We start from the raw sequence: 229,336 nt of genomic DNA, 5'->3' as shown, positions 1-229,336 counted from the left end.
CGATTGCCTGGTGCACAACTGATTCCGCAAGTTCGGTATCGAGCAAGACATCGGTGCACCGGTGCTTGACAGCCTGGAATGATCCAATCGGAGCGCCGAATTGCGTTCTCGTCTTGGCATATTCAACTGTCGTGTGCAGACACGACCGAGCGATTCCGACCTGTTCGGCACTCAGCGCTATCAGAGCCCGGCGGTAGGCCGCCTCCGCGGCGGGCACGGCCATCGCCGGCCCGGCGAGCATTGTCGACGGCGCCTCGTCCAACGCGATCTCGACCAAGCCGCGACCCGAGTCGAGCTCCTCGGCGGGGGTCAGCGTGCCGGCGGCACCCTCGAGCCGGTGCAGCGCGACTCCGTCCTGACCATTGGCCAGCACCAGCACGGCGTCGGCGTGTGCCGACGCGGTCAAGCCGGTGGCTGTCCCGCTGAGACGCCAACCACCATCAGCCGAACGAGACGCCGATACGGATTCGACGTGGTCAGCCCGCGCGCCGTTCAGCCCATCGAGAGCCACCGCATATCGCGTATCAGGCAGCGACACCAGCAGTGCTGAGGCGTTGTTGTCCACGAACGCGAGCAGGGTGGGAGCCAAGACGGCTGTCGGCAGGAACGCCGACGGAGATACGGCGGCACCCAGTTCGCCGGCGACCAGCGCTATCTCCCGGTCACCCATACCCAGTCCGCCGTGGTTCGGATCGACGAGCATTGCGGCAAGGTCGAGTTCGTCGACGACGTCACGGGTGCCCGACTCGATCGCGCGACGGGTGGCTTTTCTCAGGTCCTCCAGCAGGTCCGAACTCATGACACTCTCCTCCAGCAGTCGCCGGAGAATAGTATAACTAGGTTAGTGGTAAAGGCTACCCGCACTCAACCGATGAGATCGAGCAGTTCGCGCTGCCCCTGGTTCTCCAGCATCTGCTCCGTGGTTTCTTCCAGGTGCCGGCGCCAAAGCTGTTCAGCATCAGCGGCTTTCCGATCCTCCACCAGCCGGACCAGTTTGCGGTGCACCCGGTGCGCCAACTCGGCATTTGCGCGCTTCTGCGCTTCGTCGGCGGCATGTTGCCACACCGCCTGGGTGTGGGCAGTCGTGATGTCGGACATGATGTGCGCGAACAGAGCCAGCGTATTGCTGCCCGACAACTCCACGACGAGCGTGTGGAAGTCGGCATGCACCTTGCCCCATCGCCGAGGCTCGTTGATGGCGTTGGCTTCGGTTTCGAGCGCGTCACGCAGCCGTTGCACCGTGGTGGGCCCGGCGGTCTCGGCGAGTAGGCGCACCGCGGGAGGTTCGATGATCGCGCGGGCGCGGAACACGTCGAAGACGGTGGTGTGCCCGTACTGCAGCAGCCCACCCGCCTGACGCGCCACCGGTTCCGGGCGCGGGGCGTTGACCCGGGCGCCGCCCTTGCTGCCGCGTCGAATGGTCAGCAGCGACTCGGATTGAAGAATTCGAATCGCCTCCCGTAAGACGGGTCGAGAGACACCGTATTGGGCGAGAAGCTGCGCCTCGTTCGGCAGAAAGTCGCCGTCACGAAACTCGCCCAGGATGATCTTGCGACGAATGTTGTCGGCGACGAGTTGGCCCGCAGTGGGATGCGAGATGGCCTCACTGTCCGGATACACGGACCGATTGTCTCACCTAATTAGCAATCCTGGTTAGCGAAAACCATCCTGGGTGTTTCGCGCCCTCTGGATGATAGCGAGCAGCGCCGGAAGGGGATGCTCCGCGCTGACCGCCGTGGCGGACCTGAACACGGCGGCGATGGTCGACGGATCTCGGTGATCGACGACGGCGAGGCCCTTGGCTGCCGGCGTCCCGACGCGGTGGACCTCGATCGGGCTTCGTTCCCGCGCCCAGCCGAGTAACGCCGACATATCGGGGTCGAGCTCCTCCGAGGGTTCGGTGAGGCGCAGGGCACCTGCGTAGATCTTGCCTGCTGCGCCGTCAACCGTGACCTCGACGCCCGCGAGCCCCTGTAGCGAACCCTTGCCACAGCCCACCACGCAGGGGGTGTGCAACTCGCGGCTGACAACCGCGGCGTGCGAAGTCGAACCACCCTGCTCGGTGATGACGGCACGACTGGCGATCATCCCGCCGACGTCGTCGGGGCTGGTGGTCTCGCGAGCGAGCACCACATCCTCGCCTTCGTCGAATGCGTCCTCCGCCGAATCGCTATCCGTCACGACGAGTCCCACGCCGACTCCGGGACAGGCTGGTAATCCCGTGGCCACCACCGTCGCGGTCGCCAGCACAGACGGTTCGATCACCGAGGTCAGCAGTGTGTCGAGTTGTGCCGGCGTGACACGCGACAGCGCCTCGTCAGTGTCGATCAGACCCTCGCGCTGCAACGCCACCGCGATCGACACCGCCGCCTGGGCGGAACGCTTCGCCGCGCGTGTCTGCAGCAGGTAGAGCCGGCCGGCTTCGACCGTGAACTCGATGTCTTGAACGTCGGCACCGTCCTTCTCCAGCCACCGCGCGGCCTCGAGCAACTGCTGGTGAATGACGGGGTGGCTTTCTGCCAGCGTGATCAACGGAAGTGGGTCGAACTTGCCGCTGACCACGTCCTCACCCTGACCGCGTGGCAGCCACTCGCCATACGGCCGGTTCTCCCCGTTGAGCGGGTTGCGGCTGAACAGCACTCCGGTGCCGGACTCGTCGTCGAGGTTGCCGAACACCATCGCCTGCACCGTCACCGAGGTGCCCGCCATTTTTCCCTCGAGGTTGTGGTGGCGCCGGTAGGACACCGCCCGTGGCGAATTCCACGATTCGAACACGGCCGTCACCGCTGATTTCAGTTGGCCAAAGGGATCCGCCGGGATCTCGCCGTCCGCGGGGTTCACCACCTGCCGGAACAGCTCACGAAATCTGTGGTGCGTGTCGGCGGCGAATCGCTGCCCGCACTTCTGCGCCAACAGTTGTTCGACGTCGGCGTTGATGCCGAGGTTCAGCACCGTGTCCATCATTCCGGGCATACTTGCCGGCGCCCCGCTGCGGACCGACACGAGCAGCGGGACCGGCCCGCGCCCGAACATATGGCCGGACTCCGTTTCCAGCCAACCGATTCCGTCTTGGATCTGGGGCCAAACCCGCTCCATGAGCCGGTCGGGCGCCTCGAAGTACTGCCGGCACGCGTCGACGGTGACATTGAACGCGGGCGGCGTGGGCAGTCCGGCCGCCCGAATCTTCGACAGCCCGTGCGCCTTGCCGCCGACCATCATTCGCGGGTAGATGTGGCTGCCGTCGATGCGCACGACCAGCTGACCCCCATCGAAACGATCGACGGTCACAGAACCCTCCAGGGCGGACGACGGAGAACTCACTTAGGGCTCCTCAACGCAACGTGATATCACTAACATATAACCAGGTTAGTATTTGACGTGCCAAGTGGCATTCGGCTGCGCACAGTAGAGAGTGTGATGGAACCCCAACTCCCTTCGATCGACTCCTTCGTGGCTGATGCCAGGAACTTCCTCGACGAGCACGCCGAACACCGTCCCGACGGATTCCCGGACGCGATGTTCGCGCAGTTCCGCTACCTCGCCGACCCCGAAGCAGCCCGCAGAGATTGCGTTGCCTGGCAGCGGTTGCTCTTCGACAACGGCTTCGCCGGCCTCACCTGGCCGCACGCCGTCGGCGGCCGGGCTCTGCCCTCGGCATACGCACTGGCCTGGGCAGACGTGGAATCCGAGTACGACGTGCCACGCGGCCTGTTCGGCGTCACGCTCGAGATGGTCGGCCCCACACTGCTGGCCGTCGGCACCCGAGAGCAGAAGTCGCACTGCACAGCGATCCTGCGTGGCGACGAGGTGTGGTGTCAGCTGTTCAGCGAGCCCGGCGCCGGAAGCGACCTCGCGGGTGTGGCAACCAGGGCCACGCGCACCGAGAGCGGGTGGCGGATCAACGGGCAGAAGGTTTGGACCTCCGAAGCCCGGCACGCGCGGTACGGCTATCTGCTGGCCCGATCCGACCCGTCGCAGTCGCGGCACCGCGGCCTGACGGCGTTCGTCGTCGACATGACGGCGCCCGGAGTCGACGTGCGACCGCTGAAACAGATGACCGGCGGCGCCTCGTTCTCCGAAGTGTTCTTCGATGACGTCGCCCTGCCCGCCGATGCGGTGCTCGGGGAGGTGGGCGGCGGCTGGACGGTGGCGATGACCACGCTGGGCTTCGAACGGTTCTCGAGCTTCGGCCGCTCCTTGGGCCGACTGGTGCGGCAGGCGGCCGAACTCGGCTGGAATGACACCGCGTCCAGGGAACGGTTCGTCGACGCGATCATCGACCAGCGCGCGCTGGCGGCTTTCGAAGCCGGCGTGCACCGGCGCCTGCTCGCCGGCCAGTCGCCGGGCCCGGAAGCGGCGCTGGCGAAGATCGCCACCGGATCGGTGGTGTCCACCCTGGCTGACGCCGTCGCCGGCCGCCTCGGCAACGCGCTGTCGATGTCGGGTGCCGGCTTCGACGACTGGCGATTGGTCGTGCTCTCCGCGCCCGCGTTCCACATCGCCGGCGGTACCGACGAGATCGTGAAGACGATGATCGCCGAGCGCGTACTCGGCTTGCCGAGAGGCTGACCGATGAGCACCGACCCGAATCGACCGGTCGTCATTGACGCGTGGGTGCAGCCGTGGCTGCCCGACACCGTGGCGAAGATGCCGGAGCGCAACTTCACCCTCGCCGATCGCATGGCGCACGGCGCACGGCTGCGTGCCGGGATGCCGCTGGAAACACTCATCGATGAGATGGACGCCAACGGCGTGGCGAAGGCGTTGTGCTCGGCCGGACCGCTGATCCCCAACGCGGACGTGATCGACGCCGTCCAGCGCTACCCGGATCGCCTTATCGGGGTCGCCAACGTCAACCCGTGGTCGGTGGACGGGGTCATGCCTGCCGTTCGCGAACTTCGGAGACTGGTGTCGGAGTATGGCTTCAAGGGCCTGAAACTGGAGCCGTTCATTCTCGACAAGCTCCCCACCGAGGCCCAGTGGTATCCGCTGTATACGACCTGTGCCGAGTTGGACATCACGCTGCAGGTTCAGGTGGGAGGCACCGGCCCGTCGACCTACACGTCGGAAACCGGCAGGCCCGGCCACATCGACCGCATTGCCATCGACTTCCCCGAACTGCGCATTGTCGCCGGGCACATCGGGTGGCCGTGGACGGAGGAGATGATCGCGATCGCGGCCAAACACCCCAACGTCTACATCGACACCAGTGCGCACCTGCCGAAGTACTACCCCGCCGCGTTCACCCACTACCTGCGCACCTACGGCAAGAGCAAGTGCATTTGGGCCAGCGACTGGCCGATCCTCACCTTCGAGGCGGCCGTCGAGGGGCTCGATGAACTGGGACTCAAGCCAGAGATCGAGCGACTGTTCCGGCACGACAACGCGGTGAGGGCGTTCGCACTCGATTGAGCGCCGTAGCCGCTTGCCTCAGGGTACGTTGTTTTGTATAACCAGGTTAGTAATTTTGGACGAAGCTACAGGAAGCGGGGAAGCGTGCCGGTTCTCGCCACCGAGGTGATCGCGTCGAGCGATCCGCATCAGCGCGCGCGCACGAAGATGCAGGCGCTGCTCGCCGAGGTCAAGGACCTCGAGCGCACGGTCACCGAGGGTGGCTCCCCGGCATCCGTCCAGCGTCACCGCGACCGCGGAAAACTTCCGGTGCGCGAGCGTCTCGGGCTGCTTGCCGACCGGCACGGCTTCGTCCTGGAACTCTCCCCACTCGCCGGGTGGGGCACCACGGATCCGCTGGGTGGCGGCCTGGTCACCGCGGTGGTCGAGATCCACGGCCGGGCAGTCATCGTCATCGGCAACGATCCCACCGTCCGCGGCGGGTCACTCTCACCCACCTCGATCACCAAGACGCTCCGCGCAATGGAGATCGCCGAGACCAACCGGCTGCCCGTCATCACGCTGGTCGAATCCGGTGGTGCCGACCTCGACAAGCAAGCAGACATCTTCGTCCCGGGCGGGGAACAGTTCCGCCGCCTCACCGAACTCTCTGCTGCCGGAATTCCCACGGTATCAATAGTTTTCGGGTCATCAACAGCAGGCGGTGCCTACCTGCCCGGAATGAGCGACTATACGATCTTCGTCAAGGACCGCGGCTACGCATTCCTCGGCGGCCCGCCGCTGGTGAAGATGGCCATAGATGAGGACGTCACCGAGCAGGAACTCGGTGGAGCCGATATGCACGCACGGGTTTCGGGGCTGGCCGACTACCTCGCCGCCGACGAAGCGGACGCTATCCGGCAGGCACGGTCCGTCATTTCGCGCTTCGAGCTGACTGCTCCGGTGCCAGGCGGTCCCGCGCCCGCACACGATCCGGAGGAACTCCTCGGGATCGTGCCCGAAGACTCGAAGACCCCCTTCGACATTCGGGAAGTGATCGCACGTATCGTCGACGACTCCGCCTTCGACGAGTTCAAGCCGCTCTACGGACCGAATCTGGTGGCGGGTTGGGCAGAAATCAATGGCATGCCAATCGGTCTGCTGGCCAACAACGGCATCCTGTTCTCCCCCGAATCGCAGAAGGGCGCACAGTTCATCGAACTGTGCAACCAGGTCGCCACCCCGATCCTGTTCATCCAGAACATCACCGGATTCATGGTAGGCACAGCGGCAGAGCAGGGCGGCATCATCAAGGACGGCGCCAAACTGATCAACGCCGTCGCCAATTCCCAAGTCCCCCACGTCACGTTGATGGTCGGCGTCAGCTATGGCGCGGGCAATTATGCGATGGCCGGTCGGGCATACCGCCCCCGTCTGGTGTTCACCTGGCCGACGCACCGCATTGCGGTGATGGGCGGCCGCCAGCTCGCGGGAGTCATGTCCATCGTGCGCAAGCGCTCAGCGCGATCCCGCAACTCGGACTTCGACGAGTCGGCTGACGCAGCCCAGCAGGCCGAAGACGAAGCCCGCATCGAATCCGAGTCCACCGCGCTCTACGCCACCGGCCGCTGCTGGGACGACGGCATCATCGATCCGCGGCACAGCCGTCATGTACTGACCGTGGCATTCGCCATGTGCCGCGAAGACTCGCGACAAGTTACCCGGCCGCCAAGCGGTTTCGGCGTCTTCAGATTCTAGTGAGGAACCCGTGAAACGCTTGTTGATCGCAAACCGCGGCGAGGTGGCCAGCCGGGTAGCCCGTGCCGCGCGCGCCCGAGGTATTCGCACCGTCGCCCTCTACTCGGACCCCGACGCGACCCTGCCATACCTGAACGACGTCGACGAATCGTTGTCACTGCCCGGCGAATCGGCCACCGATACCTACCTCAACATTGCGGCGGTCCTCGATGCCGGCCGCCGTACCGGATGTGATGCCGTGCACCCTGGCTACGGATTCCTCGCTGAGAGTGCGGAGTTCGCCGAAGCGGTCGCTCAGGCCGGCATGACCTTCGTCGGGCCCGCCGCCGAATGCGTTGCGGCCATGGGATCCAAGGTGCGGGCCAAGGACCTGGCCCGTAAGACCTCGGTCCCGGTTCTGCCGGATGCCGTCATCGACCCCGATACCACCGATCTACTTGAGCTCGGCGACCGTGTCGGATACCCCCTGCTGGTCAAGGCGAGCGCGGGAGGCGGAGGCCGGGGCATCCGCCCGGTCAATTCACCTGACAAGCTCACCTCGGCGGTGACCTCCGCGCAGCGCGAAGCCAAGGCATTCTTCGGCGACGAAACCGTCTTCCTGGAACGCTTTCTCGAAGGACCTCGACACATCGAGATCCAGATACTCGGCGATATCCACGGCAACGTCATCCACCTCGGCGACCGCGAGTGCTCCGTGCAACGCCGCCACCAGAAGATCTTGGAAGAGTGTCCCGCTTCGCTGGTCGATCCAGAATTGCGTACGTCGATGGCCGCGGCCGCCGTTCGGCTCGCATCGGAGATCGGATACGTCGGCGCCGGAACCTGCGAGTTCCTGGTCCAGGGCGACGAGTACTTCTTCCTGGAAATGAACACGCGCCTTCAGGTGGAACACACCGTCACCGAGCAGGTCACGGGCCTCGATCTCGTTGCTCTGCAACTCGACATCGCCGCCGGCGCCGAATTGCCGTTGACCCAGTCCGATGTGGCGCTGACCGGACACTCGATTCAGGCACGAGTGTGCGCGGAGGATCCGCACACGGGCTGGCTGCCGAGCGCCGGATACGTGCGGCAGTACTGGCATCCCGCGGACGACGGTGTGCGGTACGAGGACGGGATCGCCTCCGGCACCACCGTCAGCCCGTTATACGACTCGATGATCACCAAAGTCATCGCCACAGGAGCCACCCGCGACCAGGCCGCGAGCGTACTACGCGACTCCCTCGCCACATTGCAGCTGCATGGTCCCGCCACGAATGTCCGTGCGCTGCTGACAATCCTGGACGACGAGGAATACCGGCGCGGCGAGATCAACGTCAACTGGCTCGAACACCGTCCCGATCTGGTTCTGGCCGATCCCCTCTCCATCCATGCGGTAGCCGCGGCCGTCGCCGCAGCCGTACACTCCGACACCGGCCGCTTCGCCCTGCCCGCGGCGTGGTCGAACTCGCCGAGGGTGCCCGTGCAGTGGACGTTGGCCGACGATCACGGCACCGCACACGAGCTGCACTACCTACCAGCCGCGCACATCGGCGAAGCGTTCCCACTGTTCCGCATCGACGACGCCGAGCCGGCAGTCCGTACCCTGGCCCGCGACGGCGACCGATGGCGCATCGAGGTCGACGGCATCACACAAGTCGTCACGGTCAGCACCGATGGCGAACTCGGGACGGACGCCGAAGTGCAGGTGTGGGTCAACGGACCAACGGGGCAGACGTATCTCACCATCGCGCCGCGGTTCGCCGAGGCAGCTATCGACAGCGTCTCGGCCGGACCCACATCCCCCATGCCCGGCACCGTCGCGTCGGTCCACGTGACCGTCGGCCAGGAAGTCGCACCGGGCGACCGACTCGTCGTCGTCGAAGCAATGAAGATGGAACACGTCATCCGCGCAGGCCGCGATGCCGTCGTGGCCAGGGTGCTGGTCGAGGCCGGCCAGGCCGTGACGGCCGGCCGGGCACTGGTTGAGCTCGAGGAAAGACCGTGACAACGCGGCCGGTCCGCATCGCGAACTGTTCCGGCTTCTTCGGCGACCGCCTCAGCGCCGCCGCGCAGTTGCTGGACGCACCGGAGCCCATCGACGTGCTGACCGGTGACTGGCTCGCAGAACTCACGATGTCGATCCTCGCCAAGAGTCGCGGGCGTGGGCACGCGGGCTACGCCGGGACATTCGTCAGTCAGATGGAGCAGGTTCTGGGACGGTGTCATGAACGCGGCGTCAAGGTCGTCTCCAACGCGGGCGGCATCGATCAGCACGGTTGCGCCGACAAGGTGATCGACATCGCCGAGCGGCTGGGCCTCACCGTCAAGGTCGCCGTCGTAGACGGTGACGACCTGACCGATCGCATCGATGAACTGCGTTCTGCCGGTGAGCTATTCCGCCATCTCGATACCGATGTACCCTGGACCGGGCGCTCCGGGCAGATAGTCGCGGCCAACGCCTACCTCGGCGGTCACGCGATCACCGCTGCTCTGAATGCGGGAGCGGATGTGGTGATCACCGGACGGGTGGCGGACGCGGCCGTCGTCACCGGCCCCGCCGCGTGGTGGCACGGCTGGGGTACCGGCGATTTCGACGCCCTCGCCGGCGCGACCGTGGCCGGACACGCCATCGAGTGCGGCTGCCAGGTCACCGGCGGCAACCTGGCGTTCTTCACCGACCTGGCCGACCTCACCGAGCCCGGCTTCCCGATCGCCGAGATCGCCTTCGATGGAAGCAGCGTCATCACAAAGGTTGCCGGAACCGGCGGCGCAGTCACTACCGACACGGTCACCGCGCAGCTGCTGTACGAGATCATCGGGCCCCGCTATGCGGCGCCCGATGTGGTCGCCCGGTTCGACAGCGTGCACCTTCGCGAACTCGGCCCGGACCGCATCGAGATCTCAGCGGCTCGCGGCGAGCCGGCCCCCGCACAGGCCAAAGTTCTACTCACCTTCCCCGGCGGCTACCGCAACGCGATGACCCTCGCCATCACCGGAACCGACCGACATGCGAAAGCCGAGCTCGGCGAGCGTGCCGTATGGGCACAGATCCCCGGTGGCCAAGCATGTTTCGCCGAGTCGCGGGTCGAGGTGGTCGGCGCCGGCCTCGACTCCACCGCACCCAACGATCAAAGCTATCTGCGCATCTCAGTGGCCGGCGACGATTCTGCCGCGGTCGGGCGCAAATTCTCCTCGGCGGTGGTGGCGACGGCGCTGGGTGGTTACCCGGGCCTGTACCTCACGTCGCCGCCCGGTCCGGCCAGCGAGTTCATGATCGGCTGGCCCACTCTGGTCGATGCTTCGCGGGTTACCCCCCGATGCCACATCGGACCCGATCGACTCGATGTGGCGTCGCCTGCCGTCACCGCCCCGGTCACCTTCGACAACCCGCGCGGGCGAACCGGGAAAGTCGGCAGGCACGACACGCAACACACGACCGTGACAATCGGCGACTACATCGGCGCCCGGTCCGGTGACAAGGGCGGCAACGCGAATCTGGGCCTGTGGGTGCGCCACGATCGGGATCTTCTGCTGCTCGACTACCTGACCGAACCAGACCGGTTGCCGCGGTTGTTCCCTGAATTCCAAGGACACGAGATCAGGGTCTATCCCCTGCCCAATCTCCGCGCCGTCAACATCGTGGTGATCGGCCTGCTCGGCAACGGGGTGGCAGCCTCGCTGCGCGAGGACCCGCAAGCCAAGAGTCTCGGAGAACGGTTCCGGGCGGTCCGCGCCGCAGTGCCCGTCGCTCTGATTCCCGACCTCGTATCCAGGGAGGGCTGATATGCAGTTCACCGAAGACCACCAACTGTTCCGTTCGAGCGTTCGGGACATGCTGACCAAGACGGTCGAGCCCCATTACGAGCAATGGGAGGAGCAGGGCCACTTCCCAGCCCACGAACTCTTCCCCGAATTCGCGAAGCTGGGCCTCCTCGGACTCGAGTACGACCCTCGGTTCGGCGGCGAAGGCGCCGACCACTGGTTCTCCGTCATCGCGTGTGAGGAGTTCGGCCGGCTGCCCGGCAACGGAATCCCCATGGCGTACAACGTGCAGGCAAACATGGCAACTCCGTCCCTGCACGCACACGGCAGCGAGGAACTCAAGCGCGACTTCCTCGCCCCGGCGATCGCCGGTGAGCAGGTCTGCTCCATCGCGGTGACCGAACCCGACGCAGGCTCGGACGTGGCCGGCATCCGCACCAGGGCGGTGCGTGACGGCGACGACTGGCTCATCACCGGAGCCAAGACCTATATCACCAATGGTGTCCAAGGCGACTGGCTGTGTCTACTCGCGCGCACATCCGACGAAGGTGGATATCGGGGTATGAGCCAGATCGTCGTGCCGAACGACAGCCCCGGCTTGACCGTCAGCCGGTCACTGAAGAAACTCGGCAACTGGTGCTCGGACACCGCCGAGCTGACGTTCGACACCGTGCGGGTGCCCGTGCGCTACACCATCGGTGAGGTTGGCCGCGGCTTTCAGCAGCAGATGGAGCAGTTCCAGACCGAGCGGATCAGCGCCGTGTACCAGGCAGTCGGACAGATGCAGACCGCGCTTGAGCACACGGTCGACTACCTGCAGAATCGCCCCGCGTTCGGCGGCAAGCTGATCGACAACCAGTATCTGCAGTACACCCTTGCCGAACTGGCCTGCGAGGTCGATGCGCTCAAGCAGTACGCGTATTCCTGTGCCGAACTCATCGTTGCGGGCGCTGACGTCACCCGGCGCACCAGTAGCGCGAAACTATTGGCCGGAAAACTGATTCGCCGGGTGGCCGACACCTGCATCCAGTATCACGGAGGCATGGGCTATATGGCGGAGACCTGGACATCACGGTTCTTCCGTGACTCCCGGCTGCTGTCGATCGGCGGCGGGGCGGACGAGGTGATGCTGCGGGTACTTGCTCGCGACGTCACGAGCAAGCAGTTCTTCGACAACTAGGAACCTAGAGAAAGAGTCGATGATGACCACCGCCGAAATGACGCCGGAACCGGTCGGTAACGCCGAACGGGTGCGCCTGCAGAAGGATCACGACAGCCACATTGCCCGCATCACCATCTCGAATCCGGAGAAGAAGAACGCGATGGCTCCCGAGGACTGCGAGCTCATGGGCCGCTACCTCGACGACATCGCCGATGACGATGCCATCAAGGTCGTCATCGTGCGCGGCGACGGTGGTGTGTTCACCACAGGCGTCGACCTCAACCGGGCCTACGGTTGGTACAGCACCCCCGGTGATGACCGTCGCCCCAGCCAGCGGCGGCGGCTTTCCGTCGACCGTAAAGGGCAGCGAATGTTCCATGACTTCATCGGCTTCTCGAAAGTGACGATCGTTCAGCTGGAGGCGTATGCACTGGGTTTGGGGCTCGAATTCGCTTTGGCCGCAGATCTTGTCGTCGCATCCCGGCAGGCGAAGATCGGGATGCCCGCCGCACGATTCCTCGGCCCCGTGCTCGGCAACGTCGCTCTTTTCCTCCACCGACTCGGCCCCGTGGTGATGCGAGACCTGATGCTGACCGGACGCATGGCTACCGCTGGAGAGTTCGAGTCGATGAAGTTGTTCACCCGCTTCGTCGACGAGGCCGACGTCGCAGCGGAGACGGAGGCCCTGGCCGCACAGGTGGCGAAGATGCCTGCCGATGGCATCACCATCGCAAAGGAGGCGTACCGCGTCGTCGAGGCGAGTTCCGCGCTGGGATTGGAGGAGACCACCGCCTATCTGTTTCACAGCTACGGCACGAACCTGCGATTCGAACCAGATGAGTTCAACTTCGTGAAGGAGCGCAAGAAGAGCGGCACCAGCGCGGCATTCAAGAAGCGCGACACCCACTATGGGACGGGATCTGCGCAGTGACCGCACAGAACTACAGCCGCACTGTGCCGGACAAGGTGCTCGTCATCGGCGGCAGCAGGGGCATCGGCCGGTCCACGGTGGTCCAACTCACCGCCGCCGGTGTTCACTGCGCGATCGGTTACGTCGAGAACGACGCCGCCGCGAAAGAAGCCCAAGCCCTCGCCGTCGCCACAGGCGGGCCCGAACCGGCCTTGGTGCGAGGCGATCTGGGCAAGGACGCCGCCGGTATGGTCACCGCAGCCATCGACGCGCTGGGAGGTCTGGGCGGACTCGTCACCACGGCGGTCCCGATCCTCGCCGGACGAACGCTCAGCGTGACCCGCGACGAGTACGATCGGGTGTTCGACGTCCAGGTGTGGGGCCTGTGGGAGGCCATCCGCACCGCGCTGCCCGAACTCGAGAAAGTCGGTGGCTCCGTCGTCGCGGTGAGCAGTCTTGGCGCCAATCACTACGCCCGCTACTACGGCGCCATCGGGCCGGCGAAGGCAGCGATGGAGAACCTGGTGCGCTACTTCGGTGCCGAACTCGGACCCCGCGGTGTCCGCGTCAACGGCATCTCGCCCTCGCTGGTGGACAATCCGGGACACGGTGGCGAGGACATCATCGCCGGTGTGGCGGACATGCAGGCCGCGGTGGCGCAGAAGACGCCGCTACGCCGACTTGGCCATCCGGACGAACTCGCATCTGTGATCATCGGTTTGCTCTCGAGCGACTTCCAGTTCGTCACCGGTCTGACGATTCCGGTCGACGGTGGCTACAGCCTGCTCGCCTGACCATATCCCACGAAAGGCCTTTTCAGCGATGCGTTTTCGCCTTGACGACACCGAAGCCGCCCGGCGTGACAGTCTGCGCGCGCGCATCGACGAGTTCAGCGCCGACGACATGGCCGCCATGCGTGCCGAGATGGCCGAACTGGAGAGCGATCGTCAGGCACCCACCGTCTTCCATCCGTGGCTGGTGCGTCAGGACGTCGTGGGTCTCGGGTGGCCCGAACCGTCAGGACGGCCCGCGACCCAGACCGAGCGCTTCATCGCGCACGAGGAGATGGACTCGGCCGGCCTGCCGACATACGGCCTGGAACAGGCCGAGGCGGTGGGTTGGATGCTCGCCACGTTCGGCCCCGAAGACCTGGCCGCAGAGCACCTTCCACATATCCTCGACGCCACGTGGAGCTATGGTGGTGGCTACAGCGAACCCGAAGCCGGCAGCGATATGCTCGCTTTGCGCACCAAGGCGACCCGCGACCCCGACGGCGACTTCGTCGTCAACGGCCAGAAAATGTGGACCTCGGGTGCTCACCTCGCCGACTGGATCTTCACCCTGGTTCGCACCGATCCCGACACCAGCAGACACCACGGACTGTCGCTGCTGATGATCGACGCGCGCGCCCCCGGTGTCGATATTCAGCCGGTCCGGGTGATGGGCGGCTGGCGGGTGAACGCCTGCTTCTTCGACGATGTGACAGTACCGGCCCGCAATCTCATCGGTGAAGAGGGCAAGGCGTGGACAATGATGTCGCAGGCATTGGACATGGAGCGCTCGATGAGCTTCGGCGGTCGCGAGGCTCGGCTTCTACTCACCCGCTACCTCGACCGGATCGGTTCGGAGGGAACACAACTGAGCGAAGCAGCCTACCGCCAGATAGGCGAGTTCCTGATGGAGCTACAGGCCGAAAGGCTGCTCGGCCAGCAGGTTGTCGCACTCGGCGAACGCGGTGAAGCCGCGAGCGGTGAGGCGTCGATGAGCAAGCTGCACGGACCCGCCGTGGCTCAGCGGGTGGCGCAGTGGCTTGTCGACGAACTGGGTCCGGATGCGTATACGCACGACAGCGGCGACCAACTCGCCGAAGACGCCGAACACTTTCTTCGTGGTGCCACCGTGCTCTCGATCATCGGCGGCACCAGTGAAATCCAACGGAACATCATCGCCCACCGCTGGCTCGGGCTGCCCCGCGGCTGACTCACAAGGGATACACCATGGATCTAGGACTCAAGGACAAAGTGGCACTGGTTCTGGGCGCCACCCAGGGCATGGGCCGCGCCACCGCGATGCGCCTCGCGGCCGAAGGAACCCATCTCGTGCTGTGTTCGCGCGGCCACGACACCGGTGACGGCGACTACGACTACACGGCGAAGCCAGAGCTCGAGGCGGTGGCCGGCGACGCACGGACCGCCGGTGCGGCGTCGGCGTTGGCTGTACCGGCAGATCTCACCGAGAATGGGCAGGCGGAGAAGCTCATTTCCACCGTGGAATCCGAGCACGGCCGACTGGATGTGCTCGTGAACACGGTGGGTCTGTGCGAACTCGGCCAGTCCGTGACGGAGTCCGACGAAGTGTGGGATCGGTCGTATCAATCAGTCCTGATGACATCGGTGCGCGCATGCCGCGCGGGGGTGCCGCTGATGCTGAGGTCCGGGCGCGGCGCCATCGTGACCACATCAGCGATGTCGATCCGGCACTTCATTCCACGTCTTGCCCACTACTCCGCCCAGAAGGCGGCGCTCGCCCACTTCACGAAAAACCTTGCCCGCGAATACGGCCCCATGGGCATCCGAGCCAACGCCGTGCTTCCCGGCATGATCGTCAACGAGCAGATCGCCGAGAAGCGGCGGCAGTGGATGGCTGAGACCGGGGGCTCGGAAGACGAGTACTTCGCCGAAGCCAATGCCCGCTGGCATCAGGCAACGTGGGGTACGCGACTTGGCGTTCCCGACGATATCGCGAGTGCCATCACCTTCCTGGTGTCCGAACGTGCGAGCTACGTGAACGGGGTGCTGTTCAACGTCGACGGCGGCTCGGAATACCTGTGACGACCGACGTAGGTGACAGTTCCCCTCGTGCCATCCACTTCAACCACCGCACCGTCGTGCAGATCGAGTGTTGCGGAGCTGGTCCCCACGACGCAGGGCACGCCGAATTCGCGTGCGACGATCGCGGCGTGCGAGTGCAAACCGCCGACATCGGTCACCACTGCGGCAACACAACCGAAGAGCGGTGTCCAACCCACGTCGGTGACATGGACGACCAGCACGGCACCGGCTTCGATGTCGTCGACCTCATCAGTGGAATGCACGACGCGCACAGGTCCGCGGGCAATGCCCGGTGAGGCACCGATTCCGGCCAGTACACCGTCGACTGAACCCGAATCATCCATGGTGTTCAACGGTTCCCAGTTCAGCGTGAACATCGGTGGCAATTGGAGCGCCGATAGTCGACCGCGTTCGGCTCGTCGGTCGGCGACGCGATGGGCGAACAGCTCGGGGACGGCGATCTCTTCGGGGGTCAGGTAGAACACGTCGCCGACCTCGCCGAAGACACCGGCATCGACCTGTCTGCGCCCGATTTCGCGGAGCGCCAAGCGCAGCAGATGTGTGCTTCGCATCGCGACGTCCTTCGATCGCTCTCGTCGACGTACCGCACCGTTGAGGAGGCCTACCGCCCGACGCGCCACACCGGAAAGCTCGGGCGGGAGGCTGTTGGGACGCGTCGGCACGTCAAGGGCCTTTCGGACCACGTGAATCAGCTGTTCGGGCCGGTCGCTGTACATCGAATTGGCCAGCTCGGTCTCCCCCGGCCCCCGGTGGCCGGCGTCGACGATCAGCTTGCGGAACGCCGCATCGAAGATCGGGGCGACGTCGTCAAGCCGCTTGATCAGGTCTTCGGCAGGCTCGGTACGGAGTATCAGTTCGACGTGTGGCCGGGCTCGGGCAAGACCCACGAGGTGTCGAACACCTGCCAAGAGCGCTGCACTCGCGAGACCGTCCGGACCACCGCGCATCGAAGCGAGGCCGATGTCCGGGGCCACCTTCCTGACCAATGCCTGTGCCGCGGACGCGACGAGATTCGTCGTGGTGCTGTACGCCCAGGCATCCAGGGTTGTTTCCCGCGCCGCGTCGATCAACGTCATGAGAGCGTTGGCATCGAGCTCTCGAAGTTCACGATGGGACAGGCGCATCGCCTGAACCCGGTCGGCGATCTCCGCGATACGACCCCTGGTACCCGCCATCCGCATCACCGCATTTGGTACGCCCAGCGCCGATCTGATCGCGGTGAACGCGGAACCTCGGTTGACCTTCTCACCCGGGACGTGCGGAATACCCAAGATGTGCTCATCGACCTCACGGGCGTTTGTCCCGGGCATGGCGGCAGCCATCGCGTGAACCACCGAAAGGTTGGTGTAGAGCCGATGACCAACAGATGCGATGCTCAGAGTACGTTGTGCTGCCGCCACTTCGGGGTCACGCATGTCCAGAACCTCTACCTGGATCGCGCCTGCCAGGCGCAGTGCGTCACGTCCCACCACGAGCGACATGGGCGTGAGCGTCCCACCGAACGCTTCGCCGACGTTGGCGGTGGTCAGCGTCGGATAGCGATCGTCGATGTAATCGTCGAATTCGCCGCGCAACCCCGGCGGTGCAGGATCGACGCAGTGGTCGTCGTTCGGGCGGTGATCGCGCGTCCACCTGTGGTTGGGCATCGGCGTGCGCCAGGGAACCTGAATCTGCGCGGTGCCGAGGTAGGTGACCGCTCGAACCCCGGCGCGTGCGTCCGCGAGCGCCGACCGCGAATCATGCACAGGCGTATAGCCCCACTCGTCGAGCAGACGCGTCGTATCGAGGGTGGGCATGTACCGGAAGCCGTCCAGGTCTGCCGGGCTGAGCTCGAGCAGATCGGCGCGCCATGCCGCGTCGGCGCCGGACCGCAACGCACCGAACGGGAGCCGGATCAGCGGTTTGCCCAGGATGTCGGCGATTTCGTCGATGGTGATCCCGGTGTCACGGGGGCCTACATTCACGATGCCGGTGTGATTCCCCAATACCGCCTGCGCATGGAATCTGCCGACGTCGTCAGTGTGCAGGAACTGCCACGGCCGCATCGCGCCGGTCGGTGCCACGAGCAGTGGATGCGCGAGGAATCGAAACTCGTAGTTATCCATGTCGCGCCCGGCGACGACGCATGTACGTGTGATGACGGCCGGTACACCGGACCGGTGGATGAGTTCTTCGCATATCGCCTTGTGCCTGGCGTACAACACATCGGGGTGCGGACGGAGCGGATGATCTTCCGCAATGGCCTCCGGATTGTCCGGCCACGGCCCGTAAGCCAGCGCCGAGGACGTGAAGACCAGGTGGCTGGTTCCGGTGGAGTCCATGGCTTGCAGCACGTTTCGCATCCCGCCTATGTTGATATCCTCGACGCCTTTCGACGATCTCAGCGGTGCCAGCAGAAACGCCAGGTGAATGACGCTGTCACAACCCCGCATGGCGCGCTCGACTGCGTCGGCGTCCCGGATGTCGCCAGTGATCGCGGATACCCCGGGGATGTCGACCGCACGCCGGGCCAAGGCAACCACATCCGCCCCCCGACGTACGAGGTCGCGGCAGATCACCCGCCCGAATACGCCACTCGCGCCCGTCACAAGGACGCGCATCAGCGCACTCGCTCCGGAAACACTTCCTGCCACGCCCAGTGCCGCTTCAGCACTCGGGTCTCACCCACCCGGCGGATCACCCCGGTATGGCCCGACCAGCCGGGGCGGGCCGCCGAGAAGTCCACCATCTTGCCGTTTAGGTCGGTGACGAACTCCCAGGGTTGCCCGTCGCCCACATCGAAGGTGATTCGATCAACGAATTCGTCATCCCGCCAGGTGATCTCGGCATTCACCGAAGCGGAGTTGACCAGCACCGAATCTGCCGAGGACACCGCGACAAAGCGAAAGCGATCCGCTCCGATACTCATGTGCCCCCACTCGATGGAGCCGTCCTCATACTCGTTGGCGAACACGTTCCACCCGCCCTGCAACCGCATCCAGATCGCGCTGTTGTTCCAGCCGACACCATTCGGCAGATAGCTGTGGTCGACGGCGAAGAACCCGGTAACCCGCTTGCCGAGCATCGTGCCTTCGGCAAGATAGGGCGTCGATGTGTAGAAGCACGCACCGACCGCGCCGGGTTCGCCGCCCTCCCCGGCTTTGGTACGCCACGGGACAAAGACCTGAAATCCCGGCGCCGCCAACGTTCCACCGATGTCGAGCAGGCACTCCCCGGCGCCCTGCTCGCGCCAGGTGAAGTCGCCGTCACCCAGTCGAACTTGGAAGTTCGCTCCGCGAGAAGATCCGCCGACGAAGCTCTCCCGCCCCTCGAACAGTTCACGCTCGACCTTGCATCCCCTGGCGCCCTGAATGCTTGATGGATGGACCCGCAGACCCGTCCCATCGGCCGCCATTATCGAGATGTCGCGGGTGGTGTAGGTGATCGCCTTGCGAATGAAGGCGTATTCCGCACCGTCATCGGTGTGCATGACGCCGTAGAAGTACGTCCCCTCCAGCGGCAAGCCGAAGTACGACTGGTGCAGCAGATGCTGGTCGGCTTCCGGGAGGAAGAAGCCGACCAGCGCCTGGTGCTCGAAGTCCCCACGGCGCGGGAAGTTTCCGGCCATCGTCGACGTCCTCTCGAGCAATTATATGCATCCTTTGCAGTTAATTGGCCTGAACCCTACTCCGTCAATACCGTTGCGGCAAGGATCGATCGGCGCTAGGTACGCCTTCCTTCGAGAAGGAAATCGACGAGGCGCTCCGCTTCACCCCGCGCGCGCTGCAGGCGCTCCGGAAAGGCCATGTGAGTGTAGAGACCCTCGATCATCGCGGCGCCGGTAAGGCTGCGGAGAAATTCGGTCGACGCGACATCGGACCGCCACTCTCCACGAGCGACACCCCGTTCGAGTACCTCTGCGGCGCTGCGTAATCGAACGGTGTTGATCTTCTCCCACTCGGCTCGTAGGTCTTCGTCGTCTCGGCTGTCGAGCACGATCCGAAACGTTGCCAAACCCTGCACGCTCGAGAAGCCCTCCAGCAACTGCTGAGCCACCGAGACCAATTGATCGTGCGCACTGCCCTCATCGGGAACGTCCAGATTCGCATCGAACGACCGGACCGCCGCGAGTAGCAGCGCTTCCTTCGTCGGCCAGCGGGAATACACTGCCGGGCGGCTGCAGCCAGCGGTCTTGGCGACGAGGTCCACGGTGAATCCGGCCTTCCCCTGGACCGAGTAGACCTGCAATGCCGCACTCAGTACCCGGGCATCCATGCTCACGTCTCGTGGCCGGCCCGGACCGGCCGCTGCGCTGCGCCGCGCGCTCATCCAGGAATTGTTTCACGATGGGCCCCGACCGCACGGCAACAGCCCTGGCGTTGCACTGATGAAGCGCAGGCTCAATCGCTTTGGCGCGCCCACCGGGGCAGGGTGAAGCCTCGATCGAACTGCCACAGATCCTTGACTCCGTCGCGCCTGATCGGGTCGGCAAGGGTCCGCGCCATGTCCGCCAACCAATGGACAGGATCTGGCATCTCGGACGTCCACGACCGGATCCTGCGAGAGTACAGCTGGCAGTCGGCCTCGATGGTGAACCCGTAGCCACCGAGTGCTTGATGCACCGTGCTCGCCGTCTGACGAGATGCGGTGCGCGCCTTGGCCGCGGCCATCACCGCCGCCCAAAGCGGTAGGTTGCCATCGCAATCGGCCAGATAGGCAGCGTGCCTCGTCAACAGGTCGGCAGCTTGCACCGCCGTCGCGGCCTCCGCCAGAGGATGGGCCACTCCCTGGAAACTGCCCACCGGAACTCCGAACTGTTTCCGCTCGGAGACATACTCGACTCCGTACCGGATCAGCATCTGAGCCGCACCCACCAGCCGGGCCGCTTCCAGGAGGAACCCCCACGCGCGAAGTAGCTCGGCATCGCCGCTCACTTCCCGAACGTGCGCAGCAACAGTGTCGACCAGCACCAGCGGCTCGCCCGCCGCACTGATCCGGACCGAACCCGACGTGGCGACGATGCCGACCCCCGCACCCGCGGCAACGGCGATGCGCGGGACTCCCGCGGGCACGGTCGAACGGTCCAGCCCGTTGGCGACATCGCTCTCGCCGAGCGCGATGCGACACGGCGTCACGGACACGAACGGCACCGGTGCCAGGTGGGCACCGATGCACATCGCGGCGCGCGTGACGAGAAGGGGATCCGTGGGCAGCTCCCAGAGCCCGAACTCCGCTACCGCCTGCCGCAACCGATCGAGTCCCTCGCCGGGCTCGGCCGAACGTCGGTCGTCCAGCGAGCGGAGCACATCCGGCGCGGAGTACTTGGCCAAGACGGCATCGAGCGCATCGGCGAGTTCCTCGGCCTCCGCCGGCCACCGTTCATCGAACACGATTACCCCGACCCATCCGTCAACGACAATTCGACAACCAGGTTATAGTATTCGTCGTGTCTGATGGAACACCAGCGACGCCGACGGCTGGGCTGGAATCCCTCGGCATCGACCTGTCGGAAGGCGATGCCGCGTTCGCCGCGGAATGGTCGGCATGGCTCGACGAGCACCTGCCGGCCGTTCACCGGAAGTACGCCGAAGCCTCGGCCGCGGCCGAGAAGCACGTCCTGGCCAGACAATGGCAAGCCGAGATGGCCGAGGGGCGCTGGGCGGCGATCACCTGGCCACCCGAGTTCGGCGGTCGGTCGGCGACGGCCCGGCAGCAGTTGCTGTTCTACCTGACCTCCGCCGAGCGTCGCGTCCCGCCGCTCGCCGGCCGCATCGGCCTCAATCTCTGCGGCCCGACTTTGATCGCCCACGGCACTCCCGAACAACAGCGACGCTTTCTGCCTCCGATGCTCGATGGCCGTGAGGTCTGGTGTCAAGGTTTCTCGGAGCCCTCCGCCGGTTCCGACCTCGCCTCTTTGCGCACAAAGGGGGTCATCGACGGCGACGGTCTCGTCATCACCGGACAGAAGATCTGGACGTCGGGCGCCCAGGTCGCCGACTGGATGTTCGCGCTGGTGCGTACGGATCCCCAAGCTCCGAAGCGGCACGGCATCAGCTTTGTCCTGGTGCCGATCGACGCCGACGGTGTCGATGTCCGACCCATCAGGCAGATCTCCGGCGATGCCGAATTCAACGAGGTCTTCCTCGACGAAGTTCGGGTACCGCTGACCAACGTCGTCGGGCGACTCAACCACGGGTGGGACGTCACCCGGACCACGCTGGCCAACGAGCGGGCGATCCTTTTCATGGGGCAGCAGATGGCGTTGACGGCGACGCTGAGCAAGGCCGTCGCCATGGCTAAGACCCTGAACCGCAACGGTGATCGCGCCGCAGATGATCCACACCTGCGCGATCAGGTCGCACAACTGTGGATCGACGTCGAGCTGGTGCGCCTCAACGGGATGCGCAACCTCGCGAAGGTGCTCTCCGGGAAGGAGCCGGGCCCCGAGGGCGCGATGTCAAAGCTGTTCGGACAGCACGTCGAACAGCACCTGCACGAGCTCGCACTCGATCTCGGCGGCGAGTTCGGCATTCTCGACCGCGGCGCCGACGACGCCCCGAACAAGGGCAAGTGGGCGCTGGGCTGGCTGCGGACCCGCGCCTCAACGATCGGCGGAGGTACATCGGAGATACAACGCAACGTGCTGGCCGAGCGCATCCTCGGACAGCCTCGAGACCCGTGGGCCGACACGTAGATGAAATTCGACTTCACCGAGGAACACGAGGCGCTACGCGCACTCCTCGCCGATCTCCGCGGCGACGCGACGATGGGCCGCGTGGTTTACGACTCGGACGACGTCATCGACCGCCGACTGTGGGAATCGCTGCGCGACCTTGGATTACTGGGGGTCGGCGTGCCGGAGGCCTACGAGGGCGGCGGCGCAGGACCGGTCGAGCAGGTGGTTATCGCCGAGGAATTGGGCCGTACCGTCGCCGCCGTACCCTTCACCGAGCACAGTGCCGCCGCTGCAGTCGTCGCGCAGTTTGGTTCTGACGACCAGCGCAGACAACTGCTGGTCCCGCTGGCAAGGGGTGAAGCCGTGGGCGGCATCGTGCTCGCCGGTTCCGGCAGTGTCACCACCCGGCGGGACGGCTCGCAATGGCGTCTCGACGGCACAGTCCCCTTGGTGCCCAACGCTGCCGCGGCTACTCTGCTCGCCGTCGCTGCCCGCGTCGATAACGAGACACGGTGGTTCGTCACCACGGCCGCTACCATCACCGCGCTGCCGACGGTAGACCGGTCGAGACCGGCCGCCACCGTCGAGTTCACCGGGGCGGAGGCAAAGTTGTTGGCCGACAGTCGGTCGAGCACCCGGCCACGCGACCTGTTGTGGACGTTGGCCGCCGCGGAGGCGGCCGGAGCCGCATCGTCCGCGCTGGACCGGACGGCACGCTACGCGACCGAGCGACATCAATTCGGCGTACCTATTGGCACCTTCCAAGCGGTCAAGCACCTACTGGCGGACATGCTGGTGGCCGTAGAGAATTCCCGATCCGCGGTGTACGGCGCGGCTTGGGCGTTGGCCGAGGATGGACAAACCGAACGTTCGGCGGCACTGGCGCAGGCTGTCGCCACTCAGAATGCGATCTCGGTGGTGAGTGACGCCGTCCAGTTGCACGGCGGTATCGGAGTGACCTGGGAGTGCGATCTGCACCTGTTCCTGCGCCGATCGAAAGCCCTCGAAGCCACGTACGGCTCACCCGCGCGGCATCGCGCGAGCATCGCGACCGCGTTGCTCGGTGGTTGACGCGGACGGCGCTGACTCGTGGCTGCCGCGTCGTTGAGTTCCCGTGTCAGATAGCGCCGCAGGATCGTCCCGGCTCGCCCACCGCCGGCCCGTTCGAGGCGAAGTGTTGGCGGATCCGCACCGAGCTACTCGGCGACCGTCTCCAGCACGCCGTCGGCTAGCAGCGCGTCGATCTCTGAACCCGACATTCCGAGGACGTCATGACATATGTCGCGGGTATCGGCGCCCATCAGTGGAGCCGGCCGCAGTTCCGGTGCGGCGATGTTGTCGAAGACGGCCGGTCCCATGTCGACATCCAGCTGCTCGTCGAACCCGGGTTGGTCGAGTAGCCCGAGCTGCCCCCTTTCCTTCAGCTGCGGGTTGTTCAAGAGGTCTGCCACGTGGGCGGCGGCACCAGCCGGCACCCCGACAGCCTGCAGGCGACTCTGAACCTCCCACGGGCTCAGCCCGGCAGTCCACTGCGCCACCACGGCGTCGATCTCAGCTCGATGATGGACCCGGCCCGCCGCAGTGGCGAACCTGGCGTCATCGGCCAGATCGGCGCGGCCGAGAACGTTGGCAAGTGCGATCCACTCATCATCACCATTGATATCGATCGCGCAATACGCGTCCTCCCCCTCGCACGCGAAGACGTCGGACGGAGCGTCGAATTCACCCACATTGCCGCGCGCGACAAGGGTCCCGGGCTGCAACGACTCGCGTAGGTAGCCGGTCGCGAGCTGGCTGAACACCGTCTCCATCTGGGCGAGCTCGATCTTGCAGCCCTTGCCGGTCCTCTGTCGACCGATGAGGGCCGCCATCACGGCCGCGACGCCCACCCTCGCCGCGGAATGATCGGGGTAGACGGTCATGTCGTCACCGAAGGCCTCCGGCGAGTCGGGGTGACGCCACAGTTCGGTCAGGCCGACCGTCGCTCGGACCAGAGGGCCGTAACCCATCTGGTTGCTCCACGGGCCGGTACTGCCCAGCGCGCTGCTCTCCAAACAGACGATGCGTGGGTTCACGGCCCGCAAGGATTCATAGCCCAGACCGAGGGACCCGAGGGTACCCGGCTTGAAATTGCTCAGGACCACATCGGACTTGGCGACCAGTTTCTTGAAAAGGTCCTTGCCCGAGTCGCTTCGGAGATTGACCCCCAGACTTCTCTTGCCCCGGTTGCCCAGCGCCGCGGTGTAGCTGCAACTAGTCGGCTGGTCGAACTGACGCAGTCCGTCGAGAAACGACCGATTCTCGACCTTGATGACCTCGGCACCCTGATCCGCAAGGAGCCGACCGGTTTCCGCGCCCACCACGATGACACCCAGGTCCAGCACCCTGAGTCCGGAGAGCGGACGACGGCGGTCGACTGTGGCCGCCTCGCGGACGCCTCCCTCACCATCCCGGGACTCCGCACGGACCTCCACGGTATGTTCGCCCAAACCGGGCGCCCGGCGCCGGAAGCCGGCCCGGCGCCCGCCGATCTGCACGTAGCCGTTGGCGATATCGGCGGTCAGACCCGGTGCCACCTCGGTGTGCAGGAACGCATTCCGCACTCGTACGTGATCAGAGTCAAGGACTTCCCGCGCCGTGTGCAGCGACGCTACCGCGATCCCCAATTCGGTACCCCGCCTCACGATCTCGGCACGCGTCTGATCCTTGAACATATCGGCGAGCGCCGCTTGTATCTTGTCCCAGTGCATGAGGCGGCTGAACATCTGCTCGAGCGCGGGGTCGGCGAGTTCTGAAGGCTCACCGAGCCAGCCGAACAGTGCTCGCCATTGTTTCGCCGAGGCAATGAACATCCGAACGTGGCCGTCGGAGCACGCGATGATGGGGTACAACATCCGCCGGTCGGGACGCTCGTGTGGCGCGTTGATCTGTGGTTGCCCCATCGTGGCTGAGCCGCCGACTCCGAAGCCCGGGTCGAGCCCCTGCAGCACGAGATCGAGAATGGCGCAGTCGACATAGTCGCCCACACCGGTCCTCATGGCGTTGTAATACGCGAGAAGCACGGCGAACGCCGCATGCACCGCGGCCGTCTCAGACGCGATCCCACCCGGCGGTAACAGCGGCTCACGGCCTGGCGCACCCGATCGGGTCAGCATGGCCGACATGGCGGTGAATACCGGCTCGCTAGCCTTCCAGTCCCGCTGGGGCCCGCGCTGACCGAAATTGGTCAGCGATGCGACGACCAGCCGGGTGTTGCGCGCGAGCATCTGTCGTGGGCCGGCATCGTAGCGTTCCAGGACTCCGGGGGCATGCGACTCCAGCACGATGTCGGAGCCTTCGACCAGCTTCAGGAGTTCTTCGCGCCCTTGGCCTTCCGTCACGTCGATCACGACTCCACGCTTGTTGCAGTGCGCCGTCGCGAATCTCAACCCGTGACCGTCGTACATCGGTTCCTGCCGGCGGGAAGCGACTCCCTGAGGTGGTTCGACGAGGATGACATCGGCACCCAGCTGCGCCAGGAAGCGTCCCGTCCCCCCGGCCACCCCGTCCGTCATATCAATGACACGAACCCCGCTCAGTGGTGATTCGTCGTGTGACACCGTCGTCTCTCCTCGTGTTCGGTGATCAGCCGGCTCCGCCGGCTCAGTCGCTGGCGGGTAGGGGTTTGGCCTCTTTGAGAGTCATTGCGGCATCGCCGATCGTGAGCGAACCAATGCCCGCACGCGTGACGAGAACCTCAGCACCGCCGGGCGCGACGTATCGCTTCCCCATCTGCGTACCGGAAGACCGCGCCGGATCGAGCGCAGCGCGACCGTCGGGGGCGCTGCCGACCGGAATCATCGGTGCCCCGCCCGCGCAGAGTTCATCGAGGGCTTCCGTCGACTTCACGACGATCACCTGTGTCTGGCACACCTGGCTCTCGAGGCGCGCACCAGATTTCAGCATTAGCGAGGTTCCTTCCGCCGATGGACACCGGCGCCGCCCGACGATCGGTGGCTTTATCGCAGACTAATTACTCTAACCAGGTTACCTTTTTATGTAAACATCCCACGGCTACGGTGGACTGAGCCATGTCTGCGTGGGGGTGATGAAGAACTTGAAAGGCCCCCGAGAGCAGAACGTGCTGGTGTCCGCCATGGTTGCGCACCGCGTGCCGTTGTACTCGATATAGCTTCGGACCGGCAGTTCACGTTGACCGCGCCCAGATGGGAACTGCACGCCGAGCAGCCAGTCGTAGCGGGTCACGATGTTTCCGTTCACCCAGCCGATATTGGTTGTGCCCGGCGGTGCACCTCGGATGTCGCCAGTGCACCCGAAGCTGCCGCGATCCCAGATGCCACAGTTGAGCCCGAGTGGCGTCGTGAACCACACGCCGCCCGCACTGGCGGTGAAATAGTCGTCGTACTTGACCCGTTCGTACAGCCTCAGGACAAGGTTGTCGTCCGGATAAGGGCTGGGCACGCGGGGTGGATCGGCGTGCCCCACCGGCGGCAGCGTCACCCCGACGCACAAAGCGATTGTCGTGGCGGCCAAGAGACGGCGGCGCGGTAGGCGTCCGTGCTGCCCGCTCACGGCAGGTTCCCCGGTGAGGATTCGTTCTCGGAGCGATGGGGCACGCTGCCATAGCAGGTGGCGTTGCCGACATCCAAGATGCTCTCGCAAAGCAACTCGTCACCGCGATAGATGCGGACCGTCACGAACTTCCCGAGAAGTACGCGCCCGACGGTCGCCGCTGTGCGGAAGTTCGGCCGCCAGTCCGCGCGCACCTCGGCCCCGTCATCAGTGGGGCTCGTCGGATCGGCCACCGGCACCGTAATGCTCCAGGGCAGTTGAACATTTTGCAGCAGATGCTTTCCCGACGTGTCCCGGTATTCGACTCCGGCCAGACCTGGTACGGAATCGGAGAAGATCTGATAGGTCACCAGATCCTGAGCATGCGCCGGCGACGGCATGGACACACCCGCGATGGCGACCAGTACCGGAACGACCAGCGGCGCGATTCGCTTCATCGAGCTCCTTTCGTCGCCTATCCGGCCAACACCAGGGCCGTCAAGATCCAGCCATCCGAATTACTTTGCGACACATCGACTCCGAAGTCCGTATAGGTGCAATCGGGTATCGCGGCATAGCCCTGCAGCAGCAACGCCTTGATCGAGTCGGCTTCGTTCTTCGCGGCGCCGTGGATGATCACCGCTTTGCTTCCCTGGTAGCCCAGATCCTTCAATCGCGGCATGGGGTCCGTCTCGGGTTCGGCCCGCGCGGCGTAGTCCAGCCACAGGTCGTTGGATCGGTTGATTCCCGCGGCGGCCTCCCGAACAAGCGGGTTCGCCTTCAATGGCGGGCATGATGCCGGGCGCGCAGCGATCACCGCCGAACTCAGCAGATCGCCGGAGTCCGCTGACGCCCCCGGCGCACAGCACGTGCCAGCGGCCGCCAGGGCGAGCGTCGCAGCCACCACACCGCGCCTGCGGTACCGTTCGGAACCACCCGGTCGAGTACGCAGGGCCGGTCTCCGCATCACAGCTTCCTCCTATTCGCAGACGTGTGATCGGTGGATGTCGCTGCCCCATCTCTTGGCTTTCTGGACCGACGGTCCCGTGAACCAGTCCGGCTGATGAGCCAAGATGCCGTTGTTCACGTTGAACAACTGCTCCCAGAGCTTGTAGAAAGCCTCACCTTCGTAGATCGCAAAGTAATTGTCGCCGAAGGAATTCGGCGCTTGGGTCAGCGCCTGGACACGAGGGGTGAGAAAGTCCAACGCCTGACCGATGTTACCGGTGACTATGTCGACCTGTTGCCCGACGTCGTCCCGGCCATAGTCGTAATCCTTACCATCGGGACCGATCCGGTTGAACTGCAGCCGATCGATCTGCGCGCGCAGCGTCGCGTACTGAGCGTTGTACCACTGGCACATCTCGCGCATCGCAGTGATATCGGCGTCGGTCACCCTGTTCCTGGTCTGATCGTAGGGGAACGGGAACTTGGGCTGCCAATTCGACGCGACCGGAACGACCACCGGCAACGGGCGGATGAGGTCGCTGTCGGAAGGAGGGTTGGGCGGCGACGGTGGATCACCCGGCACCGCGGATATCAGCGGCGCGCCGGAAACGGCCATCGTCACAGCGACGATGACACCGAACACGATCCACGCCAGACGACGCGGGAAACCCTGCGCTCCTGTGGTCTTCGTCATTCGCACCATTCCTGGGGTTCCCCGCCGTCAGTTGCCTTCCAGGGCGGAACCGATGCCGCCGACATCGGTGATCTGCCAGTTGTTATTGCTGTCGATCGTCACGCTGTAGGTCGCCGTTGATTGAAGGGGTTCGGGTGACTGGATCGTCTTCGTGTTCACGCTGACGAAACTGTCGACGACGTAGACACCATTGGTGTCTGTGCGGACCTTGGCCACCAGTGGTCGCGCGCTCGAACTCCACTGCAGCGGGGTGAGGACCTGCTCCATCGATGTAGCCGCCTCGGTGAGTTTCTTGTTCAACTCCGGACTGGTGCCCTCGACAAGCTTGACTTTCCACGCCTGTAGGTTCTTGTAGTCCATGGTTGCCGCACTGACGGCATAGTCCAGCGCCATCTTCTCGGCATGGGAGTTGTTGGCCGACTGGGTGGCTTGTGCGTCCAGTTGATGGCGCGCACCGAGGTACAACCATCCCAGCGTCGCGATAGCGCCGATCAGTACCGCCATGACGACGGCAACCATCAGACTGCGCACGCTGAACGACACCGAACGCTGCGGTCGAGGTGCGTTCTTCTCCGCGCCTTCATCGGCCGGCGGGTCGGATTTTTCGGCGCGCACCACATCCTCAGCGGCATCAGACGACGCGCCGTCCTCGGCCGCCACCATTTTCTCGGGGTGTGTGCTGGTCGTCATTGTTTTACCTTTCGTCAAACTGTGATCGCATCCGATCGCCTCGTCATGGAGCTCGACTTCACGGCCGCACCCTCAGCGTGATGGTCCCATCCGGGGGGACCGTTTCGAGGAAGTTGTCCAATAGCTGGCCGGTATCAAAGTTCATCAGCGACGCGGCGATGGCGTTCAGCTTGGGTTGGAACGCCTCACCCAGCACCTTGAGGTCACTGCCGCGGTCGTCGAGCAGCGCCTGTATGCGGGCGACCAGCTTGTTCAAGTTGGTCACGTTACCCGGCTCACCACGATGATTCAGGATCGGCACGTGCTTGTAGAAATCTTGTGAGCCCCTGCCGATCTCACGGATGTGTGGGGTCAGGAACTCAAGGATCGGACTGACCCATTCGGCGTTGGCCAGCAGAGTCTGAAAGTTGCCGAGCAGGAGTTGTCCGCGACCGTTCATCTCGTCGACGGTGTTGTTGAGCATGCGGCTCGCGCGCGACAAACTCGGCAGGGTCGTGGTCGGATCCGGGAGCGCCGTATCTGTTTCGCTGATCACCCGGTTCAGCGCTTCGGGATTCATCTGGCTGAGCACCCGGGTGACACTCGTGGCCAACTCGGAGACCGACGGTGGCTGAACGACCTCACTCGTGGCAATCCGCTGGCCATTCTGCAGCATGGGCCCGCTTTGGCTTCGTGGCATCAGTCCCAGGTAGGACTCCCCGAGCGCGGATAGGTTCTCCAGACGTACTTCGGTGTCGACCGGGATCCGGTACCCCCCTTCGACATAGAAGTCGATCCTCGCTGCGTTCAGGGATGTCGCGACCCCGGTTACCTTGCCGACAGGAGCCCCGCGCAGCAGGACGTTCGATCCCACGACCACCCCGTTGACGTCGGGTACGTCCATGGACAGGTTGGTTCTGTCCTCCGGCGGGGTGACACGCAACCCGAGCATGGCGAGATAGCCGAGGACGAAGACGATGATCACGCCAAATGCGAGGAAGGACGCGACATCACGTGCCCGAAACGCGAACCTCATGGAATCGCCCCCAAGATCCGCAATACGTCCTGCACGTTGCCCGACAACTCTCGACCGTCTGGGCCGACGATCGAGGTGATGTTGATCGCCGGGTACTTGTCTTCCGTGAGAAAGTAGTCGGTGAACAGCTTGCGATACCGCGGGATCTCCTCTTCGGTGGCCACTTTGGACTGCTGCACAGCCTCCATCGCATTCGCTGCGGAGTTGAGGAATGGAACCAGCCAGTAGCCACCGGACGCAATGCTGCCGACGCCGGGAAGGAGAGTGGCGACGGAGTTCGTGAGACGGATGAGACGCTCCAGACCGAGTTGGCCGTACGGCGAAAGGACGTAGTTCAACTCCGGCACGTGGCCGTTGAGAGTCGCCGCCATCCGTGCCGCACCGTCGAGCAGCTTGTCGACCTGGTCGATATTCGTCGACAGCGCAATCAAATTGGTGTCTATCTGAGTCGTCAGCCGTCGGACCTCGTCCGTCGTCGGTACGACGCGGTTGAGCCGGACAATCGTGTTCTGGGCCCGCTGGATCGATCCGCTCGACACAAAGTTCGCGAGGCTCGCGATCGTGTCCTCGAGTTGCGGAGGTGACGTCGTCTGCGAGAGAGGAATGACGGCACCTGGGCGAAGCCCCGGGCCGCTCGGACTGCCGTCCTGCGGTGGCTCGAGAGCGACGTAGATGTCACCGAGGACAGTCGCCTGCTGAAGAACTGCGTGGACGTTCGACGGAATCACGACATCATGACCGACGCGCACTGTGACATCGACGGCGTCAGGAGTCAACTTCACGTCGGACACGACTCCGACGTTCACACCGTCCAGCACCACCTTCGCCCTCGCGGGAAGGTTCAGCACACTCTCGAACCGCATCACGACGTCGTAACCGTCGCGATAGGACGCACCAGGTTGGGGAATCGAGTTGACATTGATCGACGCACAGGAGGACAACGACAGGACGCCACCGACAGCGATCGCGGCCCACCACAGACGCGGCATCATCGGCTCGCCAGCGTGAGGACGTATTGGAGCAGAGCGACGTCCACGGCATAGGGGGTTCCTTGAACGTTCGCGCAACTGCCGGGCACCGATGCATTCATGATGTTGCACTGCGCAACGCCGTCCGGCGTCCGGATCCGGTACAGCGGCGGTCGGTACCTCAATGTTCCGAACTGATGGGTGTTGACGATGTTGGCCAGTCCATTGATCAGGCGCGGAGTGATGTTCAGCAAACTGGCGTAGAACGGAGCGCGCGGCGTCAGCTTCCTGATCGTCACCGCGACCGCATCCAGCAGTTGCTGAATCTGGGGCCCCAGTTCGACCTCGAGATCGGAGGCCAAGGTCAAGATCGGAACAATTCCCTCATAGGCCATCGACGCCGACCAGAGCGTCGTATTGACCTCCGGCGCGACCACGACGGCGTCTTGGAACACCTCTTTGAGGGTCGGTTCGAGATCGACCAGTGTCGACGTCAACGTACCGAGATTGGTCACGATCGACCCCAGATCTCCGATCGCCTGATCGGGCGAATCCAGCGCGGCAGCCGCCGAATTGAGTAGCCTGTTCGCGTTGGGCCCCTGGTCCCGGAGCGCCTCGTCAACCCCCTTGACGACCCCGGCGATGTTGTCCGAGCCCTCCGGACTGATCGAGTTGACGAACGTCGTCGATGCGCCGATGACTTGAGAGAGACTTTTCGGCGTCAACGAGCGGTCCAGCGGAATGCAGGCACCCGCAGCCAACGTGGCACCACCGCTGTAGTTCCCCACCAATTCCAATGCCCGATCGGCGAGGATCGACGTCGACCTGATGACAGCCTTGACGTTGTCCGGCAGGGCTCGCTGCTCGTCCACCACAAACTCGACACGCACAGACTGAGCCGACGGTGTGATGTTCGCGACCCTGCCGATCTGGTAACCCATTTGGGTGACCGGATTGTCCACGTAGAGTCCGATACTATCGGGCATGATCGCGCAGTACCGGGCGCCGTGTTCGCTGACCCGGGGCGCGCACGATCCACACCCCAGCATCACGGAAACAGCGAGTGATACCGACGCCGCGCGGCGCGCGTTATCGATCGCAATACCGGACATCAGCACGCACTCCCCGGGATCGGCATGCAGATGTCGGTGGCCAGCAGGGCCGGACTGGCGTTCTGCGCGTCGAGAATTCGGTCGAACAGATTCTGCACCCGCTTCAGGGCACGAATCGTCAGCCCGTTGCGTTCGACGAACAACTGTCCCTCGTGCAGATAGTTGCGCACCCGCTCGATGAACTCCAAACGGTGGCCTTCATAGAAGTCCCCGACGGTCTTGAGTTGCATCAAGACTGTGCCCAAGCCGGTGATGGTGTTCTCCATGCCACCGTTGTAGAGCGCCAGTGTCTGCGTCAGGATCGAGACCTTCCGCACCAGTTGAGTGAACTTGTCGCGATATTCGGCGAGCGCTCTGATGTACTCGTCCGACATTCCGAGAATCTGTGTGATCTGGCCGCGCTGGCGCTCCACCGTCGACATGATGGCATTGCCCGCATCGACCATGGTCGACACAACCTGGACGTTGGTGCCGGACAGCCCCTGCTGGAGTTGATTCAACGAGTCGTTGAACGGCTGGGTCCGCACCTTCTCGGTGATCTTGGTGGTGTCCGTCAACGTCTGGATCAGACTGTAGGGCATCGTCACTCGAGTGCGCGGAATCACCGTATCCCCCAGCGGGGTATCGCCGACCGACACCACGTTCACGTAGTAACCACCGACAACCGTGAGCATCCGCACGTCCACTTGTGATCGATCGCCGACGAACGCGGTGTTGTCGATTCGGGCAATCACCTTGACCTGATCCGGCTCCAACGACAACTTGTCCACCTTGCCGACCGCTATCCCCGCCATGCGGACCTGGTCTCCCACCCGGATAGACGCTGCGTCGTCGGTGTAGAAGCTGACAAGCTTGTTCTGACCCGGCGGGTGGTGGTAGATGTACGCGAGCACCATGGCGACTATGAGTGCAAAGGCAATCCCGCCCGCCCCCCAAACCGTCGGACTGCCGAGAATTTTCTTCGGATTCAGCGATTGCACAGGACCACCCGCTGACCGTTCAGTAGCACGTCCATCGTCTCTGGGAGTTGGAAGCGGCCACGTGAGCACGGCTGGACCACATCGTCGTTCTCACCGGGCGGCCGAATGTTCTCGTACATCACCGGCACGAGCTTGATCGCGTCGAAGAAATTGTCGAGATTGCTGAAGGCACGATCCAATGCCTCGTCGATATTTATCCCCGGTTTCAGGCCGGCACTGTTGAGCAACCGGATGACCGGGTCGAAGAAGTTCTTTCCGTACAGCAGTGACTTGCGGAACTCGTCGAGGATGGTGAGTGCGGCATCCACCGGCTGATTGAACAGATCGATGAGGTGGATGTACTGCGCCGACTTGCTCTGGATTGCATTGGCCACATTGGTGAGGTTGTTCATCAACACCGACACGACCTGCTGACGATTCGACACGAACTCGGTGAGGTTGCGCAGGCTGGCCAGCACTGGCGCCAGCCCCCCGCCATCACCTGTGAGTAGGGTGGCGGCCTTCGAGCTGAAGTCGTTGATCTCTTCGGGGCTCAGCGTTGCCAGCACCGGTTGCAGCCCGTTGAACAACGCCGTGACGTCGAACGAGGGTCTCGTCATGGTTGTCGGAATGTGAGTGATCAGGTCACCCACCCGATAACTTTCGACAGCATCGTCGATGTCGATGTACCGCACTCCGGTGAGCGCTTGAAACTTGATGGCGAGCCTGGATAGCGACACGATGCCGTACTTCTTGTCGAGAGTGAAGGACACCCTCGCCACGTTCTGGCCGTCCCGGCGCACAAGGTCGACGGCGTCGACCTTGCCCACCCGAACGCCACGAACGCGGACGTCGCCGTGCGGATGCAATCCCGAGGCGTCGGTGAACTCGGCTGTATAGCTGCGTGTATCGACAGCGACGGGGTTGGTCAGCGTGTTCGACAGCAGGATGAACAATACGATGGCAACCGCGATGCTCAGACCGATACGCCACAGATTTGCAAGGGGTTTCACTGAGATCCCTCCATCACGATGCCGATGGGAGCGGCGATCCCGGGCAGGCTGTCCAGCACCACGCGCACCGAGATGGCGCGCTGATCCCCGTTGCCCGCGTACAGGCGCTCGAACCGGGATCGCAGTTCGGCCAGCTTCTGGGCGAGGTCCTGCGGACGCAGCAACGGCGGCGTGACATCGGTTATCGCCTTGATACCGGCGATCAACCCGTAGAGGTCGTCGACGTGGCTTCGTTCGAGCTGTCCCACCGCCGCGAACAGACCGTCGGAAGCGATCTTGGCAAACGCGACAGGTGCGGCCTGGAAATACTCTTCAGACTCGTCGGCAAGGTTCTCCACCTTCGTACATTCGAGGTAGGGATAGGTGATGCGTTGCGAAACCGTCTGCGGCGGTGGGCAGGTCAGCCCGGGATAATAGGAGAAATCGGTGGTCCGCCTGGTGGCCTCGAGCGCGGAATCAGTGAACTCGGGGAATGCACCCACAATGGATGCCGCGTTGGTCAGCAGCTGCTCGGTGGGAACCGTCTGGATGGCCGCGGCGGCCCGGGTCACTTTTGCCGCGGTCTCGAAGAGTGGATTGAGGCCATCGGTGTAACGCGTCACCTTGTCGATCACCTGCACGAGCTGCGGTGTGAGCGAGGCCGCCGAAACATCTCCGAGCCGGGACAGCAGCTCGGAGAGGGTGAAGTTACCCACCGGCACGGAACTGATCACGCTTCCCTCGTGTAGAACCCGTCCGCCGCGATTGGGCCTGAGGTTGACACCTGCGACACCGAAGTAGTTGATCGGCCGGAAATCCAACGTCATAGCATCCGTGAGACCTCGTACCGGCCCCTTTTCGAGTTCCGCCACGAGTCGAACGCCACCACCGGCAACTCCGGCGACATCGACGACGTTGCCGACCTTCACGCCGTGCAACACAACCGCGGTGCCCGCCGCGACTCCCTGACCGATGTAGGGCGTGTTGATGACGATCGAGAAGTGGCTGTCATCGCGCCCGCGGAAGGGATGCGCGACGACCAGGATCACCACGAGCGCGATGACGGCGAGCACGGTCACACCACTCAACGCCAGCACCCGGTCCTGGTGTTTCTGAGAGCCTCTCGATAGCACGTCGGGCTATCCCTTGAACACGAACTCAGGCTTGAGCCCCCACAGGAGCACAGTGGTCGCGAAGTCCAGGATCATGATGGTCACCAAGCTCGCGCGGACCGCTCGACCCGAGGCCTGGCCCACTCCGACCGGACCGCCGGAGGCGAAATACCCGTAGTAGCAGTGAATCAGGGTTGCCGCGACACAGTAGGTCGTCGCCTTGATAAGCGAGTACAACAAGTCGATCGGTGTCAAGAACTGGATGAAGTAATGATCGTAGGTTCCGGCCGGCTCGCCGCTGAACGTCGTGACGACGGTCTCCAAAATGTAAAACGTCGCCACCATCGTGAGGAGGTATCCGGGTACGACGCAAAGCAATCCACCGATCATCCTGGTGCCGACGACGAATGGGATCGGCCGGAGTCCCATCACCTCGACCGCGTCGATCTCGTCGGAGATCCGCATCGCGCCGATCTCGGCCGTCATCCGGGTACCCGCCTGTGCGGTGAAGGCGATACCGGCCACGAGCGGTCCGATGACCCGGACAGCACCCACCCCACCGATCAGTCCCGACAGCGCGCCGAACCCGATGATGTTGAGGGTGGCCAGCGCTTCGATGGCCAGGGAAGCGCCGACCGCCATGCCGAGGATCAGAAGGACACTGATCGTGCCGCCATCGACGATCAGTGAGCCGCGTCCCCACGCGAGGTTGATCGTCGCTGCCAAGGTCTGCCGGGTGTATTTTCGCACCGTCAACGGCAGGTACAAGAAGGTCTGCGCGATGAACAACGCCCATTGGCCGATCGTCCGAAGCGGCGACATCGCCGTCCGTGCCGAGAACACCCGCACGCTCAGAAGTGAAGCAGGGGCTGCCATTACGCGATCGCCATCGGGAAGAACATGGTCTGAATCTGGGTGATCGCCAGGTTGGCGAAGACGATGAGAACCACGTTGATGACCACTGCGGCATTGACCGCATCGGCCACACCCCGTGGACCACCCTTGGCCTCCATACCTCGCAGCGAGGAGACGATCGCCACGATTGCCGCGAAGACCACACTCTTGGCGATCGCGAAGCCGACGTCGACCATGTCGGCGAATGTGCCGAACGAACTCCAGAACGAACCGGGTGCGACCTCGTTGACCGTTACCGAGAGGAGGAAGGCGGCACCGGTGCCCGACGCGATGATGATCATGCAGAGGATGGGAGCGATGAGGATGAGCGCGAGAAAGCGCGGTACGACCAACCTGCGGACCGGGTCGATGCCCAGTACCCGCAAAGCGTCGAGCTCCTCTCGCATCGCTCGCGCCCCGAAGTCGGAGGCAATCGCCGACGCCGCGGCACCTCCCATGAGGAGTCCCGCCGTGATCGGCGCCCCTTGTCGAACGACACCGACGCCGCTGGCCGCGCCGAGCAGAGCTGTCGCACCGACCTCCGATACCAGACCGGACGTCACGACCGTGACCATCGCACCGAACGGAATCGCCATCAGCAAGGCCGGTGTGGCGGTGACTTTGAGCAGCACCCAGGCCTGCCAGAGGAACTCACTGACGGGCATCCGCAGGGTGAGCGTGTCGTACACCGCGTAGCGGAGAACGTCGACGGCGAGCCGGATTCCGCGCCCGGTGGTGCCCGAGGCGCGCACTGGTATGGCCGCAACCTTGGACGCCGACCGGCCCACAGTGGCCGATACCGATGTCAGTCGCCGCGGCGGGGCGGGCTCACCAACCCGGATGGCCACTCAATCTCCTCTCGGACCAGGAATTGCCGTCTGAAGCAGGTCGCTGACAGGCCGCAAGTTATGCAATACACTAACCAGGTTAGTAAATCAGAGTGTGACTGCGACCACAAGCGTGTCTGCGACGTCAGCGCAAACACACCAGCGGAGGCCCAGCGTCGATGAGGAGCGGATCCAGCAAAGCCTCGACGCGAGTGCTGCGCGACGGCGATCGGGCCCGAACGAGAGGAACCGCACGTGAGCGTTCGACGACACCTGGTAGCGAGCACGCTTCTCGCACTCGCCGCGCCGCTGGCCCAGATACCAATCTCGCCGCACGCAACAGCCGACCCCGTGACGCCGTTGTCAGCTGCGGAGGACGAGTACCTCGTCCGGGTCCGCGAGGTCTTCTCGCAATACCGTGATCCGACCGAGTTTCGCAGCGATGGAGAGCTGCTGAGCCTCGGGCGCTTGGTCTGTGATCAGCGCCGGAACGGGCTGGTCGGCTACGAGGCAACGCTGGTCACTCCAGCCGTCGTACAACTGGCTCTGGTTTACCTGTGTCCGAGCTAGTTCATGACCGTGCAGTATCGGTCTCGGCAAGGAGATCGCGCATGCGTACCGCCACCTCGGTTGGAATCGCCCTCACGGCCGCACTCCTGGGCGTGTCTCCACTGGCTCACGCTGACAACGACAGCTTCGTCCGCGACCTGAAGAACCTCGGGTTCGTGCAGTCATCGCCGAACTTGATCAGCACCGCGCGATCAGCCTGCTACTTCCTGGATCGCAACCGCGATCCCGAGCAGATCCGGGATCGTATCTCGCGGTATCTGGCCGTGGACCTCAGCTTGGCGAACACGTTCTTCGCGATGTCCGTCCACGAGTACTGCCCCTGGTATGGGAGCCGGATCGACGGCTAGCTGCATTTAGGCTTGGTTGAGCCACGCAGAGCAGACATGTGGCTGCGGGTAACTACTCGCCCACTCGAGAGGGTGTCGATGACTCAGACCAACGCCAGTCCGGGCCGACCGCGCGACCCCGAACTCGACGAACGTGTGCATGCCGCGGCTGCAAGAGTGTACGGCCAAGTGGGCTGGGCGGGCTTCAACATCGACGCAGTCGCCCGTGAAGCCCGGGTCGGCAAGTCGTCGATCTACCTTCGCTGGTCGGACGCCACGACGCTGCTACTCGACAGCCTCGAGTCGGCAATCGACCTCCCCTACGACACCGACACCGGCAGCGTGCGTGGCGATCTCGTGGTGCTCGCCCGGAGCATCATGCGGTTGCTCACCGGCAAGAACGGCGACGTCGTACTGCGGCTGTCGACCGAGGCCCGGATGGTGCCGGAGTTATCCCCGCGGTGGGAAGTCTTCGTGGCCGCGAACGCCTCGTCAACGCGCCGCATCGTTCGCCGCGGGGTTTCTCGCGGGGAGTTGCCTGCCGGCACTCGCGTCCCACTGCTCCTCGACGCGTTGTTCGGTGCGCTGCTCATGCGGTGCCTGACCACACCCCCTTCGCGTCGTGCTCGCCTGTCGCGCGAAGCGAACCAGTACACCGAAGACGTCGTGGATCTGGTGTTGACCTCAGCAATCGTGGGCACCAGGTCACACTGATGCCGGCGGGTCAACGCAGCTGCGCTGCGAGTTCGCGCAGCCGCTCGTCGCAGTCACTGACCATCGATTCGACGATCTCTTTGGTTGGCCGTAGACGGGCGAACGCACCTACCACCTGACCGATGAAGAAGGTCTCCAACGCCAGCGCGCCGGCATGTCCCTCGGCTGCCGCCGCATCGATTCGGCCAAACGCCTCGTTGACGAGCATCGGCTGTAGCGGCATCGGCAACGCCGGCAGGCCGTCGGCCTCCCATTCGTCGTGATATGCGCTGCGGAGCTGCCGGGCCGGCTTTCCGGTGCGAAGCGGTGATCGCAGAGTGTCGGAACTTCTGGCTGAGAGGAATTTCCGTTTGATCGCATCAGGTGTGATGTCCTCGATGCTGTTGAGCCACACCGATCCACACCAGACTCCGGCAGCTCCGAGAGCCAGGCCGGCCGCCATCTGCTGTCCAGATGCGACGCCTCCTGCCGTGAGTACCGGCCGCCCCTGCGCCACGGATATCACCTCTGGAGTGAGCACGGTCGTCGCGATGGTCCCGGTATGGCCACCGGCCTCGGTACCCTGCGCGATCAGGACGTCCACTCCGGCCTCGACCTGACGGCGGGCATGCTTGGCACGGCCCACCAGCGCCGCGACGATCACTCCCCGCTCGTGTGCGTTGTCCACCAGCGAGGCCGGTGGCGTCCCCAGCGCGTTGGCGATCAACGCGATCGGATGCCCGAGGGCGACATCGATAAGTGCCTGTGCACCTTCGGGATTGAGGGCAGCGGCAATCTCGTCGTTGACAAGCGGCGTGGCCTCCGCGGGTATCGCCGGGATCTCGTACTTGGCCATGAGACGCTCGACGAACTCGAGGTGAACGTCGGGAATCTGCGCACGCAGGCTGGCGACGAGATCGCCGGCATCGCCGATCGCAACCTTTTCGGGCACCAGGAGGTCGACACCATGGGGCCGGCCATCCGTCTGTTCCTCGATCCACGTCAGCTGTGCGTCGAGCTGTTCGGGAGTGTAGGCGGTTGCCGCAAGCACTCCCAAGCCACCCGCGTTGGTCACTTCTGCCACGACCGCCGGCGAGCGGTTGAAACCGACGAGAGGGTGTTCGATTCCCATGAGATCGGTGAATGCCGTGCGAATGCTCATGCACTGATCAAATCACAATTCGGACGATTACTGTCCGGTATACGCGGTGGAACGGAATCGCCGCACCCCCCGCGGGAAGAGGTCAGCGGGCCGGAACGACGAATCCCCACGGCAGTTCGAGCCGATGGGCGGCAAGCAATTCCGCGTCGGCGAGCACCGTGGTGATCGTGTCGTCGGCGACCACCGCGCCACCGTCGAGGACGATCGCCCGGTCGCACAACTGCGCGGCGTATGGCAGATCATGGGTGACCACTAGCATCGTGGCGGACAAGGTCGCCAGCGTCTCGGCCAGTTCGCGGCGCGCCACCGGATCCAGATTCGCCGACGGTTCGTCGAGCACCAGGATCTCCGGTTCGCAGGCCAGCACCGTGGCCAGCGCCGCGCGCCGACGCTGACCCCCGGACAGGTGCGCGGGGCTGCGGTCGGCCTGCTCGGTCATCGACACCACGTCCAGCGCGCTCGCCACCCTCGCAGCGAGTTCGTCGCCGGTCACACCGAAGTTGGCCGGCCCGAATGCGACATCCTGGGCGACGGTCGGCATGAACAGCTGGTCGTCGGGGTCCTGGAACACCAGCCCGACGCGGCGCCGGATATCACGGAGAGTCTTGCGGTTCAACGGGATTCCGCTGATCTCGACAGAACCCGAGGTGGCGGTGAGCACCCCGTTGAGGTGCAGCATGAGGGTGGTCTTGCCCGCTCCGTTGGGCCCGAGGATGGCCACCCGTTCGCCGGGGTCGATGCTCAGGTCGACACCGCCGAGGGCGGCGTGTCCGTCGGGGTAGCGGTAGCGCAGGCTCTCGACGCGGATCGCCGGCGCGCTCACCGCAGCACCCATGCCGAGGCCGCCACCGCGGCCGCCGCGACCGCCGGAGTCAGTGCATACGCCCACTGCGCCCCGGATGCTCGTGGCCCGGCGCCGACGATCGCGAGCTCGGGAACCTTGCCGTCGAACCCGCGCGATGTCATCGCCACGTACACTCGTTCGCCACGCTCGTAGGACCGAAGAAACAGTGCACCAACGCCTTTGGCGATCGCTCCGGCCTGGTGGATGGCCCGCGGGGAGTCTCCGCGGGAGATCCGCGCCATCCGCATGCGTCCCACCTCGGCCGACAGCAGGTCGACGTAGCGGATCATCAACACCAGCATCGAGGTCACCAGACCCGGTACGCCGAGCCGGCTCAGCGCCAGCGGCAGTTCCCGCGCCGACGTGGTGGCCGCGACGGTCAGCGAGGCTGCCACGCCCAGGGTTCCCTTGACGACGATCCCCCAGGCGGCCCACAAACCGGTCACCGACAGCGCCATGCCCGCCACCTCGACCCGGGCACCCCCCTCGGCGAAGGGCAGCAGCACCGCGAGCACGACGAAGGGCGCCTCGATGAGCATCCGCGGCAGGATCCACCGCAACGGGATACCCGCCACCCGCCATACCACCAGCACGATCGCCGCGTAAACCGCGAACGGCCAGATCATTTCGCGAGGCGTGGCGACCACCGCGAGGACGAACAGCACCAGGCCGGCGATCTTGACCTCTGCCGGGGCGCGATGCACCCGCGATTCACCGTCGCGATACAACGGATGCGAGTGTCCGGCACCCACCTCATCAGCCCTTCGCGCGGCGGGTGCGCGAGATCAGCCAGAACGCACCGCCGGCGATGGCCAGCACGATAGCGGCTCCGATGATCCCGGCCAGCCCACCGCTGGCGGGATGACCCAGCACCGTGTAGTCGGCCAGCGGCGACGCCGACATGGCGTGCTGAGTCGCATGCTGGGCGATGCAATTACCGGACAGTTGTTCACCATTGGCGGTGTCGATGACGTGGCAACCCTGCCGGGTGGCCGAGTCCAGCCCGTCCGGGTTCGAGCTGGCGAAGTAGGACACCACCCCGGCGATCAACAGGATCGAGACCCCGAAGCCGACCCAGAACTGCCAGCGCCGGGGACTCATGCGGTTCCCTCGCAGGCTCGGGTCCCGCATGCCGGCTGTTGATTCGCTCCGCAAGCGTCGCTCATGCCGGCACCGCCTCACGGTCGCCGCGCAGCAGATAGACGAGGTCAGGACGAGACCGGGCGACGGCCATCACCGTCACCGCGGTGATCAGCCCCTCCCCGATGCCGATCAACACATGGGTGCCGAGCATGTAGGCGGCAACCGTGCCCAGCGACGTCGGGGTCGCGCCACCGAGCGCGTACTCGACGACGAAACCCATCGACGCACAGACGGTTCCGATGACCGCCGAGATGAATCCCACGACGCCGAGCGCGGGTACCGAACCCGGGCGCCGCCGTCGTACCAAGGCGTAGAGAACGCGGGCGGCGGTGTATCCGGCGGCCACACCGATCAGCGCCATGTTGGTGATGTTCATCCCAAGTGCGGTCACCCCGCCGTCGGCGAACAGCAGCGACTGCACGACGAGCACGATGGTGATGCACAGCACGCCGGTATACGGACCGACCAGGATGGCTGCCAGCGCGCCACCGAGGAGGTGACCGCTGACCCCCGGCAGGATCGGGAAGTTGATCATCTGGACCGCGAAGATGAACGCGGCGACCAGACCGGCGAGCGGGACCGTACGCTCGTCGAGCTCGGTTCGCGCCCGCCATCCGCAGAAGGCCACCACCGCGATCGCCAGCACCCCGAATACCACCGATGTCGGCGCGTTGACCAGGCCGTCGCTCATGTGCATGGCCGTGATCTGGACGCTCAAGCCTGCCTCCTCGCCGGTGGGGTCGGGTCCCCCGGCCCACTTGCCGAGCCTAGTGCGCGAGCTCGATATCTGTCTACCTGTACAGATATTCGAGTGGACCGATCGACTCACTCGGTGTGTGCGGCGCCGATCCAGTGCAACAGGTCGTGCACGGTGTGGTCCTCGAGGCGGTAGGTGACCTGGCGCCCCACCCGGGTCGAGGTGACCCAACCCTGCTGGCGAAGAACCCGAAGGGCTTGCGAAACAGCGTTTTCCGATCGGCCTACCGCCGCGGCGAGGTCACCGACACAGATGCCGGGCGCTCGGTGCAGGCCGAGAAGGATCTCCAGCCGGTGCGGATCGGAGAGCAGATCGAACCGCAATGTCCAGCCGCCGATGTCGACATCGGCCAGTGCGGACGAGGCACGCTGGACCTTGCCCTCATCCCCTGGCCCGTCCATGGTCTAGGAATCTAGTCCACCGCAGCGCCCGAGCCGGGGACGCTGGAACAATCCCGGCCGGATACGCGACTATTGGAGTGTGGACTGCGATGTCGCCCGGGAGGCGTTGTCGGCCCGGCTCGACGGCGAACGTGAACCCGTTCCCGCCGCCCGCGTCGACGAACATCTCACCACCTGTGACCACTGCCGCGCGTGGTACGGCCAGGCTGTCGAGCAAACCCAGCAGCTTCGGCGGCTGGCCGGCCGGTCCCAGGTGGCGGCCGTCGGCGCGCCCACGACACGACAGGCACCCTCGCGGGCGCGTCGGTGGCTTCCCGCCGTCGGCTGGCCACGCTGGACGCTCGCGATCATCGGGGCGGCCCAGCTCCTCGTCGCACTCGCCCAGGCCGTGGGTGCCGACGTCGGCACGGCGGCGGCCGGCCACCACGCGATGATGGGCGGGCACCTGCTCAACGAGTCGACAGCATGGTCGGCGGCGCTGGGTGCGGTCATGATCCTCGCGGCGGCGCGGCCGGGCGCGGCCGCCGGCCTGGCCGGGGTGCTCTCGGTGTTCACGGTGCTGCTCACCGGATACGTCATCCACGACGCCCTGTCGGGTGCGGTGAGCCCGGGCCGGATCCTGTCCCATGTGCCCGTGCTGGCGGGAACGGTTCTGGCGCTGCTGGTCTGGCGCGACACCCGGGTATCCGGGCCCGAACCCCGATCAGCCGCCGCACCGGGCACCGAGGACCTCGTCCTGCCCGACAACGCCGCCCGTGGCCGTCGCCGCGGGCACCTCTACCCCACGGACGGGTCGGCGGCCTGACCCCGCGAAGTCGCGGAACTTTCCGCGAGTTCCCACGACCAATCGTCTGTGCATTTCCTGAACGTCCGCTGTGACGACCACGGTCGCCGCCAGCGTTCGGATCCGCACACGCGATTGAACTAGAAACCCAAGCCGATCAGCACCGCGGGCCAGTACTGGACCCTCGATTACTACAGACCGTAGTAGAACGGCTTGTCAGCACAGGGAGAGGCAATGACGCACAGACGATCACATGCGCTACCACGACTCATCGGCGCATTCTTGGCCGCCGGCGCGCTCACCATGAGTGTCGCCGCACCGGGAATCGCCGCCGCACATCCCGGCCACGACCACGGCGGCTCGGACTCCGGCAGCAACAGCGGCTCGAGCAGCGGAAGCGCAAAAGCCGGCGGCGCCAAGTCCGGCGGCGGAGCCGGGGCGGGCCGCAGTTCGGCAGGTAGCGCCGGCAGCGGCTCGAAGATCACGTGCACCGACAACAGCCGGCGCCCCGCCACCGCGGCGTGCGACGGCCAGAACCGCTGAACCCACAGAGAAAGGCACTGACCAGATGAAGACGCAATTCGGCACGACCTATCAGCGCATCCTCACCGGTACGGCGATGAGCGGCGCCGCCCTCGCCGTCGTCCTCACGGCCGCAAGCCCCGCGGCGGGGACCGCGCAGGCCCACGGCTACAGCACACCATCGGGTGATGCCGTCGGCCGGCCCGGCTTCGGCAGCGAGGACACCCCGGGCAATCCGGCGCCCGGTGTGCGCGCCATTCAGGCGCTGGGCGATCGAGTTTTCAACCAGAACACCGCCCTCAACAAGGCACTTGACGACTCCCCCCTCGGCGTCAACTACCACAACGCTTTTGGCACGCCCGACTACGACCACCCCACCCACGGCTCCAACGGCACGGTGACCGGACTGCTCAACGGCGGATTGATCAAGACCACCTACGACGGCATGCAGGCCAAGGGCGTGGCATTGCCGGACGAGGCCGACCTGTCCGCGACGGTGATCCGCCAGCTGAGCGGTCACCACGTCCCCGCCAGTGACCACAGCAGCGCGTCGGCGACCGCGCTGCGGTCGTGTGTCGCGATGACGGCGAAGACGGCGTTGCGGGCGCAGGGTTCCTGCTAGCGCAATACGGGCGGCGCTGTGGCCCGGCCTGGCCGGGCCACAGTTCGTCACTCTTAGAGCATGACCCCGAACATGATCGCCATGCCGGCGGCCATCATCGCCTGACACAGGATCCCCAGCGTGCGGCCCGGGTCGGCCGGCTCCCGGTTCATCCGGATGGCAAGGTAGCGCCACAGCCACACCACCGCGGCCACCGCGAACAGAAGGGTCCACACCCAATTGAGCGTCGCGATGTAGGCCGGATATCCGCCGCCAGAGCTATCCGCCGGCAAGTCCATGCCCGGCATGTCCATGCCCGGCATCTGCATTCCGCCATGCCCGGCATGGCCCGACGATGCGGCCGGGGAGTCCGCGCTCGCCACGTGCCCGGAGTGCGACACCTGGCCGGGCAGCAAGCGTCCGTTCATCACGGCGTACATCCACGCCATGGCCAGCATCATCAGCGCGTGATAGCTGCCGCCGAGCCGATGGCCGGCTCCGATCGGGCTCACCGTGATCGCGACGAACCACCCGGTCGCCAACAGGAAGAACACCATCGGTGCCACGGTCGGCAACGCAGCACCCCACGGCCAGGCCATCACCGCCATCGCGACCGCCATCACGACGTGCAGCAGCTGGCCCACCACATTCGTCCACCGCCGGCTGCCGACCGCGAGCGCGCCGAGGCACTCGACGGCGCTGAGAACGAACAGGATGGTGACGACCCATCGCAGCGTGAGGTCTCCGATCACCGGTCAGTCTCTCCCTTCGTTGCACCCGTCAGCATTGGTCGAACCATCGCACCAGAAAGTTCCCACCGCGGCGACCCGGCTACGACGGACAGTCGTAGACTGGCGGTTCAGTTTCAGTGGAAGGTGGACACCACGACGACGACGGAGTCGACCCGGGCGGGCAGCCGGCCCGCAGGTCGGTGGATCGTCGGCGGCTATCTCGTCCTGGTCGCCGCGCTGATCGGCTATGCCGTCGTCTCCGGCCAACGCCGGTTCACCGAAACCGGGGACTCCTACCCCGGCATGCCGACCAGCGTCGGCGAGGTGGTCGGCTACTTCACCGCCACCCTGGCCGCGGCCATCTGCCTGGGCGGTCTGCTGTTCATCGTCGTCACAGCCGATCCCGACGAACGCGGGGTGCTGGATGCGGCCTCGTTCCGGGTGCACCTGCTCGTCGAACGCCTGGCACCGCTCTGGCTGGTGACCGCGCTGGCCATGGTGGCGGTCCAGGCCGCCAACGCCGCCGGGGTTCCCGTCCTCCGACTGATCGCCAATGGCGGCATCGGCAGTGCACTCGGAGCATCGGAGATGGCGCGGGGGTGGATCGCGGCCGCGTTGTTCGCGGCGGTGGTGACCGTGACGCTGCGACTGACCGTGCGATGGGTGTCGCACGCGATCCTGCTGATCCCGACGTTCATCGGGGTGATCGCGCTGCCGGTCACCGGCAACGCCGGACAGGGTCCCGACCACGACTATGCGACCAGCGCCGTCATCGTGTTCGCCCTCGCGCTGGCGGTGCTGACCGGCGTGAAGGTAAGCGCCGCGATCGCCCCGCCGAAGGCCGAACTGCTTCGGCGGGTGCAGCTGATCGAGGTGGTCGCCGGGGCCGTGGCCCTGGGGTACGGGGCGCTACTGCTGTATCTGCTCACCGGCCCGCCCGGGCTGACCGGCTCGGACTACGGACGGTTCGGGATCGTCGCGGCCGTGGTGCTGCTGGTCATGTGGCTGGTCGACGTCAACCGACTACGAAGCCGCCACGCTGGCGGCCTGCCCGCCTCGGTGGGCGCACTCGCGGCCCTCCTCGTCGTCGCGGCCGTCTCGGCGATGGCGATCCAGACCGCGCCACGGCTGCTGGCGCACCAGTTCACCGCGTGGGATGTGTTCCTCGGCTACGAGCTGCCACAGGCGCCGAACGCGTTGCGGCTGCTGACGGTATGGCGTTTCGACGTCCTGCTAGGGACGGCGGCCGTCGTGATGGCGTCGGCCTACGTGATCGGCGTGATCCGGCTGCGCCGCCGCGGCGACAGCTGGCCGACGGGCCGACTGGCGGCCTGGCTGTTCGGCTGTGCGGCCTTGCTGTTGGCCACCTGCTCGGGGGTACGCGCGTACGGGTCGGCGATGTTCAGCGTGCACATGTCCGAACACATGGCGCTCAACATGTTCATCCCGGTGTTCCTGGTCCTGGGCGCACCGATCACCCTGGCACTGCGGGCGCTGCCGACGGCGGGGGCCGGGCACCCACCGGGACCGCGGGAATGGCTGCTGTGGCTGGTGCACTCACGGGCATCACGGTTCCTCTCCCATCCCGCAACGGCTTTCGTCCTGTTCGTCGGCTCGCTGTATGCGGTGTACTTCACTCCCCTGTTCGACACCTTGGTGCGTTACCACTGGGGCCACGAGTTCATGAGCGTGCATTTCATGATCACCGGCTACCTGTTCTTCTGGGGCATCATCGGCATCGACCCCGGACCCAAACGGCTGCCGTTCATCGGGCGGCTCGGCATGTTGTTCGCCGTGATGCCGTTCCACGCGTTCTTCGGTATCGCCACCATGACCATGACCTCGATCCTCGGCGGGACGTTCTACCGCTACCTGGGCCTGCCGTGGCTGGCCAGTCTGAGCGACGACCAACACCTCGGCGGAGCCATCGCGTGGGGGTCCAGCGAATTACCGGTCATCGTTGTGGTGGTGGCGTTGGTGTATCAGTGGGCGAGCCAGGATCGCCGGACGGCGACCCGCACCGACCGGCACGCCGACGCCCACTACGACGACGACCTCGACGCCTACAACGCCATGCTGCGCGAGCTGGCCAAGAACCGACGCTGATCAGGTAGTTCAGTCGGCGGGTGGATGCAAGGTGAACGACACCTCGCCGTGGCCTTGCACGACAATCCGAACAAGTAACTCTGCCAACGTCTTTCGCTCCCCGGCAGTCAGGACGGAGAACAGCGACTCGTAGGCGGTCATCGCATCGACATGGGCCATGGCGAGGATGCGACGCCCCTTCTCGGTGAGGTAGGCACGCTGGATGCGACCGTGCTCAGGGTCAGGTTTGCGCTCAATGAGGCCATTGCGCGCAAGCGGGGCCAGCGCCAGCTGGGCGCCCTGTGGGCTGATCAGTAGCCTGCGCGCCAGATCCGCTCCAGACAACCCGGGCTCGTCGGCAAGTTGGCGGAGCAGGCCGATCTGGGCGCTGGTCACCCCGTGGTGGCTGATGGCCTCGTTGACGGTGTGCCCGGCGTAGTGGAAGGCCTGCTTGAGCAGCCACAACAGGTTCTCGTCGGCATCGTTCATAACCCAGCTCAGCTCACGACGGTGTAGTCGCCCTCTTCGCGCAGCGCGGCCTGAATCTCGTCGACACTGAGATCGGCGACCGCGTCGACCCGCACGGTCGACGGGCCATCCGCCCCGAGGTCGACCTCGACGGCGCTGACGCTGGGCAGGGCCGTCAACGCACCCGTGACGATCCGCACGCAACTCTGGCAATGCAGGCCGTCGACCAGGAAATTCTGCTGTGACATGTGATCTGCCTTTCGGAACTACCGGGTGCGGGCGTCGAAGTTGCGCAGCCGCAGGCTGTTCGACACGACGAAGAACGACGAGAACGCCATCGCCGCACCGGCGATGAGGGGATTGAGCAGCCCGGCCGCAGCGATCGGAATGGCCGCCACGTTGTAGCCGAACGCCCAGAACAGGTTGGTCCGGATCGTCCGCATGGTGGCGCGGGCAAGGTCGAGAGCCTGCGGGACGATATCGAGATCATCGCGCACCAGGATGATGTCGGCGGCGCCGATCGCCACATCGGTGCCGCGCCCGATCGCCAGGCCGAGATCCGCCGACGCCAGCGCGGGCCCGTCGTTGATGCCGTCGCCGACCATGGCGACCACCCGGCCCTGCTCGCGCAGCTGCTCGATGAGGTCGACCTTGCCCTCCGGAAGCACTTCGGCGATGACCTCATCGATACCGACCTGGGCGGCCACCGCACCCGCAGCCGCGGCGTTGTCCCCGGTGAGCAGCACCGTGCGTAAACCCCTGCGGTGCAAGGCCGCAACGGCATCGGCGGCCGATTCCTTGACCTCGTCAGCCACCGCGATCGCCCCGCACACCTGTCCGTCCACGGAAACGAAAACGACGGTCTCGCCGCGGGATTCAGCGGATCGCCGGGCCTGCTGCAAGATCTCGGGCGCGTCCGACTGCCCGCAGGCCCAGGACGGCCGGCCGACCACGACGCGGCGTCCGGCCACCAAACCGGTGACCCCGCGCCCGGGATGAGCACGGAAGTCCTCCACCGGGCGACGGTCTTCGGTGGCGGTGGCGGTGGCGATGGCCACGGCGACCGCGTGCTCGGAAGCGTCCTCGACGGCGCCGGCCAACGCGAGGACCTCGGCAGACTGCCAGCCGTCGACGACCGTCACCGACGTGATGGCCAGATGTCCCGACGTCAGCGTGCCGGTCTTGTCGAACACCACGGTGTCCACCGCGCGGATGGCCTCCAGCGCGCGGTAGCCCTTCAGGAAGATGCCCAGCTGTGCGCCGCGTCCGGAAGCCACCATCATCGCGGTCGGGGTGGCCAGTCCGAGTGCGCACGGGCAGGCGATCACCAGGACCGCCAACGCCGCGGAGAACGCCCGGTCGACGTCGGCCCCGGCGAGCAGCCACCCGGTGGCGGTCAGCGCCGCGATGACGAACACCACCGGCACGAAGACCCCGGCGACCCGGTCGGCCAACCGTTGGGCGTCGGCCTTCTGCGCCTGCGCCTCCTCGACGAGGCGCACCATCCCGGCGAACTGGGTGTCGGCCCCGACGGCGGCGGCTTCGACGATCAGCCGGCCGTCGAGCACCACCGTCCCGCCGACCACCGGCCCGCCGGGATGAGCGCGTGACGGCTTGGCTTCCCCGGTCATCGCACTCATGTCGATGGCCGCGTCACCCTCGACCACCAGACCGTCGGCGGCGATCGTCTCGCCGGGGCGCACCACGAACCGCTGCTGTTCTTTGAGCTCGTCGGCGGGCAGCACCATCTCACTGCCGTCGGGCAGCAGCACCGACACGCTCTTGGCGCTCAGCGCCGCCAATGCCCGCAAGGCGCTGCCCGCGCGTGACTTGGCCCTGGCCTCGAAATAGCGACCGGCCAGGATGAATACCGTGACGCCGGCGGCGACCTCCAGATAAATGGCGTCGCTGCCCATCAGCGCCTGCCAGACGCCGTGGACCTGCCGGGTCTGGTGGCCGAAGAAGATCGTGGACAGCGACCACAGGGTCGCCGCGGTGACGCCGACCGAGATCAACGTCTCCATCGAAGCGGTGCCGTGGCGCGCGTTACGCAGGGCGACCCGATGGAACGGCCAGGCCGCCCAGGTGACGATCGGAGCGGCCAGGGCGGTCAGCACCCATGCCCAGCCGGTGAAGCGGGTACTGGGGACGACGGCGAACATCACCGACAAATCGGCCAGCGGCACGAACAGCACGGCGGCGATGGCGAGCCGGAGCAGCAGGTTGCGGGCCAGCCGGTCATCGGGATCCGCCGGCTCGGTCCGGGTCGCCGACCGGACAGCGGCGTCGTAGCCGGCTTTGCGGATCACCTCGCACAGGTCGTCGGCGACCACCGAATCGGGGGCATCGACGCTGGCCACACGGGTGGCGAAGTTGACCGAGGCCCGGACGCCGTCGATTTTGTTGAGTTTGGTCTCGACCCGGGCGGCGCACGCCGCGCAGGACATCCCGGAGACGTCGAGTTCGACCCGGTGGGAGATGCCGGGCGCGTCCGCAGCGGACGAACCGCCCACGACGGATACCGTCATCGCCCTCCTTGGCTCTGTGTTGGCCGCGACCGCACACCGGTCCCGAGTGTGATAGTCGGCTGTCGCAGCCGACAGGTTCCCGGTGCGTTCGCGGTGCGGACCGTCCTTCACCAAAATACGCCGTCGGGCGGTGCCCCCCGCTCCGCGGTGGCCCGAAGATGTGCTGGTCGCGACGATCCCCTACGCTGCTTTCCGTGAGCGAACGCGACGACGACCAGGTGACCGTGCTGGCACTGGCCGCCGGGCGGGGTGACTCGGCCGCCCTCGAGGCGTTCATCAAGGCCACTCAACGTGACGTCTGGCGCACCGTCGCCTTCCTCGGCGACCCCGGCCAGGCGGACGACCTGACGCAGGAGACCTTTCTGCGCGCCCTGGGAGCGCTGCCCCGGTTCTCCGGCCGATCCTCGGCCCGCACCTGGCTGATGACGATCGCCCGCCGCGTCGTCATCGACCAGATCCGCCGCAACCAGGCCCGGCCACGTACCGGCTACGGGATCGACCTGGACCAGGTCCTCGACACCCGGCCCAGCGCGGCCCGGTTCGAGGACATCATCGAGATCAGGATGCTGCTCGACGGCCTCGACACCGACCGTCGCCACGCGCTGATGCTGACCCAGGTGCTCGGGCTGTCCTATGCGGAGGCCGCCGAGGTATGCGGCTGCCCGGTGGGCACGATCCGGTCCCGGGTGGCCCGGGCCCGCGAGGATCTGATCAGCGCGGCCCACCGCGACGACCAGGTGGGCTGAGCCGGGGAACTACCCGAGGTAGCTGTGCGACCACAGAACGTGCCCCGAACCGACAATGTCGAAGTCGTGCTGCGCCGCATCGCACGGCGCGTACTCGATGACGTGTGGATCAGCCCACGAGTACGGGTCTTCGCACTCATCACCGCCGCCCTGTTGGCCGGCGCCGCGGCGACCGGTTGGCTCACCGACGTTCACAGCATCTGGATGTCCCGGGTAGCCACCGTCATGTTCGCGCTGACGTCCGCCTTGTCATCGATGGCGCTGTGGCGACACAGCTTCCGCTGGTGTTGTGCCGCAGCCGGTGTCGGCGCCGTGTCGACGGTCGCCGGGCTCGGTGTCGTCTGGTGGCACCAGACCGCGCCTGAGACGCTCTCAGCCGGGCCCTCGGCGTGGATGGTCATCGGAATGGTGTGTGCCACCGCTCTGACCGCGACGTGGCTTCGGCTGACCCTCACCCCCTTGGGGCAGTCCCAGCCCGACATCCGCCGGATCTCAGTCCAGGAAGCCGTGTAGCAGGGCGGCCGACCCGGCGATGTGGGCCTGCGTCGCGACGGCCGCCGCATTCGGATCGCCTGCCAGGATCGCGATCACGATCGCCTCGTGCTGTTCGTCGGAGTGCGTGATGTTGCGGCGCAGCAACGGAATCTGGTCAAGTAGCGTGTTGAGCCGCATCCGGTTCTCAGCCACCAACGGCACCAGTGATGGGGATCCGGCCGCCTCGGCGATCGCCAGATGCAGTCGTGAGTCCAGCCGCCGGTAGTCATCGGCGGACGCGCCCCGCACGTCGGCCAGCCGAGACCAGAGGCCCTCGCGTTCGGCCGCGGTCAGCGTGCGTGTGGCGGCCATCCGGGCAGCGCCTACCTCGAGGATCTCCCGCAACCGCAGCGCATCGTCGATCTCGGCCCGGCCGAACCGCACGACGCCCTCAGTCGGCGCGGGCAGCGGCTCGGCCAGGAAGGTGCCACCGTATCGGCCACGGCGCGACACCAGATAGCCGGCATCGGCCAGTGACTTGATCGCCTCGCGCACCGTGTCGCGGCTGACCCCGAGCCGGGTGGCGAGTTCACGCTCGGGTGGCAGCGAATCGCCCGGAGCCAGCACGCCGAGCTTGATCGTCTCCAGCAACCGACCGACGGTGTCCTCGAAGGCATTGCCCAGGCGCACTGGACGCAGCAGGGCCTCGGAGGCCTGCTGCGGTTCGGGAGCTCGGGACGATTCCCGGGTCGCTGCGCTCCTGCCCTCCGAAGCCGATTCCCGGGTCGCTGCGCTCCTGCCCTCCGAAGCCATCGGTGAAGCCTTACAGCGGGGTCACGTAGTGACCGGTGATGCCGCCGTCGACCAGGAAGGTGGACCCGGTGATGAACGACGCGTCGTCACTGGCCAGGAACGCCACCGCGGCGGCCAGCTCCTCGGGTTCGGCGAACCGGCCCATCGGCACGTGCACCAGCCGACGCGCCGCCCGCTCGGGGTCCTTGGCGAACAGTTCCTGCAACAGCGGGGTGTTCACCGGGCCGGGACATAGCGCATTGACCCGAATTCCCTGGCGCGCGTATTGGATTCCAAGTTCACGCGACATGGCCAACACGCCGCCCTTGGATGCGGTGTAGGAGATCTGGCTGGTCGCCGAACCGTTGACCGCGACGAATGATGCGGTGTTGATGATCGAGCCCTTCTGCGCGGGCACCATGTGCCGCAGGGCCGCCTTGCAACAGAAGAAGACCGACTTGAGGTTGACGTCCTGCACCCGGTCCCAGGCATCGATGCTGGTGTTCTCGATGAGGTCGTCGTCGGGCGGGCTGATACCGGCGTTGTTGAACGCGATGTCGATCCCACCGTGCATCTCGAAAGCGGTGTCGAACAAGCGATCCACCGCGACCTGATCGGAGACATCGACCTGGACGAACGTCACGTTGAGATCGTCGGCGACGGTCTTGCCGGTTGCCTCGTCGAGATCCCCGATGACGACGATGGCGCCTTCGTCTCGCATCCGCTTGACGGCCGCCAGTCCGATGCCGCTCGCACCACCGGTGACGACCGCGACCTTGTCCTTGAGTCGCTGGGTCAGATCCATCTAGCTCTCCTCTACTGCGAAAAACACATTCTTGGTCTCGGTGAACGACAACGGCGCATCCGGGCCGAGTTCACGGCCCAGACCGGACTGCTTGAACCCACCGAAGGGGGTGTTGTAGCGCACCGACGAATGCGAGTTGACGCTGAGGTTGCCGGCCTCGACTGCGCGTGACACCCGCAGCGCCCGGGACAGGTTGTCGGTCCAGATCGACCCGGACAGACCGTATTCGGTGTCATTGGCCAGGGCGATGGCATCGGCCTCGTCCTCGAACGGCAGCACGGTGACCACCGGGCCGAAGATCTCCTCGGTGACGGTGCGGTCGGTGCGCTCCGGGGTCAGCACCGTGGGCGGGAACCAGAACCCGGGTCCGCCCGGCGCCGAGCCACGAAAGGCGACGGGCGCGTCGTCGGGCACGTAGGCGGCCACCGAGTCGTAGTGCTTGCGCGAGACCAGCGGGCCCATCTCGGTATCACGGGCGGCGGGATCACCAACGACCAGACCCTTGACGGCAGGCTCGAGCAATTCCATGAACTTGTCGAAGATATTGCGCTGCACCAGGATTCGGCTACGAGCGCAGCAGTCCTGCCCGGCATTGTCGAAGACGCCGTACGGTGCGGTGGCCGCGGCCCGCTCCAGGTCGCAGTCGGCGAAGACGATATTGGCGCTCTTGCCGCCCAACTCCAGCGTCACACGCTTGACCTGGGCGGCCGCCCCGGCCATCACCCTCGTGCCGACTTCGGTCGAGCCGGTGAACACGATCTTGCGCACGTCCGGGTGGCTGATGAACCGCTCGCCGACCACCGAACCCCGACCGGGCAACACCTGGAACAGGTCTTCGGGTAGACCCGCCTGCTCGGCGAGTTCACCGAGCCGCATCGAGGTCAGCGGGGTCCACTCGGCCGGTTTGAGCACCACCGCGTTACCGGCGGCCAATGCGGGCGCGAAGCCCCACACCGCGATCGGCATCGGGAAGTTCCACGGCGTGATCACCCCGATCACGCCCATCGGCTCGTTGAAGGTGACGTCCAGGCCGCCGGCGACTGGAATCTGCTTGCCCGACAACCGTTCCGGGGTCGCCGAATAGAACTGCAGCACGTCGCGCACGTGGCCGGCTTCCCATTCCGCGGCGCCGATCGGATGCCCGGAATTGGCTACCTCGAGGGCGGCCAGCTCACCGACGTGGGCGTCGACCACCGCGGCGAAGGCCCGCAGTGCGGCCGCCCGCTCGGCGGGGGCGGCCGCGGCCCAAGACTTTTGCGCCACCTTGGCGCGCGCGACGGCGTCGTCGACGCCGGCGGTGTCGGTCAGCTCGACGGTGCGCAGCGCCTGTTCGGTCGCCGGATTGACCAGCTCAGTGATGGTCACTGGCTCACCCTCCCTGTCGTATACACCCGTGCCGCCTCGACCAGGCCGGCGAACAGCCGAAGATCGTCCAAGGTCTCCTCGGGATGCCACTGCACGGCCAGAACGAAGTCGCGGCCGGGCATTTCGACGGCCTCGATCACTCCTTCGTCATCCAGGGCGCTGACCAGCAGCCCGTCACCGAGCCGGTCGATGGCCTGGTGGTGGTAGCACTGCGCATTCGTGTTCGGGCCGATCAACGAGGCCAGCAAGCTTCCGGCCATGGTGCTGATCTTGGAGGTGGTGAACACCGCGTTGCCCTGCTGATGGCGGGTGTGCCCGAGCAGATCAGGCAGATGCTGGTGCAGCGTGCCGCCCAGCGCGACGTTGAGCACCTGTGCGCCACGGCAGATCCCGAGCACCGGCAGATGCCGTCGCAGCGCGGCCGCGATCAGGGCGAACTCCCAGGCGTCGCGATCGCGGGCCGGCTCGTCGGTGGTCGGGTGCGGGTCGTGGCCGTAGGCGGCCGGGTCGACGTCCTTGCCGCCGGTGACGATCAGGCCGTCGAGCCCGTCAAGCACCCGGCTCGCGATGTCGGCGTCGACGGGCTGCGGGGGCAGCAGGGTGGCGATTCCGCCGGCCAGCGTGACGCCCTCGAGGTAGATGCCCGGCAGGAAGCTGGCGTGCACGTCCCAGACCCCGGTCTGCGCCTGCTGGAGATAGGTGGTCAAGCCGATGATCGGCCGAGCAGACGCAAAAGACTCCGACACGCCGGTCGCGGAGGGACTTTTGCGTCTGCTCGCCGGAAAATCAGAGGCGTTCAAAGCCACGCACCCGCTCCCAGTCGGTCACCGCGGAATTGAAGGCGGCCAACTCGACTCGGGCGTTGTTCAGGTAGTGCGCCACCACCTCGTCGCCGAACGCCTCACGGGCCACCACCGAACCTTCGAACAGCGCGGCAGCCTCGGCCAGGGTGGTGGGCAGTCGCTGCGCTCCGCTGGTGTAGGCGTTGCCGGCGTAGGCGTCCGGTAGCTCCAGACCGTTGTCGATCCCGTACAAACCACCGGCCACCAGCGCGGCCACCGCCAGATACTGATTGACGTCGCCGCCGGGTGCGCGGCACTCCATCCGCATTGAATGGCCGTGGCCCACCACCCGCAGAGCACAGGTGCGGTTGTCCAGCCCCCAGGCGATCGCCGTCGGCGCGAAGCTGCCCTCGACAAATCGCTTGTAGGAATTGATGTTGGGCGCATAGAACAGCGTCAGCTCGCGCAGGGTGGCCAGCTGGCCGGCGATGAAGCTGCGGAACATCGGCGACATGCCGAGCGGATCATCGGCTTCAGCAAATACGGCCGAACCCTCCGTATCGCGCAACGAGATGTGGATGTGACAGCTGTTGCCTTCGCGCTCATCGTATTTCGCCATGAACGTCAGACTCTTACCGTGTTGGTCCGCGATCTCCTTGGCGCCGTTCTTGTAGATCGTGTGGTTGTCGCAGGTGACCAGCGCACTGTCGTAGCGAAACGCGATCTCCTGCTGACCGAAGTTGCACTCCCCCTTCACACCTTCGCAGTACATACCGGCTCCGTCCATGCCCAGGCGGATGTCGCGTAGCAACGGCTCCATCCGGGTGGAGGCGTGGATGGCGTAGTCGACGTTGTAGTCGGTGGCCTTGGACAGTCCGCGGTAACCAGCCGCCCAGGCGTCGCGGTAGGTGTCGTCGAAGACCATGAACTCCAGCTCGGTACCGACGAAGGCTTCCAGCCCACGCTGGGCCAGCCGGTCAAGCTGGGTACCCAGAATGCTGCGCGGCGCGGCCGTGACCGGCCCGCCGCCGACCCACGACAGATCGGCCATCACCAGGGCGGTGCCCGGCAACCAGGGCAGCACCCGCAAGGTGCTGAAATCCGGTGTCATCACCATGTCGCCGTAACCGGAGTCCCAGCTGGACATCGCGTAGCCATCGACGGTGTTCATATCGACGTCGACGGCCAACAGGTAGTTGCAGCACTCGGCGCCGTGCGCGGCGACCTCCTCCACGAATAACCGTGCCGCGACCCGCTTGCCGGTCAGCCGGCCCTGCATGTCGGCGAACGCCACGATCACCGTGTCGATTTCACCCGCGGCCACCTTGCTCTCCAGTTCGGCCTGCACCAGCAGACCGGGGCGCAACCTCTGACTCATCGGATGTTCTCCCTTCGGTCTGTGACAGGTATGCCGAGAAGTCAACCATTGGACGTCCGAACCCTTCGGCTATCAGCTTCAGGATTAACACGACTGTCACTCCAAAGGTAGGACAACAGACCTTTGGCATTCTATTCTCCCTAGAGAACAGGCGCCGTCCTCGCAGGGTCCCCTGCGCGACAACTCGGACAACTCGTTAGGAGCCAACCGCCATGGCCGATGAACAGCTGAAATCCGGGGGTGTCACCTACACCCAGGCCGGCGAGGGATATTTCGAGAAACGGACACTGCTGCGCACGGCCGGATTCTGGGGTCTGTGGGGCATCGGTGTAGCAGCGGTCATCTCCGGCGACTTCTCCGGCTGGAACTTCGGCATCGGCGAAGCCGGCTGGGGCGGTCTGGGCATCGCCGCGATCGTCATCATCGTCATGTACTTCGGCATGCTGTTCTCCATCGGGGAGATGTCGGCGGCCATGCCACACACCGGTGGCGCCTACTCGTTCGCCCGCGCCGCGATGGGACCGTGGGGCGGGTTCATCACCGGATTCGCCGAGTCCATCGAGTACGTGTTCACCACCGGCGTGGTGGTCTACTTCTCGGCCAGTTACGCCGACGCCGTGACCAGCGACCTGTTCGGGCTGTCCCTGCCCGGCTGGGTGTGGTGGATCATCCTCTACGCCATCTTCGTCGGGCTGAACTCGTGGGGCGCGGAGATCTCGTTCAAGTTCGCGATCGTGGTCGCGGTGATCTCGGTGGGCATCCTGGTGCTGTTCGGGATCCTGGCCATCGTCAACGGGGCCGTCGACTTCAGCAAGCTGTTCGACATCGAACCGGATCCGAGCAAGGGTGGCACCAGTACCTTCCTGCCGTTCGGGGTGATGGGCGTGCTCTACGCGCTGCCGTTCGCCATGTGGTTCTTCCTCGGCATCGAAGAGTTGCCGCTGGCCGCCGAGGAGGCGCACAACCCGAGCAAGGACATTCCCAAAGCCGGTATCTGGGGCATGATCTCGCTGGTTGTCTGCGCGGCGATCGTGTACTTCCTCAACCCCGCGGTCACCGGTGCCGCGGCACTCGGCAGCGCTGATGAGCCACTGCTCGACGGCTTCCGGGCCTTCCTGCCGAGTGGCTGGGCCGCGGTACTGTCGGCGTTCGCACTCATCGGTCTGTTGGCCAGCCTGCAGGGCATCATGTACGCCTACGGCCGCAACCTCTATTCGCTGAGCCGGGCCGGCTACTACCCGAAGGTGCTGTCGCTGACCGGCAGCCGCCAGACGCCCTACATCGCACTGATCACCGGCGCGGTCATCGGTTTCGTCGCACTGCTGATCGTGAACTTCAACGAAGGTGCCGGCGATGTCGTGCTCAACATCGCGGTGTGGGGCGCGGTGCTGGCCTACATGCTGCAGATGGTCTCGTTCGTGCTGCTGCGCCGCAAATTCCCCAACGCCCGTCGTCCATGGGTCAGCCCGACGGGCAACGCCGGTGCGATCGTCGCGCTCGTCATCGCCGCAGTCACTTTCGTCGCGGTGCTGATCAACCCCGCCTACCGGCCGGCGGTGATCACGATCGTGATCTTCTACGTGGTCGGCCTGCTGATCTTCGGGCTCTACGGCCGGCACCGGCTGGTGCTCTCACCGGAGGAGGAGTACGCGGTCACCGGCGGCCTGCACGGGTACGACCCCGAGGCCGAAGGACTGGGCGGCACCATCGAGGACGAGATCCTCAAAGGCCATACCGACTGAGAGCCTCCGCCACGGGAGACCACACCCCAGGCCCGCCGTGAGGCAGGGTCCCGCGCCCCTCGTGCCACCGGCCGAGGGGCGCGGTCCATGTGTGATGCGAGGCCGGTAGCGAGATCTCAACATGAGAAGTCTGTGAGATTAAACGCCCTCTCGCCTGCGTAAACACCGGTCCAGGCCCAACAGCCGGGAGCACTCGGGTATCGATGGGCAAAGGACACGGGTAGGGTTCGAAGCGATGTGTGGAGCGGCTGGGGAAGTCCGTCTCGACGACCAGGCACCCGATGTGGCCGCCGTGGCCGCCATGGCCGAAACCATGGCGCCTCGCGGACCCGATGCCGCGGGCGTGTGGTCGCAAGGCCGGGTGGCGCTGGGGCATCGTCGACTCAAGATCATCGATCTGACGCAGGCCGGTGCCCAGCCGATGGTCGACGCCGACCTCGGCCTGACCATCTGCTGGAACGGCTGCATCTACAACTACGAGGCGCTGCGCGACGAGCTGGCCGGGCACGGCTACCGGTTCTTCTCCCACAGCGACACCGAGGTGCTGGTCAAGGCCTACCACCATTGGGGCGACCGATTTGTCGAGCGTCTACACGGAATGTTCGCCTTCGCGATCACCGAACGCGATAGCGGGCGGGTGCTGCTGGGCCGAGACCGACTGGGTATCAAACCGCTCTACGTCACCGAGGACGCCCGCCGGATCCGGTTCGCGTCGACGCTGCCGGCACTGCTGGCCGGTGGCGGCGTCGATACCCGCATCGACCCGGTCGCGCTGCACCATTACCTCAGCTTCCATTCGGTGGTGCCGGCACCCCTGACCATCCTGCGCGGGGTGCGCAAGCTGCCTCCCGGCACGCTGCTGGCGATCGAGCCGGACGGCAGCCGACGCGAGATCACCTACTGGGCACCCGACTTCACTCGCCACGAAGAGCGTTCCGACTGGACCGAACGCGATTGGGAGGACGCGGTTCTCGACGCCCTGCGCACTGCCGTCAAACGTCGTCTGGTCGCCGACGTGCCGGTCGGCTGCCTGCTCTCCGGCGGGGTGGACTCCAGCCTGATCGTGGGTCTGCTGGCCGAGGCGGGCCAGACGGGGCTGTCGACCTTCTCGATCGGTTTCGAGTCGGTCGGCGGTGTCAAGGGTGACGAGTTCATGTACTCCGACATCGTGGCCAAGCGCTTCGACACCGACCACCACCAGATCCGCATCGACACCGCCCGCATGCTGCCCGCCCTCACCGGCGCGATCGGCGCGATGAGCGAACCGATGGTCTCCCATGATTGCGTGGCGTTCTATCTGCTGAGCCAGGAGGTGGCCAAGCACGTCAAGGTGGTGCAATCCGGTCAGGGTGCCGACGAGGTGTTCGCCGGCTACCACTGGTATCCGCCGATGGCGGAGCCGGATGCGGCCAGCGTCGCCGGTTCGGTCAGCCGCTACCGCGGGGCGTTCTTCGACCGTGACCACGACGGGGTGGCGGCCCTGCTCGGCGACGAGCGGGTCGCCTGCCGGGACGACCCCAGCCTGGCGTTCGTCACCGAACATTTCGCCCGAGCCGGCGCACAGACCGGAGTGGACCGCGCGTTGCGGCTGGACACCACGGTGATGCTGGTCGACGATCCGGTCAAACGCGTCGACAACATGACGATGGCCTGGGGCCTGGAAGGCCGAGTGCCGTTCCTCGACCATGAACTCGTCGAACTGGCGGCAACCTGCCCACCCGAACTCAAGACCGCACACGAGGGCAAGGGTGTTCTGAAAGAAGCTGCCAGACAGGTGATTCCGGCCGAGGTGATCGACCGCCCCAAAGGCTACTTCCCGGTTCCCGCCCTCACCCACCTCGAGGGGCCGTATCTGGACATGGTCCGTGACGCCCTGTACGCGCCGCAGGCCAAGGAACGCGGCCTGTTCCGCCCCGAAGGGGTCGAGCGACTGCTGGCCGATCCCAACGGGCGGCTGACCCCGCTGCGCGGAAACGAACTATGGCAGGTCGGACTTCTCGAGCTCTGGTTGCAGCAACACGGAATCACCGGGCCGGCAGCATGAGCACGCAGGGCGAGGACGGCGGTGCATCGCGCGCCACCGCCAGCACCGAAGCCATCACGATGAGCCTGCACGACGCCTCGCCACAGCACCTGATCAACGAGTTGTCCGACGACACCGTGCTCGAACTCGGTTGGGGCCGACTGATTTTCGGTCAAACGTTCCAAGATCCGGACAAGCTGGCCGCCGTGTTGCAGCAGGAAGCCCAGGGTCGCCGGGACATCTGCATCTATGCCCGCGAATCGCATGTCCTGGTGGCCAAGTCGCCGGCCGAGCTGTTCATCGACCCCAGTCACACCTACCGGTGGCGTTTGCATGCCGACGATGCCGAAGGTCCGCGCCCGCTGGGATTCTCGGTGCGGTCGTTGCGCGACAAGTCCGAAGCCGACGAGATGAACCGGGTCTACCTGCGCTGCGGCATGGTGCCCGCCCCGACCGAGGTGATCTGGAACAACCACCTGCGCTGCGACGCCGTCGAGTATCTGGTGGCGGTTCGCGACGACGACGGTTCGGTCATCGGCACCGTCACCGGTGTGGACCACAAACGGCTGTTCAACGACCCCGAAGACGGCTCGAGCCTGTGGACGCTGGCCGTCGACCCGGCCGCCGGCCTGCCCGGCGTCGGCGCCGCGCTGACCCGGACGCTGGCCGGGATCTTCCGCGACCGGGGCCGCGCCTACATGGATCTGTCGGTGGCCTACGACAACGACGCCGCGATCGCGCTGTACGAGAAGCTCGGCTTTCAACGCGTCCCCGTGCTGGCCGTCAAACGCAAGAACGCGATCAACGAACCGCTGTTCACGCCGCCGTCGGAAACCGTCGACGATCTCAATCCGTATGCGCGAATCATCGCCGACGAAGCGATGCGTCGAGGTATCCGGGTCGAAGTGCTCGACGCCGAGACCGGCGAGATGCGGTTGTCGCACGGTGGGCGCAGCGTGGTGACCCGGGAATCGTTGAGCGAGTACACCTCTGCGGTGGCGATGAGCCGCTGCGACGACAAGCGGCTCACCCGTCGCATCGTGTCGGAGGCCGGCATCGTGGTGCCCCGGGGCCGACTGGCCACATTCGACGCCGACGACCACGCTTTCCTGGCCGAGGTCGGCGATGTCGTCGTCAAACCGACCCGCGGCGAGCAGGGCAAGGGCATCACCGTCGGGGTGGACGGGCCCGAGGCCCTGGACTCGGCACTGGCTCGCGCGCGTGAACAGCATCCCGAGGTGTTGATCGAGCAACGTGCCGCCGGCGATGACCTGCGCCTGGTGGTCATCGACGGCAAGGTGGTCGCGGCGGCGTTGCGCAAGCCCGCCGAGGTCGTGGGCACCGGCAAGCACACCGTCCGAGAGCTGATCGAGACGCAGAGCCGGCGCCGTGCGGCGGCCACCGGTGGCGAGTCGCGTATCCCCCTGGACGCGGTCACCGAGGCGACGGTGGCCGAGGCCGGCTGGTCGTTCGACGCTGTGCTGCCCGAGGGTGAGAGCCTGCGGGTACGCCGGACGGCCAACCTGCACCAGGGCGGCACCATTCACGACGTGACGGCCAAGGTGAATCCCGAGCTGTGCCGGGTCGCCGTTGCGGCCGCCGAGGCCATCGGCATCCCAGTCACCGGCATCGACCTTCTGGTCCCCGACGTGACCCGCGACGAATACGTGTTCATCGAAGCCAACGAGCGTCCCGGGCTGGCCAATCACGAGCCGCAGCCCACCGCCCAGGCATTCGTCGACTTCCTGTTTCCGGGGCAGCCGGGTTTACCCCAGGCCTGGACCCCCCAGGAGGCCGCCGAGGTGCCGCCGGCCTGAATTCACCAGGTGCTGGTACGTAACACGATCTCCGCGGCCAGCTGTGCGGTGGACTCCGCGGCGTTTCGCCGTCCGGTGAACTCCACCAGCCGGAAATCGCTGTAGACGTAGCGCTGGCTGGCTCTGGCGACCGCCCGGGCCGCCGGCGTGCTGACCAAGGCGGTCGTGTTGATCTCGACCGGAGGGCAGTCCTGATCACGGACCACGCCGTTCTGGTCGGGAACCCGCGGGTGCCCGCGGTCGATCACGACCAGTCCGGTGAAGCGGTCGAGGCGGGTGGCGGCCAGCTCCCACGCGAGCTCAGCGCCGGCGCGGTCGCCCACCAGGATCCCCCAACGGACATCCAGCGCATCGAGGACGCCCACTACCGCTTTGGGGTGCAGGCGCGGGTCGGCGCCGATAACGACCGTTCGCACCGAGGCGGTGTGCAGTCGCTGACAGACCCCGTCGTAGGCGGCGGGTGCATGCTGAGCAGCACCCAGCACAACGACGTAGGGCCCCTTCTCGGGGCCGGTCATGCTGACAGGGACGGGGAACCCGTCGACAGTCACCATTGTCGAAAGCATTTCGTAACGCTACTGGCAAACCGCGCTACGGGTCGCGTTTTCCACATTGTCTCTCAGAGCCCACTCAGGTCACGCCACGGATTTTCACGGCCTGTTTGGCAAACACGTCCAGGAATGTCTCCGGCAAGGAAGCCTTGGCCTCGACACTGGGATTGGGTGTGGGAAAAGCGATTCCGAACATCCCGTATTTGCCGACGTTCTGGAACGCCATATAAATACTGCTGGGCGAACCCATCAACCGCATGGTTTGTTGATAGGCCAGTACGCCATCGCCCACACCGGAGAGCTCGGTTGTGGTAATGGGAATCCCGCTGCTCGATCGATCGAAGAACGCTTCGAATTCCGCACAACGGGTGGCCGCCGCCTCGAGCTTCGCCAGATCCAACGGCCATGACAGCACGGTCATCACGATCCGGGCGCCGTCGTAGGTCGCCGCATACTTCACCGCGCTGCCGGGGCCGCGTTCGGCCGACTCGGCGATGACGTTGGTCATGGCATTGGCGCAGCCCGCCGGGCGGGACAGCATCGATGGCGGAGCACCGGCGCCGTCGGGCTGCCCGGGATGCTCGACGATCCGGTCGTAGTGGACTCCGGGTGGGAAATCCGCCGCCCGCAGGGTGACCTTGTCCAGGGTGGCACCCGGCCACGTCGCGGTGCCGGTGACGGTCGATCCGCAGCCGGCGACCAGCATCGCGGCGGCAACCGCCACGGTGACCAGCACCGTCCGACTCGACATGAGTTTCAGGCTACCGATTCAGCCGCGTACTGACCGTGGGGCGCACCGGTGTGCCGCCGTCCAGCAGCGATAACAGGGCGTCGATGTCTAGGTGGGCCACCAGTAGGTCGGCCATGACATCGAGTTGGGCATCTCGGCGGGCCGGCACGCTGATATCGGTGGCGACCTGGAAGCCCGGCCGGCCCGCGGCCGTCGCGGCCGCGGTGAGCCAGTCGCGGCGGAACTCGTCGTTGTCCAGCAGGCCGTGCCAATGGGTGCCGAACGCCGCGCCGCGGGCATAGCCCTGTGCAGCGCCGTCGGCGGAGAACCAGACGTCCTCGGCGCAGCGTGTCACCCGGCCGTGATGGATCTCGTAGCCGCTCAACGGGCCCGGCCAGTGCCGCAGCACCTTGTCGGGTGCGAAATCGATGTCGGCATCGAAAAGCCCCAGCCCGTCGACATCACCCGCGCCGGTTTCGACGGTGTCGCCGATCCGCCGACACAGCATCTGGAAGCCACCGCAAATGCCGAGCACGGGACGGCCGGCACCGGCATGGTCGACGATCGCGCCGGCCAGGCCGCGCTCACGCAGCCAGCCCAGGTCGGCGACGGTGGCCTTGCTGCCGGGGATCACGATGACATCGGCGTCGGCCACCTCCGCGGGGTCGACCGCCCAACGGACCAGCACGCCTGGTTCGCAGGCCAGCGCTTCGACGTCGGTGGAGTTCGAGATCCGTGGCAGGCGGATCGCCGCGACCCGCAGCCAGTGCTCCCCGCACGGCGGGGCCGGCGTCCCGACCAGGTGGCCGGCCACCACCGATACCGAGTCCTCGCTGTCCAACCACAGCTCGTCGCTGTAGGGCACGATCCCATAGGTGGGCCGGCCGGTGAGTTCGGCCAGCTGGTCGAGTCCCGGCGCGAGCAGCCCGGGATCACCGCGGAACTTGTTGACGATGAAGCCGGCGACCAGCGCCTGATCCTGCGCCGACAGCACGGCGACGGTGCCGAACAAATGCGCGAGCAGGCCACCGCGGTCGATGTCGCCGACGATCACGACGGGCAGGTTCGCGGCACGGGCCAGACCCATGTTCGCCAGATCGGTTGCACGCAAGTTTATTTCGGCGGGTGATCCGGCCCCCTCGCACAGCACCACATCGAAATCCGCTCGAAGCGAGGCCAGTTCGGCGGCGACCACCCCGGCCAGCCGGTCGCGGTGGCGGATGTAGTCGGCCGCGCCGACGGAGCCGACCGGCCGGCCCTTGACCACCAGCTGCGAGGTTCGGTCGCTGCCGGGTTTGAGCAGCACCGGGTTGAACCGGGTGCTGGGCTGCAGCCCGGCCGCACGCGCCTGCACACCTTGAGCCCGGCCGATCTCGCCGCCGTCGACGGTGACCACCGAGTTGTTGCTCATGTTCTGCGCTTTGAACGGCGCTACCCGAATCCCCTTGCGCGCCAACAGCCGGCAGAGTCCGGCGACGACCATCGACTTGCCGGCGTCCGATGTGGTGCCGGCAACGAGCAGCGCGCCCCTCACTTTCTTGCGCCGAGCAGACGCAAATGTCCCCAAACTCCCGGCGTGTCGGGTGCTTTTGTGACTGCTCGCGGGGAGGGTCTCACGGCGCCAAGGTCAGGATTTCCGCGCCATCCTCGGTGACGACCAGCGTGTGCTCGAACTGCGCGGTCCACTTGCGGTCCGTGGTGGCCACGGTCCAGCCGTCGTCCCAGATCTCATAGTCCAGCGCGCCCAGGTTGATCATCGGTTCGATGGTGAAGGTCATCCCCGGTTCGAGGACGGTCTCGACACTGGGCTGGTCGTAGTGGAGCACCACCAGGCCGTTGTGGAACGTCGTGCCGATTCCGTGCCCGGTGAAGTCGCGAACCACGTTGTAGCCGAACCGGTTTGCGTATGCCTCGATCACCCGGCCCACCACCGAAAGGGCCCGGCCGGGCTTGACGGCCTTGATGGCCCGCATCGTCGCCTCGTGGGTCCGCTCGACCAGGAGGCGGTGTTCCTCGCTGACGTCACCGGCGAGGAACGTGGCGTTGGTGTCGCCGTGCACCCCGTGAATGAAGGCGGTCACGTCGATGTTGACGATGTCGCCATCCTCGACGACGGTCGAGTCGGGGATGCCGTGGCAGATGATCTCGTTGAGCGACGTACAGCACGACTTCGGAAAGCCCTTGTAATGCAGGGTGGACGGGTAGGCACCGTGATCGACCATGTAGTCGTGGGCGATCCGGTCGAGCTCGTCGGTGGTCACCCCGGGCTCGACGGCCTTTCCCGCCTCGGCCAGCGCGCCTGCGGCGATGCGACCGGCGATGCGCATGTTCTCGATGACCTCGGGCGTCTGGACCCACGGCTCGCTGCCTTCGGCGACAGTCGACTTGCCGACGTATTCGGGACGCTCGATCGATTTCGGAACCGGAAGAGTCGGTGAGACCACTCCGGGACGGAGTGCACTGCGTACGGGCATATCGCCAGCTTAATGGCGACGGAGCAGCGGACGCTTGGGACCGCGGACGTTGACCGAACCCAGCACCACCCGACCGGTGAGTACGACGTGCGGGGTGCCCTCCGCCGGCGCGTCTTTGCGGCGGTCCCGCGCGCTACCGGCGTAGACGGTGACGTCGTCGATAGAGGCGCTCGCCCCGATCGGCAGCCGCAGGTCCACCGAACCGCGCACCATGTCGAGCTCGATGACGACGACGGGTCCAGCGAACCGGGCGTTGGTGAGGTCGAGGTCGACCGAGCCCATCCGGCGCACCAGTGCCAGCCGGGTCGGCACCATCCACTCGCCATGCCGTTTCAGCGAGCCCATCCAACCGCGCAGTTCCACCCGGTCGGCCGCCGAGGTGACGATGGCACCCGGCCCGGGCAGGTCGTCGACCAGTATCTCGAGGTCGGTCTGCATCCGCGCGGCCGACACCTGCGCCGAACGCTCTTCGAATTCGCCGATGTCGATCAGGCCCAGCGCGACGGCATTGTGCAGCCGCCGCAGCGTCCCGTTGCGGTCGGCATCGGACACCCGCAGCGCGGGGGTGTGGTCGAGTCCGGTCATGGCCATTCCACGGTACCCGTTCACCCATGTGAAAGGACCCGCCGTCAACCTCGGCTAACCTGGCCCGATGTTTGCCTTGCCGCGCCGCACCGTCCTGATCGGGGCCGCGGTCGCACCGATTGCCGCCTGCAACACCAATACCGGCGAGCTCGTCGCGTCCCCGACAGCCCCGGCAGCGGGCCAGGTGCTGGCTCCCGTCGCCGACATCCCGGTGGGTTCGGGCAAGGTGATCGGCGACACCGTCGTCACCCAGCCGACGGCCGGGGTGTTCGAGGGATTTGTCGCCCGCTGCACCCACGCCGGCTGCAAGCTGCCGTCGGTCACCGGTGCCACGCTGGACTGCCCGTGTCACGGCAGCCGGTTCGGGCTCGACGGCGCGGTGCTCCGCGGCCCGGCCATGGCGCCGCTGACCCCGGTGGCGGTGAAGGTCGCCGGCGGCGAGATCGTCGCCGGCTGACGCAAGCGCCCGTCACCAGGCCCCGTGATTAGTTGCCTCCCGGCAACCAACAACTTGCCTCTCGTCAATTAACGAGTAGCGAATTACTTGCATTCGACATCTCCGCAGCGGCTACTTTTACCTTCTGTCATAGCGATCGCACAGCTCACCGGGAGGTAACTATGAGCCAACGCACAGGAACTGTCATCAACAAATTCACCGGCGCGATCGCGGTCGGCGCGCTGACCGCCGGTGCACTCGCCACCACGGGGCTGGGCTCAGCTCCATCCGCCAACGCCACCTGCGCCTCGTTCTTCGGCATCGGCAACAGCGCCGATTGCGTCAGCACCCCGACCAGCATCGCCATCGCCATCGGCACCGGCTCGCAGGCATTGGCCTACGGGTGGTTCTCCAGTGCCGTCGCGGTCGGAAACTCCGCGATCGCTGTTGCCGGTGATGTTGTCCAGACCAACATCTTCGACTTCGGCACGGCGATCGGCAACAACGCCCTCGCGCAGGCTACCGGGATCGTGGGAATGGCGACCCAACTGGGCTCGAACGGGGTAGCCGTCGCGGTCGCGTCGACATCGCTGAACTATCTGGGTCTCAATACCGCCCTCAACGTCTCACTCGGGACCACCGTCGTCGGCGGCAGCGTGGTCGAAGCTATTGGCAAGGGCAACCTCGCCGTCAACCTGTTCGGCAACGGGACCGGTGGTGGCCACCTCGCCTACGCCCTGGGCACCCTCAACACCGCATGGACGGTCGGCGGGACCAACAACAAAGCCATCGCGAACGGTGGCAACGGCAACGCGGCATTCGCCGACTTCGGCAGCGGTAACACCGTGGCCGCCGGACCGGGTCCGCTGGCGATCGCCGGGTCGATCCTGCAAACCGGGCAGGTCGTCACGAAGTCCGGCCCCGGCTTCAACATCAACGGCATCAAGGTCGGCGGAGCTGCCGCAACCGATACCACCACCGCCGCAGCACAGCACACCGCCAAGCCCGGCACCGGCCGGTCGGCCCGACCGGCCGGCGCTACCAACACGGGCAAGAAGGCTTCCCGGCACGCCGCCCGCCACACCGGAGGCAGCAAGAGAGGCTAGCGCCCACCGCCGCCGGTCGCCGCGCTCCGGCGCGTCATACCGGGACCGGGTGCTGAGGCGAGCCGGTCGAGTCCGGCCGGCCGCTCAGTGCCCGACCTTCCCGTTCGTGCCGGCGTGACCCGCGCCCCCGGGAGCTCCGGGGCTTCCGCCGAGACCGTCGGCACCCTTGTCCTCCGGATTCGGACCGGCACCGCCCGTACCGCCGCTGCCCGCGGCGCCGCCCTGGCCGCCGTTGAGACCTGGGTTGCCACCCCCACCAGGGTTGCCGTTGAGGCCGCCCCGCCCGAACACCCCGAACACCCCGGTGGAGCCGCCGCGCCCGGCGTTGCCGCCGTTACCGCCGTTGCCGGCCGCACCGCCGTCGCCACCGTCGCCGCCGACACCGCCGTGGCCGCCGCTGCCCGCCGTTCCACTCGCGGCTCCGCCGCCACCACCGTCACCGCCGGGGCCGCCGTCGGCGCCCGCGGCGCCATTGCCGCCGTCACCACCGTCGCCGCCGTTGCCCCCGGTGGCGAACACCCCGCCGTGGCCGCCGTAGCCGCCCTGTCCGCCGTTGCTCCCACTGCCGCCGGCGGTACCGACGCCACCGTTGCCGCCGTCACCGCCGACACCACCGATGGCGAAGCTATCGGCATCGTCGCCTGCGGCCGCGTTCCCGCCGCCGCCGCCCTGACCGCCGGCAGCCCCGCCGGGCGTGCCGTCGGCTCCCGCGCCACCGTCGCCGGCGGCGGCATCGCTGTCGGTCGTCGCCGCGTCACCACCGGTGCCGCCGTCTCCACCGTTGCCGTTGACGCCGAATCCGGTCCCCGGGGTGCCGGCGATTCCGTTTCCGGCCTGGGCGACTCCGCTGGCGACGATGTCGTCGGGACCGGGCGCGCCATTGGTACCCGCCGTGCCGCTGGCTGGGTTGGTGGCCGGTAGACCGTCGACACCGGCGCCACCGTTACCACCGTTGCCGCCCTTGCCGAACAGCGACACGGGGCCGGCGCTGCCGCCGCGGCCGCCGTCACCGCCGTCGAGTGGCGTCCCGTCGGCGGCGTAGGTGCCGTCGCCGCCGTTGCCGGCGCCACCGCCGTTGCCGAACAGGGAGAGCATCCCGGCATTGCCGCCACTGCCCCCGTTGGCGGCGAGACCGCCGTCGGCGCCCTTTCCGCCGTTGCCCCAGAACAATCCGGCAGCGCCGCCGCCACCTCCGTTCTGGCCCACCTCGACGCCGGCGGCACCGTTGCCCCCATTACCGATCAACAATCCGGCGCGGACCCCGTTGCCGCCGGGCACCGTCGCGTCGGCGCCATTGCTGATGAAGATGTTGAGGATCGGGATCTGGCCGGCGGCGTCGACGAACGAGTTGATCTGGGCCTCCGGGTTGAACGCGGCCGTTGCCAGCGCGGCCGGCCGGGCAGGTGCCGCGGCGCTGGAGACCAAGCCGGACGAACACCCCGTATTCATCATCAGACACTGCAGGCCCGCCGACGTGTCCGGACCGGGTGCGGCGTGGGCCGCACCTGCATTGGCCAAGAACAGCGCGGCTCCCGCGATCGCCGTTCCCGCCAATGCGTACGGGACAACCGATTTGGGCACGGGCCTTGGGCCGGGGGCGGCAGACGCGGACACGACACTCCTTATGAGACGGTTGGTTAGCGCCGGCGCGGATCTTTGCCGCCGGAGATGACTTGCCAAGTGGAGATGTTAGCCACGTTCGCTACCACAGTCGTCAATTTCGGCTGTGCCGGGCAATTTCCAGAACGTTGCCAGTGGGTTGTCAGGCAAGATAGTCGGTGGGCAGCTCGCTGAACATCATCTTGACCATCCGCACCGCGTACTCCGAACTGCCACCACCCACGATCAGCGCCGCGAACGCGAGGTCACCGCGGTAGCCGGCGAACCAGGCGTGCGAGCCGCCGGCGAACTCGGCTTCACCGGTCTTGCCGCGGACATCACCGGCATCGTTGATGTCCTTCGCGGTGCCGTTGGTCACCACCAGCCGCATCATCGGACGCAGACCGTCGAGCATGGCCGGGGTGATCGGCGGGTGATCGCCGGTCTCCCCCGTGTGGCTGCCCACGATCAGGTACGGACTGGGGGTCTTGCCCGCGGCGACGGTCGCGGCGGCCAGCGCCATTCCGAACGGGGTGACCAGAACCTTGCCCTGCCCGAAACCGTCCTCGGTGCGTTCGGCCAGGTTCACCGTCGGGGGCACCGTGCCGGTCACGGTGGTGAGCCCGTCGACGGTGTAGTCCGGGCCGATGCCGTACTGCGACGCCGCCACCGTCAGCGCGGTCGGCGGCATCCGACTGGCCAACTCGGCGAACGTGGTGTTGCACGAATTGGCGAACGCCTTGGCCATCGGGACGGTCCCGAGGTCGAACTTGTTGTAGTTCGGGATCGTGCGGTGGCCGATGTCGATCTCGCCCGGGCAGCCCAGCAGCGTGTTGGGGGTGGCCATGTCGCGGTCGATGGCCGCGCCGGCGGTGACGATCTTGAACGTCGACCCGGGTGGGTAGAGGCCCGTTGTGGCCGCCGGGCCATCGGCGTCGGCCGCCGCGTTCTGCGCCACCGCCAGGATCTCGCCGGTGGATGGCCTGATCACGACCATCATGGCCTTGCGGCCCTGGGTGTCGACGGCGTGCTGGGCGGCGTTCTGCACCGACCGGTCCAGGGTGATCGAGATCGACGGCGCGGGCTTGGCCGCCACCTCGTGCAGAACGTCGACGTCGGCGCCGTTCTGATTCACGCTGACGATGCGCCAGCCAGCCTCACCGTCGAGCTCGTCGACCACCGCCTTCTTGACCTCGCTGATGACCGCCGGCGCGAAATGGTCGTCGGTGGGCAGCAGGTCGGCCTGCGGGGTCACCACGACGCCGGGCAGGTCGTCCAGCACCTGGCCGACCTTGTCATGATCTGCCGGCCGCAGCGTGATGAGGTCCAGCGGGTTGCTCTGCGAGCTGGCCTGCTCAGCCAGCCGCTGCGGGTCCAGGGTGTTGTCGAACTGGCGCAGCTGGTCGGCCACCACCCGCGAGGTCGCCATCAGCGCGCTACCGGCCTTGGCGGCGTCGAGCTGATAGCGATAGAGATTGCCCGGCTTCAACACGTCAGTGCCGCCGACTTCGTTGACGGAGGCTCGCCGCGGCTGGTCGGCGCGCAACGAAAAGTGCTGGTGCTCACCAAGCTTGGGATGCAGTCCGGCGGGAGTCCACCGCACGTGCCAGCTGCCTTCGTCGCGGATCATCTGCAGCACGCCGTCATAGGTCCAGGACCGTTTCTTGGGCAACTGCCAGGTGAAGCGGTAGTTCACGCTGCCGGTGTCCTCGGTGTAGCGCGAGCCGAGGATCTGGGCCTCGAGGTGGGTGGCCTGCAGACCGGCCCACGCCTCGTTGAGGGCGGCTTGGGCGTCGGCGGGCCGGTCGGAGAGTTGGGCCGCGGCGGCGGTGTCACCCTTGCTCAGGTCAGCGAAGAACTTTGCCGCGGCGGGGCCCGGTCCATCCGGGCGCGGGGTGCACGCCGACAACGTCGCCGACGCCGCCACCACCGCGAGAATCGAGGTGATTCCTGTGACTCGTGTTGCTAATGGGGTGCAAGTAGCCATTGGGGCAGATGTTATGAGCCCGTGACCCCAGATCGTTGGAGGCGCACCGGTGCTCGGGCACGGAGATTCAGTCCAGCAGCACGGTGGCGAACGTCCCGACCTCGGTGAAGCCGACTCGCGCATAGGCCGCACGGGCGACCACATTGAAACTGTTGACGTACAAGCTGGCGATCCGCCCGCTGTCGACCACCGCCGCGGCCACGGCCGCGGTGCCCGCCGTACCCAGCCCGTGGCCGCGCCACTCCGGATGCACCCAGACCCCCTGGATCTGGCCGACCACCGGGGACTGTGACCCCACCTCGGCCTTGAACACCACCTGTCCGTGCTCGAAGCGGGCATAGGCCCGGCCCGCCGCGATCAGGCTGGCGACGCGGCGGCGGTATCCGCGACCGCCATCGCCGATCCGCGGGTCGATCCCGACCTCACCGATGAACATGTCGATGGCGGCCACCAGATAAGCGTCGAGTTCATCGACCCGCACCCGGCGGACCGCCGGGTCGACCCGGCAGGCCGGCGGTCCACCCAGTGCCATCAACGGTTGCCGGTCGCGGACATCGCGGGCTGGACCCCACGCGTGTTGGAGGCGGTCCCACATCGGCAGCACCAGCTCGGCCCGACCGACCAGAGACGAACAGCGCCGCGCGGTGCTCATCGCCTTATCGGAGAACGCATGAAGGTCGGATTGGGCACCGCGCAACGGGATCAGGTTGGCTCCTGCGTAGCACAGCGATTCTTCGGTGCGCCGCCGCGTCCACAGCTCACCGCCGATCGCCTGCGGCTCGACGCCGTGATCGGCGACCCGAGCGGCCACCATGCAGGAACCGACCGGATCGTCGGCGAGTACCCGGCCCACCGCCACAACGTCGCGCACCACCGTCACCCGTCGTTCGTCGGTCAGACGAAACAGTGGCGGAGCCGACATGGCAGTTACTTTCTGCGGGTGTGAACCCCCAGCGGGTTACGCCATCAGCTTACGGTGACCACCGGTGAACCGCTGGCAGATGTGCCGGTGTCACGCTGAGCCTCACCAATCTCGGAGGCGAGTCGCATCGCCTCCTCGATCAACGTCTCGACGATCTGCGCCTCGGGAACGGTCTTGATCACTTCGCCCTTGACGAAGATCTGGCCCTTGCCGTTACCCGACGCCACCCCGAGGTCGGCCTCTCGCGCCTCGCCCGGCCCGTTGACGACGCAGCCCATCACCGCGACCCGCAGCGGCACGTCGAGCCCGTCGAGACCCGCGGACACCGCGTTGGCCAGTGTGTAGACATCGACCTGGGCGCGCCCGCAGGACGGGCAGGACACGATCTCCAGCCCGCGCGGCCGCAGGTTCAGCGACTCCAGGATCTGGATGCCGACCTTGACCTCTTCCACCGGTGGCGCGGACAGCGACACCCGGATGGTGTCGCCGATCCCCCGCGACAGCAACGCACCGAATGCGACCGCCGACTTGATGGTGCCCTGGAACGCCGGTCCGGCCTCGGTCACCCCGAGATGCAATGGGTAATCACACTTTTCGGCCAGTTGTTCGTAGGCCGCGACCATCACGACCGGATCGTTGTGCTTCACACTGATCTTGATGTTGCCGAAGCCGTGCTCCTCGAACAGCGAGGCCTCCCACAGCGCGGACTCGACGAGCGCCTCCGGGGTGGCCTTGCCGTACTTCTCCATGAAGCGCTTGTCCAGCGATCCGGCGTTGACACCGATGCGGATCGGGATGCCCGCCGCCCCGGCCGCCTTGGCGACCTCGCCGACCCGACCGTCGAACTCCTTGATGTTGCCGGGGTTGACCCGGACCGCCGCGCAGCCGGCATCGATCGCGGCGAAGATGTACTTGGGCTGGAAATGGATGTCGGCGATCACCGGAATATTGCTGTGCTTGGCGATCTCGGCCAGCGCGTCGGCGTCTTCCTGCCGCGGGCAGGCCACCCGGACGATGTCGCAACCGGCCGCGGTCAGCTCGGCGATCTGCTGCAGCGTGGTGTTGACGTCATGGGTTTTGGTGGTGCACATCGACTGCACCGAGATCGGGTAGTCGCTGCCGACGCCGACATCGCGCACCATGAGCTGGCGCGTTTTTCGGCGGGGTGCGAGTACGGGCGCCGGCGGAGCCGGCATCCCCAGACCGATGGAGGTCACTGTCGTCTCCTATTGGAACAGTCGGATCGGGTTGACCAGGTCGGCGGTGACGGTCAACAGCATGTAGCCGACCACCACGACGAGGATCACGTAGGTGGCCGGCATCAGCTTCAGGTAATTCACCGGCGCCGCGGCAACCTTGCCGCGTGCCGATCTGATGACGTTGCGGATCTTTTCGAACACGGCGATCGCGATGTGGCCCCCGTCGAACGGCAGCAGCGGCACCAGGTTGATCGCGCCGAGCACGAAATTGAGCTGAGCCAAGAAGAACCAGAACGCGACCCACAGGCCGTGGTCGACGGTATCGCCGCCGATGATGCTGGCCCCCACCACGCTGATCGGCGTCTCGGGATCCCGCTCGCCGCCGCCGATCGAGTGCACGAGGGCGCCGACCTTGGTGGGGATCTTCGCCAGCGACTTGCCCAGTTCGACGGCCAGGTCACCGGTGAAGGTGAAGGTGGCCGGTACCGCGGTCAGCAGGTTGTACTGCGCGGGCGGGAATGTCGCCGCGCTGACACCGATGGCACCGACGCTGGTGGGCACCGGCTCGCCGCCCTTCTCTTTGGCCGCGTACCGCTGGGTGGGCGTGACGTCGACGGTGGTGGTGATCTCGCGGGTGGTGCCGTTTTCGGAGCGCTGCAGAACGAACGGCGTCGGGCCGGCGGCCTTGCGTACGGCGGTGACCAGCTCGTCGAAGTTCTTCACGTCGGTACCGCCGACCTTGACGACGACGTCACCGGCCTTGACGCCGGCCAGCGCGGCCGGGCCGGGCCCGGTGCAGTCGCCGAGCTTGCCCTGGGTGACCTCTGGTGCGACACACTGAGTTTCGCCGATGACGGCGGTGGTCGGGGCGTGCAGGTTGGGCAGACCCCAGATGACGGCGATCGAATAGATGAGCACCAGGCCGATCAGGAAGTTCATCGCGGGCCCGGCGAACAGGACCGCCACCCGCTTCCAGGTGTCCTGCTTGAACATCGCGTAGGGCCGCTCTTCGGGCTTGAGCTCCTCGACCGACGTCATGCCGGCGATATCGCAGAAGCCACCGAGCGGGACGGCCTTGAGACCGTACTCGGTGGAGCCGAGCTTGTTGGGCCGGTGTGTCGACCACAGGGTGGGACCGAATCCCACGAAGTAGCGGCGCACCTTCATTCCGGTGGCCCTGGCCACCCACATGTGACCGCACTCGTGCAGCGCCACCGAGAGCAGGATGGCGAGCGCGAACAGCACGATGCCGATAACGAACATCATCGGATTGCAGCGACCTCCTGTGTGACGGCCTCGCGGGCGCGTTGCCGTGCCCAGCGCTGCGCGTCAAGTACTTCTTCCACGGTAGCGGGTTCGGCGGCCCACTGGTCGGCGGCGTGCAGGACGTCGGCAATTGTTCGCACGATGGAAGGGAACCTGATCTTGCCGTCGAGGAAGGCCTCGGCAGCCTCTTCGTTGGCGGCGTTGTACACCGCGGTCAGGCAACCGCCGGTCCGCCCGGCGTACCGGGCCAGGTCGACGGCCGGGAAAACCGATGCGTCCAGCGGCTCGAACTCCCAGGTGGAAGCGGTGGTGAAGTCGCAGGCGGCGGCCGCCGCCGGCACCCGGTCCGGCCAGCCCAACGCCAGCGAGATCGGCAGCTTCATGTCCGGCGGGCTGGCCTGGGCGATGGTGGAGCCGTCGGTGAACGTCACCATCGAGTGCACGATCGACTGCGGATGCACGACGACATCGATGTCGTCGTACCCGATTCCGAACAGCAGGTGCGTCTCGATCAATTCCAGGCCTTTGTTGACCAGCGACGCCGAGTTCAGCGTGTTCATCGGGCCCATGTTCCAGGTGGGATGGGCGCCGGCCTGTTCGGGCGTGACGGGCTCGAGCTTGGCGGCCGACCAGCCGCGGAACGGGCCGCCGGAGGCGGTGAGGACCAGTTTGGCGACCTCACCCGCACTGCCGGCGCGCAGGCACTGGGCCAGCGCCGAATGCTCGGAATCGACCGGCACGATCTGGCCGGGACGCGCGGCCTTGACCACCAGCGGCCCGCCGGCGACCAGCGATTCCTTGTTGGCCAGCGCCAAGCGGGCGCCGCTGGCCAGCGCGGCCAGGGTCGGTTGCAGGCCCAGCGCCCCGACCAGAGCGTTGAGCACGACGTCCGCCTCGGTGTTCTCCACGAGCCGGGTCACCCCGTCGGGGCCGCTGTAGGGGACGTCACCGAGCTGATCGGCGGCATTGGGGTCGGCGACGGCGATATCGGTCACACCGGTATCAGCGCGCTGGCGGGCCAGCAGCTCGGGGTTTCCGCCACCGGCGGCCAGCCCGACGACTTCGAAGCGGTCCGGGTTCTCGGCGATGACCTCGAGCGCCTGGGTGCCGATGGAACCGGTGCTGCCCAGGATCAGGACCTTGAGGCGGTTGGCGGAGCTCACCCGAACAATTGTGCCGCCTTGTCAGCCCGCTTCGGCAATCCCGGACAACTCCGGCGGCTTGCGGGTCAGTCCCCGGGTGAGGACCAGCAGATAGCCGATGCCCAGAGCCAGCCAGCTCAAGCCCACGGTCAAGGCCCGCGAATCGAGATGGACGAGCAGGTAGACATCCACGCCCGCGCCGACGAGCGGCAACGCGACATAGCGCCATCTGCTCAGCGGCGCGTCGCGGTGCCGCACGAAGTACGCGATGACGCTGAGGTTCGCCATCGTGAACGCCGTGAAAGCACCGAAATTGATGAACGACGTGGAGGTCGCGACGTTGAGGAACATCGCGGCCAGCCCGATCGTCCCGGCCAACGCGATGTTGAACACGGGGGTGCGGAACCGCTCGAGAACCATCCCGAACGCGCGGCGCGGCAGCACGCCGTCGCGGCCCATCGCGTAGAGCAGTCGTGCCACCGCGGCCTGCGCCGCCAGCCCGGAGGTGAACTGGCCGATCGCCAGAGCGGCGACGAAGACCGCGGCGAACGCACTGCCCCCCACTGTTCTGGCGATGTCCTCGGCCAGCGACCCCGGATGGGGGAAGACGCTGCCCGGCGATACCAGGCTGACGAAGTAGGCCACCGCAACGAACACGGCGCCGCCGATCAACGCGACCAGGACGATGGCGGTGGGAATGGTGCGCTGCGCGTCGTGGGTCTCCTCGGTGAGGGTGCTGACGGCGTCGAAGCCCAGAAACGAGTACGCGGCGACCGCGGCCCCGGCGGCGATCGCCGAGAAACCCCCGGTGCCGGTGAACGGGACCGGCGACGCCAGAGGTTGAGAGTTCGCGACCAGGTGCACGATCGTGAGCGCCACAAACAGTGTCACGATGAGCAGCTGGAACGACATCAGCACGAAGTTGGCCCGATCGGCGACCTTCAGACCCACGATGTTGAGCGCCGTGGTCGCCACGACGAACACGACGACCCAAAGCCAAATCGGAATCCCGGGAAACTGTCCCTTGAGATAGGTGCTCCCGATCAGCCAGACCACCAGCGGTAGGAACAGGTAGTCGAGCAGGATCGCCCAGCCGATCAAGAATCCGAGCCGGGAGTCCAGGGCATTGCGGACGTAGGTGTACGCCGAGCCCGCGATCGGGTAATGCCTCGCCATCAGGCCGTAGCTCATCGCGGTGAACAGCATCGCGACCGTGGCCAGCAGGTAGGAGCCGGCGCTGCCGCCGTGGGATTTCTCGGCGATGACCCCGAAGATGCCGAGCACGATGATCGGCGTCATGTAGGCCAGGCCGAACAGGACGACTGACCGCAGCCGCAACGTCTTTTTCAAACCCGGCTGATGCGCTGCGGTCATCGCGGGCCTGACCGTCGGTCACCGTCCACCGTCATCACGCTAACGCGGACACCGGGTGTCCTGCCTTCCAGGACTCCGGCAGCATGGAGACATGCCGTCCACGCTGCTGTGGTTTCGGCGCGATTTGCGCCTGCACGACCTGCCACCCCTGCTGGAGGCCGCCGCCGATGACGCCGAGGTGCTCGGCTGCTTCGTGTTGGATCCACGGCTGGAGAAATCCGCGGGCCCGCGCCGGTTGCAGTTCCTCGGCGACTCGCTGCGGGCGCTCTCCGATGCCCTGGCGGGCCGGCTGCTGATCACCCGCGGCCGGCCCGAGCAACGAATACCCCTGCTGTGCCGGGAGATCGAGGCCACCGAGGTCCATGTCTCGGCCGATTTCAGCCCCTTCGGAGTACGCCGCGACGAGGCCGTCGCCGCCGCGCTGACCGACGCGGGCGTGGCGCTTCGGGCCACCGGCTCGCCGTACCTGGTGTCGCCGGGGCGGGTCACCAAGGACGACGGGACCCCCTACAAGGTCTTCACCCCGTATCTGGCCCGGTGGCGGGAGATCGGCTGGCGCGCACCCGCGCCGTCCGCGACGGCGGCAGTGAACTGGATCGACCCTGCCGCCCTGCCGTCCGAGTTCCGGGTGGACGCGCCGGACCCCGGCGCCGAGCTGGACATCGAGGCGGGCGAGGCGGCCGCACTGGACCGGTGGGCGGAGTTCGTCGACTCCCGTTTGGCCGATTACGCCGAGGACCGTAACCGACCGGACAGGCCGGGTATCAGCCGAATGTCGGCGCACCTGAAATTCGGGACGATCCATCCCCGGACCATGGCCGCCGACCTGGACTTCCGCGCCGACGGTCCGGGGGCTTATCTGCGCGAGCTGGCGTTCCGCGATTTCTATGCCGCGGTGCTGCACCAGTGGCCGGACAGCGCGTGGCGGAACTGGAACCGCACCTTCGACACCATCGAAGTCGACACCGACGACGGCGCCGCCGAGCTGTTCGACGCATGGAAACGGGGCCGCACGGGCTATCCGATCGTCGACGCCGGAATGCGCCAGCTGCGCGAATCCGGCTTCATGCACAACCGGGTGCGCATGATCGTGGCGTCATTCCTGGTCAAGGACCTGCACCTGCCGTGGCAGTGGGGTGCGCGCTGGTTTCTCGAGCAATTGGTCGACGGTGATATCGCCAACAATCAGCACGGCTGGCAGTGGTGCGCCGGCTCGGGAACCGACGCCGCACCGTACTTCCGGGTGTTCAACCCGACCACTCAGGGCCAGAAGTTCGATCCCGACGGTGATTACGTGCGGCGCTGGGTGCTCGAGCTGGCCGACGTCGACGACGTGCACAAGCTCAAGGGTGGGCGGCCCGCCGACTATCCGGATCCGATCGTCGAGCACGCCGCCGAACGCGCGGAGGCGCTGCGGCGTTACGGCCGGATCGGCTGAGCCGGCACCGGGCTGGTGTGCCAGAATTACGGGCAATTGCCGAGTGACAGGAGCCGCAATGGTCAGCACCGAGGTGGAGCGCTACAACGACGTCGACCCAGCCGACGTACCCTCGGCCGCCTGGGGTTGGAGCAAGATCACCCCGCGCACCTGGCACGGTCTCGGTATCTTCATCGGCCTGTTCCTGCTGGCGATGCTGCGCGGCAACCACGTCGGCCACGTCGAGGACTGGGTGCTCATCGTCTGCGCGATCCTGGTGTTCGGTGTGGTCGCGCGCGACTGGTGGGGTCGCCGCCGCGGCTGGATCCGCTGATTCTCTGCGTCGAGATCGACGTTTTGCCGCGATCCACTCGCACTTTGTCTGCGAAATGTCGGTTTCGGCGAAAGGCTGGCTAGCCGCTGGCCGCTAGTTGCCCACAGGCCGCCGCGATTTCCCGTCCGCGGGTGTCGCGGACCGTGCACGACACCCCCTGAGCCCGGACCCGCCGGACGAACTCCCGCTCCACCGGTTTGGGACTGGCGTCCCATTCGCTGCCCGGGGTCGGGTTGAGCGGGATCAGGTTGACGTGGACCAGCGGGCCGAGCGCCTTGTGCAGCTTCTTGCCCAGCAGATCGGCCCGCCACGGCTGGTCGTTGACGTCACGGATCAGGGCGTACTCGATCGACACCCGCCGGCCCGTCGCATCGGCGTAGTACCGGGCCGCATCAAGGACCTCGCTGACCTTCCAGCGGTTGTTCACCGGCACCAGGGTGTCGCGCAGCTCGTCGTCGGGAGTGTGCAACGACAGCGCCAGCGTCACCCCCAGATGCTCGTCGGCGAGCTTGCGGATCGCCGGTGCCAGCCCCACCGTCGACACCGTCACCGACCGCGCCGAGATCCCGAACCCCTCCGGTGGCGCCGCGGTGATGCGCCGCACGGCGGCCAGCACGCGCGCGTAGTTGGCCAGCGGCTCACCCATGCCCATGAACACCACATTGGACAGGCGCTCACCAAACTCGTCGCGCGAGGTCACCGCCGCGGCCCGCACCTGCTCGAGGATCTCGGCGGTGCTCAGGTTGCGGGTCAGCCCGCCCTGGCCGGTCGCGCAGAACGGGCAGGCCATGCCGCAGCCGGCCTGCGAGGAGATGCACACCGTGTTGCGGTTCGGGTAGCGCATCAGCACCGACTCGAAGGTGGTGCCGTCGTGGGCGCGCCACAAGGTCTTTCGGGTCTCCCCCGCGTCGCACTCGATTTCGCGAGCCACCGAGAGCAGCCGCGGGAACAGCGCGTCGGCGACCGTGTCGCGCACGGCCGCGGGAAGGTCGGTCATCTGCTGCGGGTCGGCGAGCAGCCGGCCGTAGTACTGCTGTGCCAGCTGCTTGGCCCGAAACGCGGGCAGTCCGAGCTCCGCCACCGCGGCCGCTCTGCCCTCGGCGTCCAGGTCGGCGAGATGGCGTGGCGGCAGCGCACGCCGCGGCGCCTCGAAAACGAGCTCCTGTTTCATCCCGTCCAGTATCGCCGACGCCGAGAACCGGCTCAGGCCAGCAGCGTCAGGACGATCCAACCCGCGACCGCGGACGGCAACATCGCGTCGATGCGATCCATGATGCCGCCGTGGCCCGGCAGCAGCGTTCCCATGTCCTTGATGCCCATATCGCGCTTCACCTGGGACTCGACCAGATCGCCGAGCACACCGGTGATCACCAGCATCAACCCGAGTGGCAGGCCGACCCAGAACGGCTTGTGCAGCAGGAACGTCACCGACAGCACGGCCGCGGCAATGCCGAACAGCAGCGAGCCGCCGAGCCCCTCCCACGATTTCTTGGGGCTGATCGCCGGGGCCAGCAGGTGCTTGCCGAACAGCACGCCGGCGGTGTAGCCGCCGATATCAGCGAAGACGACGGTGGCGATCACGGTGAAGACCCGGGCGCCGCCGTTGTCCTGGAAGATCAGCAGTGCGGTGAAACTCGCGAACAGCGGCACCCAGGTGGCCAGCAGGACCGTGGCGGCGATGTCACGCAGGTAGTTGACCGGCTGCTCGCGCAGACCGTGGCCTACGAGCCGCCACACCATGGCGACCACGATCGTGCCGCCGTAGGCACCCAGCGTCCCCGCGACACCCCACGGCCAGGCCAGCCAGATCATCGCCTGTCCACCGAGCAGCAGCGGCACGACGGGCATCGCGTACCCATGTTCGCGGAGTCGGCGAACCACCTCGTGGGTGGCGATCGCGATGGCGCTGGCCAACAGCGGGAGCCACCATTTCGGCGCGAACAGCAGGCTGCCGATCGCCAGGGCACCGAGCACCACGCCGACCGCGATCGCGGCAGGCAGGTTGCGCCCGGCGCGGGAAGCCTTGGGTTCCGGCGCCGTGGAACCGGGGGCGCCGGAATCGGTATCTGCCACGGGCACTGGTCGCTGAGCGGTCATCAGACCTCCAGCAACTCGCCTTCTTTGTGCTTGACCAGCTCGTCGATCTGGCCGACGTAGGTCGCGGTGGCCTTGTCCAGATCCTTCTCCGCGCGGCCGACCTCGTCCTCGCCGGCCTCGCCGTCCTTGCGGATGCGGTGCAATTCCTCCATCGCGCGACGGCGCACGTTGCGCACCGAGACCTTGGCGTCCTCACCCTTGGCCTTGGCCTGCTTGACCAGATCCCGGCGACGTTCCTCCGTCAGTTGCGGAATGGACACCCGGATGATGGTGCCGTCGTTGGTGGGGTTGACACCCAAGTCCGAGTTGCGGATGGCGTCCTCGATCGCTCGCAGCTGGTTGGCCTCGTAGGGCTTGATGACCACCATCCGCGCCTCGGGCACGTTGACGCTCGACAACTGCGTGATCGGCGTCGGCGAGCCGTAGTAGTCGACGACGACGCGCGCGAACATGCCGGGATTGGCCCGTCCGGTGCGGATGGACGACAAGTCGTCGCGGGCGACCGCAACGGCCTTCTCCATCTTCTCTTCGGCATCGAAGAGAGCCTCTTCAATCATTGACGCCCTTCCTCCTCAACCGCTGACCAGTGTTCCGATCTTCTCACCTGCGACCGCCCGGGCGATATTCCCGTCGGTAAGCAGGTTGAAGACCAGGATCGGCATGCCGTTGTCCATGCACAAACTGAACGCGGTGGCGTCGGCCACCTGCAGCCCTCGGTCGAGGACCTCACGGTGACTGATCTCGGTGAGCATCTCGGCGTTCGGGTTCTCCCGAGGGTCGGCGGTGAAGACACCGTCGACCGCCTTGGCCATCAGGACGATGTCGGCGCGGATCTCCAGCGCACGCTGCGCGGCGGTGGTGTCGGTGGAGAAATAGGGCAGCCCCATGCCGGCGCCGAAGATCACCACGCGACCCTTCTCCAGGTGTCGCACGGCCCGCAGCGGGATGTACGGCTCGGCCACCTGACCCATGGTGATCGCGGTCTGCACCCGGGTGACGATGCCTTCCTTCTCCAGGAAGTCTTGCAGCGCAAGGCTGTTCATCACGGTGCCGAGCATGCCCATGTAATCGGAGCGGGTGCGTTCCATGCCGCGCTGCTGTAGCTGGGCGCCGCGGAAGAAGTTGCCGCCGCCGATGACGACGGCGACCTGCACGCCGCTGCGCACCACCTCGGCGATCTGGCGGGCCACCTGGGCGACGACATCGGGGTCCAACCCGACCGACCCGCCGCCGAACATCTCCCCGCCGAGCTTGAGCACCACCCGCCGATAATTCGGACGCACCAGCTGCGGTTGCGTCGCCTCGGCGCCGTTGCTACTGACCGTCTCCCCCATCAGACTCCTCGGACTAGTCGGGCTCCTGGCATGAGAGTGCCATCCCGGCACCATTCGGGACGGCACTTCCATCCTGCCTCATCGGCGAAGCCGGCGATTTCCCGGGTTAGGCCTGATCCGCGTCACCAGAGAACGGCGACAGCCGCCGCGGCCAGCGACAAGACACCGACCGAGACGAACACCGGAAGTGCGATAGGAGAACCGGTACGCCGCTGCCGCGCATTACCCATGCCCAGCAAGCCGCCGATGATCACTAGCAGCGCCAGCTTGACGCCGATCTTGGGGTAGTTCAACACGATTCCGGCCGGCCACGGCGCCGCCAGCACAATCCCGGTCAGCAGTGAGACCAGCAGTCCGTAGTCCATCACCCGGGTGGTGCGGAAACGCCGGGCCGCGGCCTCGGCCACCCACGCGCCGAACGTGACCGCGAACCCGACGATGTGCACCAAGACGACTACGTTGCGTAGTAGCTCCATGCCGGTCAGCCTACGACATGCTGTCGTCAGCCAAGATGCGCCGAGAGCAGCCAGGCCGGCATCGACTTGCGGCCCTTGGGCTCGTCCCGCAGATCGCCACCGGCGAAGTCCGCCATCGTCGCCATCTCAGCGGGCACGTTCGCGTGGATGCGCGCGGGGCGGATCTCGTCGATCACCCAGAACGGCTCGACCGCGGCGCGCAACTCCTCGGCGGTCACCGGATGCGCCGGCCCGTTGGCGGGCATGGCGCCGGCGTCGAAGACCAGCACGAAGTAGGACGCCCCCGGAGCGGCGGCTCGCACGATCGAGCGCTGGTAACCCGCGCGGGCTTCCACCGGCATCGAATGGAACAGGGTCGAGTCGACGATGGTGCCGAATCGACCGTCGTAGCCGTCGAAGGCGCTGATGTCGGCGACGTCGAAGCTGGCATTGGCGATTCCCCGCCGGGCCGCCTCGGCCCGCGCCAACTCGATCGCCGCCGGCGAGAGATCCAGCCCGACGGTGGTGAATCCGCGCTCGGCGAGGTACAGCGAGACGGCCGCCTCCCCGCAGCCGGCATCGAGGATGTCGCCGTGGAACCTGCCCTGCTCGATGAGCGCGGCGATTTCGGGCTGCGGCTCGTCGATGCTCCACGGCGGCCGGAAGCCTTCGAACTCCGGGGCCGCGCGACGGTATGCCGAGTCGAACAGATCTTCAGGTGAGGTCATACCTCCACGATTATCAACCGAGTTGATATATGTCAATATCATTGACATGAGTGGAGCTCACGACGAGCCGCTGGGCTATCTGCTGCATCGGGTGGCCTCGGCCCTGCGCGCGGAAGTGACCGCCACCGCACTCGAGCCGGCGGGCCTGTCCTTCCCCCAGTACATCTGTATGCGGATCCTGTCCCGGTTTCCCGACCGCTCGAATGCCGAACTGGCTCGCGATACCGGTGTCTCCCCGCAGGCGATGAACATGGTGCTGCGTAGCCTCGAAGAACGCGGGCTGGTGAGCCGCCCGGGCAGCGTGGCCTCGGGGCGCTCGCTGCCGGCCAAGCTGACCCGCGCCGGCACGGAACTGCTGGACAGCACCGAGGCCGGGGTGCGCGCCGCCGAGCAGCGGTTGATGGTCAACCTGAGCGCCGAGCAGCGGCGAGAATTCCGGAGAATTCTCGCCGCGCTCGGCTCCGGCTGACAACGGTCAGGTCAGGCGGGTCTGCCTACATCCGGTTGGAGTGGCAGCACTTCGGTGCTGACGGGGGCAGGTCCAGCGCCGGATTTCCGTCGAAGAACCCGATCGGCTTCATCTTGAATCCGGTGTAGTGGCACGGCATCACCGGCCAGTCCTCCGGGCACACGATGTGATGGGCACCGACCGTGTACCACAGCACGACGTCGGTGTTTTCCAGTGGCGCGTCGTCGGCGACGAACTGCGGCAGACCCTGCGCCTCGGCGCATTGATACATGTAATTGCCGGCGGCGAACTTCTCCTCGGGGTCGTACTTGGTGACCCACAAGTTGTGCTGGACGAACCGCGCCCGGTCATAGATGTAGGAGCCTTCCTGCACCATCACTGGTACCGGGTCGCGCGGCATCAGCTTGTAGCCCACCGCCGCGCCGAGCTCGTTCTTCTTCGACGGGTTGGTGACCTTCCAGTACCGTCCGGTCGACCAATTCCAGTCGCGCGCACCCTCGGCCTCCGAGGCCACCAATGTGTCCTTGGCGATCCAGGCGTTGTGGTGCGGGTTGAGCTCAGGCTCGGGCTCCACAACAGAATCGACCTCGTAGACACTGTTGTTCGGACCGTCGATGCTCATGTCGAGCCGGAAGTTGAAGAAGTGCTGGTGATTCGGGCCGTAGATGCCAGGAGCGACGAGCTTGCCCCACCGCGGCGTTTCGCCTTCGGGAATCGACCCGGTCGTGAGCACTCCGGAGAGCTTGACCTCCATCTCGATCGACGCGTCGTTGTACAGGTACCAGAAGAATCCGTACTCGTAGTTGCCCACGGTGCAGATCATCGAGATCACCAGCCGACGTGACCGACGGACCTCCACCTCTTCGGTGCGGAAATCCGTGTGCTTCCACGAAATCCCGTAGTCCTCTTCATGCATGCAGATCGCGTTGGGAATGGTGACCGCGTTACCCGACGAGTCGTGCACCGTGCCGTCGAAGTAGTAGATCTCACCCAGACAGTCACACCCGAGAGTCAACGGGTTCGCCGAGAAACCCATGCCGACCTCGCCCATGTCGAACACATTCTTGTTCCAGTGGGTGGGCGAAGTGTCCCCGTAGGGCACCACCATCTCCGACAGCGCCGCCCGATACATGATCGGCCGGACGGTTCCACGGTCGTTGTAGGTGATCTCGTGCAGCGTCAGACCTTCACGCGGATTGAACCCGACTCGCAAAGACCACTTCTGCCACTGGACCTTCCAGCCGTCCACGGTGAAGCTCGGGCCGTCGGGCTGGGTGATCTCGATGGTCTTGACGTCGTCACGGAACTGCGTGAAGGCCGGCCGGTTGTCCTCGTCGAACATGAACTGAGCCGAGTAGTTGCCCGCCTTCGGCGGCAACGGCACCACCCCGTGGTCTTCGACGTCGATCACCTTCATCTGGTCGAGGTCGACGGTGACGATCAGACCTTCCACCGGACGGGCATACCCGTGTTCGGAGGGTGCGGCGCGCATGAACGTCAACGGCCGGCAGATCAACGCCGAGCTGTCGTAGTGGTCCTGCGCGCCGTAGTAGCCGGCCGGCCATGGGTCGATCATCGCCAGGCCGAAATCGGTGACACCACGCTTGCGCATGGCCTCCTGCCAGCGCGGGTCGGCGCGAACCACCTCCTCGACACCGGTCATATGCTCCACGAGATAGGACGGGAACCGACCCGGCACCGGGGTCCAGGACTCGATGACCCGGGCTCCGATGTCGACGACCGCCTCGTAGATCATCTTGGCGGGAGCGTCGTACATCGTGATGAATGCACGCCGCGGGACGTCGCTCATCGACTCGAACGTCAACTCCGAGTTCTTGTCCGGCTCCGCGAGCTGAATCATCACGAATCTCAGTGTTGGCGTGGTGTATTCGGACTCCTTGACCACGGCCGCGGCTGCCTCGATCTCGGCTCCGCTGAGCGGGTCGAGAGGGTAACAGGCACGGTCGTCGGTCGTCGCCGTGCTCAGCACGGTGCTGTCCATTGTCATATCGGGCTAAACCGCCTCAGGGCTCGTTGTTTCAGACTTCTTGAGATCCAGCACGGCAAGGTGGGCCAGTGCGTCGTCGGAGTTCATCTTGTGCGCCGAACGCCGGCCGAAGATGTAGACGACCACGCCGAGCGCGATCATGCCCAGCGAGATACCACCGGTCCAGACCATCCAGGTGCTGTCGGGAACGTCCTGGATCCAGGACTTGGCGAAGGAGTAGTAGACACCGCCGATGGTGCCGATCGTGCCGACGACGACGGCGATCCACACTCCGACCATGCCGCCGGGAATGCGCCAGAACTTCTCTGTCGCATAGCGATCGGCGTACTTCTTGCGGGCGATGACGACCGGGAACAGGAAGAAGAACCCGGACACCAGCCACACGGTGGACAGGCCACCCTGCAGGAAGACGGTGACGTTGGCCATGCTGCTCTGCGAGTACAGCCCGACCAGGATCAGCGACGAGAGCACACCCTGGATCAGGATCGCGGTCACCGGGTTGCGGGTACGCGGGTTGAGGTGGGTGAACAACCGCGGCAGGTGACGCTCCAGCCCGGAGACGAAGATCAGCCGCGAGTAGGTGACCTGGTAGGTCATCAACGCCACGAACACGATACCGGCCAACACGATGGCCGCGACCTCCATCACGCCCGCGGGGGCCGCTGATCCCAGCATGCCGATGACACCGGTGACCGGGTCGATCTGGTCCGACGGAAGCACCATCATGGTGCCCAGGGTGGTGAGCAGGTAGATCGCGACGAGCGCCACCGAACCCCAGATCACCATTCTCGGACCGCTCTTGCGCACCGACAGGAATTCCGCGCCCATGTTGTACGGCGTCTCGACACCCAGCAGGTACAGCAGCACCGTGCCGTACAGGAAGCCGGCACCGGCGAAGTCGGGTACCAGGGAGTCATGCAGGCTGAACGGTGTCCCCGAGCCATTGCGGAGCGCATAGATCACGCCGGCGACGAAGATGACGGCGGTCAACACTCCGTACACCACGAAGACGACGCCCATCACCCGCTGGTTGGCGGCCAGCTTGGCCAGCGACAGACCGATGACAGCCCAGAGAATCGCCACCTGCAGGATGATGCTGAGGGTCAGGCCGAGTTCGGCGTGGAATGCCAGCAACACCAATTGCAGGATGATCGCCGGCGAGGATGCCGCGTTGAGGATCACCGGGATCCACGACAGGTAGCCGCCGATGAACCCCCACGTTTCACCCATGGTGCGGGTGGCCCAGATGTACACGCCACCTTGACCCGGCCACAGGTTGCCCAACTCGGCAACGGCCATACCCGCCGGGACCAGAAAGGTCAGGATGCCGAGCACCCACATCGGGATTGCGGTCCAGCCGCCCGTGGCCATCACCGACGATCCGGTCAGCCAGCAGATGATGAAGACGTAGGTGGCGACCAAGCCGTACGTGGTCATGATCTTGGGCAGAATCTGCTCGGGGACAAGCTCTGTGGTCAGTAGCTTGTCCCGCTGAGCCGACGCTGGAGCCTCGAGTTCTTGCGTCATACGTATTTACTCCCAATCCCGTTAGGGGCTATTCAATCCCGCTGGATTAGTTGATGATTTGTCCGTCTCTCATACGGACGACACGGCTCGCTTCGTCGGCCACCGTGGGATCGTGGGTGCTTGCGACGACCGTGACGCCCAGCGTCGAACACAGGTCGCGCAGCATGCGCACCACCGTCTCCCCCGTTCGGTGGTCAAGATTCGCAGTCGGCTCGTCGGCAAGGACGAGCGTCGGGTTGCTGATCAGTGAGCGCGCGATCGCCGTGCGCTGCTGTTCGCCACCGGACATCTTGGTCGGCTGGTGGTGAACTCGGTGACTCAGGCCGACGAGGTCGAGCAGCTCCATCGCCCGCTGGCGCAGCGCCTTGCGGTCGTAGGGCTCGAACATCAGTGGCAGTTCGACGTTCTCGACCGCCGACAGGAACGGGATCAGGTTGTAGCTCTGGAAGATGAACCCGATCGTGTCGTGGCGCAATGCCGCAAACTGGCTCTCGGTGAGCTTCCCGGTGTCGCGCCCGCCGATCGTCACCGACCCCTTGGTCGGCCGGTCCAGGCCGCCGATGATGTTGAGCAGTGTCGACTTTCCGCTACCGCTCGGTCCCATCAGGCAGACGAATTCGCCTGGCATGACAGTCAATTCGGCGGCAATCAGCGCCTTGACCACCTCGTCACCGAGCTTGTGGAGTTTCCACACGTCGCTGATCTCGATCACCGGCGACGGTTCGGTTGCCGGTGTGACATCAGGTATGGCGTCTTCGACTGCGGTCATGTCTAACCTCCGGTCGACAGGGAATGAATGGGGGAACGCGACGCCGCGTTCCACGTGGGCAGAATGCTGGTGGCCAGCGCCGCGACGATGCTGACTCCGACGGCGATCACCGCGCCGACGCCGAGGCCGGCGGCTGACACCCCGGTGGGCACCAGTCCGAGTACGCCGAACACCACGGCGGCCACGACGGCCAACACCACGCCGAGGACGGCGCCTAGGGTGGCACCGACCGCCGGTTCCACCAGAAGCGCGGCGATTACGGGTCCGCGCCGCACACCGGTGGCCCCGAGCACACCGAGTTCGCGGGTGCGGTGCGCAATCGTGCGGGTGGTCGCCACAGCCACTTCGACCACACCGACCAGCAGCACCGTGATGGCGATCAGGATGACCGCCCGGCCGATTTCGCCGGCGTGACCCAGCGAAGCCGACTGGGCCTGGATACCCGCAGACATCCCGAAGACGATGACGACCAGGAAGGCGCCCGTCGCGGTCGTCACGATCGGCAGCACTATCTCCCTGACCCGCCGGCGCGCGGACAACCAGCCGTAGGACAGCCCGAATTTGATCATCAGCGGGCTCCCAGCAGGTCGACGGGACGGTGTTGCAGTAGCCGATGCACGGGTATCAACGCCCCGACGATCGACATCGCCGGCACGAATCCGGCAACCATGCCGGCCGCCTGCAACCAGGCGATCGGTGTGGCGATTCCCGGAATCACCAACCAGACAGCGACTCCCGCGGCGAGCACGCCGAACACGTAGGCGGCCACGAACACGACTGCGGACTCCACCAGGAAGAAGTACAGCACCTCGTCGGCGAGGCCGATGCTGGACATGATGCCGAATTCGCGCCGGCGCTCCTGCACGGCCGCCAGGAATGACGACACCGCGATGACGAAGCCGAGCACCAGACCGATGATCGAGATGATGCCGAGCGTGGAACTGGTGACCTTGCCCGAGAACAACGCCGAGAATTTCTGGTCGAACGTCAGCGGGCCGTTTCCGCCCACCGTGTCATAGATCAGTCCGGCACCGGCGGGGTCCGGCTTGACGGACGGATCGGTGGTCGAGGGCAGCCCGACCGCACCGCCGAAGGTGCTGCCGAGGTTGCGATTCTTTTCCTGGCCGGATGGCGCGTAGACGGTCCACCAGCCGTTGTCACCCACAATCGATTGCGCGAGCGGCATCGACACCGTCACGGACTGACCCGCGGCGCCAACACGCACACCCAGATCCTGCCCGCCGACGACAATCCGGTCTCCATCGTGCACGCCCAGCCGCTGTGCCACGTCAGATCCCAAAAGCGCTTGGCCACCCGGTGTTTCGCTGCTTCCATGCAGTGACACAAGCGTCCCGTTGATCGTGGTGGTTCCGGAGAGCGTCTCGATCGCTCGCCACCCCCCAGGGGCGGCGATCACGGGCGCCGGTCCATCGGCAACCAGAGCCTGCACCTTGCTGTCGTAGTGAACGCCGGCGGCGGGCACGGCCCACAGTTGCGCATCGCCGAGCACCTCGGTCACCGAGTCCGCGCCGGTGATGGCGAAGCTCGACGAGATGGTGCGCACGACCATCACACATGTGATCGCCAGGGCGATACCGAGCACAGACAACACAAACCGTTCGGGCCGTCGCCGGATGTTCGCCCACGCAAACCGGAGAAGACACACGAAGGTGTTGTTCCCCGAAGAGGTGGCGAGCGCCGACGGCCGCGAAATCGTTGTGGAGGCAGAGGTTTCCACAACGGAAATGTTGCGGCCGGGAAGTTTCACGCACCGCCGCGATTGATATCCAACAGGTTAACTCGAAGGTGCCGTCGTTAAATCCGCGTATCGATGGGAACCAAGTTGTGGCAACGGATTTCGTTGACAGTCAGGCTGGGTGGCTGGCCGTGACCGTCTTCAGCGCCTCGTTCTCGCTCCGATGGTAATCGAATTCTCGCCAGTTTGCTGACGTCGACCAGCGAAACAGTCACGGCTCCCAGCGAATTCACAGCAACCACGGATTCCGCACCCGAACCGAGAACGCTGCGAGTGTTTCGGACGGTCAGTCTTGTATCCGCGGCCAAGGCTTGGCCGTCTCCAGCTCGAAGGCCAGTTCCAACAATCTGCGCTCGTGACCGATCGGTCCGGACAACATCATGCCCACCGGCATACCGGACGCGGACTGCGCCAACGGCAGCGAGATCGCCGGCTCACCGGTGGCGTTCTGCAGCGGCGTGAACGCCACCCAGTCGACCAGCCGGTCGATGATCTGCTGATAGTCCGCGGTGGGGTCCAAGTGGCCGATCCGGGGTGTTTCCTCGGCCAGCGTGGGCGTGAGCAGCACGTCGTAGGTCTGATAGAGCCGGGCGGTGACTCGTCGCAACCGGCGCAGCCGGGTGATGGCCACCGGCATCCGGTGCAGGTTGCGGGTGGCGTAACGGTCGAGCCCCAGGGTGAGATTGTCCAGCTTCGACCGGTCGAAGCTCTCGCCGAACGCTCGCTGCCCGGTGCGCACCAAGGTCATCGCCAGCAGCGCCCAGTACAAGAGGAAGTCGTCGACGAAGTAGCGCGGCACCGGGTTGTGGTCCAGGTACTCCACGCTGTGACCCAGGCCCGCAATGAGTTCTGCGGTCTGCAAGGTGTGCCCGCGGATGCTCGGGGCGGCCAGTCGATTCACCGACTGGGTGACGACCGCGACGCGCAGCCGGGTAGAACCCGGACCGGTCACTGCACCGATCGGCTCCAATCGGCGGTTGCGCCAGATGCGTTCGGCTTCACGGTAGAACGCGGCGGTGTCGCGCACAGAGCGGGTCAGCACCCCGTCATTGACGATGCGCACCGGCATCTGGCGCGACATCTTGTCCAGAGGCAACCGGCCACGGGAGGGTTTGAGGCCGACCAGTCCGTTGCACGCGGCGGGGATCCGGATCGAGCCGCCACCGTCGTTGGCGTGCGCGATGGGCACCACACCCGCCGCGACGAAGGCACCCGAGCCCGAGGAGGACGCGCCCGCGGTGAAGTCGGTGTCCCACGGATTGCGCACCGCGCCGAGGCGGGGATGTTCGGCCGAGGCACTGAACCCGAACTCCGAGAGCTGGGTCTTGCCCAGCGGCACCAGGCCGGTGGCCAGGAAGAAGCTGGCGAAATCACCGTGTGCCGGCTGAGGGCGGGGCGCCCATGCGTCGGTGCCCTGCATCGTGGGCATTCCCTCGACGTCGACGTTGTCCTTGATGAACGTCGGCACACCGTCGAAGAATCCGCGGGATCCGGCATGGGCCCGGGCCAAGGCCCGGTCGAAGGTTTCGTGCGCCAAGCCGTTGAGGATCGGGTTGACCGCCTCGGTCCGGGCGATCGCGGCCTCGACGAGTTCGGGCCGCGACACCTTTCCGGTGCGAAGAGCATCCACCAACCCCACCGCATCCAGGTCGCCGAGCGCGTCGTCGCCGAAGGCGTGCACATGCCGCATTCACCTGACGCTAGCAGGCACGTGTTCAATAACGGCCCGGGCTCACCGGGTGAGGTCGGCCGCCACCGCTTCCAAGGCGGCCAGGTGACCGTCCACCCCGCCCAATCCGGCGCCCATCGTGTTGATCGAGACGTGGGTGGCGCCGGCTGCCGACCAGGCCGTGAGCTCCTCGGCCACCCGGTCGCGACTCCGGGCGATGTCGATTCGCCCCTCCATACCCAAGACAGCGGGATCCCGACCGGCGGCTACCGCGGCCCGTTCCACCGCGCCTCGCGCCCTCTCGAGCGCGTGGCCGGGCCCCATCATCGGGAACCAGCCGTCGGCCAGCCGTCCCGCCCGCTCGTAGGCCCGCTCGGAGGCGGCGCCGAACCACACCGGGATCGGCCGCTGGATCGGCAACGGCGCCAGGCCCGCGCCGGTGATCGTGTGATGGCGGCCCGAAAGCGTGACGCTGCGTTCGGTCCACAGCCGTCGCATGACCGTGACCTGTTCCTCGCAGCGCCGCCCACGGGTGGAGAAATCCTCGCCGAGCGCCTCGTACTCGACGGGGTTCCAGCCCAACCCGACTCCGAGTCGCAACCGTCCACCGCTGAGCAAATCGACCTCGGCGGCCTGCTTGGCCACCAGGGCGCTTTGGCGCTGCGGCAGGATGATCACGCCGGTGACCAGCTCCAGCGTCGTCGTGACGGCCGCGAGATAGCCGAACATCACCAGCGGTTCGTGAAAGGTGGTGTCGATGTCGTAGGGCCCGGCCCAGCCCCGATGTACCTCGGGATCGGCGCCCAGCACATGGTCGTAGGCAAGGACGTGGGTGAACCCCAATTCCTCGACCCGCTGGCCGTAGGCGCGGACCGCGCCGGCGTCGCCACCGAGTTCGGTTTGGGGGAAGACGACTCCGATGCGCATGGCTCATCCAACCGCACACCGGCCGGGGAGCTTCGGTGAGGACGGCAAAACCCCGCGCCTCCGGGATCGCCGGATATGGCGCGGGGTTTTCCTAGTGGGCAGCAGCGACTTGGTGAGTGTGCCGCCCAAGTCTTACTGCTGACCGACCTCGAACCGGGCGAACCGCGTCACGGTCACGCCGGCCTCGTCGAGCAGCGCCTTGACGCTCTTCTTGCTGTCGGAAACCGACGGCTGATCGAGCAGCACGACGTCCTTGAAGAAGCCGGTCAGGCGGCCCTCCACGATCTTGGGCAATGCCTGCTCGGGCTTGCCCTCGCTCTTGGCGGTCTCCTCGGCGATGCGGCGCTCGTTGGCGACGATGTCCTCCGGAACGTCCTCACGCGTCAGGTACTTGGCCTTCAGCGCGGCGATCTGCAGGGCCACGGCATGTGCCGCGGCTGCGCCTTTCTGGTCATCACCGGCTTCGAACTCGACCAGCACACCCACCGCGGGCGGCAGGTCGGCGGCCCGCTTGTGCAGGTAGGCCTCGACGTTGCCGTCGAAATACACCGCACGGCGAAGCTCGAGCTTCTCGCCGATCTTGGCCGACAGCTCCGCGACGACCTGCTCGACGGTCTTGTCACCGATTTTGGCGGCCTTGAGGGCCTCCACATCGGCGGCCTTGGACTCCAGCGCGGCAGCCACGACGTCGTCGGCCAACTTCTGGAACTCGGCGTTCTTGGCGACGAAATCGGTCTCGGAGTTGAGCTCGATCAGCGCGCCGCCCTTGGCGGCGACCAGGCCTTCGGCGGTGGCGCGCTCGGCGCGCTTGCCGACGTCCTTGGCGCCCTTGATCCGAAGCGCCTCGACCGCCTTGTCGAAATCGCCGTCACTGTCGGCCAGGGCGTTCTTGCAGTCGAGCATGCCCGCGCCGGTGAGCTCCCGAAGCCGCTTGACGTCGGCAGCGGTGTAGTTAGCCATGTAGCCCTTCCCTAAAAACTCAAGAAGCGTCGGTTGTGGTTTCAGTCGCGACCGACCCAGCGTCATTGGGGGCCGACGCGGTTGCACTGGCCAGCAGCTCCTGCTCCCACTCGGCGAGCGGCTCGGCTGCGGCCTCTTGCTTGTCGCCCGAGCCGACGCCGGCGCGGGCCTGCAGGCCCTCGGCCACCGCGGAGGCGATGACCTTGGTCAGCAGGGCCGCCGAGCGGATGGCGTCGTCGTTACCCGGGATCGGGTAGTTGACCTGGTCGGGATCGCAGTTGGTGTCCAGGATCGCGATGACCGGGATGCCCAGCTTGATGGCTTCGCTGACGGCGAGGTGTTCCTTGTTGGTGTCGACGACCCAGATCGCCGAGGGCACCTTCTGCATGTCGCGAATACCGCCGAGGCTGCGCTCGAGCTTGTTCTTCTCGCGGGTCAGCATCAGGATTTCCTTCTTGGTGCGACCCTCGAAGCCACCGGTCTGCTCCATGGCCTCGAGTTCCTTGAGGCGCTGCAGACGCTTGTGCACGGTGGAGAAGTTGGTCAGCATGCCGCCCAGCCAGCGCTGGTTCACGTAGGGCATGCCGACGCGGGTGGCCTCGTCGGCGATGGACTCCTGGGCCTGCTTCTTGGTGCCGACGAACAGGATGCTGCCGCCGTGGGCGACGGTCTCCTTGACGAACTCGTAAGCCTGATCGATGTAGGTCAGCGTCTGCTGAAGATCGATGATGTAGATGCCGTTGCGGTCGGTGAAGATGAACCGCTTCATCTTGGGGTTCCAGCGTCGGGTCTGATGCCCGAAGTGCGTGCCGCTGTCCAGCAGCTGCTTCATGGTTACGACAGCCATGTTGGCTATACCTCTATATGTTGTCGGTTGTCGCCCGGCTTCGGGTGAAGCCAAGCCCTGGCGCCTGAGGCATGCCGACCCGCGGACGGGACCAACCGGCATACGTGGTGCAAGTCGATGTAGCGGACTTGCGGGACAGACGCGCGAAGTCAACCCGCTCGCGCGAGTTGCGGATCAAAGTTTACACCGCCGCAACGGGTGCTTTGTCCACAGCGCGGGGACGGTCCACAGCCTGGCATTCCGGGCCTTTTCGCAGTCCAGGCAGGACGCTGAACTGGGGTGATGCGCGTCATTGCCGTGGTCTGCGCCGCTGTGCTGCTGTCCGCGGGGACCAGCGTGGCCGAATCCGGACGGCTGGACTGGCCGCTGCGGCCGCCGCCGGCGGTGACCCGGGCCTTCGATGCGCCGTCACCGAACTGGCAACGGGGCCATCGCGGGGTGGACCTGGCCGGGATTGCGGGGATGCCGGTCTATGCGGCGGGCCCGGCGACGGTGGTGTTCGCCGGTGAGCTGGCCGGGCGCCCGGTGGTGTCACTCGCCCACGCCGGCGGGTTGCGGACCAGCTACGAGCCGGTCGATGCGGCAGTGCGGGTGGGCCAGCTCGTTGACACGTCGACGGTGCTGGGCGAGCTGCGGCCCGGGCATCCGGGTTGTCCGGCGGCCGCCTGCCTGCATTGGGGTGCCATGTGGGGCCCGGCCTCACGGGCCGACTACGTCGACCCGCTGGGTCTGCTGGCGAGTACGCCGATCCGGCTCAAGCCGCTGGCGGGCTGAGCACCTTCCGCGAGTAGACGCAAAATCGCACAACTGCGTGCGAAATCGTGCGATTTTGCGTCTACTCGCACGCTTCAGCTGCGCTGGGCTTCGCCGGTGAGCGTACGTACGCTGGCTGGTGATGAGCATTGCGCCCGGCTCGACCGCCGTTCTCGACCATCGATTCGCCACCGAACTGCCCGAACTCGCCGTGCGTTGGCAGGCCGAATCCACTCCTGATCCGCGGCTGCTCGTACTCAACGAATCGCTTGCCGCCGATTTGCGGCTCGATCCTGGGTGGCTGCGCAGCTCCGACGGGATCGGTCTGCTGGTCGGGACCCGAGTGCCGGCGGACGCGCAGCCTGTCGCGCAGGGGTATGCCGGCCACCAGTTCGGTGGCTGGGTGCCCCGCCTCGGCGACGGTCGCGCCTTGCTGTTGGGTGAACTGATCGACGCCCGAGACCAGCTGCGCGATCTGCATCTGAAGGGGTCGGGGCGGACGCCGTTCGCACGCGGCGGTGACGGTCTGGCGGCGGTTGGCCCGATGTTGCGCGAATACCTGATCAGCGAAGCGATGGCCGCGCTGGGCATTCCCACCACCCGCGCACTGTCCGTCGTCGCTACCGGGCGCCCCGCCCAGCGTGAGACCCTGCTGGACGGCGCCGTGCTCGCCCGCGTCGCAGCCAGTCATCTACGCGTGGGCAGCTTCCAATATGTCGCGGCCGCGGGTGATCTCGCGTTGTTGCGCCGCCTCGCCGACCACGCGATCAGCAGGCACTACCCTGCCGCCGTCCACGCGGAAAATCCGTATCTGGCGCTGCTCGACTCGGTGGTGGCCGCCCAAGCAGACCTCATCGCGCAGTGGATGCTCGTCGGGTTCATCCACGGCGTGATGAACACCGACAACATGACGATCTCGGGCGAGACCATCGACTACGGCCCGTGTGCATTCATGGACGCCTTCGACCCCAAGACCGTGTTCAGCTCGATCGATTCGTGGGGCCGGTACGCATATGGCAACCAGCCGGCCGTTGCCGGATGGAATCTGGCGCGTTTCGCCGAAGCGCTGCTCCCGCTGATCGCCGATGATCAGGAGCAGGCGCTCGCGCTGGCAACCACGTCTGTGCAGGAATTTCCGCAGCTGTACACAGCGGCGTGGTCGGCGGGCATGCGCCGGAAACTCGGCTTGGGCGATGCGGTCGACGATGGGGTTGCCCAGCAACTCGTCGACGAACTGTCCGAGTTGCTCGGGTCCGAGCGTATCGACTACACCTCGTTCTTCCGCCGGCTCGCGGGCGACGAAGTCGAGCCACCATTCGAGGCCTGGGCGACCCGGTGGCGCCGCCTTGATCCCGACCTCGAGGCGATGCAAGGGGTCAACCCCGTCTACATTCCGCGCAATCACCTGGTCGAAGAGGCGTTGGCCGCGGCCGCGTCGGGTGACATGGAACCGTTCGACCGGCTACTGGCGGTGATCAGTTCGCCATACGACGAGCGGGAGGGTTGCGAGCGGTACGCCGAACCCGCCCCCGACGAGTTCGGGCGTTGCTTTCAAACCTTCTGCGGCACTTAGGTTCACGCTCGGGGGTGAGCCTGGTCGTGGACGGCGCGCAGGCGCGCGACGGTCACATGGGTGTAGAGCTGCGTGGTGGCCAGCGTCGAATGCCCCAGGATCTCCTGGACGATCCGCAGGTCGGCGCCGCCTTCCAGCAGATGCGTGGCCGCGCTGTGCCGCAGACCGTGTGGGCCGATGTCGGGCGCGCCGTCGACCGCGGACATGGTCTGGTGCACCACCGTGCGGGCTTGGCGCGGGTCCAGCCGCCGGCCCCGGATGCCCAACAGCAGCGCCGGGCCGGAATCGGCGGTGGCCAGTTCGGGCCGGCCGTCAGCAAGCCACGCCGCCAGAGCGGCCAGTGCCGGCGCCCCGAACGGGACGGTGCGCTGCTTGTTGCCCTTGCCCAGCACGCGCAGCAACCGCCGGCCGATGTCGACGTCGTCGATGTCCAGGCCGCACAGCTCGCTGACGCGGATCCCGGTGGCGTAGAGCAGTTCGACGATCAGCCGGTCGCGCAGCGCCAGCGGGTCCCCCTCTTGGGCGCCAAGATCCGCGGCGGCCATCGCCGCCAGCGCCTGGTCCTGACGCAAGACCGAGGGCAGGGTACGGCGGGCCTTGGGCAGCTGCAGGCGCGCCGCCGGGTCGTCGGCGAGCAAGCCGCGCCGGGTGGCCCAGGCGGTGAACGTCTTGACCGCCGAGGTGCGGCGGGCCAACGTCGTGCGGGCCGCCCCGGCAGCCGATTGCGCGGCCAGCCATGAACGAAGGATCGGCAGGCTCAGGCCCGCCAGCCCGGCGCCGGGAGCGCGTTCGTCGAGGAAGGCGAACAGTGACTTCAAGTCGGCGAGGTAGGCCCGACGGGTGTGCTCGGAGCGGGCGCGCTCCAGCGCGAGATGCTCGGCGTACTCGTCGAGGATCTCCGTGTAGTCGCCGGGGTCCACTCCCCTACGGTCGCAGATGGCGCCGGCTTTCCCGCGAGACGTCACGGCGTGTCCGAGCGGATGTCCTAATTCGGGTTGTTCGCCGAGACCGCTTCGTCGTCGCCGAACCATTTCTCCTTGATCAGGTTGTAGGTGCCGTCCTCGCGCATCCGGAACAGCGTTTGGTTGATCGGCTTACGCAAGGGACTGTTGATGGCGAACACGTAGCCCTGGCTTTCGTCCTGGAACACCGGCCCGGCCAGCGCAGCGACCCCTTCGCCGCGGTGGGCGGCGTAGTACCGGAGCACCGGTGCGTCGAACACCACAGCGTCGTAGCCTTCGGTCTCCAACAGGTGGTAGCAGTCGTCGATCGTGCGGGTTTCGGTCGCGTCGATGCCCATGTCGCGCAGGTACGACGCGGCAGTGGTGTCGGCGACCGTGGCCACTGACTTGCCGTACAGATCCGCCGGGCCGGCGATCTTGGACTCCAACTTGGCCACGGTCAACGTGGCGCTGAGGTTCGCCGAGTAAAACGACACGAAGACGATGCCCGCGAATCCCCACAGGATCGCCAGCGCACGCGTCGTGACTCTCGTCGGCAGCCTGCTGTTCTTTCCGACCAGCGACCCGATCCCCCAGCCGAACGCCTGGACGATGCCGGGAAAGTAGGACCGCGCGACCACTGGGTTCGCACTGCGCCGCTCGATCAGCCAGAACACATGCGCGGGTATCACGCTGACGACGATCGCCGCGCTGAGCCAGATCAGCATCGTTCGGCTGAACAGCAGATCGAGGTAGCCGCCGAGACCGGGGACCGAGGCCCGAGTGTGGTGCACCGGCACCATGATCTGGAGACCGGCGTCCAGCGTCGGCTGGGAGAAGTCGAAAGACTGTTCTCGCTGGGCGGTCAACGAGATCGCACCGACCGCCAGATCGGCGCGATCGTCGGTCACTGCCGCCAATTGGCCCCTGACGTCGCCGGTGTCGAGATACTCGGTGCTCCAGCCCAGACGGTTGGCGATCTCGGTCCACAGATCGATGCTGAACCCGGTCCACTCCCCGGCCTTCGTCTTCATGACGAAGGGCTCGAGGGTGTGGACTGCGACGGTGACTTGTCGCGGGTCGCTGTCAGAACCCGGTTGCGCTCCTGCGCGCGGTGCGACCGTAGGCGCCATACCAACCAGCCAAACGAGAGCCGACACCATCAGCAGTGAATACCACCGCAAGACCACTCACATCACTCCTCCAGGATCTCCCCAGAGGTTAGCGTGTTACGCGATCGAAGGCCCGGGTACCAACGCCTAACGGCTCCAGACTGATTCGTCATGGGGCGGGTAGAGCGCGCACACGTCGGTGGTGTGCGCGGCCACGCCCTTGTTGTTGAAGAACAACTTCGCCCAGTTGGGCCACTGCCACGACAGCGGCTCGTAGAAGGCGTTGGTCGCGGTGTCTTGCGAATATTGCCGGCGTCCGGGGTAGTCCATGGCGAAGAACCAGTGGATCCGGTCCTGAACGGCCTGGTGCAACTCGGGTGACTTGTTGCCGTAGTCGATCATGTAGCGCTCGTAGTAGACCGGAGCGACATCACGCGCCGCCGCCATGATCTGTTCGGCGGTGCACGATGTGCGCAGGATCCGGTTGGGGATCGGGTAGTCATCGGTGGCGTCGGCGCCGGCGACAGCGGTCGCCGAAACCAGAATCGCCATCGAGGCCACCGCGGCCAGGCCAATGCTGACCAGTCTCGCCATCGTGATATTTCCTGTCGCTCTACTTCTTGCGCTTGAACAGGCTCCAGCGCGATGCCGTGGACTGGCTGCTCGCATGACCACCGCACCACTGGCCCGCGGGCACGCTGCGCCGAACGGCGTCGACATGCATACCGCACCCTGCCCAGGTGGTCTTTCCACACTCACGGCACTTGACAGAACGACACATCGCAATCCCTTTCAACGACGAGTCGGCACTCAGGCCAGACTCAAGAACAGTTTTTCCAGTTCCTCGACGGTGAGTTGGCTTCCACCAGTCGACTGATCGCCGGATCCATCCAGGCAGTCCCGCAGGCCGGTGGCGATGATCGTGAATCCGGCACGGTGCAACGCCTTTGACACCGCGGCGAGTTGGGTGACGACGTCCTTGCATCCGCGGCCGTCCTCGATCATCCCGATGACGCCACCGAGTTGACCGTGAACGCGGCGCAAGCGGTTCAGTGTCGCCGTTACGGCGGCATCGCACGACGGCTGCTCATCGTTCATCGCCATTTCCTCACCCCTCTCGGTGCACTCGTTACTGTATACCATACCCCCTATGGTATATGTTCTAGGAGCAGATGGACGACGTACAGGTCTGAGATAGGACATAGGTGAGGACGATGCCCTCGATAGTCGGGTTCTTGAAACGGTTCTGGGTGGTCGTGGTGGTGGTGGTGGCCCTGGTCGCCGCTATCGCCGTCGTGAGTCGGATTCGAACCTTCTTCGACTCGGACAAGCCCTACGTCGCCGCTCCGCTGCCGGCAGACGTGATCGAGCCGATCAACGTCAAGCGGGTGACCTATGAGATCGTCGGACCCCCAGATGCTTCCGGCCGGGTCAGTTACCTCGACGTCAACGGCAAGACCATCGAGGCAGGCTTCACCGAATTGCCGTGGTCGGTGACCGTGAGCACCACCGACCCGGGGGTGCTGGCCAACGTGGTCGCCCAGGGCGACACCGACGCATTGGGCTGCCGGATCCTGGTCGACGACAAGCTCGTCGCCGAAGACTTCGCCGACGGCCGCGACGCCCAGGCCTTCTGTCTGGACAAGGCCGCATGAGCGCGCACGGCTCGGACTCAGACACCCGCACGCGCATCCCCAGCACTATCCGGGCACTCGCGGTCCCGATCATCCTCGTCTGGGTGGCCTTCACCGCCGCCGTCAACCTGCTTGTCCCCCAGGTGGAGAAGGTCGGTATGGCCAATGCCGTGTCGATGTCGCCGCAGGACGCGCCCTCGGTGATCGCCGCCAAGCGGATGGGCGAGAAGTTCGGCGAGTCCACGTCCGACAGCATCGCCATGGTCGTTCTCGTGGGCGACCAGCCCCTGGGCGACGAGGCGCATCGCTACTACGACACTCTGGTGGGCAAGTTCAACGCCGACAAGAAGCACGTGGAGCACGTCCACGACTTCTGGGGCGACATGATCACCGCCGCAGGGGTACAGAGCAGTGACGGCAAGGCCGCCTACGTCCAGCTCAACCTCGCCGGCGACCAGGGCAGCACCGAGGGCAACCACTCGGTCGACGCCGTCCGCAAGATCATCGACGAGACGCCGCCACCAGCGGGTCTGCACGCCTACGTCACCGGCCCGGCACCGCTGACCACAGACGCGCTGGAGATCGGCGACAAGAGCATGATCAAGATGACCGTCACCACGATGATCGTCATCACCATCATGCTGGCCCTGGTCTACCGATCGGTCAGCACCGTGCTGTTGATTCTCGCGATCGTCGGCATCGAGATGGGTTCCGCCCGAGGGGCGGTGGCGGTGGTCGGCCACCTCGGGATCATGGACTTCTCGACGTTCTCGGTTCCGCTGATGACGGCCCTGGCGATCGCAGCCGGCACCGACTACGCGATCTTCCTGATCGGCCGGTATCACGAAGCCAGACAGAACGGCGAGGACCCGGAATCGGCTTACTACAGCGCATTCCACGGCGTCGGCCACGTCATCCTCGGCTCGGGCCTGACCATCGCCGGTGCCATGCTGACATTGCGCCTGACCCGCCTGTCCTACTTCAGCTCGCTGGCCTACCCGTCGGCGATGGCCCTGATCATCGTCGTCGCGGCCGCGATGACCGTCGCCCCCGCCATCCTGGTCGTGGCCAGCCGGTTCGGTCTGCTGGATCCCAAGCGGATGATGAAGACGAAGGGGTGGCGCAAGGTCGGCACCGCGACGGTCCGCTGGCCCAAACCGATTCTGGCCGCGGCGACCAGTGTGGTGCTGCTCGGCCTGCTGGCCATGATCGGCTACAAGACGAGCTATGACGACCGCCGCTACATCCCTGCGGACGTGCCCTCCAACGTCGGCTACACGGCGGCCGAAAAGCACTTCAGCACAGCCCGACTCAATCCGGACATCATGACCATCGAGTCCGACCACGACATGCGCAACCCCACCGACATGATCGTCCTCGACCGCATCGCCAAGGCACTGTTCCGGATCGAGGGCATCGCGATGGTGCAAAGCATCACCCGACCGCTGGGCTCCCCCATCGCACACAGCTCCATCCCGTACCAGATCAGCATGTCCTCGGTGCCGATCACCCAGAACCTGCAGTTCTTGAAGCAACGGGTCGGTGACATCAGCAAGATGAGTGACGACATGAGCACGATGATCGCGTCGATGAACCGGATGCAGGCGCTCATGGTGAAGTTCTCTGACGCGATGCACACCACCGTCGGGTCGGCCAACGGCATGGTGGACTCGGCGCACCGCAGCGTCGACGATATGAACGCCATGAAGGCGACTCTGGACGAGATGCGGGACAACATCGCCAATTTCGACGACGAGGTCCGCCCGTTCCGCAACTACTTCTACTGGGAGGAGCACTGCTTCAACATCCCGGTGTGCTGGGGCATCCGGTCGGCGTTCGACGCGATGGACGGCGTCGACAAGTTCAGCGACAACATGGGCGCGCTGCAGACCGACATGACCGCGATGGTCGACGGCATGGACAAGATGGTCAACGGCATGGGCGACATCGATGCGCTCGTTCCCCAGATGGTGGCGCAGTTCCCGCCGATCATCGCGACCGCCACCGCGATGCAGAACACCCTGCAGACCATCCACAGCAGTTTCGACGGACTCATCGAGCAGATGCAGCAGATGACCGACACGGCAACGGCGATGGGTGAAGCCTTCGACGCGTCCAAGAGCGACGACTACTTCTACCTACCGCCGGAGGTGTTCTCCAACCCCGACTTCCAGAAGGGTCTGAAGCTGTTCCTGTCACCGGACGGCAAGGCGGCCCGGCTGATCGTTACCCACGACGTGAATCCCGCCTCTGAGGAGGGCATCTCGGTTGTCGACGATCAGCTCACGGCGGCGCACGAGGCCATCAAGGGCACCGCGTTGGCCGGGTCGGACATCTACCTGACGGGTACCGCGGCCACGTACCGCGACGTGCAGGCGGGCGCCAAGTACGACACGATGATCGCCGCCTTCGCCGCTCTGACGCTGATCTTCATCGTCATGCTGATCATCACGCGCGCATTCGTGGCGTCGATGGTGATCGTCGGTACGGTGGTGATCTCACTGGGTGCCGCGTTCGGCCTGTCGGTGTTCATCTTCGAACGGATCGTCGGCATCGAACTGAACTGGATCGTGCTGGCGTTCGCCGTGATCATCCTGATGGCCGTCGGCAGCGACTACAACCTGTTGCTGGTGTCGCGGTTCAAGGAGGAGATCGGGGCGGGCATCAACACCGGCATCATCCGGTCGATGGGCAGCACCGGAACCGTGGTGACCGCCGCCGGCCTGGTGTTCGCCTTCACGATGGGCTCGATGATCTCCGGTGACCTGCTCAACGTCGGTCAGGGCGGCATGACAATCGGAATCGGGTTGTTGCTCGATACGTTGATCGTGCGATCACTGATGACACCGTCGATCGCGGCCATCCTCGGTCCATGGTTCTGGTGGCCGCTGAGGGTCCGCCAACGCCCGGCCTACAGCGAGCGGATGCACGCAATCTCACCCAAGCCGGAAAGCAGCGAGCCCGAATCCGGCGACGACGCCGAGGTGCCGGCCCAAGCCTAGTCCTGGCCGGCTTCGGTCTCGGCCAGTTCACGCTTCCACTGGCGGAAGGTCTCCTCGGTGCGGCCGCGCCGCCAGTAGCCGGAGATCGAGGCCCACCTGGCGTCGACGCCGCGCTCCTTGCGGATGTAGGGCCGCAGGTTGTGCATGACGGCCTGGGCTTCCCCGTGGATGAACACCTGGGCCTGGCCCGGCAGCCACGGGGCGGTGGTGACGGCCTCGACCAGCGGCGCGTTGTCGCCGGCCCGGTCGTCACCCACGAGATCGGCGCGCCCGCCGCGGTAGATCCAGGTGACCTCGACCGATTCCGGTGCGGCCAAATCGATTTCATCCTCTGGCCCGGCGACCTCGATGAAGGCCTTCCCGATCGCGTTGGACGGCAACGCTTCCAGGGCCGCGCTGATCGCGGGCAGGCCGGCCTCATCACCGGCGAACAGATGCCAGTCGGCCCTCTTGTCGGGCGAATACGCACCGCCGGGACCCATCAGATAGATGGTGTCCCCCGCTTGGGCGGCCGAGGCCCACGGCCCGGCCACCCCGTGGTCACCGTGCACCACGAAGTCGACGGTGATCTGACGCGCCTCGGGGTCGACCCGGCGCACCGTGTAGGTGCGCACGGTGGGCTGCTGCTCGGGCGGCAGCTTCTTGAAACTGTCCAGCGTCAGTGGCCGCGGCAGAGCCGCGACGTCGACGTCGTCGCGCACGAACACGAACTTCACGTAGGAGTCGGTGAACTCACCGGGCGTGAACGTGTCGAAACCGGTGCCACCAAGCACGACGCGCACCATATGCGGCGCCAATCGCTCGGTGCTGACGACCTGAAATGTGTGAAGTGGTCGACCCGCCACATCGCCTCCCGACGAGAATCGTTAGCCAACCGCCCCGACTATACGTTCCGGACCGGGCGCCAGGTCGGCTACCTCGGTGGAGCCGCATTGCGGACCAGCCGCCAGCAGCCGTCCTCACGGCGGGCCAAACCCGCGATCTCCAGCATCGCCAGCGGTCCCAGTACCGCGGTCGGCGGCAGGCCGGAGGCCACCGCGAGCTCGTCGACACTGCGCACACCGCGGCCCGGCAACGCCTCGTAGACCTGTTTCTCGGCGTCGCTCAAACCATCCAGCGGCCCGACGGGCCGAGGCTGCTCCTGCGCCAATTCGCCTGCTCGCCCGACCAATTCGACGACCTCCTCGGCACGGGTCACCAACTCCGCACCGCTGCGCAACAGAATGTGGCAGCCCGCCGACGAGGCCGAGGTGACCGGGCCCGGGACCGCACATACCACCCGCCCCAGCGCCCTGGCCCACGCCGCGGTGTTCGCCGCCCCACTGCGGACGCCCGCCTCGATCACCACGGTCGCCCCGCCCAGCGCGGCGACCAGGCGGTTGCGGGTCAGGAATCGGTGCCGAGCCGGCCTCACCCCGGGCGGGTACTCCGTCAGCAACAGGCCCGAACCGCTGATCCGATGCAACAGGCACGAATGCCCCGCCGGATACAGAATGTCGATACCGCCGGCCAGCACAGCCGCCGTCAGCCCCTCGGTCGCCAACGCCGCGCGGTGCGCTGCCCCGTCGATCCCGTAGGCACCGCCGGAAATCACTCCGACGTCGTGTTCGACCAGTCCAGCGGCAATATCGGCGGCAACGTGCTCGCCGTAGCCGGATGCGGCGCGAGTGCCCACGATCGCCGCCGACCGCTCGGCGAGCTCGTCGAGCCGGGCCGGGCCGATCGCCCACAGCGCCAGCGGCGGTCCACCCTGTGGGCGCTCCCGCACGGCCGCCCCGCCGAAGGCGGTGAAGGCCAACACGGGCCACTCGTTGTCGTCCGGGGTGATCAGCCGGCCGCCGCGACGCTCCAACATCTCCAAATCCGCTTCGGCCGCGTCGATATCGCGCCGCGCGGCCGTGCGTTCGCGCAGCCCGTCGCTCACCTCGCCGCCGGCGACCCGGTAGGAGGCTTCCACCGGTCCCACCTCGGCGACCAGAGCGGTGATCTCGTCGCACGGCGGTTCGGCCACCCGGGACAAATACGCCCATGCCAACGTCCTGACGTCATCGGTCACGGCTTTGCTCCTCCCTGGCGGAAGCTCAATGCCACCGCCACGTCGTCGACATTCGGCATCGTGCGCCCGGCCAGATCGCCCAACGTCCAGGCGACCCGCAACGATCGGTCCACGCCTCGGATGCTGAGCACGCCGCGTTCCAATGCCGTCTTCAGGGGCGCCATCGCGGTGCTGTCGAGCCGGAATTTTCGCCGCAGCACCGACCCGGTCACCTCGGCGTTGGTGGTGAACCCGTACTGGCGCCAGCGCTCGGCGGCCGCGGCCCGTGCCTGCGCGACCCGTTGGCGCACCGCCGCCGTGTTTTCCGGCGCCTCCGATGCAAAGGCCCCCGCCCGCACGGTGTGCATCTGCACCCGCAGGTCCACCCGATCCATGAGTGGACCCGACAGCTTGCCGAGATAGCGACGTTTCTCCAGTGATGTACAGATGCAGTCTTTGGGGTCGGTTTTCGCGCAGGCGCAGGGATTGGCGGCCAACACCAGCTGGAAGCGCGCCGGATATCGCGCCACACCGTCGCGTCGCGCGAGTCGAATCTCGCCGTCTTCCAACGGTGTTCGTAAGGATTCCAGAACGCTGACCCGGATCTCGGCACACTCGTCGAGAAAGAGCACGCCGCGATGCGCGCGGCTCACCGCACCAGGACGGGCCATCCCCGACCCACCGCCGACCAGCGCCGCCACGCTCGACGAGTGGTGCGGGGCGATGAACGGCGGCACGGTGATCAGCGGCGTCGCCTCCGAGAGCAGGCCCACGACGGAATGGATCGCGGTCACCTCCAGCGCCTCACTTTCGTTCAGTTCCGGCAACAGCCCCGGAAGGCGCTGGGCCAGCATCGTTTTCCCGACTCCGGGCGGCCCGGTCAGCATCAGGTGATGCGCCCCGGCGGCAGCCACCTCGACGGCGAAGCGGGCATGGGTCTGCCCGACCACATCAGCGAGGTCGGCGATGGGTGCGGGCTGCGGCATCGGCGCATGGACGCGCTCGTCGAGCGCGGCCTTCCCCGCGAGCCAGCCCTGCAGTTGCCGCAACGTGTGGACTCCAAGGACCTCGATGCCGTCGACGAGGCTGGCTTCGGGCAGATTAACGAACGGCACCACGACGGTCGGCCAGCCCTGTTTCTTGGCGGCCAGCACCGCAGGCAGCACGCCGCGCACCGGCCGGATGCGCCCATCCAGGGCCAACTCTCCCAACAGCACGGTCTTCTCGAGGCGATCCCACGGGGTCTTGCGGCTCGCCGACAGCACAGCCGCGGCGATGGCGATGTCATAGAGCGAGCCCGTCTTGGGCAGGGTTGCCGGGGACAGCGCCAGGGTCAGCCGCGATTGCGGCCAGTCGTTGCCGCAGTTGGTGATTGCCGCACGGACCCGGTCGCGGGACTCCCGCAATGCGGCGTCGGGCAGCCCGACCAGGTACACGCCGGGCAGCCCCGAGCTGATGTCGGTCTCGATCTCAACGATTTCGCCGTCCAAGCCGCGCACGGCGACGGAGTAGGCCCGTCCCAGTGCCATCAGCCGACCCCGCGCAGGTGGGTGATCTCCGGGGTGCGCTGCCGACCGATGCGTACACCGATCACGTCGATGCGGATCACCGCCCAATGCTGGTCCTGCGCAGCCAGCCAGATCCCGGCGAGTCGGCGGATGCGGCGGACCTTCGTCGGCGTGACGGCCTGCTCCCAACCGCCGAACCCGTCGCCGGTGCGGGTCTTCACCTCCACGAACACCACCGCGCGCTCATCCGCGACGGCGATCACGTCGAGTTCGCCATACCGGCAACGCCAGTTGCGGGCCACGATCCGCAAGCCCAGCGAGCCCAGGTGCTCGACTGCCAGCTGCTCCCCCAGCGCACCGAGCTGGTTGCGCGTCAACGTCGTCATGGGTGCAGCCTCTCCGCAGCGGCCGACACACATCGACACTCATCGGCCTGAAGGCCTGCAACATGGTCCACTTGTCCCCAGACCTGCGCTCATCCACAAGCCAGCCTTGGATCCCGGGCACGGATACCAATAGTTGGTATCGTCTGGGCCGTGGGTAAGAACACGTCGTTCAGCCTCGACGCGCACTACAGCGCATTCATCGAGGCGGAGGTCGCATCTGGCCGCTACCGGTCAGCCAGCGATGTCATACGCACCGCACTGAGGTTGCTCGAGGATCGCGAGACACGTCTGCTCGCATTGCGCCGAGAACTCATCGCCGGCGAACAAAGCGGCGATTCGGCAGCGCTGGACTTCGACGAATTCATCGCACGAAAACGCGCTGAGGAACCCCGCCACCGGTGAGGTCCTACGTGCTGTCGCCGGCAGCCCGTGCGGACCTGGAAGAGATCTGGGATTACACCAGTGAGCGCTGGGGTGCGGATCAGGCTGAGGAGTACGTACGCGAAATTCAGCGTGCCGTTGAACGCATTGTGGACAACCCGCTGATCGGACGGGCCTGCGATGACGTACGCCCCGGCTACCGAAAGCACCCCGTTGCATCCCACACGCTCTACTACCGTTTCGGGGGCAACGTGATCGATGTCGTGCGCATACTCCACCAACGGATGGATCTCGACCGGCGCCTGGACTGACTTACGCGGTCACGACGCCAAGTGGGCCGCGGGTCGGCGATGCACCACCCGCCCGACGGCCGCACACGTCCGCGTGAACGTCGCCACCGGAGTCGCCCTGAATCCGCCGTCGTCACCGACAGACGGGACATCCTGGCCGGCACCCGATTCCACCCCGTACAGGACACTCCATCCGACTGACTCGTTGTCCTCGGAATGGGCGACCACCAGCGTGTCCCCCGCTGACATCTGGTCGAGCAATGTCTCGAGCGCGTAATCGGGCTCGGTAAGCACGACCACCGGCTCGGCTCCCGCCTCGGTCAACCGGGTGACACGCTCGCGCAGCCCGGCCTGCTCGTCGCCGGCCGCCAGCAGAATCTGCAGCAGCATCTTGTCGCTGGACCTGTCCCGATGTACCGCACCGACTTTGGTGCGGACCCACATGCCCCGCACCAGGCCCTCGAGATGCTCGACGACAGGCGGCAGCGCACGCCGGTCCACATGAAGCCGCGCGGACAGGCACGTCCGGTAAGCCCCGCGGGCTTCGGCCATAGTGCCGGCACCGCCGGCGCATCCGCTCGGAACGCCCCGGAAAGTGATCTGGGGCCGGTTGTCAGGGTCGTAGCGAAAGATCACATGATCGGTCATCTCAGCTCGCCTCCCTTCTGGGTGTTCGTTCCCCCATCGTGATCGTGACACGTTGCCGCGCAGGCAGATACAGTTCCACGCGCACCGGCCCACGCGGTCGCCGGAGCAACGCCGCCACTGCCCGGATCATGCCGGGACCACCGCGGAACGACGCTGCAGTGCCACCGATACGGTCAGTACCACGAGGCCGATGACGGCCAGCGCGGCGCCTGCCGCGGCCGGCGCGGTGTAGCCATAGCCGACCGCGATCACCAGTCCGCCGATCCAGGCCCCCGATGCGTTGGCGATGTTAAGAGCGGAGTGATTGAGCGCGGCGGCCAGCGTCTGGGCCTCGGCCGCGACGTCCATCAGGCGGGTCTGCAGCGCGGGCGCGAGCCCCGCTCCGCTGGCGCCGATGCCGAACAGCAGCAACATGGCGGTGAACGGGTTGTGCGCGGCCGCGACGAAGACCGCCAGCACCGCCGCCAGCGATGCCATCGACACGTACAGGCCGCGGACCACCGACCGGTCGGCCATCCGGCCGCCTGCGAAATTGCCGACCACCATCCCGATCCCGAAGACCATCAGTCCCACCGGAACCCAGGAGCGCGACACGCCCGAAACGTCGGTCAGGGTGGTCGCCACGTAGGTGTAGACGGCGAACATGCCGCCGAAGCCGACCATCCCGATCACCAACGCGAACCACACCTGCGGGCGCCGCAGCGCCCCCAGTTCGGTGCGGGTGCTGGCGGTGGGCGCCGCGGTGAGGTCGGGCAGCCAGGTCCAGATGGCGACCAACGTCACCAATCCGATGACGACCACCAACGCGAATGCGCTTCGCCAGCCGAACAATTGGCCGAGCCAGGACGCGAGTGGCACACCGACCACCGTCGCCACCGTCAGCCCGGTCATCACCTGGGCAACCGCCTTCGCCCGTTGTTGTGGGCCCAGCAGCTGGGCGGCGACCAGTGCCGCGACCCCGAAGAAGGCCCCGTGCGGGAGACCGGCGAGGAACCGCGCCCCGATCAGGATTCCGTAGGTCGGTGCCAGGACGGTGAGCACGTTGCCGATGACGAACAGTGCCATCAGGCTCAGCAGCACGACCTTGCGGTTGAACCGCGCGGTCATGGCGGCGAGCACCGGCGCCCCGACCACCACACCGAGGGCGTAGGCGGAGATGACGTGGCCCGCGGTGGGCTCGGAGATGTGCAGTCCACCGGCGATCTCGGGCAACAACCCCATCGCGACGAACTCGTTGGTGCCGATACCGAATCCACCGAGCGCCAGGGCCAGGATGGCCACCCGCGAGTGCGGTGCGCGCGGGGTGGGAGGCACCGCAAGTGCGGCGGGCCGGGAAGTGACAGTCACGGGAGCTATCGACTTTCTGTGCGGTGGCGGTTGCTGCCGCGCTGCAGCGCTCGATCCCGGTACCGACCCTACCGCCGCTTTCATCGCCCTTCCAACCCACTTATGTCCTAATGCGGCAAAAGTGACGGGCGTCTCTACCGCTTTCAGTCATCGATGGATCTTGGTTCAATGGAAAGGTGCCGGTCACCAGGCGTTCTGCCGCCCCCGCTACGGCAGGGGAAGTTTTCGCGCTGATTCGCGACGGGGTGGCCACCACGCGCGCCGAGATTCGCGAACTGACCGGGCTGTCCAGGACGGCCGTCGGCAGCCGGATTTCAGCGCTGGCCCGCCGCGGACTGGTCTCCGAAGGCGAAGAGGGCCCGTCGACGGGTGGCCGGCCGCCCGCGCTGGTCCGATTCAACGCCGAAGCCGGAGTTGTGCTCTCTGCGGCGATCGGCCGCAGCCGCACCCGGCTGGCGGTGTGCAACCTCGCCGGCGATATCCACGCCCTGACCGACATGGACTCCGAGATCCGCATCGGCCCCGACGACCTGATGCCCGACCTGGTCAAACGGCTCGAAGTGCTGCTCGACGAGACCGGCCGGCCCACGCGCGACGTCCTAGGCGTCGGGGTATCGCTGCCCGGCACCGTCGACCAGCAGCGCGGCTGCAGCCTGGCGTCGCCGGTGATGAGCGGTTGGGACGGGGTTCCGCTGGAGCCCTACTTCCGCAAGCTGACCTCGGCGCCGATCGTGCTCGACAACGACACCAATGTGCTGGCGCTCTCCGAACGCCGCAGCCCGCTGAAGGTCCACAACGACCTGCTGCTGATCAAGGCATCGACGGGACTGGGGGCCGGGATCGTGGCCGGTGGCATCCTGCAGCGCGGGGCGCTCGGCGCCGCCGGCGAATTCGGCCACAACAGGACCGCGGCGGCGGCTGGCATACCGTGCCGCTGCGGCGACACCGGCTGCCTGGAGGCCATCGCCGGCGGGTGGGCGCTGGTGCGCACTCTGCAGGAGCAGGGCCGCGACGTCACCCACATCCGCGATGTGGTGGAACTGGCCAACCACGGCGACAGCGAGGTCCGCCGACTGCTGCGCGAAAGCGGCCGTCACGTCGGCGAGGTCATCGCCGCCGCGGTGAACCTGCTGAACCCCGAGGTCCTCGTCGTCGGCGGCGACATGTCCGGCGCCTACGACGTCTTCGTGGCCGGGCTGCGAGAAACGTTGTACGGCAACGCAACCGCGTTGGCCACCCGCCACCTTCAGGTCGTCCCGTCCACCTATGGCGACAAGGCCGGCAACATCGGCAGTGCGGCGCTGGTGTTGGAGCAGATCCTGTCCGCCGACGCCATCGACGCCGCGCTGCGCTGAGCTACTCGGGCAGCCGCAGTTCGGGCTTCTCCACCTCTTCGATGTTGACGTCCTTGAAGGTGATCACCCGGACCTGCTTGACGAACCGGGCGGGCCGATACATGTCCCATACCCAGGCATCGGTGAGCCGCAGTTCGAAGTAGACCTCGCCGTCGGTGTTGCGCGGCACGAGCTCGACACTGTTGGCCAAGTAGAAGCGACGCTCGGTTTCCACGACGTAGCTGAACTGCCCCACGATGTCCTTGTATTCGCGGTACAGCGAGAGCTCCATCTCGGTCTCGTACTTTTCGAGATCTTCGGCACTCATCGGCTCAGCGGTCCTCTTTGTCGTCTCTTCGGGATGTTATCCATCTTGACTCACACGTGATCGTCGCGTGCGACTGGCACCTCATCACCGCGCCGCGGTGGTGGGCACTCGACCACCATCTCCGTACCACCCACACGGGCGACCCGCCGGACATTGATGTAGGAAAACCGGTGCTGGCGGCACGGGCCGAGGTCGCTGAGCGCCGCGCTGTGCGCGGGGGTGCTGTATCCCTTGTGATCGGCGAACCCGTAGCCCGGGTGTTCGTCGTCCATCGCCACCATCAGGCGATCGCGGCTGACCTTGGCCAGCACGCTGGCCGCTGCGATGCAGGCCGCCGCCGCATCGCCGCCTATGACGGGCAGCGACGGCATCGGCAGCCCCGGCACCCGGAAACCGTCGGACAGCACATAGCCGGGGCGCACCGACAAACCCGCCACCGCCCGGCGCATGCCCTCGATGTTGGCCACGTGCACGCCCCGGCGGTCGACCTCGGGGGCCGGGATGAACACCACGTGATAGGCCAGGGCATAGCGGCGGATCAGCGGAAACAGTTCCTCGCGGCTCTTCTCGGTCAGCTTCTTGGAGTCGTCGAGTGCGGACAGGCTTTCGAATCGATTCGGCCCGAGTACGCACGCCGCCACCACCAGCGGACCGGCGCAAGCACCGCGGCCGACCTCGTCGACCCCCGCCACCGGGCCCAAACCGCCTCGGTATAAGGCGGATTCGAGTGTGCGCAAACCGGATGACTTGCGGATCACCGTCCGCGGTGGCCACGTCATCGCGGGCACGGTCAGCCTTGCTGCGGATCGTACGAGGACACACCACCCCACCGAGACGGCGGCCACGCGATGAACCGCGCCTTACCGATGACGTTGCCCACCGGCACAGTGCCGGCCATCGGGTCACCGGTGCACAGAATGCCCTTCTGGGCGTCCTCGGGCGTGCTGGTGCAGTGGGCGCGCGAGTCCGCCGAATGGGTGCGGTTGTCACCCATCACCCACAGCCGGCCCTCGGGCACCTTGACCGGACCGAACTCGTTGCCCAGGCACGGGTAGACCAGCGGGTCGGCGTTCATGACCTGCGCGTTGAGGTAGGGCTCCTTGAGCGGCTTGCCGTCGACCGTCAACCCGGTGTCCGCGCGACACTCCACCGTTTGACCGCCGACCGCGATGACCCGCTTCACCAGATCGTTCTCGTCCGGCGGGACGAATCCGACATAAGACAGCGTGTTCTCCATGAACCGGATCACGGGGTTGTCCGAGCGGATGGACTTGTATCCCACGTTCCAGTTCGGGGGGCCTTTGAAGACGACGACGTCGCCGGGCCGCGGGTCGCCGAAGCGGTAGGTGACCTTGTCGACCATGATCCGGTCGCCGACACATCCGGCGCAGCCGTGCAGGGTGGGCTCCATCGATTCCGACGGGATCAGGTACGGACGAGCGATGAAGGTCAACATCACGTAGTAGAGGACCAGTGCGATACCGACGAGGATCGCGCCCTCGCGCAGCGCCGACCGCTTCTTTTCGCCGCCCGCCGCGTCAGCGCCAGATTGATCCTGCGTGGGGGCGCCTTCAGCGGTGGTGTCGTCCGGAGCGTCCGTCGCGGTGACGGATTCCGGTGTGGCGTCGTCCGAGTCCCTGTTGTCGGTCACGTGGCTAGCGTAGCCAGCCCAGCTGACTGCTCACTGCCACCCACATGTCGAAGCTCAGCGCTTCTCCTTGATCTTGGCCTTCTTGCCCCGCAGCTCGCGCAGGTAGTACAGCTTCGCGCGGCGCACGTCACCGCGGGTCACGACCTCGATGTGGTCGATGTTGGGCGAGTGCACCGGGAAGGTCCGCTCGACGCCGACGCCGTAGCTTTCCTTGCGCACGGTGAAGGTCTCGCGGATGCCGCCGCCGGAGCGACGCAGCACGACACCCTTGAAGACCTGGATGCGGTGCTTGTTGCCCTCGATGACCTTCACGTGGACATTGATGGTGTCCCCGGGGCTGAAGGTCGGGATGTCGTCGCGCAGCGACGCCTGGTCGACGAAGTCCAGCGTGTTCATCGGTGACACTTCCTTGTAGTTCGCGGCGCAGCCAACTTACCTGCGCAAACGCGCTGGCAGTCGCCGGGCCGATGGATTTCGGGCACGTGGTGTTTGGCGCAGCAGGCGGAAAGGGACCGGCCCGCGCGGCAACTGCTCAATTGTGCCAGATGCACCGCGAGCAGTGAAATCGCGCGACCCGCCGAGGTCACGCTGGTGTATCGGCCAGCTAACCGCGCGGTGTAGAAAAGGTACGGTTAACCTGAATACGTCGGGCGGCGACGCGGCAGGCCCACAAAACTGCGTTCCACCAGTCCTTCGAGGAGATCGTCATGCGACGGCGTATGTCGATGCTGGTCACCGGCACCGCGGCGGTAGTGACCGGCGTGCTCGTCGCGGCATCCTCCGGCCAGGTGAACGCCGGCCCGAGCGAGTATGACCCTCCGGTCAACCTGCTCTCTGCTGACCCGAACGGCATCCCGCAGGCGCCCGCGCTGGCTCCGCTGCCCGAGGCGCCACCGGATCCGACGATCGGCCTGGATGTGCGCGCCAAGGCCGCCGCCTCCGACGCCGCCAACAGCGGTGCCGACATCAGCTTCACGGTGCTCGACCGCAAAACCGGGCAGACCGTGTCCGGCGGGGACGGCGCGCCCTTCCCGATCGCATCGGTCAGCAAACTGTTCATCGCCGACGATCTGCTGCTGCAGGTCGCGACGGGACAGCGTCAACTCTCCCCCGACGAGCAGCAGTCCTTCGATGTGATGTTGAAGTCCTCCGACGACAGCGCCGCCCAGGTGTTCTGGAGCGAGAGCGGCGGCAGTTCGATCATCAAACGGGTGACCGCGCGGTACGGATTGGCATCAACCAGCACGCCCTACGACGGCAACTGGTGGAACACCATGAGCACCACCGCGGATCTGGTGCATTACTACGACATGCTGCTCGACGGCGCGGGTGGGCTGCCGGCCGCTCAGGCCGCCGTCATCCTGGGCGACCTGTCGCGATCGACCCCCACCGGCACCGACGGCTATCCACAGCGGTTCGGCATTCCCGACGGGCTGTTCGCGGAACCCGTTGCGGTCAAACAGGGTTGGATGTGCTGCTGGAACGGCGGCAACTGGTTGCACATGTCCACCGGGGTGATCGGGCCCGACCATCGCTTCGTGATGGCGATGGCCTCATTGCAGCCGGTCGATGACGCCACCGCGCGTAACACCATGACCCAGGCCGTCAAGACGATGTTCCCCGGCGGGCGGATCTAGCAGCGTCACTCATCCAGCAGGTCGGACCTGCGCTCGCGGGTGCGCTGCAGTGCCTGCTCGTGGCGCCAGGCGGCGACCTTGGCGTGGTCACCGGAGAGCAGCACCTCTGGTACCGGCAGGTCGCGCCAGACCGGCGGCCGGGTGTAGCTGGGGCCCTCCAGCAGACCGGCGTTGTCCGGCGAGTGTGAATCATCTTGGTGGGAGCGTGGATTGCCCATCACGTTGGGCAGCAGCCGGACCACCGCCTCGATCATCACCAGCGCCGCCGCCTCACCGCCGGCCAGCACGTAGTCACCGATGGACACCTCTTCGACCCGCATTCGCCTGCGCGCGTCGTCGGCGACCCGCTGGTCGATGCCTTCGTAACGGCCGCAGGCGAACACCAGGTGCGACTCCCCCGTCCAGCGCTGGGCATCACTTTGGGTGAACAGTCGGCCCGCCGGCGTGGGGATGACGAGGAGTGTCTCCGCAGTGCAGATCTCGTCGATCGCCTCACCCCAGACCGGGGCTTTCATCACCATGCCGGGTCCGCCCCCGTACGGGGAATCGTCGACGGAGTGGTGGACATCGTGGGTCCATCGGCGCAGATCGTGTACCGCGAAATCCACGATGCCCGCCTCGATGGCCTTGCCGGGTAGCGACTGTCGCAGCGGGTCGAGGTAGTCGGGAAAGATCGTGACGACGTCCACGCGCATGTCAGTGCGCGCCGTCCAGGTCCAAAAGCCCATCGGGCGGATCGATTTCGACGACCCGATCGGCCAGCGACACCGATGTCACGATCGCGCCGACGAACGGCACCAAGACTTCGCCACCGTCCGCGCCGCGGATCGCCAACAACTCACCGCCGGCGGTGTGCAGCACCTCGGCGACCTCGCCGACGGCACGACCGTCGACGGTGCGTACCGCCAGCCCTTCGAGCTGATGGTCATAGAACTCGTCGGGGTCCGCGATCGGGGGCAGGTCGGCGGAGTCGACGACGAACAGGTTGCCCCGCAACGCGTCAGCCGCTGTGCGATCGGACACCCCGCGCAGCCGCACCAGCAGGCGGCCGCCGTGCGGGCGGGCCGCCTCGACGACGACGTCCTGGCCACCGGCACCCCGGGAAGGCTTGAGGTGCAACCGATTACCCGGGGCGAACCGCTCGTCGGGGTCGTCCGTGCGGACGTCGACCACCAGTTCGCCGGTGATCCCGTGAGCTTTGGCCACGCGCCCGACGACGAGCTCCATGCTCAGTCCAGGGCCTACTGGTCGGTGTCCACCACGTCGACGCGGATACCCCGGCCGCCGATACCGGCCACCAAGGTGCGCAACGCGGTCGCGGTGCGACCGCCGCGGCCGATCACCTTGCCGAGATCATCGGGGTGAACGTGGACCTCAACGGTGCGTCCGCGCCGGTTGGTGACCATGTCGACGCGAACGTCGTCGGGATTGTCGACGATCCCGCGGACCAGATGCTCGACGGCGTCAACGACGACCGAGCTCATTCTGCGGCGGCCTCAGCTTCGGCAGCCGGCTCAGCCTCGGCGGCGGCCGGCTCGGCCTCGGCTGCCTCGGCCTTCTTGGCGGGCGCCTTCTTCTTCTTGGGCTGAGCGGCCTCGCCGGACGGCGCACCATCGGCCTCGGCCAGCGCGGCGTTGAACAGGTCGAGCTTGCTGGGCTTGGGCTCCTTGACCTTCAGCGTGCCCTCAGCACCCGGCAGGCCTTTGAACTTCTGCCAGTCACCGGTGATCTTCAGCAGATTGAGAACCGGCTCGGTGGGCTGGGCCCCGACGGACAACCAGTACTGGGCACGCTCGGAGTCGATCTCGATCAGGCTCGGCTCTTCCTTGGGGTGGTAGCGGCCGATGACCTCGATCGAGCGGCCGTCACGGCGGGTGCGCGCGTCGGCGACAGCGATGCGGTACTGGGGGTTGCGGATCTTGCCAAGCCGGGTGAGCTTGATCTTGACAGCCATGAACTAACTCCTGTGGGTAATCACGCTGCAATTCAGCGATACCGGCGGATTGCCGGATCCGGTTTTGCCTCGCGTGCGTGACCAGCCGACGACCGTGGTCGCGGGTCGGACAGCCGCTCATTGTGCCAGATTGCGCTGGTCAGGTGTTAATCGAGCGGTTCAGGCCGGCAGGCCGCACGGATTCCGCGGCTGAGGTGGTTGTGGGGGTGTCGGGGCGTGCCGTCCCGCCGTGGTCAACGCACAGGTTGCGGCCACCCGCCCCGACGGCCCTGCATACCGCAGTCGTCGTCATCACTGCGCGGGTGAGAACTCGCACCGTGACTCGCAGACCGTCCATGTTGGCCCCTTCCACCCTCGGTACGCCGCTTGCGGACAGCGGTTACTCAAGGAATTCGGAGCCGGCGAGGGAACGGATCGGTGCTCGTCGGACGTTGGTGGTGCTCGCGGCTCAGGTCAGTGGCAGTTCGGCGAACGGCCGGGTGGTCGGCTGCGACGAACCGGTGCCCGGCTCGACGGTGAACGCCAGCGCGCGTGCGCTCCGAAGATCGGGCAATACCGCAGTGGTCGACGCGCCGACATCGTCGCGCCCCATCGTGCCTGCCGAGCGGGGCTCCTGGCCGCCGAGCAACCACATCTGGTAGACGCTGCCCGGAGGGGGCGGATTGACGTCGTTCATCACCAGAACCGCCGCGTTCTTGTCGCGCGAATACACGACAGTCGCGACGCCGCCGGACGGGATGGGCGCGCTGACCGTATGGATGTCAGGCGCGTTGATCACCTGTTCGGCAGTCGACCGTTGCGGCGGCGGCCGCAATGCCAACCCCACACTGACCGCGGCCAGGGCCACCACCAATACGCTCGCTGCTGCCAACAACAGGGTTGTGCGCCTACGTTTTTCGATGTTCGGCACCGGTGCGACCGCGGCCAGTAGCCGCTCGCGCAACTCCGGTGGCGGCTCGGCGCTCGTGCTGGCCGACAACGCGGCCATCGTCTCGCGCACTGCTCGCACTTCGTCGTGGAACTGTTCGGCCAGGGCAACGGACGCAGCGTCGAGACGCCGCTCGATATCCGCACGCTCAGCGTCGGACACGGCGTCGAGGGCATACGGGGTGGCCAACGCCAACAATTCGAAGTCCGCAGGACCGGTCATGACACCCCCAAACACGTGCGCAAGCCGCGCAGCGCGTCACGCATCCGCGACTTGACTGTCGGCAGGGTCGCGGCCAACTGCTGGGATACCTCGGCATAGGTCAAGCCGCGGTAATAGGCCAATTCGATGCATTCGCGCTGAAGGTCGGTCAGTGACTGCAGGCAGTCTGCCACCCGCCGGGCCTCCTCGCGCTGGATCGCGGTTTCGACCACGACATCGGCCGACGGTTCACCGCTGGCGGCGCCATAGTGCAGGTCTCGCCGGGTGGCCGCTTCCTCGCTGCGCACCCTGTCCACCGCGCGACGATGGGCAAGCGTCATGAGCCACGCCAGCGCCGAACCCGCGGCGGGATCGAACTGTGCGGCGCTGCGCCACACCTGAAGATAAACCTCCTGGGTGGTCTCCTCGCTGTAGCCCGGGTCGCGAAGGAGCCGCAGGATCAGCCCGTACACCCGTGTACGGGTCCGGTCGTAGAAGGCGGCGAAGGCGTCGGTATCACCACGGCCGACCAGGCACAGCAACGCATCGAGGTCGCTGCCGGATTGCGGCGGTGCACTCATCGAAGCGAAGCGTAGTGGGTCGGGTCGCTCATCCGCCCCGAGTTGACCGATCCGCCGGCGACGGCTGTCGACGTCCCGGGGGCAGGCGAGCAGCTGACACTGAGCCCGGCTTCCTGACACACAAGGGATTCGAAACCGGCGAGGCCGTGGATGGCTGGGGTTCACGGCCGTCGAGGCCTCGATTTTCGACCAAATCTGGCTGCCGACCAATCCGCGGCGCGTCCGCCTCCGAATCCCAGTCGTACATCACGAAGGCGGCACCTCGCCGTCGACGACACGGAGGAGAAATACGTCAATGAACATTCAACGCGAACTCGCGGTGGCGGTGGCGACGACGGCCCTGGGTGCGGCTGCCGTCATGACGATCTCGACCGGCGTTGCCGGCGCCGAGATGACCAGCGACCTGGTCGGCCCGGGGTGCGCGGGGTACGCCATGCAGGTGCCCACCGGTCCGGGCTCGGTCGCCGGTATGGCCCACGACCCGGTCACGGTTGCCGCGTCGAACAACCCGCTGTTGACCACGTTGACTGCTGCGGTGTCCGGCAAGCTCAATCCGAACGTGAACCTCGTCGACACGCTGGACGGCGGACAATTCACCGTGTTCGCGCCGACGGACGCCGCGTTCGCCAAGCTGCCGCCGTCCACCATCGACGCGCTGAAGTCCGACTCCGCCGCCTTGACCGACATCCTGACTTACCATGTCGTGCCCGGTCAGCTGAGCCCGGCGGACGTGGACGGCTCGCATCCAACGGTGCAAGGCGCACCGGTGACCGTGACCGGCTCGGGCAATGACCTCAAGGTAGACGGCGCCTCGGTGGTGTGCGGCGGCGTCCGCACCGCCAACGCGACGGTGTACCTGATCGACACCGTGCTGACCCCGCCGGCCAGCTGATCCTGACGGCGTCGCAGGGAATCGGGCCGGAGCGCGGATGGCGGCACAGGACGACGCCGCCGTCGCGCCCGAGAATCCCTGCGGCGCCGGCATCAGCCGTTGCGCGACCCGCATAACGAGCGCTCGGCGCCTGGCCACCAACGGGTTTCGGGATCCAGCCGCCCCGACCGCAGGGTTCCGGCCGCAGTGGTCAACGCCGGCCGGTCGAAGTGCTCAGACGATCTTCTGGATGCACTTCGATTCCACGCGTCGCGTCATCCGCCAGCCCTGGGGGGTGCGGATGAACGCGTCGTCGTACCACAGCCCGCAGAACATGACCTGACCGTTGTCGCCGAGCGCCATCGGGTTGAACAGGATGGTGCGCGAGGTGGCTTTGTCGCCGTCGAGGCGGATGTCGAAGTTGCCGAGCATGTGGAAGTAGGCCGGAAAGTTGGGTAATACCTCGGCCAGCCAGGCCTTGACGTCGGGATAGGTGCCCGCGATCCCGCCCAGCTCGGTGTAGTCGATGTGGGCGTCGGGTGTGAAGACGCGATCCAGGTCGTCGAATCGGCGGCTGTCGATCGCCGTCGAGTAGTCCACCAGCAGCTGCTGGATCTCCATCCGGTCCGAAATCTCGTCAAGACTCAGCATTCGGGTGATTCAACACGCTCGCGAGCGGTCCCAGCGCAGAGGTCCATACAGGCGGGACAGATGTGATCGGACGGGATGACGGGCCAGTGTCGCAGCGCCGCGTCCGCGTTAGGCTCGGAGGCCATGCGCAGACTTCTCGTGAGCGTGACGACGGCGCTGACCCTGCTGGCCTGCACCGCGGGAGTCGCCAACGCCGACACTGACCAGCCCCCGGGCTCGGTGCCGATTCCCGACGGGCCCGCCCCGGCGTGGATCATCGCCGACATGGACACCGGCCAGGTGCTGGCCGGTCGCGATATGTACGCTGCCCACCCGCCGGCCAGCACGATAAAGACGCTGCTCGCGCTCACCGCGCTCGACGAGCTGCCCGACCTGAACGCCACCGTGGTGGCCAGCAACACCGACGCTCTCGTGGAATGCAACTGCGCGGGCATTCGGCCCGGCCGCACCTATACCGCACGCCAGCTGCTCGACGGGGTGCTGCTGGTGTCGGGCAACGACGCCGCCAACACCCTGGCCGACATGCTCGGCGGCTTCGACGCCGCGGTGGACAAGATGAACGCCAAGGCCGTCGCGATCGGCGCGACCAACACCCACGCGACCACCCCGTCCGGGCTGGACGGGCCGGGCGGCTCGGGGTGGACCACTCCGCACGACCTGGCCGTGATCTTCCGCGCCGCCATGGCCAATCCGGTATTCGCGGAGATCACCGCGCAACCGGTGGCCATGTTTCCCACCCCCTCCGGCGACAAGCCGCTGGTCAATCAGGACGAACTGCTGGTGCGCTACCCGGGGGCGATCGGCGGCAAGACGGGGTTCACCGACGCCGCCCGCAAAACCTTCGTCGGCGCGGCCGACCGCGACGGGCGCCGGCTGGTGATCGCCATGATGTTCGGACTGATCCGCGAAGGCGGGCCCACCTACTGGGATCAGGCGGCGATGCTGCTCGATTGGGGCTTCGCCCAGAACCGCTCGGATAGCGTCGCCGCGCTCTAGAAAATCGCGACGCTTTCGAGATTCGATCGCGTCGTTTCCGCCGTGCGTGCTGGTTAACCTCGGCAGCCATGCCGGCCCGCCCGATCATCGCGCTGCTGGGCGTCGCGATGTCCCTATTGCTGGCCGCACCGGCGGCCGCGCAGCCCGGCCCAGAACCCGCCGGGGTCCTCGCCCCGCCCGACGGTCCCGCGCAGGCCTGGCTGGTCGCCGACCTCGACACCGGCCAGATCCTCGGCGGACGCGACCCCTACAGCGCCCACGCACCGGCCAGCACCATCAAGGCACTGCTGGCGATGGCGGTGCTCGACGAGCTCGCGCCGGGTGCCGCCGTCCGGGCGGGTGCGGCACACACCCAGGTCGAATGCTCCTGCGTCGGTTTGGTGCCGGGCCAGGTCTACACCGCGCGCCAGCTGCTCGACGGGTTGTTGATGGTGTCGGGCAACGACGCCGCCAATCTGCTGGCCGACATGCTCGGCGGATATCAGGCGGCGGTGCTGAAGATGAACACCAAGGCCTACCGGCTCGGCGCCCGCAACACCAGGGCCGGATCCCCGTCGGGCCTCGACGGGCCGGGCTGGGAATCGGTGACCTCACCGCACGACCTGGCGGTGATCTACCGGGAGGCACTGCGTTATCCCCTGTTCGCGCAGATCGTCCACCAGCCCTCGGCGCTGTTCCCCGACCGGACCGGGTACAAGGAGATCAAGAACCAGGACCGCCTACTGCGCAGCTATCCGGGCTTCATCGGCGGCAAGAGCGGATACACCAACCTGGCGCGCGAAACCTATGTCGGCATGGCCCAGCGCTACGGCCGGCGGTTGATCGTGGTGCAGATGTATGGCAGCGACGATCTGTGGGGCCAGGCCGCCAAGTTGCTCGACTGGGGCTTCAGCCACTACGGCCAGTGATTAGCTGTCGTTGAGACAGAACCGAGAGCGACTTTTTGACGCCGCCACGGGATCTTCGCTCTCAGTTCTGTCTCAACGCGGGAAGACGTGTCCCCGCAGGATCACCCGGTCGGGGTTGGACAGCACAGCCGCGCCGCCGCGCGGGTCCTCGGCGAAACACACCAGGTCCGCCGGCGCGCCCTCGTCCAGGACGGGGCGACCCAACCACCGTCGCGCGTCCCAGCACGCCGCACCCAGCGCGTCGGTCGGGCTCATTCCCACCCGCTTGAGAGCGTCGACCTCGTCGGCGATCCGGCCGTGCACGATCGTGCTGCCCGCGTCGCTGCCGGCGTAGATCGGCACACCGGCCTCCCGGGCGGCGGCAAGCCTCGGATAGCAGGTGGCGTACAGGTCGCGCATATGCGCGGCGTATGTCGGGAATTTGCTTGCCGCGTCGGCGAATGCGGGAAAGTTCTCGATGTTGATCAGGGTGGGCACCAGAGCGGTGCCGTGCTCGACCATCATCGCGATGGTGTCGTCGGTAAGTCCGGTGCCGTGCTCGATGCAGTCGATGCCGGCGCCGATCAGGCCGGGCAGCGCGTCCTCGCTGAACACGTGCGCGGTGACGCGGGCCCCCTCGTCGTGGACGGCGGCGATCGCCGCCCGCAGGACGTCATCGGACCACAGCGGTGCCAGGTCTCCCACCGAGCGATCGATCCAGTCCCCGACCAGCTTCACCCAGCCGTCACCGAGTCGCGCCTGCTCGGCGAGCACCGTGGGCAGCTGCCATTCGTCCTCGAGCTCGATCGCAAAGCCCCGCGAGTACCGCTTGGGCCGGGCCAGGTGCCGGCCCGCCCGGATGATCCGCGGCAGGTCGTGATGATCGTCAAGGCTTCGGGTATCGGTCGGCGATCCGCAGTCGCGCAGCAGAAGGGCGCCGACATCGCGTTCGGCCTCGGCCTGGGTGATCGCTTCTGCCAATGGGATCTCGCCGTGCTCGCCCAGTCCGACGTGACAGTGTGCGTCGACCAGGCCCGGCAGAATCCAGCCGCCGTCGAAGACCGTCTCGGCGCCGGCGACCGGTTCGGCGTGCAGCACACCCTCGGCGATCCACCACTCGACGGCCTCGCCGTCGGGCAGGCCGCGGCCTCGAACGTGAAGGGCCGTGCTCGGCGGCACTAGTTCTTGCCCGGGAATTTCAGCTTGGACAGGTCGAAGTCGGCCAGCCCGGGCGGCAGCTCGTCGAGGCCTTCCGGCATCCCCGACAGATCGGGGAAACCACCGGGCATCCCGCCGGCGAGCAGCGGATTGCGCTTCGGAGGTGTCGGACCCCTGCCGCCCTTCTTCTTGCCCGCCTGTTTGTTCTTGCCCTTGGCCGCCTTCTTCGACGAGCGCCGCCCGAACGGCATGCCCATCGCACCGGCCATCTGCGACATCATCTTGCGCGCTTCGAAGAAACGGTCGACGAGCTGATTGACCTCCGACACCGTGACACCCGAACCGTTGGCGATGCGCAGCCGGCGGGAGGCGTTGATGATCTTCGGGTCGGCCCGCTCCGCGGGCGTCATGCCGCGGATGATGGCCTGCAACCGGTCGAGCTGCTTGTCGTCGACGGCGGCCAGCGCGTCCTTCATCTGACCCGCCCCGGGCAACATGCCCAACAGGTTGCCGATCGGGCCCATCTTGCGGATGGCCAGCATCTGCTCGAGGAAGTCCTCCAGCGTCAGCTCACCCGAGCCGATCTTGGCGGCGGCTTCCTCGGCCTTCTGCTGATCGAAGACCTGCTCGGCCTGCTCGATGAGGGACAGCACGTCGCCCATGCCAAGGATGCGGCTGGCCATCCGGTCGGGATGGAAGACGTCGAAGTCCTCGAGCTTCTCCCCGGTCGAGGCGAACAGGATCGGCACACCGGTGACCTCGCGCACCGAGAGCGCCGCGCCACCACGGGCGTCACCGTCCAGCTTGGTCAGCACGACGCCGGTGAAGCCGACACCGCTGCCGAACGCTTCGGCCGTGGCCACGGCGTCCTGGCCGATCATGGCGTCGAGGACGAACAGTGTCTCGTCGGGGTGGACGGCGTCGCGGATGGCGGCTGCCTGGGCCATCAACACGTCGTCGATGCCCAGTCGGCCCGCGGTGTCGACGATCATCACGTCGAAATGTTTGGTCTGCGCTTCGGCCAGGCCGGCGGCCGCGACAGCGACGGGGTCGCCCGGACCGGCCCCTTCGGTGTCGGCGGCGTCGGGCGCGGTTCCGGGATGCGGCGCAAAGACGTTGACCCCGGCGCGTTCGCCGACGATCTTGAGCTGGTTGACCGCGCCGGGGCGCTGCAGATCGCAGGCCACCAGCAGCGGGGTGTGGCCCTGACCCTTGAGCCAGCTGGCGAGCTTGCCGGCCAGCGTGGTCTTACCGGCGCCCTGCAGGCCGGCCAGCATGATCACCGTCGGCGGGTTCTTGGCGAACGCCAGCTGGCGGGTCTCGCCGCCGAGGATGCCGATGAGCTCCTCGTTGACGATCTTGACGACTTGTTGGGCCGGGTTGAGCGCGCCGGACACCTCGGCGCCGCGCGCCCGTTCCTTGATGCGATTGACGAAGGTGCGCACGACCGGCAGCGAGACGTCGGCCTCCAGCAGCGCCAGGCGGATCTCACGGGTGGTGGCATCGATATCGGCGTCGGTCAGACGGCCCTTGCCACGCAGGCCGGCCAGCGCACCGGTCAACCGGTCGGACAGGGATTCAAACACGGAGCAAGCCTATCGTTAGGCGCCCGACGCGGTCTCACCGCTCGAGGGGCCGGTTGACCTACGCAGCCGACCCGGACCTGTGCCCCAAGTAGCCACCCAACGCATGCCGGTTGGCTCAGTGCGAGTTCTTGTACAGCAGGGCGTAGGCGAGCTTGCCCGGTTTCTTCCCGCTGTAAGGCACTGCCAACTCCTGAAACGCCTCCTCATCGACCTTGTCGAGCTTCCCGAGGTCATCGGCCGTGCGCCCGCGGGCGACGTCGGCATCGCCGGGTAGCGCGACAATCGCCGCTGCGATATTGCGAACCAGGTTCAGGTAGGGCTCCTCTGCGCTGAGATCGGTATCGGCGGGCCGCAGCGCCGGCTGAGACTGGCCGCGCAACCACTGTCCCCAGTAGAACTCCTGGAACGCCGGGCTGTTCTCGTCCTGGGTGTAGCCGACATCGCGGACGAAGTAGAGCACCCCGCGATAGATATCGTTCTGGAACTGCGAAAGGCCCAACGACGCGGGCAACTGTTCGGGCGTGACCGGGTTGCCCGCCGCATCCTCGAGCCAGGTCCAGGCGTTGGCGCGCATCATGTCCCAGAAGGCCTCGGGAGCCATGTCCGAGAGGTTGCCGGTGATCTTCACCCGGACGTGAGTGTCCGGACCGCCCCCGGGCACCTCCCAGAACGAGGTGAAGGTGTGGTGTCCGTCGGTCAGGTACAGCTGACCCGCCGGACCCACGACCGCCGTCTTCATCGGGGCGATGGTCTCCGGGGTTTCGGCACCAAGCGGCACCGAGCAGGTGAACGAGGCCGGGTCGGCGAGGGTGGCGTCGGGCTTGGCCGACTCGACGTCGCCCTGTCCGTTGGCCTCACACCAGTCGGCGAACTTCTTGTTGATCTTGTCCTTGCCGGCCGTGTACCGCCCGAGCTTGTAGAACACCTCGTCGTAGCCCAGCGACGGCTGGGTCGGATGCAGTTCGACCAGCGAGGTCTCGACCAGATCGCCCGCCTGCGCGGCGCAGTAGCGCTGGTTGGCCGGAGCGCAGGCCAAGGCTCCTGGATCGGCGCCGGCCACGGGCACTGGGGCCACTGCGGCGGCGATCACGGCGCCTGCGGCACACACTACGGCGATACGCATGGGACTCCTTGCAAGCAAACGAACAGGGATCCCGAAGGATGTAACGATCACAGCCGACCCGCACCCATCCGGTACGGCTCGGCGCGGCGAACACCGGGTGAATTTTGGCCTATAGATTGCTGGTCGACCGGCTCGACGGTGACTTACCCACCGGCTCACTGGAAGATCCACGGCTGCTCTGCTGGGCTCGTATCGTCGCCGGCCGGACCGGCCGACCGGGCCACCCGCAAGCAGGCCGCGCGGCGGCCCTCGCCGACCGTCGACAGGACGGGGATCTGCTCGCCGCACGCCGGTTCGGCCACCGGACAACGCGAGGCGAATGCGCACCCCTGCGGCGGGTGCAGAACATCCGGGAGTTCACCGTGGACGACCTGTGGGTCGGTTCGTACGGCCGGATCCGCCGACGGCATCGCCGACAGCAGAGCACGGGTATAGGGGTGGGCGGGCCGGCGCAGCAGCTCGCGGGCCGGGCCCTCCTCCACGATCCGCCCGAAGTACATCACCGCGATGTGATCGGCCAGCACCACCGCACTGGCCAGGTCGTGGGTGATCAACAACACCGCCAAACCGTCGCCACGCAGATCACCGATGAGATTGAGCACGCTGGCCCGAACCGATACATCGAGCATGGACACCGGTTCGTCGGCGATCAACAACCGCGGGGTCAGCGCCACCGCTGCCGCGATGGCAACCCGCTGACGCTGCCCACCGGACAGTTCGTGGGGAAATCGGTCGAGCACCCAGTCCCCCGCCAGGCCTACCCGCTCCAGGGCGCCGCGCACCATGACGGCGCGTTCGCGACGCGGGATGCGGTGGATGCGGAGCCCCTCGTCGACGATCGACCGCACCGTCATCCGCGGGTCGAGAGAGTCGTAGGGATCCTGATGGATCAATTGGATGGCCCGACGATAGGGCTGCAGCGCCGAGCCGCGCAGTCCGATCAGGTCGGTGTCCTCGAAACAGACGCTGCCACCGCTCGCACGCTGAACCCCGGCGATCGCACGCGCGACGGTACTCTTGCCGCAACCGGACTCGCCCACCAGCGCGACGATTTCCCCGGGGGCGACGGTCAGCGATACCTGCTCGACGGCGTGCACCACCGAACGACGGCGGCCGAGCAGCCCGGCTGACCCGGCCGGATAATGCACCGTGAGCTCGGAAACCTGGAGCAGTGACGCGGTCATCGCAGCGCTCCACCGGCCGAGGCGAGGTGGCAAGCGACGGTTCCGGTGACGCCGGATACGTTGGGCGGCTCCTGGATTCGACACGCATCGATCCCCGAAGGGCAACGGGGCGCGAAGGAACATCCATCGATGGCCACGTCCAGCCGGGGCGGTTCTCCGGGTATGGATCGCATCGCCGCGTCCGACATGACGTTGGGTATCGCCGACACCAACGCCGTGGTGTACGGGTGGCGCGGCGACGACAGCAGGACTTCCGCCGGGCCCTCCTCCACGATGCGCCCCGCGTACATGACGGCAACTCGCTCGGCGACCTGGGCCACGGCGGGCAGGTCATGACTGATGAAAACCAGAGCAACCCCGAGTTCGTCGGTGACGGTGCGCAGCAACTCGAGGATCTCGGCTTGGACGATCACATCCAACGCGGTCGTCGGTTCGTCGGCGAGGAGAACCTTCGGCCCGCACGCCAGCGCCATCGCCAGTGCTGCCCGCTGCCGCATACCGCCGGAGAACTCGTGTGGATAGTGCCCTGCCCGGCGTGCCGGAATGCCGACCAGACCGAGCAGCTCGACTACCCGCTGGCGGGCCTGCCGTCGGGTGACGTTCTGGTGCAACCGAATCGGCTCGGCGATCTGCTCACCGACGGTCCGTACCGGATTGAACGCGTTCATCGCACCCTGAAACACCATCGCGATGTCGCGCCATCGGTGCCGGCGCATCCCGGCGTCCCCGCCGGCAAGGATGTCGATTCCTTGGAGTCGGACCTGTCCGGACACCACGGCGTTCGCGGGCAGCAGACCCATGACCGCGAGGATCGCCGTCGACTTGCCGCATCCGGACTCACCGACGATTCCCAACCGGCTTCGCGGATGCAGGGTAAACGAGACTCCGCGGACGGCACTGACTTGCTTTGCCCCCGAATAGAAGTCGACGTGCAAGTCATCCACCTGCAGCAGTGGCGGGTTCACGCGCGCTCCAGCCGGCCGTGCAGCGGTCGCACCCGGAATCGCCGGACAGCCAGATGACCCACCTTGAGCCGCGGGTTGAGAGTGTCCTCCATGCCCTGTCCGGCAACCGTCGCGGCGAGCACCACGATCGTCACCGCCAAACCGGGCGGTAGCACCACCCACCATGCGCCGGCAAGTACGGCGCCCTGATCGAGCGCCTCCTGAATCATCCGGCCCCACGAGGTCACCGACGGGTCGCCGAGCCCCAGGAAGCTGATGTAGGTCTCGGCGAAGATCGCGTTGGCGACCATGAGGACGGTGTTGGCTACCAGAAGCGGCATCACGTGCGGCACCACGTGGCGGGCCAGTACCCACAGCGGCGCGGCCCCCATCGCCTCCACCCGATGGACGAAGGTCCGTTGGCGAACCGACAACACCTGGGCGCGGATGAGCCGTGCGGTCGAGGCCCAGTAGACCAGGCCGATGACGATGACGATATTGGTCAGATTCTGACCGAAGACGGCCGCGGCGACGATCATCAGCGGAATATCGGGGATCACCAGGAAGTAGTCGGTGGTGCGCATCAGCAGTCCATCGGTGCGCCCGCCGAAATATCCTGCGAGAACCCCGATCACGCCACCGATCACCATTCCGACGAGCGCGGCGACCGAGCCGACCAACAACGAGGTCCGAGCTCCGTGCACCAGTCGGGTCAGCACGTCGAAACCACCGCCGTCCAGGCCCAGAGGATGTGCGGCGCTCGGAGCGGCGAATCCATTGGCAAACTGGGTGTTGATGCCTGCCGTGGCGATCACCGGCGCCAGCACCGCTATGGCGGCGAACACCCCGAGCACGCACAGACCCAACAGCGTCTGGCGATTCCCGGCCACCAGCCGCCGCAGCACCGAGGCCCGTGCGGGCAGGTCCCCGGCGGACTCAGCCGGCAGCGACGCGACCATGGCTGATCCTCGGGTCGATGCGGACGTAGATGAGGTCGGCGGCCAGGTTCGCCAGAACGACCGCCACCGTCAACAGCAGGAAGATTCCCTGCAGCACCGGGTAGTCGCGCTTGTTGATGGCATCGACGGCCGCGAAACCGATTCCGGGGTAACTGAAGACGTCTTCCACCACAATCGCGCCGGCGACGACTGAACCGGCAGACAACGCGACGATCGTCACCAGGGGCAACATGGCGTTGCCGAAGGCATGTCGGCGCACGATCGTACAATCGCGCAAGCCCTTGGCCCGCGCGGTGAGAACGTAATCCTCACCGAGGGTTTCGAGCATCGCGGAGCGAACGACAATGGCATATTGGCCGTAGCAACCGATCCCCAGGGTGAGCGCGGGCAGGATCAGGTGTTGTGTGCGATCCACCAGCAGTTCCCACGTCGCGGGCGCGCCCAAGACGCCGAGGGTCGGGCTCTGGATGCCGACCGCTGGCAGTCCGACAGCGGAAGCCACGTAGAACACCACGAGCAATCCAATCCACTGCGTGGGCATCGCGTAGCACGCCAGGCTGGTCCACTGCGACGCGGCGTCGACGGCTGTTCCGCGCCGCCACGCCGACACCACACCGCTGGCGACGCCGAGGACCAGCGCGATCAGCGTGCCCGCCAGCAGCATTGGCAGAGTGTTGATCAGCGGCCCGATGATGGCCTGCCACACCGGCTTTCCGGTCGCCAGGCTGATTCCCAGGTCACCGCGGGCGAGCTGTGCGAGATAGTGCAGATACTGCACCGGCAGCGGATCGTCCAGACCATACCGCTCCAGCAGCGCCTGCCGCAGCTGCGGGGTGCAGCTGCGGCAGCGCAGAGCCGACACCGCGTTACCCGGTATCACCCGGAACAAGAAGAAGTTGATCGTGGCGGCGACGAACACAGTGACCAACGCGAACCAGATTCGGCCCAGTGCAGCCATCAAGCTCGTTTCGGACTGGTGTAGTAGGCCTTGCCCAGGGTGAACAACTCCGGTTCGAACCCGGTCCAGGCGTCGGAACTGGCGGTGACCAGATTGGTCTCCACGATCTGGATATAGGGCCTGGCCGTGGCGATCTCGGCCTCGGCCTGCCAGACGAGAGCGCGCCGCGCCGCCGGGTCCACGGTATCCCGCTGCCGTTCGTACAGCTCGTCGTAGGCCGGGTTGCTCCACCCGGTATCGCTGTTGTTGCCCAGCTCACTGGTGGTGACGACACCGAGGTTGAAGTCCGGGTCGATGTAGGGATGCCAGTACCAGGTGAACATGTCGGCGTCCTCGTACTCGCCGTCCGGCGCGGTGATCAACTCGTAAGCCTGGGTGCCGTCGCCGCCGGCCTGCTCGGTGAGCTCGACACCGACCTTCTCGAACGCGCTCTTCAACAACGTGAATTGCAGGTGGCCGTCGTAGTCGGTGTCGTTGGGCACGATGACGCTGTAGCGCATCGGGTGAGCTGGTTGGGCCTTCTCACCGGTGGTGGCCGGCACAATGCGCAGGCCGTCGGGCCCGCGTTGGTAACCGAGTGAGTCCAGAATCTGATTGGCTTTGCCGACATCGTTGGGCAGCGGCTTCACCTCGGGGTTCACCCAGTCACCGGACCATCCGGACAGGATGTTGGCCCACGGCTTGGCCTCGCCGCCGAAAACGGTACCGACGATCTGTTCGCGAGGCAGCGCGTATTCGAATGCCTCTCGAAGCTTCGGATCGAGCAGTTCCCGGTTCAGCTTCTTGGCGTCGCTGGAGTTGAACCCGAAGTTGGTCACCTCGTTTCCAGGCTGGCTTGCCAACGTGATGCCCGGAACGGACTTCAGTTGCGCGGCGTCTTTGAACGGGATGTTGTCGACGAATCCGAGTCGGCCCGCCTTGAGGTCGGCGATGAGGGCCGTGGGATTGGTGTAGTAGGTCAAAGCGACCGCTGAGGCGTTTGGTTTAGGGCCGTAGAAGTCCGGGTTGGGCGTGAACACCGTGGTGCCCTTGTCCTCGAACTTGGTGATCGTGAACGGACCGCCGGCGACCACGGGCAACTGTTGCTCGGGCTTGAAATCGGTGAGTCCGGATCCGTCGTCGCCCGTGGCGTGTGCCTCCCAGACATGCTTGGGCACTATGTACATCTGCTCGAGGTTGGCCATCGCCGGGCCCGTCGGCTGGTCGTAGTGGATGACCAGCGTGTGCGGATCGGGGGCCTCGGCCGAGGCGACCCCGGCAAGCACCTTGGCCATCGACGCCGTGGCGCCCTCGGCGTATTTGCGGATCGTGTCGATCGTCCACACGGCGTCGTCGGCGGTCAACGGCTGGCCGTCCGACCACTTGCCGTCCCGCAGCTTGAAGGTGATGGTGTGCCCGTCGGGCGACTCCGTCCACTCCGTGGCCCAATCACCTTCGAGCTTGAGCCCTGGACCATACTGCACCAACTGGGGATACAGCATCGAGTAGGCGGTGCTGTCCTGGGTTTCGATGCCGACGAAGGGATTCAACGTCGAGATGTAGTAGGTCGTGCCGATGGTCAAGACGTCGTCGGTGCCCTTGCTGCCGGTGGCCGAACATCCGGCGGCCAAGACCGTCGTCGCGGCAAGCACCGCGACGAATCGCCGCCCGGTGGTTTTCACGCGCGCGCTCACAGGACGTTCGTCCATGCCTGGTGACCTGCGGCATCCACGACGCGGACTCGCGCGTAGTCCACTTTGGCCCAATCGAATTCGACCAATGCCCGGGTAATGAGCCCTGTTCCGTCGGAATCCAGGATCTTGCCGGTTCGCCTGCCCGCACGTCCGGCGGTGACGCTGGCGCCCTCCTCGCGACTGGTGGTCACATGGACCGACCGCGCAGGTGAGCATCGGACCTCGATGCCGTTGTCGACACTGTGCACCTCGAAGATACTCGGCCCGGTCGAACCGTAGGAATCCCCGTTTCGAAGAGCCCCGACAATTGCCTCGGGCGTACGTTCGGCAACCTTCACCCACGTCCACGCCAACCCGATATCGAGCAATGGCATGTGCGTATCGTCTGTCGCGATTCCGTGCAACCGAAGACCACGTTGCAGCGCTTCATCCCACAACAACGACGAGTCACCCCTTCCACCTTCGTATTCGCCGCTTCCGTTGAAGATCTCTATGCCGGCCAGGTGTGGAGCGTCATCGAAGGCGTCCGAGCCCGCTCCCGTCCAGTAGGGGTGAGCGACGTAGGCCACGCCCCCCTGTTGATGCGCCCAGGCCGCGCAGTCCTCGACTGACGGAAAGGTGCGCTGTTCCCAATGCTCCTCGGTGTCGACCATCCAATTGCGCCGGTCACCACCGGGATCGTCTGGAATATCATGGATTCCGTACACCAGCACATCGGCCGTCCAGCCGACCCGACCCAGGTCAGCGGTGAGCTCGGCGCCTGGGACCATCAAAATTCCCTGGTCATCGTCCACCGTGGCCAACCGCCAATGATCGGTGATCGCCAGTACGTCGAAGCCGGCTGTCGCATACTGACGGGCCAGCGCCTTCGGCGCCAGATCACCGTCGCTGACGGTGGAATGCGCGTGCAGAGCACAGCGCAGCCACTGCCCCGACCGCTCGAACACATTGGGCTCTAGCAACATTCGATTCCAACTCGTAGTCGTGCGCCTTTTCCGGACAGCAGGACAGTACACGGCGTTCGAATGGTCGTTCAAACGATCGCCTCGGTCAAACCCGCCTTCAATGAACTGTCGATCGGACTCAGCCGACCACGACCCACGCTGCCAACGCGCTGCGGCGCGGGCGTTACCAACCGCCCCGCGAAGCGCCATCGCGCGTCAGGTCATCCGATGCGCTCGATGGGATGGAATAGCCACGTACACAGCGTTTTTCGTGATGTTCGCAAGAACACGCGCACCGGGTCGCCCATCGCGGGGAGGTTTGCCGTGGGCGCAGACCCCGACCAACCAGAGGGTGAACCCGCCGAATACGACACGAGAACAGCAAGGCTGTGTTCCATCACCACATGGGTTCCGTTCATCTACGTGAAGCTGTGGCGAACTCGTGACGGAGTCGGTGGGACAGTGACGTACAGCAGCCAAACCTCGAGCGCCGGGTACCTTCGACGCCCCGTCAGCTGGCTTCCTCGACGGGTTTGGCCGGTGGCGGAGTCGGCAACACCGCGTACAGCTCACGCTCGAGCTGCTGACGAACCTCCTCGACGGCGCTCGGCGCCTGCACCGCGATACCGAACACGTCAACGACCGACGAACCCAATGTGGTGATCTTGGCCCAGGCGATATCGGCGGCCGCGCCTTCGAACACGCGGGTGAGCATCGCGAGCAGCCCGGTGCGGTCGATGGTGCGGATCTCGACGATCAGTTGGCCCGCCCCACTGCCGGGATGCCACAGAATGCGCGGCGGGGCCGGCACGGCATTGATCGGCACGGCCGGTTTCGTCTCGCCGGCCAGGCCGTTCCCGTACTGCGCTGACTCCCGGTCACGCTTCTCCAGGGCGGCGATGACATCGAGCTCGCCCTCCAGCGCAAGGATGAACTGCTGGCGCAGTAGCTCCGCCGCCGGCGGGGCGCCAAAATGCGGGGATACCACGAAGGTATTGATCGCCACACCGTCTGAACTGTTGACCGATGCCGAATGCACCCGCAGCGAGTTCAGCGCCAGCACGCCTGCCGCCTTGGACAGCAGGCCACGCCGGTCGGGCGCGATCATGGCGACGTTGTAGGTGTGCGCGCTCTCCCCCGGCGTCATCTCGACATGGACGCCGTGATCGGCGGCAAGTGAAAGATGATGCGGGTCAATCGGATCCGCCTTCGGTAGCGGCTCGCCGGCCAGCATCAGCCGGCAGCGCCGGACCAGGTCACCGATCAGCGAGGCCTTCCAGTCACCCCACACTCCCGGGCCGGTGGCCAACGAGTCCGCCTCGGACAGCGCATCCAGCAGTTCGAGCAGTACCGCGTCTCCGCCGAGTGCCTCGACGACACGGGAGATGGTCTGGGGATCTTGCAGATCGCGGCGCGTCGCGGTGTCGGGCAGCAACAGGTGATAGCGAACGATCGCCGAGAGCAGGTCGACATCGGAGGGCCACAGACCCAGCCGGGTTCCGACCTGTACCGCCAAATCGGCACCGATCACGCTATGGTCCCCGCCGCGACCCTTTCCGATGTCGTGCAGCAGGGCACCCAGCACCAGAAGATCGGGACGCGATACCCGGGTAGTCAAAGCGCTTGCCCGCGATACGGTCTCGACCAGGTGCCGGTCGACGGTCCAGATGTGGATGACATCGCGGGGCGGAAGGTCGCGGACTGCTCCCCACTCCGGGAAGAGCCGTCCCCACAGGCCGGTGCGGTCCAGCGCCTCAACCGTGGCCACCGTCGTCGGGCCGGCGGCCAGCAGCACCAGCAGGTCCTTGAGGGCGTCGCGGGGCCAGGGCGTGCGCAACTCGGGCGCCGAGGCCGCCAGCCGGCTCAACGTCGAACCCGAAATCGGCAGGCCGGTGGTCGCCGAAGCGGCGGCCACACGAAGGATCAGACCCGGATCACGCTCCGGACGAGCGTCGCGGGCCAGGATGACCTCCCCGGCGAACTCGACCACGCCCTCGTCGAGCGGACGGCGTGTCGGCCGGCGCAGCGCCGAGAGTCCGCGCTTGGGAAGGGCGTTGGCAGCCGTGCGCAACCCGGCGTCGACGTAGTAGCTGATGGTCCGCGCCGCGTCGGAGAGCACCCTGGCCAGATCGAAACGGTCGCCGACGCGCAGCGCTGCGCCGACTTCGTCGGCGAACTGGGCGAGCAACTGGTCCCGACCGCGATTGGAGACCCGGTGCAATTCGGTGCGGACGTTCAGCAGAGCCAGATGCGCCCCGCCCAGCGATCCGGTCGGCGAGGCCAGCGAGTGGTTCGGGTAGACGTCGGCTAGCTGAGCGATGGCCAGGGCGTTGAGCAATTGGACGTCTCGCAGGCCACCCCGGCCGCATTTCAGGTCGGGCTCGGCACGGTGCGCGATCTGCCCGCTGCGCTGCCAGCGGGCCTGGGTGTGTTCGACGAGTTCGTCGAAACGGGAGGCGATCCCGGTACGCCACTGCCTGCGCGCCCCGCCGATCAGCAATTGGGACAGTTCGGCGTCGCCGGCGATGTGCCGCGCCTCGAGCATCGCCAACCCGGCCGCGATGTCCTCACCGGCCACCGAGAGTGCCTCGGGCACCGTGCGCACACTGTGATCCAGGCGAATGTTGGCATCCCACAACGGGTACCACAGCAGCTCGGCTACCTGGGTGAGGATATCGGTGGGCATGTTGTCGTGCAGCAACATGAGGTCGAGGTCGGAGTAGGGCACGAACTCCCGGCGGCCCAGGCCGCCGGTCGCGACGATGGCGAACCCGCTGGTGGCGGTGATACCGATCTCGGTGGCCTTCGTGGACAACCAGAACTCATGCAGGTCCAGCAGGGCATCGCGCAGTGCGGACGAATCGAGCTGACGCTGGCCGCCTTTCAGCAGCTGTTGACACGCCATCGCCAGATCTTTGGCCGGTTTCAAAGAGCCCGCCGGAGCCGCTGGGCCGGCGACATGAGGCGCCGCCGGTGCCTCCCATCGGGAAGCGCCGGCGGCGGAATCTCTTGATTGCTTTGTCATCTCAGTCCTCCCACAGCCGACCCCAACTAACGCTTATTCGGTGTGGCCGCGAGAAGACGTCACATCGGATGCGTCAGAGGGCGTCAGACCCCCGCTCACCCGTGCGGACCCGAACAACGGTCTCCACCGGGCTGACCCAAACCTTGCCATCGCCGATCTTGCCGGTCCGTGCGGCCTGCACGATCACGTCCACGACCTTGTCGACGGCCGAGTCATCGACTACGACCTCGACGCGGACCTTTGGGACGAAATCGACGGAGTACTCGGCGCCGCGGTAGACCTCGGTGTGGCCCTTCTGACGTCCGTACCCCTGAACCTCGCTGACCGTCATCCCAAGGATACCCGCCTGCTCGAGTCCAGTTTTGACGTCTTCCAGCGTGAACGGCTTGATGATCGCAGTGATCAGTTTCATTTCGTTCCCTTCCAAGACACTGTCGATTGTTGCCGATCAGACGAGTTCATAAGCGGTTTCGGCATGTTCAGTTGAATCAATGCCGGTGTCTTCCTCCTCGGCACTGATTCGCCAGCCCAGCGGCTTCACGACGAAGGCGAGGACCGCCGTGAGAACCCCGGTGAAGATCAACGCCGAGAGCGCGATGATGATCTGGACCACGAGTTGCTTGTAATCGTGGCCGTAGAACAGACCGCTGTCGACCGCGAGGAACCCGATACCGACGGTGCCCCACAGACCCGACACGAGGTGCACGCCGACCACGTCGAGCGAATCGTCATAGCCGAACTTGTACTTCAGGCCGATGGCCAGTGCCGAGAGAATGCCGGCGACCGCGCCGAGGATGATCGATCCGATCGGGGACAGAGCGCCACAGGCGGGAGTGATGGCCACCAGGCCGGCGACGATGCCCGATGCGGCGCCGACGCTGGTCGCATGTCCGTCGCGGATCCGCTCCACCAGGAGCCACGCCATCATGGCCGCGGCGGTGGCCGCGGTGGTGTTGACGAACACCAGGCCCGCCAATGTGTCCGCGGCGCCTTCGGAACCGACGTTGAAGCCATACCAGCCGAACCACAGAATGGCGGCGCCCAACAAGACGAACGGCACGTTGTGCGGACGGTAAGCGGTCTTGCCGAAGCCCATGCGCTTGCCCAACAGGATTGCCAGGACCAGGCCCGCCATACCGGCGTTGATGTGAACGACGGTGCCACCGGCGAAGTCGATGGGCGCGACGTTGGCCGAGCCTTCTTCATTGACACCGAAGACCTTGGCGGCAATGCCCTCACCCGAGCCCGACAGCAGGCCGCCGCCCCAAACCATGTGGGACAACGGGAAATACACAATAGTGGCCCAGAGCCCGCCGAAGACCAACCAAGTGCCGAACTTCATCCGCTCGGCCACCGAGCCGCTGATCAGGGCGACGGTGATAACGGCGAATGTCAGCTGGAAGGCGACCCAGATGATGGCCGGAACCGTGCCGAAACCGCCGGACACATAGCCGGTCGTGTCATCCCCGAGATCCTTGGTCTCCATCAGCTGATAGACACCGAATAGCGAGAACGGATTGTCGAAGATTCCGGCGATGTCCTTTTCCCCGGTATGTCCGGACGAGAACGACATCGAGTAGCCCCACAGCACGTAGATGATGGAGACCAGGCCCATCGAGCCGAACGACATCATCATCATGTTGAGGACAGACTTCTGGCGCGAAAGACCGCCGTAGAAGAACGCCAGGCCCGGTGTCATGAACAACACCATGGCCGTTGCGGCGATCACCCACGCCGTATCGCCCGCGCTCAGGCCATCCGGTCCAAATGGCTTGAACACGTCATCGGGTAATCCAAGGGGTGCGAAGAGCACTTTGTGTGAACCTCCTTTGGGAAGTGCGCCGACTAGTCGGCATCACGAGAAGGTTCGTGTGCAGCGGTTTCGTCGAGGATTCTGTTTCGTTTCGTCGATGTGAACGGACGCCACAGAGGTGTTACGCTCGTGTTTCACCAGGCATAACGTGATTTTTTGGACACAGCAGAGCCCGGTATTCTGCCCCGTTGCGCATCCTCAGCCCAGCAACGCGTCGACGAAAGCGGCCGGTTCGAACGGCGCCAGATCGTCGGGTCCCTCGCCCAGACCGACCAGCTTGACCGGCACACCGAGTTCTTGCTGGACGCGGAAGACGATGCCGCCCTTGGCCGTGCCGTCGAGCTTGGTGAGCACAACCCCGGTGACGTCGACGACCTCGGCGAACACCCGGGCCTGTGCCAGACCGTTCTGGCCGATCGTCGCGTCCAGCACCAGCAGCACCTCGTCGACCGCCGCCCGCTTGCTCACCACCCGCTTGACCTTTCCCAGCTCGTCCATCAGCCCGGTCTTGGTGTGCAGCCTTCCGGCCGTGTCGATCACCACGACATCGGCGCCGACGGCGATGCCCTTGTCGACCGCATCGAAAGCCACCGAGGCCGGATCGGCACCTTCGGCTCCGCGGATCACCTCGGCACCGACCCGCGACGCCCAACTCTGCAGTTGATCGGCGGCGGCGGCGCGGAAGGTGTCGGCCGCACCGAGGACGACCCGGCGCCCGTCGGCCACCAGGACGCGGGCCAGCTTGCCGACGGTGGTGGTCTTGCCGGTCCCGTTCACCCCGACGACCAGCAGCACCGACGGCTTGTCGGCATGCGGCAGCGCCTTGATCGAGCGGTCCAGGCCGGGGTTCAGCTCGGCGATCAGCACGTCGCGCAATACCGCACGGGCGTCGGCCTCGGTACGAACGGTGCTGCTGGCCAGGCTGCTGCGCAACTGCTCGATGACCGAGGCGGTCACCACCGGCCCGAGGTCGGCGATCAGCAGGGTGTCCTCGACCTCCTCCCAGGACGCCTCGTCGAGGTCACCGCCGCCGAGCAAACCGAGCATGCTGCGGCCCAACGCGTTCTGCGATTTGGCAAGCCGCCCGCGAAGTCGCTCCAGGCGGCCTTCCGGAGGGGCGATGGACTCGACAGCGGGCGCGGCAGGGGCGATGTCCTCGACCTCGGTCGCGGCAGGGGCGATATCCCCGGCCTCGACCTCGGGCGCGGCAGGGGCCTGCGGCTCTTCGACGACGGGCGTGAGGGCATCGGTGTCGGGGGCCGATGACGTGTCGGCCTCCTCGACCACCGGCGGCTCGGGTAGCCGCACATCGGCGATCGGCCGCTTGACCGAGTCGCGGGGCAGAGTCGCGTCGTCTCCGACACCCGGCAGGCCCGTGGCATCGACGGTGGGTGGCGCAGGGGCTGTCGTGGTGGACGACTGGGTGAAGGAAATGCCGGACGAGGCGGTATAACCGCCGGATCGGTCGATCGGTGTGGGACCCTCTGAGCTGGGGCGCAGACTGATCTGACGCCGCCGGAACCGCACCAGACCGACGACGAGCGCAGCGATGACCAGGACGGCGATGACCGCGATAGCGATCCAGAGACCCTCTGACACCGTGCCATTGTTTCAGGGCGCGAAGCGGGGCCGCGCCACCCCCGGAGAACGGGGTATCCATTGACGATGGATCAGCGCAGCGACCGGGGGACGGTTTCATCGATGGCGAGCCGAAAGCTGCGCCACATCGATGCCTGCCTGCACGGTCCCGTTTCCTACGAGACGGTGACCACCGGCTTCGAGCGCTACCGGCTGCCCTACAACGCGCTGACGCAGACCAGCCTCGGCAGTGTCGATCTGGGCACGACGTTCCTGGGTGCCCGGCTACGCGCGCCGGTACTGGTCGGGGCGATGACCGGCGGGGCCGAACTGTCCCGCACGATCAACCGCAACCTGGCCGAGGCCGCTCAGAAGCTGGGCATCGGCATGATGCTCGGTTCGCAGCGCATCATGCTCGACGACGACGTGGCCACCGCCAGCTTCGACGTCCGCGAGCTGGCACCCGACATCTTGCTGATCGGCAATATCGGCCTGGCTCAGGTCTCCGGCACGCTGGTGCCCAAACTGGCTGCGGCCCTGGGCCGCATCGGTGCCGATGCCCTGGCGGTGCACGCCAACCCCCTGCAGGAGGCGATGCAGGACAACGGCGACACCGACTTCAGCGGCTCGCTGGAGCGATTGCACCGGCTGGCCGCGGAATTCCCCTACCCGGTGCTACTCAAGGAGGTCGGTCACGGGATCGGCGCGGCGGCCGCCGAGCGGCTGCGCGGCGTGCCGATCGCCGCGGTCGACGTCGCCGGCGCGGGTGGGACTTCCTGGGCGCGGGTGGAGCAGCTGGTGCGCTACGGAGAGGTGCGCTTCCCGGCGATCGCCGAATGGGGTGTGCCGACCGCGCAGGCGCTCACCGAAGTGCGGGCGACGCTGCCGGGTATGCCACTGGTGGCATCCGGCGGCATCCGCACCGGGATGGACGCCGCCAAGGCACTGATGATGGGCGCCGACGTGGTGGCGCTGGCCCGACCGTTGCTGGCTCCCGCCATCGAGTCACCCGCCGCGGCGCTGGACGTGCTGCACGGTTTCGTCGAGGAGTTGCGGATCTGCCTGCACGGCTGCGGGGTGACCGACGTGGACGCGCTGCGCAGCCTCCCTCTCAACGCCCAAACCGACAAATCGACGCGAAAGTACGAGTAGATCAAGCCATTTCGTCGATCTCGACGCTCAGTTCCCGGCTGACACCAGCTCCTCGCCGCGCATCCGTTGCGAGATCACCGTCGTGATGCCGTCACCTTGCATGGTGACCCCATAGAGTGCGTCGGCGATCTCCATCGTCGGCTTCTGGTGGGTGATCACGATCAGCTGCGACTGCGCCCGCAGCTGCTCGAACAACCCGATCAGGCGGCGCAGGTTGACATCGTCGAGCGCGGCCTCGACCTCGTCCATGACGTAGAACGGCGACGGGCGGGCCCGGAAGATCGCCACCAGCATCGCGACCGCGGTCAGCGACTTCTCGCCACCGGACAGCAGCGAGAGCCGCTTGACCTTCTTACCCGGCGGGCGGGCCTCCACCTCGACACCGGTGGTCAGCAGATCGTTGGGGTCGGTCAACAACAGCCGGCCTTCACCACCGGGGAACAACGCCGAGAAGACCTGCCCGAACTCGCGCTCGACGTCGGCGTAGGCCTCGGCGAACACCTGCAGGATCCGGGTGTCGACGTCGGCGATCACGTCGAGCAGGTCCTTGCGGGCCGCCTTGACGTCCTCGAGCTGAGTGGCCAGGAAGTTGTAGCGCTCTTCCAGTGCCGCGAACTCCTCCAGCGCCAGCGGGTTCACCCGGCCGAGTTCGGCCAGCTCGCGTTCGGCCCGTTTGGCGCGCCGCTCCTGGGTCGGCCGGTCGAACACCAGCGGCGCGGGCGCGGTGACCTGTTCGCCGCGCTCCTTGGCCTGTTCGTATTCGGCCATCTCCAGCTCCGAGGGCGGCAGCGTGACATCGGGCCCGTACTCGGCGATCAGATCGTCGGCGGCCATGCCGAACTGTTCGAGCACCATCTGTTCGAGCTGTTCGATGCGCAACGCGGCCTGCGCCTTGGCCACCTCGTCGCGGTGCAGCGAGTCGGTCAGCGCGGCGATCCGGCTGTTCAGTGCGCCAACCTCCTCGCGGGCAGCGGCCATGGCCGTCGCCCGCTCGTGACGTTCAGCGGCCAAGCCGTCACGGCGGCGGGAGGCCGCCGCGACCACACCGGACAGCTGCTCGGCGACGCGCCGGCCGGCCTCGGCCACCGCCGCGGCCACCGCGGCGGCGTGCTCACGGGCGGCGCGGGCGCGCTGCGCGCGGATCCGCGCCTCCCGCTCGGTCGCGGCCGCGCGCCGCAGCGAATCCGCGCGTCCGCGAACGGCATTCGCACGTTCCTCGGCGGTACGCACCGCCAGCCGCACCTCGACCTCAACGGCCCGGGCTTCCTCCGCGGCGGCCTGCATGAATTGCCGGTCCACCGGCTCATCGTCGACGACGGTCTGGGTGTCCTGCGCGGCGGCCAGCCGGTTCTCCAGCTCGGTGAGCTCTTCGACCGTCTGCAGCCGGCTGGCCTCGAGTTCGTCGCGCTGGCCCTGCTGACGGCGCCACTCTTCCTCGGCGGCTCGGGCTTCCTGCCCGAGCCGACCGAGCTGTTCGTAGATCGCCGAGATGGCGGCATCGGATTCGTTGAGCGCGGCGAGGGCCTGCTCGGCGGCGTCCTGGCGGTTGCCCTGCTCGGTGAGCGCGCCGACCAGCGCGGCCGACAATTCGGCGACCTGAGTCTCGGCAGCGGCGAGTTCCGTTCTGGCCTTGTCGATTTCGCCGGCGATCTCCAGGGTGCTGGGCTTGCGATCCGAGCCGCCGCTGACCCATCCGGCGCCGACCAGGTCACCCTCGAGGGTGACCGCGCGCAGGGTGGGCCGCGCGGCGACCAGATCGAGTGCGGCTCCCAGGTCATCGACGACGGCGACGTCGGCAAGCATCGCGCTCATCGCGCCCTGCAGCCGGGCCGGCGCCTCGATCAGATCCAGCGCCCATACCACCCGATCGGGCAGCGAGCCGTGCTGACGCGGCGCAATAGGCCAGTCCCCCAACACGATTGCGGCACGGCCGCCGTCGGCCTCCTTCAGCGCCCGGACTGCCGAGCGGGCGGCGTCGAAGTTGTCGGCGGCCACGGCGTCAGCGGCGGCGCCGAGCACCGCCGCCAACGCCACCTGGTAGCCGGGCCGCACCTTGACCAGCTTGGCGATTGTGCCGAAAAGTCCTGCTTCGCTACGGTTTTGCGTCAACCACGCCGAGCCGTCCTTGCGCTCCAACCCGACCGCCAGTGCATCGATGCGGGCCCGCAGCGAGGCCACCTGCCGCTCCGCGGCGCGCTCGGCGGACTGCAATTCGGCCACCCGCTCGTCGGCCAGCCGTAGCGCGGTGATCGACCGGTCGTGGTGCTCGTCGAGCCCGACCTCGCCCTGATCGAGCTCGCCGACCCGGCCCTGCACGGTCTCGAACTCGGCCCTGGCCTGTTGGGTGCGGGCCGCGGCCTCCTCGATCGCGGTGGTCAGCCGGGCCACCCCGTCATCGATGGATTCGACCCGGGCGCGCAGGGTGTCCACCTGACCGGCCAGGCGCGCCAGCCCTTCGCGGCGGTCTGCCTCGGCACGCACGGCCGCCATGTGTTCGCGTTCGGCCTCGGCGGCCGCCCGTTCGCGTTCGCCGAGTTCGGCGCGGGCGACCTCCAGCCGGGACTGGGCTTCGGCCAGCTCGGCCAGCAGCTCCTGTTCCCGCGCGGCGACCTCGTCGGCCTCGGCGTCCAGGGCGTCGGGGTCCGGGCCGGTGCTCGCAGTCGGCTCGGCGTCCAGGTATTGGGCTCGCTCGCTGGCGATGCGGACGGTCGCGCCGACCCGCTCGGCCAGCGCGGAGAGCCGGAACCAGGCCTGCTGGGCGGCGTCGGTGCGTTCGGAGAGGGTGGCGACGGCGGCCTCGTGGCTCGCCAACGCCTGGCTGGCGACGTCCAGACGGGTGGCGGCCTCGTCGTGCTCGCGGCGCAGTGTGGTCTCGGTGTCGTCGGCCCCGGCGAACTCGGCGCGGCGCGTCACCAGGTCGTCGGCGGCCAGCCGCAACCGTGCGTCGCGCAGGTCGGCCTGAATGGTCTGAGCCCGGCGCGCCATCTCGGCCTGCCGGCCCAGCGGCTTGAGCTGGCGGCGCAGCTCGGTGGTGAGGTCGGTGAGCCGGGCCAGATTGGCCGACATCGACTCGAGCTTGCGGACCGCCTTTTCCTTGCGTTTGCGGTGCTTGAGCACGCCGGCGGCCTCTTCGATGAAGGCTCGGCGGTCCTCGGGGCGAGATTCCAGGATCTGGGAAAGCCGGCCCTGACCGACGATGACGTGCATCTCGCGCCCGATGCCGGAGTCGGATAGCAGTTCCTGGACGTCCATCAGCCGGCAGCTGCTGCCGTTGATCTCGTACTCTCCGGCACCGTCGCGGAACATCCGCCGGGTGATCGACACCTCGGAGTACTCGATGGGCAGCAGGTTGTCGGAGTTGTCGATGGTCAATGTCACCTCGGCACGCCCGAGCGGCGCGCGTGACGAGGTGCCGGCGAAGATGACGTCCTCCATCTTGCCGCCGCGCAGCGTCTTGGCGCCCTGCTCGCCCATTACCCACGCCAGCGCGTCGACGACGTTGGACTTACCGGAGCCGTTGGGACCGACCACGCAGGTGATGCCGGGCTCGAAGCGCAGAGTCGTCGGCGACGCGAAGGATTTGAAGCCCTTCAGCGTCAGACTCTTGAGGTACACGGGGTGCCACCTTACCGGCGGATGAGGGCCTGGTAGCGCAACCGTGCTGCGTGGTTAACGGGTGTCCTGCCGGACGTTCATCGCCCGGCCGTTGCGTGCACACAGGCGGGACTGAAGTGACGAATGTTACTTCAGTGGTTTACTTTTCGACAAAGCCCCGCAACGGCTCGCCGGGTTCGGTGAAGTCGGCGACCACTTTGTCCACCGATCCGGGAGTGGTTCCGCCCCGCAACAGTTCCAGCAGCCGCTCACAGTCGGCGCGGGGTCCCTGCGCCACGACCAGCACCCGGCCGTCGGGCTGGTTGCTGGCATAGCCGGTGAGCCCCAATTCCAGCGCCCGGGACCGCGTCCACCAGCGGAAACCCACGCCCTGGACGTAGCCGTGCACCCAGGCGGTCAGCCGGGTGTCAGGCCCGGCCAACGTCGGTCACCTCGAATCGAACCTCGGCGCCGGATTTCAGGGTGCGCCCCACCGTGCACACCTGGTCGATGGCGCGACTGACCACCATGACCAGGCGTTCGATCTCCTCGGCCGACAGCCCGGACAGGTCGATCTCGAGTGTCTCCTCCAGCAGCGGGTAGCGCTCCTGGTCCCGGTCGGCCGGTCCGGAAACCTTGATCACCGCCGGGTAGTCGTCGCCCAGCCGGCGGCGCAGGGGCTGGTCGCTGCTCAGGCCGCTGCAGCCGGCCAGCGCGATCTTGAGCAGCTCACCGGGGGTGAACACGCCCTCGTCGGTCTCCGAGCCGATCAGCACCTCCGCGCCGCGGCTGCTGCGCCCGGTGTAGCGCCGGACGCCGGTGCGTTCCACCCACAGATCAGTCATGTCGCCTTCCTTTGCGCCCAAACCGACATTTGGGCGGGAAAGTGCGAGTAAATCACGCCATTACGTCGATCTCGACGAAGGTCAACGCCTGGGTCTTGGCTGACACTTCGGGCAGTAGAACGACGAGCGGTTCATGAACTTCTCCCGCCGGATCGCCGTCCCGCAGCGCGGGCAGGGTAAATCCTCGCGACCGTAGACGTTCAGCGACCGATCGAAGTAGCCGGACTGGCCATTGACGTTGACGTAGAGCGAGTCGAAGGAGGTCCCACCCTGGCCCAGCGCCTCGCGCATCACCTCGGTGGCCGCATCCAGCAGTTCGCCGAGCTGGCGGCGGGTCAGGTTGGCGGCCAGACGGGCACCGTTGATCTTGGCCCGCCACAGCGCCTCGTCGGCGTAGATGTTGCCGATCCCCGACACGACGGTCTGGTCGAGCAGCTGCCGTTTGATCTCGGAGTGCTTGCGGCGCAAGACCGTAACGACGGTATCGCGGTCGAACAGCGGGTCCAGCGGGTCGCGGGCGATGTGGGCCACCGGCGCCGGAACACGACTGCCGTCGACGTCGACCAGTTCGGCCAGCTGCCACCCGCCGAACGTGCGCTGGTCGACGAAACTCAGTGCGGTGCCGTCGTCGAGCAGCGTCGCGATCCGCAGGTGTTCGGTGTTCGGGACCGGACCGAGCAGCATCTGCCCACTCATCCCGAGGTGCACCACCAGGGCTGACTCATCGGAGAGATTGAGCCATAAGTACTTTCCGCGCCGGTCCGTTCCGATGACCTGTGCGCCGAGCAACCGCGCGGTCAGATCGGCGGCGCCGGCCTCATGTCGGCGCACCGCGCGCGGATGGTGCACCCGCACCGCGCTGATCGACCTACCGGCGACGTGGGCTTGCAGCCCGCGCCGGACGACCTCGACCTCGGGCAGCTCAGGCATGACGTCGAAGGAGATGGTGGCTCAAGCGTTTTCCAACGCGTTCCAGGCCGCTGCGGCCGCCTTCTGTTCGGCTTCCTTCTTCGAGCGGCCCACTCCGCGCCCGTGCTCGGTGTCCATCACCATCACCACGGCGGTGAACTCCTTGTCGTGGTCGGGACCCGTCGAGGTGACGACGTAGGACGGCGGGCCGAGATTGCGTGCGGCGGTGAGCTCTTGCAGGCTGGTCTTCCAATCCAGGCCGGCGCCCAGCGTCGGGGCGGTGTCCAACAGCTTGCCGAACAGCCGCAGGATGACCACGCGCGCGGTGTCGATGCCGTGCTGGAGGTAGACCGCGCCCAGCAGCGATTCCATGCCGTCGGCGAGGATGCTGGACTTGTCCGCCCCGCCGGTGTTGACCTCGCCACGACCCAGCAGCAGATGCGCCCCCAGACCCTCGTCGGTCAGGCCGCGTCCCACGTCGGCCAGCGCCTGGGTGTTGACGATGCTGGCCCGCAGCTTGGCCAGGTCGCCCTCGGAGCGGTCGGGGTGGCGGTGGAACAGCTCGTCGGTCACCGTGAGGCCCAGAACCGCGTCGCCGAGGAATTCCAGCCGCTCATTAGTGGGCAGTCCGCCGTGTTCGTAGGCGTAACTGCGGTGTGTCAGCGCCAACGTCAGCAATTCTTCGGGCATCTCGACACCGAGCGCGTCCAGCAGCTTTTCTCGTGAGGGGCTCACGAAGCGCCGGCCCCCCGCTCGGGGACGTTCTCCTCGTTCGCGGCGGGAAACATATCCGCCAGCTTGGCAAAGCGCGGATCGATCCGATCGTGCTGGTGGCCCGGCTCGGCGGTGGCCAGCGGCACACCGCACTGCGGGCACAACCCGGGGCAGTCCTCGGTGCACAGCGGCGCGAACGGCAAGGCCAGGCCGACGGCGTCGACGATCGACTGCTCGAGGTCGACGGTCTGGTCGACGACGTGACCGACCTCGTCGGACTCGGTGGTGGATTCGGTCGCGCTGTCGGGATAGGCGAACAGTTCGGTCAGCGCGATCTCGACGTCACCGGTGACCGGGGTAAGGCACCGGGAGCACTCGCCCCGAGTGGGGGCGCGCATCGTGCCGGTGACCAGGACGCCCTCGGACACCGATTCCAGCCGCAAGTCCAGGGTCAGTTCCGCGCCACGTTCGATCGCGGCCAGGTCCAATCCGATTCGGGACGGGCTGGGCACCGTCTCGTGCAGCTCCAGCATCGCACCGGGGCGCCGCCCCAACCGGGAGATGTCGAACACGAGCGGCGACCCCGATCCGCGCCGACGTCGGGCACTGTGTGGCGTCGCCATGAATCCGATCTTAAAACCCGGCGCTACCCGACTCAGGCGGTAGTCGCGGGTCTGCCGCTCAGCGCTGCGCGTAGTCGTGGGTGCCCGCCGCGGTCCGCAGCTGGTGACGGCCCCGGCTCACCGACCGCAAGGTGCCGTTCAGGTAGTCCTCGAACTGGGCGAGTTTGTTGTCGACGTAGATGTCGCACTCGCCGCGCAGCCGGTCGGCCTCGGCGTGTGCGGTGTCGATCAGCCGGGCCGACTCAGCGTTGGCCGCCTGCACGACCTCCGTCTGCGAGATCAACCGCTGCTGCTCCTTGATGCCTTCCTGCACGGCCTTCTCGTAGGAGATATTGCCGTTCTCCACCAGCCGGTCGGCCTCGGCCTTGGCCCTGCTGCTGGCGGCCTCGTACTCCCGTTTGGCGGTCGCGGCGAGGCGGGCGGACTCCTCGCGCGCTTCGTGGACCATGCGTTCGCTGTGCTGGCGGGCCTCGGCCACCATCCGGTCGGCCTGTGACTTTGCTTCGGCCAGCAGGCGGTCCGCCTCGGCGCGGGAATGGCTGAGCAGCGAGTCAGCCTCGGCGGTGGAGTTCGACACCATCGATTCGCTGTGCTCTTTGGCCTCCCGCAGCAGCGAATCGCGGGCGTCCAGCACATCCTGGGCGTCGTCGAGCTCGCCGGGGATCGCGTCCTTGATGTCATCGATGAGTTCGAGCACGTCACCGCGAGGGACCACGCATCCAGCCGTCATCGGAACGCCGCGGGCCTCTTCGACGATTGCGCTCAGCTCGTCGAGCGCTTCAAAAACTCGGTACACGGCGCCGCCCTCCTGGCGTAGTTGGTAGTGACCAGTGTGCCTGGTGTTACGCCTGTGACAGTGGTGGCGGGCCCGGTGTGTCGGAAAGACGTTTCCGGCAACCGCACCGGTCAGCGGCGTCTGGTGGGAGATTATGTCGGGCTGGGGTGCGGATGGGTGGGTAATCCACGACCCCGTTCGCGGCTCGAGCTCAGCGACCGGACAGTTTGGCCCGCAGGCGGCGGTTCACCGACTCCGGCAGCAACGCCGAGACGTCACCGCCCAGCGTCGCCACCTCTTTGGCCAGCGACGACGACACGAACGAATACTGCGGTGTGGTGGCCACGAAGAACGTGTCCACCCCGGCGATGTGCTTGTTCATCTGAGCCATCTGCAGCTCGTATTCGAAGTCGGTTCCGGTGCGCAGGCCCTTGACGATCGCGGTGAAACCGCGCTGCTTGACGAAGTCGACAACCAGGCCCTGCCCCGACTCGGCGCGCAGGTTCGGCAGGTGTGCGGTGGCTTCGGAGATCATGGCGATCCGCTCATCGATGTCGAACATCCCCGACTTGTTGGGGTTGATCAGCACGGCGACGATCACCTCGTCGAATTGCGCGGCGGCGCGCTCGAAGATGTCGACATGGCCCAGCGTCACCGGATCGAACGATCCCGGACATACCGCGCCACTCATTCCGGAAACGCTATCAGGCTCGCGTTAGCACTCCCCCAGCTCAACCCTGGTGTCCCCGTACCGACGCACCGGCCACCCGGTCCAGCCCGCCGGCCAGGTGAGTTCGGCCGAGGCGGCCGGCCGTTCGATCACGACGACGGTGCCCGGCCCGAGCCAGCCATTGCGGTCCAGACTGTCGAGCAGCGCTTCGATCTCCGCGGTCGGCACCTCATAGGGCGGGTCGGCCAGCACAAGATCCACCGGACCGTCCGCGCCCGCCCCCAACACCGCGGTGACCGTGCCGCGCCGCACGGTCGCACCGTCCAGCCCCAGGGTCGCGATATTGCGTTTGATGACCGCTACTGCGCGCGAATCACTTTCGACGAATAGCGCCGAGACCGCGCCACGCGACAGTGCCTCGAGCCCGAGCGCGCCCGACCCCGCATAGAGGTCCAACACCCGCAGCCCGTCGAAATCCCGGCGCGCGGCGAGGACATTGAACAGCGCCTCTCGGACCCGGTCGGTGGTCGGGCGTGTTCCGCGCGCCGGCACATCGATGCGCCGGCCACCGGCGCTGCCTCCGACGATCCGGGTCAGGCCGAGCCCCCGATCACCGCCAGCAGGTCCCCGCCTTCGACCTGGGCGGTGCTGGCGACGGCGACGCGGTGGACGGTGCCGGCCTTGGGCGCGGTGATGGCGGCCTCCATCTTCATCGCCTCGATGGTGGCGATGGTCTGGCCGGCGGCGACCTCGTCACCCACGGCCACCCCGACGGTGACCACCCCGGCGAACGGGGCGGCGATATGGTCGGGGTTGGCGCGGTCGGCCTTCTCCGCCGTCGGCACCGTCTCGGCGATGCTGGTGTCGCGCACCAGCACCGGGCGCAACTGGCCGTTGATGATGCACATGACCGTGCGCATCCCCCGCTCATCGGCGTCGGAGATCGCCTCCAGCCCGACGATGAGGTCGACACCGCGCTCGAGCACGATACGATGCTCGTCACCGTGACGTAGCCCGCAGAAGAACTGGTTGGCACTCAACCCCGACGTGTCCCCGTATTCCTCCCGGTGGGCTTCGAATTCCCTTGTGGGGCCGGGGAACAGCAGCCGGTTCAGTGCGGCCTGGCGCAGCACTCCGGGCTCGCCGAGCACCTTCTCGTCCTCGACCGACAGCGGCTGCTCGGGTTTGGCCGGCCCGCGGCCCTCCAATGCCTTGGTGCGCAACGGTTCCGGCCAGCCGCCGGGCGGGTCACCCAGTTCGCCGCGCAGGAAGCCGATCACCGAATCGGGGATGTCGTGACGCGCGGGGTCCTCAGCGAATTCTTTCGCGGTGATGCCCGCACCGACCAATGCCAACGCCAAATCTCCGACCACCTTGCTCGACGGGGTGACCTTGACCAGGCGGCCCAGGATCGCATCGGCTCCGGCATAGGCGTCTTCGATGTCCTCGAACCGGTCGCCCAGCCCCAGCGCGATGGCTTGGGTGCGCAGGTTGGAAAGCTGGCCGCCGGGGATCTCGTGGGTGTAGACCCGCCCGGTCGGTGCGGGCAAGCCCGCCTCGAACGGGGCATATGCCCGCCGCAGCAGCTCCCAGTACGGCTCCAGATCGCACACCGCACCCAGGTCCAGACCGGTGTCGAAGGTGGTGTGCGCCGCGGCGGCGACGATCGCCGACAGCGGCGGCTGGCTGGTGGTGCCCGACAACGGCGCCGCCGCCCCGTCGACCGCACTCGCGCCCGCCTGCCAGGCCGCGACATAGGTGGCCAGCTGGCCGCCGGGGGTGTCGTGGGTGTGCACGTGCACCGGCAGGTCGAAGCGACTGCGCAGCGCCGACACCAGGGTGGCCGCCGCCGGCGGACGCAGCAGGCCGGCCATGTCCTTGATCCCCAGCACGTGCGCGCCCGCGTCGACGATCTGCTCGGCCAACCGCAGCCAATAATCGAGCGTGTAGAGAGTCTCGGCCGGGTCGGACAGGTCACCGGTATAGCTCATCGCGACTTCGGCAACGGCCGAACCGGTTTGGCGCACCGCGTCGATCGCGGGTCGCATCGACTCGACATTGTTGAGTGCATCGAAGATGCGGAAGATGTCGACACCGGTGCGGGCGGCCTCGTCGACGAACGCATGAGTCACCGCCTCCGGGTACGGCGTGTACCCCACGGTGTTGCGCCCGCGCAGCAACATCTGCAGGCAGATGTTGGGCATCGCCTCCCGAATCGACGCCAGCCGCTCCCACGGGTCTTCCTTGAGGAAGCGAAGCGCCACATCGTAAGTGGCGCCACCCCAGCATTCGATCGACAACAGCTGCGGAGTCAGCCGCGCAATGTAGGGAGCCACCGCCAGTAATCCCGATGAACGCACCCGTGTCGCCAGCAGCGACTGATGCGCATCGCGGAACGTCGTATCGGTCACGCCGACGGCCGGGGAATCCCTGAGCCACTGGGCGAATCCCTCGGGGCCCAATTCGACCAGGCGTTGCTTGCTGCCCGGCGGCGGGGTGGTCGAGGCGATGTCGATCTCGGGCAGCTTGTCCTGGGGGTAGACGCGGGGACGGTCGCGGTAGGGCGAGTTGACCGTCACCTCGGCCAGGAATTTGAGCATCTTGGTGCCGCGGTCGGCCGAGGTACGTGCCGTCAGCAGCTGCGGACGCTCGTCGATGAACGACGTGGTGATGCGTCCGGCCCGGAAGTCCGGGTCGTCCAGAACAGCTTGCAGGAACGGGATATTCGTCGACACCCCGCGGATTCGGAATTCGGCGACCGCACGCCTGGCCCGGGCCACCGCGGCCGGAAAATCACGGCCCCGGCAGGTGAGTTTCACCAGCATCGAATCGAAGTGTGCCGCGACCTCGGCGCCCAGATGCGTTCCGCCGTCGAGTCGGATTCCCGCCCCACCCGGTGACCGGTACGTGGTGATCCGCCCGGTGTCGGGCCGGAAACCGTTAGCCGGGTCCTCGGTGGTGATCCGGCATTGCAGCGCCGCGCCGTGGGGCCGGATCGACTGCTGGGTCAGCCCCAGGTCGGCCAGCGTCTCCCCCGCGGCGATCCGTAACTGCGCCGACACCAGATCGACATCGGTGATCTCCTCGGTCACGGTGTGCTCGACCTGGATCCGGGGATTCATCTCGATGAACACATGCCGGCCGCGCTCGTCGAGCAGGAATTCGACGGTGCCCGCGCAGCTGTAGCCGATGTGCCGGGCGAACGCGACCGCGTCGGCACAGATCTGGTCACGTAGAACCGGATCCAGGTTGGGCGCCGGAGCCAGCTCGATGACCTTCTGATGGCGGCGCTGCACACTGCAGTCCCGTTCGAACAGATGGATCACATTGCCGTAGGTGTCGGCCAGGATCTGGACCTCGATATGGCGCGGATTGACCACGGCCTGCTCGAGGAACACCGTGGGATCCCCGAACGCGGACTCGGCCTCGCGACTGGCCGCCTCGATCGCCTCCGGCAGCCCCGACGGATCAGTCACCCGGCGCATACCGCGTCCGCCGCCGCCTGCGACCGCCTTGACGAACAACGGGAACTCCATGGCGGTCGCGGCTTCGACCAGTTCATCCACCGACGACGAGGGCACTGACGACGCGAGTACCGGCAGCCCCGCCGCCGCGGCCGCCGCGATCGCGCGGGCCTTGTTTCCGGTGAGCTCCAGGATCGCCGCGTCGGGCCCGATGAAAGTGATGCCCGCCGCCGCGCAGGACGACGCCAGTTCGGGATTCTCCGACAAGAAGCCGTAACCCGGGTAGATCGCGTCGGCGCCGGCCGCCTGTGCGGTGGCAACGATCTCGTCGACCGACAAATACGCACGCACCGGATGCCCGATGTCGCCGATCTGATACGACTCATCGGCCTTCAGCCGATGCAGCGAATTGCGGTCCTCATAGGGATAGATCGCAACCGTGCCGATGCCCATCTCGTAGGCGGCGCGGAAGGCGCGAATCGCGATCTCACCACGGTTAGCAACAAGGACTTTGGAGATCACGTGCGGACCCTACCCCCCGTGCCGACGCGGCGCGACTAGATGAGTGTCGACCAATAGTTCCAGAACCGGACCAGAATCAGCAGGATAACCGCGGTGAACCACAGCGTCACCAGCGACCAGCGCCACGTGTAGAGCACCCGGGCCACCGCGTTACCGGCGAACGGGCGAAGCGCGATCGAGGACACCACCACCAACAGCGGGATCGTGACCGACCACACCACCATGCAGTAGGGGCACAGCGCACCGATGCGGTACAGCGTCTGGAAGATCAGCCAGTGGATGAACACCACGGCCAACGCCGTGCCGGCCGTCAGGCCCAGCCAGTACCACCGGGGCAGCCGGACCTTGGCGACCGCCAGCACTCCGGTGACCACGACGACGGAGAACCCGGCGATGCCGAGCAACGGGTTGGGGAAGCCGAACAGCGACGCCTGCGGGGTGACCATCACCGACCCGCAGGAGAGCACCGGGTTGATGCTGCAGGTCGGCACGTAGGCCGGGTTGATCAGGATCTCGATCTTCTCGATCGCCAGGGTCGCCGACGCGACCAGACCCACGACACCGGCGATCAGCACCCACCAGGCACTGGCCGCACGCACCGCGACTCCGCCCGGCGCGGCCCCCGCCTCGGCGGCGGGTTCCGTCGGCTCCACCGGCGCCGGGGTCGCCACGCTCACGGCGCCACGGGGGCCGGAGTAGCCGGAGCGGGAGCCGCCGGGGCCGGGGTCGACGCGCCGTCCAAACCCGGCACGTTGCCGACGACGGCCTTCACCTTGGCGACCAGATCCTCGGGGGAGGCGGGACTGATGTCCTCGCCGTTGAGCCGGACGGTCGGTGTCGCGGAGATCTTGGCGGCCGCGGCCAGGCCGTTGACCATGTCGTCGTACTTCCCGCTGTTGATGCACTGCGGAACGCCGCCGACAACACCGGCCTGACGGGCGGTCTCGATCAGCGCGTTGTTGTCCGGCACGTTGGCCGAGCCCTCCTCAGGCTGCTGGGCGAACAACGCGCCGTGGAACCGCAGGAAGGCCTCTTTGTTCTCGTCGGCGACGCAGTAGGCGGCGTTGGCAGCGCGCGTCGAGTAGTTCTTGTTGACCGGTGAGTTCAGGATGGCGACCATGTAGTAATCGGTGGCCACCGCTCCGGCGTCGACCAGCTTGGTGATGGTCGGGCCGTAGTCCTTCTCGAATTCCTTGCAGTGCGGGCACTGGAAGTCCTCGTAGAGGGACAGAACTGCCTTGGGCTCGTCGGTGCCGTCCTTCTTGATCAGCGCGGGAGACGTGATCCGTACGGCTTGCGCGTCGCCGCTCGCGACCTTCTTGTCGTGACCCATCACGATGTAGAGGACCAGAGCCACGGCGAAGATGACGACGATCGCGGTAAGCCCCAGCTGGATGATGAGGTTGCGCCTGCGGTCCTGGGCTTTCAGGTCGTAGCGGGGGGCGCTTTTCTTGTTCGTGGCCACGGGTCGGCTGATCCTCGCTGTCGAGACTCGGTGTTGGCGCCTCTAGAGTACCGGCGGCGTGTTCGGGCCCGATCATTCCCCAGGTCGCTTCGCTCCAGCCCGCCGGGAAGGTCAGCCGCGGGCCAGGTGCGCGCGCAGCGCCGAAATCATCTCAGCGTTGCACCGGCTGACCTGGCCGCCCAGCGCGTTCATGTTGAGGAACGCATGGGTCATCGGACCCATCTGCCGCGCGTCGACGGTCACCCCCGCCGCCCGCAGCTTGTCCGCGTACTGCTCGCCCTCGTCACGCAGCGGGTCGAACCCGGCCGTGACCACCAACGCCGGCGACAAGCCGCTGAGGTCGTCGGCCAGCAACGGGGAGACCAGCGGATCGGCCAGTTCGAGACCTGACCCGTCGACATAGGCATCGGTGAACCAGTCCATGTCGGCCTTGGTCAACAGGAAACCCTCGGCGAACAACGTGCGCGACGTGGTGCCTCCGCGCAGGTCGGTGGCCGGATAAATCAGCCACTGCAGGGTGGGCAGGGCGGCCCCGCGGTCGCGGGCCAACCGGGTCACGACGGCCGCCAAGCAGCCGCCGGCGCTGTCCCCACCGACGGCGATCCGCTCGGGGTCGGCGCCGAGTTCCGCAGCGTGCTCGCGGGCCCACAGATAGGCGGCGTAGGCGTCATCGACGGCGGCGGGTGCCTTGTGTTCAGGGGCCAGCCGATAGTCGATGGCCAGGACGTGCACAGCGCCATCGCGGCAGATCAGCCGGCACGCCGCATCATGGGTTTCCAGGTCGCCGAAGACGAATCCGCCCCCGTGGTAGAAGACCAGCAACGGCGCGTGACCGTCGACGGCCGGGCGATAGTGCCGGGCAAGGATGGTCCCCGCCGGCCCGGGAATGGCGACGGACCCGATGCCGGCGGCGTGGACATCGGCCTCGTCGAGGCTGGCGGTGGCCTCCTGGTTCTGCCGGCGGGTGGCAATCGGATCGCCGCGAACCGCCAGGCTGCTGATCCCGAGCGCCCGCTGGGCGACCAGCATCATCTGGATCGACGGATCGAGCGTGTTCCCGTCGATCGTGATGGCCCGTCCCCCCGACATCAATCGCTTGAGGCCGCCGGGCAGCCGGGGGATGACCTTGACTCCCGCCCGGCTGGTCAGCGCGAGCGCACGTTTGGACCATCGACTTCCGGCCATCACTGCTCCCCTCACTTCTGGTGTGCGGTCGGCATCGACGCAGCGTACGGGACCCGCGCTGGAAGTGGTCTGTCAGGCTCCGGCCAGAGCTGTCGGCTGACGATGCCGCAAATTGACGCCTGCGCCGGGAGCGGCGCGCCGGGCCTGCTCAGCCGACATATCGACCTGGGTACTATCGTCAACCCGAAGTCGGTGACCCCCCAACCGATGATGCCCGGGCGCCGACCTGGGCAAACTCCGATTCCACAGGCAGGTGACATGACGCCGACGGCGCAGATCCCCACCGTCACGCTCAACGACGACAACACCATCCCGGCACTGGGCCTCGGCGTCGCCGAGATGTCCGCCGCCGACACGGAGAGCGCGGTGGCCAGCGCCCTGGAGGCCGGTTACCGGATGATCGACACTGCCAAAGGCAATGAAGAGGCCGTCGGGCGCGCCATCGCCGCGTCGGGCATCGCCCGCGACGAACTGTTCATCACCACCAAGCTCGCCACCGAGGATCAGGGTTTCCAGTCCTCCCAGGACGCCATCAAGGCCAGCCTTGAACGCCTCGGCCTGGAGTATGTGGATCTCTATCTGGTGGACTGGCCCGCCGAGGCGAACGGCAAGTACATCGACGCCTGGGGCGGCATGATGCGCTCCCGCCAGGACGGCCTGATCAGGTCGATCGGTGTCGCGAACTTCACTCCCGAAAACCTGTCGGACATCATCGACCTGAGCTACTTCCCGCCGGTGGTCAATCAGGTTGAACTGCACCCGCTGCTCAGCCAGACCGAGTTGCGCGCGGTGCACGCCGAGCATTCGATCATCACCGGCGCGTACATCCCGCTGGGTGAGGGCAAGCTTCTCGAACTTCCGGCGGTCGCTGAAGTGGCTGCGGCGCACGGCAAGTCACCGGCACAGGTGCTGATCCGCTGGAGCCTGCAACAGGGCGATATCGTCATCCCCCGCTCGACTGATCCGGCACAGATCGCCGAGAACGCCGACGTGTTCGACTTCGAGCTCACCGCCGAGCAGGTCGAGAATCTCAACGGGCTCGACGACGGGACCCGGTTCCTGCCGAATCCGGCAACCTGAACGGGCGCGTAGGTTTCGCCCGACTCTGCGGCCGCTGCGCCGATTCTGCGGTGAGAGCGTGACACCTCCTGCGAAACACGCGCTCACCGCAGAGCGGGTGCCGCGCTAGTCGAGCAGCCAGTCGTTCGGGCTGAACAACTCGCAGTGCACGCGGCTGGCGGCGATACCGCGGGCGGTCAGCTGAGCGCGCACCGCCTGGACGAATCCGTCATTGCCGCAGAGGTAGATCTCGGCGCTGTCGGCGATGTCGACGCCCTCGAGGTCCATCAGCCCCTGGTGAATGCCCGCGCTGCCGCCGTCGACATCGTCGGTGTACCACAGCTGCAGACTGGCGTCGGGCAGGATGTCGACCAGTTCGCGGTGCCGCTTGCGCAGCGGATGAGTGAACTCGCTGCGGTCGGCATGCAGCACCTGCACCGTTGCCTGGTAGGCGTTTTCGACAAGATACTCCAGGATGCCGATCATCGGAGTGATGCCGATGCCGGCGGAAATCAGAACCAGCGGCGACCCGCTGCGCGGCTCCGGAAGGTCGCCGAACGGAACCGTGACGTCGAGCAGATCACCCACGCGGACGTTGGTGCGGATCCAATTGGACACCTCCCCCGCCGGGTGCGCACCGTCGGCTTCCAGCGGCTTGACCGCGAACGTCAGCTCGGCAGCGCCAGGAGCGTTCACCAAGCTGTACTGGCGCAGCTGGCGGGCGCCGTCCGGCAACGTCACACCCACCGAAACATATTGTGCCGGAATCATGTTGGACAACCCGTCGGCGCTGACCGTGAGCAACACGGCGCCGGAGGGATCGTCTTCACGAGCGGTGACCCGCAGTCGGCGGAAGACATCCCCGTCGTCGACACCGGCGCCGCGGTAGAGATCGCGCTCCAACGCAATCAGGGTGTCGGCCATCATCCAGTACACCCGATCCCAGGCCGTCGCCACCTCCGCGGTCACGGTCTCGGCACCAAGGACCTCGACGATCGCGGCGAACAGATGCTCGTGCACGATCGGATATTGGTCGGCGGTCACCCCCAACGATGCGTGCTTGTGGCCGATGCGGGACAGCAGTTCGCTCGGGTGCGGCAAGTCCGGGTTGACCAGGTGCGTGGCGAAGGTCGCGATCGACGCGGCCAGCGCGCGCTGCTGGGATCCCTGCGCCTGGTTCCCGCGGTTGAACAGGGTGCGCAGCAGTTCGGGGTGCGCCTCGAACATTCGACGATAGAACGCCACCGTGATCTCGTCGACATGCGCACCGACGAGCGGCAGTGTCGCCGTGACGATCTCCGCGTGAGCCGCCGTCAGTTCGGTGGTGCTCATCTGATTTTTCCTTCCGTTGTGAGTTGCAGAACGACCGGCAGCATCTGACTCCCGGCGAGATCGGCGATCGTGTAGCGATCTAGTTCGGCGTAGAACGCTTCCTTGGCGTCGGCGAGTACCCGCCGCAGCCGGCAGCCGGCGATCAACGGGCAGGCGGGCTGCCCGGTGCAGTCGACGACTTCGCGATCGCCTTCGAGACGGCGCACGAGCCAGCCCAGCGACGCGTCCCGACCGGCAGCGGTGAGTTCCAGGCCCCCGGAACGGCCGCGCCGGGACTCCACCAACCCCAGCTCGGCCAGTCGCGAAACCGCCTTGGCGACGTGGTTCTCCGATGCGCCGGCGGCGGCCGCGACCGTTCTGGTGGTGATCCGCTGCTCCTCGGCGTGACCGGTGGCGAGCAGCATGACGGCCCGAAGTCCCAGATCGGTGAAGCGGGTGAGCTGCATGAATGCGACGCTAGTTTATTCCGCATCTCAGATGCGCATTTAAACCGTGTGGCCTTGAATACACGATTTCGTGCGGATTTTTGACCTGCGGCGTTGCGTTGCGAAGGTCAACTCTTCGGGCAGGTGCCCGCCGCCTCACGCAGCTCGTCGGCCGACGCCTGATCCACCGGCAGGGAGTAACCCCGCAGCACCGCGATGAACTGCACCGCGTACTGGCACCAGAACGCGTGATTGGGCGGCATCCAGGCACCCGGCTGTTGGTCGCCCTTGTCCTGGTTCACCCGACCGGCCACCGCCAACAGGTTGGCCGGGTCGTTGGCGAACCGAATCCGTAAGTCGTCCGGCCAGTTTCGCGCACCCATGTCCCACGCATAGGCCAGCGGTACCAGGTGGTCGATCTGCACCGCGGCTCCCACCTGCGCACCGCGGGTGAATGGAATCGTGGCACTGGTGTAGGGATCGTGCAGCACGCCGGTGGCCACCGCCCGTGGACACCGCGTGATCGAGACGTAGGTCTTGTCGACGAGATCTCGGTCGAGGATGTCGTTTCGGGTGTCACACCCGTTGTGTCCACCGGGAGCGGAATTGTCGTCGTCCCAGGCATCCCCGAATGCCGCGCGCCGGTAGTCGTAGCCGCGCGGCCGCTCCGGGACGATCACGACGCCGTCGAGCACATCGGTTCCCGGCGCCACCGTCGGCACATCGGCGCGCGCGACCATCCGATCCGGTTCACCGGACGAGGACATCACCTGCACCGCCGTCAGTACCGACAACGCGGCGATCACCGTCAGCCAGATCAGCGGGCGGCGCCTCATGCCTTGTCCAGGTAGTCGATCCGGTCACCGCCGGTGAACTGCCCGGCCAGAACCCCCATCCCTGCGTTGTCGGGGTCGGCGGCGTACATCGACTGGGCTACGTCCCGCGCGTCCACGATGACGTCGAGGTGTTCGGCCAGTGACAGGAATCGCAAGGTGATCGGCCGGCCGGACTGGTTGAGCCCCAGCACATCTCCCTCGCGGCGCTCCTGCAGATCCAGATCCGCGAGTGCGAAGCCATCCAGGGTTCCGGCCACGGCGGTCAACCGCTCGCCCGCTCGGGAGCCGGCCGGAAACTTGGTTGCCAGCAGGCAGAGGCTGGCGTGCGAGCCGCGCCCGATCCGCCCGCGCAGCTGGTGCAGCTGGCTGATGCCGAACCGGTCAGCGTCCATCACCACCATCACCGTCGCGTTGGGCACATCCACACCGACCTCGATGACGGTGGTGCACACCAGGACGTCGATGTCACCGGCCCGGAACGCGGCCATCACCGCGTCCTTCTCGTCGGCGGGCAGCCGTCCGTGCATCAGGCCCAGCCGCAGCCCGGCCAGCGGCCCGTGACCCAGGTGTTTGAACAACGTGAGGACGGTCTCGGCGGGCGGGCCGTCCTGCGCCGCACCGGTCTTGTCGTCCTCGTCGATACGGGACGCGACGACGTAGGCCTGCCGGCCCTCGCCGACCTCCTCGATGATCCGTTGCCACGCCCGGGCCAGCCATTGCGGCTTGTCCTTGATGAAGATGGTGTTCGTGGTGATCGGCTGGCGCCCGCGCGGAAGTTCGCGCATCGTCGAGGTTTCCAAGTCGCCGTATACCGTCAACGCTACCGTGCGCGGGATCGGCGTCGCCGTCATCACCAGCAGATGCGGCGTCAAACCGTCAGGAGCCTTGGCGCGCAATCGGTCTCGCTGTTCCACGCCGAACCGGTGCTGCTCGTCGACGACGACGAAGCCCAGTCGCTGGAACTCGACCGCATCTTGCAGCAGGGCATGTGTTCCGATGACGATGCCCGCCTCGCCCGTGGCCACCTCGTCGCGGACCTGACGTTTCTGGGCCGCCGACATCGAGCCGGTCAACAGGGCGACCCGGGTCGCACCGTCCTCACCGCCGAGCTGGCCGGCCATCGCCAGCGGCCCGAGAACATCACGGATCGACTGGGCGTGTTGGGCGGCGAGGACTTCCGTCGGAGCCAGCAGCGCGCATTGGTAGCCGGCGTCGACCATCTGCAACATGGCAAGCACCGACACGATCGTCTTGCCGGAGCCGACCTCACCCTGCAACAGCCGGTTCATCGGTTTGGTCGCGGCCAACTCGGCGGTGACGACATCGAGCACCTCGCGCTGTCCCGCCGTCAGTTCGAACGGCAACCGGTGCAGCAACGCCGCAGCCAGCCCGTCGTCACGATGCGGCGCGGGCGGCCCGGATTCGCCGAGCTCCCCGTGCCGACGCTGGGCCAGCGCCCACTGCATCCCGACGGCCTCGTCGAACCTCAGCCGCTCGCGGGCAGCTTCCCGTTCCGGCTCCCTTTCGGCGACGTGGATCGCGCGTAACGCGGCGTCCTCGGATATCAGACCACGTTGATCCACAACGGTTTTCGGCAATGGATCCGCGATCGGATCGAGCACAGCCAGCACCTGCTGCACGCACGCGTAGATGTCCCAGCTCTGCAGCTTGGAACTGGCCGGATAGATCGGGAAGAAGTCGCGCTCGAAGGCCGCCATCGACAGCTCACCGCCCTGCGACGTCGAGGTGTCGGCGATCGTCTTGAGCGACTTGCTGCCGAACACCCGCCCCCTCGGCGAATTCAGGGCCAGGAAATCCGGATGAGTCAGCTGCATAGTGCCCTTGAAGAAGCCCACCTCCCCGGACAGCATCAGCCGCACACCCTCGATCAATTCCTTCTTGAGCCACTTGGCGTTGAAGAACGTCGCAGTGACCTTCCGCCGGCCCGAGCCCAGGGTGATCACCAGGTATTCGCGCTTGGGTTGACGATTGGTCCAGCGCACCTCGGCCTTGTCGATCTCACCGACCAGGGTGATGTGCTCACCTTCCTCCGGCGGCACCTCGTCCTCTCCCCAGACCGACATGCCGTGGATGTACTTGCGGGGGTAGTGCCGCAGCAGATCGTCGACGGTGCGGATGCCGAACACATCGTCGAGCAGCCCGGCGGCCTTGCCGCCTACGATCCCGTCCAACCGATCGGTGAGGCCGACCACGACTACTCCACCCCGATCAGCAGTGCGTCGCCGCGATGGCCGGTCGGATACGTCGCGAATTCGATACCGGGGTGGCGGCGGTGCACGTGCTCGGCGAGCACCTCGGCGACCGCGGGGTCGGCTCCCCGGCCGGTCAGCACCGTCACCAGCTCACCCCCGGCCACCAGCAGCAGGTCGATCAGCCCGCTCGCCGCACCGGCCACATCGTCGGCAACGACCACGACCTCGTCACCGGCGAGGCCCAGGCCATCACCGGGTTCGCAGGCCCCGGCCCAGGTGAGCGCCTGCTCGGTGGCGGTGCGCACCGAGCCGTGCCGGGCCGCGGCGGCCGCCCTGGCCATCGTGAATCCGTCGTCGACGGCCTGCCTGCCCTCGTCGTGGACGGCGAGCGCGGCGAGTCCCTGCACCATCGACCCGGTGGGCAGGGCGACGACGTCGACGCCCCAGCCGATTCCGGCCGTGCAGCCTGCGACCAGCTCCTCGGCCGCCACGTAGCCGTTGGGCAGCACCATCACCTGGGCGGCCCCGGTGTCGACGAGGGCGCGCAGCAACTCGCGGGCGGTGACAGCGTTGACCGGGTCGGCGAGCGCGGCATCCGGACGCAGTATGCAGGCGCCCTCCTGCTCGAAGAGCTCAGCGGCACCGTCACCGTCGACGACGGCCAGCACCGCGCGTTCTCGACTCCAGCTGCCCGGTGAGACCCGGGCCGAGCCGGCACTCAGCACCGAGATCTGGATGCGGCTGACCACACCGACGGCCAGCCCGGCTTCCACCGCGGCACCGGCGTCATCGGTGTGGACGTGCACCGAGAGACGGTCTGCCCCAGCCGCCGACGCGGCGATCGCCACCGACTCGCCGAGCTGCTCCAACCGCTCGCGCAGCGGGCCCAGCGCGGCCGTGCCGCAGCCGGCGAGTAGATACATCACCTCGAACTGTGGCGGAGCCGCTTCGGCGGCGGCGCTGTCAGTCCGCGGCGGCCCCGGCTCATAGGCGTGACGATGCGGCGCGTGCCCGGTGACGGTGGCGATCAGCGCGTCCACCAGGACCAGCAGTCCGCGCCCCCCGGCGTCGACCACACCCGCCTCGGCCAGCACATCCAGCTGCTCGGGCGTGCGCTCCAGCGCCACGACCGCCGCGTCGCCGCCGGCCGCCAGCGCCTCGGCCAGCTCGGCACCCTCGGCGGCCCAGTGCTGAATCGCTTCGGCAACCGCTTGCAATACCGAGACGATCGTGCCGGCGACCAGCTCACCGCCCATCGACGACACCACCAGCCCGACGGCGTGCCGCAGGGCCGCACCCAGCAGGACCGCGTCGATGTCGGCGAGCGCACCGTCGGTGTCCTCGGCAGCCGACGCCGTCACGTCGGCCAGTCCGCGCAGGATCTGCGACAGGATCACCCCGGAATTGCCGCGGGCGCCGTGCAGCGCTCCCTCGGACAGCGCCGCCGCCATCTGGCTGACGTCACCCGAACCGGCCGCCTTCGCCGCGGCCAGCGCCGAACGCATGGTGAACAGCAGGTTCGTTCCGGTGTCGGAATCGGCGACCGGGAACACGTTGAGCCGGTTGATCTCGTCGGTGTGGGTGATCAGATCGCCGACGGCGGTGTGAGCCCAATCGCGCAGGGCCGATGCGTCCAGCCGCCGGTCCGGCATCGGCACCTCCTCGCGATCCCTGACACACCACACGGCTTGATCGCGCCAGCCTATCCAGTCCACCCGACAGTTCGACGTCGCTGCCGCCCGCCAGGGTGTGGAGTTAGGATCGCCGCAGCTCAGAGGGCCCTACGGGGATTCACGTGGGCGGCGTTCCGGCGCATTTTGGCGTTCGGTTCACCGGACGGCTATCCTAGTCAGGTTGTCGGGTCACCCGTCGCGGCGGTCGTTGGCCCCCACCTGACTACTGATCTAGAGGAGTTCTACATGGCTGCCGTGTGCGACGTCTGCGGAAAGGGCCCCGGCTTCGGCAAGTCGGTGTCGCATTCCCATCGCCGGACCAGCCGTCGGTGGAACCCGAACATCCAGACTGTGCACGCCGTGACCCGTCCCGGCGGCAACAAGCAGCGCGTCAACGTGTGCACGTCCTGCCTGAAGGCCGGCAAGGTCTCGCGCGGCTAGTTCTTCTTCGGCGCCTACACCGACGTTTGACGGCCGGAATCGCTCCGGTTCAGGTCAAAGCACCTTTCGAGCAGGCAGGCACCGAGCCGCGCCATCCGCGTGCCGTGGTCGTGTGTTGTTGTCGGCCATCGCCCGACACGTCATATCCCGGAAGGGTGACGCACGAGTAGCCGGGCATCCACAATGGCGAGAGTCTAATCCCCTATTTTCCAATGGTTTTCATGCCGCCGCCGAGGCGATGTCAAGCCGCAAAAACTCGGGAGCCTTGATCACCCGGGTCAGCATGAACCGAATGAACGCCGGCATGTCCTCGGCGCTGTCGTCACGGTAGACCTGCGGGTTGACCAGTTCGTAGTGGCGCCCCCGGCTTTGAATTTGGCAGCCGCCGGCCGCGATGACATTACGCACCCAGTCCGTGCTCGGACCGTAGGTCAGCGCGATGACGTAGCCGTCGCCGCGGCGAAACGCCCACAACGGAGTTCGGAAGACCCGACCCGACTTGCGACCCCGATGGATGACGACGGCCCACCCAGGGGCCCACGGAGCCACGAACCTGGTGACCTTGTTGAGCGCAGCCTTGTTGAACTTGGCGACCCATCGTGGAGCTGGCATCGCATAACTCCTCACCTGTTGACTTTCTTCGGTTCAGGCTAGCGCCGCGCACCGAGATAAGTCAACGACTGTAGAATTCTGGACTTATGCCACCGATGGGACGACGCCCGGGCAATCCCGATACCCGGAACACGCTCGTGGTCACCGCACGTCGCTTGTTCGCCGAGGGCGGCTACGACAAGACTTCGATCCGGGACATCGCGTCCGCTGCCCAGGTGGATCCGGCGCTGGTCCGGCACTATTTCGGCAACAAGGCCGGTCTGTTCCGAGCCACGATGGGATGGCCTTTCGAACCTGCACAGCTCGGCGCGTACATCACCGGTGGCGGCCCCGACGAGATCGCGGCCAGGCTGACCCTGATGTTCCTCACGATGTGGGAGCAACCCGACACCCGGACACCCCTACTGGCGATCCTGCGTGGCGCTACCACCCACGAGGAATCCGCCACGCTGGTCCGGCAGTTCATCGCCGGCCATCTCTACCCTCAGCTCGCCGAACCGCTCGCCCACCCCGACGCCACATTGCGGATCGACCTGGCCATAGCTCAGCTCCTCGGCGTCGCACTCCTGCGCTACATCCTCAAAATCGAGCCGATCGCGTCAGAGCCGATGGATGGACTCATCGAACGACTCACTCCAACGGTCAGTGCCCACCTTGGCGGCCCGTCCGGCGTACCCGCCCGTCTGGGCGACGCTGCTGACTAGGGCAGACGCCAGTCGATCGGCTCTGCGCCCATCCCGGTCAGCAGTTCGTTGGCCCGACTGAACGGGCGTGAGCCGAAGAATCCCCGAGACGCCGAAAGCGGCGAGGGGTGCGGCGACTCGATCGCCACGCAGCGACTGCCTCCCCCCGGGTCGCTTCGCTCCTGCCCGCCGCTCCCGTCCAGCATCGGCTTGAGCGTCGACGCATCACGGCCCCACAGGATCGCCACCATCGGCTGATCCCGCGCGACCAGCGCGCGGATGGCGCATTCGGTGACCGCTTCCCACCCCTTGCCCCGGTGCGACGCCGGATTGCCCGGCCGCACGGTCAGCACCCTGTTCAGCAGCATGACCCCGCGCTGCGACCACGGTGTGAGATCACCGTTGGACGGCTGCGGATATCCGAGATCGGCGCTGTACTCGGTGAAGATGTTGGCCAGGCTGCGCGGTAACGGTCGCACGTCCGGAGCGACCGAGAAACTCAGGCCCACCGCATGCCCCGGCGTCGGGTATGGATCCTGGCCGACGATCAGCACCCGCACCTCGGAGAAGGGGAAGGTGAAGGCGCGCAGTACGTTCGGCCCGGCGGGCAGATAACGCCGGCCGGCGGCGATCTCGGCCCGCAGGAACTGGCCCATCTGCGCGACCTGCTCGCCGACCGGGGACAGCGCCTGCGCCCAGCCGTCGTCGACGAGTTCGCTCAGCGGCCGGGCGGTGGTTGTCACGAAGGTCAACCTAACGGAGGACGTCAGTCGAAGGACTGCCAACCCGCCGAGCCGGCCCAGGCCCGCCCGTCCACCCGGACCGCGGGCGCGCCGCCGACCACGGAGCCGATCACCCGCCAACCCGAGGGGACGTCATCGGGAAAACACGCGACGAGCGCGTGATCTTCACCACCGGAGAGCACCAGCGACAGCGGTTCGGTGCCGGCGGCGGTCGCCGCGGCGGTGACCGCCGCGACGTCGGGCTCCAGGGCATCAGCGGCGAGATCGATGGCCACGCCGGATCCTTCGGCGATATGGCCGAGATCGGCGAGCAGCCCGTCGGATACGTCGGTCATGGCCTGGGCGCCGGCCTGGGCCGCCACGAGTCCCTGCCCGTAGGGTGGGCGGGGAACCAGATGCCGCTGCCGCAGAGCGTCGAATCCTTCGATCCCCTTGTGCCACAACAGGTGCCCGGCGGCCGAACGTCCGAGATCACCGGCGACGGCGACCACCGATCCGGCCCGTGCGCCAGCGCGCAGCACCGGCGCACGTCCATCCAGATCCCCCAGCGCTGTCACCGACACCACCCACTGCGGGCTGGCGACCAGGTCACCGCCGACGATCCCGGCACCAAAACCCGTGACCTCCTGCCACATCCCGTCGGCCAGTTCCTGCACCCGCGCCACGGCGGTGTCCGGCGGAGCGCCGAACGCCACCACCAAGGCGGTACACCGTGCGCCCATCGACTCGATGTCGGCGGCGTTCTGCGCGATGGCCTTTCGGCCGACGTCATGGGGAGTCGACCAGTCCAGCCGGAAATGACGGCCCTCCACCAGCATGTCGGTGGTGACGACAACCCGGCCGTCCGGGGTGGCCACCACCGCCGCATCGTCGCCGGGTCCGACCGACACCCCGACGGGCTGACGACGACTCGCCACCAGCCGGTCGATCATCGGAAACTCGCCCAGCTGGCGCAAGGTGGGTTCGCCACCGTCGGCCACTGTGCCTCCCCTCCTGCCGTCGCACACGCTGATCGGTGCGGCAACCTGCGGTACGTTTGGGCCCTGCCGATACCGGGACACGTCAGTCTAGGGCGGCAGCCGCACACGGGCGAACATCGAGACGAGGAGACGACGGGTGGTGGAGGCCTACATGCTGATCCAGACCGAGGTCGGCCGCGCCGAGGTCGTCGCCAAGCAGGTCGCCGCACTGCCCGGTGTGCTGTTGTCGGAATACGTCACCGGACCCTATGACGTGGTCGTGCGGATCGGCTCGGCCAGCGAGGCCGAGCTCACCGCCACCATTGTGCCCAGCATTCAGCAGATCGCGGGGATCACCAGAACCCTGACCTGCCCCATCGCCGATGCCGACTGAGCCTGCCCCCGCTGCCACCGAGGAACGCACACCGGACGGTCCACCCCGCGCCGTCCTGATCGCGGCGGTAGTGGTCGCCGTCGTCGCCATCGGCGCCGTCCTGGGTATCGCCGCCACCCGCCGCGCTCCGATCCGGCCGGTGGCCATCGCGTCCGCGCCCGCGCCGGAGGCGGACTCCTCGGCCTGCCGGGCCCTGCTCGATGCCCTGCCCGCCGCCCTCGGTGAATTCCAGCGGGTGGCCGCCGTCGACCCGGTGCCGCCGGGCGCGGCAGCGTGGCGTGCCACGGCGGACAGCGACCCGGTCATCATGCGCTGCGGCATCGGCCGGCCGGCGGAATTCGTCGTCGGCTCCCCCATCCAGATGGTCGACGCGGTCCAGTGGTTCCGGCTGGACGATCCCGCCAGCGACCACAGCACCTGGGTCACCGTCGACCGCCCGGTCTATGTGGCGCTCACCCTGCCGACACGGTCGGGGCCGACACCCATTCAGGCGTTGTCGGATCTGATCGCCCGCACCATGCCGGCCGTGCCGATCGATCCCAACCCGGCGCGCTGAGTCAGCGCAGCCCGGTCCCCCGGGCCAGCGCGGTCTCGACCATCGTTCGTACCAGCGTCGGATAGTCGATGCCGGTGGCGGCCCACATCCGCGGATACATCGAGATCGTCGTGAATCCCGGCATCGTGTTGATCTCGTTGACCACCGGACCGTCGTCGGTCAGGAAGAAGTCCACCCGCGCCAGACCCTGGCAGTCCAGCGCCGTGAAAGTCTTGATCGCCAGACGCCGCAACTCGTCCGCCACATCGTCGTCGACCTTGGCGGGCACGTCGAGTTCGGCGCCGTCGTCGAGGTACTTGGTGGCGAAGTCATAGAAACCGTCCTCGCGACCGCGCACTCCGGCCACCCGGATCTCGCCGATGACGCTGGCTTGCACTGAGCCGTCGGGGAATTCGAGGACCCCGCATTCGAGCTCACGGCCCGCGACGGCGGCCTCGACGATCACCTTGGGGTCGTGGCGGCGGGCAGCGGCGATGGCCGCCGGAAGTTCGTCGGGACTGTCGACCCGGCTGACCCCGATCGACGAGCCGCCGCGCGCCGGTTTCACGAACATCGGAAAGCCGAGTCGCTCAACATCATCCAGTGTCGGCGCCTCCTGGTGCGCTCGCAGGACGACGTGATCGCCGATTGGCAGTCCGGCGGCGGCCAACAGCTTCTTGGTAAATTCCTTGTCCATGCCCGCCGCGCTGGCGAACACTCCGGCGCCCACGTAGGGCACTCCCGCCAATTCCAGTAGGCCCTGAATGGTGCCATCCTCGCCGTAGGGTCCGTGCAGGATGGGAAAGACCACGTCGACCGATGTCAGCACCTCGCCGGCGGCCTCGCCCAACGACACCAGCTCCCCGCGACGCAGCGGGTCGGCCGACAGCGCCAGCGCGGTTCCGGACTCGCCGCTGACCTCGGGCAGTTGCCGGTCGGCGATGGCCAAGGTCTCCGGACGGCCGTCGGTCAGCACCCACGAACCTTCGGGGGTGATGCCGACCGCGACGACCTCGAAGCGCTGCGGGTCCAGATTTCGCAAGATGCTGCCCGCCGACACGCAGGAGATCGCGTGCTCGGAGCTGCGGCCCCCGTAGACGACAGCGACACGGATACGGGACGGCCGGTCGGAGGGCAGACGGGAACTCACAACCTAGAGAGGCTACAGCCCGGGTGTTATCGGCACGATCCGACGCCGTGAACAGGTATTTCAGACATCAAGGGCGGACAGCACATCGGCGACGAGGTCGTCGGTGTCCTCGATGCCGGCCGAGATCCGGGCGAACCCGTCGGCCACTGCGTCGCCCCAGCGAGCACGCCGGTCCACCGAGGTGTGGATGCCGCCGAAGCTGGTCGACGCGACGAGCAGCTCGCTGCGTCGCACCAAGGCGTGCACCGACTCCGCGTCGGCGAGCTCGATGCCAACCAGTCCACCGAAGCGGCGCATCTGCGCCGCGGCGACCCGGTACGACGGGTCGTCGGGCAAGCCCGGGTAGCGCACCGACCGTACTCGCGGGTGGGAGCGCAGCGCGGTCGCCAGCGCCAGCGCGTTCTGGCACTGCCGCTCGAAGCGCAGTCCGACACTGCCGAGGCTGCGCAATGCCAGCCAGGCTTCGAACGAGCCGAGGATGGCACCGGCCAGGAGCCGCTCGTGTTCCAGGCTCGCCATCAGCTCGGGGTGGCTACCGGCCGCGTAGCCCGCGAGCAGATCACTGTGTCCGGACAACCCCTTGGTGGCGCTGGCGATCACGAGATCGGCGCCCAGCGACAGCGGTTGCTGTCCCAGCGGAGTTGCGGTGGTGTTGTCCACCAGCAGCCGCGCGCCCCGGCGGCGGCAGGTCTGTGCCAGCCGGTGCAGATCCACCACGTCCAGGGCCGGGTTGGTCGGCGACTCGGCCAGAACCACGTCGGCCTCCTCGGCGGCCTGGCACATCTGCTGGGCGGCCGATTCACGGACCGTCACCCCCAGTGGGGCAAGGCTTTCGGTGGCATAACGCCGCACCTGGTAGTAACCGTCGGCCGGAACGACCAGCACCGAACCGGGTTTAGCCGTCACCCGCAGGGCCGCGGTGATCGCCGCCATTCCCGACCCGAAGCTCAGCGCAGCGGTGGCGCCTTCCAGCTCCGCCAGCGCCGACTCGAGCTGGCGCCAGGTCGGATTGGAGCCGCGGCCGTAGGTGTTCGGCTCGCTGCCCTCGTCGTCGGAGAGGTGGAAGGCCGCTGCCAGCACCGGGCCGGGGCCGACAGGCTCACCCGGAATCGGCTGGGAGCTCACGGCTTTGACGGCGCGGGTCGAATCGCCGTAGCGGTCGCTCATCGACGGATCACTCCGGTTTGGTGCTGCGGCCCAACAGCAGCGCCACCGCCTGGTCGACCGAAAGCCCCTTGTGGCACACCTGGTGAACCGCGTCCGTCAGTGGCATCTCGACGTCATAACTGGATGCCAGGGCCAAGATCGATTCGCATGAGGTGACGCCCTCGGCGACGTGACCGCCGGCGGCGAGTTGCGCGGCCTGGATCGTCCCGCCCCGGCCGAGGCGTTCGCCGAAGCTCCGGTTACGCGAATGCGGCGACGTGCAGGTCGCCACCAGGTCGCCGACCCCGGCCAGACCCGCCAACGTCGCCGACTTGGCGCCCACGGCAATACCCAACCGCATGATCTCGGCCAGCCCACGGGTGATGATCGCGGCCGCGGTGTTCTCCCCCAGCCCCACTCCGGCCGCCATACCGCAGGCCAGCGCGATGACGTTCTTGCAGGCCCCGCCGATCTCGGTGCCGATGACGTCGGCGTTGGTGTACGGACGGAAATAGCCGGTGCTCAGTGCTCGCTGAAGGGCGACGGCACGGCCGGAATCAGTCGAGGCGACCACCGTCGCCGCAGGTTGCTGCACCGCGATCTCATCGGCCAGGTTGGGGCCCGAGACCACCGCCACCTGGCTGGGGTCGACCCCGGTGACCTGCACAATGACCTGACTCATCCGCATCAGGCTGCCCAGCTCGATGCCCTTGGCGAGGCTGACCAGGGTGGCGTCTTCGGCGATCAGTCCGCGCCATTGTTCGAGGTTGGCGCGCAGCGTCTGGGATGGAACGGCGAGCAACACGGTGGTCAGCCCGTCAAGAGCCTCGCCGGCGTCGGTGGTGGCGCGGATGGCAGGTGGAAGCTCGATTCCGGGGAGGTAGGGCGTATTGGTGCGCGCGGTGTTGATCTCCTCGGCGACCTCGGCGCGACGCGCCCACAACCGAACCTCCGAGCCGGCCTCGGCCAGCACCTTGGCCAGGGCAGTTCCCCATGCGCCGGCGCCCATCACCGCCGCGGTGCCCACCGTGCTGGTCATGCTCATTAACGTAGCCCACGCCACTGCGGCGACCGCCTGGCAGGAATGCGGTCGGTCGAGACGACGCTGGAAGGATGGTGAACATGAGCGGCGGAGCCGATACCGGCGTGATCATCGCGGTCAAGCGCCTCGCGGCCGCCAAGACCAGGCTGAGCCCGGTGTTCGCTACGGGCACTCGCGAGCGGGTCGTGCTCGCGATGCTCGTCGACACCATCACGGCAGCCCGTGCGGTCAGCGCCGTCGGGTCGATCACCGTCGTCACCCCCGACGACACGGCGGCGTCGGCCGCGCGGGAACTGGGCGCGGCGGTGCTCGTCGACACCACGCCACCATCTGATCCTGACCCGCTGAACACCGCCGTCCGGCTGGCCTGGACCAGCGTCGCCGAGCAGACCGCCAATACTGTTGTGCTCCAGGGAGATTTGCCGGCATTGCAGACCGACGAGCTGGCCGAGGCGCTGTCGCAGGCACGATCGCATCGGCGCAGTTTCGTCGCCGACCGCCACGGCAGCGGGACCGCGGCGCTTTTCGCCTTCGGTGCTCCGCTGGACCCGCTGCTCGGCCGTGATTCAGCCCGCCGGCACCGCGACTCCGGGGCTGTCGAACTGACCGGCACGTGGCCGGGGCTGCGCTGCGACATCGATACCGTCGAGGACCTGCAGGCCGCCCGGCTGCTGGGTGTCGGGGCGGCGACGACCAGGGCAATCGCGCACCGATGACGGTTAACAGCCCCTGAACGGACATCGACTTTCGGCCGCCGCCGTCCACACTCCCCGCCGATGAGGGATGATCGCAACTGTGACCGAGACGGAAACCGAAGCCCGCTCCACGGACGACGACTGGCAGCCCGGTGAGGCACCGGAGGCCCCGCCGGCGGCCACCGACATCACGGACGACAACGAGCTGCCCGACAACCGGTACCTCAATCGCGAGCTGAGCTGGCTGGATTTCAATGCCAGAGTGTTGGCCTTGGCGGCCGACACCTCACTGCCTCTGCTGGAGCGGGCGAAGTTCCTGGCGATCTTCGCTTCCAACCTCGACGAGTTCTACATGGTCCGGGTGGCCGGGCTGAAACGTCGCGACGAGATGGGACTGTCGGTGCGTTCGGCCGACGGCCTCTCCCCACGGGAGCAGCTGCGCCGCATCGGCGAGCGGACCCGCCAGATCTCGTTGCGCCAGGCCGAGGTTTTCATCGAGTCGGTGCGTCCCGCGCTGGCCGAGGAAGGCATCCGCATCGTCACATGGGCCGAGCTGACCGACGACGAACGCAGTGAGCTCTCGACCTATTTCCACGAGCAGGTGTTCCCCGTTCTCACCCCGCTCGCCGTCGACCCGGCACATCCGTTCCCGTTCGTCAGCGGTTTGAGCCTGAATCTGGCGATCACGGTCAAGTCACCCGACGACGGCGGCGAACACTTCGCCCGCATCAAGGTTCCCGACAACGTCGACCGGTTCGTCGAACTCATCGGCGCCAACGGGGAAAGCGATATCGTCCGATTCCTGCCCACCGAGGAACTCATCGCGGCTTTCCTGCCGGTGCTGTTCCCCGGCATGGAAATCGTCGAGCACCATGTCTTCCGCATCACCCGCAACGCCGACATGCAGGTCGAGGAAGACCGCGACGAAGATCTGCTCCAGGCGCTGGAGCGGGAACTGGCACGGCGGCGGTTCGGATCCCCAGTTCGCCTGGAAGTCGCCGACGACATGACCGAGCACATGCTCGAACTCCTCCTGCGCGAACTGGACGTCGATCCCAGCGATGTGGTCCAGGTGCCGGGGCTGCTGGATCTTTCGTCGCTGTGGCAGATCTACGGCGTCGATCGCCCGGCGCTCAAGGATCGCCCGTTCGTGCCTGCCACCCACCCCGCGTTCGGTGAACGCGAGACGCCGAAGAGCATTTTCGCCACCCTGCGCGACGGCGATGTGCTGGTGCACCATCCCTATGATTCGTTCTCGACGAGCGTGCAGCGCTTCATCGAACAGGCCGCCGCCGACCCGAATGTGTTGGCCATCAAGCAGACGCTGTACCGGACCTCCGGCGACTCCCCGATCGTCAACGCGCTCATCGACGCCGCCCAGGCGGGCAAGCAGGTGGTGGCCCTCGTCGAGTTGAAGGCCCGCTTCGACGAGCAGGCCAACATCAAATGGGCCCGCACACTGGAAGACGCCGGCGTGCACGTCGTCTACGGGTTGATCGGGCTGAAGACGCACTGCAAGACCTGTCTGGTGGTGCGTCGCGAGGGTTCGACGATCCGTCGCTACTGCCATATCGGCACCGGCAACTACAACCCCAAAACCGCACGGCTCTATGAGGACGTCGGTCTGATCACCGCCGCGCCCGATATCGGCGCCGACCTGACCGACCTGTTCAATTCGCTGACCGGCTACTCACGCAAGGTCAGCTACCGCAATCTGCTGGTGGCCCCGCATGGGGTCCGCAAGGGCATCATCGAACGCGTCGAACGCGAAATCGAGGCGCATCGGCATGGCGGACAGGGCCGGATCCGCCTCAAAGCCAACGCCCTTGTCGACGAACAGGTCATCGACGCGCTGTACCGGGCATCACAGGCCGGGGTTCGCGTCGAGGTCGTCGTTCGCGGCATCTGCGCACTGCGGCCCGGGGCCGAGGGCTTTTCGGAGAACATCGTCGTACGCTCGATCCTGGGCCGCTTCCTGGAACATTCGCGGATCTTCCACTTCAGGGCGATCAACGAGTTCTTCATCGGCAGCGCCGACATGATGCACCGCAATCTGGATCGCCGCGTCGAGGTGCTGGCCCAGGTCAAAGACCCCCGCCTCACCGGATATCTCGACGAGATATTCGAGTCGGCGATGGATCCCTCGACGCGGTGCTGGGAGCTTGGCCCCGACGGCCACTGGACGGCGGCGCCGCAAGACGGGCGCCAAGTCCGCGACCACCAGGTGTGGCTGATGGAACGCCATCGGCAACCTTGAGTGCGTCCTCCGATGCAACCCACCAAGTCCGGTCCCGGCTGGGACCCGAATTGATTTGCGGGAGTTGAGGTGGCCAAAAGAGCGTCACGCGACAGCTCGAGGACCAAATCGACCAAGAAAGCAGCGGCGAAAAAAGGGAAGCCATCCCGGCGGGTGATCCTCGCGGCCGGCGCGGCACTGTGGCGGCCCGACCCCGCCACCGGCGAACCGCACGTCGCGCTGATTCATCGGCCCCGTTACGACGATTGGTCGTTGCCGAAGGGCAAAGTCGACCCCGGTGAGAACGAACCGATCGCCGCGGTGCGCGAGATCTGGGAGGAGACCGGTCAGCGATCACAGCTGGGCCGGCGCCTGATCCAGACCCGCTATCAGGTCCCGCAGGGCTCCAAGGTCGTTCACTACTGGGTGGCGCGGGCGCTTGGTGGTGAATTCATTCCGGGACCCGAGGTCGATCGAATGGAGTGGATGCCGGTCGACGAAGCGGCGCAACGACTCACCTACCCGCACGATCGAGATGTGCTCACGGCCTTCACCAAACAGCCCGCCGCGACCGAGACGGTGCTGATCGTTCGGCACGGCACCGCGGGAATCAAATCCCGGTACAAGAGCGACGACCGCGGTCGGCCGCTGGACAAGAACGGCCGCGCACAAGCCGAGTCGTTGGTCGGGCAACTGATGGCGTTCGGGGCCACCGACATCTACGCCGCCGATCGCGCCCGCTGCATCCAGACCGTCGAGCCGCTGGCGCAGGAGCTCGGCGTCAAGGTCGCCGCCGAAGCCAGCCTCACCGAGGAGGCCTACGCCGCCGACCCCGAAGCCGCGCACAAACGCATCGTCGAGATCGCCGCCCGCGGCGGAACACCGGTCATCTGCACACAGGGCAAGGTGATTCCCTATCTGCTGGCGTGGTGGCGGGGCAATGACAAGCCGGACAAGTCGCGCAATCGAAAAGGCAGCACGTGGGTGCTGTCGTTGAACGGCGACCGCATCGTCGCCGCTGACTACATCGATAGTCCGCTGGCGACGAGACCCTGACACGCGAATACGCCGCGGGCATTGCGCCCGCGGCGTATCCAACGTCTGAACTTAGCGGCGACCCTTCTTGGCCGGGGCCTTCTTGGCCGGAGCCTTCTTGGCCGGAGCCTTCTTGGCCGGAGCCTTCTTGGCCGGAGCCTTCTTGGCCGGAGCCTTCTTGGCCGGAGCCTTCTTGGCCGGAGCCTTCTTAGCCGGAGCCTTCTTGGCCGGAGCCTTCTTAGCCGGAGCCTTCTTAGCCGGGGCCTTCTTAGCCGGAGCCTTCTTAGCCGGAGCAGCCTTCTTCACGACCGCCTTGCGGACGGCCTTCTTGGCGGCGGCCTTCTTGACCGGGCCGGCGACAGCACCGCGCTTGACGGCCGGACCTTCGGCCGGAAGCTTCTGAGCACCGGAGACGACAGCCTTGAATTGAGCGCCGGGACGGAAAGCGGGAACGGAAGTCGGCTTAACCTTGACGGTTTCGCCGGTGCGCGGATTGCGCGCCACACGGGCGGCACGACGCCGCTGCTCGAAAACGCCGAAACCGGTGATGGTCACGCTGTCGCCCTTGTGCACCGCGCGCACAATGGTGTCGACGACGTTTTCCACCGCCAGAGTTGCTTGCCGACGATCTGAGCCCAATTTCTCCGTGAGTACGTCGATGAGCTCTGCTTTGTTCATTCAATTCCTCCGAAGCCAGTGGTCCACTTTGGACCGACTGCAGAACACGGTAAACCCAAGGCCTGCAGATTTCCAAGAGCCACGCCCAATTTCAGGCACTACTTAGGAGGATTTCAGCAATCCGCTTGCCGCCCTAGGGCGGTGAATCCGGGGGGCCGAACCCCCGGCTTGGGAACGGGAATTCGGCGTCCCGGCCCCTTCAGGAGGGCGTCGAAATGCGCGGCTTCCAGCTCGGCCGGTTCGCCTCGAAAGCTTCGATTTCACTGAGTTTCCGCAGCGTAAGGCCTATATCGTCGAGCCCTTCCAGCAGCCGCCACGCGGTGTAATCGTCAATCGTGAACGGCACCACGGCTGTTCCGGCGGTGATATTTCGATCTTGAAGATTGACAGCGATTTCCAGCCCTGGATTCTGCTCGATGAGCTTCCAGAGAAGTTCGACATCATCCTGAGTTACTTCAGCCGCCAACAGCCCCGCCTTGCCCGCGTTGCCGCGAAAGATGTCGGCGAAGCGTGACGAGATGACGACCCGGAATCCGAAGTCCATGAGCGCCCAGACCGCATGTTCGCGCGACGATCCGGTGCCGAAATCGGGTCCGGCCACCAGAACCGAACCCCGGTCGAAGGGACTCAGATTGAGAATGAATGAGGGATCGGTGCGCCACGCGGCGAACAATCCGTCCTCGAATCCCGTTCGGGTGACCCGCTTCAAATACACCGCGGGAATGATCTGATCGGTGTCGACATTGGACCGGCGCAGCGGAACCCCGATGCCGGTGTGGGTGTGAAATGCCTCCATCGTGTTCTCCTTAGCGGGTCTAGTTTGTGAGATCGGCGGGTGAGGACAGCGTTCCGCGCACCGCGGTCGCGGCGGCGACTGCCGGCGATACCAGGTGCGTGCGGCCGCCCTTGCCCTGCCGGCCTTCGAAATTCCGGTTGGATGTCGACGCACAGCGCTCCCCCGGCGATAGCTGGTCGGGATTCATCCCGAGGCACATCGAGCAGCCCGGCTGGCGCCACTGGGCACCGGCCGCGGCGAAGATCTCGCCCAGCCCTTCAGATTCGGCCTGCGCACGCACCCGCATCGATCCCGGCACGATCAGCATCCGTACACCGTCGGCGACGGCGCGCCCACGCAGCACGTCGGCCACCACCCGAAGGTCCTCGATGCGTCCGTTGGTGCACGAACCGACGAACACCGCGTCGACCGCCACATCGCGCATCGGAGTGCCCGCCCGGAGGTCCATGTATGCCAACGCCTTCTCAGCGGCCTGCCGCTCGGAATCACTGGTCATGAGTTCCGGATCGGGCACCGCTTCGGCCAGCGGAACCCCCTGGCCGGGGTTGGTACCCCACGTCACAAAGGGACTCAGTGTCGTCGCGTCGATGTAGACCTCGGTGTCGAATTCGGCACCCTCGTCGGTCTTGAGCCCCTCCCACGCGGCCACCGCCGCGTCCCAGTCCGCACCCGAGGGCGCGTAGGGGCGACCCCGCAGGAATTCGTACGTCGTCTCATCCGGCGCCACCATCCCGGCCCGGGCTCCGGCCTCGATGCTCATATTGCAGACGGTCATCCGGCTTTCCATCGACAGCGATTCGATGGTGCTGCCCCGGTATTCGATGACATAGCCCTGGCCGCCGCCGGTGCCGATCTTGGCGATGACCGCCAAGATGATGTCCTTGGCACTCACCCCGGGTGGCAGCGGGCCGTCCACGTTGACCGCCATCGTCTTGAACGGCCGCAGCGGAAGTGTCTGGGTGGCAAGAACATGCTCGACTTCCGAGGTCCCGATACCCATCGCGATCGCACCGAAGGCTCCGTGCGTGGAGGTGTGGCTGTCGCCGCACACGATCGTCATCCCCGGCTGAGTCAGCCCCAGCTGCGGGCCCATCACGTGGACGATCCCCTGCTCGGCGTCACCCATCGGGTGCAGCCGGACACCGAACTCGGCGCAGTTGTGCCGCAACGTCTCGACCTGGGTACGGGAGATCGGGTCGGCGATCGGCTTGTCGATGTCGACCGTCGGCACGTTGTGATCCTCGGTCGCGATGGTCAGGTCGGGACGGCGCAGCGGCCTGCCGGCCAGCCGCAGTCCGTCGAAGGCCTGCGGGCTGGTCACCTCGTGGATGAGATGGAGATCGATGTAGATCAAATCGGGTTCGCGCGATGCGCCGGTCCCGGCGCCGGCGACCACGACGTGGTCGTCCCACACCTTCTCGGGCAGGGTCCTGGGCCTGTCGGACTGAGCCATGACTTCTCAATTCACTTTCCGATATCCGAAACATAAGTCTGGATATCTCATATTTCGGGACGCTAGTATCTCGATATGAGACAGGATAGCGGCATCGGGGTGCTCGACAAAGCCGTGGGTGTACTTCACTCGATCGCCGATTCGCCGTGTGGGCTGGCCGAACTCTGTGATCGGACCGGCCTCCCGCGCGCCACCGCGCACCGGCTCGCCGCCGGCTTGGAGGTCCACCGGCTGTTGGCCCGGGACAGCGCCGGGCGGTGGCGACTGGGACCGGCCATCAGTGAACTGGCGGCCCAGGTCAACGATCCGCTGCTGGCGGCAGGCGCGACGGTGTTGCCCCGGCTGCGGGAGATCACCGGTGAGAGCGTGCAGCTCTATCGCCGCGAAGGCACCACCCGGATCTGCGTGGCCGCACTGGAACCCCCTGCCGGGCTTCGCGATACCGTGCCCGTCGGGGCACGTCTGCCGATGACGGCCGGTTCTGGCGCCAAGGTGCTCCTGGCGTTCAGCGATTCCGCCACGCAGCAATCCGTGCTGCCGACGGCGAAGTTCACCGAACGAACCCTGGCCGAGGTCCGCCGGCGCGGCTGGGCACAAAGCGCCGCCGAGCGCGAACCGGGAGTGGCCAGTGTGTCGGCCCCGGTCCGCGACCGCAGCGGCGCGGTGGTCGCGGCGGTGTCGGTGTCCGGTCCGATCGACCGGATGGGCCGTCGCCCCGGTGCTCGCTGGGCTGCCGACCTGGTGGCCGCGGCCGATGCCCTCACCCGCAGACTGTGATCCCCGCGACAGCCACGTGAGATCGCCTGACACACTGACGCCATGGGAACCAACCAACGCAACCAGATCGTCATGTCGGAGGCCGAGATCGCCGATTTCGTGGCGCGCTGCCGCACCGGCACCATGGCGACCATCGGGCCCGACGGCCAGCCCCATCTCGTCGCGATGTGGTACGGCGTGCTCGACGGCGAGATCTGGGTCGAGACGAAAGCCAAGTCCCAGAAGGCGGTCAACCTGCGGCGCGACCCGCGGGTGAGCTTTCTCATCGAGGACGGCATGACGTACGACACGCTGCGGGGCGTCGCGTTCGAAGGTGTGGCCGAGATCATCGAGGACCCCGACACCATTTTCAAGGTCGGCGTCAGCGTCTGGGAGCGCTACAACGGGCCCTACACCGACGATCTCAGGCCGGCCGTCGACATGATGATGAACAAGCGGGTCGCGGTACGCATCGCGGTCAACCGCATCCGATCGTGGGATCACGGCAAGCTCGGCATGCCCCCGATGCCGCTGGCCGGATCCACCGCGCCTGCCGAATGATCAGGACGGGCGGCGGTAACGGTCGCCGCCCCACCTGAAACTGTTGACGTATTTGCCCATGTCCATGGCAAGTTCGAGGTTGGCGCCCGACGGGTGGCCGGTCCCGTAGTCGGGACTGAACTGGTGGTAGGGGCCGACCGCAGCGGCGATGAGGGCGTAGTCATGCTTGACCGCCACCATCACGATCACCCGCAGCCTGGTGTAAGTGGCCGCCGAATCCTGCGGGTACACGTCGGCGACGACGCCGTACCCCGGTTGGTAACCGACTGACGCGTTGGGGATCTCGTAGTCGACCGCGACCCCGGGGTAGGTGCTGCTGATGAGTCGCTGTGCGATCTGCTCGGGTGTGCGGCCCGCGGCGGGCTCACCGAACAGTGTCAACGTGCCGGTATCCCCACCCAGGTACGTCAACTCGACCCCGTGCAGTCCGGGCGGGTCGAAGGTGACCTCGTAGGCGGAACCCTCCTCGGGGTAGGACACGGAGAAGGCGCCGTCGTCACCGCTGAACCGCGGATTGGTCTCGACCGGGGTGCCGAGCGGGGGTCTGCCGCAATCAGGCGGGCACACAACAGCCTTCGGTGCGGGCGTGATCAGCACCGAGGCGACCACCCCCGCAGCCACCACCGCGGCCAGACCGCCGGCCAGCGGACCCAAGACGCCGCCGTAGCCGCCCGTCGTCTGCGACGGCGCGCGGAAGACGACCCCGCACTCGCTACAGAACGCCGCGTGGGCCGCGAGATGTTGGCACTCCGCACACGTCGATGTCCCGTTGGCGCGGGTGTTTCCCCGCGCCTCGTGGATCAGGGCCGCTGAAATGACGATCCGCAACACGACCACCGCCAAGCCGGCGATCAGTAGATGCAGCACCCCGTACAGTTCCGACGGAACCGGGATGACATCCACCACTCCCATCGCGGCGACCACGATCACGGTCACCAGCACGGCCCCCGGCACCACCCCGCGGTATCGGCAAGACATCGTGGGAAGGCTGGTGGACCACAGTGCGACGCCGACGATGCCGCCCACCGCGACACCGACCAGAGGCCAGGCCAGCCCCTCGACCGCCGCTTCCACCAGAAGGCTGCCGACCGGTAGATAGGGTGCGCGCACTCCCATTGCCAGCTGTGGCAGCAACAGCGTCAGGGTGGCGGCAGCGGTGCAGGCCGTCGCGCCCAGCGCACCGATTGCGAATCCGCCGAGTATTTCTCGCGTCGAGCGGTCCAGCACCCGCACCACCACCGCGGGCAGGATCATGACGAAGGCCTCGCTGAGCGGGACGACGATTCCGTACAACACCACCTGGGCGGCATCCGTGTGCGCCCCGAGGGCAGCGTCGTAGGCCTTGGCGACGATCGGCCCCGCGACAAGTGCCCACCCGACACCCAGCCCCAAGCCCGTGGCGGCGGATACGACGGCGTTGCGCACACCGACCGTGCGGCGAATATCGATCTGGCGCAGATAGATGACGAACAGGATCGGCAGCCCGAAGGCCGCGGTCGCGATCATCGCCGCCTGCCACCGCGACAGCGCCAAGCCTCCCAATGCCACCACCAGCAGGATCAGCGCGGCGCGAAAACGATTGCGCGAGCTTCGCGGCAGTCGCGGAAAAAGCGAACTCGTCATCCACGGAAAGAGAACGTGCTCCCCGGGTGCCGCGGCGTATGCGCTGGGCCTAAGCCGACTTCCGGCACCGCCGGTCGACCGCCGGACACCGCAGGATCCACAGAAATCGCCTGACACGACATCGTTTCCGCACACCGGGCAAGAGGTGGCCAACTCCGCTACCCCTTAGCCCGGCGCAAAGCCGGCGACGACAGACTGTTCCTTCTGCGCTTCGAGTAGATTCCGGGCGAGGTTGTCGACGTTGGGGGTCCCCAGTCCGGTCACCAGGTCGTAACCGGGAACGGGATTGTCGACGGCATTGCCGCCATCGGTGACGTCGCGAAATCCCGGCCGCGACGACCCCCGCGCAACCTCGTAGAGCAGCGGGTTGATATCGCCGAGCGGCCTCCCGCCATGGGCGATCACGTACTGATTCATCAACGCCGTCATGCCCGCCCAGATCGGCGCGGCCTGAGAGGTCCCGCCGCCGATCCGCGGGGTCTGCTCGAATACGATGCGCACTCCGGTGAACGGGTCGGCCACCGCGGAGACATCGGGAACCAGTCGCTGTTCGGCACCCCGCCCGGCGACCAGCCCACGTTGGTAATCGGGGCGGGCGAACAACCGCGACGCACCGCCGCTGGTGCCCTGGGACATCGGCACGTCGATCCACGCCTGCTCCCCGAGCCACCTGCCGTCCATATCGGTCGAGAGGGTGGTTCCGCCGACCGAGGTGATCTCGGGGAGCGATGCGATCGTGTCCACGCCGACGTCGTCGGGACCGGGCGGAGCTGACCAGTCTTCGCCGCCCTTGCATTCCAGGCCCGCGTTATCGCCGCTGGCGTCGAAAACCGTGATCCCGCGACGGTGCGCACGGGTCAGGGCGGAACGCACCGGGGCGACGTCGGCCGCGGTGACCAATGCCTCACAACCCCATCCGATCGACAGACTCCAGACCGAGCCCGGATACCGCTGAGCAGCATTGTCGAACATCCGGCCGATCTTCTCAAAATGCCCACCACCGTCGACCGTCGGCAGCGCGTTGACGACCACGAGTCGGGCATCGGGTGCGATGGCATGCGCCACTTGCAGATCCATCACCGTCTCGCCGTGGGCCGCCCCCAGCGGACCACCGACCACTTCGGGGGTGAACCTCGGTAGCCCCGAGGAGTCGGCAAACAGGTCGAGATCATGCTGGTCGTAACCGTCGAACGCGAAGACCACGAGGGTCTGGCCCTTGCCGGTGTACCCGGCCGCGGCCAACGGCGCCGCGTTGTAGGTGGTGAGCAGATGCTGAGGTGTCAAACCAGGTCTGGGCACGTCCAGCGGCAGGACCGGGCGGGCCATTCGATGCGGCAGATAGCTGAGGACCCGCCCCACAGCGGTGACATCACCGCGCAGCGCGGGTGGGAGCGCCGGTTGCCGGGGTGAGGCATAGAACACCTGTCCGCGCCGGCCACGGTAGTCGTTGACCGGGACGCCGAACGCGGCCGCGATGCGATCGGCACCGCCTGTGACGATCGCCCAGTCCTGGCCGGGGCGCCAGCGCACCGCAAGCTCTCGGGCTTGGGCCCAATCAGTCAGTGCCGTGGGGCGTTCGGGGGCAGAAAGCGTGACGGTGAGCTGAGCATCGCCGGCCCGGGACGACCCGAGGTTGGTCGACGCCGCCAGCAGCGACGCGTACGGACCCGTGATGCGCTCGGCGCCGGACCCGGCGCGCCACGGCGCCGGCCCCACCGCTGCCACCGCCACCAGCAGCGTCGTCGCGAGGATCAGCCCGGGCCGGAAACGCACCCTCATCGTTCAGCGGCCGACGCGCGCGCACATTGTGCGTCGCCGATACCGGCCTGGATTACCGCAGCCGCAGACAGCACCTCGGCGTCCGCAACGCCGGACCGGCGACCCTCGGAGCCACGCCCATCCATCACGAGAAGCCTTCTCTGTACTCGACAAGTGCGGTATCGCCGGCTGGTAATCGCGAAGTGGCGAACCTCACTCTGATGCCCGAAATGATTCCACAGCTAATAATCCGACAGCAAGCCTCGCGGCAGCGCACCCATTTGCTGGCCACGACAGGCGGCGGTATCGAAACGACGAATCGCCCGGTCTCGATGACCGGGCGATTTCGTTTGGTAGCCCCGATGGGATTCGAACCCACGCTACCGCCGTGAGAGGGCGGCGTCCTAGGCCGCTAGACGACGGGGCCAGAACCAAATCTCTGGCGCGCCTTGTGACGCACCGGGTTGCCAGCATAGCTCAGAGCCGGTTGCCGACATAATTGCTGGGGTACCAGGACTCGAACCTAGAATGGCTGAACCAGAATCAGCTGTGTTGCCAATTACACCATACCCCATTGGCTGCCTATAACCGCTGCTCAGATGCCTTTTTCCCAGTGTAGCGAGGGATTGCGGGCGCTGTGCCAAGGTTTGCGAGCCGACGAGCACACTATCAAAGATTTCGGCCTCTTTATTCCAGCCCCCCGGCTAGGTCGCGGGCCGCACGCAGTCGCCGCAGGCTGCGGTCACTGCCCAGCAACTCCAGCGACTCGAACAGCGGCGGGCTGATCGTGGCTCCGGTCGCCGCCACCCGGATCGGCCCGAACGCCTTGCGGGGCTTGAGCTCGAGCCGCTCCAGCAGCGCGGCCTTGAGGGCCTCCTCGATCTCCTGCGCCGTCCACTCCGGGGTCACCTCGAGCGCGGCGATCGCCGCGTCGAGCACTGGTACCGCATCGGGGCCGAGTTCTTTGGCAGCGGCCTTGGGGTCCAGTTCGTAGACGTCGTCGTTGAAGAATTTCAGCAGCGCCCACCCGTCGGACAGCACCACGATGCGCGTCTGCACCAGCTGCGCGGCGACGGCGAAGCCCGCGTCATCGAGCCCGGTGTCATGGTTGTGGGCCTCGAAGTACGCGCGTAGCCGGGTGGCGAACTCCGCTTCGTCGAGACGGCGGATGTGTTCGGCGTTGATGGCGTCGGCCTTCTTCTGGTCGAAGCGTGCCGGGTTGGAGTTGACGTCGACGACGTCGAAGGCGGTGACCATCTCGTCGAGACTGAAGATGTCGCGATCCTCGGCGATCCCCCAGCCCAGCAGCGCCAGATAGTTCAGCAGGCCCTCGGGTAGGAAGCCGCGGTCGCGGTGCAGGAACAGGTTGGACTCCGGGTCGCGCTTGGAGAGCTTCTTGGTGCCTTCCCCCAGAACGGGTGGCAGGTGCGCGAATTCGGGCACGCGCTCGGCAACACCGATGCGAATGAGCGCCTGGTACAGCGCGATCTGCCGAGGCGTGGAGGGAAGCAGATCCTCACCGCGCAGCACGTGCGTGATCTTCATCAGTGCGTCGTCGACGGGATTGACCAAGGTGTACAACGGTTCCCCGGTCGCCCGGGTCAGGGCGAAGTCCGGAACGGTGCCGGCGGCGAAGGTCGTCGTGCCCCGAACCAGGTCGTGCCAGCTGATGTCCTCATCGGGCATCCGCAGCCGCAGCACCGCGTTACGTCCCTCGGCCGCGAAGGCGGCGCGCTGCTCGTCGGTCAGGTCGCGGTCGTAATTGTCATAGCCCAGTTTGGGATTGCGCCCGGCAGCGAGGTGTCGGGCCTCCACCTCCTCGGGGGTGGAGTACGCGAGGTAGGCCTCGCCAGAGTCGAGTAGCCGGGTCAGCACGTCGCGATAGATATCCAAGCGCTGGGACTGCCGGTAGGGCTGGTAGGGACCACCGACTTCCGGCCCCTCGTCCCAGTCCAGGCCCAGCCATCGCAGCGCGTCCAGCAGTGCGGCGTAGCTCTCCTCGGAATCACGCGCGGCGTCGGTGTCCTCGATGCGAAACACGAACGTGCCACCGGTATGGCGGGCGTAGGCCCAGTTGAACAACGCGGTGCGCACCATGCCGACGTGCGGGATACCGGTCGGTGACGGGCAGAACCGCACGCGCACTACATCATTGGCCGCCGCGGTCATCAGTGGCCTTTCCGGATCACCGGATTGGTCAATGTCCCGATACCCTCGATGCTGACGCTGACCGTGTCACCGTGCTCCAGAGGCCCGACCCCCTCCGGCGTTCCGGTGAGGATGAGGTCGCCGGGCAGCAGCGTCATCACAGCAGAGATCCACTCGATGATGGCCCCGATGTCGTGGATCATCAACGAGGTCCGGCTCAGCTGGCGCACCTGCCCGTTGACCTCGGTGCGGATCTCCAGATCGGCCGGATCGAGGTCGGTGACGATCCACGGACCGACCGGGCAGAACGTGTCGTGCCCCTTGGCGCGCATCCACTGACCGTCCGCCTTCTGCTGGTCACGGGCGGACACGTCGTTGGCGATGGTGTAGCCCAGGATGTTCTCGGCGGCGCGCGCCGCAGGGACGTCCTTGCAGGGCCGGCCGATCACCGCTGCCAGCTCGCCCTCGTGGTGGACCGGTGAAGCGTTCGTGGGCAATTGAATTGGCACACCCGGGCCGATGATCGCGGTGTTGGGCTTGAGGAAGATGACCGGGTCCTCCGGCGCATCGCCGCCCATTTCCTCGATGTGAGCGGCGTAGTTCTTGCCCATACAGACGACCTTGCTGGCCAGGATCGGCGCCAGCAGGCGCACATCGGCAAGCGGCCAGGTGCGGCCGGTGAACGTGGGCGTGCCGAAGGGATGCTCGGCGATCTCATGAACGATTTCACTCCCCGAGTCCCCTTCGATGCTGACGAAGGCGACCCCGTCGGGACTGGCGATTCGACCCAGGCGCATTCGTCACAGCCTAGTGGGGTGACGGCGCGGGGCCGAAACGCCCCGGGACCAGCGTTGGGTGAGTAGTCACGCAGGGCGTCACTCGTACCGCCTGTGCGCGAGTACTCAACTCCATACGCTTCTCATATAATGAGAAAGTAATTCAGCATTGTGGGACACGTCGTGGAATCATGGCCTCATGGCCGTCGACACGATCAGCAGCCTGCGGCGCTGGGCGATGTTGGTGATCGCGTTGTTCGCGACGTTGTCCGCCAACGTCTTCATCAACGGGGCCGCCTTCCTCATCCCCACCCTGCACAGCACGATGGGCCTCGACCTGGCCAAGGCCGGATTGGTGTCGGCGATGCCGAGCTTCGGGATGGTGGTCACCCTGATCGCCTGGGGCTATGTGGTCGACCGGATCGGTGAACGCTTCGTCTTGACGATCGGCTCCGCATTGACCGCGGCGGCAGCGCTGGCAGCCGCCTCCGCGCATTCGCTGATCATGGTGGGCGCCTTCCTGTTCCTCGGCGGAATGGCGGCGGCCAGCAGCAATTCGGCGAGCGGACGGCTGGTGGTCGGATGGTTCCCACCGCATCAGCGAGGGCTGGTGATGGGCATTCGCCAGACCGCCCAACCGCTGGGCGTGGCCCTCGGCGCACTGGTCATCCCACGCCTGGCCCAGACCCACGGGGTTGGGCTGGCGCTGTTGTTCCCGGCGATCGTGTGCGGGGTGGCGGCCCTGGTGTGCGCTGTCGGCGTGGCCAATCCACCGCGTCCCCCGCGTGCCGACGCGCCGGCCGAGCACCTGGCCAACCCGTACCGCGGTTCGCCCGTGCTGTGGCGGATCCACGCGGTGTCGGTGCTGCTGGTGGTGCCGCAATGCGTGGTGTGGACGTTCACCCTGGTCTGGCTGATCACCGATCGCGGCTGGTCGGCGGAAGCCGCGGGCGTGCTGGTGATGTTCGCCCAGGTGCTCGGCGCGCTGGGCCGCATCGCCGCCGGGCGCTGGTCGGACCGGATGGGTTCACGGCTGCGCCCGATCCGGATGATCGCGGTCGCCGCGGCGGCCGCCATGCTGCTGCTGGCGTTGACCGATGCACTGGGTTCCCCGCTGAGTGTCGCGGTGATGGTCGCGGCCTCGGTGGTCACCGTCGTCGACAACGGTTTGGCGTTCACCGCGATCGCCGAGATCGCCGGGCCGTTCTGGAGCGGACGGGCACTGGGTGCGCAGAACACCAGCCAGTTGCTCACCGCGGGGCTCACTCCGCCACTGTTCGGCGCGCTGATCGGCGTGCTGGGCTATCCGGTGGCGTTCGCGGTGTGCGCGCTGTTCCCGGTCGCCGCGCTGCCGCTGGTCCCGGCCGACCAGCCGATCAGGGACTAGCCCTGAGTTTCTCGCGCCTCCGCCGCCTCGCAACTCGGCGGCATCGTCGACTCGACTAAAGCGCCGCGCGGATCCGGTCACCGACCTCACTGGTCGACAACCTCGCATCGCCGCGGGTGGTGAGATGCGAGGCCACCGCGCCGTCGACGCGGGCGGCCGCGTCGTCCTCACCGAGGTGGCGCAACAGCAGCGCGACGGACATCACCGCGGCCGTTGGATCCGCGATGCCCTGGCCGGCGATATCGGGTGCACTGCCGTGGACCGGTTCGAACATCGATGGATTGGTCCGGGTGGCGTCGATGTTGCCACTTGCGGCCAGGCCGATTCCGCCGCAGACGGCGCCGGCCAGGTCGGTGATGATGTCGCCGAACAGGTTGTCGGTGACGATGACGTCGTAGCGTCCCGGATCGGTGACCATGTAGATGGTGGCGGCGTCGATGTGTTGATAGGCGACCTCGACATTAGGAAACTCCCGCCCCACTTCATCGACTACCCGCTTCCACAGGCCACCGGCGAAGGTCAACACGTTGGTCTTGTGCACCAGGGTCAGGTGCTTGCGTCGAGCCTGCGCGCGGGTGAACGCGTCACGCACCACCCGCTCGACGCCGAAAGCGGTGTTCACGCTCACCTCGGTGGCCACCTCGTGCGGGGTTCCGACGCGCAGCGCGCCGCCGTTGCCGGTGTAGGGCCCTTCGGTGCCCTCACGCACCACGACGAAGTCGATAGCGCTCACCCCGGACAGCGGGCTGGCGACCCCCGGGTACAGCCGACCCGGCCGCAGGTTGACGTGATGGTCCAGTGCGAAACGGAGTTTGAGCAGCAGCCCGCGCTCCAGCACGCCGCTGGGTACCGACGGATCGCCGATCGCGCCGAGCAGGATCGCGTCGTGGCGTCGGAGTTCCTCGATGGTCTCAGCGGTGAGCAGCTCGCCGGTCGCGTGGTAGCGCCGCGCGCCCAGGTCGTACTCGGTGCGCTGCACACCGGGCAGCACCGCGTCGAGCACCTGCAGCGCTTCGCCGATCACCTCCGGGCCGATACCGTCACCCGCGATCACCGCTAACTTCATCTGCGCCGCTCCTCCTCATCGCTCCGCTCTGCATCGTCACCGGCGGGCTTCATCTGCGCCGCTCCTCCTCATCGCTCCGCTCTGCATCGTCACCGGCGGGCTTCACGACAGATCCACCACTTCCAGGGTCACTGCGTCCACAGCGGTTCCGATCTCGGCGCGGACATCGGTCGGCACATCACGATCCAGGCGCAGCATCACCGTCGCGGCCTTGCCGGAGGTGTCTTGGCTCAGCTGGGCGGCCAGAATGTTGACCTCGGCGGCGCCGAGCAGCGTGCCGATCTTGCCGAGCGCCCCGGGCTGATCGGTGTAGTGCAGGATCAGGTTCACCCCTTCGGCGCGCAGGTCGAAGTTGCGCCCGTTGATCTGCACAACCTTCTGCACCTCCTGCGGACCGGACAGCGTCCCGGACACGTTGGTCGCCGAACCGTCGGGTGACACCACCCGCACGTCCACCACGCTGCGGTGGTTGACACTCTCACTGGCGGTGCTCAATTCGACGTCCAGTCCCCGCTCGGCCGCCAGCGCCGGCGCATTCACGAATGTCACCGGCTGATCGGTCACCGTCGAGAAGTAGCCGCGCAGCGCCGAAAGTTTCAACACTTCAACATCTTCGGAGGACAACTCACCAGACACCCGCACCGACAGGCTGTTCGGCGGTTCGGTGGCCAGCACACCCACGAGCAGACCGAGTTTGCGGACGAGCTCCAGCCACGGCGCCACTTCTTCGCTGACCGCGCCGGCGCCCACGTTGACCGCGTCCGGAACGAACTCGCCGGCCAGCGCCAGCCGCACACTCTCGGCGACATCGGTGCCGGCGCGGTCCTGGGCCTCGGCGGTCGAGGCGCCCAGGTGCGGGGTGACCACAACCTGTGGCAGCTCGAACAGCGGGCTGTCGGTGCACGGTTCGGTGCCGAACACGTCGAGGCCCGCGCCACGCACATGTCCGCTCTTGACCGCGTCAGCCAGCGCGCTCTCGTCGATCAAGCCACCGCGGGCCGCGTTGACGATGATCACACCGGGTTTGGTCTTCGCCAACGCCTCGGCGTTGATCAGCCCGGCTGTCTCCTTGGTCTTGGGCAGGTGAACCGAGATGAAGTCGGCTCGGGCCAGTACCTCGTCGAGGCTCAGGAGTTCGATACCCAGCTGGGCTGCGCGCGCAGGCGGGACATAGGGGTCGTAGGCGATGACATGGGTGCCGAACGCGGCCAGCCGCTGGGCCACCAACTGCCCGATGCGGCCCAGGCCGACCACGCCGACGGTCTTGCCGAAGATCTCGGTGCCCGAGAACGACGAGCGCTTCCAGGTGTGCTCGCGCAGCGTGGCGTCGGCGGCGGGGATCTGCCGCGCGGCCGACAGCATCAGCGCCAGTGCGTGCTCAGCGGCGCTGTGGATATTGGACGTTGGTGCATTGACGACCAGCACCCCCGCCGCGGTGGCGGCCTCGACGTCGACGTTGTCCAGGCCGACGCCGGCGCGGGCGACGATCTTGAGCTTGGGAGCAGCGGCGATCACCTCGGAATCGACCGTGGTGGCCGACCGCACCAGCAGCGCGTCGGCGTCGACGACGGCGGCCAGGAGTTTCGGCCGGTCCGGGCCATCGACCCAGCGGACTTCGACCTGGTCGCCCAGGGCGGCGACGGTCGACTCGGCAAGTTTGTCTGCGATCAGTACAACGGGCAGATTCACGCCGGTCAGCCTAGCGTGGCGACGATGCGGCCCTGTGTGCCGCCCGGCGACCCTCGTACGGTCTACTTGAGGTGTGGACGTGACCGTCGTCGGCAGTGGCCCCAACGGGTTGGCGGCCGCCGTCATCTGCGCACGGGCCGGTTTGAAGGTACGCGTCGTGGAGGGCCAGCCGACCTTCGGCGGCGGTGCCCGCACCGCGGCCGACCCCGAGTACCCCGACGTACGGCACGACGTCTGCTCGGCCGTCCACCCGCTGGCGGTGGCCTCGCCGTTTTTCGCCGAGTTCGATCTCGCCGCCCGCGGGGTGCAGTTGGCGGTGCCTGAGATCTCCTATGCCAATCCGTTGCCGAACCGCCCCGCCGCGATCGCCTACCACTCACTGGAGCGCACCTGCGCCGAGCTCGAGCACGGCAGCTCCTGGCGTCACCTGTTCGGGCCCCTCGCCGGCCATCCCGACGGTGTCCTCGGCTTCTTCCTCGGGGACAAGCGCTCACTGCCGCCCGATCTGCTCACCACGGTTCGGTCTGGGCTGCGGGTGCTCGCCCAGGGCAGCCCGGCATGGGGTGTGTTGCGCGGCGAAGACGCGCGGGCGTTGTTCACCGGTGTTGGCACACACGCGATTTCGACGATGCCGTCGCCGGTCAACAGCGGTGCCGGCATCATGCTCGGCACGGTGGCCCACACCGCGGGCTGGCCGGTGCCGGTCGGCGGCAGCCAGGCGATCGTCGACGCCCTGCTGGCCGATCTTCAGGCCCACGGGGGCGAACTGGTGGTCGGCGAGCCGGTGACCTCCCCTCCGCCCGGGGTGGTCATCTATGACACCGCGCCGACGGCCCTGCTCGACATCTACGGCTCGGCGGTGCCGGATCGCTACGCAAAAGCTCTCCGGCGCTACCGGTTTGGACCCGGCGTGTGCAAGGTGGACTTCGTGCTCTCCGGTGACATTCCGTGGCGCGATCCACGCATGGCGACCTCCCCCACCGTGCACATGGGTGGCACCAGGGCGCAGATGGCGTACTCCGAGAAAGAGATCACCCAGGGGCGCCACGCCAAAGCGCCGATGACACTGGCGGCGCTGCCGCACCTGTCCGATCCGTCTCGCATCGATTCCGCGGGGCGGCGACCGCTGTGGACCTACGCTCACGTCCCGGCGAATTCGACTGTGGATCTCACCGACACGATCATCGGCCTCTTCGAGAAGGCCGCTCCGGGATTCCGAGATCTGGTGCTGGCGTCGCGCTGCGTGACGGCCGCCCAGATGGCGGCCCACAACGCCAACTACGTCGGCGGCGACATCATCGTGGGCGGCGCCACGCTGTTCGCCGCGATGGTCGGCCCCACCCTCCGCTGGAATCCTTGGACGACGCCGATCCCGAAGGCCTACCTGTGCTCGTCGGCGACTCCACCGGGAACCGGCGTGCACGGCATGTCCGGTTACTACGCCGCCCGCACCGTACTCAAGCGCGAATTCGGACTGCCCCTACCGTCGCTGGCCCCGTAGGCGGCCGCGATTTCGGCGCGGAAACCGCCGCTGAGCGAACGAAAACGCGCCGAAATCCCTAGGAAACCTGCTCGAACAACAACGCTAGCTGGCTCGGGGACACGGTCACTCCGCACTGGTTGCGCAGGTCCCGCAACGGGCCCGCGATGCTCTGCAGATCGAGCAACTCGCCCGGATGCCCGATGAAGTACGAACGCACCGAAGCCTTCGCGTCCTCGGGTGACTGATTGGCCGCGGTGGTCAGTACGTCGTCGGCCCCGGGGTGGTCGGCCAGATATCCGCCCGCGGCGGCCAGCACAGTGCTGGATGTGGCGGCCAGGCCGCTGGCACTGCACGGCGCGGCGGCCGCACTCGGCATGGCAGCGGCGGCTGCCACACCGAGTGTGCAGGTCAACAGCGCGCCGAGCGCGGTCCCTCTGAACGTCATGGTCGAACCCCTATCTGCCGTCGCTGTTGAATCACCTGAAGCGTGACACACGGCGAAGTACCCCGTCGCGCGGTGACCCATCCCCGATGGGTACAGAAGGTCTTACTGTTGGAATTGCGGTAATTTGTCTCCCAGGTGCAGTGAGGCCCCTAGCATCAGCGCCCATGACCACGTCCCCAGCCACAGCCAGCACCGATGCTGCCGCCGTTCGCCGTCCGATCCCCTTGCGCGACCGTCGCTACGACTGGTTCTTCATCGTGGTGTTCACGGTGTTCATCGGATCGTCGTTCACCGGGGACATCGTCAACATGGTGGGCCGCCCCGACCCGGACTCCGATTTCTTCTTCGCGCGAGTCGTCTATCACGTGTACGCCGACGCTACCGATCCGCTCTTGATCGCCAACCCCCGCTTCCTCCAGGTCGGCGCGAGTGTGTCCGCGGTGGTCTTCGGAACGTTCTACGTGCTGCTCGTCTACGCCTTCGTCAAGGGACGGGAGTGGATCCGGATTCCCTCGTTCATCTACACGGGAATGGTGGTCCAAACCACCTTCATCGTCGTGATGGTCGGATTCACCGGTGACGCACCACTTTTCCAGGCGGTCTGCAATACGGCCTACGACTACACCTTCACCAACGTGCCCAAGGCGCTGGCCTACAACCTGCCCTACATCATCGTGCCGATACTGCTGACCGCACGGATGTGGTGTCCGCATCCGTTCACCCGCCCCTGAACGCGATTTCGGCGCGTTAGCTCAGCGAGGAGTTAACGCGCCGAAATCGGTTAGGGCTAGGCGGTCTCGGTGATGGGCCGGTCAACCCAGCTCATCAGGTCGCGCAGCTTCTTGCCGGTGACCTCGATCGGGTGCTCGGCGTTCTTCTTGCGCAGGCCCTCGAGCTCCTTGTTGCCGCCCTCGACATTGGCGACCAGCCGCTTGACGAAGGTGCCGTCCTGGATGTCGGAGAGGATGTCCTTCATCCGCTTCTTGGTGTCGGCGTCGATGACGCGCGGACCCGACAGGTAACCGCCGAACTCCGCGGTATCGGACACCGAATAGTTCATCCGGGCGATGCCGCCCTCGTACATCAAATCGACGATCAGCTTGAGCTCGTGCAGCACCTCGAAATAGGCCAGCTCCGGGGCGTAACCCGCCTCGACCATCACGTCGAACCCGGTCTTGACCAGTTCCTCTGTCCCGCCGCACAGCACGGCCTGCTCACCGAACAGGTCGGTCTCGGTCTCGTCCTTGAAGGTGGTCTTGATGACGCCGGCCCGGGTGCCGCCGATACCCTTGGCGTAGCTCAGCGCCAGCGCCTGGCCCTCACCGGTCGGATCCTGATCGATGGCGATCAGGCAGGGAACGCCCTTGCCGTCCACGAACTGGCGGCGCACCAGGTGGCCGGGGCCCTTCGGGGCGACCATGCCGATGGTGACGTTGGCCGGCGGCTTGATCAGGCCGAAGTGGATGTTCAGACCGTGCCCGAAGAACAGCGCGTTGCCGGCCTCCAGGTTCGGCTCGATGTCGTTGCGGAAGATCTCGGCCTGCGCGGTGTCAGGTGCGAGCAGCATGATCACATCAGCCCAGGCGGCCACATTCGCGGGAGTGTCGACCTCGAGGCCCTGCTCGGTGACCTTGTCACGGGACTTGGAGCCCTCTTTGAGGCCGACCTTCACCTGCACACCGGAGTCACGCAGGCTCAACGAATGGGCGTGGCCCTGGCTGCCGTAGCCGATCACACCGACCTTGCGTCCCTGAATGATCGACAGGTCGGCATCGTCGTCGTAGAACATCTCGATGGAATTTGAAGCCACGGTGGCCTTTACCTTTCTTTGGTTACTACTGGGTCTTACTTGGTGGTCGTCATCCCGCGCGGTCCGCGCGACAGTGACACCACACCGGATTGCACGATCTCGCGGATTCCGTAGGGTTCCAGCACCCGCAGCAGCGCCTCGATCTTCTCCTGCGTGCCGGTCGCTTCGATGGTCAGCGACTCGGTGGACACGTCGATCACCTTGGCGCGGAACAGGTTCACCGCTTCGATGACCTGGCTACGGGTGCCCGCATCGGCACGGATCTTGATCAGTGCGAGCTCGCGCGCAACGGAGTTCTCGGAGTCCTGCTCGACGATCTTGATCACATTGATCAGCTTGTTCAGCTGCTTGGTGATCTGCTCGAGCGGTGTCTCCTCGGCGGTGACCACGATCGTCATCCGCGACATGTTCTTCTGCTCGGTGGCGCCGACCGCCAGTGACTCGATGTTGAAGCCGCGCCGGGAGAACAGCGCGGCAACCCGGGCCAGCACACCCGGCTTGTCTTCGACGAGCACCGAAAGGGTATGGGTGACAGTGTTTCCGGCCATCAGGCTCGCCCCTCCTCGTTGTCGTCGAACAGTGGGCGGATATTGCGGGCGGCCATGATCTCGTCATTGCCGCACCCCGCGGCCACCATCGGCCACACCTGGGCGTCGGCACCGACGATGAAGTCGATCACCACCGGGCGGTCGTTGATCGCCCGGGCCTCGTTGATCACATCGATCACGTCTTCTTCACGCTCGCACCGCAAACCGACACAGCCGTAGGCCTCAGCCAGCTTGACGAAGTCCGGGATGCGGTGGCTGTGCGTGGCCAGATCGGTTTGGCTGTACCGCTCTTCGTAGAACAGCGTCTGCCACTGGCGCACCATGCCCAGGTTGCCGTTGTTGATCAGCGCGACCTTGATCGGCACTCCTTCGACCGCGCAGGTGGCCAGTTCCTGATTGGTCATCTGGAAGCAGCCGTCACCGTCGATCGCCCACACCTCGGCGTCGGGTCGGGCCATCTTGGCGCCCATGGCCGCCGGGACGGCGAAGCCCATGGTGCCCAGACCACCGGAATTCAGCCAGGTCCGCGGCTTCTCGTAGGAGACGAACTGTGCGGCCCACATCTGGTGCTGGCCCACACCGGCGACATAGATGGCGTCCGGTCCGGCAATCTTGCCCAACTGCTCGATGACGTACTCGGGGCTGAGGCTGCCGTCATGCTGCGGGTCGTAGCTCAGCGGGTAGGTAGCCCGGATCCCGGACAGGTACTCCCACCAGTTGTCCTGATTGGCCCGCGGCGAACCGGGAACATATCCCGAGTCGCTTCGCTCCTGCCCTCCGACCATCCTGCGCAGTGCCTCGATGATTTCGGTGATCGCCAGCTTGACGTCGCCCACGATCGGCACGTCGGCGTTGCGGTTCTTGCCGATCTCGGCCGGGTCGATGTCAACATGAATCACCTTGGCCTCAGGGGCGAAGGAGGACAGCTTGCCGGTCACCCGGTCATCGAATCGCGCGCCCAGCGCGATCAGCAGATCACTTTTCTGCAGGGCCGCCACCGCGGCGACCGTGCCGTGCATGCCCGGCATGCCCAGGTTCTGCGGGTGGCTGTCCGGGAAGGCCCCACGCGCCATCAGCGTGGTGACCACCGGAGCGCCGGTCAGTTCGGCAAGGTCCAGCAACTCCTCGGTGGCCTCGCCGCGGATCACGCCGCCGCCGACGTAGAGCACCGGCCTGCGCGCCGCGGCGATCAGCTTGGCGGCCTCACGGATCTGGCGGCTGTGCGGCTTGGTGTTGGGCTTGTAACCAGGCAGGTCGATCTGCGGCGGCCAGGCGAAGGTGCACTGACCCTGCAGGATGTCCTTGGGGATGTCGACGAGCACCGCGCCGGGACGACCGGTGGCGGCGATGTGGAACGCTTCCGCGATCACCCGCGGGATGTCGTCGCCATTGCGCACCAGAAAATTGTGCTTCGTGATCGGCATCGTGATGCCGGAAATGTCGGCTTCCTGGAATGCGTCGGTCCCGATCAGGGTGCGTCCCACCTGGCCGGTGATGGCGACCACCGGGATGGAATCCATCTGCGCGTCGGCCAGCGGAGTCACCAGGTTGGTGGCACCGGGGCCGGAAGTGGCCATCATCACGCCGACCTTGCCGGTCGCGTGGGCGTAGCCGCTGGCCGCGTGTCCGGCGCCCTGCTCGTGGCGAACCAGAACGTGGCGCAGTTTCTTCGAATCGAACAGCGGGTCGTAGACCGGCAGCACCGCACCGCCGGGGATGCCGAAGATGGTGTCGACGCCGAGTTCCTCCAGCGAGCGGACTACCGCCTGGGCGCCCGTGAGCTGCTGCGGGGCGACACGCTTGGCGGTGGTCGCGCCGGTCTTGGCGCTGGATTGTGCTGTGCCTCCGCCGTCGGCGGGCGCCGATGACTCGGGTGGTCGCGTGGTGGGTGCGCTCACGATGTCGTCCTTTTCGGTCCTGTTCATTTCTTCGGGCAAGAAAAAACCCCCGTCAGCTTCGGCGGCTGTACGAGGGTTGCGCGCTGGTGCGTGTGGCTATGCCCGGGTCGGGGCAAGCGCGGCACCAACGCGCTGGCCAATTACTACGAGCATTCCGCCGGTCTTCATAACCTGCGACCGTAGCCTCCGCACTGGTCAAGCGTCAAATCCCGGTCAGGGTCCGCGCCGGGGCGGCCGCGGCAGTGGGATGATGCAGCCATGTCCTCCCGTCGCGCCGCAGACCAGTCCACCACCAGGCCGGTGGTGATCCGGATATCGCCGATGGCGCACTTCGCCTCGGGGTTCCTGGCGCTGGGCCTGCTGGTGATGATCACGGTGTTCCCCACCTGGGGTGCGGTCTTCATGGTTATTCCGGTCCTGGCCTCGGTCGCGATCGTGCGGCTGCGCACGGTGGCCGACGCAGACACATTGACGGTGCGCACGCTGCTGAGCAGCCGCAACGTGAGCTGGGACGAGGTCGACGGGCTGCGCTTCGACCGCACATCGTGGGCGCGGGCGCGGCTGCGGGACGGTTCGGAGATCCTGATGCCCGCGGTCACATTCGCCACGTTGCCACTGCTGGCGCAGGCCAGCGGCGGGCGGGTGCCCAACCCGTACGAATAGCGGCTGGGGCGCTAACCCAGCGGATTGTTCCCGTGTAGGAAGAACCACGCGGCGACACCGCCGCCGATACCGAGCAGCAGTGCGACGAACGACCCGATAAAGGGTCGACGGGCCCAGCCTCGCCCGCCGTCGAATCCGTAGCGGCCGGGGCCGACCAGGATGACCGCCGACGCCGCGACGATCAGCACCAGCAGGTATTCCATGCCGTCGGGACCGAAGACCGCGAGGTAACCATCCTGGCGCTGGGCCGAGATGACCGTCAGCAGGCTGTTCACCAGATAGGCCAGCCCGCCCGCCGCGGCCAGCGGCGTGAACAGGCCGAGCACCAACAGCACACCCACCAGGATCTGGGCACCGGCACCGACGTAGGTCAGCACCCCCGCATGCTGGTAGCCGGCATCCGCCAGTGCGGTCTTGAAGCCGTCCAGGCCTTGGCCGCCCCACCAGCCGAATGCCTTCTGCAGTCCGTGGCCGATGAATATCGCGCCGACGACGATCCGCAACAACAGCAGGCCCAGGTCCTGGGTGCCTCGGCGGCCGGCGACCTTGGCCCGTTCCTCGGCGTCGAAGGGTTCGATCTCCATCGGGGCGGCCTGCGAGGGCGTCGGATCGACATGAGGCTGCACATACGGCAGTGGTTCGGGGTCATGCAGCAGGCCGTAGCCCGTCGACGGCGCGGAGCCCGGAAGCCCCGAGCCGTAATGGGGAATGGTGGTGGTCTCGAAGTCGCCACCATAGGTCGCCGAGGGCAGGTCGTCTTCCGGGTCGACCAACTGGGCCGACACCGGCCGAACCGAGGACTCGTCGGGTCGCTGCCAGTGCGGATCGGGGCCTTGACTCGTCACGAAAGTCAGAGTAAGTGCAACTCGGCGCAAATCGGGGATTTGAGCGGCGCTTCTGGCGGCGAATATTGCCTGGATTTCGCGTCGGGGGCAGGCCGTCGTGGCGAACATCGGCGCGGTATCCGTAACCTGGCGGGCATGCAGGTACGCCGGTCGGTCCGCGGAGTGCTGGCCGCGCTCTGCGCAGCGACGGTCGCGGCAGGCGCTTCGGCCGGCTGCGCGAAGTTCAACAACGACATCTCGCAGCCCTTCACCACCGCTCCGCAGCTGGCCCCCGGACCGTCGTCGACGCCGCCACCGCCGCCGCCGCTGCCGCCCAAGCCGTTCCCGAAAGCCTGTCCCGCACCCGGGGTGATGCAGGGCTGTCTGGAAAGCACCAGCGGGCTCATCATGGGGCCGGACAGCAAGACGGCCCTGGTCGCCGAGCGCACCACCGGCGCGGTGAAGGAGGTGTCCGTCAGCGCGGAGCCGAGAATCCGCACCGTCATCCCCGTCGACCCGAGCGGCGACGGCGGGCTGATGGACATCGTGCTCTCGCCCACCTACTCCCAGGACCGGCTGATGTACGCCTACATCAGTACGCCCACCGACAACCGGGTGATCCGGGTGGCCGACGGCGACATCCCCAAGGACATCTTGACCGGGATACCCAAAGGCGCCACCGGCAACAGCGGCTCGCTGATCTTCACCAGCCCCACGACTCTGGTCGTACAGACCGGCGACGCCGGCAATCCCGCGCTGGCCGCAGATCCGAATTCACTGGCGGGCAAGGTTATCCGCTTGGAACAACCGACGACGGTAAACCCGGCGCCACCCACCACGGCGTTGTCCGGGATGGGATCGGCCGGCGGCATGTGTATCGACCCGACCGACAAGTCGCTCTACATCACCGACCGCACTCCGGCCGGTGACCGTTTGCAGCGCATCGCGCCGGACGCGAAGACCTCGACCGTCTGGACGTGGCCGGACAAGCCGGGTGTCGCGGGCTGCGCGGCACTGGACGGCACGGTGCTCGTCAACCTGGTCAACGCCAAGCAGACCGTGGCGGTTCGGCTTGCGCAGGGCACCGGCGCGGTGACCGGCGAGCCCGAGGTCGTTCGCCAGGACACCCATGGCCACGCCTGGGCACTGCAGGTGGCCCCGGACGGAAATATCTGGGGCGCAACGGTCAACCGGACCGCCGGTGATGCCGAGAAGCTCGACGATGTCGTCTTCCCGCTCTTCCCGCAGGGCGGTGGGTTCCCGCGCAGCAACGCCGACAACACCTGACCGTTACCAAACCTGTGTCTCGGCGCCGGTCGTTGGCAACCGACATTCGCAGGTGGAAGGCCTGCCGGTCGCCCTGCCTCTGGTAGCGTCTGCCAAATATCGGGTCAGTCGGGGACCGGCAATCGAACCTTTGGAGGAGTCATGGCGCGTCCGCGCGCGACGCCGAAGCCCCGCGGCGGCCTCGCCCATGACGACGGCACGCGGCGAACCGAGATACTGCAGACGGCGGCGACGGTCATCGCGACGTCGGGCCTGCGCACCTCACTGCAGGAGATCGCCGACGCGGCAGGCATTCTGCCCGGCAGCCTCTACCACCACTTCGATTCGAAAGAAGCGATCCTCGTGGAGTTGCTCCACCGCTATCACGAGGATCTGGACCGTATTGCCGGTGAGGCGCAGAACAGGCTCAACGATCCGGACTTCCACCCCGCCTTCGACCAGATCGCCGAATTGGCCACGGCGATAGCGGAATGCGCCGTCACCCATCGCGCCGCCCTGCAGATGTCCTTCTATGAGGGACCGAGCTCGAACCACGAGCTCACCGCCCTGGCGGCGCGGCGCCCGTCGGCGTTGATTCAGTCGATGCTGGAGACGCTTCGCGCGGCACGCTGGAGCGGCTATCTGCGGTCCGATGTCGACCTGACCGTGCTGGCCGACCGGATCGTGCAAACGATGTTGCAGATCGGACTCGATCCCATCCGGGGCAACGCCGGCCCCGACAAGTCAGCGGCGTTGCTGTGCCGGATCCTGCTCGAGGGCCTGGCCGCCGATGCCCCCACCGACGAGCAGCTCGACCGATCGGCGGCCTTCCACGCCGCCGACGCCGTCGTCCGCTCGTGGACCGACGACGCCGACGCCGAACCTAACGACAAGGCCGCCCACGTACGGGCGGTTGCCCGAGCCGAATTCGGCAAGAAGGGATACGAGGTCACGACGATTCGTGATATCGCGTCGGCCGCCGGGATGGGAACGGGCACCGTATACCGGGTGATCGGGTCGAAAGATCAACTGCTGGCGTCGATCATGCAGTCTTTCGGCGAGAAGGTCGCCATGGGATGGTCCGAAGTGCTGCGGTCGGACTCCTCGGTCGTCGAGAAACTGGATGCGCTGAGCTGGATCAACACCAACGCGCTGGATCGCTTCGCCGACGAGTTCCGGATTCAGCTGGCCTGGATGCGTCAGTCCCCCCCGGACACACCCAACCCCGGATGGTTGTTCACCAAACGCGTACGACAGATGAAAAGCCTTCTCGCTGAAGGCATCAAGTCCGGTGAGATCAGCATCGACAACCCTTCCAACGACTTGTTGGCGCGTGCGGTGATCGGCGTCGGCTGGATCCCCGAGAGCATCCTGCGTGAGTTGGGTACCCGCACAGCGCAGTTGTGTGTCCGCGACACCATGCTCCGCGGTGTCGTCGTGAAGTGACGATCCGCTACCGAGGGTCGAACAGCACCGGCAGCGACGTCGGCGACCGGAACACCTGTCCGCGGATGTGTGGATCGTCCCCATCGGGGTCCATCCGCAGGTTGGGCAGGCGGTCGAGCAACAGGTTGACCGCGGTCCGCATCTCGAGACGCGCCAGATGCATGCCGAGGCATATGTGCACGCCGTAACCCCAGCCGAGGTTGCTGCGCGCTTCGCGGAAGAGGTCGAAGGTGTCGGGATCCGGGAAGCGGTCCTCCTGGCGGTTCGCCGCACCCAGCATCGGCATCACCGACGCGCCCGCCGGGATCGGCACGCCGGCCAGTTCGGTATCGCGCGTGGCGACCCGGGTGATGGTCAGCAGCGGCGGATTCCACCGCACGCCTTCCTCGATGGCCTGCGGCAGCAGTGAGCGGTCGTCGCGAACCGCAGCCAGCTGAGCCGGATCCGAGAGCATCGCAAACAGGAGGTTCCCCAACGATCGGTAGGTCGTTTCGACCCCGGCGGGGAGCAGCAGTCGCAGGAACGAGAAGATCTCCTCATCCGCCAGCTTCTCGCCGTCGATCTCCGCGGCGGCCAGCAGACTGATCAGGTCATCGCGCGGCTCGGCCCGGCGCGCCTCCAGGATCGGCCGGTAATACTCGACCAGTGCGGCCGACGCCGCCAGGCCACGTTCGGGATTCATGATCCAGCTCAGCAGCGAGATCGACCAGCGCTGGAATTGCGGGTAGTCCTCCTCGGGCAGGCCGAGCAACCCGGCGATGATCCGGCTCGGATAGGTGAACGTGAATTCCTTCACCAGATCGGCCCTGCCGTTGGCGATAAACGAGTCGATCAGCTCGTTGCCCACCCGCGCGACCAGCTCGTCCTGGAAGCGTGCAAGCGACTTCTGCGAGAACGCTTTCGAGATCAGCGCCCGCAACCGGCCGTGCACCGGCTCGTCCATGCCCAGCATCACCCGCTCCCCCAGCACCGGGCCGAAGGCGGCGATGACACCCGACGACGAGAACGTCTCGTTGTCGCGCAACATCTGCTGGGCCTCCTCGAACCGGTACACGATAAAGACCGGCAGCCCCTCTTCGCCGGGCATCGCCGACCCCTCGATGCGTTGGACCGGCTCCTCTCGGCGCAACCGCGCCAGCTCCGGGAACGGATCGCGCACATTGCCGGACACGACGTCGTCGAACGAGCCGAAGTCCTCGAGGTCGTCGAAAAGTTGTTCCATTACTGCTCCTTCTGTTGCTGCGGTGGCTGTTTCGCAGCGGCACGCTTGGCCGCGGCCGCGACGATGCGTTGCATCACCGGTTGGGGCACGACTTTCATGGCGAGCACCATCGCCTTCTGGGCCACGGTCAGCGGATACGCGCCGTCGCGCATCGAGCCCTGCCTGGGGATGCCCAGCACGATTCGTGACATGTGGTGCATACCTGAGGACGGCAGAAGTCTGTTGGACACCAACAGCATCGACGCATCCGGTCCGACCGGCTTCCGGCGGAACGGGGCGCGGTCGGCCAGCGCCTTGACCAGCCCGTCGGCGAACCGTTCCGGCGACCTGGCGAGTTTCATCGCGAAGCGGCCACGGGCGTTCATCGTCTGATGAAGCCGAGCGTAGGGACCGTTGAAGTCCCGGTCATCGGTGGTGCCGGTATCGGTGATGATCTCGGTGTCATATGTGCCGGTGATCAGGACCGTCACGCCGAGACCGAAAGGCGCGATCTCGGCGGCCAACGATTCGCCCCAGCGTTCCATCGCGCCTTTGCTGGCCGAGTAGGGGGCGGTGGCCGGCTGGCCTCGTACTCCGGCCGAGCTGCACACCAGAACGATCCGACCCTCCCCCGCGGCCCTCATCGATGGCATCAGGGCGTTGGTCAGCGCTACCGGACCGATCACGTGGGTGGCGAACATGCGCTGCCACAGCTCCACGTCGGTCTCCTCGGCCATCCCGGCCGAGGAGATTCCGGCGTTGTGGATCACGGCGTACGGTGCGCCGACTCGTTCCTCAATGGCTTTGGCAGCGGAAGACACCGACGCGTTGTCCGTCAGGTCGAGCCGCACACCGATCAATCGGTCGTCGTCCTCGCCGGCACCGGTCGCTTCCCGGAGCAGCAGCATGCCGCGATCGGGGGTGCGCATGGCGGCCACCACCCGCCAGCCGTCGCGGTACAGCCGGACCGCCGAGGCGAACCCCAGACCGCGGGCCGCGCCGGTGATAACCACGGTGCGGGGCTCACCCATTGGCGGTCCCGGGTGCGCAGGCGCCCTGTCCCGGTGGCGGGGGCTGCACGTCGGGTCGTCCGTCCGGCAGAGCGTACTGCCAGGTGGACCACTTGCCGACCGAGAACGGGCCCTGGGCACCGGCTTCTTCGTAATACCCTTGGGGGTCGAACACTTTGGCCTCCGGATAGGGCCACGGGCAGGCGACGGACGTGGCCAGCCCGCTTGCTTTGATCGCCCAGAACCAGGCGCCGTAGGCGAAGTATGCGACGTTGATGATTGCGAACATGACCAAGAAGGTGCCGAGAACGGGCTTGGTCGGGAACAGCTTCGCCCTGGCGGCGAGCTTCTCCGCCACCGACTTACCGGTGTCATCGCGATAACACAGGATCCCGGCGGGAATCATGACGAACGTGACCGAGAAGGACTCCCAGATCAGCGGGAATTGGAATGTCGTACCGGCGAATATCGACCCGAAGGGGATGACCTGCGAATAGATGTACATCCCGGTGCGAATGGACGTGACTTCGAGGATGGCGTCGAAGACGAAGCCGATGGGCAGGATCAACAGCGCAAGGCTGATGAGCGGATGTTTCCACACGAAGGCGTCCGGCTGGCGCCTGGCCTGCAGTTTGCGCAGGATCCAGACCGCGGGAAAATACGGACCGAAATAGAAAGTGACGTAACCGAACACGATGAACGGTTCGACGGTGGGTGACATCATGACCAGCGGCCACGACTCGGGCCAGTGCAGTAGATCGGGGTTGTAGACGGCATAGGGCGCCCAGTTCATGATCGGGTCCTGCCAGACGATCAACGTGGTGCAGATGCCCATGAGGATCACCGGGTGGCCCGGATGCCGCCGCCACGCCACCACGAAGATCACCAGCAGCTGGACCAGCATGACGGCGGTGCCGATCTGGACCCATGCCATCCAGTTGTCGTAGCCGAAGAGGAAGTCGACGGGGCGCGGCCGGCCCTCGATGTTCGGATTGGCCACTCGCGGATCGAGCGCGGTTCGGCAGACGGCGATGAACAGCCCGGCAAAGGCCAGGGAGGCCAGTACACAGGCCCAGAGTCCCCAGCCTGATCGTGGTTTGCCTGCACCGCCGACTGATTCGCGCGCCGCGGTTCGTGTTACACCGTCTTGCGTGGTCATCAGCCTTCCTCTCCGAAGCGGTCGACGAGATGCGAATTGACTCCGTCGGGATCGAGTCTGCGGGCCACCAGGTACCCCGACCCCATCCAGGCGCGCCGGGTCCACTTGCCCAGTGACACCCGGGTTCCTGGCGCCCCGGAGGCCGCGGGCATCATCTTGACCCGCTCGAGCGCCTCCTTGACGCCCCGCGGGCTGAGCGGATGCGAGTCCGCGAAGGCGCGCACCAGCGTGGCGGCCACGTCGTGGTTGACCACCGTCACGCAGTACTCGGGCCGGCTGCCGTCGTAGCGCGTGGCGTAGCGGTCCAGCCACGCCTGTCCGATCGGGTTGCCCTCGTCGTATTGGTCGACCCCGATCCAGCCCATGAAGGCGTTCCACATGATCGGGTTCACCCAGGCGTTCTGGAATGCGGTGGTGGTGAACCTCGGTGGATCCCAGTCGAGTGCCTCCAGAGCCGGGTTGACGAACACGATCCCGAAGCCGAAGCCCAGGTGCGCGATCGCCTCGGCCTTCGCGTCGTACAGCGATCGGACCGCCTCGTCGACGTCTTGCGCCGTCTGCGCGATCTCCGCTTCGGCGACGATGCGGATCCCCTTGCGGCGACAGGCGGTTCGGAGATTCTTCAGGTAGCTTTCGCCGATCAGGCTCTGTTCGGCCAGCACCCCGATCTGGTTCAGACCGCGCTTCGCGATCAGATCGACGAGGAAGATCGGCTCGTCGGTCATCGAGCCCTGGGGAAACGCGAATGTCCACTCACCGAGCCAGTCGTCGGTTCCGGTGACGCTGATCGCCGGAACCTTGAACCGTTCCTCGATCGCCTCGCGGAGCGGCACACAGTTGTCGGTGATGTTCGGTCCGAATACCACCAGAGCGCCTTCGTCGACCAGTTCGTCGTAGGCATCGATCACCGCCTTGACGCTGCCCTTGGGCAGGCCTTCGACTTCCTTGTAGATCATCTGGACCGGCCGGTCGATGAGGCCGTCCGCGATGGCCTCCTCGAAGACGAGGTCGAAGCAGCGGGTGAACGACGACAGAAGATCCTCCGGGAATCCCGGCGGGAGGGTGAAGTCCATCAGGTAGCCGACCTTGATGGGCTCAGCGGTGCTCTCGTAGGACATCTGACCTCCGTACCGTCGGGCGCTGACCGGCGCTATACCTAATATTTGTTCCGATATTAATTGCGCTGTCCCGTAAGGTCAATCACCGGGTCTGCGCGAGGTACAGATCGATCATGTCGTGCAGACCGCGGCCCAGATGGACGTCGTCGGTCAGGGGTCCGGCGATGGCCACCTTGGCGGCCAGGCGAGCCGGTAGACCCTCGGCGATCAACTGCCCCGCCGCGACGAGCACCCGCGTCGACGCCACCTCGCGCAGTCCCCCGGTCTCCAGGCGGCGGATCGCCTGCCCGAACCGCACCAGCGCCGCGGCGGTGGCCGGGTCGACGGCGGCCTCGTGTGCGACGATCGCCTCCTCGATCTCCGCCGGGGGGAAACCGAACTCGATGGCCACCATCCGCTGACGGGTGGAGTCCTTGAGGTCCTTGAGCACGCTCTGGTAGCCGGGGTTGTAGGACACGACCAGGCCGAATCCGGGTGCGGCGTCCAGGGTCACGCCGAGACGCTCGATGGGCAGCTGACGCCGGTGATCGGCCAACGGATGCAGCACCACGGTGGTGTCCTGTCGCGCCTCGACGATTTCGTCGAGATAGCAGATGGCGCCTTCGCGGACCGCCCGCGTCAGCGGTCCGTCGACCCACTCGGTCTGGTCGCCGCGGAGCAGATATCGGCCGACCAGATCCGCGGTGGTGAGGTCATCGTGGCACGCCACGGTGATCAGCGGCCTGCCCAGGTCGTGGGCCATCGCCTCGACGAACCTGGTCTTGCCGCAGCCGGTCGGGCCCTTCAGCACGATGGACAAACCCTGGCGGTAAGCGGCCTCGAAGACGTCCGCTTCCTCGGCGACCGGCTGGTAATAGGGGCGCGTCGAGCCGGCATGCGATCCGTTGACGTTCACCGCACCGGGTTCAATCACCATGGCGTCCCTTCGATCGCCCGGGCCCTTGCGCAGCAGCAGCGTAACGCGGAACAGAATTTTGGTTCACGTTGCTCCCTGAGGGCATGTCACGAAATCCGCCGTCGCACTTCCGCCGATCGCAGCGCCGAGCGGAACAACGGCCCGATGACGCCGACCAGCTGATCGGCCTCGCCGACCGTCGCATGCGCGGCACTGCCGAACACGGACCGCAATGACACCGCGTCGGTGCTGGCGCCCACGGTCAGGCACACGCAACCAGTGCCCCGGCGACGGGCCTCGGTCAAGGCCCTTCGTGCGTCCGCAGCCCCGTAGTTGCGCTCGTAGCCGTGGTCATAGGCCAGACCGTCGGAAATCACCACCAAGAGCTGCCGTGACGTGCCGCCGCGCGATTCGACCACCGCAGCCCCGTGCCGAATCGCCGCGCCCAATCGCGAGTACCCCCCGGGTTCCAGACTGTTGAGGCGGTTGATCACCCGCGCGTCGAGCTGGTCGTCGAACAGCTTGACCGGCACGACTCTCACCGCACCCCGGCCGTGGGAGTTGTAGCCGTACAGTGCCACCCGGTCACCGAGATCGTGCAGCGCCACCAAGAGCGTGGCAGCTGCGGCGCGTTGCTGATCATGCACCGTGCGCCCTCGGCTGCCGGGCTCGCCGGCCGACCCGGAGACGTCGAGCAGCAACAGCACGGACAGGTCGCGGCGCCTGCGCACACTGTCGAGGTACACGGCCTCGTCCGGCACCGCGCCGGCATGCACCCCGACCCGCGCCTCGATTGCCGCATCGATGTCGATGTCGTCACCCTGGTATTGGCGGTGACGACGGTCCAGGCCCACCCCCAACCTGGCCAGTGGCCGGTGCGCGCTGATCCCGGCCTCGATCGTGTGGGGCGCCGATGAGCGGGCCCGCGGCCGCACCTCCTGCACGGTGCACCAATCGTTCCGATACCGCTTGTGCCCAACATCCCACTCGGGGTAGGAGAATCCGGATTGTGCGACGTCTTTGATCTCGTCGAGCGGGGCGACGGTTGTCGAGGAGTGCACCGAGCGCACGCTCCGCTCGGCAGAGCGCGCGCGGTGTGTTGGCGCCTCGGCGCCCGGCGGCCCACCGCCGGTGCCCGAGCCACGGGCGGAGGACAACATCTTCGCCAACCACTTCCCGACGAATCCCCCGCCACCCACCGGGCTCACGAGCGAGCTCATATCGGCCGTGCCGTCCGCCTCGCCGTCATCGAGTTCGGCCAGTTCACGCCGGGGGTCGCGACTTCTCGGCAGGTGTCCTGCCGACTGTTGGTCCGCCGAGGCACGCTCTGCCGCGGCCCGGATCTTGCCGGCTCGGATGACTCCGAACTCCGCGGGCGCCTCGGCCGGTCCTTCCTTGGCCACCGCGATGGCCAGCGAGGTCTGCGCGCCATCGCTGCGGCCGGCCACATCTGGGTCCGCCAACGACCGCAGCACCGCGGGCAGCAGGTGGTCGTTGGCGGCCAGCGCGCGATGCCCTTCGACCGCCAGATAGCGCCGGGTCAGCCGCGGGTGACCGGCAACCGATCGGATGATCCCGTCCGCCAGACTGCCCGCCGCCACCAGCGACGCCTGCACCGCGACCGCCGCAAGCGTCGTGCCGACGGGCGCCGAAGGATCGATGAAGACCGTCTGACCATCGGTCCACGCGGGCTGCCCGTCGCCGACCGGTGAGACCGCCATCGGCTTGCCCGCCAACACCGATGCCAGCATCCCCAGGGCGGGCATCCGGTCATCGACGGTGTCGTCCACGTCCACCTCCCCGCCACCGGCAATGTTGACCAAATATCTGTTCCACCGTAGAGTTCGGCCGCACGGCAGTCAACCGACCTCTTCACGACGTCGGCTCGCATCAGCACCGAAATCACAAGGGTGACCAGATGATCGACTTCACCGACCAAGTCGCTATCGTGACCGGCGCCGGCCGCGGACTCGGACGGCTCTATGCACTCGATTTCGCCAGGCGGGGTGCCGCGGTCGTCGTCAACGATGTCGGGTCGACGATGCGCGGCGACGGGGTCGATACCGGGGTGGCCGATTCGGTGGTCCGTGAGATCACGAACGCCGGGGGCCGTGCTGTTGCTTCCTATGATTCGGTCGACACCGCCGAGGGCGGCGCGGCGATCGTCGACGCTGCCGTGGGTTCCTTCGGCCGCCTCGATGCCGTCGTCAGCAACGCGGGAATTTTCGGCAGCGTTGCCTTCGAGGACCTTTCGCACGATGCCTGGACGCGAATGCTGCGGGTCCATCTCGACGGCGGGTTTCATGTGTCCCAGCCGGCCTATCGGGTGATGAAGGCCAACGGCGGTGGCCGGTTCGTGTTCATCTCGTCCTCGGCGGGTGTCTTCGGTCAGCCGATGGAAGCGCACTACGCGGCCGCCAAAGCCGGCCTCATCGGGTTGACGAATGTCATTGCGATCGAGGGTGAAGCGCACGGGATTCTCGCTAATTCCGTTCTACCGACCGGATTTTCCCGGATGGTGACCGAGACGGTCGGCGACGAGAAGTTCCTCACCGAATCCGGTTTCATGCGCGCCATCCGCCCCGAACTGGTGGTGCCCCTGGTGGTGTACCTGGCAAGCACGTCGTGCACGTTCAGTCATCGCACCTACTCGGCCTGCGCGGGACGCTACGCCCGTGCTTTCATCGGGCTCAGCGAAGGCTGGCTCGCCGACCACGACGCCGCACCGGCAGCCGAGGACATCGACGAACACCTTGGCCAGATATCGGCCACCGAGAGCTTCATCGTGCCAACCTCGATCGTCGATGAGGTCCTCGAAGTCTGCGATCGCCTCGGCGTGAGCGCCATGCCAGGCGGTGCCGAAGTCGAATTCCCCGAACCACACAAGTGAAAGAGCTGACCATGCTGCCGTTGGGCCAGCGGCGCCGGGTGGCGGGGCGCACCCGAAACGCTGTCGCTCTACCTGGATGGGTTGGCCGACGACGAGATCAACCGGATCACCCAGCAGAACGCGATGCGACCGTACTCGTTCGACATGTTCTCCCACATCCCCGCCGAGCAGCTCACCGTGGGGGCGCTGCGCGCTCAGGCCACCGATGTCGATCTGGGGGTTCGGTTCCTCGGAACGGCTGAAAAAGACCGGTACCGATAGACATTCATGACTGCATTCAGCGCTATGCCCCGGGGGTGGACCGGCATGACCCGGGCACTGCTGCGCTCGGCGTACCGCGACGGCGCTGTCGACGATCAGCCGGAGAACCACATGACATTGTTCCGGTGGCGATCGGCGATCGGGTCTGTGTTGTCGACTGGAACACCGAACCGATGTCGCAGCTGACCGACGAGATCGTCGCGATGGTGCCGGGGGTGCGGCCGGCGACACGCGACTACTTGCGCATGCCGCCGCTGACGGTGAGGTCGTCGCCGGTCACGTAGGTGGAGGCCCGGCTGGCCAGGTACAGCACCGGACCGATGATTTCGTCGATGTCGGCGATTCGCTTTTGTGCGTTGCCCTCGGCCAGCATCGCCAGGGTTCCCGGCTGATATTGCTCGGCGACGGTGATCATCTCGGTAGCGAAAGGGCCCGGGCTGAGGATATTGACCCGGACTCCCCAGGGGGCCCACTCGTTGGCCATGGAGACTGTCAAATGGCGAAGTGCCGCTTTTGCGGCGCCGTAGGCGACCGAAATGGGGGTTGAGGCATAAGCTTCCATCGATCCGATGTTGACGATGCTTCCACCGCCCCCGTCGCGCATGATCGGGGCGACGCACTGGCTCATTCGCAGCGCGCCTTCCACATTCACATTGAAGATCTTGCGCCACAGACCGAGCTCGACCGTACTGGCACTCTGCAGTGCCGGGTTGATACCGGCATTGTTCACCAGCACGTCGATGTGGCCGAACGTGTCTACCACGCGATCAACGAAGGTCGGTATGTCATTCCAGTTACCGACGTGGCACGCCAGTCCGATCGCCACTGCACCGGTCGCTTGGTGGATCTCGGTGGCGACCTCGTCACAGCGGTCCTGCTTTCGGCCGGTTACGACCACCGAAGCGCCTGCGCGGGCGAGCCCCTCGGCGATCGCGCGTCCCAGACCCCGTGTCGCACCGGTGACGATTGCCACCTCCCCGGAGAGGTCGAACAACTCGCGCGGATTACTCATCTGTAGTGCCCTTCTCTGCGGTCGTGTCGGGCCAGCGATAGGCACCGAATATGTTCGGTACCACGACTCCTGGCGCGGCTGCGAGTACATAGGGAATGGCCCGGACGGCCGTCATCGCCACCGCAAGCTGGCCACCCGCTACACCGTCCAGATCGATTTCTTGGTTGTCGATCGTGAGTTCGAGCCGAATCGGCGGCGATCCGTCGATGACAACTCGGATCAGGAACTGACCGTCGAGGGCGAGATTCCAGCTTGGAATCTCCGCAACAGCAGTCCAATGCTCTTCGGCAACCAGAACCGGTACGCCGGCGCTGCACGCGGACCATGACATGATCTGACCGATCACCGATCCTGCGGGCAGTGTCGCGCACGCCACATCGACGTCGTACGGCAGTGTCGCGGTCCGGACTTCCTTGCGGATCTCGTCGAAGCGCAGCCCGAGCACGTCTGCCGCCGCTGCCAATGACTGTTCGTACTGAATCGAGACCGACTGGAACAGAGGCGATTCCGGCGATATTTCGTGGGGCGGTTTGCCCATGCCCATCAGGTCGACAAGCATCTCGCGTGCGCTGATGGCCCGGCAGTCGACGAATTCCTGCACAGTGATCCTGTCGACTCGCCGGGATAGCGCGGTGAGCGAGGTTGCGAGGCGTTCGAACATGAAGCCGGGATGCTCACCGGCGGCGTGGAACCGTGCACCCGAATGAGCGCAGGCCTGTTTGATGCGTGTCTCGACGTTGGAGTCGTACGTCGCCAAATGGTTGTACGAGGTCGTCGTGATGACGGTCTTGCCGGAAGTCAGCAATGCCACGATGTCCTCGGTGTTGGTGTTACCGGGGAAAGCCTTGCTGGCCGCATGCAGAACGAGATCGGCGTCCAATGCGAGGATCGCTGACGTGTCGTTGGTCGCGGTGATGCCGGTCGGCGGGCGACCGACCATGTCGCCGGCGTCGGTGCCGACCTTCGATTCGCTGTAGACATAGAGGCCGACGAGTTCGAGATCGGGACGATCGATGACCTCACGAAGTTGCGCCTTGCCCACCGGCCCCGTCGCCCACTGCACAACGCGAACGGTCATGACAGCTCGGGCCGCTCGAGCAGACCCTCGATGGTGCCGTGGATGACGATTCCGCTGGCGTCGGGCAACACGCGTCGCGCCACCAGAAACTCGCTGCCCATCCAGCCGTGGCGAATGTACTTCCCGAACCGCAATCGGGTACCGGGAGCGCCGGTCGCCGCCGGAACCATCTTGATCCGCTCGAGCGCCTGTTTGACGCCGATGCCGGTCAGCGGTCGCGCGTCGGCGAGCGCGATCATCATCAGCCGACCAACGTCGTAGCAATACACGGGAAAGAAGTACTCGGGCCGTCGGGCGTGACGCTCTTCGAACCGATCCAGAAACTCTTGTCCCGTCTGGTTTCTCTCGTCGTACTGATCCAAGCCGATCCAACCGGCAAGCTGGTTGCGCCACCACGAACTCGTTGACGCGAATTCAAAGGCGGTGGTGGTGTATCGGGGCGGCATCCAGTCGATGTCGGCGAGGGCCTCGTTCATCCCGGGGATGCCCAGGCCGAAGCCGACGTGGATGATCCCGTCCGGCCGGTGGGCGGCTAACACGGCCATCGCTGCACGTTTTTCGGACTGGACTTGCGGAATCGGCACTTCGGTGGTGATGGTCAGCCCGGCGTCTGCGCACGCGACCCGGGTGGTGCGCAGATACTCGGTTCCGATCAGTGAGTCCTCGTAGGCGACGCCGACCGACCGGCAACCGTCCAGGGCAGCCACGGTCGCGATGATGATCGGCTCTTCCTCCATCGAGCCGGCCGGTAGTCCGAAGACCCACTCCCCCAACATTGTTTCGCTCGCACCCATCGTGATACACGCGACGTCGCCGAGGTCTTCGACGTACCGGCGCAGTGCCGCGCCGTTCTCGGACACCCACGGGCCGAAGATAACGTGAGCGTCCTCGGCGACCAACTCGAAGAATGCGTCCCGCACCGCACGGAACGAGCCGTTGGGCAGCCCCTGTACCGCACGCACGACAAATTCGACCGGTCGATCCAGCAGGCCTTGTTCGACATACTCGTCGGCGACGAGTTGCAGGGACGGCATGATGTTCTCATCGAAGTTTCCATCCTCGTCGAGATAGTCGATGAGGAGGCCGATCCGCGCGGGCGCCAACTTCGAGGTCATCGTAGAGCTCCCCTGAAATCCAGATCGGCAAGGTCGAAAACGCCCGACCCTGCCCGGCGAACAGCAGGTATGGCATGGATGGCGTGCATCGCCGTTGCCAAACAACCCATTTCGGTGTGGTCCTCACCTCTGGTGCCCAGCACCAGGTTGCAGCGCATGGTGGGCGCTCCCCCGAATTCGATCTCGTAGCCCTCAGCCCTGGACCACTCGGGCATTACGTCGGGACTCATCCAGGTCACGTGCTCGACGCAGATCGACGTCGAGCCACAGTCAGCCCGGACGCCCAGTTTGATGGCCGCGACTGTTCCCGCGGGGATCACTCCGAATGCGACATGGAGCTCGCGGTCAGCAACCACGGTCTCCCGAAATGGCTGGCATGCCAACACCTCGAGTCCGAGCGCCTTTGCGATGATGGACGCGGTACTGACGAACGCCTTGCCGGCCCGCTCAGGATCGCTCAGGATCGGTGACGTCGAATCCGGCCGATGGCCGTAGCCCATCACGTCGACCATCATCTCGCGACTGGGGTATCCGGCGTATGAGAGGGATTCGCGGACAGTGATCTCGCCGCACCGGTAGGACAGCCGGGACAACACCGGCGCCACCGCTTCGCCCCAGAACCCCGGGAAAAGTCCGACACCGAGAAACGAGGCGCCGCCGTCCACGCACGCCGCTTCGATCAGGCTCGCACGGTCCGGATCAAAGCCGTACACGTCGATGAACGAACTTCCGGTGGCGATGACGTCGATACCGCAACTCAGCAGATGGGCCACGTCGCGGAAGCAGGTATCCGGATGCCGCTCAACGCTACCCATGTAGAGCACGATGTCGGGCTTTGACGTGACGATCTGGTAGTTGTTGTCGGTGGCCCGCACCCCGGTGGGTGGTCTGTCGGCCAGGTCGCCGGCATCGCGGCCGATCTTCGTCTCGTCGTACACCCGCACGCCCACGAGTTCGAGATCTGGCGAATCGATGACCGCCCGTAGCGCAAGCCGGCCGGTGGCCCCCGTGGCCCACTGGGCCACCCGGGTACCAGTCACGATGGCCCGGGCCATGACAGCTGAAGGTCCGGCACGAATCGCAATGGCGGCCGGTACCGCACCTCGTAGCCGGGACTGAGGCTGTATTCGGGAATACGACGATGCCATTCGCGCAACGCGATTCGCAGCTCCCTGCGCGCCAGGTGTGAGCCCAGGCAGCGGTGCGGGCCTGCACCAAAGGCGAGGTGACGGTTGCCTCGCCGGTCGAAGTCGACGGTCAGCGGATCGGGAAATTCCTCCGGATCGACGTTCGCCGCGCCGAGGTTGACCAACAGGTGGTGGCCCGCCGTGATCACGTGCTCGCCGACGGCGCGCTGTTCCCGGGCCCACCGAACAGCCCATGGCACCGGCGTTTCCCAGCGCAGAAGTTCTTCGACAGCGCGCGGAATGACCTCAGGGTCGACGGACAGGTGCCGCCGCTGGTCGGCATGCTGAGCGAGATAGGCCCAGAAGCACGTCAGAGTGTCGGTCACAGTGTCCAGCCCGGCGGTGAGTAGCACGAAGCAAATCGACAACAGGTCGTCCCGTGATACCGGCTCACCGTCGATTTGGGCATGAGCCAGTTCCGTGATCAGGCCCTGCTGTGGCGACGTCATCCGCTGGTCGAGAACAGAATCGAAAAAGGCGTATACGTTCTGAGCAGTCCCGCGTTGGATGGCCAACTTCTCATCGAAGGTCGACTCATCGGAACCAGGGTGCAGAAGTCCGTCACGCATGGCGACCAGGGTCCCGAGTTCTTCCCACGGCAGCCCCATCAGCCCGAGGAACACCGAGGACGGGAACAGTTCAGCGAATTCGGAAGTGAAGTCACACGAGCCGCGATCGATAAAGGTGTCGATGAATCGGTTGACGCGATCGGCGATGTCGGCTTCTTGTGCCTCCATCCGCCGTGGCGAGAACATCGGTTCCAGCAGCCTGCGATATCGCGTGTGATCCGGCGGGTCGATGCCCAGCGGGATCAGGGGTTTGGTCTGGCCCTGCTCAACCAGATCGCAAGAGGAAAAGGTTCCGGCGTCGCTGAGGGCCGCACCGACCAGCGAACGCCGACCAACCATGACACTGCTACCCAGAGCAACCGACCCCTGCTGCGCCAGTAGGTAATTCGCCGGCTGCGGTGACCGGGCGTCGAGGCCGGCGCCCGCGCCGCCGCTGACAAACTGGAACTTTCTCACGGGCCGATCCGCCCGTAAGGAACCCGCTTCTGCCACCGGCTCTCCCATCGAAATATCTAGATGTATTTCAGCATGCTATGCTCGAAATATCTAGATATTTTGCATCGGAGTTCGAGGCGGCGAGGCGGAGTGACTGCACGCAGGTCCCCAACTGTTGCGACGGTCGAGAAGCCCGAACAGATCGCAGCCGAGTTGCGTGCGCGGATCATCAGCGGCGAGCTCGCGGGCGGCACCCCGTTGGGCCGCGAACCCGATCTGGTCGCGAGGTTCGCGGTGTCACGCCCATCGATGCGCGAAGCGCTACGGATCCTGGAGACCGAGGGTCTGATCGACGTGGTTCGCGGGGTCCGCGGCGGAGTATTCGTTCGGTCCCCCGATGCGCGCATGACGGCGCGGACCGCCGCTATGCTCCTGCGCGCCCGGAATGTCGCACTCGCAGACGTATTCGAAGCGCGCTACCTCCTCGAGCCACCTGCCACGCGCGTGATCGCGACCCGCTCCAAAGGGCGGCAGGCCGCGATCGATCAACTCAGATCACTGATCGCGCGCGAAGAAGACGCAATCGACGACCACGAGGCGTTTGGCCTGGCCAACCATGCGTTTCATGAAGCGTTGTTATCACTGTCCGGCAATCAGACGCTGAGCATTGTGGCCGGGATACTCGACACAGTCCTGGCCAGCGCGCTCATCGCGGTCACCCGAGCCGACAAGGACCTCACCTCGACCGCGACCCGACGTCGAGACCTTCGATCACAACAGCGACTCGTCGAACTCCTCCGTACCGGCGACGCCGACGGAGCCGAAAAACACTGGCGAGCCCACATGCAATTCCTCGCACGCACCATGGCCCGCGCCGCCTCGACGACACTGGTCGATCTGTTGCCCTGAAATCAGCAGACGCCGCCGTGAGGCCAGACATCGTCACTACGAAAACGGCTACCTTACTGAGACGAACACGGCGAGCACTGGCAATACTCAGGCGATCAGACCCACCAAGCCGGGATCGAAGGTCGCCCGGGCGGCCACCGACGCGGCCGCGGCGGAAACCACCAGGGCAGCGTCAGTTTCATAGCCCTTGGGAAAGACGATCTCGGCACTGTCGGGGTTCTCCCGATGCGCCATCAGCCAGTCGTAGAGCAGCCAGTCCACCGCACAGGTCACCGCCAGCGGATCGGCGTCCGGTGCCCGCGCCGCGGACACCACCGCCTGCAGGGCGTCGCGATGCTCCTTGCGGGCCGCATCCTTGTTCACCCCCGAGCTGTCGAAGAACATCATCGCCAAGGTCAGCGGAAACCGCTGGCCCGCTTCGGTGCGCACCACCCAACGGCCGCCCTTCCACGGCTTGTCCGGGTCGACCTGGTGGAATTCGCCGAACCCGCCGATGACACCGATCGACGGGTCGTCGAGTTCACCGTCGAACGGCGCCGGACCAAGCAGACCCAGCGGCAGACGCGCCCGGATCGAGAACAACGCCGCCGTCCCGATGATCTTCCCGGCTCGCAGATCGGCGGACAAGCCGGCGTGTTCGAGTGCCGCGGCGTATTCGAAGCACAGCCGGTCCAGAGTGCGATACAACTCCGCCAGGCTGTCCCGCTCGTCGCTGCCCTGGGGTGACCGGCCACCACCGAGAACCTCGCCGAACCGGCCCGCGGCGATGATCAGCGCATCGTCGAGCGCTTCGAGATGGGTCGCCACCAGTCGGTCCGGCTCGTCGTCCACGGCCACCAGTGCCTGCAACGAGGTGGGGTCACCCGCCGGCGTTGCCCAGTAGAAGCCGATCTGGTCGTCGGCCTGGACGATTCGAGGCCTCACGGCTCCCGCCGCCAGATCATCACTCGATTGTTGCCCGAGTCGGCGACGGCCATCGTGTCACCGCGCAGCGACAGTCCGTATGGCCAGCACAGCGTGTCGCGCTGCACCGAGGTCCAGCGATTCTCGCCGTTGGAGCCGAAGTCGGGTTGCGCCAGAACATGATCCGCGCCGCGCCCGTCGGTCGGTATGCCGTCCCACAACAGGATTCGGTTATTGGCGGTGTCGGCGACCGCCAGCCGTTCGTTGTCGAGACTCGCCGAGTAGGGGAAGCGGAAGCGGTCGCAGGTATGCGGCCCATAGGGCCATTCGAGTGCGCTGGTGAAGTCGGGCTGGCCGAGCACCGAGTCGGCGGCGCGGTCGGCGTCCGGCGGGGGCGACCACCCGAGCAGGCGGTGATCGCCGGCGTCGGCGATCAGCAGCAGGTTTTCGTGGCCGGTGATGTCGTGGGGCCAGCGGAAGCTGGCCGGCCCGACGGCACCGCCACGGTTTTCCTCACGCGCGGCGGCATCGGGCTGGCCGAGCACGACGTCGGCGGGCTGATCGGGTTCGGGAAGACCGTTGCGCCACCCGAGGACCCGACGATTGCCGGTGTCGGCGACCCAGAAGGCCGAGCCGATGACGGCGATACCGAACGGCCAGTACAGCGTCGACGCCGAGCATTCACCGCCCCGGTTCTCGGTGACCGAGCTGGCATCCGGCTGGCCCAGCACGAGATCGGGCGCCACATCGTTGGCTTGCGGCACGGTGTTCCACACCAGGATCCGGTGGTGCCAGGCGTCCGCGACGATCAACCGACCGTCGTGGACCAGCACCCCGGTCGGGAGATTCATCCCGCGCTCCGGACCCCGGCCACCGGCCGCGCGGCCTTCCGACTCGCCGTCAGGTTGGCCGAGGACGACATCGGCGGGCTGCTCATCGCGGTCGGGCATCCCGTGCCAGATCAGCACACGATGGTTGCCGGAGTCGGCCACCACCACCTGTTGATCGCCGAGGAACACCCCGCGGGGTGAATACATCCACGCCATGGAGGGTTTCGCCGGCGGAAGCGCCAAACCGCCCGGCGCGGGCGCACCCAGCCACCTGCTCGGTGACCAGCCGTCGGTGAGGTCGATATCCGGCCTGACATCCGGGCGAGTACCGACTCCGCTGATGTTGTGACGGACGGTGTAGCGGCTCATCTGCCGACGCGGACCCAGACGACACCGTCGTCAACGCGCAGCGGAAGCTGCTCCAGCTGGGCGCCCGGTGCGCTGAGGCACTCCCCCGACGTCGCGTCGTAACAGAAGCCGTGCCACGGACAGGTCAGGGTGTTGCTGCCCAGGTCCAGCACCGCGTTGTTCAACGGCAGTGCTTCGTGCGCACATTCGTTGCGATACGCCGACAGTCGCTGGCCGGCATTGACGACGATGATCTCGGCGTGCTCGCCGGTGGTCGTCGTGAGGCTCAGCGGCGACAGATCGTCGACGACCACGTCCGACGCCGGCCCGACCTCGACCCAACCCTCGCTGGCCGGATCGCGCCCGATCCGCAGCGCCTCAACCGGGATCAACGTGGGTGTCGGCTCGTTCGGCAACACCTCCACGGCCGATATCGCCGGAACTCCCTGCACCAAGGCCTCTTCGACGAGATTCCGCAATGTCACCGATGACATCGAACAGCCGTTACAGGCACCTTCCAGGCGGACGAACGCCGTGCCGTCCTCCACCCGCACCAGCGTCACATCGCCGCCGTGGCTGTTCAATTGCGGTCGGACCGAGACCAGCACCTGGTTGGCGTGCGTGACCGGGTCGGGCCGCACGATCCCGTGCAGTGACAGCAGCAGATGGACGCCTGGATCGTCCACCAGATCGAACAGCGCCTCCCGGGCGGCGTCATCGGCGCGCATCCGGCGCACCATCGTCACCAACCCGGCGCGGTGGATCGCCTCGATCGCCGACTTGAGCTCTTCGGCCACCTCCCGGGCGGCAGGGTCCAGACCGTCCAGCGCGGCCACGGCGTCGTCGACACGTTTGGCGAGTTCCTCGAAACTCGGCACGGTGATCGGCCTTTCAGTGGTTGTCGACATCGCTGCCATCCGTCCGGCCCAGCGTGGTCTGCCGGGCGATCTCGTCGAGCACGCCGCGCACGGTGCGCACCGAGTCGTCGTCGCCGAGTTCCTCGAACAGGAACCGGGCTTCGTACAGTTTGGCTTTCGCCTGGTCGAAAGCGCCAAGATGAGCCAGCACGTTGCCCTGGTTGGCCAGCACCCTGGCCCGGCCCATCGGGTCGCTGTCACGGTCGCGGGCATCCAGGACGGCCTCGTAGAGCTCGACCGCTTCCACCAGGTTGTCGGCCTGGTGTTTCGATGGGGTGTAGACCAGCGAGTTGGCGAGATTCAACTGCACACTGGCCCACTGCTCGGGATAGTCGTCGCGGGTGTACACCTTCAGCGCCGACCGCAACGACTGCGCCGCAATGCCCAGCCTCAGCTGACCGGAGGCCTCCGTCATCGGCATCGTCAAGTACGCGGTCGCCAGGTTGGCGTGCGCCGAGGCCCACAGCAGTGGAGCCTCCTCCCGTAGAACCAGCTGCAGCGCCGAATGGTAGTGCGGCACAACGGCCGCCAGCAGCTCGGGCCGTTCCGGCGCCTGCTCGTGCAGCAGGCCGGCCAGCTGCAGATGCAATTCGGCGCGAGAGACGCGCAGCCCGTCGGCGCCCTCGAGTGCTTTGAGCGCCGCCTCGAACCGGCGCACCGCGTCGGCGGAGTCGACGGCGATCGACGCCGACGCACCGAGTAGTACGCCTCGAAGTGGAGACGACACGGCCGCGGCTTCGTCGGCGGCACGGTCGAGAAGTGCGACGGCCTCCGCTGCCTCCCCATCCTGGAACGCCCGGCTGGCCTGTGCCGACAGCACCAGCGCGGCGAGCTCGGCGCGGGCCGATCCCAGCGGCGGCGGAGTGTCGCACCGACCGACGGCGAACAGCACGACATCGACCAACACACCGAATTCACCCAGAAGCGAGCGCAATTCGTCAGGATCGGCGGAGTCTGGGTCCATCACGAACCGGTTGTATCGGCTGACGGGATCATCACCAGACAACAGCGCCAGCGCACCGTCACGGTCTCCGGCCAGAGCCAGCTGGTGTGCGCGCAGCGCCTCCGGCCACTGCACGACGTTCCCGGCGAGCAGCGCCGTACGCGCCTCTTCGGTGTCCGGAGACGCCGGAATCAGCATGTAGCCCAGCGGAAGTGGGAATGCGCCCAGCGGCTGCGGCCGAACCGCGAGGACGTCGGTATCCACCGATTCGGTGTTGGCCAGTGCGGTCACGGCATCTCTCCCCTCATCCGTGGATGGGTCCGCGGATATCGCGCTCGGCGGCGCGTTTGATCAATCGGGCCGACAACTCGGCGCGGGCCTTGCTGTTGTGAGTGTCGATACGCTTGCGCACCACACCGTCGGCGAACACCACGACGATGTCCACGGCCCACCGGCCGCGCTCCTCCACCACGACGGTCTGCACGTCCAATGCCTCGTCGGTCGAACTGTCCTTGCGGACGGAGGTCTTGGGCCGTGATTCGTCACACATGACGATCACCGGTCCGACCCCAGCGGAATCCGCAAGGCGTGTTGTGCATCGTCCCAGAATGCCTGATGGACGCCGGTCACGGGGCGGTCCGCGAGCACCTCGCGGACCAGCAGCGACCGATCCCCGGCGGGGTTGCGCTGTTTGAGCAGCAGGCCTCCGCTACGCGGGCCGCGCAGCGGGATGAGCCACAGGTCGTCCTCACGCACCATCGCGGCCACCGCATCCGACGGAAACCGGCTGGCCGCCAGCGCCGCATCGAGCCGCACATACCCGTCGTCGGTGAAGCTCACCGAGATGTCGTCGCCGACATCCGGCCGGAGCGGACCCAGATAGTCGCGTTCGACGAGATCGATCACCTGTTCCATCGCGGCCTGCGCCGGCGCGGAGAGGTCAGCACCCAGCTCGACGCCGGCCGCCTCGATCAGGAACACCGTGATGTCGCTCGGGCAGGCGTCGGCCAGCGCCCAGCGGGCGAACGCAATCGCATGATCCCACCGGAACGAGTGGGTGTGCAGGCCCTCCAACGGGGGCAGGTCGGCCAGCTCGTCGGCCGGGACCCGGTAGATCGTGCCGGGATCGGCGCCGGTGGCGGATGCATCGACGATGACGACGCGCTCGGCGCCGCGCATCTGGAAGGCGACGTCCATGCCCGCGGTGCCACCGTCGACCAGCCGTGCCCCGGCGGGCACGCCGCGCTCCCACAGGTGCCGGACCAGAACCGGCCCGACACCGTCGTCGCCGCGCAGCAGGTTGCCGCATCCCACCACCAAGACCGCACACCCAGGCGGCCCGATATCCGGCGAAGGGGGGCCGGCATCGGAACCGCCTGGGTTGCTGCGGGAGTCGTGTGCCCCAGGCTCGATCGCCGGGATCACACCATTCCGTTTATGACGAACTTCGACAGCTCCTTGCCGGTCTTGCCGTCGTAGGCATGCACGGTGCACACCAGACAGGAGTCGAAGCTGCGTGCCACGTGGCCGAGCTCGACGGGATCCTCCGGATCCACGATCGGCGAGCCGACCAGGGCCTTCTCCATCGGACCCAGAACATCGGATCCATCGCGCGGACCGATGTTCCAGGCCGTCGGAGTCACCACCTGATAGTTCTTGATCTTGTTGTCCTCGATGACGATCCAGTCGGCCAGCGCGCCGCGGGCCGCCTCGGTGGCACCGAAACCCTTACCCTGGGCGTACTCGGTGGGCTTGCTGTAGAAGCTCTCCTTGAGGTCGAGCTGATCGAGCCAACCCCTAACCCACTTGTAGTACTTCGGGCCCTCGTGCATGCGGGCCAACTGACGCACCATCACGCTCGGGCCGATCTTGGTGAGGATGTCGTTGAACAACGGGTCATTGTCCTGGTGCGGTGCGGCATTCGGGCCGGCGGCCGCCACCCGGCGCGCCAGCGGACCAGTCTCCAGCGGGATGGCACCGAGGTCGCCGACCACGTATCGAGGCGATTTCGCCCAGCTGTACTTGCCCTGTTTCTTTCCCTCCTGGGGATCGATCGGGATGGTCTCACCGTCGAACGGATGCAGTGGCGTGCTGCCCTCATAGAACGAGTGGGTGACGTCCTCGCGGACGTTGGCCTGATCGAAGTCGTACCACTGCCCCTTGGCGTAGACACCGCCGCGACCGATCAGTGCGGCGTTGCGGCCGTCGATGGTGGGGTTTTCGTACAACGTGGGGTCGAAGTAGGTGCCGGTGGAGATGTAGTTGCCCACCCCCTGGCCGTACTTGTCCAGCCCGATGTCGAGGCAGTAGCGGATGAAGAAACCGCAATCGCTGTTGTACTGCGACTCGTTCTCGTCCACCCAGGCCAGTACGTCTTCCCAGGTCTTGTTCTCCAGCCAGCGATCGACGCTGCAGCCCAGCCAGTCGGACTCCAGCCAGTTGTCCTTCCAGTGCTCGAGGATTGCGATCGAGCGTGTCACATCAGACAGCGTGGGAGCCGACATCACGCCGCCGGGCACCATGAAACTCGAGTGCGGCCACTGACCACCGAAGATCGCATAAACCTCGACCGGCTTGTTCGACAGCACCACACCCTTCTGGTAGCTGGTGCCGACGTACGGGGCGAAGCGGCGCACCGCCTCGTCGTACATCGTCGACTTGGCGTAGTTCTTGTTGGTCAGGTCGATGGCGAACAGCGCATAGAAATAGCGCGGAATCGATTGCAGCGTTTCGCAGGCCTGCGCGATGTTGCGGATCAGTGTGGCATTCGGTGGCATGTGCGTGCGCCACGCGGTGTCCAGTGCGTACGCGGACTTGTACAGGTGACTGCCGCCGCAGATACCGCAGATGCGGGGGCACACGACCAGGCCCGACTGCGGGTCCTTACCCCGCAGGATGATCTCGAAGCCGCGGAACATGGCGGCTTCGGTCCAAGCCGAGGTGACAACACCGTTGTCGACGGTGACCCGGACATCCAGGTCACCCTCGACCCGGCCCAACGGGCTGACGTGGATGTCGAGTGCGGTCATGAGAAGGTCCTCCAAAAGATTTGGGCTGAAGCGGATTTGGTGATTTCGGCGTGGCTAGACCACGAACATGTCTTCCTTCGACCACTGCGGTGCGGCGATGCGTGCCGCCGCCGCGTGAGCCATGTACGTCAGGTGGTCGGATCCCTCCGGCACTTCCTTGGGGATCACTCCGCCGACCTTCTGAGTCTTGAACAGCGTTCCCGGCGCCAGGTCGAAGTGCGGGAACTCCGGCTCGGTGCAGCCGATGCAGGGCATGCCCGCGCGCGTCTTCGAGGACTGCCGGTTCCACAGGATGCGGTTGCACGGCGAGTGCGTCATCGGGCCGCGGCAGCCGAACTCGTAGAACAGGCAACCGGTACGCGTGCCCTCGCCGAAGGACATCGTCGACTGCTTGTACTCGAAGAACTGCACACGGGTGCAACCGGTTTGGGTGAAGGTCTTGAAGAACGTCTCCGGCCGGTGCAACTCGTCGAGCGCGATGTCGCCCGCTCGGCCGGTGGCCAGCGCGACGATGATCTGGGTGATCCAGTCCGGGTGCGCCGGACAGCCGGGGATGTTGATGACAGGCAGTCCCATCTTGGAGCGGAAGTCCGGCCCGAGGAATCCACCCTTGTCCCGCTTGTGGAATTGCAGACCGGTCGACGCCGACGGATTGGGTTCCATCGCGGGAATACCGCCCCAGCAGGCGCAGTCACCGATCGCGACGACGATCTGTGCCGCGCCGGCCAGGTCGGTGACCCAGTCTTTCATCGGCCGGTCGGCGAACATGTCCATCCGTCCGGTGCCATTGGGCGCTTCGATGACGCTGCCCTCGAAGACGAAGATGTCCAGCGGGCGTTCACCCTTGGCGCAATCCCAGAAAACCTTCTGCGCGTTCGCGCCCAGCTCCAGGCCCAGCGACGGGTGCCAGATCAGATCCAGACCGAAATCGACGATCAGGTCGACGACGTTGGGTTCCTCGGCGTTGAGGAACGACATCGTGTTGCCACTGCATGCCCCTCCCTGAAACCACAAGACGGAAGCCATGGATGAACTCCTCTCACACGGCCGAGGGCGCGGCCGAAATCGGTTGGGCTGAAACGACTGTGTGACGTTGCGTCAAGCAGGCGGGGGGCACTACCGGCCCACCCGGCGGCCGAAGGACTTGGCCACCTGCAGCAGGAAGCCGAGACCGCGGACTACGTCGGGGTCCTTGGCCGCCTTGAACAAGCCGTAGAGTCCCTTCGGCGGGCGGTCCGCGCCGGACTGACCCTCGACGAGGGCGTCGCCCAGCTGCGCCAACACCTCCGCCGCCGCGGGGTCGGTGAGCTTGGAGGACAGCAGGGTGCTCAGCGCCGGCGTCGCGGAGACCATCGCGCCGGACAGGGTCGCCAGACTCGCGGCCAGGCTTTGCAGGTCGACGGCCTTGAGGGTGTCGGCACCGGGGATTGCGCCGGGCGCGGCTCCCCGGAACTCGGTGATCGTCGCGGACATGGAGTCGGCGATGACGTCACCGCGGCGGACGAGTCCATCCAAGCCACTGACGAGGACTGCCAGCACGTCGGCGTGATCGAGCAAGGTGTTCAGCGCCGCCGCGACCTGAGGGTCATCGAGCCGATCCCGGACCGTATCCAGGGGAGTTGCCGCTACCGTCTGCCCGTTAGCCGTCATGCACACCCTCCCTGGCAAATGTGGCCTCAGTCACAAAAGTAGTCTTATGGAGCCCGTCTGCCTATCGCTTTCACGCAGCGGCTGTCAAAATTGCGAACAATTACCCGCGCTGAGGCGCGCTCGATCGTGGGGAGGCTGGCGTGCGGAGCGTGACCCACTCCCGGTCGGTTGGCCTATCCTTGCACGTCGCCGATGGTCGACACTGATGTCCCGGCTCGCCAGGCTCGGTTACATCGATGTCCGCCGGACGAGCAATCCGGTTCGCCGCAAGGTGCGGTCGCGCGGCGTTCCGCCCGCTCTGGCAAACAACGAGATCTTCTACACCGAGGACACCAAGACCGCCTCGAGGTTGATCGCCAAGACCCTGGGCCCGCTGCACCTGACGGTCGGAGCCGACGAGGCGCCTGGTTTCGCGGCCACCATGCACGGTGTGCGGCTGCGCAACGTGAGCCTGCTCTACCTCGACTTGCACGTCGCTTCTACCGTGGAGATCCCCATGCTGGGGCCACAGTATTCGGTGCACATGCCGATGAACGGGCGTGCGCTCGTCGAACACCGTGGCCGCACCTTCGAGGCCAACACCATCCGGTCGGTGGTCAGCAGCCCCGGCGCGTCCCTGCGGATGACATTCGACCACGACTCCCCCCAGCTGATCATCCGCATCGAGGAACGGGCGTTGGCCGCACACCTGACCCGGCTGCTCGGCCGTCGCCTGGACCGGCCATTGATCTTCGAACCGGATTTCAACATGGCCACCGAGGCGGCGATGCGCTGGCATTCGGCCGTGCAGCTGATCCATACCGAGGTGTTCCACGAGGGATCGCTGATCCAACGCGGCCAGGGCATCGGTGCGGTGGAGGACTTCGTCATCAGCAGCCTGCTGAACCTGCAGCCATCGAATTACCACGAAGAATTCCTCGCGCCGCCACCCGCCGACCAGCGCCGAGCGGTGGTGCGGAACGCGATGAACTATATCGACGACCACTTGGCCGAGCGGATCACGATGGATGCCGTCGCCAAGGCCGTACACATGAGCGTGCGCTCGATCCAGCAGGGGTTCCGCGAAGAACTCGGTGTGAGCCCGATGAGTTTCGTCCGCGAACGCCGGCTGGAACGTGTCCATGAAGAACTCACCGACGCCCTGCTCTCCGACGGAGTCACGGTGACCCACGTCGCCGAGCGCTGGGGCTTTCACCACCTGGGCAACTTCGCCGTGGAGTACCGCAAGCGCTGGGGTGAGACGCCCTCGGAAACCCTGCGGCGCTGAACCACCTCTCGCCCAAACCGACAAACCGCCGAACAATCGCGAGTAGATCCCCGCAAAACGTCGATCTCGGCGGTTAGGGCTCCAGCGGAATCGTGACGGTGACCCGCGTGCCGGAGCCGGGGGCGGAGTTGACGGTCAATGTCCCACCCACGAGTTCGGCCCGTTCGGCCATCGACAACATGCCGTACCCGGCCGATGACGGGGTGCCCGGCAGCGACTCGAACCCCACTCCGTTGTCGGCGACCTCCAGTGCGGCCACGCCGTCGTCGACGGCAAACCTGACCGTGGCGACCATCGCGCGGGAGTGCTTGACAACGTTCTGAAGTCCCTCCTGCGCAATCCGATACAACGCCACCTCGATGTGCTCGGGCAGTCGCTTGTCCACGAGATCGAGCTCGAGATCCACTTCCGGGATCGACGTGGCCAAGCTGGCCAGGCCACCGGCCAGGCCGAGGTCGTCGAGGACCGGCGGACGCAAGCCACTGATCGCAGACCTCGCCTCGGCCAACGTGAGATCCACCAGGTCCCGGGCTTTTTCAAGCTGCACGGCGGCTGAGGCCTGGTCGGCGTCGTCGACCGCGCGGGCGGCGGCGTCGAGCCGGTAGGTCAAGCCGACCAACCGCTGAGAGATCCCGTCGTGGATGTCCCCGGCGAGGCGGCGGCGCTCGCTCTCCTGCGCGGCGATCACCTGCTCGGCGAAGTCCTCGTGTGCGCGTTCGCGGGCGGAAAGCTGACGGTGCAGCCGGGCCTGATGCAACGCGCCGGCGATGAGCCGGCCGATGACCAGCAGGAGTTCGATGTCGCGTGGCGTGAAATCTCGTCGCTCGATGGTGTGCACGTTGAGCACACCCACCAGGCCACCCGGCTCGGTCTCCATCGGTACCGACGCCATCGAGGCGAAGTCCCGGCCGCGCAACGCCGCAATCGGCACGTATCGCGGATCAGCCTCCTTGTCGCTGACGATGACCACCGGCTGGCGATGACTGGCCACCCAACCGGACACCCCGGATCCCAACGGCATCCGGATGAGGCCGACCTGTTCGTCGAACGGCGGTGTGGCACCGGCCAACGTCAACGACTGGTCGGTGTCGTCGAGGACGTGCACGAAGCACACGTCGGACGCGGTTGCCGCGGTGATCATCCGCGCGACAGCGGCAGCCATCGGCTCGACACCCGGGCCGGTCGACGTCGCGGCGATGATGTCGAGCAGCAGGGCGACTTCCCGGTCGGCGTCGACGAGTCCGTGCACGGCGTGTGGGCTGACACCCTTCGATCGATTCATTGAAAGATGCCTTCCCGCAGGGCGGTTGCGGCGGCACTCGTACGGTCGCTCACGCCGAGCTTGCGATAGATGGAACTGAGGTGCGTCTTGACCGTCTCCTCCCCGATCACCAGCTTGGCGGCAATGCCCCGGTTCGACAGGCCGGTCACCACCAGCGACAAGATCTCACTTTCCCGCTGGGTGAGACCGTGCCGGGCGCCCGGCCAGAATTGATCACTCTGCAGCCGCGCCGCGGTCTCCGCCGCACGGGCGGCAAGGCCGGCGTCGATCGCCGTCGAACCGGCGTGGACCCCCTCCAACTGGCGCACGAGTTCATCGCTGCTGATGCCCTTGAGCAGGTATCCCGACGCCCCGACCCGCATAGCCTGGAACAGGTACTGCTCGTCGTCGTAGACCGACAACAGGATGACCTTCCGGGCCGGGTCGCGCTCCCGGATCTCGCGACACAGATCAAGTCCGCTGGCACCCTGCATCCGCACGTCGCACAATACGATGTCCGGCTTGAGGTCGGCGATAACGGACATGGCCTTCTCCGCTCCGACCGCCTCCCCCACCACCTCGACGCGATCGGAGAACGGCGCAAGCATCGCCTTGAGGCCCTCGATGACCATTTCGTGGTCGTCGACCAGCACCACCCGCACCATCATGAGCTTCACCGTAATGCCGCAACCGGGCTGATCGGACCACAATCCCATTCGACACCTGTCAATCCCGCGTAAACACCACGGCCACAGATGATTACACGCACAATCGCACAACGACGCGGCCGGGTCGACGGTTGAACGCAGGCGAGGGCTCCACCCTCGTCTCCCCTGATCGGGGGATGCCCACGGCTGATCGGCCGGGTGATACTTCGCACGTGGCCACGATGCACATGGACACGATCAGCCCGGGTCGATCCTTCTGGTGGGATCGCGCACGCTGCGCCTACGCTGACGCCCCCGTGCTCGAAGCCGTCATTTTCGACTTCGACGCCCCGCTGGCGGCCACCGAACGCGACGCCCACATGTTCCGGGACCTGATCTGGAGCCTGCATTGCGGCGACATCCGGGTCGGCATCACCGCGGCCGCCCCACGCCAGCGAATCGAGCCGCTGGTGCGGGAACTCATCGGGGACGGCGTGGTCGAGGTGATGATCACCAGCGACGACGTGGTGCGCCCCAAACCCGATCCGGAGGTCTACCAGCGGGCGCTGTACGAGCTGGGCGTCAGGCCGGACGCCGCGATGGCCGTGGAGCACTCCACGGCCGGGTTCCACACGGCGCGATCGGTGGGGCTGGCAACGATCGTCGTCACCACCCTGGGCACTCGCACCCTGGACTTCGTCGGCGCGGCGGCCGTCCTGGATCGGTACGACTGCGCCGAACCGTTGTCAGCCGGCCGCTGTCGGCGGCTGCACGAACAGTGGTGGATCAACCGGTCCCGGCTCAGCGCGTAGCCGCGCGTTCACCCGCAACGAGGCAGAACACAGAGCGAAGACTCGTCGCTCAACATCGCTCTCAGGTCTGACTGGACGCGTTCAGGTACTCAGCCCTGCCCGCACGCGGCCATGACGAGTTCCCGCACCCTCGCGGCGTCGGCTTGCCCCTTGGTCGCCTTCATCACCGCGCCCACGATCGCGCCGGCCGCTTGCACCTTGCCGCCGCGGATCTTCTCGGCGATGTCGGGGTTGGCGGCCAGGGCCTCGTCGACGGCGGACTGGATCAGTGAGTCGTCGCGGACGAGCGCCAGGCCGCGATCGCTCATCACCTGCTCGGGCTCACCCTCGCCGGCCAGCACGCCCTCGATGACCTGCCGGGCCAGCTTGTTCGACAGCTTGCCCTCGTCGACCAGAGCGATCACCGCGGCGACCTGAGCCGGCGTGATTGCCAAATCGGACACCACTCGCCCACTTTCATTGGCCTTCTGCACCAGGAAGTTCCCCCACCACGCCCGGGCGGCCTCGCTGGCGGCGCCCGCCTCGACGGTGGCGGCCACCAGATCGATCGCGCCGGCGTTGACCAGGTCACGCATCACTTCGTCGGAGATCCCCCAGTCCTGCTGAATTCGCTTGCGCGACAACCACGGAAGCTCGGGGATGGTGGTGCGTAACCGCGCCACCAGCTCCGCGCTCGGCGCCACCGGTTCCAGATCGGGCTCCGGGAAGTACCGGTAGTCCTCGGCGGTCTCCTTGTCGCGACCGGGTGAGGTGTAGCCGTCCTCGTGGAAATGCCGGGTCTCCTGGTGGATCTTGCCACCCCCGACGAGAATTGCTGCCTGGCGGCGCATTTCGTAGCGGACCGCAACCTCGACACTCTTCAGCGAGTTGACGTTCTTGGTCTCGGTGCGGGTGCCGAACTCGACTTGTCCATGAGGCCGCAGCGATGCGTTGGCGTCACAACGCAGCGAGCCCTGGTCCATCCGCACATCGGAGACGCCGAGCGTGCGCAGCAGATCGCGCAGCGCGGTCACATAGGCGCGGGCGACCTCCGGGGCGCGCTCCCCGGCACCTTCGATCGGCTTGGTGACGATCTCGATCAGCGGTACCCCGGCACGGTTGAAGTCCAGCAGCGACATCGTCGCGCCGTGAATGCGGCCCGTCGCGCTGCCGATATGGGTGGCCTTGCCGGTGTCCTCCTCCATGTGCGCCCGCTCGATCTCGACGCGGAACGTGCTGCCGTCGTCCAGGGGCACATCGAGGTAGCCGTTGATCGCGATCGGCTCGTCGTACTGCGAGATCTGGTAGTTCTTGGGCATGTCCGGATAGAAGTAGTTCTTGCGGGCGAAGCGGCACCACGGCACGATCTCGCAGTTCAGCGCCAGGCCGATCCGGATGGCCGACTCGACGGCGGCCTCGTTGAGCACCGGCAGCGCGCCCGGCAGGCCGAGGCACACCGGACACACCTGGGTGTTGGGATCGGCCCCGAAGGTCGTCGAACACGGGCAGAACATCTTGGTCGCCGTCGACAGCTCGACGTGCACCTCCAAGCCGAGCACCGGGTCGAAGCGGGCGACGACATCGTCGTAATCAAGCAGGTCGGCCTGGGCTGCAGCGGTCATACGGCGATTCTAGTTTCCTGCCGAACAGCTGTCTGGGGGGCTGCGCCCGGTGGTGGAGGATGAAAATTTGGCCGTGGTGTTCGGCCTGGTGAGGTGCTTGCGTCGCAGACGGGCGGGGTCAACCATGAAGGGGTGT

220 protein-coding genes, 2 tRNA genes and 1 pseudogene (1 of these 223 cut by a window edge) are annotated in these 229,336 nt (G+C 66.6%); 62 read left to right on the top strand and 161 right to left on the bottom strand.

The window, feature by feature from the left end; translation table 11 throughout:
• The 3 genes from ORI27_RS10010 to ORI27_RS10000 form a co-directional block, all read right to left on the bottom strand.
• On the bottom strand, positions 1-799 hold the 5' portion of the coding sequence (locus tag ORI27_RS10010) for an acyl-CoA dehydrogenase family protein (protein ID WP_265996600.1). It extends 224 nt beyond the left edge of the window; the window shows 799 of its 1,023 coding nt (coding positions 1-799); it begins with the start codon at positions 797-799; the stop codon falls past the left edge of the window.
• A 65-nt stretch (positions 800-864) separates the two neighbouring features.
• Positions 865-1,620 (bottom strand): FadR/GntR family transcriptional regulator, encoded by a 756-nt coding sequence (locus ORI27_RS10005; RefSeq protein ID WP_265996599.1) that lies wholly within the window; start codon positions 1,618-1,620, stop codon positions 865-867.
• A 33-nt stretch (positions 1,621-1,653) separates the two neighbouring features.
• The gene (locus ORI27_RS10000; protein WP_265996598.1) at positions 1,654-3,321 is read right to left on the bottom strand and encodes a pyruvate, phosphate dikinase; all 1,668 of its coding nucleotides are present in this window, start codon (positions 3,319-3,321) and stop codon (positions 1,654-1,656) included.
• A 129-nt stretch (positions 3,322-3,450) separates the two neighbouring features.
• On the opposite strand from ORI27_RS10000, the gene ORI27_RS09995 reads away from it, so the two are divergent.
• From ORI27_RS09995 to ORI27_RS09950, 10 genes are all read left to right on the top strand, one after another.
• On the top strand, positions 3,451-4,569 hold the full coding sequence (locus ORI27_RS09995) for an acyl-CoA dehydrogenase family protein (protein WP_265996597.1): 1,119 nt from the start codon (positions 3,451-3,453) through the stop codon (positions 4,567-4,569).
• A gap of 3 nt (positions 4,570-4,572) precedes the next feature.
• On the top strand, positions 4,573-5,412 hold the full coding sequence (locus ORI27_RS09990; protein WP_265996595.1) for an amidohydrolase family protein: 840 nt from the start codon (positions 4,573-4,575) through the stop codon (positions 5,410-5,412).
• An 84-nt stretch (positions 5,413-5,496) separates the two neighbouring features.
• Positions 5,497-7,089: an acyl-CoA carboxylase subunit beta gene (locus ORI27_RS09985; protein ID WP_265996594.1), complete on the top strand. Its 1,593-nt coding sequence runs from the start codon at positions 5,497-5,499 to the stop codon at positions 7,087-7,089.
• Between the two features lie 10 nt (positions 7,090-7,099).
• Positions 7,100-9,073, top strand: a complete 1,974-nt coding sequence (locus ORI27_RS09980) for an ATP-binding protein (RefSeq protein WP_265996593.1) — start codon at positions 7,100-7,102, stop codon at positions 9,071-9,073.
• Entirely contained in the window at positions 9,070-10,851 is a 1,782-nt protein-coding gene (locus ORI27_RS09975) for an acyclic terpene utilization AtuA family protein (RefSeq protein ID WP_265996592.1), read from the top strand. The genes ORI27_RS09980 and ORI27_RS09975 overlap by 4 nt, the downstream gene beginning before the upstream one ends.
• Before the next feature lies 1 nt (position 10,852).
• Entirely contained in the window at positions 10,853-12,010 is a 1,158-nt protein-coding gene (locus ORI27_RS09970; protein ID WP_265996591.1) for an acyl-CoA dehydrogenase family protein, read from the top strand.
• A 22-nt stretch (positions 12,011-12,032) separates the two neighbouring features.
• Positions 12,033-12,923, top strand: a complete 891-nt coding sequence (locus ORI27_RS09965; RefSeq protein WP_265996590.1) for an enoyl-CoA hydratase/isomerase family protein — start codon at positions 12,033-12,035, stop codon at positions 12,921-12,923.
• The gene (locus ORI27_RS09960; RefSeq protein WP_265996589.1) at positions 12,920-13,696 is read left to right on the top strand and encodes an SDR family oxidoreductase; all 777 of its coding nucleotides are present in this window, start codon (positions 12,920-12,922) and stop codon (positions 13,694-13,696) included. Before ORI27_RS09965 ends, ORI27_RS09960 begins: the two co-directional genes overlap by 4 nt.
• Before the next feature lie 28 nt (positions 13,697-13,724).
• Complete coding sequence (locus ORI27_RS09955; protein WP_265996588.1) at positions 13,725-14,882, top strand: acyl-CoA dehydrogenase family protein; 1,158 nt, start codon at positions 13,725-13,727, stop codon at positions 14,880-14,882.
• Positions 14,883-14,899: 17 nt separating this feature from the next.
• On the top strand, positions 14,900-15,733 hold the full coding sequence (locus ORI27_RS09950) for an SDR family NAD(P)-dependent oxidoreductase (protein ID WP_265996587.1): 834 nt from the start codon (positions 14,900-14,902) through the stop codon (positions 15,731-15,733).
• Here ORI27_RS09950 and ORI27_RS09945 read toward each other — a convergent pair.
• The 4 genes from ORI27_RS09945 to ORI27_RS09930 form a co-directional block, all read right to left on the bottom strand.
• A complete protein-coding gene (locus ORI27_RS09945) occupies positions 15,682-18,354 on the bottom strand; it encodes an NAD-dependent epimerase/dehydratase family protein (RefSeq protein WP_265996586.1) in 2,673 nt (890 codons plus the stop codon). The genes ORI27_RS09950 and ORI27_RS09945 overlap by 52 nt on opposite strands.
• Positions 18,354-19,361, bottom strand: coding sequence for a hypothetical protein (locus ORI27_RS09940; RefSeq protein WP_265996585.1), 1,008 nt, complete (start codon positions 19,359-19,361; stop codon positions 18,354-18,356). The genes ORI27_RS09945 and ORI27_RS09940 overlap by 1 nt, the downstream gene beginning before the upstream one ends.
• 95 nt (positions 19,362-19,456) lie before the next feature.
• On the bottom strand, positions 19,457-20,062 hold the full coding sequence (locus ORI27_RS09935; RefSeq protein WP_265996584.1) for a TetR/AcrR family transcriptional regulator: 606 nt from the start codon (positions 20,060-20,062) through the stop codon (positions 19,457-19,459).
• Between the two features lie 71 nt (positions 20,063-20,133).
• Complete coding sequence (locus tag ORI27_RS09930; RefSeq protein ID WP_265996583.1) at positions 20,134-21,123, bottom strand: acyl-CoA dehydrogenase family protein; 990 nt, start codon at positions 21,121-21,123, stop codon at positions 20,134-20,136.
• 56 nt (positions 21,124-21,179) lie between these two features.
• On the opposite strand from ORI27_RS09930, the gene ORI27_RS09925 reads away from it, so the two are divergent.
• Together ORI27_RS09925 and ORI27_RS09920 are read left to right on the top strand one after the other, a co-directional pair.
• Positions 21,180-22,427, top strand: a complete 1,248-nt coding sequence (locus ORI27_RS09925; protein WP_265996582.1) for an acyl-CoA dehydrogenase family protein — start codon at positions 21,180-21,182, stop codon at positions 22,425-22,427.
• On the top strand, positions 22,428-23,480 hold the full coding sequence (locus ORI27_RS09920; protein ID WP_265996581.1) for an acyl-CoA dehydrogenase family protein: 1,053 nt from the start codon (positions 22,428-22,430) through the stop codon (positions 23,478-23,480).
• Positions 23,481-23,605: 125 nt separating this feature from the next.
• Here ORI27_RS09920 and ORI27_RS09915 read toward each other — a convergent pair whose 3' ends face one another.
• From ORI27_RS09915 to ORI27_RS09845, 15 genes are all read right to left on the bottom strand, one after another.
• Positions 23,606-26,008, bottom strand: coding sequence for a CaiB/BaiF CoA transferase family protein (locus ORI27_RS09915; RefSeq protein WP_265996580.1), 2,403 nt, complete (start codon positions 26,006-26,008; stop codon positions 23,606-23,608).
• 43 nt (positions 26,009-26,051) lie between these two features.
• On the bottom strand, positions 26,052-26,354 hold the full coding sequence (locus ORI27_RS09910; RefSeq protein ID WP_265996579.1) for a hypothetical protein: 303 nt from the start codon (positions 26,352-26,354) through the stop codon (positions 26,052-26,054).
• 108 nt (positions 26,355-26,462) lie between these two features.
• Positions 26,463-26,981 (bottom strand): hypothetical protein, encoded by a 519-nt coding sequence (locus ORI27_RS09905; RefSeq protein WP_265996578.1) that lies wholly within the window; start codon positions 26,979-26,981, stop codon positions 26,463-26,465.
• The gene (locus ORI27_RS09900; RefSeq protein WP_265996577.1) at positions 26,978-27,418 is read right to left on the bottom strand and encodes a hypothetical protein; all 441 of its coding nucleotides are present in this window, start codon (positions 27,416-27,418) and stop codon (positions 26,978-26,980) included. The genes ORI27_RS09905 and ORI27_RS09900 overlap by 4 nt, the downstream gene beginning before the upstream one ends.
• 17 nt (positions 27,419-27,435) lie before the next feature.
• Positions 27,436-27,927, bottom strand: coding sequence for a hypothetical protein (locus ORI27_RS09895; RefSeq protein ID WP_265996576.1), 492 nt, complete (start codon positions 27,925-27,927; stop codon positions 27,436-27,438).
• Positions 27,928-27,939: 12 nt separating this feature from the next.
• A complete protein-coding gene (locus ORI27_RS09890) occupies positions 27,940-28,524 on the bottom strand; it encodes a hypothetical protein (RefSeq protein ID WP_407666272.1) in 585 nt (194 codons plus the stop codon).
• Positions 28,525-28,629: 105 nt separating this feature from the next.
• Positions 28,630-29,292 (bottom strand): hypothetical protein, encoded by a 663-nt coding sequence (locus ORI27_RS09885; RefSeq protein WP_265996574.1) that lies wholly within the window; start codon positions 29,290-29,292, stop codon positions 28,630-28,632.
• Between the two features lie 58 nt (positions 29,293-29,350).
• Positions 29,351-30,307, bottom strand: a complete 957-nt coding sequence (locus ORI27_RS09880) for an MlaD family protein (protein ID WP_265996573.1) — start codon at positions 30,305-30,307, stop codon at positions 29,351-29,353.
• On the bottom strand, positions 30,304-31,296 hold the full coding sequence (locus ORI27_RS09875; RefSeq protein ID WP_265996651.1) for an MlaD family protein: 993 nt from the start codon (positions 31,294-31,296) through the stop codon (positions 30,304-30,306). The genes ORI27_RS09880 and ORI27_RS09875 overlap by 4 nt, the downstream gene beginning before the upstream one ends.
• Positions 31,296-32,324 (bottom strand): MlaD family protein, encoded by a 1,029-nt coding sequence (locus ORI27_RS09870; RefSeq protein WP_265996650.1) that lies wholly within the window; start codon positions 32,322-32,324, stop codon positions 31,296-31,298. Before ORI27_RS09870 ends, ORI27_RS09875 begins: the two co-directional genes overlap by 1 nt.
• 62 nt (positions 32,325-32,386) lie before the next feature.
• On the bottom strand, positions 32,387-33,367 hold the full coding sequence (locus ORI27_RS09865) for an MlaD family protein (RefSeq protein ID WP_265996572.1): 981 nt from the start codon (positions 33,365-33,367) through the stop codon (positions 32,387-32,389).
• On the bottom strand, positions 33,355-34,359 hold the full coding sequence (locus ORI27_RS09860) for an MlaD family protein (RefSeq protein ID WP_265996571.1): 1,005 nt from the start codon (positions 34,357-34,359) through the stop codon (positions 33,355-33,357). The genes ORI27_RS09865 and ORI27_RS09860 overlap by 13 nt, the downstream gene beginning before the upstream one ends.
• Positions 34,356-35,471 carry an MlaD family protein gene (locus tag ORI27_RS09855; protein WP_265996570.1) on the bottom strand — a complete coding sequence of 372 codons (1,116 nt, stop codon included), beginning with the start codon at positions 35,469-35,471 and terminating at the stop codon, positions 34,356-34,358. The genes ORI27_RS09860 and ORI27_RS09855 overlap by 4 nt, the downstream gene beginning before the upstream one ends.
• A 6-nt stretch (positions 35,472-35,477) precedes the next feature.
• Entirely contained in the window at positions 35,478-36,272 is a 795-nt protein-coding gene (locus tag ORI27_RS09850) for an ABC transporter permease (protein WP_265996648.1), read from the bottom strand.
• Between the two features lie 53 nt (positions 36,273-36,325).
• Positions 36,326-37,192 (bottom strand): ABC transporter permease, encoded by an 867-nt coding sequence (locus tag ORI27_RS09845; protein WP_407666263.1) that lies wholly within the window; start codon positions 37,190-37,192, stop codon positions 36,326-36,328.
• 234 nt (positions 37,193-37,426) lie between these two features.
• Between ORI27_RS09845 and ORI27_RS09840 the strand changes: the two genes are divergently transcribed.
• From ORI27_RS09840 to ORI27_RS09830, 3 genes are all read left to right on the top strand, one after another.
• Positions 37,427-37,741, top strand: a complete 315-nt coding sequence (locus ORI27_RS09840) for a hypothetical protein (protein WP_265996569.1) — start codon at positions 37,427-37,429, stop codon at positions 37,739-37,741.
• A gap of 41 nt (positions 37,742-37,782) precedes the next feature.
• Entirely contained in the window at positions 37,783-38,088 is a 306-nt protein-coding gene (locus ORI27_RS09835; protein ID WP_265996568.1) for a DUF732 domain-containing protein, read from the top strand.
• Between the two features lie 78 nt (positions 38,089-38,166).
• The gene (locus ORI27_RS09830) at positions 38,167-38,781 is read left to right on the top strand and encodes a TetR/AcrR family transcriptional regulator (RefSeq protein ID WP_265996567.1); all 615 of its coding nucleotides are present in this window, start codon (positions 38,167-38,169) and stop codon (positions 38,779-38,781) included.
• A gap of 10 nt (positions 38,782-38,791) precedes the next feature.
• Here the strand turns inward: ORI27_RS09830 and ORI27_RS09825 are convergent, their stop codons facing one another.
• The 6 genes from ORI27_RS09825 to ORI27_RS09800 form a co-directional block, all read right to left on the bottom strand.
• The gene (locus ORI27_RS09825) at positions 38,792-39,916 is read right to left on the bottom strand and encodes a nitronate monooxygenase (RefSeq protein WP_265996646.1); all 1,125 of its coding nucleotides are present in this window, start codon (positions 39,914-39,916) and stop codon (positions 38,792-38,794) included.
• Between the two features lie 88 nt (positions 39,917-40,004).
• The gene (locus ORI27_RS09820; protein WP_407666262.1) at positions 40,005-40,757 is read right to left on the bottom strand and encodes an energy-coupling factor ABC transporter ATP-binding protein; all 753 of its coding nucleotides are present in this window, start codon (positions 40,755-40,757) and stop codon (positions 40,005-40,007) included.
• Positions 40,742-41,518, bottom strand: coding sequence for a cobalt ECF transporter T component CbiQ (cbiQ, locus tag ORI27_RS09815; protein WP_265996565.1), 777 nt, complete (start codon positions 41,516-41,518; stop codon positions 40,742-40,744). The genes ORI27_RS09820 and cbiQ overlap by 16 nt, the downstream gene beginning before the upstream one ends.
• A gap of 4 nt (positions 41,519-41,522) precedes the next feature.
• Positions 41,523-41,867, bottom strand: a complete 345-nt coding sequence (locus tag ORI27_RS09810; RefSeq protein WP_265996564.1) for a PDGLE domain-containing protein — start codon at positions 41,865-41,867, stop codon at positions 41,523-41,525.
• 61 nt (positions 41,868-41,928) lie between these two features.
• The gene (locus ORI27_RS09805) at positions 41,929-42,627 is read right to left on the bottom strand and encodes an energy-coupling factor ABC transporter permease (protein WP_265996563.1); all 699 of its coding nucleotides are present in this window, start codon (positions 42,625-42,627) and stop codon (positions 41,929-41,931) included.
• Positions 42,628-42,734: 107 nt separating this feature from the next.
• On the bottom strand, positions 42,735-43,067 hold the full coding sequence (locus ORI27_RS09800; RefSeq protein WP_265996562.1) for an ArsR/SmtB family transcription factor: 333 nt from the start codon (positions 43,065-43,067) through the stop codon (positions 42,735-42,737).
• Positions 43,068-43,146: 79 nt separating this feature from the next.
• Here ORI27_RS09800 and ORI27_RS09795 point away from each other — a divergent pair, with 79 nt between their 5' ends.
• The 3 genes from ORI27_RS09795 (at position 43,147) to ORI27_RS09785 (ending at position 44,995) form a co-directional block, all read left to right on the top strand.
• Entirely contained in the window at positions 43,147-43,872 is a 726-nt protein-coding gene (locus tag ORI27_RS09795) for a zf-HC2 domain-containing protein (RefSeq protein WP_265996561.1), read from the top strand.
• Positions 43,873-44,085: 213 nt separating this feature from the next.
• Complete coding sequence (locus tag ORI27_RS09790; protein WP_265996560.1) at positions 44,086-44,394, top strand: hypothetical protein; 309 nt, start codon at positions 44,086-44,088, stop codon at positions 44,392-44,394.
• A gap of 25 nt (positions 44,395-44,419) precedes the next feature.
• Complete coding sequence (locus tag ORI27_RS09785) at positions 44,420-44,995, top strand: hypothetical protein (protein WP_265996559.1); 576 nt, start codon at positions 44,420-44,422, stop codon at positions 44,993-44,995.
• A gap of 53 nt (positions 44,996-45,048) precedes the next feature.
• Here ORI27_RS09785 and ORI27_RS09780 read toward each other — a convergent pair whose 3' ends face one another.
• The gene (locus tag ORI27_RS09780; protein ID WP_265996558.1) at positions 45,049-45,726 is read right to left on the bottom strand and encodes a DUF5134 domain-containing protein; all 678 of its coding nucleotides are present in this window, start codon (positions 45,724-45,726) and stop codon (positions 45,049-45,051) included.
• Positions 45,727-45,849: 123 nt separating this feature from the next.
• On the opposite strand from ORI27_RS09780, the gene ORI27_RS09775 reads away from it, so the two are divergent.
• Positions 45,850-47,811, top strand: a complete 1,962-nt coding sequence (locus ORI27_RS09775) for a cytochrome c oxidase assembly protein (protein WP_407666261.1) — start codon at positions 45,850-45,852, stop codon at positions 47,809-47,811.
• Positions 47,812-47,820: 9 nt separating this feature from the next.
• Here ORI27_RS09775 and ORI27_RS09770 read toward each other — a convergent pair whose 3' ends face one another.
• From ORI27_RS09770 to ORI27_RS09760, 3 genes are read right to left on the bottom strand one after another with little or no spacing between them, the layout of a single operon-like run.
• Entirely contained in the window at positions 47,821-48,279 is a 459-nt protein-coding gene (locus tag ORI27_RS09770; protein ID WP_265996557.1) for a MarR family winged helix-turn-helix transcriptional regulator, read from the bottom strand.
• Positions 48,280-48,287: 8 nt separating this feature from the next.
• Positions 48,288-48,506, bottom strand: coding sequence for a heavy-metal-associated domain-containing protein (locus ORI27_RS09765; RefSeq protein ID WP_265996556.1), 219 nt, complete (start codon positions 48,504-48,506; stop codon positions 48,288-48,290).
• 18 nt (positions 48,507-48,524) lie between these two features.
• A complete protein-coding gene (locus ORI27_RS09760) occupies positions 48,525-50,786 on the bottom strand; it encodes a heavy metal translocating P-type ATPase (protein WP_265996555.1) in 2,262 nt (753 codons plus the stop codon).
• 158 nt (positions 50,787-50,944) lie between these two features.
• Here ORI27_RS09760 and sigC point away from each other — a divergent pair, with 158 nt between their 5' ends.
• Positions 50,945-51,532 (top strand): RNA polymerase sigma factor SigC, encoded by a 588-nt coding sequence (gene sigC / locus ORI27_RS09755; RefSeq protein WP_407666260.1) that lies wholly within the window; start codon positions 50,945-50,947, stop codon positions 51,530-51,532.
• 39 nt (positions 51,533-51,571) lie between these two features.
• On the top strand, positions 51,572-52,045 hold the full coding sequence (locus tag ORI27_RS09750) for a hypothetical protein (protein WP_266073927.1): 474 nt from the start codon (positions 51,572-51,574) through the stop codon (positions 52,043-52,045).
• Here the strand turns inward: ORI27_RS09750 and ORI27_RS09745 are convergent.
• The 5 genes from ORI27_RS09745 to ORI27_RS09725 all read right to left on the bottom strand — a co-directional run bounded on the left by ORI27_RS09745 (position 52,025) and on the right by ORI27_RS09725 (position 57,128).
• Complete coding sequence (locus ORI27_RS09745) at positions 52,025-52,819, bottom strand: FadR/GntR family transcriptional regulator (RefSeq protein ID WP_265996552.1); 795 nt, start codon at positions 52,817-52,819, stop codon at positions 52,025-52,027. The genes ORI27_RS09750 and ORI27_RS09745 overlap by 21 nt on opposite strands.
• A gap of 10 nt (positions 52,820-52,829) precedes the next feature.
• Positions 52,830-53,603, bottom strand: coding sequence for a 3-oxoacyl-ACP reductase (locus tag ORI27_RS09740; protein WP_265996551.1), 774 nt, complete (start codon positions 53,601-53,603; stop codon positions 52,830-52,832).
• Positions 53,604-54,968 (bottom strand): aldehyde dehydrogenase family protein, encoded by a 1,365-nt coding sequence (locus ORI27_RS09735; protein ID WP_265996550.1) that lies wholly within the window; start codon positions 54,966-54,968, stop codon positions 53,604-53,606. It lies immediately after the preceding gene.
• On the bottom strand, positions 54,965-55,684 hold the full coding sequence (locus ORI27_RS09730) for a gamma-glutamyl-gamma-aminobutyrate hydrolase family protein (RefSeq protein ID WP_407666271.1): 720 nt from the start codon (positions 55,682-55,684) through the stop codon (positions 54,965-54,967). The genes ORI27_RS09735 and ORI27_RS09730 overlap by 4 nt, the downstream gene beginning before the upstream one ends.
• Before the next feature lie 70 nt (positions 55,685-55,754).
• On the bottom strand, positions 55,755-57,128 hold the full coding sequence (locus ORI27_RS09725) for a glutamine synthetase family protein (protein ID WP_265996548.1): 1,374 nt from the start codon (positions 57,126-57,128) through the stop codon (positions 55,755-55,757).
• A 212-nt stretch (positions 57,129-57,340) separates the two neighbouring features.
• Here ORI27_RS09725 and ORI27_RS09720 point away from each other — a divergent pair, with 212 nt between their 5' ends.
• From ORI27_RS09720 to ngg, 3 genes are all read left to right on the top strand, one after another.
• A complete protein-coding gene (locus ORI27_RS09720) occupies positions 57,341-58,870 on the top strand; it encodes an amino acid permease (protein WP_265996547.1) in 1,530 nt (509 codons plus the stop codon).
• Between the two features lie 235 nt (positions 58,871-59,105).
• Positions 59,106-60,914 carry an N-acetylglutaminylglutamine amidotransferase gene (locus ORI27_RS09715; RefSeq protein ID WP_265996546.1) on the top strand — a complete coding sequence of 603 codons (1,809 nt, stop codon included), beginning with the start codon at positions 59,106-59,108 and terminating at the stop codon, positions 60,912-60,914.
• The gene (gene ngg, locus ORI27_RS09710; RefSeq protein ID WP_265996545.1) at positions 60,911-62,710 is read left to right on the top strand and encodes an N-acetylglutaminylglutamine synthetase; all 1,800 of its coding nucleotides are present in this window, start codon (positions 60,911-60,913) and stop codon (positions 62,708-62,710) included. The genes ORI27_RS09715 and ngg overlap by 4 nt, the downstream gene beginning before the upstream one ends.
• Before the next feature lie 2 nt (positions 62,711-62,712).
• On the opposite strand, the gene ORI27_RS09705 is transcribed toward ngg, so the two are convergent.
• From ORI27_RS09705 to ORI27_RS09685, 5 genes are all read right to left on the bottom strand, one after another.
• Complete coding sequence (locus tag ORI27_RS09705) at positions 62,713-63,276, bottom strand: alpha/beta hydrolase (RefSeq protein WP_265996544.1); 564 nt, start codon at positions 63,274-63,276, stop codon at positions 62,713-62,715.
• A gap of 64 nt (positions 63,277-63,340) precedes the next feature.
• Positions 63,341-64,012, bottom strand: coding sequence for a hypothetical protein (locus tag ORI27_RS09700; protein ID WP_265996543.1), 672 nt, complete (start codon positions 64,010-64,012; stop codon positions 63,341-63,343).
• A 10-nt stretch (positions 64,013-64,022) separates the two neighbouring features.
• On the bottom strand, positions 64,023-65,525 hold the full coding sequence (locus tag ORI27_RS09695) for a cobyric acid synthase (RefSeq protein WP_265996542.1): 1,503 nt from the start codon (positions 65,523-65,525) through the stop codon (positions 64,023-64,025).
• A gap of 79 nt (positions 65,526-65,604) precedes the next feature.
• Positions 65,605-66,465, bottom strand: coding sequence for a type I methionyl aminopeptidase (map, locus tag ORI27_RS09690; protein ID WP_265996541.1), 861 nt, complete (start codon positions 66,463-66,465; stop codon positions 65,605-65,607).
• 9 nt (positions 66,466-66,474) lie between these two features.
• Positions 66,475-67,056 carry a DUF1707 SHOCT-like domain-containing protein gene (locus ORI27_RS09685; protein ID WP_407666259.1) on the bottom strand — a complete coding sequence of 194 codons (582 nt, stop codon included), beginning with the start codon at positions 67,054-67,056 and terminating at the stop codon, positions 66,475-66,477.
• Positions 67,057-67,117: 61 nt separating this feature from the next.
• Here ORI27_RS09685 and ORI27_RS09680 point away from each other — a divergent pair, with 61 nt between their 5' ends.
• A complete protein-coding gene (locus tag ORI27_RS09680; RefSeq protein ID WP_265996539.1) occupies positions 67,118-67,507 on the top strand; it encodes a QcrA and Rieske domain-containing protein in 390 nt (129 codons plus the stop codon).
• A gap of 161 nt (positions 67,508-67,668) precedes the next feature.
• Complete coding sequence (locus ORI27_RS09675; protein ID WP_265996538.1) at positions 67,669-68,592, top strand: hypothetical protein; 924 nt, start codon at positions 67,669-67,671, stop codon at positions 68,590-68,592.
• A gap of 84 nt (positions 68,593-68,676) precedes the next feature.
• On the opposite strand, the gene ORI27_RS09670 is transcribed toward ORI27_RS09675, so the two are convergent.
• The 7 genes from ORI27_RS09670 to ORI27_RS09640 form a co-directional block, all read right to left on the bottom strand.
• On the bottom strand, positions 68,677-70,206 hold the full coding sequence (locus ORI27_RS09670) for a PGRS repeat-containing protein (protein WP_265996537.1): 1,530 nt from the start codon (positions 70,204-70,206) through the stop codon (positions 68,677-68,679).
• A gap of 148 nt (positions 70,207-70,354) precedes the next feature.
• Positions 70,355-72,178: a penicillin-binding transpeptidase domain-containing protein gene (locus tag ORI27_RS09665; RefSeq protein ID WP_265996535.1), complete on the bottom strand. Its 1,824-nt coding sequence runs from the start codon at positions 72,176-72,178 to the stop codon at positions 70,355-70,357.
• 67 nt (positions 72,179-72,245) lie between these two features.
• Positions 72,246-73,100: a GNAT family N-acetyltransferase gene (locus tag ORI27_RS09660; RefSeq protein WP_265996534.1), complete on the bottom strand. Its 855-nt coding sequence runs from the start codon at positions 73,098-73,100 to the stop codon at positions 72,246-72,248.
• A 44-nt stretch (positions 73,101-73,144) separates the two neighbouring features.
• Positions 73,145-74,296: a flavodoxin-dependent (E)-4-hydroxy-3-methylbut-2-enyl-diphosphate synthase gene (ispG, locus tag ORI27_RS09655; RefSeq protein WP_265996644.1), complete on the bottom strand. Its 1,152-nt coding sequence runs from the start codon at positions 74,294-74,296 to the stop codon at positions 73,145-73,147.
• 30 nt (positions 74,297-74,326) lie between these two features.
• Positions 74,327-75,565 carry a M50 family metallopeptidase gene (locus tag ORI27_RS09650; protein WP_265996533.1) on the bottom strand — a complete coding sequence of 413 codons (1,239 nt, stop codon included), beginning with the start codon at positions 75,563-75,565 and terminating at the stop codon, positions 74,327-74,329.
• Positions 75,562-76,737: a 1-deoxy-D-xylulose-5-phosphate reductoisomerase gene (gene dxr / locus ORI27_RS09645; RefSeq protein ID WP_265996643.1), complete on the bottom strand. Its 1,176-nt coding sequence runs from the start codon at positions 76,735-76,737 to the stop codon at positions 75,562-75,564. Before dxr ends, ORI27_RS09650 begins: the two co-directional genes overlap by 4 nt.
• A 12-nt stretch (positions 76,738-76,749) precedes the next feature.
• Complete coding sequence (locus tag ORI27_RS09640) at positions 76,750-78,081, bottom strand: APC family permease (protein WP_265996532.1); 1,332 nt, start codon at positions 78,079-78,081, stop codon at positions 76,750-76,752.
• Between the two features lie 91 nt (positions 78,082-78,172).
• On the opposite strand from ORI27_RS09640, the gene ORI27_RS09635 reads away from it, so the two are divergent.
• Together ORI27_RS09635 and ORI27_RS09630 are read left to right on the top strand one after the other, a co-directional pair.
• Positions 78,173-79,519, top strand: coding sequence for a cryptochrome/photolyase family protein (locus ORI27_RS09635; RefSeq protein WP_265996531.1), 1,347 nt, complete (start codon positions 78,173-78,175; stop codon positions 79,517-79,519).
• Between the two features lie 58 nt (positions 79,520-79,577).
• Positions 79,578-79,832: a DUF2631 domain-containing protein gene (locus ORI27_RS09630; protein WP_265996530.1), complete on the top strand. Its 255-nt coding sequence runs from the start codon at positions 79,578-79,580 to the stop codon at positions 79,830-79,832.
• Positions 79,833-79,911: 79 nt separating this feature from the next.
• On the opposite strand, the gene rlmN is transcribed toward ORI27_RS09630, so the two are convergent.
• The 6 genes from rlmN to ORI27_RS09600 form a co-directional block, all read right to left on the bottom strand.
• A complete protein-coding gene (rlmN, locus tag ORI27_RS09625) occupies positions 79,912-81,003 on the bottom strand; it encodes a 23S rRNA (adenine(2503)-C(2))-methyltransferase RlmN (protein ID WP_265996529.1) in 1,092 nt (363 codons plus the stop codon).
• Positions 81,004-81,035: 32 nt separating this feature from the next.
• A complete protein-coding gene (locus ORI27_RS09620; protein ID WP_265996528.1) occupies positions 81,036-81,929 on the bottom strand; it encodes a phosphatidate cytidylyltransferase in 894 nt (297 codons plus the stop codon).
• Entirely contained in the window at positions 81,929-82,486 is a 558-nt protein-coding gene (gene frr, locus ORI27_RS09615) for a ribosome recycling factor (protein ID WP_265996527.1), read from the bottom strand. Before frr ends, ORI27_RS09620 begins: the two co-directional genes overlap by 1 nt.
• A gap of 15 nt (positions 82,487-82,501) precedes the next feature.
• Positions 82,502-83,263, bottom strand: a complete 762-nt coding sequence (gene pyrH / locus ORI27_RS09610) for a UMP kinase (RefSeq protein WP_265996526.1) — start codon at positions 83,261-83,263, stop codon at positions 82,502-82,504.
• Positions 83,264-83,385: 122 nt separating this feature from the next.
• Entirely contained in the window at positions 83,386-83,739 is a 354-nt protein-coding gene (locus ORI27_RS09605) for a Fe-S protein (protein ID WP_265996525.1), read from the bottom strand.
• 26 nt (positions 83,740-83,765) lie between these two features.
• Positions 83,766-84,446, bottom strand: a complete 681-nt coding sequence (locus ORI27_RS09600) for a class I SAM-dependent methyltransferase (RefSeq protein WP_265996524.1) — start codon at positions 84,444-84,446, stop codon at positions 83,766-83,768.
• 46 nt (positions 84,447-84,492) lie between these two features.
• On the opposite strand from ORI27_RS09600, the gene ORI27_RS09595 reads away from it, so the two are divergent.
• Positions 84,493-84,915, top strand: coding sequence for a MarR family winged helix-turn-helix transcriptional regulator (locus ORI27_RS09595; RefSeq protein ID WP_265996523.1), 423 nt, complete (start codon positions 84,493-84,495; stop codon positions 84,913-84,915).
• Between the two features lie 25 nt (positions 84,916-84,940).
• Here the strand turns inward: ORI27_RS09595 and ORI27_RS09590 are convergent, their stop codons facing one another.
• From ORI27_RS09590 to rpsB, 9 genes are all read right to left on the bottom strand, one after another.
• Entirely contained in the window at positions 84,941-86,923 is a 1,983-nt protein-coding gene (locus ORI27_RS09590; protein WP_265996522.1) for a primary-amine oxidase, read from the bottom strand.
• A 6-nt stretch (positions 86,924-86,929) separates the two neighbouring features.
• The gene (locus ORI27_RS09585) at positions 86,930-88,450 is read right to left on the bottom strand and encodes an APC family permease (protein WP_265996521.1); all 1,521 of its coding nucleotides are present in this window, start codon (positions 88,448-88,450) and stop codon (positions 86,930-86,932) included.
• A gap of 46 nt (positions 88,451-88,496) precedes the next feature.
• Positions 88,497-89,219, bottom strand: a complete 723-nt coding sequence (locus ORI27_RS09580; protein ID WP_265996520.1) for an ABC transporter ATP-binding protein — start codon at positions 89,217-89,219, stop codon at positions 88,497-88,499.
• A 2-nt stretch (positions 89,220-89,221) separates the two neighbouring features.
• The gene (locus ORI27_RS09575; protein ID WP_265996519.1) at positions 89,222-89,788 is read right to left on the bottom strand and encodes an ABC transporter permease; all 567 of its coding nucleotides are present in this window, start codon (positions 89,786-89,788) and stop codon (positions 89,222-89,224) included.
• Positions 89,788-90,957 carry an ABC transporter permease gene (locus tag ORI27_RS09570; RefSeq protein ID WP_265996517.1) on the bottom strand — a complete coding sequence of 390 codons (1,170 nt, stop codon included), beginning with the start codon at positions 90,955-90,957 and terminating at the stop codon, positions 89,788-89,790. Before ORI27_RS09570 ends, ORI27_RS09575 begins: the two co-directional genes overlap by 1 nt.
• 304 nt (positions 90,958-91,261) lie before the next feature.
• Positions 91,262-92,665 (bottom strand): amidase, encoded by a 1,404-nt coding sequence (locus tag ORI27_RS09565; protein ID WP_265996516.1) that lies wholly within the window; start codon positions 92,663-92,665, stop codon positions 91,262-91,264.
• Positions 92,666-92,707: 42 nt separating this feature from the next.
• Positions 92,708-93,571, bottom strand: coding sequence for an LLM class F420-dependent oxidoreductase (locus ORI27_RS09560; RefSeq protein WP_265996515.1), 864 nt, complete (start codon positions 93,569-93,571; stop codon positions 92,708-92,710).
• 132 nt (positions 93,572-93,703) lie between these two features.
• Entirely contained in the window at positions 93,704-94,531 is an 828-nt protein-coding gene (gene tsf / locus ORI27_RS09555; RefSeq protein WP_265996514.1) for a translation elongation factor Ts, read from the bottom strand.
• A 19-nt stretch (positions 94,532-94,550) separates the two neighbouring features.
• Positions 94,551-95,378, bottom strand: coding sequence for a 30S ribosomal protein S2 (gene rpsB, locus ORI27_RS09550; protein WP_265996513.1), 828 nt, complete (start codon positions 95,376-95,378; stop codon positions 94,551-94,553).
• Between the two features lie 345 nt (positions 95,379-95,723).
• Between rpsB and ORI27_RS09545 the strand changes: the two are divergent.
• Positions 95,724-96,146: pseudogene (locus ORI27_RS09545) on the top strand (M23 family metallopeptidase); the annotation flags it as partial.
• Between the two features lie 127 nt (positions 96,147-96,273).
• The gene (locus ORI27_RS09540; RefSeq protein WP_265996511.1) at positions 96,274-97,704 is read left to right on the top strand and encodes a protein adenylyltransferase SelO; all 1,431 of its coding nucleotides are present in this window, start codon (positions 96,274-96,276) and stop codon (positions 97,702-97,704) included.
• Positions 97,705-97,706: 2 nt separating this feature from the next.
• Here ORI27_RS09540 and ORI27_RS09535 read toward each other — a convergent pair whose 3' ends face one another.
• From ORI27_RS09535 to ORI27_RS09520, 4 genes are all read right to left on the bottom strand, one after another.
• Positions 97,707-98,669 carry a tyrosine recombinase XerC gene (locus tag ORI27_RS09535; protein WP_407666258.1) on the bottom strand — a complete coding sequence of 321 codons (963 nt, stop codon included), beginning with the start codon at positions 98,667-98,669 and terminating at the stop codon, positions 97,707-97,709.
• A 20-nt stretch (positions 98,670-98,689) separates the two neighbouring features.
• On the bottom strand, positions 98,690-99,778 hold the full coding sequence (locus ORI27_RS09530; RefSeq protein WP_265996509.1) for a transporter substrate-binding domain-containing protein: 1,089 nt from the start codon (positions 99,776-99,778) through the stop codon (positions 98,690-98,692).
• A 126-nt stretch (positions 99,779-99,904) separates the two neighbouring features.
• A complete protein-coding gene (locus ORI27_RS09525; RefSeq protein WP_265996508.1) occupies positions 99,905-100,351 on the bottom strand; it encodes a DUF5078 domain-containing protein in 447 nt (148 codons plus the stop codon).
• A 216-nt stretch (positions 100,352-100,567) separates the two neighbouring features.
• A complete protein-coding gene (locus tag ORI27_RS09520) occupies positions 100,568-100,861 on the bottom strand; it encodes a metal-sensitive transcriptional regulator (protein ID WP_265996641.1) in 294 nt (97 codons plus the stop codon).
• Between the two features lie 110 nt (positions 100,862-100,971).
• Here ORI27_RS09520 and ORI27_RS09515 point away from each other — a divergent pair, with 110 nt between their 5' ends.
• Together ORI27_RS09515 and ORI27_RS09510 are read left to right on the top strand one after the other, a co-directional pair.
• The gene (locus ORI27_RS09515; protein WP_265996507.1) at positions 100,972-101,412 is read left to right on the top strand and encodes an MmpS family transport accessory protein; all 441 of its coding nucleotides are present in this window, start codon (positions 100,972-100,974) and stop codon (positions 101,410-101,412) included.
• Positions 101,409-104,393 carry an MMPL/RND family transporter gene (locus tag ORI27_RS09510; protein ID WP_265996506.1) on the top strand — a complete coding sequence of 995 codons (2,985 nt, stop codon included), beginning with the start codon at positions 101,409-101,411 and terminating at the stop codon, positions 104,391-104,393. Before ORI27_RS09515 ends, ORI27_RS09510 begins: the two co-directional genes overlap by 4 nt.
• Here the strand turns inward: ORI27_RS09510 and ORI27_RS09505 are convergent.
• From ORI27_RS09505 to ORI27_RS09490, 4 genes are all read right to left on the bottom strand, one after another.
• On the bottom strand, positions 104,390-105,238 hold the full coding sequence (locus ORI27_RS09505; protein WP_265996504.1) for a siderophore-interacting protein: 849 nt from the start codon (positions 105,236-105,238) through the stop codon (positions 104,390-104,392). The genes ORI27_RS09510 and ORI27_RS09505 overlap by 4 nt on opposite strands.
• A 68-nt stretch (positions 105,239-105,306) precedes the next feature.
• A complete protein-coding gene (gene dprA, locus ORI27_RS09500; RefSeq protein ID WP_407666270.1) occupies positions 105,307-106,479 on the bottom strand; it encodes a DNA-processing protein DprA in 1,173 nt (390 codons plus the stop codon).
• Positions 106,446-107,957 (bottom strand): YifB family Mg chelatase-like AAA ATPase, encoded by a 1,512-nt coding sequence (locus ORI27_RS09495; RefSeq protein ID WP_265996502.1) that lies wholly within the window; start codon positions 107,955-107,957, stop codon positions 106,446-106,448. The genes dprA and ORI27_RS09495 overlap by 34 nt, the downstream gene beginning before the upstream one ends.
• Positions 107,957-108,322, bottom strand: coding sequence for a YraN family protein (locus ORI27_RS09490; protein ID WP_265996501.1), 366 nt, complete (start codon positions 108,320-108,322; stop codon positions 107,957-107,959). The genes ORI27_RS09495 and ORI27_RS09490 overlap by 1 nt, the downstream gene beginning before the upstream one ends.
• A gap of 150 nt (positions 108,323-108,472) precedes the next feature.
• Between ORI27_RS09490 and ORI27_RS09485 the strand changes: the two genes are divergently transcribed.
• Positions 108,473-108,724: a type II toxin-antitoxin system ParD family antitoxin gene (locus tag ORI27_RS09485; protein ID WP_265996500.1), complete on the top strand. Its 252-nt coding sequence runs from the start codon at positions 108,473-108,475 to the stop codon at positions 108,722-108,724.
• On the top strand, positions 108,721-109,014 hold the full coding sequence (locus ORI27_RS09480; protein WP_265996499.1) for a type II toxin-antitoxin system RelE/ParE family toxin: 294 nt from the start codon (positions 108,721-108,723) through the stop codon (positions 109,012-109,014). The genes ORI27_RS09485 and ORI27_RS09480 overlap by 4 nt, the downstream gene beginning before the upstream one ends.
• A 9-nt stretch (positions 109,015-109,023) precedes the next feature.
• Here the strand turns inward: ORI27_RS09480 and ORI27_RS09475 are convergent, their stop codons facing one another.
• Positions 109,024-109,641 carry a hypothetical protein gene (locus ORI27_RS09475; protein ID WP_265996497.1) on the bottom strand — a complete coding sequence of 206 codons (618 nt, stop codon included), beginning with the start codon at positions 109,639-109,641 and terminating at the stop codon, positions 109,024-109,026.
• Positions 109,642-109,767: 126 nt separating this feature from the next.
• Positions 109,768-110,988: an MFS transporter gene (locus ORI27_RS09470; protein WP_407666257.1), complete on the bottom strand. Its 1,221-nt coding sequence runs from the start codon at positions 110,986-110,988 to the stop codon at positions 109,768-109,770.
• Between the two features lie 176 nt (positions 110,989-111,164).
• On the opposite strand from ORI27_RS09470, the gene ORI27_RS09465 reads away from it, so the two are divergent.
• On the top strand, positions 111,165-112,343 hold the full coding sequence (locus ORI27_RS09465; RefSeq protein ID WP_265996496.1) for an ROK family protein: 1,179 nt from the start codon (positions 111,165-111,167) through the stop codon (positions 112,341-112,343).
• 1 nt (position 112,344) lies between these two features.
• On the opposite strand, the gene ORI27_RS09460 is transcribed toward ORI27_RS09465, so the two are convergent.
• From ORI27_RS09460 to rplS, 4 genes are read right to left on the bottom strand one after another with little or no spacing between them, the layout of a single operon-like run.
• Positions 112,345-112,650 carry a DUF2469 domain-containing protein gene (locus tag ORI27_RS09460; protein WP_071946215.1) on the bottom strand — a complete coding sequence of 102 codons (306 nt, stop codon included), beginning with the start codon at positions 112,648-112,650 and terminating at the stop codon, positions 112,345-112,347.
• Positions 112,651-112,700: 50 nt separating this feature from the next.
• A complete protein-coding gene (locus ORI27_RS09455) occupies positions 112,701-113,429 on the bottom strand; it encodes a ribonuclease HII (RefSeq protein ID WP_265996494.1) in 729 nt (242 codons plus the stop codon).
• An 11-nt stretch (positions 113,430-113,440) separates the two neighbouring features.
• The gene (gene lepB, locus ORI27_RS09450) at positions 113,441-114,301 is read right to left on the bottom strand and encodes a signal peptidase I (RefSeq protein WP_265996493.1); all 861 of its coding nucleotides are present in this window, start codon (positions 114,299-114,301) and stop codon (positions 113,441-113,443) included.
• A 54-nt stretch (positions 114,302-114,355) separates the two neighbouring features.
• Complete coding sequence (gene rplS / locus ORI27_RS09445) at positions 114,356-114,697, bottom strand: 50S ribosomal protein L19 (protein ID WP_265996492.1); 342 nt, start codon at positions 114,695-114,697, stop codon at positions 114,356-114,358.
• A gap of 311 nt (positions 114,698-115,008) precedes the next feature.
• On the opposite strand from rplS, the gene ORI27_RS09440 reads away from it, so the two are divergent.
• Positions 115,009-115,938 carry a serine hydrolase gene (locus ORI27_RS09440; protein ID WP_265996491.1) on the top strand — a complete coding sequence of 310 codons (930 nt, stop codon included), beginning with the start codon at positions 115,009-115,011 and terminating at the stop codon, positions 115,936-115,938.
• 5 nt (positions 115,939-115,943) lie between these two features.
• Here ORI27_RS09440 and trmD read toward each other — a convergent pair whose 3' ends face one another.
• From trmD to ORI27_RS09410, 6 genes are all read right to left on the bottom strand, one after another.
• Positions 115,944-116,633 (bottom strand): tRNA (guanosine(37)-N1)-methyltransferase TrmD, encoded by a 690-nt coding sequence (gene trmD, locus ORI27_RS09435; RefSeq protein WP_265996490.1) that lies wholly within the window; start codon positions 116,631-116,633, stop codon positions 115,944-115,946.
• A gap of 1 nt (position 116,634) precedes the next feature.
• Positions 116,635-117,165 carry a ribosome maturation factor RimM gene (rimM, locus tag ORI27_RS09430; protein WP_265996489.1) on the bottom strand — a complete coding sequence of 177 codons (531 nt, stop codon included), beginning with the start codon at positions 117,163-117,165 and terminating at the stop codon, positions 116,635-116,637.
• A 14-nt stretch (positions 117,166-117,179) separates the two neighbouring features.
• The gene (locus ORI27_RS09425; RefSeq protein ID WP_003928628.1) at positions 117,180-117,422 is read right to left on the bottom strand and encodes an RNA-binding protein; all 243 of its coding nucleotides are present in this window, start codon (positions 117,420-117,422) and stop codon (positions 117,180-117,182) included.
• Complete coding sequence (gene rpsP, locus ORI27_RS09420) at positions 117,419-117,892, bottom strand: 30S ribosomal protein S16 (protein ID WP_265996482.1); 474 nt, start codon at positions 117,890-117,892, stop codon at positions 117,419-117,421. The genes ORI27_RS09425 and rpsP overlap by 4 nt, the downstream gene beginning before the upstream one ends.
• Positions 117,893-118,340: 448 nt before the next feature.
• On the bottom strand, positions 118,341-119,042 hold the full coding sequence (locus tag ORI27_RS09415; RefSeq protein WP_265996481.1) for an anti-sigma factor: 702 nt from the start codon (positions 119,040-119,042) through the stop codon (positions 118,341-118,343).
• A complete protein-coding gene (locus tag ORI27_RS09410; RefSeq protein ID WP_265996480.1) occupies positions 119,039-119,602 on the bottom strand; it encodes a sigma-70 family RNA polymerase sigma factor in 564 nt (187 codons plus the stop codon). Before ORI27_RS09410 ends, ORI27_RS09415 begins: the two co-directional genes overlap by 4 nt.
• Positions 119,603-119,960: 358 nt before the next feature.
• Between ORI27_RS09410 and ORI27_RS09405 the strand changes: the two genes are divergently transcribed.
• Entirely contained in the window at positions 119,961-120,494 is a 534-nt protein-coding gene (locus ORI27_RS09405) for a fasciclin domain-containing protein (RefSeq protein WP_323055591.1), read from the top strand.
• Positions 120,495-120,707: 213 nt separating this feature from the next.
• On the opposite strand, the gene ORI27_RS09400 is transcribed toward ORI27_RS09405, so the two are convergent.
• Positions 120,708-121,124: a nuclear transport factor 2 family protein gene (locus tag ORI27_RS09400; protein WP_265996478.1), complete on the bottom strand. Its 417-nt coding sequence runs from the start codon at positions 121,122-121,124 to the stop codon at positions 120,708-120,710.
• Between the two features lie 123 nt (positions 121,125-121,247).
• On the opposite strand from ORI27_RS09400, the gene ORI27_RS09395 reads away from it, so the two are divergent.
• Together ORI27_RS09395 and ORI27_RS09390 are read left to right on the top strand one after the other, a co-directional pair.
• Positions 121,248-122,120, top strand: coding sequence for a D-alanyl-D-alanine carboxypeptidase family protein (locus ORI27_RS09395; RefSeq protein ID WP_265996477.1), 873 nt, complete (start codon positions 121,248-121,250; stop codon positions 122,118-122,120).
• Positions 122,121-122,188: 68 nt separating this feature from the next.
• Positions 122,189-123,028, top strand: coding sequence for a D-alanyl-D-alanine carboxypeptidase family protein (locus tag ORI27_RS09390; protein WP_323055585.1), 840 nt, complete (start codon positions 122,189-122,191; stop codon positions 123,026-123,028).
• Positions 123,029-123,100: 72 nt separating this feature from the next.
• Here ORI27_RS09390 and ORI27_RS09385 read toward each other — a convergent pair whose 3' ends face one another.
• The 13 genes from ORI27_RS09385 to ftsY form a co-directional block, all read right to left on the bottom strand.
• Positions 123,101-124,186 carry a metal-dependent hydrolase family protein gene (locus ORI27_RS09385; RefSeq protein ID WP_265996476.1) on the bottom strand — a complete coding sequence of 362 codons (1,086 nt, stop codon included), beginning with the start codon at positions 124,184-124,186 and terminating at the stop codon, positions 123,101-123,103.
• The gene (gene ffh / locus ORI27_RS09380) at positions 124,186-125,751 is read right to left on the bottom strand and encodes a signal recognition particle protein (RefSeq protein WP_265996475.1); all 1,566 of its coding nucleotides are present in this window, start codon (positions 125,749-125,751) and stop codon (positions 124,186-124,188) included. The genes ORI27_RS09385 and ffh overlap by 1 nt, the downstream gene beginning before the upstream one ends.
• A 115-nt stretch (positions 125,752-125,866) precedes the next feature.
• On the bottom strand, positions 125,867-126,874 hold the full coding sequence (locus ORI27_RS09375) for a ParB/Srx family N-terminal domain-containing protein (protein ID WP_265996473.1): 1,008 nt from the start codon (positions 126,872-126,874) through the stop codon (positions 125,867-125,869).
• 155 nt (positions 126,875-127,029) lie between these two features.
• Complete coding sequence (locus ORI27_RS09370) at positions 127,030-128,058, bottom strand: ABC transporter ATP-binding protein (protein WP_265996471.1); 1,029 nt, start codon at positions 128,056-128,058, stop codon at positions 127,030-127,032.
• On the bottom strand, positions 128,055-129,023 hold the full coding sequence (locus ORI27_RS09365) for an ABC transporter ATP-binding protein (protein ID WP_265996469.1): 969 nt from the start codon (positions 129,021-129,023) through the stop codon (positions 128,055-128,057). The genes ORI27_RS09370 and ORI27_RS09365 overlap by 4 nt, the downstream gene beginning before the upstream one ends.
• The gene (locus tag ORI27_RS09360; RefSeq protein WP_265996467.1) at positions 129,020-129,961 is read right to left on the bottom strand and encodes an ABC transporter permease; all 942 of its coding nucleotides are present in this window, start codon (positions 129,959-129,961) and stop codon (positions 129,020-129,022) included. The genes ORI27_RS09365 and ORI27_RS09360 overlap by 4 nt, the downstream gene beginning before the upstream one ends.
• Positions 129,939-130,919 (bottom strand): ABC transporter permease, encoded by a 981-nt coding sequence (locus ORI27_RS09355; RefSeq protein WP_265996465.1) that lies wholly within the window; start codon positions 130,917-130,919, stop codon positions 129,939-129,941. Before ORI27_RS09355 ends, ORI27_RS09360 begins: the two co-directional genes overlap by 23 nt.
• Positions 130,919-132,607, bottom strand: coding sequence for an ABC transporter substrate-binding protein (locus ORI27_RS09350; RefSeq protein WP_265996464.1), 1,689 nt, complete (start codon positions 132,605-132,607; stop codon positions 130,919-130,921). Before ORI27_RS09350 ends, ORI27_RS09355 begins: the two co-directional genes overlap by 1 nt.
• Positions 132,589-133,557, bottom strand: coding sequence for a PHP domain-containing protein (locus ORI27_RS09345; RefSeq protein WP_265996463.1), 969 nt, complete (start codon positions 133,555-133,557; stop codon positions 132,589-132,591). Before ORI27_RS09345 ends, ORI27_RS09350 begins: the two co-directional genes overlap by 19 nt.
• Before the next feature lie 490 nt (positions 133,558-134,047).
• Positions 134,048-136,561: a [protein-PII] uridylyltransferase gene (locus ORI27_RS09340; protein ID WP_265996462.1), complete on the bottom strand. Its 2,514-nt coding sequence runs from the start codon at positions 136,559-136,561 to the stop codon at positions 134,048-134,050.
• Between the two features lie 73 nt (positions 136,562-136,634).
• Complete coding sequence (locus ORI27_RS09335) at positions 136,635-136,973, bottom strand: P-II family nitrogen regulator (RefSeq protein WP_265996461.1); 339 nt, start codon at positions 136,971-136,973, stop codon at positions 136,635-136,637.
• Between the two features lie 36 nt (positions 136,974-137,009).
• Positions 137,010-138,374: an ammonium transporter gene (locus ORI27_RS09330; protein ID WP_407666256.1), complete on the bottom strand. Its 1,365-nt coding sequence runs from the start codon at positions 138,372-138,374 to the stop codon at positions 137,010-137,012.
• A 198-nt stretch (positions 138,375-138,572) separates the two neighbouring features.
• Positions 138,573-139,973 carry a signal recognition particle-docking protein FtsY gene (ftsY, locus tag ORI27_RS09325; protein WP_265996460.1) on the bottom strand — a complete coding sequence of 467 codons (1,401 nt, stop codon included), beginning with the start codon at positions 139,971-139,973 and terminating at the stop codon, positions 138,573-138,575.
• 66 nt (positions 139,974-140,039) lie between these two features.
• Here ftsY and fni point away from each other — a divergent pair, with 66 nt between their 5' ends.
• On the top strand, positions 140,040-141,104 hold the full coding sequence (gene fni, locus ORI27_RS09320; protein ID WP_265996459.1) for a type 2 isopentenyl-diphosphate Delta-isomerase: 1,065 nt from the start codon (positions 140,040-140,042) through the stop codon (positions 141,102-141,104).
• A gap of 27 nt (positions 141,105-141,131) precedes the next feature.
• Here fni and smc read toward each other — a convergent pair whose 3' ends face one another.
• The 13 genes from smc to ORI27_RS09255 all read right to left on the bottom strand — a co-directional run bounded on the left by smc (position 141,132) and on the right by ORI27_RS09255 (position 155,870).
• Positions 141,132-144,719 carry a chromosome segregation protein SMC gene (gene smc / locus ORI27_RS09315; RefSeq protein WP_265996458.1) on the bottom strand — a complete coding sequence of 1,196 codons (3,588 nt, stop codon included), beginning with the start codon at positions 144,717-144,719 and terminating at the stop codon, positions 141,132-141,134.
• Between the two features lie 139 nt (positions 144,720-144,858).
• On the bottom strand, positions 144,859-145,140 hold the full coding sequence (locus tag ORI27_RS09310) for an acylphosphatase (RefSeq protein WP_265996457.1): 282 nt from the start codon (positions 145,138-145,140) through the stop codon (positions 144,859-144,861).
• Complete coding sequence (locus ORI27_RS09305; protein ID WP_265996456.1) at positions 145,127-145,543, bottom strand: OsmC family protein; 417 nt, start codon at positions 145,541-145,543, stop codon at positions 145,127-145,129. Before ORI27_RS09305 ends, ORI27_RS09310 begins: the two co-directional genes overlap by 14 nt.
• 81 nt (positions 145,544-145,624) lie before the next feature.
• Positions 145,625-146,473 (bottom strand): bifunctional DNA-formamidopyrimidine glycosylase/DNA-(apurinic or apyrimidinic site) lyase, encoded by an 849-nt coding sequence (gene mutM / locus ORI27_RS09300; protein ID WP_265996455.1) that lies wholly within the window; start codon positions 146,471-146,473, stop codon positions 145,625-145,627.
• A gap of 21 nt (positions 146,474-146,494) precedes the next feature.
• Positions 146,495-147,142: a ribonuclease III gene (rnc, locus tag ORI27_RS09295; RefSeq protein WP_407666269.1), complete on the bottom strand. Its 648-nt coding sequence runs from the start codon at positions 147,140-147,142 to the stop codon at positions 146,495-146,497.
• 41 nt (positions 147,143-147,183) lie between these two features.
• Complete coding sequence (locus tag ORI27_RS09290; protein ID WP_265996453.1) at positions 147,184-147,789, bottom strand: YceD family protein; 606 nt, start codon at positions 147,787-147,789, stop codon at positions 147,184-147,186.
• A 58-nt stretch (positions 147,790-147,847) separates the two neighbouring features.
• Positions 147,848-148,585: a cell division protein SepIVA gene (gene sepIVA / locus ORI27_RS09285; protein WP_265996452.1), complete on the bottom strand. Its 738-nt coding sequence runs from the start codon at positions 148,583-148,585 to the stop codon at positions 147,848-147,850.
• Between the two features lie 190 nt (positions 148,586-148,775).
• Positions 148,776-149,255: a pantetheine-phosphate adenylyltransferase gene (gene coaD, locus ORI27_RS09280; protein WP_265996451.1), complete on the bottom strand. Its 480-nt coding sequence runs from the start codon at positions 149,253-149,255 to the stop codon at positions 148,776-148,778.
• 24 nt (positions 149,256-149,279) lie between these two features.
• On the bottom strand, positions 149,280-149,831 hold the full coding sequence (rsmD, locus tag ORI27_RS09275) for a 16S rRNA (guanine(966)-N(2))-methyltransferase RsmD (RefSeq protein WP_265996637.1): 552 nt from the start codon (positions 149,829-149,831) through the stop codon (positions 149,280-149,282).
• Entirely contained in the window at positions 149,828-153,220 is a 3,393-nt protein-coding gene (locus tag ORI27_RS09270; RefSeq protein WP_265996450.1) for a pyruvate carboxylase, read from the bottom strand. Before ORI27_RS09270 ends, rsmD begins: the two co-directional genes overlap by 4 nt.
• A gap of 35 nt (positions 153,221-153,255) precedes the next feature.
• Positions 153,256-153,897, bottom strand: a complete 642-nt coding sequence (locus ORI27_RS09265; RefSeq protein WP_407666255.1) for a vitamin K epoxide reductase family protein — start codon at positions 153,895-153,897, stop codon at positions 153,256-153,258.
• Complete coding sequence (locus ORI27_RS09260) at positions 153,894-154,685, bottom strand: DsbA family protein (RefSeq protein ID WP_265996449.1); 792 nt, start codon at positions 154,683-154,685, stop codon at positions 153,894-153,896. Before ORI27_RS09260 ends, ORI27_RS09265 begins: the two co-directional genes overlap by 4 nt.
• Positions 154,686-154,796: 111 nt before the next feature.
• A complete protein-coding gene (locus tag ORI27_RS09255) occupies positions 154,797-155,870 on the bottom strand; it encodes an alpha/beta hydrolase (RefSeq protein WP_265996448.1) in 1,074 nt (357 codons plus the stop codon).
• Between the two features lie 258 nt (positions 155,871-156,128).
• Between ORI27_RS09255 and ORI27_RS09250 the strand changes: the two genes are divergently transcribed.
• Positions 156,129-156,950 carry an aldo/keto reductase gene (locus ORI27_RS09250; RefSeq protein WP_265996447.1) on the top strand — a complete coding sequence of 274 codons (822 nt, stop codon included), beginning with the start codon at positions 156,129-156,131 and terminating at the stop codon, positions 156,948-156,950.
• A gap of 105 nt (positions 156,951-157,055) precedes the next feature.
• Here ORI27_RS09250 and ORI27_RS09245 read toward each other — a convergent pair whose 3' ends face one another.
• The 5 genes from ORI27_RS09245 to ORI27_RS09225 form a co-directional block, all read right to left on the bottom strand.
• Positions 157,056-158,261: a globin domain-containing protein gene (locus tag ORI27_RS09245; protein ID WP_265996446.1), complete on the bottom strand. Its 1,206-nt coding sequence runs from the start codon at positions 158,259-158,261 to the stop codon at positions 157,056-157,058.
• Positions 158,258-158,707: an RrF2 family transcriptional regulator gene (locus ORI27_RS09240; RefSeq protein ID WP_265996445.1), complete on the bottom strand. Its 450-nt coding sequence runs from the start codon at positions 158,705-158,707 to the stop codon at positions 158,258-158,260. Before ORI27_RS09240 ends, ORI27_RS09245 begins: the two co-directional genes overlap by 4 nt.
• Before the next feature lie 107 nt (positions 158,708-158,814).
• Entirely contained in the window at positions 158,815-159,522 is a 708-nt protein-coding gene (locus ORI27_RS09235; protein ID WP_265996444.1) for an HNH endonuclease family protein, read from the bottom strand.
• Positions 159,519-161,735 carry an ATP-dependent DNA helicase RecG gene (recG, locus tag ORI27_RS09230; RefSeq protein WP_265996443.1) on the bottom strand — a complete coding sequence of 739 codons (2,217 nt, stop codon included), beginning with the start codon at positions 161,733-161,735 and terminating at the stop codon, positions 159,519-159,521. Before recG ends, ORI27_RS09235 begins: the two co-directional genes overlap by 4 nt.
• A gap of 2 nt (positions 161,736-161,737) precedes the next feature.
• Positions 161,738-163,387 (bottom strand): DAK2 domain-containing protein, encoded by a 1,650-nt coding sequence (locus ORI27_RS09225; RefSeq protein WP_265996442.1) that lies wholly within the window; start codon positions 163,385-163,387, stop codon positions 161,738-161,740.
• Between the two features lie 267 nt (positions 163,388-163,654).
• On the opposite strand from ORI27_RS09225, the gene rpmB reads away from it, so the two are divergent.
• Positions 163,655-163,849 carry a 50S ribosomal protein L28 gene (gene rpmB / locus ORI27_RS09220; protein ID WP_005141756.1) on the top strand — a complete coding sequence of 65 codons (195 nt, stop codon included), beginning with the start codon at positions 163,655-163,657 and terminating at the stop codon, positions 163,847-163,849.
• Positions 163,850-164,068: 219 nt separating this feature from the next.
• Here rpmB and ORI27_RS09215 read toward each other — a convergent pair whose 3' ends face one another.
• Positions 164,069-164,461, bottom strand: a complete 393-nt coding sequence (locus ORI27_RS09215) for a nitroreductase family deazaflavin-dependent oxidoreductase (protein WP_265996439.1) — start codon at positions 164,459-164,461, stop codon at positions 164,069-164,071.
• A 95-nt stretch (positions 164,462-164,556) separates the two neighbouring features.
• Here ORI27_RS09215 and ORI27_RS09210 point away from each other — a divergent pair, with 95 nt between their 5' ends.
• Positions 164,557-165,165 carry a TetR/AcrR family transcriptional regulator gene (locus tag ORI27_RS09210; RefSeq protein WP_456085459.1) on the top strand — a complete coding sequence of 203 codons (609 nt, stop codon included), beginning with the start codon at positions 164,557-164,559 and terminating at the stop codon, positions 165,163-165,165.
• Here the strand turns inward: ORI27_RS09210 and ORI27_RS09205 are convergent.
• Positions 165,162-165,887 (bottom strand): uracil-DNA glycosylase, encoded by a 726-nt coding sequence (locus ORI27_RS09205; protein WP_265996437.1) that lies wholly within the window; start codon positions 165,885-165,887, stop codon positions 165,162-165,164. The two genes, ORI27_RS09210 and ORI27_RS09205, sit on opposite strands and share 4 nt — an antisense overlap.
• Positions 165,888-165,910: 23 nt before the next feature.
• Positions 165,911-166,867, bottom strand: a complete 957-nt coding sequence (locus ORI27_RS09200) for a thiamine-phosphate kinase (RefSeq protein ID WP_265996436.1) — start codon at positions 166,865-166,867, stop codon at positions 165,911-165,913.
• A 136-nt stretch (positions 166,868-167,003) separates the two neighbouring features.
• On the opposite strand from ORI27_RS09200, the gene ORI27_RS09195 reads away from it, so the two are divergent.
• Both ORI27_RS09195 and ORI27_RS09190 read left to right on the top strand, forming a co-directional pair.
• On the top strand, positions 167,004-167,240 hold the full coding sequence (locus ORI27_RS09195; protein ID WP_265996435.1) for an Lrp/AsnC ligand binding domain-containing protein: 237 nt from the start codon (positions 167,004-167,006) through the stop codon (positions 167,238-167,240).
• Positions 167,230-167,796, top strand: coding sequence for a DUF3515 domain-containing protein (locus ORI27_RS09190; protein WP_265996434.1), 567 nt, complete (start codon positions 167,230-167,232; stop codon positions 167,794-167,796). The genes ORI27_RS09195 and ORI27_RS09190 overlap by 11 nt, the downstream gene beginning before the upstream one ends.
• A 1-nt stretch (position 167,797) precedes the next feature.
• Here ORI27_RS09190 and ORI27_RS09185 read toward each other — a convergent pair whose 3' ends face one another.
• From ORI27_RS09185 to ORI27_RS09175, 3 genes are all read right to left on the bottom strand, one after another.
• Positions 167,798-168,913, bottom strand: coding sequence for a D-alanine--D-alanine ligase family protein (locus ORI27_RS09185; protein WP_323055590.1), 1,116 nt, complete (start codon positions 168,911-168,913; stop codon positions 167,798-167,800).
• A gap of 72 nt (positions 168,914-168,985) precedes the next feature.
• Complete coding sequence (locus tag ORI27_RS09180) at positions 168,986-170,092, bottom strand: cystathionine gamma-lyase (protein ID WP_265996432.1); 1,107 nt, start codon at positions 170,090-170,092, stop codon at positions 168,986-168,988.
• 7 nt (positions 170,093-170,099) lie between these two features.
• The gene (locus ORI27_RS09175; protein WP_265996431.1) at positions 170,100-171,110 is read right to left on the bottom strand and encodes an NAD(P)H-dependent glycerol-3-phosphate dehydrogenase; all 1,011 of its coding nucleotides are present in this window, start codon (positions 171,108-171,110) and stop codon (positions 170,100-170,102) included.
• An 83-nt stretch (positions 171,111-171,193) separates the two neighbouring features.
• Here ORI27_RS09175 and cofC point away from each other — a divergent pair, with 83 nt between their 5' ends.
• The 3 genes from cofC (at position 171,194) to mutT1 (ending at position 175,100) form a co-directional block, all read left to right on the top strand.
• Complete coding sequence (gene cofC / locus ORI27_RS09170) at positions 171,194-171,829, top strand: 2-phospho-L-lactate guanylyltransferase (RefSeq protein ID WP_265996430.1); 636 nt, start codon at positions 171,194-171,196, stop codon at positions 171,827-171,829.
• 67 nt (positions 171,830-171,896) lie between these two features.
• A complete protein-coding gene (locus ORI27_RS09165) occupies positions 171,897-174,065 on the top strand; it encodes an RNA degradosome polyphosphate kinase (protein ID WP_265996429.1) in 2,169 nt (722 codons plus the stop codon).
• Positions 174,066-174,218: 153 nt separating this feature from the next.
• Positions 174,219-175,100: an 8-oxo-(d)GTP phosphatase MutT1 gene (gene mutT1, locus ORI27_RS09160; RefSeq protein ID WP_265996428.1), complete on the top strand. Its 882-nt coding sequence runs from the start codon at positions 174,219-174,221 to the stop codon at positions 175,098-175,100.
• A gap of 51 nt (positions 175,101-175,151) precedes the next feature.
• Here mutT1 and ORI27_RS09155 read toward each other — a convergent pair whose 3' ends face one another.
• From ORI27_RS09155 to leuC, 3 genes are all read right to left on the bottom strand, one after another.
• On the bottom strand, positions 175,152-175,757 hold the full coding sequence (locus ORI27_RS09155; protein WP_265996427.1) for an HU family DNA-binding protein: 606 nt from the start codon (positions 175,755-175,757) through the stop codon (positions 175,152-175,154).
• Between the two features lie 199 nt (positions 175,758-175,956).
• Complete coding sequence (gene leuD / locus ORI27_RS09150) at positions 175,957-176,553, bottom strand: 3-isopropylmalate dehydratase small subunit (protein WP_265996426.1); 597 nt, start codon at positions 176,551-176,553, stop codon at positions 175,957-175,959.
• 19 nt (positions 176,554-176,572) lie between these two features.
• Positions 176,573-178,006 (bottom strand): 3-isopropylmalate dehydratase large subunit, encoded by a 1,434-nt coding sequence (gene leuC, locus ORI27_RS09145; RefSeq protein ID WP_265996425.1) that lies wholly within the window; start codon positions 178,004-178,006, stop codon positions 176,573-176,575.
• 75 nt (positions 178,007-178,081) lie between these two features.
• On the opposite strand from leuC, the gene ORI27_RS09140 reads away from it, so the two are divergent.
• A complete protein-coding gene (locus ORI27_RS09140) occupies positions 178,082-178,783 on the top strand; it encodes an IclR family transcriptional regulator (protein WP_265996423.1) in 702 nt (233 codons plus the stop codon).
• Positions 178,784-178,825: 42 nt separating this feature from the next.
• Positions 178,826-179,323 carry a pyridoxamine 5'-phosphate oxidase family protein gene (locus tag ORI27_RS09135; RefSeq protein ID WP_265996422.1) on the top strand — a complete coding sequence of 166 codons (498 nt, stop codon included), beginning with the start codon at positions 178,826-178,828 and terminating at the stop codon, positions 179,321-179,323.
• On the opposite strand, the gene ORI27_RS09130 is transcribed toward ORI27_RS09135, so the two are convergent.
• The 6 genes from ORI27_RS09130 to ORI27_RS09105 form a co-directional block, all read right to left on the bottom strand.
• Positions 179,324-180,946 (bottom strand): zinc ribbon domain-containing protein, encoded by a 1,623-nt coding sequence (locus ORI27_RS09130; protein WP_265996421.1) that lies wholly within the window; start codon positions 180,944-180,946, stop codon positions 179,324-179,326.
• A 165-nt stretch (positions 180,947-181,111) separates the two neighbouring features.
• Entirely contained in the window at positions 181,112-182,725 is a 1,614-nt protein-coding gene (locus ORI27_RS09125; RefSeq protein WP_265996420.1) for a S53 family peptidase, read from the bottom strand.
• A 330-nt stretch (positions 182,726-183,055) separates the two neighbouring features.
• Positions 183,056-183,131 (bottom strand) — tRNA-Glu (locus ORI27_RS09120).
• Positions 183,132-183,206: 75 nt separating this feature from the next.
• Positions 183,207-183,278: transfer RNA gene (locus ORI27_RS09115), tRNA-Gln, on the bottom strand.
• A 113-nt stretch (positions 183,279-183,391) separates the two neighbouring features.
• A complete protein-coding gene (gene gltX / locus ORI27_RS09110; RefSeq protein WP_265996419.1) occupies positions 183,392-184,873 on the bottom strand; it encodes a glutamate--tRNA ligase in 1,482 nt (493 codons plus the stop codon).
• Positions 184,873-185,649 carry a fumarylacetoacetate hydrolase family protein gene (locus tag ORI27_RS09105; protein WP_265996418.1) on the bottom strand — a complete coding sequence of 259 codons (777 nt, stop codon included), beginning with the start codon at positions 185,647-185,649 and terminating at the stop codon, positions 184,873-184,875. The genes gltX and ORI27_RS09105 overlap by 1 nt, the downstream gene beginning before the upstream one ends.
• Positions 185,650-185,827: 178 nt before the next feature.
• On the opposite strand from ORI27_RS09105, the gene ORI27_RS09100 reads away from it, so the two are divergent.
• On the top strand, positions 185,828-187,015 hold the full coding sequence (locus ORI27_RS09100; RefSeq protein ID WP_265996417.1) for an MFS transporter: 1,188 nt from the start codon (positions 185,828-185,830) through the stop codon (positions 187,013-187,015).
• A gap of 55 nt (positions 187,016-187,070) precedes the next feature.
• Here the strand turns inward: ORI27_RS09100 and ORI27_RS09095 are convergent, their stop codons facing one another.
• A complete protein-coding gene (locus ORI27_RS09095; RefSeq protein ID WP_265996416.1) occupies positions 187,071-188,081 on the bottom strand; it encodes a 3-isopropylmalate dehydrogenase in 1,011 nt (336 codons plus the stop codon).
• 102 nt (positions 188,082-188,183) lie between these two features.
• On the bottom strand, positions 188,184-189,770 hold the full coding sequence (gene serA, locus ORI27_RS09090) for a phosphoglycerate dehydrogenase (protein ID WP_265996415.1): 1,587 nt from the start codon (positions 189,768-189,770) through the stop codon (positions 188,184-188,186).
• Between the two features lie 73 nt (positions 189,771-189,843).
• Between serA and ORI27_RS09085 the strand changes: the two genes are divergently transcribed.
• Complete coding sequence (locus tag ORI27_RS09085) at positions 189,844-191,271, top strand: phytoene desaturase family protein (protein WP_265996414.1); 1,428 nt, start codon at positions 189,844-189,846, stop codon at positions 191,269-191,271.
• A gap of 58 nt (positions 191,272-191,329) precedes the next feature.
• Here the strand turns inward: ORI27_RS09085 and ORI27_RS09080 are convergent, their stop codons facing one another.
• Complete coding sequence (locus ORI27_RS09080; RefSeq protein ID WP_265996413.1) at positions 191,330-191,698, bottom strand: heme-binding protein; 369 nt, start codon at positions 191,696-191,698, stop codon at positions 191,330-191,332.
• Positions 191,699-191,862: 164 nt separating this feature from the next.
• On the opposite strand from ORI27_RS09080, the gene ORI27_RS09075 reads away from it, so the two are divergent.
• A complete protein-coding gene (locus ORI27_RS09075; RefSeq protein WP_265996412.1) occupies positions 191,863-192,429 on the top strand; it encodes an EXPERA domain-containing protein in 567 nt (188 codons plus the stop codon).
• A gap of 56 nt (positions 192,430-192,485) precedes the next feature.
• On the opposite strand, the gene ilvC is transcribed toward ORI27_RS09075, so the two are convergent.
• From ilvC to ORI27_RS09060, 3 genes are read right to left on the bottom strand one after another with little or no spacing between them, the layout of a single operon-like run.
• Complete coding sequence (gene ilvC / locus ORI27_RS09070; RefSeq protein WP_265996635.1) at positions 192,486-193,487, bottom strand: ketol-acid reductoisomerase; 1,002 nt, start codon at positions 193,485-193,487, stop codon at positions 192,486-192,488.
• A 56-nt stretch (positions 193,488-193,543) separates the two neighbouring features.
• Positions 193,544-194,056, bottom strand: a complete 513-nt coding sequence (ilvN, locus tag ORI27_RS09065) for an acetolactate synthase small subunit (protein WP_265996411.1) — start codon at positions 194,054-194,056, stop codon at positions 193,544-193,546.
• On the bottom strand, positions 194,056-195,954 hold the full coding sequence (locus ORI27_RS09060) for an acetolactate synthase large subunit (protein WP_265996410.1): 1,899 nt from the start codon (positions 195,952-195,954) through the stop codon (positions 194,056-194,058). The genes ilvN and ORI27_RS09060 overlap by 1 nt, the downstream gene beginning before the upstream one ends.
• Before the next feature lie 258 nt (positions 195,955-196,212).
• Between ORI27_RS09060 and ORI27_RS09055 the strand changes: the two genes are divergently transcribed.
• Entirely contained in the window at positions 196,213-196,617 is a 405-nt protein-coding gene (locus tag ORI27_RS09055; protein ID WP_265996409.1) for a PH domain-containing protein, read from the top strand.
• Positions 196,618-196,628: 11 nt separating this feature from the next.
• Here ORI27_RS09055 and ORI27_RS09050 read toward each other — a convergent pair whose 3' ends face one another.
• Positions 196,629-197,462: a DoxX family protein gene (locus tag ORI27_RS09050; protein WP_265996408.1), complete on the bottom strand. Its 834-nt coding sequence runs from the start codon at positions 197,460-197,462 to the stop codon at positions 196,629-196,631.
• Between the two features lie 135 nt (positions 197,463-197,597).
• Between ORI27_RS09050 and ORI27_RS09045 the strand changes: the two genes are divergently transcribed.
• Positions 197,598-198,728: a PQQ-dependent sugar dehydrogenase gene (locus ORI27_RS09045; RefSeq protein ID WP_265996407.1), complete on the top strand. Its 1,131-nt coding sequence runs from the start codon at positions 197,598-197,600 to the stop codon at positions 198,726-198,728.
• A 141-nt stretch (positions 198,729-198,869) separates the two neighbouring features.
• Positions 198,870-200,153, top strand: a complete 1,284-nt coding sequence (locus tag ORI27_RS09040; RefSeq protein ID WP_265996405.1) for a TetR/AcrR family transcriptional regulator — start codon at positions 198,870-198,872, stop codon at positions 200,151-200,153.
• Between the two features lie 7 nt (positions 200,154-200,160).
• On the opposite strand, the gene ORI27_RS09035 is transcribed toward ORI27_RS09040, so the two are convergent.
• The 6 genes from ORI27_RS09035 to ORI27_RS09010 form a co-directional block, all read right to left on the bottom strand.
• On the bottom strand, positions 200,161-201,375 hold the full coding sequence (locus tag ORI27_RS09035; RefSeq protein WP_265996404.1) for a cytochrome P450: 1,215 nt from the start codon (positions 201,373-201,375) through the stop codon (positions 200,161-200,163).
• On the bottom strand, positions 201,375-202,385 hold the full coding sequence (locus tag ORI27_RS09030) for an SDR family oxidoreductase (protein WP_265996403.1): 1,011 nt from the start codon (positions 202,383-202,385) through the stop codon (positions 201,375-201,377). The genes ORI27_RS09035 and ORI27_RS09030 overlap by 1 nt, the downstream gene beginning before the upstream one ends.
• Positions 202,378-203,523 carry a spirocyclase AveC family protein gene (locus ORI27_RS09025; protein ID WP_265996402.1) on the bottom strand — a complete coding sequence of 382 codons (1,146 nt, stop codon included), beginning with the start codon at positions 203,521-203,523 and terminating at the stop codon, positions 202,378-202,380. The genes ORI27_RS09030 and ORI27_RS09025 overlap by 8 nt, the downstream gene beginning before the upstream one ends.
• The gene (locus tag ORI27_RS09020) at positions 203,523-204,641 is read right to left on the bottom strand and encodes an ABC transporter substrate-binding protein (protein ID WP_265996401.1); all 1,119 of its coding nucleotides are present in this window, start codon (positions 204,639-204,641) and stop codon (positions 203,523-203,525) included. The genes ORI27_RS09025 and ORI27_RS09020 overlap by 1 nt, the downstream gene beginning before the upstream one ends.
• An 82-nt stretch (positions 204,642-204,723) precedes the next feature.
• The gene (locus tag ORI27_RS09015; RefSeq protein ID WP_265996400.1) at positions 204,724-205,557 is read right to left on the bottom strand and encodes a CbbQ/NirQ/NorQ/GpvN family protein; all 834 of its coding nucleotides are present in this window, start codon (positions 205,555-205,557) and stop codon (positions 204,724-204,726) included.
• 86 nt (positions 205,558-205,643) lie between these two features.
• On the bottom strand, positions 205,644-207,287 hold the full coding sequence (locus ORI27_RS09010) for a nitric oxide reductase activation protein NorD (protein WP_407666268.1): 1,644 nt from the start codon (positions 207,285-207,287) through the stop codon (positions 205,644-205,646).
• Between the two features lie 167 nt (positions 207,288-207,454).
• Here ORI27_RS09010 and ORI27_RS09005 point away from each other — a divergent pair, with 167 nt between their 5' ends.
• Both ORI27_RS09005 and ORI27_RS09000 read left to right on the top strand, forming a co-directional pair.
• Positions 207,455-208,426, top strand: coding sequence for an SDR family NAD(P)-dependent oxidoreductase (locus tag ORI27_RS09005; RefSeq protein ID WP_265996399.1), 972 nt, complete (start codon positions 207,455-207,457; stop codon positions 208,424-208,426).
• A gap of 81 nt (positions 208,427-208,507) precedes the next feature.
• Complete coding sequence (locus ORI27_RS09000) at positions 208,508-208,687, top strand: hypothetical protein (protein ID WP_265996398.1); 180 nt, start codon at positions 208,508-208,510, stop codon at positions 208,685-208,687.
• A 235-nt stretch (positions 208,688-208,922) separates the two neighbouring features.
• On the opposite strand, the gene ORI27_RS08995 is transcribed toward ORI27_RS09000, so the two are convergent.
• The 5 genes from ORI27_RS08995 to ORI27_RS08975 are packed head-to-tail and all read right to left on the bottom strand — an operon-like array spanning position 208,923 to position 214,104.
• Positions 208,923-209,699 (bottom strand): SDR family NAD(P)-dependent oxidoreductase, encoded by a 777-nt coding sequence (locus ORI27_RS08995; protein ID WP_266073923.1) that lies wholly within the window; start codon positions 209,697-209,699, stop codon positions 208,923-208,925.
• Complete coding sequence (locus ORI27_RS08990; protein WP_265996396.1) at positions 209,692-210,777, bottom strand: dihydrodipicolinate synthase; 1,086 nt, start codon at positions 210,775-210,777, stop codon at positions 209,692-209,694. Before ORI27_RS08990 ends, ORI27_RS08995 begins: the two co-directional genes overlap by 8 nt.
• On the bottom strand, positions 210,774-211,892 hold the full coding sequence (locus tag ORI27_RS08985; RefSeq protein WP_265996395.1) for an ABC transporter substrate-binding protein: 1,119 nt from the start codon (positions 211,890-211,892) through the stop codon (positions 210,774-210,776). The genes ORI27_RS08990 and ORI27_RS08985 overlap by 4 nt, the downstream gene beginning before the upstream one ends.
• Positions 211,889-212,947, bottom strand: a complete 1,059-nt coding sequence (locus tag ORI27_RS08980) for a dihydrodipicolinate reductase (protein ID WP_265996394.1) — start codon at positions 212,945-212,947, stop codon at positions 211,889-211,891. The genes ORI27_RS08985 and ORI27_RS08980 overlap by 4 nt, the downstream gene beginning before the upstream one ends.
• Complete coding sequence (locus ORI27_RS08975; RefSeq protein WP_265996393.1) at positions 212,929-214,104, bottom strand: cytochrome P450; 1,176 nt, start codon at positions 214,102-214,104, stop codon at positions 212,929-212,931. Before ORI27_RS08975 ends, ORI27_RS08980 begins: the two co-directional genes overlap by 19 nt.
• Positions 214,105-214,233: 129 nt before the next feature.
• On the opposite strand from ORI27_RS08975, the gene ORI27_RS08970 reads away from it, so the two are divergent.
• Positions 214,234-214,992, top strand: coding sequence for a FadR/GntR family transcriptional regulator (locus ORI27_RS08970; protein WP_265996392.1), 759 nt, complete (start codon positions 214,234-214,236; stop codon positions 214,990-214,992).
• 87 nt (positions 214,993-215,079) lie between these two features.
• Here the strand turns inward: ORI27_RS08970 and ORI27_RS08965 are convergent, their stop codons facing one another.
• The 9 genes from ORI27_RS08965 to ORI27_RS08925 form a co-directional block, all read right to left on the bottom strand.
• On the bottom strand, positions 215,080-215,916 hold the full coding sequence (locus ORI27_RS08965) for a hypothetical protein (RefSeq protein ID WP_265996391.1): 837 nt from the start codon (positions 215,914-215,916) through the stop codon (positions 215,080-215,082).
• A complete protein-coding gene (locus ORI27_RS08960) occupies positions 215,913-217,094 on the bottom strand; it encodes an NHL repeat-containing protein (protein ID WP_265996390.1) in 1,182 nt (393 codons plus the stop codon). Before ORI27_RS08960 ends, ORI27_RS08965 begins: the two co-directional genes overlap by 4 nt.
• A complete protein-coding gene (locus ORI27_RS08955; protein ID WP_265996389.1) occupies positions 217,091-217,981 on the bottom strand; it encodes a NifU family protein in 891 nt (296 codons plus the stop codon). Before ORI27_RS08955 ends, ORI27_RS08960 begins: the two co-directional genes overlap by 4 nt.
• Positions 217,965-219,215, bottom strand: a complete 1,251-nt coding sequence (locus ORI27_RS08950; protein ID WP_407666267.1) for a tetratricopeptide repeat protein — start codon at positions 219,213-219,215, stop codon at positions 217,965-217,967. The genes ORI27_RS08955 and ORI27_RS08950 overlap by 17 nt, the downstream gene beginning before the upstream one ends.
• A gap of 22 nt (positions 219,216-219,237) precedes the next feature.
• Positions 219,238-219,483, bottom strand: coding sequence for a hypothetical protein (locus tag ORI27_RS08945; RefSeq protein WP_265996387.1), 246 nt, complete (start codon positions 219,481-219,483; stop codon positions 219,238-219,240).
• 5 nt (positions 219,484-219,488) lie between these two features.
• A complete protein-coding gene (locus tag ORI27_RS08940; protein ID WP_407666266.1) occupies positions 219,489-220,250 on the bottom strand; it encodes a hydrogenase maturation protease in 762 nt (253 codons plus the stop codon).
• 104 nt (positions 220,251-220,354) lie between these two features.
• The gene (locus tag ORI27_RS08935; protein WP_265996384.1) at positions 220,355-221,962 is read right to left on the bottom strand and encodes a nickel-dependent hydrogenase large subunit; all 1,608 of its coding nucleotides are present in this window, start codon (positions 221,960-221,962) and stop codon (positions 220,355-220,357) included.
• Between the two features lie 54 nt (positions 221,963-222,016).
• Positions 222,017-222,988 carry an NADH-quinone oxidoreductase subunit B family protein gene (locus ORI27_RS08930; protein WP_265996383.1) on the bottom strand — a complete coding sequence of 324 codons (972 nt, stop codon included), beginning with the start codon at positions 222,986-222,988 and terminating at the stop codon, positions 222,017-222,019.
• A 90-nt stretch (positions 222,989-223,078) separates the two neighbouring features.
• Entirely contained in the window at positions 223,079-223,612 is a 534-nt protein-coding gene (locus ORI27_RS08925) for a DUF1641 domain-containing protein (protein ID WP_265996382.1), read from the bottom strand.
• A 205-nt stretch (positions 223,613-223,817) separates the two neighbouring features.
• Here ORI27_RS08925 and ORI27_RS08920 point away from each other — a divergent pair, with 205 nt between their 5' ends.
• Positions 223,818-224,879: an AraC family transcriptional regulator gene (locus ORI27_RS08920; protein ID WP_265996381.1), complete on the top strand. Its 1,062-nt coding sequence runs from the start codon at positions 223,818-223,820 to the stop codon at positions 224,877-224,879.
• A gap of 73 nt (positions 224,880-224,952) precedes the next feature.
• On the opposite strand, the gene ORI27_RS08915 is transcribed toward ORI27_RS08920, so the two are convergent.
• Together ORI27_RS08915 and ORI27_RS08910 are read right to left on the bottom strand one after the other, a co-directional pair.
• Complete coding sequence (locus ORI27_RS08915) at positions 224,953-226,161, bottom strand: GAF domain-containing sensor histidine kinase (protein WP_265996380.1); 1,209 nt, start codon at positions 226,159-226,161, stop codon at positions 224,953-224,955.
• Positions 226,158-226,808 (bottom strand): response regulator, encoded by a 651-nt coding sequence (locus ORI27_RS08910; protein WP_265996379.1) that lies wholly within the window; start codon positions 226,806-226,808, stop codon positions 226,158-226,160. Before ORI27_RS08910 ends, ORI27_RS08915 begins: the two co-directional genes overlap by 4 nt.
• A gap of 221 nt (positions 226,809-227,029) precedes the next feature.
• Between ORI27_RS08910 and ORI27_RS08905 the strand changes: the two genes are divergently transcribed.
• Entirely contained in the window at positions 227,030-227,599 is a 570-nt protein-coding gene (locus tag ORI27_RS08905; RefSeq protein WP_265996633.1) for an HAD family hydrolase, read from the top strand.
• An 89-nt stretch (positions 227,600-227,688) separates the two neighbouring features.
• On the opposite strand, the gene gatB is transcribed toward ORI27_RS08905, so the two are convergent.
• Positions 227,689-229,200: an Asp-tRNA(Asn)/Glu-tRNA(Gln) amidotransferase subunit GatB gene (gene gatB, locus ORI27_RS08900; protein WP_265996378.1), complete on the bottom strand. Its 1,512-nt coding sequence runs from the start codon at positions 229,198-229,200 to the stop codon at positions 227,689-227,691.
• Positions 229,201-229,336 lie beyond the last annotated feature (136 nt).

This window comes from Mycobacterium pinniadriaticum (assembly GCF_026242045.1).
Classification (GTDB): Bacteria; Actinomycetota; Actinomycetes; order Mycobacteriales; family Mycobacteriaceae; genus Mycobacterium; species Mycobacterium pinniadriaticum.
The sequence above is the reverse complement of the archived record's forward strand: the minus strand, read 5'-3'. Positions and strand labels throughout refer to the sequence as shown.

Coding starts and splice junctions, on each gene's coding strand:
- ORI27_RS08995 (WP_266073923.1), bottom strand. CDS start 209,699: ATGAGTAATCCGCGCGAGTTGTTCGACCTCTCCGGGGAGGTGGCAATC.
- ORI27_RS09885 (WP_265996574.1), bottom strand. CDS start 29,292: ATGACGACCAGCACACACCCCGAGAAAATGGTGGCGGCCGAGGACGGC.
- ORI27_RS09990 (WP_265996595.1), top strand. CDS start 4,573: ATGAGCACCGACCCGAATCGACCGGTCGTCATTGACGCGTGGGTGCAG.
- ORI27_RS09520 (WP_265996641.1), bottom strand. CDS start 100,861: ATGGCGATGAACGATGAGCAGCCGTCGTGCGATGCCGCCGTAACGGCG.
- mutM (WP_265996455.1), bottom strand. CDS start 146,473: ATGCCTGAGCTGCCCGAGGTCGAGGTCGTCCGGCGCGGGCTGCAAGCC.
- ORI27_RS09340 (WP_265996462.1), bottom strand. CDS start 136,561: ATGACAAAGCAATCAAGAGATTCCGCCGCCGGCGCTTCCCGATGGGAG.
- ilvC (WP_265996635.1), bottom strand. CDS start 193,487: ATGTTCTACGACGACGATGCCGACCTGTCGATCATTCAGGGACGCAAG.
- ORI27_RS09680 (WP_265996539.1), top strand. CDS start 67,118: ATGTTTGCCTTGCCGCGCCGCACCGTCCTGATCGGGGCCGCGGTCGCA.
- map (WP_265996541.1), bottom strand. CDS start 66,465: ATGCCCGTACGCAGTGCACTCCGTCCCGGAGTGGTCTCACCGACTCTT.
- ORI27_RS09955 (WP_265996588.1), top strand. CDS start 13,725: ATGCGTTTTCGCCTTGACGACACCGAAGCCGCCCGGCGTGACAGTCTG.
- gatB (WP_265996378.1), bottom strand. CDS start 229,200: ATGACCGCTGCAGCCCAGGCCGACCTGCTTGATTACGACGATGTCGTC.
- ngg (WP_265996545.1), top strand. CDS start 60,911: ATGAGCACGCAGGGCGAGGACGGCGGTGCATCGCGCGCCACCGCCAGC.
- ORI27_RS08930 (WP_265996383.1), bottom strand. CDS start 222,988: ATGGCTTCCGTCTTGTGGTTTCAGGGAGGGGCATGCAGTGGCAACACG.
- ORI27_RS09045 (WP_265996407.1), top strand. CDS start 197,598: ATGCAGGTACGCCGGTCGGTCCGCGGAGTGCTGGCCGCGCTCTGCGCA.
- fni (WP_265996459.1), top strand. CDS start 140,040: ATGGATCAGCGCAGCGACCGGGGGACGGTTTCATCGATGGCGAGCCGA.
- ORI27_RS09800 (WP_265996562.1), bottom strand. CDS start 43,067: ATGGACGGGCCAGGGGATGAGGGCAAGGTCCAGCGTGCCTCGTCCGCA.
- ORI27_RS09950 (WP_265996587.1), top strand. CDS start 14,900: ATGGATCTAGGACTCAAGGACAAAGTGGCACTGGTTCTGGGCGCCACC.
- ORI27_RS09225 (WP_265996442.1), bottom strand. CDS start 163,387: ATGCCGGACCGGCGGCTGGACGCATCGGCCCTGCGCGATTGGGCTCAC.
- ORI27_RS09880 (WP_265996573.1), bottom strand. CDS start 30,307: ATGAGGTTCGCGTTTCGGGCACGTGATGTCGCGTCCTTCCTCGCATTT.
- ORI27_RS09875 (WP_265996651.1), bottom strand. CDS start 31,296: ATGCCGCGTCTGTGGTGGGCCGCGATCGCTGTCGGTGGCGTCCTGTCG.
- ORI27_RS09715 (WP_265996546.1), top strand. CDS start 59,106: ATGTGTGGAGCGGCTGGGGAAGTCCGTCTCGACGACCAGGCACCCGAT.
- ORI27_RS09515 (WP_265996507.1), top strand. CDS start 100,972: ATGCCCTCGATAGTCGGGTTCTTGAAACGGTTCTGGGTGGTCGTGGTG.
- ORI27_RS09830 (WP_265996567.1), top strand. CDS start 38,167: ATGACTCAGACCAACGCCAGTCCGGGCCGACCGCGCGACCCCGAACTC.
- coaD (WP_265996451.1), bottom strand. CDS start 149,255: ATGAGTGGCGCGGTATGTCCGGGATCGTTCGATCCGGTGACGCTGGGC.
- ORI27_RS09900 (WP_265996577.1), bottom strand. CDS start 27,418: ATGAAGCGAATCGCGCCGCTGGTCGTTCCGGTACTGGTCGCCATCGCG.
- ORI27_RS09870 (WP_265996650.1), bottom strand. CDS start 32,324: ATGCTGGGGTGTGGATCGTGCGCGCCCCGGGTCAGCGAACACGGCGCC.
- ORI27_RS09375 (WP_265996473.1), bottom strand. CDS start 126,874: ATGCGTATCGCCGTAGTGTGTGCCGCAGGCGCCGTGATCGCCGCCGCA.
- ORI27_RS09890 (WP_407666272.1), bottom strand. CDS start 28,524: ATGGCCGTTTCCGGCGCGCCGCTGATATCCGCGGTGCCGGGTGATCCA.
- ORI27_RS09540 (WP_265996511.1), top strand. CDS start 96,274: ATGAGCATTGCGCCCGGCTCGACCGCCGTTCTCGACCATCGATTCGCC.
- ORI27_RS09135 (WP_265996422.1), top strand. CDS start 178,826: ATGGGAACCAACCAACGCAACCAGATCGTCATGTCGGAGGCCGAGATC.
- ORI27_RS09240 (WP_265996445.1), bottom strand. CDS start 158,707: ATGCAGCTCACCCGCTTCACCGATCTGGGACTTCGGGCCGTCATGCTG.
- ORI27_RS09770 (WP_265996557.1), bottom strand. CDS start 48,279: ATGAACGATGCCGACGAGAACCTGTTGTGGCTGCTCAAGCAGGCCTTC.
- ORI27_RS09030 (WP_265996403.1), bottom strand. CDS start 202,385: ATGGGTGAGCCCCGCACCGTGGTTATCACCGGCGCGGCCCGCGGTCTG.
- ORI27_RS09025 (WP_265996402.1), bottom strand. CDS start 203,523: ATGACCACGCAAGACGGTGTAACACGAACCGCGGCGCGCGAATCAGTC.
- ORI27_RS09765 (WP_265996556.1), bottom strand. CDS start 48,506: ATGTCACAGCAGAATTTCCTGGTCGACGGCCTGCATTGCCAGAGTTGC.
- ORI27_RS09850 (WP_265996648.1), bottom strand. CDS start 36,272: ATGTCGCCGCTTCGGACGATCGGCCAATGGGCGTTGTTCATCGCGCAG.
- ORI27_RS09235 (WP_265996444.1), bottom strand. CDS start 159,522: ATGAGGCGCCGCCCGCTGATCTGGCTGACGGTGATCGCCGCGTTGTCG.
- ORI27_RS09255 (WP_265996448.1), bottom strand. CDS start 155,870: ATGGCCGGAAGTCGATGGTCCAAACGTGCGCTCGCGCTGACCAGCCGG.
- ORI27_RS09910 (WP_265996579.1), bottom strand. CDS start 26,354: ATGCTGAAATCTGGTGCGCGCCTCGAGAGCCAGGTGTGCCAGACACAG.
- ORI27_RS08905 (WP_265996633.1), top strand. CDS start 227,030: ATGCACATGGACACGATCAGCCCGGGTCGATCCTTCTGGTGGGATCGC.
- ORI27_RS09360 (WP_265996467.1), bottom strand. CDS start 129,961: ATGGTCGCGTCGCTGCCGGCTGAGTCCGCCGGGGACCTGCCCGCACGG.
- pyrH (WP_265996526.1), bottom strand. CDS start 83,263: ATGGGGGAGACGGTCAGTAGCAACGGCGCCGAGGCGACGCAACCGCAG.
- ORI27_RS09335 (WP_265996461.1), bottom strand. CDS start 136,973: ATGAAACTGATCACTGCGATCATCAAGCCGTTCACGCTGGAAGACGTC.
- ORI27_RS08915 (WP_265996380.1), bottom strand. CDS start 226,161: ATGAATCGATCGAAGGGTGTCAGCCCACACGCCGTGCACGGACTCGTC.
- frr (WP_265996527.1), bottom strand. CDS start 82,486: ATGATTGAAGAGGCTCTCTTCGATGCCGAAGAGAAGATGGAGAAGGCC.
- ORI27_RS09595 (WP_265996523.1), top strand. CDS start 84,493: ATGAGTGGAGCTCACGACGAGCCGCTGGGCTATCTGCTGCATCGGGTG.
- ORI27_RS09080 (WP_265996413.1), bottom strand. CDS start 191,698: ATGACGTTCAGAGGGACCGCGCTCGGCGCGCTGTTGACCTGCACACTC.
- ORI27_RS08945 (WP_265996387.1), bottom strand. CDS start 219,483: ATGTGTGACGAATCACGGCCCAAGACCTCCGTCCGCAAGGACAGTTCG.
- ORI27_RS09790 (WP_265996560.1), top strand. CDS start 44,086: ATGACGCACAGACGATCACATGCGCTACCACGACTCATCGGCGCATTC.
- ORI27_RS09740 (WP_265996551.1), bottom strand. CDS start 53,603: ATGGATCTGACCCAGCGACTCAAGGACAAGGTCGCGGTCGTCACCGGT.
- ORI27_RS09705 (WP_265996544.1), bottom strand. CDS start 63,276: ATGCTTTCGACAATGGTGACTGTCGACGGGTTCCCCGTCCCTGTCAGC.
- ORI27_RS09130 (WP_265996421.1), bottom strand. CDS start 180,946: ATGACGAGTTCGCTTTTTCCGCGACTGCCGCGAAGCTCGCGCAATCGT.
- ORI27_RS09620 (WP_265996528.1), bottom strand. CDS start 81,929: ATGACCGCTCAGCGACCAGTGCCCGTGGCAGATACCGATTCCGGCGCC.
- ORI27_RS09140 (WP_265996423.1), top strand. CDS start 178,082: ATGAGACAGGATAGCGGCATCGGGGTGCTCGACAAAGCCGTGGGTGTA.
- ORI27_RS09215 (WP_265996439.1), bottom strand. CDS start 164,461: ATGCCAGCTCCACGATGGGTCGCCAAGTTCAACAAGGCTGCGCTCAAC.
- ORI27_RS09245 (WP_265996446.1), bottom strand. CDS start 158,261: ATGAGCACCACCGAACTGACGGCGGCTCACGCGGAGATCGTCACGGCG.
- ORI27_RS09475 (WP_265996497.1), bottom strand. CDS start 109,641: ATGACCGATCATGTGATCTTTCGCTACGACCCTGACAACCGGCCCCAG.
- ORI27_RS09525 (WP_265996508.1), bottom strand. CDS start 100,351: ATGGCGAGACTGGTCAGCATTGGCCTGGCCGCGGTGGCCTCGATGGCG.
- ORI27_RS09635 (WP_265996531.1), top strand. CDS start 78,173: ATGCCGTCCACGCTGCTGTGGTTTCGGCGCGATTTGCGCCTGCACGAC.
- ORI27_RS09495 (WP_265996502.1), bottom strand. CDS start 107,957: ATGGCACTGGGACGGGCCTACTCCGTCGCCGTGCGCGGCTTGGACGGC.
- ORI27_RS08980 (WP_265996394.1), bottom strand. CDS start 212,947: ATGGCCCGGGCCATCGTGACTGGTACCCGGGTGGCCCAGTGGGCCACG.
- ORI27_RS09155 (WP_265996427.1), bottom strand. CDS start 175,757: ATGAACAAAGCAGAGCTCATCGACGTACTCACGGAGAAATTGGGCTCA.
- ORI27_RS09510 (WP_265996506.1), top strand. CDS start 101,409: ATGAGCGCGCACGGCTCGGACTCAGACACCCGCACGCGCATCCCCAGC.
- ORI27_RS09010 (WP_407666268.1), bottom strand. CDS start 207,287: ATGCTGGCATCGGTGTTGGCGGGCAAGCCGATGGCGGTCTCACCGGTC.
- ORI27_RS09400 (WP_265996478.1), bottom strand. CDS start 121,124: ATGCTGAGTCTTGACGAGATTTCGGACCGGATGGAGATCCAGCAGCTG.
- ORI27_RS09415 (WP_265996481.1), bottom strand. CDS start 119,042: ATGACCGGTCCTGCGGACTTCGAATTGTTGGCGTTGGCCACCCCGTAT.
- ORI27_RS09425 (WP_003928628.1), bottom strand. CDS start 117,422: ATGAGCTCGGTCGTCGTTGACGCCGTCGAGCATCTGGTCCGCGGGATC.
- ORI27_RS09965 (WP_265996590.1), top strand. CDS start 12,033: ATGACCACCGCCGAAATGACGCCGGAACCGGTCGGTAACGCCGAACGG.
- ORI27_RS09305 (WP_265996456.1), bottom strand. CDS start 145,543: ATGACTGATCTGTGGGTGGAACGCACCGGCGTCCGGCGCTACACCGGG.
- ORI27_RS09725 (WP_265996548.1), bottom strand. CDS start 57,128: ATGAGTCAGAGGTTGCGCCCCGGTCTGCTGGTGCAGGCCGAACTGGAG.
- ORI27_RS09650 (WP_265996533.1), bottom strand. CDS start 75,565: ATGATGTTCGTTATCGGCATCGTGCTGTTCGCGCTCGCCATCCTGCTC.
- leuC (WP_265996425.1), bottom strand. CDS start 178,006: ATGGCTCAGTCCGACAGGCCCAGGACCCTGCCCGAGAAGGTGTGGGAC.
- ORI27_RS09055 (WP_265996409.1), top strand. CDS start 196,213: ATGTCCTCCCGTCGCGCCGCAGACCAGTCCACCACCAGGCCGGTGGTG.
- ORI27_RS09640 (WP_265996532.1), bottom strand. CDS start 78,081: ATGACCGCAGCGCATCAGCCGGGTTTGAAAAAGACGTTGCGGCTGCGG.
- rpmB (WP_005141756.1), top strand. CDS start 163,655: ATGGCTGCCGTGTGCGACGTCTGCGGAAAGGGCCCCGGCTTCGGCAAG.
- ORI27_RS09350 (WP_265996464.1), bottom strand. CDS start 132,607: ATGGACGAACGTCCTGTGAGCGCGCGCGTGAAAACCACCGGGCGGCGA.
- ORI27_RS09440 (WP_265996491.1), top strand. CDS start 115,009: ATGCGACGGCGTATGTCGATGCTGGTCACCGGCACCGCGGCGGTAGTG.
- ORI27_RS09460 (WP_071946215.1), bottom strand. CDS start 112,650: ATGAGTGCCGAAGATCTCGAAAAGTACGAGACCGAGATGGAGCTCTCG.
- ORI27_RS09745 (WP_265996552.1), bottom strand. CDS start 52,819: ATGGCTTCGGAGGGCAGGAGCGCAGCGACCCGGGAATCGGCTTCGGAG.
- ORI27_RS09175 (WP_265996431.1), bottom strand. CDS start 171,110: ATGACCAGCACGGTGGGCACCGCGGCGGTGATGGGCGCCGGCGCATGG.
- ORI27_RS09945 (WP_265996586.1), bottom strand. CDS start 18,354: ATGCGCGTCCTTGTGACGGGCGCGAGTGGCGTATTCGGGCGGGTGATC.
- ORI27_RS09895 (WP_265996576.1), bottom strand. CDS start 27,927: ATGCGGAGACCGGCCCTGCGTACTCGACCGGGTGGTTCCGAACGGTAC.
- ORI27_RS09210 (WP_456085459.1), top strand. CDS start 164,557: ATGGGACGACGCCCGGGCAATCCCGATACCCGGAACACGCTCGTGGTC.
- ORI27_RS09935 (WP_265996584.1), bottom strand. CDS start 20,062: ATGAGCGCGCGGCGCAGCGCAGCGGCCGGTCCGGGCCGGCCACGAGAC.
- ORI27_RS09575 (WP_265996519.1), bottom strand. CDS start 89,788: ATGATCAAATTCGGGCTGTCCTACGGCTGGTTGTCCGCGCGCCGGCGG.
- ORI27_RS09040 (WP_265996405.1), top strand. CDS start 198,870: ATGGCGCGTCCGCGCGCGACGCCGAAGCCCCGCGGCGGCCTCGCCCAT.
- ORI27_RS09020 (WP_265996401.1), bottom strand. CDS start 204,641: ATGTCCTACGAGAGCACCGCTGAGCCCATCAAGGTCGGCTACCTGATG.
- trmD (WP_265996490.1), bottom strand. CDS start 116,633: ATGCGCGTGGACGTCGTCACGATCTTTCCCGACTACCTCGACCCGCTG.
- ORI27_RS09630 (WP_265996530.1), top strand. CDS start 79,578: ATGGTCAGCACCGAGGTGGAGCGCTACAACGACGTCGACCCAGCCGAC.
- ORI27_RS09760 (WP_265996555.1), bottom strand. CDS start 50,786: ATGACGGTATCCGTCGTGGGCGGTTCGTCCGCTGCGGACGCGCCCGGC.
- ORI27_RS09700 (WP_265996543.1), bottom strand. CDS start 64,012: ATGTCGAGTCGGACGGTGCTGGTCACCGTGGCGGTTGCCGCCGCGATG.
- ORI27_RS09590 (WP_265996522.1), bottom strand. CDS start 86,923: ATGACAATGGACAGCACCGTGCTGAGCACGGCGACGACCGACGACCGT.
- ORI27_RS08920 (WP_265996381.1), top strand. CDS start 223,818: ATGTCCCGGCTCGCCAGGCTCGGTTACATCGATGTCCGCCGGACGAGC.
- ORI27_RS08955 (WP_265996389.1), bottom strand. CDS start 217,981: ATGTCGACAACCACTGAAAGGCCGATCACCGTGCCGAGTTTCGAGGAA.
- ORI27_RS08910 (WP_265996379.1), bottom strand. CDS start 226,808: ATGATGGTGCGGGTGGTGCTGGTCGACGACCACGAAATGGTCATCGAG.
- ilvN (WP_265996411.1), bottom strand. CDS start 194,056: ATGGCCGGAAACACTGTCACCCATACCCTTTCGGTGCTCGTCGAAGAC.
- ORI27_RS09250 (WP_265996447.1), top strand. CDS start 156,129: ATGACGCCGACGGCGCAGATCCCCACCGTCACGCTCAACGACGACAAC.
- ORI27_RS09685 (WP_407666259.1), bottom strand. CDS start 67,056: ATGGCCATGACCGGACTCGACCACACCCCCGCGCTGCGGGTGTCCGAT.
- ORI27_RS08935 (WP_265996384.1), bottom strand. CDS start 221,962: ATGACCGCACTCGACATCCACGTCAGCCCGTTGGGCCGGGTCGAGGGT.
- rimM (WP_265996489.1), bottom strand. CDS start 117,165: ATGGAGCTCGTCGTCGGGCGCGTGGCCAAAGCTCACGGGATCACCGGC.
- ORI27_RS09075 (WP_265996412.1), top strand. CDS start 191,863: ATGACCACGTCCCCAGCCACAGCCAGCACCGATGCTGCCGCCGTTCGC.
- ORI27_RS09100 (WP_265996417.1), top strand. CDS start 185,828: ATGGCCGTCGACACGATCAGCAGCCTGCGGCGCTGGGCGATGTTGGTG.
- ORI27_RS09970 (WP_265996591.1), top strand. CDS start 10,853: ATGCAGTTCACCGAAGACCACCAACTGTTCCGTTCGAGCGTTCGGGAC.
- ORI27_RS09560 (WP_265996515.1), bottom strand. CDS start 93,571: ATGCGCATCGGAGTCGTCTTCCCCCAAACCGAACTCGGTGGCGACGCC.
- ORI27_RS09455 (WP_265996494.1), bottom strand. CDS start 113,429: ATGACGTGGCCACCGCGGACGGTGATCCGCAAGTCATCCGGTTTGCGC.
- ORI27_RS08925 (WP_265996382.1), bottom strand. CDS start 223,612: ATGACGGCTAACGGGCAGACGGTAGCGGCAACTCCCCTGGATACGGTC.
- ORI27_RS09290 (WP_265996453.1), bottom strand. CDS start 147,789: ATGGCGACGCCACACAGTGCCCGACGTCGGCGCGGATCGGGGTCGCCG.
- cofC (WP_265996430.1), top strand. CDS start 171,194: ATGAGCGGCGGAGCCGATACCGGCGTGATCATCGCGGTCAAGCGCCTC.
- ORI27_RS09405 (WP_323055591.1), top strand. CDS start 119,961: ATGACGATCTCGACCGGCGTTGCCGGCGCCGAGATGACCAGCGACCTG.
- ORI27_RS09720 (WP_265996547.1), top strand. CDS start 57,341: ATGGCCGATGAACAGCTGAAATCCGGGGGTGTCACCTACACCCAGGCC.
- ORI27_RS09580 (WP_265996520.1), bottom strand. CDS start 89,219: ATGACCGCAGTCGAAGACGCCATACCTGATGTCACACCGGCAACCGAA.
- tsf (WP_265996514.1), bottom strand. CDS start 94,531: ATGGCTAACTACACCGCTGCCGACGTCAAGCGGCTTCGGGAGCTCACC.
- ORI27_RS09660 (WP_265996534.1), bottom strand. CDS start 73,100: ATGTCGGCTCCGCCACTGTTTCGTCTGACCGACGAACGACGGGTGACG.
- ORI27_RS09035 (WP_265996404.1), bottom strand. CDS start 201,375: ATGGAACAACTTTTCGACGACCTCGAGGACTTCGGCTCGTTCGACGAC.
- ORI27_RS09390 (WP_323055585.1), top strand. CDS start 122,189: ATGCCGGCCCGCCCGATCATCGCGCTGCTGGGCGTCGCGATGTCCCTA.
- ORI27_RS09665 (WP_265996535.1), bottom strand. CDS start 72,178: ATGGCTACTTGCACCCCATTAGCAACACGAGTCACAGGAATCACCTCG.
- ORI27_RS09605 (WP_265996525.1), bottom strand. CDS start 83,739: ATGGAGCTACTACGCAACGTAGTCGTCTTGGTGCACATCGTCGGGTTC.
- ORI27_RS09820 (WP_407666262.1), bottom strand. CDS start 40,757: ATGGGTGCTGCGGTGAGCGCGCCGGCGATCCGCGTCGAGAGCCTGCGC.
- ORI27_RS09355 (WP_265996465.1), bottom strand. CDS start 130,919: ATGGCTGCACTGGGCCGAATCTGGTTCGCGTTGGTCACTGTGTTCGTC.
- ORI27_RS09940 (WP_265996585.1), bottom strand. CDS start 19,361: ATGGCCGGAAACTTCCCGCGCCGTGGGGACTTCGAGCACCAGGCGCTG.
- ORI27_RS09675 (WP_265996538.1), top strand. CDS start 67,669: ATGAGCCAACGCACAGGAACTGTCATCAACAAATTCACCGGCGCGATC.
- ORI27_RS09530 (WP_265996509.1), bottom strand. CDS start 99,778: ATGGCGCCTACGGTCGCACCGCGCGCAGGAGCGCAACCGGGTTCTGAC.
- ispG (WP_265996644.1), bottom strand. CDS start 74,296: ATGCCGGCTCCGCCGGCGCCCGTACTCGCACCCCGCCGAAAAACGCGC.
- ORI27_RS08990 (WP_265996396.1), bottom strand. CDS start 210,777: ATGACCGTTCGCGTTGTGCAGTGGGCGACGGGGCCGGTGGGCAAGGCG.
- ORI27_RS09005 (WP_265996399.1), top strand. CDS start 207,455: ATGATCGACTTCACCGACCAAGTCGCTATCGTGACCGGCGCCGGCCGC.
- rnc (WP_407666269.1), bottom strand. CDS start 147,142: ATGCCCGAAGAATTGCTGACGTTGGCGCTGACACACCGCAGTTACGCC.
- ORI27_RS09600 (WP_265996524.1), bottom strand. CDS start 84,446: ATGACCTCACCTGAAGATCTGTTCGACTCGGCATACCGTCGCGCGGCC.
- ORI27_RS09565 (WP_265996516.1), bottom strand. CDS start 92,665: ATGCGGCATGTGCACGCCTTCGGCGACGACGCGCTCGGCGACCTGGAT.
- ORI27_RS09920 (WP_265996581.1), top strand. CDS start 22,428: ATGAAATTCGACTTCACCGAGGAACACGAGGCGCTACGCGCACTCCTC.
- ORI27_RS09095 (WP_265996416.1), bottom strand. CDS start 188,081: ATGAAGTTAGCGGTGATCGCGGGTGACGGTATCGGCCCGGAGGTGATC.
- ORI27_RS09165 (WP_265996429.1), top strand. CDS start 171,897: ATGATCGCAACTGTGACCGAGACGGAAACCGAAGCCCGCTCCACGGAC.
- leuD (WP_265996426.1), bottom strand. CDS start 176,553: ATGGAGGCATTTCACACCCACACCGGCATCGGGGTTCCGCTGCGCCGG.
- sigC (WP_407666260.1), top strand. CDS start 50,945: ATGTGCTGGTCGCGACGATCCCCTACGCTGCTTTCCGTGAGCGAACGC.
- ORI27_RS09015 (WP_265996400.1), bottom strand. CDS start 205,557: ATGGTGATTGAACCCGGTGCGGTGAACGTCAACGGATCGCATGCCGGC.
- ORI27_RS09785 (WP_265996559.1), top strand. CDS start 44,420: ATGAAGACGCAATTCGGCACGACCTATCAGCGCATCCTCACCGGTACG.
- gltX (WP_265996419.1), bottom strand. CDS start 184,873: ATGACCGCGGCGGCCAATGATGTAGTGCGCGTGCGGTTCTGCCCGTCA.
- rplS (WP_265996492.1), bottom strand. CDS start 114,697: ATGAACACGCTGGACTTCGTCGACCAGGCGTCGCTGCGCGACGACATC.
- ORI27_RS09490 (WP_265996501.1), bottom strand. CDS start 108,322: ATGACGACGTTGACGCGCAACCAGCTCGGTGCGCTGGGGGAGCAGCTG.
- ORI27_RS09810 (WP_265996564.1), bottom strand. CDS start 41,867: ATGAGTCCCCGGCGCTGGCAGTTCTGGGTCGGCTTCGGGGTCTCGATC.
- ORI27_RS09395 (WP_265996477.1), top strand. CDS start 121,248: ATGCGCAGACTTCTCGTGAGCGTGACGACGGCGCTGACCCTGCTGGCC.
- rpsB (WP_265996513.1), bottom strand. CDS start 95,378: ATGGCTGTCGTAACCATGAAGCAGCTGCTGGACAGCGGCACGCACTTC.
- ORI27_RS09190 (WP_265996434.1), top strand. CDS start 167,230: ATGCCGACTGAGCCTGCCCCCGCTGCCACCGAGGAACGCACACCGGAC.
- ORI27_RS09105 (WP_265996418.1), bottom strand. CDS start 185,649: ATGCGCCTGGGTCGAATCGCCAGTCCCGACGGGGTCGCCTTCGTCAGC.
- ORI27_RS09180 (WP_265996432.1), bottom strand. CDS start 170,092: ATGAGCGACCGCTACGGCGATTCGACCCGCGCCGTCAAAGCCGTGAGC.
- ORI27_RS09585 (WP_265996521.1), bottom strand. CDS start 88,450: ATGACGCAAGAACTCGAGGCTCCAGCGTCGGCTCAGCGGGACAAGCTA.
- rlmN (WP_265996529.1), bottom strand. CDS start 81,003: ATGAAACAGGAGCTCGTTTTCGAGGCGCCGCGGCGTGCGCTGCCGCCA.
- ORI27_RS09835 (WP_265996568.1), top strand. CDS start 37,783: ATGCGTACCGCCACCTCGGTTGGAATCGCCCTCACGGCCGCACTCCTG.
- ORI27_RS08960 (WP_265996390.1), bottom strand. CDS start 217,094: ATGAGCCGCTACACCGTCCGTCACAACATCAGCGGAGTCGGTACTCGC.
- ORI27_RS09410 (WP_265996480.1), bottom strand. CDS start 119,602: ATGAGTGCACCGCCGCAATCCGGCAGCGACCTCGATGCGTTGCTGTGC.
- ORI27_RS08985 (WP_265996395.1), bottom strand. CDS start 211,892: ATGACCTCGAAGTTGGCGCCCGCGCGGATCGGCCTCCTCATCGACTAT.
- ORI27_RS09345 (WP_265996463.1), bottom strand. CDS start 133,557: ATGTTGCTAGAGCCCAATGTGTTCGAGCGGTCGGGGCAGTGGCTGCGC.
- rpsP (WP_265996482.1), bottom strand. CDS start 117,892: ATGGCTGTCAAGATCAAGCTCACCCGGCTTGGCAAGATCCGCAACCCC.
- ORI27_RS09125 (WP_265996420.1), bottom strand. CDS start 182,725: ATGAGGGTGCGTTTCCGGCCCGGGCTGATCCTCGCGACGACGCTGCTG.
- ORI27_RS09370 (WP_265996471.1), bottom strand. CDS start 128,058: ATGACCGCGTCACTGCTCCAGGTTTCCGAGCTCACGGTGCATTATCCG.